The sequence below is a fragment of the Spirosoma endbachense genome (assembly GCF_010233585.1).
Classification (GTDB): domain Bacteria; phylum Bacteroidota; class Bacteroidia; order Cytophagales; family Spirosomataceae; genus Spirosoma; species Spirosoma endbachense.
In genome coordinates this window covers 4,369,332-4,600,017 of record NZ_CP045997.1, presented here as the reverse complement: position 1 = coordinate 4,600,017, position 230,686 = coordinate 4,369,332, and the positions used below count along the sequence as shown (strand labels likewise).

190 protein-coding genes and 2 tRNA genes (1 of these 192 running past the window's edge) are annotated in these 230,686 nt (G+C 47.8%); 92 read left to right on the top strand and 100 right to left on the bottom strand.

The window, feature by feature from the left end:
• Window positions 1-116, top strand: the final stretch of a protein-coding gene (locus GJR95_RS18565; protein WP_162387285.1) for an FAD-dependent oxidoreductase. Its footprint begins 1,645 nt before the window's first position; only the last 116 of its 1,761 coding nucleotides appear in the window; its start codon lies beyond the left edge, outside the window; its stop codon occupies window positions 114-116.
• An 83-nt stretch (window positions 117-199) separates the two neighbouring features.
• Window positions 200-2,200, top strand: a complete 2,001-nt coding sequence (locus GJR95_RS18560) for an FAD-dependent oxidoreductase (protein ID WP_162387284.1) — start codon at window positions 200-202, stop codon at window positions 2,198-2,200.
• 80 nt (window positions 2,201-2,280) lie between these two features.
• On the opposite strand, the gene GJR95_RS18555 is transcribed toward GJR95_RS18560, so the two are convergent.
• The 14 genes from GJR95_RS18555 to GJR95_RS18490 all read right to left on the bottom strand — a co-directional run bounded on the left by GJR95_RS18555 (window position 2,281) and on the right by GJR95_RS18490 (window position 20,333).
• Window positions 2,281-2,475 carry a hypothetical protein gene (locus GJR95_RS18555; RefSeq protein ID WP_162387283.1) on the bottom strand — a complete coding sequence of 65 codons (195 nt, stop codon included), beginning with the start codon at window positions 2,473-2,475 and terminating at the stop codon, window positions 2,281-2,283.
• Window positions 2,476-2,776: 301 nt separating this feature from the next.
• Window positions 2,777-4,051, bottom strand: coding sequence for an MFS transporter (locus GJR95_RS18550; protein WP_162387282.1), 1,275 nt, complete (start codon window positions 4,049-4,051; stop codon window positions 2,777-2,779).
• 163 nt (window positions 4,052-4,214) lie between these two features.
• Entirely contained in the window at window positions 4,215-4,460 is a 246-nt protein-coding gene (locus tag GJR95_RS41855) for a hypothetical protein (RefSeq protein ID WP_198424857.1), read from the bottom strand.
• On the bottom strand, window positions 4,457-5,425 hold the full coding sequence (locus GJR95_RS18540) for a sugar phosphate isomerase/epimerase family protein (RefSeq protein WP_162387281.1): 969 nt from the start codon (window positions 5,423-5,425) through the stop codon (window positions 4,457-4,459). The genes GJR95_RS41855 and GJR95_RS18540 overlap by 4 nt, the downstream gene beginning before the upstream one ends.
• A 64-nt stretch (window positions 5,426-5,489) precedes the next feature.
• Window positions 5,490-7,235 carry a RagB/SusD family nutrient uptake outer membrane protein gene (locus tag GJR95_RS18535; RefSeq protein WP_162387280.1) on the bottom strand — a complete coding sequence of 582 codons (1,746 nt, stop codon included), beginning with the start codon at window positions 7,233-7,235 and terminating at the stop codon, window positions 5,490-5,492.
• A 37-nt stretch (window positions 7,236-7,272) separates the two neighbouring features.
• On the bottom strand, window positions 7,273-10,788 hold the full coding sequence (locus GJR95_RS18530) for a SusC/RagA family TonB-linked outer membrane protein (protein ID WP_162387279.1): 3,516 nt from the start codon (window positions 10,786-10,788) through the stop codon (window positions 7,273-7,275).
• A 49-nt stretch (window positions 10,789-10,837) separates the two neighbouring features.
• Window positions 10,838-11,857, bottom strand: a complete 1,020-nt coding sequence (locus GJR95_RS18525; RefSeq protein ID WP_162387278.1) for a FecR family protein — start codon at window positions 11,855-11,857, stop codon at window positions 10,838-10,840.
• Window positions 11,858-11,996: 139 nt separating this feature from the next.
• Window positions 11,997-12,596 (bottom strand): RNA polymerase sigma factor, encoded by a 600-nt coding sequence (locus GJR95_RS18520; RefSeq protein WP_162387277.1) that lies wholly within the window; start codon window positions 12,594-12,596, stop codon window positions 11,997-11,999.
• 218 nt (window positions 12,597-12,814) lie between these two features.
• Window positions 12,815-13,300 (bottom strand): hypothetical protein, encoded by a 486-nt coding sequence (locus tag GJR95_RS18515; RefSeq protein WP_162387276.1) that lies wholly within the window; start codon window positions 13,298-13,300, stop codon window positions 12,815-12,817.
• A 178-nt stretch (window positions 13,301-13,478) separates the two neighbouring features.
• Window positions 13,479-15,911, bottom strand: a complete 2,433-nt coding sequence (locus GJR95_RS18510) for a TonB-dependent receptor domain-containing protein (protein WP_162387275.1) — start codon at window positions 15,909-15,911, stop codon at window positions 13,479-13,481.
• 5 nt (window positions 15,912-15,916) lie between these two features.
• On the bottom strand, window positions 15,917-17,281 hold the full coding sequence (locus tag GJR95_RS18505; RefSeq protein ID WP_162387274.1) for an HTTM domain-containing protein: 1,365 nt from the start codon (window positions 17,279-17,281) through the stop codon (window positions 15,917-15,919).
• A 4-nt stretch (window positions 17,282-17,285) separates the two neighbouring features.
• Window positions 17,286-18,404, bottom strand: coding sequence for an imelysin family protein (locus GJR95_RS18500; protein WP_162387273.1), 1,119 nt, complete (start codon window positions 18,402-18,404; stop codon window positions 17,286-17,288).
• A gap of 100 nt (window positions 18,405-18,504) precedes the next feature.
• Window positions 18,505-19,596, bottom strand: coding sequence for a DUF4856 domain-containing protein (locus GJR95_RS18495; RefSeq protein ID WP_162387272.1), 1,092 nt, complete (start codon window positions 19,594-19,596; stop codon window positions 18,505-18,507).
• 95 nt (window positions 19,597-19,691) lie between these two features.
• Window positions 19,692-20,333 (bottom strand): response regulator transcription factor, encoded by a 642-nt coding sequence (locus tag GJR95_RS18490; protein WP_162387271.1) that lies wholly within the window; start codon window positions 20,331-20,333, stop codon window positions 19,692-19,694.
• 262 nt (window positions 20,334-20,595) lie between these two features.
• On the opposite strand from GJR95_RS18490, the gene GJR95_RS18485 reads away from it, so the two are divergent.
• Window positions 20,596-20,910: a hypothetical protein gene (locus GJR95_RS18485; RefSeq protein ID WP_162387270.1), complete on the top strand. Its 315-nt coding sequence runs from the start codon at window positions 20,596-20,598 to the stop codon at window positions 20,908-20,910.
• 37 nt (window positions 20,911-20,947) lie between these two features.
• On the opposite strand, the gene GJR95_RS18480 is transcribed toward GJR95_RS18485, so the two are convergent.
• Together GJR95_RS18480 and GJR95_RS18475 are read right to left on the bottom strand one after the other, a co-directional pair.
• The gene (locus GJR95_RS18480) at window positions 20,948-21,094 is read right to left on the bottom strand and encodes a hypothetical protein (protein ID WP_162387269.1); all 147 of its coding nucleotides are present in this window, start codon (window positions 21,092-21,094) and stop codon (window positions 20,948-20,950) included.
• A gap of 7 nt (window positions 21,095-21,101) precedes the next feature.
• On the bottom strand, window positions 21,102-21,278 hold the full coding sequence (locus GJR95_RS18475) for a hypothetical protein (RefSeq protein WP_162387268.1): 177 nt from the start codon (window positions 21,276-21,278) through the stop codon (window positions 21,102-21,104).
• 487 nt (window positions 21,279-21,765) lie between these two features.
• On the opposite strand from GJR95_RS18475, the gene GJR95_RS18470 reads away from it, so the two are divergent.
• The 18 genes from GJR95_RS18470 to GJR95_RS18385 all read left to right on the top strand — a co-directional run bounded on the left by GJR95_RS18470 (window position 21,766) and on the right by GJR95_RS18385 (window position 51,676).
• On the top strand, window positions 21,766-25,821 hold the full coding sequence (locus tag GJR95_RS18470; protein ID WP_162387267.1) for a LamG-like jellyroll fold domain-containing protein: 4,056 nt from the start codon (window positions 21,766-21,768) through the stop codon (window positions 25,819-25,821).
• 384 nt (window positions 25,822-26,205) lie between these two features.
• Window positions 26,206-26,556, top strand: coding sequence for a hypothetical protein (locus tag GJR95_RS18465; RefSeq protein ID WP_162387266.1), 351 nt, complete (start codon window positions 26,206-26,208; stop codon window positions 26,554-26,556).
• 1,332 nt (window positions 26,557-27,888) lie between these two features.
• A complete protein-coding gene (locus tag GJR95_RS18460) occupies window positions 27,889-28,743 on the top strand; it encodes a DUF2911 domain-containing protein (protein ID WP_162387265.1) in 855 nt (284 codons plus the stop codon).
• 300 nt (window positions 28,744-29,043) lie between these two features.
• Window positions 29,044-29,799, top strand: coding sequence for a cupin (locus GJR95_RS18455; RefSeq protein ID WP_162387264.1), 756 nt, complete (start codon window positions 29,044-29,046; stop codon window positions 29,797-29,799).
• Between the two features lie 426 nt (window positions 29,800-30,225).
• Window positions 30,226-31,557 (top strand): xylose isomerase, encoded by a 1,332-nt coding sequence (xylA, locus tag GJR95_RS18450; RefSeq protein WP_162387263.1) that lies wholly within the window; start codon window positions 30,226-30,228, stop codon window positions 31,555-31,557.
• A 657-nt stretch (window positions 31,558-32,214) separates the two neighbouring features.
• The gene (locus tag GJR95_RS18445; RefSeq protein WP_162387262.1) at window positions 32,215-32,928 is read left to right on the top strand and encodes an RNA polymerase sigma-70 factor; all 714 of its coding nucleotides are present in this window, start codon (window positions 32,215-32,217) and stop codon (window positions 32,926-32,928) included.
• Window positions 32,929-32,979: 51 nt separating this feature from the next.
• Window positions 32,980-33,996: a FecR family protein gene (locus GJR95_RS18440; RefSeq protein ID WP_162387261.1), complete on the top strand. Its 1,017-nt coding sequence runs from the start codon at window positions 32,980-32,982 to the stop codon at window positions 33,994-33,996.
• Window positions 33,997-34,017: 21 nt separating this feature from the next.
• Window positions 34,018-37,536: a SusC/RagA family TonB-linked outer membrane protein gene (locus GJR95_RS18435; protein WP_162387260.1), complete on the top strand. Its 3,519-nt coding sequence runs from the start codon at window positions 34,018-34,020 to the stop codon at window positions 37,534-37,536.
• A 20-nt stretch (window positions 37,537-37,556) separates the two neighbouring features.
• The gene (locus GJR95_RS18430; RefSeq protein WP_162387259.1) at window positions 37,557-38,996 is read left to right on the top strand and encodes a RagB/SusD family nutrient uptake outer membrane protein; all 1,440 of its coding nucleotides are present in this window, start codon (window positions 37,557-37,559) and stop codon (window positions 38,994-38,996) included.
• A 60-nt stretch (window positions 38,997-39,056) separates the two neighbouring features.
• Entirely contained in the window at window positions 39,057-40,220 is a 1,164-nt protein-coding gene (locus GJR95_RS18425; RefSeq protein WP_162387258.1) for a YncE family protein, read from the top strand.
• 208 nt (window positions 40,221-40,428) lie between these two features.
• Window positions 40,429-41,046 carry a YhcH/YjgK/YiaL family protein gene (locus GJR95_RS18420; protein ID WP_162387257.1) on the top strand — a complete coding sequence of 206 codons (618 nt, stop codon included), beginning with the start codon at window positions 40,429-40,431 and terminating at the stop codon, window positions 41,044-41,046.
• A gap of 26 nt (window positions 41,047-41,072) precedes the next feature.
• Window positions 41,073-42,014 carry a D-2-hydroxyacid dehydrogenase gene (locus GJR95_RS18415; protein ID WP_162387256.1) on the top strand — a complete coding sequence of 314 codons (942 nt, stop codon included), beginning with the start codon at window positions 41,073-41,075 and terminating at the stop codon, window positions 42,012-42,014.
• Window positions 42,015-42,070: 56 nt separating this feature from the next.
• A complete protein-coding gene (locus GJR95_RS18410) occupies window positions 42,071-43,198 on the top strand; it encodes a zinc-dependent alcohol dehydrogenase family protein (RefSeq protein WP_162387255.1) in 1,128 nt (375 codons plus the stop codon).
• Window positions 43,198-44,676, top strand: coding sequence for an NAD-dependent succinate-semialdehyde dehydrogenase (locus GJR95_RS18405; protein ID WP_262889801.1), 1,479 nt, complete (start codon window positions 43,198-43,200; stop codon window positions 44,674-44,676). The genes GJR95_RS18410 and GJR95_RS18405 overlap by 1 nt, the downstream gene beginning before the upstream one ends.
• 28 nt (window positions 44,677-44,704) lie before the next feature.
• Window positions 44,705-45,976 carry an MFS transporter gene (locus GJR95_RS18400; RefSeq protein WP_162387254.1) on the top strand — a complete coding sequence of 424 codons (1,272 nt, stop codon included), beginning with the start codon at window positions 44,705-44,707 and terminating at the stop codon, window positions 45,974-45,976.
• Between the two features lie 59 nt (window positions 45,977-46,035).
• Window positions 46,036-47,952 (top strand): aldolase/citrate lyase/malate synthase family protein, encoded by a 1,917-nt coding sequence (locus GJR95_RS18395; RefSeq protein WP_162387253.1) that lies wholly within the window; start codon window positions 46,036-46,038, stop codon window positions 47,950-47,952.
• Between the two features lie 127 nt (window positions 47,953-48,079).
• Window positions 48,080-49,162: a 3-isopropylmalate dehydrogenase gene (gene leuB / locus GJR95_RS18390; RefSeq protein ID WP_162387252.1), complete on the top strand. Its 1,083-nt coding sequence runs from the start codon at window positions 48,080-48,082 to the stop codon at window positions 49,160-49,162.
• A 606-nt stretch (window positions 49,163-49,768) separates the two neighbouring features.
• On the top strand, window positions 49,769-51,676 hold the full coding sequence (locus GJR95_RS18385) for a PAS domain-containing protein (RefSeq protein WP_162387251.1): 1,908 nt from the start codon (window positions 49,769-49,771) through the stop codon (window positions 51,674-51,676).
• 39 nt (window positions 51,677-51,715) lie between these two features.
• Here GJR95_RS18385 and GJR95_RS18380 read toward each other — a convergent pair whose 3' ends face one another.
• From GJR95_RS18380 to GJR95_RS18340, 9 genes are all read right to left on the bottom strand, one after another.
• A complete protein-coding gene (locus GJR95_RS18380; RefSeq protein WP_162387250.1) occupies window positions 51,716-53,005 on the bottom strand; it encodes a hemolysin family protein in 1,290 nt (429 codons plus the stop codon).
• Window positions 53,006-53,082: 77 nt separating this feature from the next.
• Window positions 53,083-53,316, bottom strand: coding sequence for a hypothetical protein (locus tag GJR95_RS18375; protein WP_394369996.1), 234 nt, complete (start codon window positions 53,314-53,316; stop codon window positions 53,083-53,085).
• Window positions 53,317-55,995: a cytochrome c biogenesis protein CcsA gene (gene ccsA / locus GJR95_RS18370; RefSeq protein WP_162387249.1), complete on the bottom strand. Its 2,679-nt coding sequence runs from the start codon at window positions 55,993-55,995 to the stop codon at window positions 53,317-53,319.
• Window positions 55,996-56,080: 85 nt separating this feature from the next.
• Window positions 56,081-56,248, bottom strand: a complete 168-nt coding sequence (locus GJR95_RS42175; RefSeq protein WP_232541236.1) for a hypothetical protein — start codon at window positions 56,246-56,248, stop codon at window positions 56,081-56,083.
• A complete protein-coding gene (locus GJR95_RS18360) occupies window positions 56,248-56,445 on the bottom strand; it encodes a hypothetical protein (protein WP_162387248.1) in 198 nt (65 codons plus the stop codon). Before GJR95_RS18360 ends, GJR95_RS42175 begins: the two co-directional genes overlap by 1 nt.
• The gene (locus GJR95_RS18355; protein WP_162387247.1) at window positions 56,442-56,882 is read right to left on the bottom strand and encodes a cytochrome c maturation protein CcmE domain-containing protein; all 441 of its coding nucleotides are present in this window, start codon (window positions 56,880-56,882) and stop codon (window positions 56,442-56,444) included. The genes GJR95_RS18360 and GJR95_RS18355 overlap by 4 nt, the downstream gene beginning before the upstream one ends.
• Before the next feature lie 42 nt (window positions 56,883-56,924).
• Window positions 56,925-57,188 carry a CcmD family protein gene (locus GJR95_RS18350; protein WP_162387246.1) on the bottom strand — a complete coding sequence of 88 codons (264 nt, stop codon included), beginning with the start codon at window positions 57,186-57,188 and terminating at the stop codon, window positions 56,925-56,927.
• A 71-nt stretch (window positions 57,189-57,259) separates the two neighbouring features.
• The gene (gene ccsA / locus GJR95_RS18345; RefSeq protein WP_162387245.1) at window positions 57,260-57,919 is read right to left on the bottom strand and encodes a cytochrome c biogenesis protein CcsA; all 660 of its coding nucleotides are present in this window, start codon (window positions 57,917-57,919) and stop codon (window positions 57,260-57,262) included.
• Window positions 57,920-57,985: 66 nt separating this feature from the next.
• Entirely contained in the window at window positions 57,986-58,660 is a 675-nt protein-coding gene (locus GJR95_RS18340; protein ID WP_162387244.1) for a heme exporter protein CcmB, read from the bottom strand.
• 400 nt (window positions 58,661-59,060) lie between these two features.
• On the opposite strand from GJR95_RS18340, the gene GJR95_RS18335 reads away from it, so the two are divergent.
• The 3 genes from GJR95_RS18335 (at window position 59,061) to feoB (ending at window position 62,330) form a co-directional block, all read left to right on the top strand.
• Window positions 59,061-59,825 carry a sulfite exporter TauE/SafE family protein gene (locus tag GJR95_RS18335; RefSeq protein WP_162387243.1) on the top strand — a complete coding sequence of 255 codons (765 nt, stop codon included), beginning with the start codon at window positions 59,061-59,063 and terminating at the stop codon, window positions 59,823-59,825.
• 105 nt (window positions 59,826-59,930) lie between these two features.
• Window positions 59,931-60,155, top strand: coding sequence for a FeoA family protein (locus tag GJR95_RS18330; RefSeq protein WP_162387242.1), 225 nt, complete (start codon window positions 59,931-59,933; stop codon window positions 60,153-60,155).
• A gap of 63 nt (window positions 60,156-60,218) precedes the next feature.
• Window positions 60,219-62,330: a ferrous iron transport protein B gene (feoB, locus tag GJR95_RS18325; protein WP_162387241.1), complete on the top strand. Its 2,112-nt coding sequence runs from the start codon at window positions 60,219-60,221 to the stop codon at window positions 62,328-62,330.
• Between the two features lie 99 nt (window positions 62,331-62,429).
• Here feoB and GJR95_RS41710 read toward each other — a convergent pair whose 3' ends face one another.
• Both GJR95_RS41710 and GJR95_RS18320 read right to left on the bottom strand, forming a co-directional pair.
• On the bottom strand, window positions 62,430-62,594 hold the full coding sequence (locus GJR95_RS41710) for a hypothetical protein (RefSeq protein ID WP_167211881.1): 165 nt from the start codon (window positions 62,592-62,594) through the stop codon (window positions 62,430-62,432).
• A 226-nt stretch (window positions 62,595-62,820) separates the two neighbouring features.
• Window positions 62,821-64,323, bottom strand: coding sequence for an NAD(P)H-hydrate dehydratase (locus GJR95_RS18320; protein WP_162387240.1), 1,503 nt, complete (start codon window positions 64,321-64,323; stop codon window positions 62,821-62,823).
• Window positions 64,324-64,437: 114 nt separating this feature from the next.
• Here GJR95_RS18320 and rplS point away from each other — a divergent pair, with 114 nt between their 5' ends.
• The 3 genes from rplS (at window position 64,438) to GJR95_RS18305 (ending at window position 66,712) form a co-directional block, all read left to right on the top strand.
• The gene (rplS, locus tag GJR95_RS18315; RefSeq protein ID WP_162387239.1) at window positions 64,438-64,812 is read left to right on the top strand and encodes a 50S ribosomal protein L19; all 375 of its coding nucleotides are present in this window, start codon (window positions 64,438-64,440) and stop codon (window positions 64,810-64,812) included.
• Window positions 64,813-64,949: 137 nt separating this feature from the next.
• The gene (gene dapF, locus GJR95_RS18310) at window positions 64,950-65,723 is read left to right on the top strand and encodes a diaminopimelate epimerase (protein WP_162387238.1); all 774 of its coding nucleotides are present in this window, start codon (window positions 64,950-64,952) and stop codon (window positions 65,721-65,723) included.
• A 59-nt stretch (window positions 65,724-65,782) separates the two neighbouring features.
• Entirely contained in the window at window positions 65,783-66,712 is a 930-nt protein-coding gene (locus tag GJR95_RS18305) for a bestrophin family protein (protein ID WP_162387237.1), read from the top strand.
• A gap of 69 nt (window positions 66,713-66,781) precedes the next feature.
• On the opposite strand, the gene GJR95_RS18300 is transcribed toward GJR95_RS18305, so the two are convergent.
• Entirely contained in the window at window positions 66,782-67,090 is a 309-nt protein-coding gene (locus GJR95_RS18300; protein WP_162387236.1) for a rhodanese-like domain-containing protein, read from the bottom strand.
• Between the two features lie 46 nt (window positions 67,091-67,136).
• Entirely contained in the window at window positions 67,137-67,460 is a 324-nt protein-coding gene (locus GJR95_RS18295; RefSeq protein WP_162387235.1) for a hypothetical protein, read from the bottom strand.
• Between the two features lie 203 nt (window positions 67,461-67,663).
• Here GJR95_RS18295 and htpG point away from each other — a divergent pair, with 203 nt between their 5' ends.
• The gene (htpG, locus tag GJR95_RS18290; RefSeq protein ID WP_162387234.1) at window positions 67,664-69,499 is read left to right on the top strand and encodes a molecular chaperone HtpG; all 1,836 of its coding nucleotides are present in this window, start codon (window positions 67,664-67,666) and stop codon (window positions 69,497-69,499) included.
• A gap of 63 nt (window positions 69,500-69,562) precedes the next feature.
• On the opposite strand, the gene GJR95_RS18285 is transcribed toward htpG, so the two are convergent.
• The 3 genes from GJR95_RS18285 to GJR95_RS18275 all read right to left on the bottom strand — a co-directional run bounded on the left by GJR95_RS18285 (window position 69,563) and on the right by GJR95_RS18275 (window position 74,398).
• On the bottom strand, window positions 69,563-71,935 hold the full coding sequence (locus GJR95_RS18285) for a T9SS type B sorting domain-containing protein (protein WP_162387233.1): 2,373 nt from the start codon (window positions 71,933-71,935) through the stop codon (window positions 69,563-69,565).
• A gap of 213 nt (window positions 71,936-72,148) precedes the next feature.
• On the bottom strand, window positions 72,149-72,784 hold the full coding sequence (locus GJR95_RS18280) for a DUF4126 domain-containing protein (protein ID WP_162387232.1): 636 nt from the start codon (window positions 72,782-72,784) through the stop codon (window positions 72,149-72,151).
• Between the two features lie 123 nt (window positions 72,785-72,907).
• A complete protein-coding gene (locus GJR95_RS18275; protein ID WP_162387231.1) occupies window positions 72,908-74,398 on the bottom strand; it encodes an ATP-dependent DNA helicase in 1,491 nt (496 codons plus the stop codon).
• Between the two features lie 163 nt (window positions 74,399-74,561).
• Here GJR95_RS18275 and GJR95_RS18270 point away from each other — a divergent pair, with 163 nt between their 5' ends.
• The 4 genes from GJR95_RS18270 (at window position 74,562) to coaD (ending at window position 77,169) form a co-directional block, all read left to right on the top strand.
• The gene (locus GJR95_RS18270) at window positions 74,562-74,996 is read left to right on the top strand and encodes a CBS domain-containing protein (protein WP_162387230.1); all 435 of its coding nucleotides are present in this window, start codon (window positions 74,562-74,564) and stop codon (window positions 74,994-74,996) included.
• 166 nt (window positions 74,997-75,162) lie between these two features.
• The gene (locus GJR95_RS18265; RefSeq protein ID WP_162391758.1) at window positions 75,163-75,651 is read left to right on the top strand and encodes an NUDIX domain-containing protein; all 489 of its coding nucleotides are present in this window, start codon (window positions 75,163-75,165) and stop codon (window positions 75,649-75,651) included.
• 108 nt (window positions 75,652-75,759) lie between these two features.
• Entirely contained in the window at window positions 75,760-76,650 is an 891-nt protein-coding gene (locus GJR95_RS18260; RefSeq protein ID WP_162387229.1) for a DUF3822 family protein, read from the top strand.
• 51 nt (window positions 76,651-76,701) lie between these two features.
• Window positions 76,702-77,169, top strand: coding sequence for a pantetheine-phosphate adenylyltransferase (coaD, locus tag GJR95_RS18255; protein ID WP_162387228.1), 468 nt, complete (start codon window positions 76,702-76,704; stop codon window positions 77,167-77,169).
• Between the two features lie 167 nt (window positions 77,170-77,336).
• Here the strand turns inward: coaD and GJR95_RS18250 are convergent, their stop codons facing one another.
• The 3 genes from GJR95_RS18250 to GJR95_RS18240 form a co-directional block, all read right to left on the bottom strand.
• A complete protein-coding gene (locus tag GJR95_RS18250; protein ID WP_162387227.1) occupies window positions 77,337-78,128 on the bottom strand; it encodes a 3-keto-disaccharide hydrolase in 792 nt (263 codons plus the stop codon).
• A gap of 144 nt (window positions 78,129-78,272) precedes the next feature.
• Complete coding sequence (locus GJR95_RS18245; protein WP_162387226.1) at window positions 78,273-79,067, bottom strand: M90 family metallopeptidase; 795 nt, start codon at window positions 79,065-79,067, stop codon at window positions 78,273-78,275.
• Window positions 79,068-79,078: 11 nt separating this feature from the next.
• Window positions 79,079-80,461, bottom strand: coding sequence for a DUF4403 family protein (locus GJR95_RS18240; protein WP_232541235.1), 1,383 nt, complete (start codon window positions 80,459-80,461; stop codon window positions 79,079-79,081).
• 178 nt (window positions 80,462-80,639) lie between these two features.
• Here GJR95_RS18240 and GJR95_RS18235 point away from each other — a divergent pair, with 178 nt between their 5' ends.
• Window positions 80,640-80,879: a DUF3820 family protein gene (locus GJR95_RS18235; RefSeq protein WP_162391756.1), complete on the top strand. Its 240-nt coding sequence runs from the start codon at window positions 80,640-80,642 to the stop codon at window positions 80,877-80,879.
• A gap of 70 nt (window positions 80,880-80,949) precedes the next feature.
• Here the strand turns inward: GJR95_RS18235 and GJR95_RS18230 are convergent, their stop codons facing one another.
• Window positions 80,950-81,744: an SDR family NAD(P)-dependent oxidoreductase gene (locus GJR95_RS18230; RefSeq protein ID WP_162387225.1), complete on the bottom strand. Its 795-nt coding sequence runs from the start codon at window positions 81,742-81,744 to the stop codon at window positions 80,950-80,952.
• A gap of 141 nt (window positions 81,745-81,885) precedes the next feature.
• A complete protein-coding gene (locus GJR95_RS18225) occupies window positions 81,886-82,653 on the bottom strand; it encodes a cupin domain-containing protein (RefSeq protein WP_162387224.1) in 768 nt (255 codons plus the stop codon).
• A gap of 198 nt (window positions 82,654-82,851) precedes the next feature.
• Between GJR95_RS18225 and GJR95_RS18220 the strand changes: the two genes are divergently transcribed.
• The 4 genes from GJR95_RS18220 to GJR95_RS18205 all read left to right on the top strand — a co-directional run bounded on the left by GJR95_RS18220 (window position 82,852) and on the right by GJR95_RS18205 (window position 85,814).
• A complete protein-coding gene (locus GJR95_RS18220) occupies window positions 82,852-83,379 on the top strand; it encodes a DinB family protein (RefSeq protein WP_162387223.1) in 528 nt (175 codons plus the stop codon).
• 115 nt (window positions 83,380-83,494) lie between these two features.
• Complete coding sequence (locus GJR95_RS18215; protein ID WP_162387222.1) at window positions 83,495-84,595, top strand: winged helix DNA-binding domain-containing protein; 1,101 nt, start codon at window positions 83,495-83,497, stop codon at window positions 84,593-84,595.
• Window positions 84,596-84,699: 104 nt separating this feature from the next.
• Window positions 84,700-85,245: a GNAT family N-acetyltransferase gene (locus GJR95_RS18210; RefSeq protein ID WP_162387221.1), complete on the top strand. Its 546-nt coding sequence runs from the start codon at window positions 84,700-84,702 to the stop codon at window positions 85,243-85,245.
• 41 nt (window positions 85,246-85,286) lie between these two features.
• Complete coding sequence (locus tag GJR95_RS18205; protein WP_162387220.1) at window positions 85,287-85,814, top strand: RidA family protein; 528 nt, start codon at window positions 85,287-85,289, stop codon at window positions 85,812-85,814.
• 65 nt (window positions 85,815-85,879) lie between these two features.
• Here the strand turns inward: GJR95_RS18205 and GJR95_RS18200 are convergent, their stop codons facing one another.
• From GJR95_RS18200 to GJR95_RS18185, 4 genes are all read right to left on the bottom strand, one after another.
• Window positions 85,880-86,200 (bottom strand): 2Fe-2S iron-sulfur cluster-binding protein, encoded by a 321-nt coding sequence (locus tag GJR95_RS18200; RefSeq protein WP_162387219.1) that lies wholly within the window; start codon window positions 86,198-86,200, stop codon window positions 85,880-85,882.
• A gap of 70 nt (window positions 86,201-86,270) precedes the next feature.
• Window positions 86,271-87,275, bottom strand: a complete 1,005-nt coding sequence (locus tag GJR95_RS18195) for an NAD(P)/FAD-dependent oxidoreductase (RefSeq protein WP_162387218.1) — start codon at window positions 87,273-87,275, stop codon at window positions 86,271-86,273.
• A gap of 341 nt (window positions 87,276-87,616) precedes the next feature.
• Complete coding sequence (locus GJR95_RS18190; RefSeq protein WP_162387217.1) at window positions 87,617-88,777, bottom strand: DUF1624 domain-containing protein; 1,161 nt, start codon at window positions 88,775-88,777, stop codon at window positions 87,617-87,619.
• A gap of 65 nt (window positions 88,778-88,842) precedes the next feature.
• Complete coding sequence (locus GJR95_RS18185) at window positions 88,843-90,117, bottom strand: M20/M25/M40 family metallo-hydrolase (protein WP_162387216.1); 1,275 nt, start codon at window positions 90,115-90,117, stop codon at window positions 88,843-88,845.
• Between the two features lie 171 nt (window positions 90,118-90,288).
• On the opposite strand from GJR95_RS18185, the gene GJR95_RS18180 reads away from it, so the two are divergent.
• Window positions 90,289-91,128, top strand: coding sequence for an FkbM family methyltransferase (locus GJR95_RS18180; RefSeq protein ID WP_162387215.1), 840 nt, complete (start codon window positions 90,289-90,291; stop codon window positions 91,126-91,128).
• Here the strand turns inward: GJR95_RS18180 and GJR95_RS18175 are convergent.
• On the bottom strand, window positions 91,121-92,539 hold the full coding sequence (locus GJR95_RS18175; RefSeq protein ID WP_162387214.1) for a hypothetical protein: 1,419 nt from the start codon (window positions 92,537-92,539) through the stop codon (window positions 91,121-91,123). The genes GJR95_RS18180 and GJR95_RS18175 overlap by 8 nt on opposite strands.
• A 234-nt stretch (window positions 92,540-92,773) precedes the next feature.
• On the opposite strand from GJR95_RS18175, the gene GJR95_RS18170 reads away from it, so the two are divergent.
• Window positions 92,774-93,832: a purine nucleoside permease gene (locus GJR95_RS18170; protein ID WP_162387213.1), complete on the top strand. Its 1,059-nt coding sequence runs from the start codon at window positions 92,774-92,776 to the stop codon at window positions 93,830-93,832.
• A gap of 100 nt (window positions 93,833-93,932) precedes the next feature.
• Window positions 93,933-94,862 (top strand): nucleoside hydrolase, encoded by a 930-nt coding sequence (locus tag GJR95_RS18165; protein WP_162387212.1) that lies wholly within the window; start codon window positions 93,933-93,935, stop codon window positions 94,860-94,862.
• 107 nt (window positions 94,863-94,969) lie between these two features.
• Here the strand turns inward: GJR95_RS18165 and GJR95_RS18160 are convergent, their stop codons facing one another.
• Window positions 94,970-97,858: a M14 family zinc carboxypeptidase gene (locus GJR95_RS18160; RefSeq protein WP_162387211.1), complete on the bottom strand. Its 2,889-nt coding sequence runs from the start codon at window positions 97,856-97,858 to the stop codon at window positions 94,970-94,972.
• Between the two features lie 669 nt (window positions 97,859-98,527).
• Here GJR95_RS18160 and GJR95_RS18155 point away from each other — a divergent pair.
• The 4 genes from GJR95_RS18155 (at window position 98,528) to GJR95_RS18140 (ending at window position 104,193) form a co-directional block, all read left to right on the top strand.
• Window positions 98,528-99,382, top strand: coding sequence for an indole-3-glycerol phosphate synthase TrpC (locus GJR95_RS18155; protein ID WP_162387210.1), 855 nt, complete (start codon window positions 98,528-98,530; stop codon window positions 99,380-99,382).
• Window positions 99,383-99,547: 165 nt separating this feature from the next.
• On the top strand, window positions 99,548-100,588 hold the full coding sequence (locus GJR95_RS18150) for a hypothetical protein (protein WP_162387209.1): 1,041 nt from the start codon (window positions 99,548-99,550) through the stop codon (window positions 100,586-100,588).
• Window positions 100,545-102,968, top strand: a complete 2,424-nt coding sequence (locus GJR95_RS18145) for a hypothetical protein (RefSeq protein WP_162387208.1) — start codon at window positions 100,545-100,547, stop codon at window positions 102,966-102,968. Before GJR95_RS18150 ends, GJR95_RS18145 begins: the two co-directional genes overlap by 44 nt.
• Window positions 102,969-103,317: 349 nt before the next feature.
• Window positions 103,318-104,193, top strand: coding sequence for a formylglycine-generating enzyme family protein (locus GJR95_RS18140; protein WP_232541285.1), 876 nt, complete (start codon window positions 103,318-103,320; stop codon window positions 104,191-104,193).
• A gap of 78 nt (window positions 104,194-104,271) precedes the next feature.
• Here GJR95_RS18140 and GJR95_RS18135 read toward each other — a convergent pair whose 3' ends face one another.
• Window positions 104,272-106,395 carry a S9 family peptidase gene (locus GJR95_RS18135; protein ID WP_162387206.1) on the bottom strand — a complete coding sequence of 708 codons (2,124 nt, stop codon included), beginning with the start codon at window positions 106,393-106,395 and terminating at the stop codon, window positions 104,272-104,274.
• Between the two features lie 361 nt (window positions 106,396-106,756).
• On the opposite strand from GJR95_RS18135, the gene GJR95_RS18130 reads away from it, so the two are divergent.
• From GJR95_RS18130 to GJR95_RS18115, 4 genes are all read left to right on the top strand, one after another.
• The gene (locus tag GJR95_RS18130) at window positions 106,757-107,158 is read left to right on the top strand and encodes a nuclear transport factor 2 family protein (protein ID WP_162387205.1); all 402 of its coding nucleotides are present in this window, start codon (window positions 106,757-106,759) and stop codon (window positions 107,156-107,158) included.
• Between the two features lie 4 nt (window positions 107,159-107,162).
• Window positions 107,163-107,762 (top strand): GNAT family protein, encoded by a 600-nt coding sequence (locus GJR95_RS18125; protein ID WP_162387204.1) that lies wholly within the window; start codon window positions 107,163-107,165, stop codon window positions 107,760-107,762.
• A gap of 152 nt (window positions 107,763-107,914) precedes the next feature.
• On the top strand, window positions 107,915-109,078 hold the full coding sequence (locus tag GJR95_RS18120; protein ID WP_162387203.1) for a sensor histidine kinase: 1,164 nt from the start codon (window positions 107,915-107,917) through the stop codon (window positions 109,076-109,078).
• On the top strand, window positions 109,044-109,463 hold the full coding sequence (locus GJR95_RS18115; protein ID WP_162387202.1) for a response regulator: 420 nt from the start codon (window positions 109,044-109,046) through the stop codon (window positions 109,461-109,463). Before GJR95_RS18120 ends, GJR95_RS18115 begins: the two co-directional genes overlap by 35 nt.
• Window positions 109,464-109,543: 80 nt before the next feature.
• Here GJR95_RS18115 and GJR95_RS41705 read toward each other — a convergent pair whose 3' ends face one another.
• From GJR95_RS41705 to GJR95_RS18100, 4 genes are all read right to left on the bottom strand, one after another.
• Window positions 109,544-109,693, bottom strand: coding sequence for a hypothetical protein (locus GJR95_RS41705; RefSeq protein ID WP_174260213.1), 150 nt, complete (start codon window positions 109,691-109,693; stop codon window positions 109,544-109,546).
• Between the two features lie 355 nt (window positions 109,694-110,048).
• The gene (locus GJR95_RS18110) at window positions 110,049-111,968 is read right to left on the bottom strand and encodes a M14 family metallopeptidase (RefSeq protein WP_162387201.1); all 1,920 of its coding nucleotides are present in this window, start codon (window positions 111,966-111,968) and stop codon (window positions 110,049-110,051) included.
• Window positions 111,969-112,220: 252 nt separating this feature from the next.
• Window positions 112,221-114,965, bottom strand: coding sequence for a T9SS type A sorting domain-containing protein (locus GJR95_RS18105; RefSeq protein WP_162387200.1), 2,745 nt, complete (start codon window positions 114,963-114,965; stop codon window positions 112,221-112,223).
• A gap of 562 nt (window positions 114,966-115,527) precedes the next feature.
• Window positions 115,528-116,316, bottom strand: coding sequence for a DUF2490 domain-containing protein (locus tag GJR95_RS18100; RefSeq protein ID WP_162387199.1), 789 nt, complete (start codon window positions 116,314-116,316; stop codon window positions 115,528-115,530).
• A gap of 347 nt (window positions 116,317-116,663) precedes the next feature.
• Here GJR95_RS18100 and GJR95_RS18095 point away from each other — a divergent pair, with 347 nt between their 5' ends.
• Together GJR95_RS18095 and GJR95_RS18090 are read left to right on the top strand one after the other, a co-directional pair.
• Window positions 116,664-118,574 (top strand): S9 family peptidase, encoded by a 1,911-nt coding sequence (locus GJR95_RS18095; protein WP_162387198.1) that lies wholly within the window; start codon window positions 116,664-116,666, stop codon window positions 118,572-118,574.
• Window positions 118,575-118,960: 386 nt separating this feature from the next.
• Window positions 118,961-120,496: a sulfatase-like hydrolase/transferase gene (locus GJR95_RS18090; RefSeq protein ID WP_162387197.1), complete on the top strand. Its 1,536-nt coding sequence runs from the start codon at window positions 118,961-118,963 to the stop codon at window positions 120,494-120,496.
• 286 nt (window positions 120,497-120,782) lie between these two features.
• On the opposite strand, the gene GJR95_RS18085 is transcribed toward GJR95_RS18090, so the two are convergent.
• From GJR95_RS18085 to GJR95_RS18065, 5 genes are all read right to left on the bottom strand, one after another.
• Window positions 120,783-121,604: an ATP-binding cassette domain-containing protein gene (locus tag GJR95_RS18085; protein ID WP_162387196.1), complete on the bottom strand. Its 822-nt coding sequence runs from the start codon at window positions 121,602-121,604 to the stop codon at window positions 120,783-120,785.
• Window positions 121,601-122,266, bottom strand: coding sequence for a molybdate ABC transporter permease subunit (gene modB, locus GJR95_RS18080; protein WP_162387195.1), 666 nt, complete (start codon window positions 122,264-122,266; stop codon window positions 121,601-121,603). The genes GJR95_RS18085 and modB overlap by 4 nt, the downstream gene beginning before the upstream one ends.
• A 97-nt stretch (window positions 122,267-122,363) precedes the next feature.
• Window positions 122,364-123,101, bottom strand: a complete 738-nt coding sequence (gene modA, locus GJR95_RS18075; protein ID WP_162387194.1) for a molybdate ABC transporter substrate-binding protein — start codon at window positions 123,099-123,101, stop codon at window positions 122,364-122,366.
• 6 nt (window positions 123,102-123,107) lie between these two features.
• Entirely contained in the window at window positions 123,108-124,223 is a 1,116-nt protein-coding gene (locus GJR95_RS18070) for a cytochrome-c peroxidase (protein WP_162387193.1), read from the bottom strand.
• An 8-nt stretch (window positions 124,224-124,231) separates the two neighbouring features.
• Window positions 124,232-124,762: a molybdopterin-dependent oxidoreductase gene (locus GJR95_RS18065; protein ID WP_162387192.1), complete on the bottom strand. Its 531-nt coding sequence runs from the start codon at window positions 124,760-124,762 to the stop codon at window positions 124,232-124,234.
• 414 nt (window positions 124,763-125,176) lie between these two features.
• Between GJR95_RS18065 and GJR95_RS18060 the strand changes: the two genes are divergently transcribed.
• The gene (locus GJR95_RS18060) at window positions 125,177-125,656 is read left to right on the top strand and encodes an ankyrin repeat domain-containing protein (RefSeq protein ID WP_162387191.1); all 480 of its coding nucleotides are present in this window, start codon (window positions 125,177-125,179) and stop codon (window positions 125,654-125,656) included.
• Window positions 125,657-125,718: 62 nt separating this feature from the next.
• Here GJR95_RS18060 and GJR95_RS18055 read toward each other — a convergent pair whose 3' ends face one another.
• Window positions 125,719-125,910: a hypothetical protein gene (locus tag GJR95_RS18055; RefSeq protein ID WP_162387190.1), complete on the bottom strand. Its 192-nt coding sequence runs from the start codon at window positions 125,908-125,910 to the stop codon at window positions 125,719-125,721.
• Between the two features lie 299 nt (window positions 125,911-126,209).
• Here GJR95_RS18055 and GJR95_RS18050 point away from each other — a divergent pair, with 299 nt between their 5' ends.
• Window positions 126,210-127,196 carry an aldo/keto reductase gene (locus GJR95_RS18050; RefSeq protein ID WP_162387189.1) on the top strand — a complete coding sequence of 329 codons (987 nt, stop codon included), beginning with the start codon at window positions 126,210-126,212 and terminating at the stop codon, window positions 127,194-127,196.
• 53 nt (window positions 127,197-127,249) lie between these two features.
• Here the strand turns inward: GJR95_RS18050 and GJR95_RS18045 are convergent, their stop codons facing one another.
• Window positions 127,250-128,098 (bottom strand): AraC family transcriptional regulator, encoded by an 849-nt coding sequence (locus GJR95_RS18045; protein WP_162387188.1) that lies wholly within the window; start codon window positions 128,096-128,098, stop codon window positions 127,250-127,252.
• 89 nt (window positions 128,099-128,187) lie between these two features.
• Here GJR95_RS18045 and GJR95_RS18040 point away from each other — a divergent pair, with 89 nt between their 5' ends.
• On the top strand, window positions 128,188-129,123 hold the full coding sequence (locus tag GJR95_RS18040; protein WP_162387187.1) for an NADP-dependent oxidoreductase: 936 nt from the start codon (window positions 128,188-128,190) through the stop codon (window positions 129,121-129,123).
• 80 nt (window positions 129,124-129,203) lie between these two features.
• On the opposite strand, the gene GJR95_RS42170 is transcribed toward GJR95_RS18040, so the two are convergent.
• Entirely contained in the window at window positions 129,204-130,574 is a 1,371-nt protein-coding gene (locus GJR95_RS42170) for a sensor histidine kinase (RefSeq protein ID WP_232541234.1), read from the bottom strand.
• 137 nt (window positions 130,575-130,711) lie between these two features.
• Window positions 130,712-132,229 (bottom strand): right-handed parallel beta-helix repeat-containing protein, encoded by a 1,518-nt coding sequence (locus GJR95_RS18030; RefSeq protein WP_162387186.1) that lies wholly within the window; start codon window positions 132,227-132,229, stop codon window positions 130,712-130,714.
• Between the two features lie 256 nt (window positions 132,230-132,485).
• On the opposite strand from GJR95_RS18030, the gene GJR95_RS18025 reads away from it, so the two are divergent.
• Entirely contained in the window at window positions 132,486-133,514 is a 1,029-nt protein-coding gene (locus tag GJR95_RS18025; RefSeq protein WP_162387185.1) for a sensor histidine kinase, read from the top strand.
• Window positions 133,515-133,545: 31 nt separating this feature from the next.
• On the opposite strand, the gene bla is transcribed toward GJR95_RS18025, so the two are convergent.
• The 3 genes from bla to GJR95_RS18010 are packed head-to-tail and all read right to left on the bottom strand — an operon-like array spanning window position 133,546 to window position 136,027.
• Window positions 133,546-134,595 carry a class A beta-lactamase gene (gene bla, locus GJR95_RS18020; RefSeq protein WP_162387184.1) on the bottom strand — a complete coding sequence of 350 codons (1,050 nt, stop codon included), beginning with the start codon at window positions 134,593-134,595 and terminating at the stop codon, window positions 133,546-133,548.
• Window positions 134,596-134,640: 45 nt separating this feature from the next.
• On the bottom strand, window positions 134,641-135,090 hold the full coding sequence (locus GJR95_RS18015; protein WP_162387183.1) for a RidA family protein: 450 nt from the start codon (window positions 135,088-135,090) through the stop codon (window positions 134,641-134,643).
• A gap of 25 nt (window positions 135,091-135,115) precedes the next feature.
• Entirely contained in the window at window positions 135,116-136,027 is a 912-nt protein-coding gene (locus tag GJR95_RS18010) for an alpha/beta fold hydrolase (RefSeq protein ID WP_162387182.1), read from the bottom strand.
• A gap of 286 nt (window positions 136,028-136,313) precedes the next feature.
• On the opposite strand from GJR95_RS18010, the gene GJR95_RS18005 reads away from it, so the two are divergent.
• Window positions 136,314-136,700 carry a hypothetical protein gene (locus tag GJR95_RS18005; protein ID WP_162387181.1) on the top strand — a complete coding sequence of 129 codons (387 nt, stop codon included), beginning with the start codon at window positions 136,314-136,316 and terminating at the stop codon, window positions 136,698-136,700.
• A gap of 22 nt (window positions 136,701-136,722) precedes the next feature.
• Here the strand turns inward: GJR95_RS18005 and GJR95_RS18000 are convergent, their stop codons facing one another.
• The 4 genes from GJR95_RS18000 to GJR95_RS17985 form a co-directional block, all read right to left on the bottom strand.
• Window positions 136,723-137,307 (bottom strand): protein-S-isoprenylcysteine O-methyltransferase, encoded by a 585-nt coding sequence (locus tag GJR95_RS18000; protein ID WP_262889796.1) that lies wholly within the window; start codon window positions 137,305-137,307, stop codon window positions 136,723-136,725.
• A 69-nt stretch (window positions 137,308-137,376) separates the two neighbouring features.
• Window positions 137,377-137,769, bottom strand: a complete 393-nt coding sequence (locus GJR95_RS17995) for a hypothetical protein (RefSeq protein WP_162387179.1) — start codon at window positions 137,767-137,769, stop codon at window positions 137,377-137,379.
• A gap of 345 nt (window positions 137,770-138,114) precedes the next feature.
• Window positions 138,115-138,882, bottom strand: coding sequence for a LytR/AlgR family response regulator transcription factor (locus GJR95_RS17990; RefSeq protein WP_162391754.1), 768 nt, complete (start codon window positions 138,880-138,882; stop codon window positions 138,115-138,117).
• Window positions 138,882-139,949: a sensor histidine kinase gene (locus tag GJR95_RS17985; RefSeq protein ID WP_162387178.1), complete on the bottom strand. Its 1,068-nt coding sequence runs from the start codon at window positions 139,947-139,949 to the stop codon at window positions 138,882-138,884. Before GJR95_RS17985 ends, GJR95_RS17990 begins: the two co-directional genes overlap by 1 nt.
• A gap of 255 nt (window positions 139,950-140,204) precedes the next feature.
• On the opposite strand from GJR95_RS17985, the gene GJR95_RS17980 reads away from it, so the two are divergent.
• The 5 genes from GJR95_RS17980 (at window position 140,205) to hisS (ending at window position 147,478) form a co-directional block, all read left to right on the top strand.
• Window positions 140,205-142,820 carry a TonB-dependent receptor domain-containing protein gene (locus GJR95_RS17980; protein ID WP_162387177.1) on the top strand — a complete coding sequence of 872 codons (2,616 nt, stop codon included), beginning with the start codon at window positions 140,205-140,207 and terminating at the stop codon, window positions 142,818-142,820.
• Window positions 142,821-142,987: 167 nt separating this feature from the next.
• Window positions 142,988-143,584: a YceI family protein gene (locus GJR95_RS17975; RefSeq protein WP_162387176.1), complete on the top strand. Its 597-nt coding sequence runs from the start codon at window positions 142,988-142,990 to the stop codon at window positions 143,582-143,584.
• 179 nt (window positions 143,585-143,763) lie between these two features.
• The gene (locus GJR95_RS17970; protein ID WP_162387175.1) at window positions 143,764-144,876 is read left to right on the top strand and encodes a hypothetical protein; all 1,113 of its coding nucleotides are present in this window, start codon (window positions 143,764-143,766) and stop codon (window positions 144,874-144,876) included.
• A 16-nt stretch (window positions 144,877-144,892) separates the two neighbouring features.
• The gene (locus GJR95_RS17965; RefSeq protein WP_162387174.1) at window positions 144,893-145,981 is read left to right on the top strand and encodes an Ig-like domain-containing protein; all 1,089 of its coding nucleotides are present in this window, start codon (window positions 144,893-144,895) and stop codon (window positions 145,979-145,981) included.
• A 132-nt stretch (window positions 145,982-146,113) separates the two neighbouring features.
• Entirely contained in the window at window positions 146,114-147,478 is a 1,365-nt protein-coding gene (gene hisS / locus GJR95_RS17960; protein ID WP_162387173.1) for a histidine--tRNA ligase, read from the top strand.
• A 161-nt stretch (window positions 147,479-147,639) separates the two neighbouring features.
• Here hisS and GJR95_RS17955 read toward each other — a convergent pair whose 3' ends face one another.
• The 12 genes from GJR95_RS17955 to GJR95_RS17900 form a co-directional block, all read right to left on the bottom strand.
• A complete protein-coding gene (locus tag GJR95_RS17955; RefSeq protein ID WP_162387172.1) occupies window positions 147,640-148,050 on the bottom strand; it encodes an ester cyclase in 411 nt (136 codons plus the stop codon).
• 215 nt (window positions 148,051-148,265) lie between these two features.
• Window positions 148,266-149,138: an alpha/beta hydrolase gene (locus tag GJR95_RS17950; protein WP_162387171.1), complete on the bottom strand. Its 873-nt coding sequence runs from the start codon at window positions 149,136-149,138 to the stop codon at window positions 148,266-148,268.
• A 301-nt stretch (window positions 149,139-149,439) separates the two neighbouring features.
• The gene (gene cobA / locus GJR95_RS17945) at window positions 149,440-150,204 is read right to left on the bottom strand and encodes a uroporphyrinogen-III C-methyltransferase (protein ID WP_162387170.1); all 765 of its coding nucleotides are present in this window, start codon (window positions 150,202-150,204) and stop codon (window positions 149,440-149,442) included.
• Between the two features lie 47 nt (window positions 150,205-150,251).
• Window positions 150,252-152,411 (bottom strand): nitrite/sulfite reductase, encoded by a 2,160-nt coding sequence (locus GJR95_RS17940; RefSeq protein ID WP_162387169.1) that lies wholly within the window; start codon window positions 152,409-152,411, stop codon window positions 150,252-150,254.
• Between the two features lie 311 nt (window positions 152,412-152,722).
• Window positions 152,723-155,053, bottom strand: coding sequence for a GAF domain-containing protein (locus GJR95_RS17935; protein WP_162387168.1), 2,331 nt, complete (start codon window positions 155,051-155,053; stop codon window positions 152,723-152,725).
• A gap of 159 nt (window positions 155,054-155,212) precedes the next feature.
• Window positions 155,213-155,353, bottom strand: coding sequence for a hypothetical protein (locus tag GJR95_RS17930; protein WP_162387167.1), 141 nt, complete (start codon window positions 155,351-155,353; stop codon window positions 155,213-155,215).
• Window positions 155,354-155,395: 42 nt separating this feature from the next.
• A complete protein-coding gene (locus GJR95_RS17925) occupies window positions 155,396-156,661 on the bottom strand; it encodes a sulfate adenylyltransferase subunit 1 (protein WP_162387166.1) in 1,266 nt (421 codons plus the stop codon).
• A 91-nt stretch (window positions 156,662-156,752) separates the two neighbouring features.
• Complete coding sequence (gene cysD / locus GJR95_RS17920; protein ID WP_162387165.1) at window positions 156,753-157,655, bottom strand: sulfate adenylyltransferase subunit CysD; 903 nt, start codon at window positions 157,653-157,655, stop codon at window positions 156,753-156,755.
• A gap of 74 nt (window positions 157,656-157,729) precedes the next feature.
• Window positions 157,730-158,446 carry a phosphoadenylyl-sulfate reductase gene (locus GJR95_RS17915; RefSeq protein ID WP_162387164.1) on the bottom strand — a complete coding sequence of 239 codons (717 nt, stop codon included), beginning with the start codon at window positions 158,444-158,446 and terminating at the stop codon, window positions 157,730-157,732.
• Window positions 158,447-158,828: 382 nt separating this feature from the next.
• The gene (locus GJR95_RS17910) at window positions 158,829-160,022 is read right to left on the bottom strand and encodes a trans-sulfuration enzyme family protein (protein WP_162387163.1); all 1,194 of its coding nucleotides are present in this window, start codon (window positions 160,020-160,022) and stop codon (window positions 158,829-158,831) included.
• A 69-nt stretch (window positions 160,023-160,091) separates the two neighbouring features.
• On the bottom strand, window positions 160,092-161,183 hold the full coding sequence (locus GJR95_RS17905; protein WP_162387162.1) for a sulfite exporter TauE/SafE family protein: 1,092 nt from the start codon (window positions 161,181-161,183) through the stop codon (window positions 160,092-160,094).
• A 148-nt stretch (window positions 161,184-161,331) separates the two neighbouring features.
• Window positions 161,332-164,760 (bottom strand): PKD domain-containing protein, encoded by a 3,429-nt coding sequence (locus GJR95_RS17900; RefSeq protein ID WP_162387161.1) that lies wholly within the window; start codon window positions 164,758-164,760, stop codon window positions 161,332-161,334.
• 131 nt (window positions 164,761-164,891) lie between these two features.
• On the opposite strand from GJR95_RS17900, the gene GJR95_RS17895 reads away from it, so the two are divergent.
• Entirely contained in the window at window positions 164,892-165,953 is a 1,062-nt protein-coding gene (locus GJR95_RS17895; protein WP_162387160.1) for a PorP/SprF family type IX secretion system membrane protein, read from the top strand.
• 187 nt (window positions 165,954-166,140) lie between these two features.
• Here GJR95_RS17895 and GJR95_RS17890 read toward each other — a convergent pair whose 3' ends face one another.
• Window positions 166,141-167,004, bottom strand: a complete 864-nt coding sequence (locus tag GJR95_RS17890) for a glycerophosphodiester phosphodiesterase family protein (RefSeq protein ID WP_162391753.1) — start codon at window positions 167,002-167,004, stop codon at window positions 166,141-166,143.
• 376 nt (window positions 167,005-167,380) lie between these two features.
• Here GJR95_RS17890 and GJR95_RS17885 point away from each other — a divergent pair, with 376 nt between their 5' ends.
• Window positions 167,381-168,397 (top strand): LLM class flavin-dependent oxidoreductase, encoded by a 1,017-nt coding sequence (locus tag GJR95_RS17885; RefSeq protein ID WP_162387159.1) that lies wholly within the window; start codon window positions 167,381-167,383, stop codon window positions 168,395-168,397.
• Between the two features lie 175 nt (window positions 168,398-168,572).
• Here the strand turns inward: GJR95_RS17885 and leuS are convergent, their stop codons facing one another.
• Entirely contained in the window at window positions 168,573-171,428 is a 2,856-nt protein-coding gene (leuS, locus tag GJR95_RS17880) for a leucine--tRNA ligase (RefSeq protein WP_162387158.1), read from the bottom strand.
• Between the two features lie 103 nt (window positions 171,429-171,531).
• Between leuS and GJR95_RS17875 the strand changes: the two genes are divergently transcribed.
• The 3 genes from GJR95_RS17875 (at window position 171,532) to GJR95_RS17865 (ending at window position 175,672) form a co-directional block, all read left to right on the top strand.
• Window positions 171,532-172,575: a 3-oxoacyl-ACP synthase III family protein gene (locus GJR95_RS17875; RefSeq protein ID WP_162391752.1), complete on the top strand. Its 1,044-nt coding sequence runs from the start codon at window positions 171,532-171,534 to the stop codon at window positions 172,573-172,575.
• On the top strand, window positions 172,576-174,342 hold the full coding sequence (locus GJR95_RS17870; RefSeq protein ID WP_162387157.1) for a hypothetical protein: 1,767 nt from the start codon (window positions 172,576-172,578) through the stop codon (window positions 174,340-174,342).
• A 136-nt stretch (window positions 174,343-174,478) separates the two neighbouring features.
• Window positions 174,479-175,672 (top strand): S8 family peptidase, encoded by a 1,194-nt coding sequence (locus tag GJR95_RS17865; protein ID WP_162387156.1) that lies wholly within the window; start codon window positions 174,479-174,481, stop codon window positions 175,670-175,672.
• A gap of 14 nt (window positions 175,673-175,686) precedes the next feature.
• Here GJR95_RS17865 and GJR95_RS17860 read toward each other — a convergent pair whose 3' ends face one another.
• A complete protein-coding gene (locus tag GJR95_RS17860) occupies window positions 175,687-176,484 on the bottom strand; it encodes a helix-turn-helix domain-containing protein (protein ID WP_162387155.1) in 798 nt (265 codons plus the stop codon).
• A 96-nt stretch (window positions 176,485-176,580) separates the two neighbouring features.
• Here GJR95_RS17860 and GJR95_RS17855 point away from each other — a divergent pair, with 96 nt between their 5' ends.
• The 4 genes from GJR95_RS17855 to GJR95_RS17840 all read left to right on the top strand — a co-directional run bounded on the left by GJR95_RS17855 (window position 176,581) and on the right by GJR95_RS17840 (window position 179,509).
• Window positions 176,581-176,982: a nuclear transport factor 2 family protein gene (locus tag GJR95_RS17855; protein ID WP_232541233.1), complete on the top strand. Its 402-nt coding sequence runs from the start codon at window positions 176,581-176,583 to the stop codon at window positions 176,980-176,982.
• Between the two features lie 15 nt (window positions 176,983-176,997).
• Window positions 176,998-177,570, top strand: coding sequence for a Crp/Fnr family transcriptional regulator (locus tag GJR95_RS17850; RefSeq protein WP_162387154.1), 573 nt, complete (start codon window positions 176,998-177,000; stop codon window positions 177,568-177,570).
• Between the two features lie 75 nt (window positions 177,571-177,645).
• On the top strand, window positions 177,646-178,098 hold the full coding sequence (locus GJR95_RS17845; protein ID WP_162387153.1) for a DoxX family protein: 453 nt from the start codon (window positions 177,646-177,648) through the stop codon (window positions 178,096-178,098).
• Between the two features lie 259 nt (window positions 178,099-178,357).
• Window positions 178,358-179,509 (top strand): DUF819 family protein, encoded by a 1,152-nt coding sequence (locus GJR95_RS17840; protein WP_162387152.1) that lies wholly within the window; start codon window positions 178,358-178,360, stop codon window positions 179,507-179,509.
• Window positions 179,510-179,575: 66 nt separating this feature from the next.
• Here GJR95_RS17840 and GJR95_RS17835 read toward each other — a convergent pair whose 3' ends face one another.
• On the bottom strand, window positions 179,576-182,701 hold the full coding sequence (locus tag GJR95_RS17835) for a TonB-dependent receptor (protein ID WP_162387151.1): 3,126 nt from the start codon (window positions 182,699-182,701) through the stop codon (window positions 179,576-179,578).
• Between the two features lie 287 nt (window positions 182,702-182,988).
• On the opposite strand from GJR95_RS17835, the gene GJR95_RS17830 reads away from it, so the two are divergent.
• On the top strand, window positions 182,989-183,420 hold the full coding sequence (locus tag GJR95_RS17830) for a DUF1801 domain-containing protein (protein ID WP_162387150.1): 432 nt from the start codon (window positions 182,989-182,991) through the stop codon (window positions 183,418-183,420).
• A gap of 90 nt (window positions 183,421-183,510) precedes the next feature.
• Here the strand turns inward: GJR95_RS17830 and GJR95_RS17825 are convergent, their stop codons facing one another.
• Complete coding sequence (locus tag GJR95_RS17825; protein ID WP_162387149.1) at window positions 183,511-185,109, bottom strand: carbon-nitrogen hydrolase family protein; 1,599 nt, start codon at window positions 185,107-185,109, stop codon at window positions 183,511-183,513.
• A gap of 87 nt (window positions 185,110-185,196) precedes the next feature.
• On the bottom strand, window positions 185,197-186,225 hold the full coding sequence (locus tag GJR95_RS17820; RefSeq protein ID WP_162387148.1) for a threonine aldolase family protein: 1,029 nt from the start codon (window positions 186,223-186,225) through the stop codon (window positions 185,197-185,199).
• A gap of 97 nt (window positions 186,226-186,322) precedes the next feature.
• Here GJR95_RS17820 and GJR95_RS17815 point away from each other — a divergent pair, with 97 nt between their 5' ends.
• The 4 genes from GJR95_RS17815 to GJR95_RS17800 all read left to right on the top strand — a co-directional run bounded on the left by GJR95_RS17815 (window position 186,323) and on the right by GJR95_RS17800 (window position 189,453).
• Complete coding sequence (locus GJR95_RS17815; protein ID WP_162387147.1) at window positions 186,323-187,147, top strand: inositol monophosphatase family protein; 825 nt, start codon at window positions 186,323-186,325, stop codon at window positions 187,145-187,147.
• Window positions 187,148-187,222: 75 nt separating this feature from the next.
• A complete protein-coding gene (locus tag GJR95_RS17810; protein ID WP_162387146.1) occupies window positions 187,223-187,765 on the top strand; it encodes a YfiT family bacillithiol transferase in 543 nt (180 codons plus the stop codon).
• Between the two features lie 93 nt (window positions 187,766-187,858).
• The gene (locus tag GJR95_RS17805) at window positions 187,859-188,014 is read left to right on the top strand and encodes a FeoB-associated Cys-rich membrane protein (protein ID WP_162387145.1); all 156 of its coding nucleotides are present in this window, start codon (window positions 187,859-187,861) and stop codon (window positions 188,012-188,014) included.
• A 50-nt stretch (window positions 188,015-188,064) separates the two neighbouring features.
• Window positions 188,065-189,453 (top strand): DUF4403 family protein, encoded by a 1,389-nt coding sequence (locus GJR95_RS17800; RefSeq protein ID WP_162387144.1) that lies wholly within the window; start codon window positions 188,065-188,067, stop codon window positions 189,451-189,453.
• A gap of 15 nt (window positions 189,454-189,468) precedes the next feature.
• Here GJR95_RS17800 and GJR95_RS17795 read toward each other — a convergent pair whose 3' ends face one another.
• The 5 genes from GJR95_RS17795 to GJR95_RS17775 form a co-directional block, all read right to left on the bottom strand.
• Window positions 189,469-190,098, bottom strand: coding sequence for a DNA-3-methyladenine glycosylase family protein (locus GJR95_RS17795; protein ID WP_162387143.1), 630 nt, complete (start codon window positions 190,096-190,098; stop codon window positions 189,469-189,471).
• Between the two features lie 226 nt (window positions 190,099-190,324).
• Window positions 190,325-191,533: a threonine synthase gene (locus GJR95_RS17790; RefSeq protein WP_162387142.1), complete on the bottom strand. Its 1,209-nt coding sequence runs from the start codon at window positions 191,531-191,533 to the stop codon at window positions 190,325-190,327.
• Between the two features lie 66 nt (window positions 191,534-191,599).
• Window positions 191,600-192,505: a LysR family transcriptional regulator gene (locus GJR95_RS17785; protein WP_162387141.1), complete on the bottom strand. Its 906-nt coding sequence runs from the start codon at window positions 192,503-192,505 to the stop codon at window positions 191,600-191,602.
• A 103-nt stretch (window positions 192,506-192,608) separates the two neighbouring features.
• Complete coding sequence (locus GJR95_RS17780) at window positions 192,609-193,502, bottom strand: oxygenase MpaB family protein (protein ID WP_162387140.1); 894 nt, start codon at window positions 193,500-193,502, stop codon at window positions 192,609-192,611.
• Between the two features lie 86 nt (window positions 193,503-193,588).
• Window positions 193,589-194,620, bottom strand: a complete 1,032-nt coding sequence (locus tag GJR95_RS17775; protein WP_162387139.1) for an aldo/keto reductase — start codon at window positions 194,618-194,620, stop codon at window positions 193,589-193,591.
• 256 nt (window positions 194,621-194,876) lie between these two features.
• Between GJR95_RS17775 and GJR95_RS17770 the strand changes: the two genes are divergently transcribed.
• The 4 genes from GJR95_RS17770 to GJR95_RS17755 all read left to right on the top strand — a co-directional run bounded on the left by GJR95_RS17770 (window position 194,877) and on the right by GJR95_RS17755 (window position 197,784).
• Window positions 194,877-195,095 (top strand): VF530 family protein, encoded by a 219-nt coding sequence (locus GJR95_RS17770; protein WP_162387138.1) that lies wholly within the window; start codon window positions 194,877-194,879, stop codon window positions 195,093-195,095.
• Window positions 195,096-195,109: 14 nt separating this feature from the next.
• Window positions 195,110-196,048 carry a glycoside hydrolase family protein gene (locus GJR95_RS17765; RefSeq protein ID WP_232541232.1) on the top strand — a complete coding sequence of 313 codons (939 nt, stop codon included), beginning with the start codon at window positions 195,110-195,112 and terminating at the stop codon, window positions 196,046-196,048.
• A 49-nt stretch (window positions 196,049-196,097) separates the two neighbouring features.
• Window positions 196,098-197,333: a serine hydrolase domain-containing protein gene (locus GJR95_RS17760; RefSeq protein ID WP_162387137.1), complete on the top strand. Its 1,236-nt coding sequence runs from the start codon at window positions 196,098-196,100 to the stop codon at window positions 197,331-197,333.
• Between the two features lie 67 nt (window positions 197,334-197,400).
• Complete coding sequence (locus GJR95_RS17755; RefSeq protein WP_162387136.1) at window positions 197,401-197,784, top strand: iron chaperone; 384 nt, start codon at window positions 197,401-197,403, stop codon at window positions 197,782-197,784.
• A gap of 87 nt (window positions 197,785-197,871) precedes the next feature.
• Here GJR95_RS17755 and GJR95_RS17750 read toward each other — a convergent pair whose 3' ends face one another.
• The gene (locus GJR95_RS17750; protein ID WP_162387135.1) at window positions 197,872-198,375 is read right to left on the bottom strand and encodes an META domain-containing protein; all 504 of its coding nucleotides are present in this window, start codon (window positions 198,373-198,375) and stop codon (window positions 197,872-197,874) included.
• A gap of 305 nt (window positions 198,376-198,680) precedes the next feature.
• Here GJR95_RS17750 and GJR95_RS17745 point away from each other — a divergent pair, with 305 nt between their 5' ends.
• Complete coding sequence (locus tag GJR95_RS17745) at window positions 198,681-199,409, top strand: carboxypeptidase-like regulatory domain-containing protein (RefSeq protein WP_162387134.1); 729 nt, start codon at window positions 198,681-198,683, stop codon at window positions 199,407-199,409.
• A gap of 85 nt (window positions 199,410-199,494) precedes the next feature.
• On the opposite strand, the gene GJR95_RS17740 is transcribed toward GJR95_RS17745, so the two are convergent.
• Window positions 199,495-200,250, bottom strand: a complete 756-nt coding sequence (locus GJR95_RS17740) for an SDR family NAD(P)-dependent oxidoreductase (protein WP_162387133.1) — start codon at window positions 200,248-200,250, stop codon at window positions 199,495-199,497.
• Window positions 200,251-200,549: 299 nt separating this feature from the next.
• Between GJR95_RS17740 and GJR95_RS17735 the strand changes: the two genes are divergently transcribed.
• The 4 genes from GJR95_RS17735 (at window position 200,550) to GJR95_RS17720 (ending at window position 206,588) form a co-directional block, all read left to right on the top strand.
• Entirely contained in the window at window positions 200,550-203,108 is a 2,559-nt protein-coding gene (locus GJR95_RS17735; RefSeq protein WP_162387132.1) for a DUF7133 domain-containing protein, read from the top strand.
• Between the two features lie 132 nt (window positions 203,109-203,240).
• Window positions 203,241-204,299, top strand: a complete 1,059-nt coding sequence (locus GJR95_RS17730) for a sugar phosphate isomerase/epimerase family protein (RefSeq protein WP_162387131.1) — start codon at window positions 203,241-203,243, stop codon at window positions 204,297-204,299.
• Window positions 204,300-204,375: 76 nt separating this feature from the next.
• Window positions 204,376-205,161: an SDR family NAD(P)-dependent oxidoreductase gene (locus tag GJR95_RS17725; RefSeq protein ID WP_162387130.1), complete on the top strand. Its 786-nt coding sequence runs from the start codon at window positions 204,376-204,378 to the stop codon at window positions 205,159-205,161.
• A 104-nt stretch (window positions 205,162-205,265) separates the two neighbouring features.
• A complete protein-coding gene (locus tag GJR95_RS17720; RefSeq protein ID WP_162387129.1) occupies window positions 205,266-206,588 on the top strand; it encodes an MFS transporter in 1,323 nt (440 codons plus the stop codon).
• A gap of 107 nt (window positions 206,589-206,695) precedes the next feature.
• On the opposite strand, the gene GJR95_RS17715 is transcribed toward GJR95_RS17720, so the two are convergent.
• The 9 genes from GJR95_RS17715 to GJR95_RS17675 form a co-directional block, all read right to left on the bottom strand.
• Complete coding sequence (locus tag GJR95_RS17715; protein WP_162387128.1) at window positions 206,696-208,933, bottom strand: ELWxxDGT repeat protein; 2,238 nt, start codon at window positions 208,931-208,933, stop codon at window positions 206,696-206,698.
• Between the two features lie 492 nt (window positions 208,934-209,425).
• Window positions 209,426-209,500 (bottom strand) — tRNA-Val (locus tag GJR95_RS17710).
• Window positions 209,501-209,556: 56 nt separating this feature from the next.
• Window positions 209,557-210,867, bottom strand: coding sequence for an MFS transporter (locus tag GJR95_RS17705; protein WP_162387127.1), 1,311 nt, complete (start codon window positions 210,865-210,867; stop codon window positions 209,557-209,559).
• Between the two features lie 14 nt (window positions 210,868-210,881).
• A complete protein-coding gene (locus GJR95_RS17700) occupies window positions 210,882-211,748 on the bottom strand; it encodes an alpha/beta fold hydrolase (protein WP_162387126.1) in 867 nt (288 codons plus the stop codon).
• 120 nt (window positions 211,749-211,868) lie between these two features.
• Window positions 211,869-212,324, bottom strand: a complete 456-nt coding sequence (locus GJR95_RS17695) for a hypothetical protein (RefSeq protein ID WP_162387125.1) — start codon at window positions 212,322-212,324, stop codon at window positions 211,869-211,871.
• Window positions 212,325-212,617: 293 nt separating this feature from the next.
• Window positions 212,618-212,983 (bottom strand): LytTR family DNA-binding domain-containing protein, encoded by a 366-nt coding sequence (locus tag GJR95_RS17690; protein WP_162387124.1) that lies wholly within the window; start codon window positions 212,981-212,983, stop codon window positions 212,618-212,620.
• Window positions 212,984-213,198: 215 nt separating this feature from the next.
• On the bottom strand, window positions 213,199-213,528 hold the full coding sequence (locus GJR95_RS17685) for a LytTR family DNA-binding domain-containing protein (protein WP_162387123.1): 330 nt from the start codon (window positions 213,526-213,528) through the stop codon (window positions 213,199-213,201).
• A gap of 457 nt (window positions 213,529-213,985) precedes the next feature.
• Window positions 213,986-218,155: a hybrid sensor histidine kinase/response regulator transcription factor gene (locus GJR95_RS17680; RefSeq protein ID WP_232541231.1), complete on the bottom strand. Its 4,170-nt coding sequence runs from the start codon at window positions 218,153-218,155 to the stop codon at window positions 213,986-213,988.
• 186 nt (window positions 218,156-218,341) lie between these two features.
• The gene (locus GJR95_RS17675) at window positions 218,342-219,106 is read right to left on the bottom strand and encodes a tyrosine-protein phosphatase (protein WP_162387122.1); all 765 of its coding nucleotides are present in this window, start codon (window positions 219,104-219,106) and stop codon (window positions 218,342-218,344) included.
• Window positions 219,107-219,335: 229 nt separating this feature from the next.
• Between GJR95_RS17675 and GJR95_RS17670 the strand changes: the two genes are divergently transcribed.
• Complete coding sequence (locus GJR95_RS17670; RefSeq protein WP_162387121.1) at window positions 219,336-220,982, top strand: T9SS type A sorting domain-containing protein; 1,647 nt, start codon at window positions 219,336-219,338, stop codon at window positions 220,980-220,982.
• A gap of 60 nt (window positions 220,983-221,042) precedes the next feature.
• Entirely contained in the window at window positions 221,043-223,070 is a 2,028-nt protein-coding gene (locus tag GJR95_RS17665; RefSeq protein ID WP_162387120.1) for a thioredoxin domain-containing protein, read from the top strand.
• Window positions 223,071-223,146: 76 nt separating this feature from the next.
• On the opposite strand, the gene GJR95_RS17660 is transcribed toward GJR95_RS17665, so the two are convergent.
• Entirely contained in the window at window positions 223,147-223,572 is a 426-nt protein-coding gene (locus tag GJR95_RS17660) for a secondary thiamine-phosphate synthase enzyme YjbQ (RefSeq protein ID WP_162387119.1), read from the bottom strand.
• A gap of 33 nt (window positions 223,573-223,605) precedes the next feature.
• Window positions 223,606-224,196: a crossover junction endodeoxyribonuclease RuvC gene (ruvC, locus tag GJR95_RS17655; RefSeq protein ID WP_162387118.1), complete on the bottom strand. Its 591-nt coding sequence runs from the start codon at window positions 224,194-224,196 to the stop codon at window positions 223,606-223,608.
• Window positions 224,197-224,242: 46 nt separating this feature from the next.
• Here ruvC and GJR95_RS17650 point away from each other — a divergent pair, with 46 nt between their 5' ends.
• From GJR95_RS17650 to GJR95_RS17620, 7 genes are all read left to right on the top strand, one after another.
• Entirely contained in the window at window positions 224,243-225,205 is a 963-nt protein-coding gene (locus GJR95_RS17650) for a lysylphosphatidylglycerol synthase domain-containing protein (RefSeq protein WP_232541230.1), read from the top strand.
• Window positions 225,202-226,323: a glycosyltransferase gene (locus tag GJR95_RS17645; protein ID WP_162387116.1), complete on the top strand. Its 1,122-nt coding sequence runs from the start codon at window positions 225,202-225,204 to the stop codon at window positions 226,321-226,323. Before GJR95_RS17650 ends, GJR95_RS17645 begins: the two co-directional genes overlap by 4 nt.
• 106 nt (window positions 226,324-226,429) lie before the next feature.
• Window positions 226,430-227,077 (top strand): polysaccharide deacetylase family protein, encoded by a 648-nt coding sequence (locus GJR95_RS17640; RefSeq protein ID WP_162387115.1) that lies wholly within the window; start codon window positions 226,430-226,432, stop codon window positions 227,075-227,077.
• Window positions 227,064-228,083 (top strand): glycosyltransferase, encoded by a 1,020-nt coding sequence (locus tag GJR95_RS17635; protein WP_162387114.1) that lies wholly within the window; start codon window positions 227,064-227,066, stop codon window positions 228,081-228,083. The genes GJR95_RS17640 and GJR95_RS17635 overlap by 14 nt, the downstream gene beginning before the upstream one ends.
• 67 nt (window positions 228,084-228,150) lie before the next feature.
• Window positions 228,151-228,972: a TatD family hydrolase gene (locus GJR95_RS17630; RefSeq protein WP_162387113.1), complete on the top strand. Its 822-nt coding sequence runs from the start codon at window positions 228,151-228,153 to the stop codon at window positions 228,970-228,972.
• 45 nt (window positions 228,973-229,017) lie between these two features.
• Window positions 229,018-230,088 (top strand): asparaginase, encoded by a 1,071-nt coding sequence (locus GJR95_RS17625; protein ID WP_162387112.1) that lies wholly within the window; start codon window positions 229,018-229,020, stop codon window positions 230,086-230,088.
• A 71-nt stretch (window positions 230,089-230,159) separates the two neighbouring features.
• Window positions 230,160-230,246 (top strand) — tRNA-Ser (locus GJR95_RS17620).
• Window positions 230,247-230,686 lie beyond the last annotated feature (440 nt).

The window sequence follows — 230,686 nt, the reverse complement described above, 5'->3', positions numbered from 1 at the left end:
CTGAATTACAAAGTGCCCTGCTTCAGCAAAAAGCAATTCTGGTGTATAGTAAAGGCATGGCAACCACTGACCCGAATTTTGAAGCAAACCAGCTCGCAACGTTAAAGGGAAAATAAACAAGGCGTTCATTCTGTAGCTAACGTAATCAGTTATATGCCTGAATAGCTACGAACCAGTCATACCACAAAACCACAATATTATGCGTTACACGCTTACAATCTGTCTCAGTTTATTGCTCACATACTCCGCCATTGCCCAGCAACAGGTCGATATCTGCGTATATGGTGGCACGTCAGGTGGGGTCATTGCCGCTTATACCGCCAGAAAAGCCGGTAAAACCGTGATCCTAATCGAGCCGGGCAAGCATCTGGGGGGTATGACCTCCGGCGGGTTGGGACTGACGGATATTGGCAATAAATACGCGATCACTGGTGTGGCCCGCGATTATTACCGGCGCATCGGACAACATTACGGCAAGTTTGAGCAGTGGATTTTTGAACCTCATGTTGCCGAAAATTTATTCAGTGAATACATCAAGCGCGGGCAGATCGACATATTACTGTCGCATCGGCTTTCGAGTGTTAAGAAAAGCAGCGGGCAGATTCAGGAAATTGTTCTGGAAAATTCGGATAAACCATCGGCCAAACGAACCATACGGGCTAAGATGTTTATTGATTGCTCCTATGAAGGGGATCTGATGGCAAAGGCCGGTGTTTCCTATACCGTTGGGCGGGAGGATAATTCAAAATACAATGAAACCATCAGTGGTGTTCAGTTGATGACCGGCCACCAACTGCCCGATGGAATTGATCCTTACAAAACACCCGGAGATCCAAACTCTGGCTTAGTCTGGGGCGTCAGTCCGGCGAAACTGGAACCCAATGGAACGGGTGACAGCAAAGCGCAAGCCTATAATTACCGTATTTGTCTTTCGTCTGATCCGGCCAATCAGGTGACTATTACACGTCCTGCCGGGTATGATTCAACAAAATACGAATTGCTGGTACGGCTGATTGCCGCTCAACCCCAGAAGCGGTCGCTCAACGATTATTTTATCTGGAGTGGAATGCCGAACAAGAAAACCGATATCAACAATCGAAACGGTTTTTCGACGGATATGATCGGGATGAATTACGGCTATCCGGACGGAAGCTACCAAAAACGGGAACAGATTATCCGTGACCACGAGCTGTATACCAAAGGGTTACTTTATTTTTTCGGCCATGATTCTCGCGTGCCTCAGGAACTTCGGGACCAGATGCTGAAGTGGGGTTATCCGAAAGATGAGTACACCGATACGGGCAACTGGTCACCTCAACTTTATATTCGTGAAGCGCGCCGGATGGTAGGAGCGTATGTCATGACGCAGGCGAATTGCCAGGGTAAAGAAGTAGTAACGGACGGTGTCGGTATGGCAGCTTACACAATGGATTCGCATAACATCCAGCGCATCGTCATTGAAAAAGACGGTAAGAAAATGGCTAAGAATGAGGGTAATGTGGAGGTCGGTGGTTTTGGGCCTTATCCCATCGCGTACCGGGCCCTGATCCCAAAAGAAAACGAATGCCAGAATCTGCTGGTGCCGGTTTGTCTGTCGGCTTCGCACATTGCATACGGTTCTATTCGGATGGAGCCTGTTTTCATGGTATTGGGTCAATCGACGGCGTTGGCAGCAGCCATGGCGATCGACGCAAAAACCAGTGTGCAGAAAGTGAATATTGCCAAACTACAACAGGAACTGAAAGCCAATCCACTGGCCGATGGCAGTACTCCCGAAATTCTGGTTGACAATGATAGCCAAAAGATGACCACAATTACTGGTCCGTGGCGTGTTGAGACCAAGAGTAAAGGCGGGTATGGCCCATCCTATCTGATTTATGAAGGTCAGGGTGGAGAAACGGCAACTGTACGGTTTACGCCCGACATCATAAAAGCGGGTAAATACCGCGTTTATGCCTACTTTCCGCGGTTAGCCAAAAGTGCTTCCGAATTGGGGATTACCGTTTCAGACGGAAAAAGTAGTAAGTCCATTCCGATCAAAACAGCGGATATTGTTGTCGTCGGACAGACATCTGGCGAATGGGTTGCGCTGGGCGACTATGAATTGCCCAAAGGTCAGGCTTCATCGGTCGAAATAGCCGCGAAGCAGGTAGATGGGCCGGTAGTGGCCGATGCGGTATTATTCGTACCGGCATTCTGATTTTGTTAATAAATCCAGCCGGATTTTACGACCAAAACCTGAATTAGTTAAGGAGTTGTGCTATAATTTAACCGCTGCTATCAGTCTGCACTGGAAGCCCACTGTGGTCTAATCGTTGACTGAATAGGCGCTGTGGCTGTAGGCGAAGCTGAATGTGAAGAGGCTACTGTAGTTTGTGTTTGAGTAAGCAAGGCATCATCCGATTTTTTGCTGCATGCGCTAAGGGTAAGGGCGATGAAGAAGGTGAGCAGGGTAATTAATTGAGCCGTTTTCATGACTGACATCCTTTATGTTTAGTTTGATGATTCAAAGGTACGGCTATCCAATAAGGTGAAGATCAGGAGTGTATATCTGGAGGGATAGAGTTCAGGGCTGGCGGAAATTACCCTATAATTGGTTGACGAGCTCGTCGGTTAATCATTTAATCGAGCCGACCTCTTCTTTAAAATCGATTGCCTGTTGAGATAGCACCATCCCAACAGGCAATCGATTTTGATGTTGTATTTTCTTGCTAAAGCAACTTAACACACTTAAATTCAGGGCATATATGTTTCTGTCATTGGAGCAGGAGCCGCTTTAGGCAGTTGTTTGTTTCAGAGATGGAGCCAGTAAATGAATACACAACAGGGCTACCAGATAAGCACTGCCACATAAAACAAACAGAATATTGTACCCAGTTGTGATACTGCCCAATGCTTTATAGGTATCCAGTAAAGAGCCGACAAGTATCGGAAACAGCAATCCCCCCAGTGATCCGGCCATACCACCTATGCCCACTACTGAACTGACGGCTTTTTTGGGAAACAGATCGGACACTAATGTAAATAGATTGGCGCTCCAGGCCTGGTGAGCCGCTACGGCCAGACTAAGCAAACCTATGACCTGCCAAAGAGACGATGCAAATTGAATCACCATGATCGGGACAATGCATAGCGCAAAAACAAACATGGCAATCTTCCTTGACCAGTTTACAGACCAGCCTCTTTGCAGGAAATAGCCGGTAATATAGCCGCCACCTACACTGCCAATGGTGGCCGAGGAGTAAATGATTATTAGCGGTAAACTTGGTCTGGTGAGGTCAACGTGGAAAGTCGCAGCTAAAAACGACGGTAACCAGAAGAGAAAAAACCACCAGACTGGGTCGGTGAGCAGCTTCCCCATAATAAACGCCCAGGTCTGTCGTCGTTTCAATAAATCGAGCCAGTTGACGGCCGATTCTGTATTCGATTGAGAAAGGCCGCCAATGTAGACCAGCTCCTGTGCGGAGATTTTTTTGTGGCGGGCCGGGCTTTCGTAATAGATCCACCAGAAAATAAGCCAGATAAACCCAATGGCACCCGTAACCAGAAAAGCTGCCTGCCAGCCATAGTGACCCAGTATCCAGGGAACCAGCAAGGGTGCCACGACTGCTCCGATGTTTGTTCCTGAGTTGAAAATACCGGTGGCAAAGGCCCGTTCTTTCTGCGGAAACCATTCGGTAACGGCTTTGATGGATGCCGGGAAGTTTCCGCCTTCCCCCAAACCCAGCAGAGCCCTGAAAATTCCGAAGCTAAAGGCATTGCTGGCTATGGCATGTAGCATTGCCGCTATACTCCAGATGAACACGGAAATACTATAGCCAATTTTTGACCCAATTCGATCGATTCCCCAGCCGAAAGTGACAAAGCTCAGCGCATACGCTCCCTGAAAAGCCATGACAATATGACTGTAGTCGGTTTCTGTCCAGATAAAAACACGCTCCAGTGTGGGTTTTAACAGACTAATGACCTGCCGATCCAGGTAATTGATGGTTGTCGCTGCGAAAAGTAAAGAAGTAATCTGCCACCGGTAATTGGTTTGAAGTTTAGGCATCGAAATGGACGTTCATCATGAATCAGGTTGTCAGGCAATTGGTAATTGATTGATCAGTATGTAGTTTAATGCCTTCTGTGCTGCTTTGATGGGCAAGGTCAAGCGGGGCTACTTGCTGTCGTGCGAAAGGCTTTACTAACGCATTGACCGACGACGCAACGGACTAGAGGGCGGGGGCGAAAGCTGCCACGTCGTCGGGATGGCGGCTCACCACTTTTTTTACATGGAATCCGGGATGAACCGACAGGAATGGCGCATGGAAATAACGACCCGACAGACCAAATCCAATTAGCCCGACCGCAATTTTTTTTGCGAGATCATAAATACAGAAAAGCGGATGATCCCCACCGGGCTGGTACAGTGACGATAGGCTACTGCCCGGTGGGAAACCCTGAAGTGCAAAAATCACTTAAACTCAGCATCCATCGCCACTTTTAGTTCGCCCAGTAAAGCCGGTACCAACACATAGGGGTCGTAGGGTTTGTTCTTCACGAAAAGTGTCTCTACCGGTATATAGCCCCGGTAGCCACTTTTCTTTAGTATTTTCATTAACCGGGGAACATCCGTGGTGATGTCGCTGCCGATACCAAATACGCTTTCTTTAACCTGCCAATTTACGGTGTAAGGTATTACGGCTTCAATATCGACATAGGGGTCTTTTACCTTGAAATTGCCTGTATCGAGAATGATGCCCGCCCATTTGGAGTTAACGGCTTTCACTACTTTAATGCACTGATCGGCTGTTTGAAGCATGTCGCCGTGGTTTTGTATACCGATGATTACACCGTGTTGCGCACCAAATTCTGCACATTCCTTATAGCAGGCAATCATCCATCCGGCCACTTCATCCCATTTGTTTTCGTACCCTTTCGGAATTTCGCCAGCAAATAAACGAAGTACCGGTGCACCTAATTTTGACGCGACAATGATCCATTCTTTGGCCCGTTTAACATCGGCTGCCCTAACGGCCGGATCGGGTGAGGCAAAATTGTTCCGAATGCCGGTACCACTGATATCAATACCCAGCTTAAACGCTTTGCGCTTGAGTTCATAGATATACTCATCGGTAGGTACGCCTGGGTAGCCGGGGAAATAATAGCCGGTTAAATCAACTGCGTCGATATTTTGCGTAGCACACCAATCGAGTAGTTCGGGTAATGTCATTGTAGGTTTGTTGTCTTTTTGCCGATTGCCCGTCAACATGTCGTTGAATGAATAAGCGTTCAGCGCCAGTTTAATGTGCGCAGGATTGTGTTCTTTCTCATTGCTCTGCGCGGTTGATGTAATAACGCTGATACTGACAATGAGGATCGCAGCCAGTACAGTGATTGTGCGGGTTTTCCAGTTAGGTGTTCCGATGAATTGATTAGACATAATGATTGAGGTTAAATAAGGGTATTTTGTTTTCTGCCAGAAATAAGCCGATGTGGAGTTTTGATTAAATACCGGAATAAATGCCTTCATTACTACCCCAGCCTTCATTTTGCTTTAGTACGCCATTGCTCAGATTTATCTGGCTTTGCGGAATGGGAAGTAGTCCTTTTGTTTCGGGGCGGTAGCGAATGGTTATTTTCTCGAGGACTCCGAATTTGTAAACGGGTACATCGGTTTTGTACTTCGCAATTTGCTGGTCGACGATTTTCCATCGGAGCAGGTCATACCAGCGAATACCCTCAAAAGCAAACTCATGTCTTCGCTCATCCTGAATATTGGCCAGCGTAGCCGGTTTGTAAAATGGTTTATCGGCAATTGGTGTATTGCCTGAATTCTTGAGATAAGCCCGTGAGCGCACTTTGTCGAAATAGAGTTGTGCATTGGGGCTCCCTAATTCGGCTGCCATTAGCAATACATCCGAAAAGCGGATGATGTATTGACCAACGGTCGCATCATTTGTATTGTTTTTTGTGGCCGTTCCATTGAGAACGGTGTTTGCCGCCGTGCGCTTTCCGCCCACATTTACGTAGATATGGCAGTATTTTTTTTGAAAGTAGCCCGTTTCCTCAACGTTACTCTGGGAATTAAAGTAAAACTTCCCGCTATTCGGGGCGGGTGTGCTGCTAAACTCAATTCCCTCCGTGGCCGCATCTTTTACATTCCAGATTGAACCGGTTTTTCTCAGGTCAGCATCATCCCATTCTTCATACACTTTAGGATTAACGGCACTCATTCCACTGCCCGCTCCAAAGGGAGTAATGCCCGGAACTGAACAACTGACGCTATTTTGGAAGCGGTCCCATTGGTTGTTAGTGCCTAATCCGGAGAATGAGATCATGTACAGGCATTCGTTATTATTGCCTTTTTCGCCTATCCAGCTGAGGTTATTTGTTTTGGCGTATTTGTAATCAACATTCGCAAAGGAATACAGCCACAGGTTGCGGAAATCATCGACTAAACCATAGCCGCTGGTGTTTATCACGTCATGCAGGTAGTCCAATACGTTCGATTTGGAAACAGAGCCTCCTTCGGCCAGTGGCAGTTCAGGTTTTCCATAGACTCCCGTATAGAAAAGAAAAACCCTGGCCATCATGGCCTCTGCTGCATATTTATTGGCATTGAACAGCTCATTTGATTTGTTTACATTTTGAAATGATTTCGCGGGGAGTAACTCAGCTGCTTTTTTTAAATCGCTGGCGATTCGGGCAAAACAGGAGTCGACAGTAGCCCTGGTGGGGTTACTCGATACGGTATTCGTTTTTAAGGGAACCCCGCCAAACAACCGGCATAAATCAAAATAACTGGATGCTCTCAGATAGCATGCCTGACCCCGATAGCTGGCTTTCTGCGCATCCGACAGGGCCGTACTATTTTTATCCAGACTCTCCAGGACGAAATTAGCCCGATAAATTGCCTTGTAATAATTTTGCCAGGGCGTGAGTAGCTGATCTAAATTCCGGACCTGGTAGCGCTCAAATCCCCGAATCATAGGATCATCGAATAAGGCCCGTCCATTGGCGATGTAATCATCATCCAGGTAGGAAGAAATGCCGATAAAACTATTGATCTGATCGAAATAGGCATCCCGTTGTGACGCATAAACGGCAGCTATGGCCTGATCATAATCGGCAGCAGCTATGGGGAACGTCGCATTCGTCTTTTCAGTTAAATCAACCGTATCCAGGAAGTCCGAACACCCCACCCACAGCAGGGAAGAGGCAAGAATCAACACGATTAAACGAGTTTTCATTGGTTACTATCTTTTAAAGTTAATGGTCTGAAAAGCCTTACAATTTGATGGATACCCCGAGCAGAAAGGTCCGGGCAAGCGGGTAAGGGGCCGAATCGACTCCACCGGCCCAATTGCCCCCATTTTTCCCTCCGCTACCCACTTCAGGGTTGAAGCCCTGGTACTTTGTGAGGGTAAATAGATTTTGACCAGAGACGTAAAACCGGGCCTGTTTCATGGGTAGTCGATTCCACAGGGTTTTAAAATTATAGCCAACCGTCAGGTTACTCATTCGCCAGAAGCCAGCATCGGAAACAAACCGATCCGATAGCGTAATGTCCTGTGTACTACCCGTATTGATTCGGGGCGTGGTGTTTGATGTGCCTTCGCCATGCCATCTGTCCAGCGCCAGCGTCGACCAGTTATAGGTGCCGTGATTGGTATTGTTGAAATAATTCCAGATCACCTGATTGCCCGAAACGCCATTGGTAATGGCACTCAGATCGAATCCTTTGTAAGAACAGGTAAAGGAAAACCCAAACACGAATTTAGGATTGGGGTTTCCCAACTGGGTGTAATCCGACTGGTCAATGACCCCATCGTCATTTCGATCTACGTACCGCATATCACCCGGTTGAGCAGCGGGTTGAATGACTTTCCCGGCAGAGTTTTTATAGCTCTGTACCTCGTCCGGATTTTGGAATAACCCATTCGACTGTAGCCCCCAGAAATAACCGATGGGCTTGCCAACCTCAGCCCGATAGGTTTCCTTCTGATCGGCGTGTAAGGCACCGATCGGTCCGTGAATAATTCCTTCCGGGTTGGCAATTCGGGTTACTTTATTGTCCTGGTGAGCCACGTTGGCCGATAACCCGTAATTAAACTGACCGATTTGGTCATTCCAGGATAAGGCGATTTCGAGCCCTCTATTCTGAACGTCTCCTCCATTGATGTAGGGCGCTCCCGTACCGTCGGAGGCCAGTATCGGGGCCTGAAGCAACCAGTCTTTGGTCAGTTTATTATACCAATCCAGCGTAAGCCCTAGTCGGCTGCGGAGAAAACGGGCATCGAGGCCAATGTCGGTCTGGATAGAGGTTTCCCAGCTTACATCGGGGTTTGGTAATATGTTTGGATAGCCTCCATTGTCGAATTTTGTTTTATCACTATACCTGAAAAAAGGAGCCCCGTTAAAGGAAATGGTTGATAAATATTGGAATGGACTGATCGCCTGGTTGCCATTCTGCCCCCAGCTGGCACGGAATTTCAGAAAGTCGAGCCACCCTTTTGTTTTGTCAGCAAACCCTTCGTTTGTCACAACCCAGCCTACCGAAAGGGATGGGAAATAGCCCCACCGTTTCCCCGGTGCAAAGTTTGATGAGCCATCGGCACGAAATACAGCCGTCATTAGGTACGTCTGTTTGTAATCGTAACTGAATCGACCAAAGCCGGATGCGATTCGGGACATGATCTGGGGAGTACCACTCAGATGGGTAAAAGCCGGGTCAACGGTTTTATTATTGACCAGGTAAGCATACTCAAAACTGTTGAAGAGTGAATTCGCATTATCCCCACTGAGTGTCTCACCAATACCAATTTTTTCGGCAGAGCCGCCAACCATCAAATCTAAATTATGTTGATTGGGCAGCGAAAATTTATACGTCAGGGTATTGTCAAATATCCATTTCGTACCCACTTGAATAGCCTGTGAGGTTCTATCCATTGGATTAAAAAAGTAAGTAGTTGCCGTTGTCGCTGAAAGCAGATAGGCTGGCACAAAACTTCGATCGGATGTCGAGTATGAGTTAATGCCAAAAGAAGACCTGAACACTAGTCCTTTTATGGGTTGGAGCGTTAAATAAATATTGCCATTCAGATTGGTGCCACGCCTGAAGCTTCCGGATTTTTCATAATCCAGCCAGGCCAGTGGATTGGGCGCCGTTGGAGCAACGCCTGTCGGACTACCATATACGTTGTAGGGGTAATACAGGTAAGGCCCCTGAACAGTTGGGTTGGGATTATACAACTGAATAACCGGGCTTCCCGTTACGACTGCTGCAAAACTGGTTTCATTACCAGCTCCTTCTCCAATCGTAACCCGCCGATCGGTACTGGCATAATTGAAGTTTTCACCAATTTTTAGAATATCTAAATTGCCTTTTTTGATCAACGTATATTCGGAGTTCATCCTGAAGGTTAATCGGTTGTAATTTGGGGTTGCTGGTTTGCCAACAATACCTTCTTCTGTGTTCAGCGATAGCCCCATTGAGTAGATGGATTGATCGGTTCCCCCCGAGATGTTCACGCTATGATTCTGAATAGGTGCATTCTTGTTCGAGGTAGCATCTAGCCAATTTGTTCCGTTCCATGATCCATCCGCAATGCCAGCGTAGCCCGGAATTAAGGTTGAAAAATTAGGAACGGCTATTTTGTTATTCGTATAATACTCGGCTGTCAGCATGAGGTAGTCTTTCGCCCCCAGAAAATCCATTTTTTTGGCTACATTCTGGATACCATAATACGCGTCATAACTAATGGAAGCTTTCCCGATTTTCCCCTTTTTGGTTGCAATCAGAATGACGCCATTAGATGCCCGAGATCCATAAATGGCAGCTGAAGCGGCATCTTTCAATATGTCAAGCGATTCGATATCTGACGGATTTAGGGCACTGATATCGGGAACCGGCACTCCGTCGACAACGTATAGCGGGCTTGAGTTTCCGATGGTGCCCAAGCCACGAATACTCACTTTAAATCCATCGCCTGGTTGGGCTGAAACTTTTGTGACATTCAGGCCAGATACCTGACCTTTCAGCGCATCTAAAACCCCCGTATTATTCCGTTTCTGAATATCAGCGCCTTTAACCTGGCTGGTTGCCCCGGTGATTAATTTTTTTTGTTGCTCGCCATAGCCCACAACTACGACTTCATCCAGCGACTTGGTATCTAATTTCAGGGTCAGATTAATTGACGTTTGATTGCCCACCACTACCTCCTGTGGCAGATAGCCCACATAGCTGAACACAAGTATGGCCTTCTCGTCGGGCACTGTAATCTTATACCGACCGTTTCCATCAGTGTTCGTGCCGGTAGTTGTGCCTTTTAGCACAATACTGACTCCCGGTAATCCCTGGTTCGTTTCCGGGTCAGTTACCAGGCCGGTGAGGCTAAGATCCGTGGCCAACGCTGTGCTGGTCAGGGAAAGGGGGCGGTCATTTTCCGGGAGTGCAATTGCTTTTGGTGACCCGGCCGCCGGAAAGATGGCATAAAGTGTTCCATCTACCCGCTGATACTGGAGGCCATTGGTAAGGATGCGTTTAAGTACGGTATCAATCTTGTCTTTTTGGTTGATTTTGTATTGTACCAGCTGGTTATTCACGATCGTACCTTCATACAGGAAATGAACGCCAAATCGTTTTTCGAGATCAGTCAGCACGTCTTTTAGCAAATGCTGAGGTTGTTTATACGTATTTGTCAGTTGGCCCGCTGTTCGTTTAGTTGTCGCTAAATCCTGCGCGGTTGCTCCAATCAGACAGCACATAAAACAGACTGTCATACTGAGTAATCGTATGTTCATGGTGTAAAAAAGAGTTTAGTTAGATTTCAGAGTTTAGTAGGGCTGGGCTTCAATTCCCAAATACGACGGTGTCTTTTTCTATGTGCACTGGCACATTTAGCGTAACGGCGATACCTTCGAGCAAGGCACGTTCATTACTCGTTGGCACAGAGCCACTTAGTACGCGACGGGCCAGCGTCGGTGATCGAATAATCACCTTTTGACCGTAGGTATCTTCGATTAGCTGCCCCAGATCGCTCAGCGTCATATAATCGAGTAATAGTACTCCTTTCGTCCAGGCTGCCATTTGATCGGCTCTGACAAATCGACGTTTCAACTGCCCAGTTGCAAGTTGATAGTGTATGCCGTCGCCTGGTCGCATCAACAACGATCGAACGGTGTCGGACTTTGCTAATTGCAGCCGAACCGAGCCCGTTTGCAGCAGTACATCGGCCTGTTTGCGTCGACTACGCACGTTAAATGCCGTGCCCAGTACTTCTACCGCCAACTCGTTTGTATGGACAACAAAACGAGGCTGAGATTTTCCTTTCCGTTTGACGACATGGAAAAAGCCTTCGCCCTTGAGCCAGACTTCACGAGTAGGCCGGTCGCTCCAGTCGGCCGGTAAGCGAACTTCGCTATTGGCATTGAGTGTGAGCTCGGAGCCATCGGGCAACTGAATCCGTCGTAGTTGTCCATATGTTGTCCGGTAACTGATTTCGGGAGCAGGTCGATTTGTCCACCAAAGCATGCTAACAAGCAAGCCCGCGACCATTGCCGCTGCCCACCACCACTGACGGAATGGACGAAGGGGAATAATTTTTGTTGTATCTGGTGATTCCTGGGGTTTGGTAATTCCCTGGCGGAATCGCTCCCATTCGGCTTTGACTGTAGCATCGGCTACCGGTTCTTCGTTAAACCGCAGGGCCAGAAGTACCGATTTTGCCTGCTGAAATGTGGCTTGCTGGCTGGGATAATCAAGCAGGAACGATGCCCAAAACAGATCACTTTGGGGCTCCGGATTTTTAACCCATTCTACAAATTCGGGATCAGTCAGAAAGTCTTCAACCTGGTAGTCAGCGTACTTCATGCATCAAGGCGTCTATGTCAAACAGGAATAGACAAACGAGCATGAAATTGTCCTGAATAGATTGCGAGAATTTTAAATAAACAAGTGAAAATTATACAAATAGCCTGTAAAGCAATTAAATATCCTTTAATAATTATAGTTATAAGTCGAGCCCCAGAGCGGCAATCAGGACAATAGTGATGGATATCAAGCGGCTTCGAAGCAGCTTAAGAGCTTCATAAATCAGATTACGGGCTGCATGATTGCTGACGGTCATTACGGAGGCTATCTCGTCATAGTCCATATCGTGGTAAAACCGAAGATAGATAGCTTCTCGCTGGCGGGGTGTCAGATAAGAAAGCCAGTGCGTCATCTGCTGGCGCTGGAGATCAGAAAATTCATCGTCCAGCAAAATCTGTTCAGGAGAGAGAGTGACGGCAAACTGATTTACTTCGTCGGTAAGTTCATGATTTTCAGGATGATTAGTCGAGAGTCTGAGCATTTTCCGGCGCAGCGATTTGTACAGGTAATTTCGGACCGATGGGGTATGGCTCAGAAAAGTCCGGCGTTGCCAGAGCTCCGTAAATAATTCCTGAATCGCATCTTTAACAAACTCGGTATCGAGTGAAAACTTTCGGCCGTACTGAAACAGAATGGAGTAATATCGTTTGAAGAGTTGCTCAAATGCCGTTTCATCACCTTCTGTAAAGGTTTTCCATAAGGCCTCGTCATCTGAAATTGGGGTGGATGCCTTGGCCAAGTTATTTAGAAGTTGTGCTGAACGTGTATCAGCTACAAAGCAACATTATTTGGCGGAATAATTCAAAACGAGCCCTATTTACAAACGGTTGGTGATTTCTTTTTGATGGATGACTATAAATTAAAAGCCCCCCTTTGGACGAATAGCACAGGGAGCTTTTGACTCGAAACTGAGCAGAAAAAGCACCCTGACTTTTGATGCCTCGCCAGTAAGAACGATTAGAATTCCAACCTGAATTGGCCTTCGGTAATGCTGATTTTCGTAGTTCCTACGCCATTTTCACTAAAGGCATCGAAATAAAAGGTTCCTTCAATTACCTTATCATCTATTTTGGTGATAGAACACTTGCCATTGGCTTGTACCGCGCTGTTCGCGGCATATATTTCGGTCTTTCCTTTTGAATAACCACCTCCCAACATTGTCATTACTTCAGGTTTTCGGTGTTCGTAACCAAGGCAGGTAAAGCCAAATTGTTCAACGTTATTGGGACTGACATGTAGACTAAAGGTAGCATTGACATAACCATTCGGTTCACTATAATTCATCATCTGATTTTTATTGCTGGCATCATGGAAAAAGTCGACACCATTGATTTTTGCCTTGACAAAATACGCTGGCAGAACCCCATCGGCGCCCTTCTTGCTGCAGGACAAGGTGGTAAAAATTAAAAAACTGCAAATCAATGTAGTGAAAAAACGATGCATGGTCAGGTGATTTAATGAATGAAACCTCAAAAGTGAGTGCTTTCATCATTAATACCACTAATAAACGCAATAGTAACGTCACCAGTTGAAATTACTTTCCTGATTGAGTCAATAGCCTGACTGCGCATAAAGGGGGCCATTTAATCAGAAGGGGCGTATTCTCCTGGTTAATAGCTCGTTAAAGTTTAACCTGAACAGTCAGAAAAAAGCTGCGGGCGTCGGCAGGAATGATTCCAGGACCTGGATAACTGTCTGCCCGTCGGGTGAAATAACGGGCGTTGGACAGATTGTTAATTGAACTTTGGAGGGCAAAAACCTTGCTGAGTTTGTATTCCGCCGAAAGGTCCATGACCGTATAGGCAGGAATTAATCCATCGATAGCGTTGGCTGTAAAGACTGCGTTGGTAGCATCAGTAAACTGCTCGCTCGTATAAGCTACCTGGCAGGTTGCTGCAAACCGTTTGTGCTGAAACGATAACCCTGTTTTAACGATCACATCCGGAGCCAGTTCCACTTTTTTATTCCGGTAAGCCGGTTCATCGCTGTTAATGTATCGAGCGTTAATGAGCGCCAGGTTCGTAAATACTGAAAGCCGGGTGCCGGTATTCTGTTTATCGATGAAATGCAGAAGTTCTAATTCCGCAAAGGATTCCAGACCAAGGCTTCGCGATTGCGATACATTGGTTCGATACCGATACACATTGAACGTGACGGGATCTGATTTTTGCACGGTACCGATCCGATTCGCGTAATTGATGGTAAATAAGCTGACATCGTAATTCAAAACACCCGATAAATTACCCCGTATGCCAAGGTCAGCAGAATAACCCCGTTCGTCCTGAAGGTTAGGATCAACCTGAATATTCGGGTTAACGGAACGGATATCATTAAAATTGATGGCCCGATAATTCTGTGAAATATTGGCATAAAGTTGCATGGCCTGGCTCTGGGAATAGCTTAGCCCAAGGCCACCTAGTAGAAAATGCCGGATGTTATTTTTGTGTTCTTCGATCTGTTGGCTAAAAAATATGTTTCCTGCCTGATCTTTATTAATGACCGAATAGAATCCATCGGCTCTCGTAATGATATTTTCAAATCGTATACCCGGAATAATGCTCAATTTGTTGGTAAGCCTGACAATATTTTCCGCGAATACCGCCACATTGTAGTTCGGGAATGTGTATTTAGAATAGGCATAATCATCGGAATTGACGAATGTAAAATCAGTGGCAGTTCCTGAAGAAGCCTGGTTGCCAAGCCCTTGTGCCCGATTCGTGAAGCCTCTGTAATACCGGACACCCAGCAATAAATTCTGCGGATTATTGCCTGCTTTATACGTGTATAACAACCGGTTTTCGTTGCCATAGTTCGTGTAGTTGTCTTTGTACAAGTCACGCGGAGTACCGGGGTCGGCCCGGTTGATAAAATCCAGATTTCCCAGGGCAAATCGACTGGCAGACAAGCCAAAAACGCGGGAATTAAATTTCAGGTGGTCGTTGATCTGGTAGTCCAGCATGATGGCTCCCAGGTTCCAGTTTACCTTAAACCAGTTACGCGCACGAATGGATTGGTGCGGATCGGCCGTGAACTCAGCATCGGTAAGTCCGCCAGGCTGATGAGCCAGATAGTTCATGTACGTATACTGGACCGTCAGCGCTAGTTTGGGATTCACGGTATAGGTAGCAGACGCGTAGGCCGTATTGACATTGAAATTGGCATTGGGCCGCCACCCATCGCCCGATTTGTGTTGAAAGAAGGTATAATACTGAAGTTTTTTAACGGTGCCTCCAATGCTGTTGGTCGCGTTTAGAAAACCCCACGAGCCTACCGTTTCCCGCGATGTGACTTCAATGGGTTTGCTGGAAGGACCTTCTTTTAATTTAAAATTGATGAGCCCTCCGAATTGTGTTCCATACTGCAAGGAGGAGGCACCGCGTAGTATTTCAATGCGGCTGGTTAATTCTGCCGGTGGCGAATAATAACTTTCTGGGTAGCCCAGGGCATCGGCACTCATGTCATACCCATTTTGTCGGGTATTAAAGTTAGTGACCCGATTCGGGTTTAAGCCGCGTCCGCCAATGCCTAACTGAATGCCAGCACCATCATTTTCCCAAATATTGAGACCAGCTACTTTGGCATAAATCTGCCTGCTATTGTTAGTCGCCTTATTGGCTGTAATATCGTCCAGAATGATCACCTCACTTTTTTTACCGGCATTGATAGTTGTCCCTTCTACGGCCTTTAAGCGGGTAATACCGAATGTTTTTCCTTTTTCGGCCCGCACGTTGACATCGCTCAGCTGCTGGACCGATTCCTCAAGAACCAGATTGATCAATTGACTTTCACGAATAGAAAGTGAACGGATTATCGATTTGAAGCCAATGGCCGAAACCTCAAGCGTGTAGTCACCCGATTTGACTCGTTTTAGCCTGAAATTACCCGCAGAGTCACAGACGGTCGCGTAGGGGGTCTGAACTAAAATGACGCTTGCATTGGCTACGCCGTCCCCAAGGGGCGTTTTTACCAAACCTTTCAGCGTAAAGGTCTGGGCGTTTACGAACAAAAGGGGAGTGAATAGAAATAAGAAAAGAAGTGTAACGTTTTTATTCATTTGTCTTATTGGCTAAATGGAAGAATCCACCTTTTATGACCAAAGGTTTCTTGCTCGGTTGCCAGGTTGATTGTACTGTCGATATAGAGTCTACTGCCGCTTCCGTTTAGCGTTACATAGCTTTCTGCGGTAACAATTGGCCGTTTTATGCCATTTTTCTGGTATGTCATAGCCAGAAAATGAGCAAACTGTAAGATCATATCTGGCTGCGTAGCCATCATATCTTCCTGTAGGCGGGTGAGGTACTGCGCGTTAATGACTTCAGAAGTTCGGCCTGTTTCCGGGTTTTTTACATGAAAAAAAACTGTTCCTCCTTTTTCCATCAGCATGACCCGCCACGAAAACCGGTAGCCTTCTTCGGTCCAGTAGAGCTTCCCCGGATACAGTAAATAGCGAAAGGGAAGCAATACCTGAATCGTGAAATAAAGGACTAATATAGCCCCGATCAGTTTGGTCTGAGTAGCATTGCTCCGATAAACGCGGGCGGGTACTTTGGGCGTTGGGATTGAATTAAACCCTGATTTGAGAAGAGAAATGAGTCTGAGGTGCGTATTTCCGGAAAAGAAAATGGTCGTTACGCCGATCATTATATAAGGAAACATGCCAATTTTAAAGAGCAGGCTGGTTGCCAGATGAAAGACAACAACCAGCACGTATGCTGGCTTTCTGGTCTTTTTAATGAGAAGCAGAAAGCCTATTGCCAAATCAAACAGAGCGCCGAACCAACTGAACGCGTAGGCAACCCACGCCTGGGCTAAAATTGGGCCAATAACGGGCAAATGACTGTTAGCCGGTAGCCATAGTTTAAGGGGCAAAGCCGCTAGCAGCCAGTCATAATTGAGCTTCGACAGTCCGGCGAAAAAATAAACCAGTACGAATTGAAGCTTAAAAATGTTTAGTGTCCAGGCGGGAACGATCGTAATGGTCCGGTCGGGACGGCGTAACACATCAATGGAGAAGTACCGATGGGCGGGTACCAGCACCAGCAAAAAAGCAATAAGGCTAACGAGATAATAATGATTGAGATAAGTGGTCTTGTCAATCAGTTCTATATACGTAAAACACAGAAAGAAAGTCAGAATGGCTATCCTGTAAAATAGTCCGATCGTGATGAGTAGGCTGGCAATCAGGAGCAGACCGAATAAGCAATACATGCCTGCTGAATCCAATGGTTTTATCCCGGAAAAACCATAAAATGTGAAGTGAAACGGAGGCTTTATGTAAAAGGTATAGACCCATCCCTTCTGGATAAACCGGGCCGTGCTGAGCAGCATAAGGCTCCCGAAGACCATCCGGAAGACTGCCAGGGGAGCAATGTGCCGTTGTCCGACAACCCAGGAACGGAGTGTAGCTTTTACGGAATGAACCATGCCCTTAATCGCCGTCGTTGTCTCCGTAGGTAATTAAAATACCTAATGAAGAGGTCATATCGGTCTTGAGTAATACGGTCAGTTTTTGCAGTTCTGTATACGTTGCTGTGACGGACGCCTGGTTCGTTTTAATCGTGTCGGACAACGGATCGGATAAGCCCTGCAGTTTGGCAATGGCCGTAGCAAACTGATTTTTGATTACATCATTAAGTGAACTGCCATTGCTGGCTTTCGCATTGGCCTGGGTTAAATAATCATCCAGGCCAGGCCCATCGCCCTGCGCACTTTTCCCCAGATAAATAGATTGTAAGGTCTGAATATGAAGCAGTGCCAGTTGAACCGATAGTTTAGCATAGTACGCCTGTACTTTTTGCGGGAACGGTGTTCCCATCGATTGTACGCCTGCCGGAATACCTATCTCATAATTTTTGAGGATTTCGTAGTCGTAGACCAGTTGATTGATGAGCTGCCCGGTAGAACTGCCTACATCGGTGCCGGTAGCATTGAGAAACGTAGTGGTATAACCCGAATTCCAGGCATTCAGGACCGTAGTCGCCTGGTTTTTCATTTCGGCCGATAAGGTCGCCAGATACGTTTTACGATTCCCGGCTTTACTGTCCGAAGTATACTGTTGAAGAATAGCATTATTATCGGCTCCAATACCAAACAGGAGATAATCGAGCGCCGGAAGCCCCTTTGCCGCCAGATTTGAGAGTAGATTCGAGTCATAAGTACCCGCGCTGATATTGCTATTGATCTGCGTAATATCAGCAGGATAGGTGTTTATATTAACTCTCAGATTCGCCTGATCTGCCGGTCCAAAGCCAAAAGCCGAAGTTGCCTGCCATTGCTTATAAGCTGCCTGAAAGGCCGCCTGTAAAGCGGTCAGTTTAGCCAGATCAGGACCGGCATTAAATGCCGTAACGGCACCATCCAGCGTCACGGTTGTGGTCTGAAAAGCCGTATAGGCCGGGATAATAATGTTGGAACTTAGGTTGGTTAACATAGCCTTCCGGTCGAATGACGAATTCGCCGAAGGTTGGTCATCAGTAGATTTTGTACAGGATTGAATCCCGACAAACGTTCCCGCAATTACTAAAGTGGCAAGAATGAATGTACGCATTTGGTGATTGTTTTTATAGTAAAACCATCCACACCATTGTTGTGCGGATGGTTACGTAATTAGCTTGTTTCCTGAGCGTTGCGTTTGCTGAATAGGTTGATTACAGGATATCTTTTACACTATCAAAATCATACTGTTTGGCAATAGCGTCTCTGATATTATTCACATCGGTCAGCGTTAGATCATAGAAATTTTTTGGGAACAGAGCCAGAATTGCGTCGATTTGCGCATCGGTAATTTTTCGCTTCGGATTGTATTTTAGTGAGTAGACAAATCCGTAACATTCTGAAAGTCGGCTGTTTCTCTGCATATTATCGCTGAGCGATTCTTTGACTTCTTTCACTTCCTGAAGAGCAGCGGCACCCGTTACCCGCTCAAAAGCCTGCATGATGATCGTGGCCAGTTCCAGCTTGGTTTTGTCGTCCTTATTACTGATGGCAGCTCTTCCTTTTAAAAAGGCATCCATAAAGATCTTATTCGCATGAAAGCCGGAATCGACCTGGGTTGTATAGCTACCCCATAATTTGGCGCCTGTTTTATTGGTCGGAAAATCAATCGGTACGCCCCAATAACCAAAAGCCAGGTCCCAATTGTGTTCCATGGCCGTTCCCTTGCCCGTGATGACCGATGAATTGTCGACCGAATTGCTGATTCCGGCATCCAGGTAATTATTAACGATCTGGTAGCAGATCAAACCGCCCATAATGCTTTTATTAAATACCTGGGCGTAGTTGACACCCGTTGCAGTCAAGGCAAATTTTGACGCTGCATTTGCCGAACTGGCCCCTACGCCAGCAACGCCCCGACTTGCCGGTAGCTTTGATTGACTAGCCTTTGTTAAACTGTCGATGTATCGGTTCACATCGGTTTGTAACAGGGAGAAGCACTGATCCTTTAACTGCAAACCAGATGAATTGTAGGCCGCCGTTGTGAAAGGGGAGTTGCTGTTGGTAAACATATCCTTCAGCTTCTGACCGTCCAGCACACCCGTGGTAGCATTTTTCATGAAGTTAGACATTTCGGTGACCATACCCAGGCGGGTAGTCGACTCCGAAAAATCTACATTTGTAAAATTATAAGTCGTTGGAACAGTGTACGTTGGCGCAACAACGTCATCGGCTGATTTCTTGCAGCTCGCCGAGAATACCAGGAAAGCAGATAATGCAGTGAGGGTTAAAAAAAGCTTTTTCATTACTAATCTGATACACATGAGTTTTATCATGGCACAAAATTAGGGGCATGAGCAAGGGGGGACAATACCCCCAGGGCGGTATATTTGTAATTGGTCTAAATAAGAAAATCGTTGAGCGAGCCAAGAATAAGAACAAGCTCCGAGGCATTTTTGAATGTGAATCCCAACTTTTTAATAATGTTTTTACGATGTGTTTTTATTGTATGAATACTTAAGAAGAGCTTTTCCGCAATTTCTTTATTCGTTTTTCCTTCGGCTATTAAGTTGACTATTTCGGTTTCACGGCTTGATAACGAAGGCGACTCTCTATAGTGATCCAGCGATAGATGTTTATCCCCCAGGATCTCTACCGTTCGTTTACAAAAAAACTTCTCGCCATTGGCAGTAGCGTAAATGGCGTCAATGATTTCGTCGGGGTTACATTCTTTTGATATGTAATTTTTAATTCCATGATTTATAACATCAAGAATCTCATTTCGATGCTGTTTATTGGATACGATCAGGATGTTTGGAAACTTGTGTTGCTCCTGAATAAGCTTTAGACTATCTAGCGTAAAAAGCTCATCGTAATGAATATCGATGAGAATAACATCCGGCAGTAGGCGGATGGTCATTTGTTTTAGCTCAGGCAATGAGGTAGCCTGGCCAATAACCTGGATGTTTTTGGTAGTTGATAACACAGTAAGAATTCCCTCACGGGTGAGCGTCTGATTATCAGCAATCAGAACTGTGATCATTGGGAAAGTTGTTTTATTTAATCTTGTTCTAAACAGTGATGCGAAATTGGCGCTTTTATGGCTACCCAATGTTAAAATCCGATTAAGGGATTTGAAGGTATTTATCACCCGTATACAACTTCTTGTGATGCGTATCCGAAGTAAATCATGCTAGTGTATCATGTTTAATTAGTATTGTTGCATTGCCAGGCTGATTGATTTAATTTAAATTTAGTAGGACTTAAAACGAATCTGCTAAATAGACCTATAAAGACCGTATCCGATGAAAACAAGCCAAAGGTTGGCTCGTTTAGAGCCACGTATTAAACTGGTTAAACGTCATCTGCGCGAATGGAATGATTTGTTACTTCATCAGAAAGAAGTACGTCGGTTAACTCAGGAGGCAGCTAATCGCCAATTTGCGCATATCCAATTACTTGATCATATGGATGCAAGAATGACTATTCTGGAACTCAAAACCAGGCAAGCGGTCCGGTTCGCCCAGGTAGTAGAACGCCAGATCCAGGAGCGCAAACAAATGAAAGTCCGTCACCAGCAGGAAGAAGCAGAACTGGAGAACGTATTGAATACGATGTAAGATCAATTCCTAAGTTCAGCCTGAGGTACTTCGAATCTTATATCGACAAATCAGTCAGGAATTCAGTGTAAGCAATCAGGTTATTTAATGTCAGCAGTCGCCCGATAGTACAGTTCCAGCGGCTGTTTCTCCGGTAAAATGAAGGGTAGTTATACTGACGCACATTACTCGTACTTGTTACCATACTTTTGTCAGTTTAGCCGGTTAGTCGAACAGAGGATTTCGAAAATTACCAGGTCACGACTCTGGGAAATTACTTCGCGTGAAGCCATTTCTGCTTTGTCGTAGTAGTGATGTAGTGTCGGTTTCTTAAAGCCGCCACAGCGAGCAGGGTTCGCTGTGGCGATTCTCCCAAATTCGTCGTTCATGGCAGATGCGGTTTCTTAACCCCTGACCTCTCGCTGATAAATCCGATCACACTCTCTACACTAACCGGGGCATAGCGAGTAATCGCCTAAGCAACTTCACATATCAGTAAAATCATACGACTGAAAAAAGCAATCGCCTGCCGAAATATGCCTATCGATCTGGATGGCTCCATTTATTAGCCAGGTTCAATATTGAGCAGACTCCTTCATTCAAACAAACGCGCTCAGTTACTTCACTATCTACCTTTCGTCTAATCGCGGTCAATGCCCTTTCCCTATTAATCCGATAGTAGAATCCGATGACGGTATTGTAAAAACGATCTGAACATCTAACAGGAGTAAACAGAAAAACTGAGTGTAAGCGATGGGTAAGTAAGGACCAGGTGAATGGTAAAAATCATCCCTTACCTTACTTGTCATGACGCTCCAAATATGAGTTAAAAGTGGTTCAGTGAACCTGGTTTTTCACTTAAAAATTCGACACAATATGACTGAAGTATTTGAAAAATTTTCTATAATATTTATTTTTCTATTTTTTTCGACGCAGCTGATTGCTCAAAAAAATAAAATCTTTAATATTCCCAAAAATATTGAAGAGCCAGATTGGGTTAAAAAAGTAGATTGGAACAATCCCAATGTTTTTGTAATTGACTCTTTAATTAAAGAAAGCAAAAAAGTGGATTTATCATCTAAAAAAGATGATCAAAAAAATGAAATTGACGATGAGATAGATGAAGAACCATATGAAGTGGCATTTGAACGATGGGTAAGCCAAAATAGAGCATTTATTCAAAGTGACGGTTCAGTGAAAATCGATATAAAGCTTTACAAAACACTGCAAAGTGAGTTTGAGAAAAATAAAGCCCAGGCAAGGAAAGGTACAAGCTTGCCAACAAACTCAGGTTCATGGTCGCTTTTAGGGCCAGTACAAACCTTTAGCGACAATAATAGGGGGCTCAAAAATTACCAGGTTAACATTACCAGAATTGCGATAGCGCCCAGCGACTCCACTATATTATATGCAGGCTCTTCGACGGGTATACTCTTTAAATCAATCGATAAAGGGCTTAATTGGTACTCAATTAATGATAACTTATTATCCGGTTCCATTGGTGCAATAGCTGTCTCGCCGGGAAATGCAAATTTGGTTTATGCATATTCTGATAATGTTGGCTTACTGAAAACAACCGATGGAGGAGCAAATTGGACAACTTTAGCCTCATTTACTCAAACCAGTGTAAATAAAATTTTAGTTCAGCCTAATGGTAATGTTATTGTGGCTGCTCAAAATAATATTTACCTGAGCAGCAACGGGGGTACAAGTTGGAAAATTCCGCTTTTTCTGACGTCACCAGTTCCAAACAATATTCCGACGGGAACTAAACTTTACGATATAGTTTACAACCAAAAATCACCGGATATTTTAACGGCGGTGGGTGCTTCATCAGCAGATACAATAAAATTTTTTTACTCAACGGATGGAGGTATAAGCTTTTCGGAAAAGCCATCACCAGCCAATACCTTTTCAAGAGGAGCCAGATTAGCGACTACTAATTCCACTACAATTTTTCCTGATATTATTTATTGCATCACCTTGCAAAATGATTTCCCAAAACTGGTAAAAAGTACTGACTTTGGGCAAACGTGGTCTGTGGTTACTACTTTTACCGGAACGGGTTTAAGCGGCCGTGATACAACGAACGGTATGTCGAACGGGCAGGGATTTTATGACCTGGCCATAATGATGAACCCAACTAACGCCGATCATCTAATCGTTGGAACGACCTCGGCTTGGAAATCAACAGATGGAGGTGTCAATTTCAAACCGATTGGCGGATATATTGGATCATTTCCTTTGCACCCAGATATGCAAAGTATGGTAGCAAATGGAACGGACTCCTACATCACCACTGATGGTGGGGTGGTTTACTCAAGTGATTTTTTTTCAGAAACTGCAAATTTGTCGATTCGGCATAAAGGACTTTCTGGGTCAGATTATTGGGGTTTTGATCAAGGCTGGGCCGAGGATATAGTTGTAGGGGGAAGGTATCATAATGGAAATGGAGCCTTGTATGAACCATATGGATCTGGAAATACGCTTTCGGTTGGCGGGGGAGAAAATGCTACAGGTCATGTATTCCCAACACCAGGTAAAAAGGGTAAAGTGGGTTTTAAGGATATAGGCACTAAAATTATTCCTCAATCGCTTGCTGGAAAGATCGAAAATGCCGACATCCAGAATCAAAAATGGCCTTCTGTTGCCAATTATGGGCAATTCAGTAGCAAGTTGATAGTACATCCAAATTATAGCAATATTTTTTATGTTGGTTACAACAATAGCTTGTGGAAATCAGAGGACAATGGACTTACTTATTATGAGCTTAAAGATTTTGGTGCAAATGTTTGGCGATACGATATGTCAAAAAGCAACCCTAATAAGATCTACCTGGTTACAACTACAGGACTATGGAAAACTACGGATGGTGGTAATACATGGTCGCAACTGTTTTTGCCAAGTGGCGTGACATTTAAATACTACAACAGTGATATTGTAGTGAATCCTGACAGCGAAGATATAATATGGTTTTGCCAAAAAGGTGGAACTGCGTCCAATAAAGTATTTAAATCGGTTGACGCAGGCAATACCTGGGTTAACTATACAGATACATTACTTAAGAATAAAAATATTAGCTTTTTAGTTGCCCAGGGAGGCACTAACAGTGGAATCTATGCGATACAAAATACACCGAATGCCAGGGTTTACTATCGAGATAATAATTTAACTGAATGGGTAGATTATAATTCAGGATTGCCTCAAAATTTTGAAGCAAGGCAAGGTGGAATTATTTTTTATAGGGATAATAAATTGAGACTGGCTGGTAATAGGGGTATTTGGGAAAGTCCATTATATTCTGTCAGTAGCCCTATGGCTAATCCAATGGCAAATAAAAGAATTGTAAGCTGTGAAAAAGATACGATTACATTTACCGATTATTCAATTCTTAATTATTCGGGGGCAAGCTGGAAATGGGCTTTTCCTGGAGCGTCTTATGTAAATGATATTAATGCCAGAGAGCCTAAAGTTACTTATCCTGGTCCGGGCCTTTATACTGTTTCATTAACGGTAAAAAATAACCGGGATAGTTCATCGACCAGAACGGTGAACAATATGATTAATTTCAATACTAGTCTATGCTTGACCGACACACTACCAGGCAAAGCACTTAGTGTATCGGGTAAACGTAAAGAAATTAATATTGGCATTCCTAACATTAATTCTAATTCGTTTTCTATAAGTTGCTGGATAAAGCCTAAGGGCAAGCAAAAAAGCTTTAGCCAGATACTTGGGGAATATATGTATCCAAATTCGAATTCTGGCTTTGGTTTGGGTTTTTCATTTAATGGGTATACTGATAACTTGAATTTATGTTATACGGATAACATTGTTACCTATCGACAAAAAAGTAAGTTAATCGCTGATTCAACGCAATGGAATCATGTCGTACTTGTTTACTCACCAACGAATGTCAAAATTTATTTAAATGGAGTGGCCGAAATTGTAAACGCCGGACCAATGCCAGTCATTAACCTTTCAACAAAACCCTTTTTTATTAATCCTGATATTCATAATCAAGGCGGAAATTACCAGGGCGAGATTGATGAGGTGAAATTTTATAATTATGCCTTGTCTCAAACTGAAATTCGAGAGAAAAAACATCTGATACTAAGAGAAGGTACTGCCGAAAATGGCTTGATTAAATATATTCAATTTAATCAAGCTGACCCTCTAAATCCTCGTAATATTTGGGAGTTAGTTTCTGGTAAACTGATTACGTTGACCGATTCGAACTATTTAATACCATCTACGGCTCCAATAGCTTCTGGTCAAAGCTTTAGTAAAGATATAGCTGTTGGCGGTCAGCATACATTTACCGGAACCGGAATCGATCTTTTTTGGCCAAATATCGGCACATTTCCTAATGGTCAGGTAGTTGCATTTAGATTGAACAGCGCACCAGATAGCAATCCAGATTCAATCTCTTATACAGTACCTAACAAAGGCTATTTTATCATCAACAATTATGGTTCAAATGCCACATTTACGCCTTTACAAAAAATTAGATTAAGCAAATTGTCGCTACCGGAAAATAGTAAACTAGCTAATTTTAACCTATACAAACGGCCATCGAATTCATTTGATAGAACAACATGGCTTACTAAACTGGGCAATGCAATTGATTTTACTTACGCTGCAAATAGCGAAAGTTCTTTAGAGTTCTCGGGTGAAACTATTAACTCTTTTAGCCAATTTTTAATCTCAATCAACAATAATATCTGTGTTAATGAGACGCTAAAATCAGGTAATTGGAACGATCCCACTGTTTGGTCCTGCTCAGTAGTACCAGGCGTCGGTAGCCTGGTAAAAATAAATAGAGGGCATATAATTGAGGTTCCTAACGGTGTAATCGCTCAACCGAGTTTTATAGAGCTTTCAGGAAAGATTATGATTCGGGTTGGAGGGATTGTTAAACTAAATAATTAGGCTGAGAAGTACAGCCTGGCATTTGATCGTAGTGGTTGAGTACCTACTAAAGTTGCTTGGGTGGCAACTCGATTTGACACCGGTTAGCGAGTATTGGCCTGAGTGAAGGCAGATTTATTGGCGTGAGGTCAAGTTGAAGAACCTGACCTTTAGGGTTCTCAAATTCCATCTGCAATGAACGACGAGGTTTTGAGAAGCGCCACGGCGAACCGTCCTCCACATGGCGGTTTGAAGAAACCGGTACCACTTTAATGTGTTCTGACTGGGTTTACGGTTTTAACCGCTATTTCATTGTTAGTAGCAGAGGATATGTACTTTCTGGCTGTGTATTTCTATCTTGCTGTCTCGTTTTTATTTTCATAGCAAAACTTGCCTAAGAAAATCATGGATGATGCAAAAGCATACGTGACCGCATCGCGGTATGAAACGTTTATGTGCCGTGCGCTTAACTGTGGCAGTGATCCAAGCGATGAAGCTCACCTTTCAGTAATGAAGGATTTGATTCTTTTGGAAGAAGGAAAGCCCAGACTTAATCGTGGTTCAGTAGAAGAGCACTTTAAGTATGTTAAGAAGCTAATAGGCAAAGGATTAGCTTATTCGATGAGATACTCTTTACCAAGTCATGACAAGGACGTACTAACAAAATTGCAAGGTCAGCTTGACATGGCTTCTAATTCCGGGGAACTAATGGCTGTTATTGACTCGGCTATTGAAGCAACTGATTTGCTTCAATAGGGTTAAGTTTGTGTAATAACGACCAGAGCGTAAAGAAGCTTTCGATTGAGAAGAAAATACTGTAAATAGAAAGTGAAGATATTGATTAGATTCAGCACCAACACGCGTAGACATAACAATTCGAAAGTAGACTCGCCAGTTTCTCTAGAATAGCAACGCCATTAGGCTAACCGATAATTATCCCTTTTGGGAAATTGTCGTTTGAGAGTTCTTCGCTCGCTCGGATTTAGTTGATTTCAACCCCAAAGATAACCATCCGTATAACATCAAAAGGCCAAATGTGCCATACACGAACGCCTTAATTAGGGAGTTCAGGCGGTTGGGTAGCGTTATGGGCTTTCTGTAAGCCTGCGTAGCATAGTGAAGCGAGAAGAGGAGATGGGCTCCAATACTTAGCAGAATAAACACTTCCTTCATGATTAAAGCTATCTAAACCTATCCTACTATTTGGACCCATTTTGAGGCAAACAGGTTGTTTTTATTTACTGATCGGCGGCCAAAACGAGAAATATGCATAATTATAACCGTACCCAGGAGCCTACTTAAGATGGTGGTGTTAATGAAGTTTGAGAGCTTGAGAATCTTTAAATAAAAAAGCAATGAATGGCTGCAAAAGGTATACAGGCGGGATTATTAATAGCTTAAAGTAATCATAAATCAATTCTGGTAAATAAAATAGCCCCGCTAACTAAAAGCCAGACGGGGCGTTCACACAATCAAAAGGTATAAACGGCGTCTATCTCGTTGTCCCTACATGACTTACCCAAAGGTAGGCAAATGGCCTGGAATTTCTGGGTGAATTTATTAAACGTACTTAATCGGCTGGGCACATATAGATCGCATCAGCTAACTAAAAAACGTAAGCTTTTAAAGCGCAGTTAAACTGAATAATAGGCCCGGCTTATCCAATGGAAGAGCCGGGACCTGTATTCCTATCTATTGTTTAAACCTGAGAACAAAAACAGGTTAAAGTAAAGACGATCAATTAGTATAAACCATTGCACCCAACCAGATATTATTAATCTTGAATTAAGAATCAAACCTGGATAAAACAAAGTCAGCTTCATTCCATCCGGATCATCACGACCATTGCCAATCCTGTCAGCCACCTTGATTAACTCTTGAATGAGCGGGATACAGGCAGTCTTGATTAGTGCATTGATAAGGTACGGAATGAGATTTACGCCATTCATGTACATCAAGACAATGACTCAGGAATAATAACGTAATTGCACAAAGTTCTCCTGTCCGAGGGGAAGGCTGGCGCAATAATCCGTACCTTTGGGTGTCAAAAAATAAACTCACAACGAATCATTTCATCATTCCTGCAGTATGAAGCGCCTACATTTCCTGCCAGTTGCCATTGCCATTCTACTTACGCTTTGTTCACTCTCAATCACTCAGGCTCAGCTTAAAGTGCCAGCAGCCAGTCCTTCACAAACCACTAAACAAAGCTTCGCTTTAGGTGAGATTACGCTCGAGTACTCCCGTCCGGCGGTTAAAGAACGGACCATCTTCGGCGATCTGGTTCCTTATGATAAAGTATGGCGTACGGGGGCCAATGCAACCTCTAAAATTACCTTTTCATCGGATGTGAAACTAGAAGGGAAAGAGGTGAAAGCGGGTACCTATGGGCTGTTTACAATTCCGGGTAAAACCAGCTGGGAGGTAATGCTTTCCAAAGACCTTGCCCTGGGTGCTAACGTGGGAGATTATAAAAAAGAAAACGAAGTAGTACGGGTTCAGGTGAAACCCACTTCGTTGGCCAACAAAGTAGAAACCTTTACGATCAACATAGCTGATATTCTGCCTAGCTCGGCAGTGCTGGAAATTATGTGGGATAAAACCCGCGTGCCTGTGGCTATCACCGCCGATATTGATCAGACGATCGTGAAGAATATCGAGGCTTCGTTGGCATCTGATAAACCAGCTTATTTTGAGGCAGCCAGCTACTATTATGATACGAATCGGGATTTGAAACAGGCATTAGGCTGGGCAACCAAGGCTACGGAACAAAATCCGAAAGCTTTCTGGGTGATGTTGCTGAAGGCCCGGATTGAACTGAAATTAAAAGAAAAATCCAGTGCAATTGCCAGTGCTGAGAAAACAGTTGCGCTGGCGACCGAAGCAAAAAATGCAGATTACGTAAAAATGGCAAATGACCTGATTGCTTCTGCTAAAAAGTAAAAGCCAGTCAGTAACATTCACCCAAAACGGCTGGCCCTGGTAGAGTCAGCCGTTTGTTTAGTTAATCGCGGGGCGATTAAATAAACGGTTCATTTAAGTCGTAAAGTACACGGGCCTGGCCTGGCGATTCGGTGAACTAATCCGTCCTTATGAAAGTCGACTGTTTGGCAATGATTAGACCCACATGCCTTTGTCGCTGGTGAAATGAAGAAGCAGGTGAGCGTAATTTGCACTAGCTGATATACACAACAGGATTTTCTCCTAGAAACCACTTGGCGCAACTCCAGTAAATCGTTTAGAATGAGATCCTTCCTACTTTTCTGTATCGTTATTTTAGCCTCCTTTCCAGCTTTTTCTCAGGCCATTACGTCAAACGTGTACGCATACAGCCGGTTACCAGTTGTTAAACATACCGGCTACGAAGAGCGAACCTTAGTTGAAGGCACCACCCGGGATTTTTCCCACTTAATTGTTCAAGCCATCACCTTAGGGAATAATCAGCCCGACCAACCTACTCAACAGCTTGATGAAGAGGCTGTACTAATCATCAAAACGGGTGAATTAACACTGACGCTTGGGAGCAGGCGCAAAATCCTGGGGCCCGGTTGCGTTGCTGTGATCATGCCTGGAGACGACTATCGGGTAGAAAATAAAGCGGGCCAATCGCTAACCTATTACCAGATGCGCTACACCTCCAATGAAATGCCGGATCTGGATTTGTATCGGCTGGTTGGTGACTCGTTCTGGATCGACTGGCGGGAGATAAGTTCTAAAACTGATGGGGAGAAGCAGCGAGCCAGGGCTTATTCAACCATAATGAGCAATCGCATGGTCGCGCAGATCACGAAACTCAGCGCTGGTTTGGGGAAGCAACCGGCCCACTCTCACCGGGCGGCTGAAATTCTAGTCATCATGGATCACCCGGTTCAGGTGCAGCTTGATGGGGCGTTGAAAGGGGCGCAGGCAGGGGATTTTATCTTCGTTGAATCAGAAACAGCTCACAGCATTAATACTATTAATTCAGAAGACTGTACCTACTTATCACTCCAATTTTAGCCATAATTTATAGTAAGTTATAAAGACGAAGTACAGCGAAATCTCAGGATAGAAAACCCCCCAGATTGCCTTGCCCTCTTTGATTATATGTGTCAAGTATACCTATAGCGATCCAACTGCTATCTGCCAGGTTGATCATTGTCACGTTCTTTTTGGGAGTTGATGCCTTCCCTTCCAGGTCAGAAGAGTAATGAACAACGTTTAATTCATCAGGGCGCACCGATAGACAATACACCTGGTATTCTGATTATAAAAATAAAGGTGTCAATTTGACAATTAAAAAATAAGTGTCAACTTTACACCTTTAAATAGCAATACGCTTGTTCAGCTAGCCATAAGCGATTGTGGTTGAGTTGTCTGTTCATCAAAGCTGAAATTCTCAAGCGAAAATAACAGAGTTAATTAACGCCTAATCAATTAATCATCATGTCAAACATTACACTGGGCGACCAGGAATACTTCAAAGGGATTGGCTCCATTGCCTACGAAGGCCCTAAATCCAAAAATCCGTTAGCGTTCAAATGGTACAATCCTGAGCTTGTGATCGGGGGTAAAACCTTACGTGAGCAGTTGCGCTTTGCCATCAGCTATTGGCATACGTTTACCGGCACGGGGGGCGATCCTTTCGGCCCTGGCACACGCGTTTTCGCCTGGGATCAGGATCAGGATGCCAACATACGGGCGAAAATGAAGATGGATGCCGCCTTTGAGTTTATTACAAAAATTGGAGCGCCTTATTACTGTTTTCATGATATTGACCTGGTTGATGAAGGTTCATCGGCGAGCGAGTACGAAAAACGCCTGCAAACCATTGTCGATTATGCGAAGCAAAAACAGGCCGAAAGTGGTGTTAAACTGCTGTGGGGAACCGCAAATGTCTTCTCAAATCCGCGCTACATGAACGGCGCTTCGACCAATCCGGATTTTGCCGTTCTGGCTTATGCCGGAACGCAGGTAAAGAATGCCATTGACGCAACGATTGCGTTGGGTGGCGAAAATTATGTGTTCTGGGGTGGGCGGGAAGGCTATATGTCTCTACTAAATACAAACATCAAACGGGAGGTAGAACACCTGGCTCAGTTCTTGACGATAGCGCGCGATTATGCCCGTAAACAAGGCTTTACAGGTACTTTCTTTATTGAGCCAAAGCCAATGGAACCAACTAAGCACCAGTATGATTACGATGCCGCAACGGTTATTGGCTTCCTGCGTCAATACGGACTTGACAAGGATTTTCAGTTGAACATCGAAGTAAACCATGCTACACTGGCGGGGCATACTTTCGACCACGAATTGCAGATTGCGGCAGATGCCGGAATGCTGGGGAGCATTGACGCAAACCGGGGCGATTACCAGAATGGCTGGGATACTGACCAGTTTCCAATCAATATTTATGAGCTGGTTGAAGCTGCTCTGGTCATTCACCAGGCCGGAGGTATTAAACCAGGTGGTATAAATTTCGATGCCAAAGTGCGCCGAAACTCTACCGATCTGGATGATCTGTTCATTGCCCACATCAGTGGCATGGATGCTTTTGCCCGCTCATTTATCGTGGCTGATGCAATTTTACGTGAATCGGATTACCTCAAATTCAGAAAAGAACGGTATGCTTCTTTTGATCAGGGGCAGGGTAAAGCGTTTGAAGCTGGGCAATTGACGCTTGACGATTTGCGTAGCTATACACTGGAAAATGGCGAGCCGCAACTGCGCAGTGGCAAGCAGGAATGGCTCGAAAGTATTATCAATCAATATATCTGATCTGAATTTACGGGTCATCCTCACACAGTTTTCGCAATTGATTTTTATGCTGCCTCCTATCGTGATTTGTAAAAAAAATATCACAATAAGTGGTTGATAATCAGAGATATTATTTTGGCTGATTGGCCTCCTGTTAAAGCGGGTTACTATTTTTTTTAATTACCCTGTTACTTTTTGTATTCAGATGGAATGACCTATTGTAACCCGAAGGTTATCCAGGTCTGTTCTGGATGACATAGTATATAATTGTCCACTTCCGGGCATCAGACGGCTAAAGCTTTTCGCTTACTTCCACACCTTTCAACTCCCACCCGGTCCAATTTACATTGGACCGGGCTTTTTTATGCAGAATAGCTACTTCCTGTGCCTTCATCTTTTTGGTTTTGTCCAAGGCTAATCCAACTACAACTGCCGGGGTTACTTTACGATAATTTATGTGATAATCTGTGCTTTGACACTGTCTACTCGTGCCGATGTAGTAAGTGACCATTGGCGCAAACGAGGTTTAAATAAGAGGTTTCCATTTTTTAATTCAATTTTTCAAAAAAATAATCAAATAAGACTAAGTGTTTTTGGGAGGTCTATCAGTCTTACTAGAACATAGGCTTTCTTCGGAAATAGACAACTCCGTGTTTTTTACCAAGAGACGGTACAGAAATGAACGATCGGCTTCATTCACCAACAGAGATGGGACAAATCTGGCAACTAACTCAGCATCAATCAGCAGAACAACCATCCGGTTTGGCTCTAGAAGAAACTGGTCATAACCCTGATCAGCAGGCACGATGGGACAACGAATTGTTTCTTCGGAAAACCTTTGAACAGAATGCGGATGCGGGCATTAGCCTCCTGTTCCGCCAGTATTATGCCCTGTTGTGTAGCCATGCCATTCGGTATGTCTCCTCCAAAGCCATCGCCGAAGATATCGTTTCGGATATCTTCTACGAGTTTCACGCCGATCTTCGGTATCAATCCATTACCACTTCCTACCGCGCCTACCTATTTACTGCCGTGCGAAACCGGGCCTTCGATCACGTTCGGGCTGAGATGCGCCACACCACCTCGCTCGATAAAGCCGACTCGATTGCCGCCCACATCACCCAAAGTCCCGACTCGATTACCCAGTATGAAGAGTTGTACCACGATGTGGAGAATGCCATCAATGCCATGCCTCTCAAACGGCGTCAGATTTATGTGATGCACCGCTTTGAAGGGAAGAAATACCAGGAGATTGCCGATGAGCTGCATCTGTCGCTTCGTACCATCGAAGCCCATATTTATCAGGCTATGCGCCAGATTCAGAACACCTTAAAAGGCAAATGGCTGATGATCTTATTCGTAATAAGCCAGTTCTATTTTTTAGCGACATGACTAAGTGTTTTTTCTTATAAAAACCGTCATGATGTTACTAATGATCTCCACATGAAAAATCAGGTATCGAAAGAAACGCTCTTCAACTACTTTGCCGGCCGGGCAACGGCTTTGCAAAAACAGGCTATTGACGAGTGGGCTAGAGAGGAAAGTAATCGGGAATTCTTTTTCGAGTGCCTGGCTAGTTGGGAAAGCCAGAATCCGCAATTTATGGCAGACGCCAATGCCGCCTTCAAACGGCACCAGCAACGCATGGCTGTCCAGCAAAATATACATGTACAGTCCCCGGAAAGCTCCTGGCTGGAACCCAGAGCAAGTTGGTTAAGTGGTAGCCGGTTTCGCTGGATGATAGCCGCATCTGTTAGCGCGGTACTCCTCCTGCTGGGCGGGCTTCTCTTTAAAGATACACTCCTGTTTGCCACCCACAGAACCGCCTTCGGGGAAACCCGTAGCCTGACCCTCGACGATGGCAGCCACGTCACGCTCAATGCCAACTCCTCCTTGCGCGTACCCAGATTTGGCTTCGGCCGTAAAACCCGTCATGTGGCTTTAGTGGGCGAGGCCGATTTCGACATCAAACACCTGGTTGACGATCAACCCTTTGTGGTGCAGACCAATAAGAATTTCGAGGTACTGGTGCTGGGTACTCAGTTTCTGGTCAATACCCGCGAGCAGGGCACCAAGGTGGTGCTTAACAAAGGCAAAGTCCAGCTGAAGTATCAGGAAGGAACGACCAGCAAACAATTGACCATGAAGCCCGGCAATCTGGTCACTTTCGATCAGAAAGGCCATATCAGCCTCCGACAAACCCCTAAACCTCAGGACTATACCTCCTGGAAGGAGCATCGGTTTGTCTTTGATGGAACTACGTTAGCCGAGATTAGCGGTTTGTTTGCCAGCAATTATGGCATCCAGGTTCAGATCCCGGATAAAGCGTTGACGCAGTGGACGATTTCGGGGGCTTTCACGGCCTACAGTGCCGCCGAGTTGATGGAGACCCTGGCGAGTGCGTCCAATCTGAGTTATCGACAGCAAGGTGATACGATTATCATAACCCAAGCTCATTAACCCCAAAACCTACTACAAACTATGAAGAAAATTGTACGCGTGCTACTCCTGGCTGGAGTGGCGCTGGGAGGAGTACGCCCTGGATTTTCGCAAACGCTGGCCAGAGCACAACCACCCCAGCAGAAGGAGGCTGTAATAAAAACTTCCTCGAAGAAACTGAAAGATGTTCTGAAAAAACTACAGGATCATTATGCCATCGATATCCTGTTTCTGGATCGGAACGTAGAGGGGCTGACAGTGGATGCAGATGCTGTTAATTTCAATGCGAACATTGAGAAAAACCTGAGCACTATCTTAAAGCCGCTGGGATTACGCTACAAAAAAGTAAAAAACGGGGGCTATGTCGTTGTGGCAAGGGAGCCAGTGGGAAAGCCGGAAGTTAACAGTGTACCCGTCCAGGCTATATCCCCTGAAGCGCTGAACAAGCCTGAAAATGAGACTGATAACCGACAGTCGTCGTCGGATAGTGGCTCTGAAACACCTGTTGACAAGGAGAAAACGGCTGATATAACCGTTCAGGGAACCGTAAAAGATGATAAGGGCGAAGGGTTGCCAGGAGTGAGTATCGTGTTGAAGGGTGCGCAAAAAGGAACGACCTCAGACGCAGACGGACGCTATAAACTGGATGTTCCGAATGCATCAGCCATCCTGATCTTTAGTTTTGTCGGCTATATGGCTCAGGAAGTCACAGTCGGTAATCGGACTTCGCTGGATATCGTCCTGAAAACAGACAATAAGACACTAGATGAGATCGTCGTGATCGGGTATGGTTCGATCGAAAAGAAAGATCTGACCGGATCAATTGCTTCTGTAGGCAGTAAATCCATTCAGGAACTGGCCGTGCCGCGAGTTGATCAGGCACTTATGGGGAAAATTGCCGGGGTGCAGGTTAAACCCGTTTCGGGTGAGCCAGGCGCGGCACCGCAAATCAGAATTCGGGGTGTAGGCAGCATTTCGGCGGGTGGCGGGCCTTTATACGTTGTCGATGGGTTTCCTATTTCAAGCATACAAACCTTAAATCCAAACGATGTTGAAACCATAGATGTGCTGAAAGATGCCTCGGCCACCGCTATTTATGGCTCTCGCGGCTCGAACGGGGTCGTAATCATTAATACCAAACGGGGAAAATCGGGCAAAGCCGTCATCAATTTCAATTATCAGTTTGGCCTTCAGAAAATAGCGAAAATGCCCGTTTATCAGACGGGTCTTGAAGAAGCTCAACACTATCTGGATGGGGTTCGTAATCGAAATATTGACGAAGGGAATGATGTATCGGGAAATCCAACGACCTGGAAAGCCCCCGTTCCGCAAACGATTGTCGATGTGCTATCGGGCAAAATAACGACCAACGAAGATCCGCTGGATGCCATACTGCGTACAGCTCCCCAACATCAATATCAATTAAGTGCAACTGGTGGGAGTGACAACATGCGCTATGCGTTGAGTGGTGAGTACCTGAATCAGGACGGGATCATTCTGAACAGCAATTTCAAACGCTATTCGTTCCGGGCCAATATTGATGCCAGACTGACCCCGAAACTTTCATTAAAAGTAAACTTCAACCCATCCTATACCGATAAAACAAATGTTGGTGGAGCCGGTGCAGAAGACCTGACAACGTATAGCGATATTACAAACAATCCTTTATACAATGCCATCGTAATCCCAACTTACCAATCGTTATTTAACCCGGACGGGAGCTATTATCCATTTGGTAACGGATTGGATGCCGTGGTGACCAGTAAAAATCCGCTCGCGCTGGCCAAAGAAGTTAAGGGAAGACAGAAAGGATTTGGGTTTTTGGGAAATACCTTCCTCGAATATGCCATTATGCCCAATTTAAAGGTGAATGTCATGTTGGGCATAAACCTGATGAACATAAAAGGTAGCTATTTTAAACCCCAATTGCCTGCTTTTTTGAATGAATTGGCTTCGGGTACCGATAACGCGTCCATGCGATTAAACTGGATTACGGAAACGACGGTAAATTATTCGAAAAGTGTTGGCAAGCATAACTTTACCGGACTGGTTGGCTATACAACCCAACGGGAAACGTTCGAATCCAATACGTTGACCAGTAATCGATACCCGAATAATCTGGTTCCGACGCTGAGTGCCGTTAGTGGTCTCTTAACGGGCGGATCATCCAACGTAGCGGAGTGGTCGCTGGTTTCTTACCTGGGTCGTATCAACTACAACTACAACAGTAAGTACTATGCAACGGCCTCCATTCGGACAGATGGCTCTTCCCGATTCGGGTCGGATAATAAATTCGGTTTATTCCCTTCTCTAGCCCTGGCCTGGCGTGTTTCTGACGAAAATTTCATGAAGGAATTTCGCTTCCTGAATGAACTGAAATTAAGAGCCAGCTATGGTAAAACGGGGAATAATAATATCGGCAACTATGATCAGTTAGCGACGATAAACTACGAAAAGTACGTACTGGGCAATACAGGCGTGGGCGGTTTTTCGGCCGGTCGGTTGGGTAACCCGGCATTGACCTGGGAGAAACAGGAGCAAATCAATGCAGGTATCGATGTCAGTTTTTTAAACAACCGACTTGCTTTAACGATCGATCACTTCCGTTCCAGAAACACTGATCTGCTCTTAAACGTCAATGTTCCGGATATTACAGGGTTCAACACGGCTTTAAAAAACATCGGTGAAGTCAAAAATACCGGCTGGGAATTTGCCGTAAACACTGTAAACGTAGAGGGAAAATTCCGGTGGCAGACGAGCCTGAACTTCTCCATGTATCGCAACCAGGTTACGAAGCTAGGCCCTTCTGGTGATCCCATTATTTCGGGCGGAAATATAACCATGATTGGCCAGCCTGTTGGTATGTTTTATGGGTGGTTGACCGATGGCATATTCAAGACGAAAGCTGACCTGGATAAAGGCCCGCTCTGGAATCCCGGTGGTCGTGATGCATCGCGGGTGGGTGACGTTCGGTTTGTGGATGTTAGTGGTCCGAATGGAAAGCCTGATGGCATCATCAATAGCTTTGACAGAACGGTGATGGGGTCTCCTTATCCGGATTTCTACTACGGCATGACCAATAATTTCTCGTATAAAAACTTTACGTTAAGTGTCAGCCTACAGGGAGTTCAGGGAAACAGCGTGCTTGCCTTATCCAGAGAACAGTCGGCCAACGACAGAGCCCGGTTCCGGCAATATGCCATTATGAACAATTACTGGAAATCGGAATCTGATCCGGGTAACGGCTATTCAGTCCGGCCTAACGATGTACCCACAGGTAATTTCCGGGGAACGTATAGCCAGCGCTGGCTGGATGATGGCTCTTACCTGCGGATCAACAACATCGCATTTGGGTATGCCTTACCCGAAAACGTAGCTAAAAAGCTTACGTTCAACGCAATCCGGTTGACAGTGACGGCCAATAACCCATTTCTTTTCACGAAATACATTGGCTTCAATCCGGATGTTAGCATGAATTCGAGCCCGCTTACCCCAGGTAATGAGCGGTATGATTACCCAACGGCGAAGAGTCTCATTTTTGGCATCAATCTGGGTTTTTAACCAGTTAAAAATTACTTAGAATGAAAAAGATCCTACCCTTAATCGCTGTCTTCTCGCTGCTGATAACGTCGTGTTCCAAACAGTTTATCGAAATACTTCCCGTCGATACAGTAACGGTTGACGTTCTGTATAAAACTGATAAAGACTACCAGGATGCGGTCATTGGCGTCTACGGTATTTTCCAGGATCAGTATCAGAACATGTATTACTTTGGCGATATCCGCGGAGATGATGTATGGGATGAACTGGTAAAGGGCACAGCCGGGGCTGTTGACAATTTTACGCTGGCTAATGACGATGCACTGCTCATCAATACCTGGCGGAATTATTATAAAGCAATCACGCGTGCCAATGCCCTGCTGGAACGGATCAGTACGGCCGATGCCAGCATTACCAACAAAAACCGGCACACTGGCGAGGCTGAATTTCTAAGGGCGCTGGCCTATTTTGACCTGGTCAGAATATTTGGTGATGTACCTTTTGTGACGAAGTCTATTAGCATCGACGAATCTTACAAAACACCCCGCGAAAAAGTGGATAAAATTTATGATGAGATCATCATCAAAGATCTTCTCGATGCGGAAGCCAAACTACCTGCCAGTTATACCGGGCCAGATGTTGGCCGGGCTACGAAAGGAGCTGCAAAAGCATTGCTGGGAAAAGTATACCTGACCCGTAAAGATTTTGCGAAGGCCGAAACGAAACTCCAGGAAGTGACCACAATGGGCTATGCCTTGCTCCCTAACTGGGCCGATTTATGGGATTATAGCAAAAACGAGCACCACAGCGAATACATATTCGATATCGAGTATGAGCAGGGATTAGGCGGAGAAGGTAGTATATACACGAACCGCTTTACGCCCAAGGTGACATCGATGATTGCGTTTTATGGCATTGCCGGTTCTGTCGATGATCAGAATACGCCCCATCAGGTGCTGTTCGATTTGTTTGAAGCCAAGGATAAACGAAAAGATATCACGGCATCAAAGGGTTATACCGACGGGACGGGTAAGTTTATTCCGATTCTTATTTCCTCCAACAACATGTCGGCCTATACCCGCAAATACATTGCGCGCATAACTACTGCCAACGACAGCCCCGCCGACTGGAAAGTGATTCGCTATGCCGATGTATTATTGATGTATGCCGAAGCCCTGAATGAAAATGGGAAAACCTCAACGGCTCTACCTTTGCTGAATCAGATACGTACCCGCGTCGGTGTTGACCCATACACAGCGTTAACGCAGACCGAAATGCGGGATAAAATCGCCCTGGAGCGCCGTATGGAGCTGGCTTTTGAAGGGCATCGGTGGTTTGATTTAGTAAGAACCGGCCAAGCGTATACGGTCATGCAGAAATATGGCATGAAGCCTCACAATACATTGTGGCCTATACCATTTGCTCAAATTCAATTGGTCAATAACCGCGCAATTTTCCCGCAGAATCCAGGGTATGATTGAGCCGCTCCATACTTTCAGTAAACGTGCCAGAACCATTTTTAACCTCAAAAAGTAAAACTCATGAAGTCGAAAAAAAATATGCTTCTTGTCCTGATGAGCGGGGTATTCCTCTTATCAGCAACTGCCTGGATATCCACTTCTAAAAATAACCTTGCTGTACATGCTCCTAAACCCGCTCCTAAAGTACAGCGCTATTTGTATGTGGTTACGCCGGGTATTCGGAACTACCTTGGCTATGGCGGTCATGGTATTCAGGTCTTCGATATCGACAATAACCACAAGTTTGTAAAATTCATTAAAACCGGAGGGCTCAACAAAAAGGGTAAGCCATCCAATGTGAAGGGTGTCGATGTGAGCCTATCGACCAATTGCATTTATATCAGCACCCTGGAAGCGATCCAATGCGTCGACATCACGACCGAAAAAGTGTTGTGGGAGAAAGAATATGAAGGTGGTGTAGACCGGATATCGATCTCACCCGATGGCAAGATTATCTATGCGCCTTCTTTAGAAAAAGAGTTCTGGAACGTACTGGATGCTAAAACAGGTGATCTTATCAAAAAGATCGTAACCAATTCGGGAGCTCACAATACCATTTATGGACCCGATGGCAATTACGTTTATCTGGCGGGTCTTAAATCGACAATGCTGAACGTGGCCGATACCAAAACCCATACGGTGACCAAACAGGTTGGTCCGTTTGCTGCCGACATTCGCCCGTTCACGATCAACGGTTCACAAACGCTCGTATACGTGAATGTGAACGGTCTGCTTGGCTTCGAAATCGGCGATCTCGTTACCGGGAAATTTCTGCATCGTGTCGTTGTGGAAGGATTCAATATTGGCGAAGTAAAGCGTCATAGCTGCCCAAGCCACGGCATTGGTATGACCCCCGATGAAAAAGAAATCTGGTTGTGTGATGGTGCCAACAACCGGGTGCATGTATTTGACAATACGGTCATGCCGCCCGTTCAGAAAACATCGATTCTGGTCAGAGATATGCCAGGCTGGATCACCTTTAGTGTGGATGGCAAATACGCCTATCCATCAACCGGCGATGTCATTGACGTAAAGACCCGCAAAATTGTTACCACGCTCGAAGATCAGGACTACAATGATGTTCAGAGTGAGAAAATGGTCGAGATCCATTTTAATGGGGGCAAGGCAGTGGCGGCCGGTGATCAATTTGGCCTTGGCCAGGTGAAAAAAGTGGCCAAAAATTAAGCCCCGACCAATAAACTTCAATGAGCTTTCCCTGCATCGTACCAGAATTCCAGTCGTGATGCAGGGAAAGCTTTTTCTTGAACTCCTGCAATTTATCGACAACATTGTTCGGTAAGCACTTTCTTGCCGAATAGGGTTTGGCTTGTCTTTTGACTGAATGTCTGGCCCTTACTGGAATTAGCTAAACATACGTTTACAAACTCATTCTATGAGAAAAATACACACCACGGTTTTTTATATGCTGATGGCATTAATGCTGGTTGCTTCTGTATCGAACGCTCAGTCTGATGGGGCATGGACCGAAGAAAAGGCGGCTAAGTGGTACGATAGTCAGGTCTGGTTAAATGGCTTAAAAGCAACACCCTATCAGGTTGTTAATAAACTGGAGTTTGCAAAGCAATATCACGCCAATAAAGCCGCCTGGGACAAAGCCTTCGCTTTTCTGAGAGATACTGATTTTACCAGACTAAGAGCCGGTAAATACCCAATCGACGATGAGAATGTCTATGCTACGATCAGTGAAGGACCACCGAGAGAAATCTCTCCATTAAAATGGGAAGCCCATCATACCTACAATGACATTCATTTTGTGGTTAAAGGGAAAGAAAAAATTGGCGTAATGCCGGTAGCGAACGCAACGGTTAATCAAGAATACAGCGCAACGAAAGACATTGGTTTTTATACAATTGATAACGGAAATTTTTATGTAGCAGAGCCCGGAAATTTCTTTATCGTGACCACGAAAGAAGCACATAATCCGAGTAATAAAATTGACGGCTACGATGGCGTGAAGAAGGTCGTAGTCAAGGTGAAAAATGCACTCTAGAATATCCTCTTAAGTTAGTTATACCCATGAAATTAGTCTTTCTGGATGTTAAAACGATGGGCGACATTCCAAACCTTGGGTTGTTGGAGAAGTATGGCGAGGTCACGTATTATCAGACGACGCGACCCGACCAGACCCAGGAGCGGATCGAAAATGCCGATATCGTACTAGTCAATAAAGTCGTTTTAGATCGTGCTATCATTGAGCAGGCCAGTGCATTGAAATTGATTTGTGTGGTTGCGACCGGCACAAATAATGTTGATAAAGTGGCTGCCGAAAAACGAGGCATTCCAGTAAAAAATGCCTCGGATTATTCGACACAGAGTGTTACGCAGGGCACCTTCGCGCTGTTGTTTCACCTACTGGTCAATATTCCTTATTTCGATCAGTATGTAAAGGATGGATCGTACTCGAAGACCGATATATTCACTCATTTTGGCAACGGATTCTGGGAGTTGAACGGCAAACGATTTGGCATTATCGGTCTGGGTGCCATTGGCCGACAGGTCGCCAAAGTCGCCGATGCGTTTGGGGCCGAAGTCGTCTACTATTCAACTTCTGGTCAAAATACCCAACAGCCTTACCAGCGCCTTGACCTGGAGGAATTCTTAACCACCTCAGATGTGGTGTCTATTCATGCACCACTCAATGAGAACACAGCGAATCTGATTAATTATGATCGGCTAAAGCGTTTGAAAAAAACGGCCATTCTGATCAATGTTGGCCGGGGAGGTATTGTCAATGAAGCTGATTTAGCGCGGGCACTGGACGAAGAATTACTGGCCGGGGCAGGCATTGACGTATTTACCCAGGAACCTATTTCGCCAGCCAATCCGCTGTTGCACGTAAAAAATAAAGCCAGACTGGCGCTAAGCCCACACGTTACCTGGGCGAGTATAGAAGCCCGAACCATGTTGATGGAGAAAGTTGGACGCAACATCGAGGAGTTTTTGACTGATGGTAAGTAATGGTTTGCCCTCCTATGCTTAGGAAGGAAGGCATAACGTGAATCGATAACCCTACTATGAAGATAAGAGCAGCCGTTTTACATGAAATGGGGAAAGAACGTCCCTATACGAGCAGCAATCCGCTGACGATCGAAGAGGTAGAATTAGAGTCGCCCCGGAGTGGTGAACTTCTCATAAAAATTAAAGCAGCCGGGCTTTGCCATTCCGATTTATCGGTAATTGATGGCAATCGACCGCGCCAGATGCCGATGGTACTGGGGCACGAAGCCGCTGGTGAGGTTGTGGAGCTGGGACCGGATATACACGATATTGCCGTTGGCGATCATGTCGTATTCTCCTTTTTGCCGATCTGCAACCATTGCATGCCCTGCATGACCGGACGACCGGCCCTGTGTGAGAATGGGCTTATCGCCAACAACAAGGGCGAATTATTAGGGGGGGGCTTCCGCCTTCAGGACCAGCAGCAACAGCCCATTCACCATCATATGGGTGTGTCTGGCTTTGCCGAATACACGGTCGTATCCCGGAAATCGGTCGTAAAAATAGATCCTACGCTGCCGTTTGATATTGCCGCCCTGTTTGGTTGCGCCATCATGACCGGTGTAGGTGCCGTGATCAATACGGCTAAATTAACGCTTGGCCAAACCGTGCTGATTACCGGATTGGGTGGTGTTGGCTTTGCTGCCTTATTAGGGGCGCTTGCCGGTGGAGCCAGCAAGGTTATTGTCGCCGATGTCAATAAAGAAAAGCTTGCTAAAGCGCTTGAGCTAGGCGCCCATGAAGCGATAGACTCGTCGCAGCCGGAGGCTGTAGAGCAGGTGAAAGACCTTACACGTGGTGGGGTAGATGTCGGTTTTGAGTTTGCGGGTGTCGTTCAGGCGCTGGAATTTACCTATAATGCTACGGGCCGGGGTGGTAAAACCGTTACGGCTGGATTACCACACCCCAGCAAAATGATGCAGTTCTCGCCAACGAAACTGGTGGCCGATGAACGAACATTACAGGGTTCATACATAGGTAGTTGTGTTCCCGTTCGGGATATTCCCGCCTATATCGCGCTGTACCAGTCCGGCCGTCTTCCAGTCGACAAACTGATGACGCATAAGTTAGGCTTAGATGATGTAAATGAAGGGTTTGAACGCCTGGCAAAAGGTGACGCAATTCGCCAGATAATCACTTTCTAATGATGAACTCAACCAGCCCATCGCCCGGCCTAATGGAAACCAATTCGCTGATTAGAACCCAGTCGTACGTAAACGGAATGTGGGTCCAGGCCGCCAGCGGAGAAACCTTTGATGTGATCAATCCCGCAACTGGTTCGGTATTGGCCACCGTAACCGACATGGGTAGTGCTGATGTACGGGCGGCTATCGACGCAGCGCATGCCGCCTGGCCTGCTTATCGGGATCTGACGGCCAGAGAACGGTCGAACTTGCTAAAAAAATGGTTCGCCCTGATTCTGGAGAATAAAGACGAACTGGCAAGGCTGATGACGATGGAGTGCGGAAAGGTATTAGCCGAAAGCCGGGGCGAGGTCGATTATGGGGCCTCATTCATCGAGTGGTTTGCCGAAGAAGCGAAACGTACATACGGGGACGTTATCCCGGCCAATACGAAAGACAAGCGCCTGGTTGTCATCAAGCAGTCTATTGGTGTGGTCGCGGCCATTACGCCCTGGAATTTTCCACTGGCCATGATTACCCGGAAAGTGGGCCCGGCGCTGGCAGCCGGTAGTCCTGTGGTTGTAAAACCACCGTCCGAAACCCCCCTTACCGCGCTTGCCATTTCGTATCTGGCCGAAAAGGCCGGTTTCCCACCGGGCGTTTACAACACCGTTACGACGTCCAAAAATGCGGAAGTCGGTCAGGAACTATGCGAAAATCGGAACGTACGTAAGTTGTCATTTACGGGGTCTACCGCCATTGGCAAGCTTTTGATGAGCCAGTGCGCGTCGAATCTGAAGAAAATATCGCTTGAGTTGGGCGGTAATGCCCCGTTTATTGTTTTCGACGATGCCGACATCGATGCCGCGGTAGTCGGGGCAATGGCGTCCAAATTCCGGAACAATGGCCAGACCTGCGTATGCGTCAATCGGCTCTATGTGCACGATGCAGTTTACGACGAATTTGTTGGGAAACTTTCCAAGGCGGTTGCTGCGCTTCGCGTAGGGAATGGCCTGGATACGGACGCCCAAATGGGACCGTTGATCAACGAAAAAGGCTTAAACAAAGTAAAACACCATCTGGAAGATGCGCTCTCGAAAGGAGCCAAAGTCATTGTGGGCGGCAACGAAATGGATGGGTTATTTTTCCAGCCGACCGTACTGACCGACATAACCCCCAATATGATCATTGCCCGCGAAGAAGTCTTTGGGCCGGTAGCGCCAATTGCCCGATTTACTTCCGAGCAGGAAGTGGTCCAGTTGGCTAATGATACGCCATATGGTCTGGCCGCTTATTTCTATAGCAAAGACATTGCGCGTTGCTGGCGGGTTGCCGAGGCTTTGGATTATGGCATGGTGGGCATCAATGAAGGAATGATCTCAACAGAAGTGGCTCCGTTTGGGGGTATCAAAGAGTCTGGTGTAGGTCGTGAAGGCTCCAAATATGGCATGGATTACTTCATGGAGATCAAGTATCTGTGCTTTGGGGGTATCAACTAATCAAACGCGTTCAAACGAGAAAATCACCATGATTGAGCCCATCTACGAAGACAATCCGCAAAAAGTAAAAATGATCCCCAAGCCGTCGACCTTACGCCTGTTATTTCAGATTCCGGTAATCGTTGCCGCCCTGGGCTATTTCGTTGATATATACGACCTGCTTTTATTTAGCATTGTCCGGGTCCAGAGCCTTAAAGACTTGGGCGTTTCGGATGCAGACATGCTAACGAAAGGGATTTATCTGATCAACATGCAAATGGGCGGACTGCTCATCGGGGGTATTCTGTGGGGGATTTTGGGCGATAAACGGGGGCGACTCTCTGTATTGTTCGGATCAATTTTAATTTACTCGCTGGCCAATATTGCCAATGGATTTGTTACGTCGGTCGATCAATATGCCATACTTCGGCTGGTGGCTGGCATTGGCCTGGCGGGCGAGCTAGGGGCCGGTATTACGTTGGTAGCTGAGGTGTTACCCAAAGAAATTCGGGGATATGGCACGTCATTGGTGGCGTCTGTGGGGCTTTTAGGGGCCGTATTGGCTTATTTTATTGCCGAACAATTTGCCTGGCGGAATGCTTATTTCATCGGAGGGGGGCTTGGTTTGTTGTTACTGGTTATGCGGGTCAGCGTTTTTGAATCCGGTATTTTCACGAAAGTGAAGGAGCAATCGGTTTCCCGCGGTAATTTCCTTCACTTATTTTCGTCACAAAAACAGTTTTTTAAATACCTCCGTTGCATTCTTATTGGCTTACCCGTCTGGTTCGTTGCTGGAATCCTGATGACGTTCTCGCCAGAATTTGGAAAAGCGTTGAACGTCGATGTGCCCATAGTAGCGGGTAAAGCAGTCATGTGGGAATACATTGGTTTAGCCATCGGCGATTTGTCCAGTGGCATTCTAAGCCAGTACGTTGGCAGCCGGAAAAAGATTTTGTTTCTCTTTCTGGTCCTGACCGCAGTGCTGATAACTGTGTATTTGTTTGTACCGTTGCATTCGGAAGTTATGTTCTATGCGGTATGCTCCTGCCTTGGTTTTGGGGTTGGCTACTGGGCTTTATTCGTCACGATTGCGGCTGAACAATTTGGTACGAACCTACGGGCAACGGTCGCAACAACGGTCCCAAATTTTGTTAGAGGGAGCATAAATATCATGACGCCTTTATTCCTGCTGTTCAAGGAACACCTCGGTTTGGTGTCAGGAGCAGGACTTTTAGGCTTCATAACGATTACAATTGCGTTTCTTGGCCTCTGGAAGATGGAGGAGACATTTGGCAAGGATTTGAACTTCCTGGAAGAATAGTCCTACTTGTTCATTTTTAACCATTAATCATATTTTGCGTACTTTCTAATTCAGATAGAATGAGCTACAACGATTTTATAATCCGCGACAACCTGAAAGAGGCTTATCCTGACGTTTATACCCCCGAAGCACTTTCGGCTCTGTCTGCATTGGCCCACTTTAACAAACGTATTAAAGAGGTCATGGCTACCCGGATGCAGCGCCGGGCTGCACGTCAGCAAAATAAAACAAGGATTACTTTTCTGGACCCGGAAAGCACAATCCCCGGAACAGACATAAAGGTTCAGGATGCGCGCGAGGGGAAATTTGAAGGCTCTGTTATTCCTGCCGATTTGCAGCGGCAATGGATTCAGGGTACAGGCCCAGCGGCAAAACCCGATACACCCGTCGAAAGTAGCATTCGAAACGTAGCCTATGCGTTGCTTTCCGGGGCTGATGGCTGGATGTTTGATGGCGAGGATGCCCTGGGGCAGATTTCGACCATGTCGCTCGATAATCAGCGGAACCTCAAGCTGGCCATTCATAAAGATCCGGTATTTCTGAAAGTAGCCGCGAAGGTGGCCGAAGAAATGAACCGCTGGTCGAAGTCGTTTTTAGGTCGTGATATTGTCACGGACTGGGAATCGCAGCTCAACTTCACGACTAAGATCTTTCGGGCGCGCGGCCTTCACCTCGACGACCGGCATATTCGGGATGCCGATGGAGTGGCCATGGCAGCTTCCATTGTTGATCCGACCCTTTATGTCGTGAACAACTATAAAGAACTGCAAAAAAACGGGTCGTCCATTGTGTTGTACCTGCCCAAAATTCAGACGGCCGAAGAGGCTGGGGTTTGGGGTAGCCTGCTTGATGCACTTGAGGACCATCTTGGTCTGGAAGCGGGTACGATTAAAGTGTATGTGCTCGTCGAACAACTCGAAGCAACCCACCAGTTGATGGAAATTCGGGCGGCTCTTGGCAAACATTTCGTGGGCTATAATACCGGCCGATGGGACTACATCAACAGCGTTTCTGATGCAATGGCCTGGGATACAGACTTTGTCAATCCCAATATTGAAGCCATTACCATGACGTATGGCTACATGCGTAACTACGAAGATCGCGTCCGGCGCACCGTCAATACGCCGGATATCAATGGCAATTTTGCACTGTGGCAGGGTGGAATGGAACCGAACATACCCGTGGGTTCTGAAGAAGGGGTGTCGGCCAGTATGAAAAAAGCCGTCGCCGGTGCCGAGCGTGAGCAACGGGAGGGAGCCAGCGGAAAATGGGTAGCCCACTGGAAAATGGTGCATATTGTACGGCCTGTTTGGGAGAAAGTGGGTGACGCTAATCAGTTAGGACGGGAGTTTCCACGACTTTCCTACACCCAGCAGGACGCCGATGGGCTAATTCTGATCGAACCGGCACCAACCGATATTCGGGGTGCGCGTAACCTGTTGAGCGTTGCCCTGCAATATGGAAATGCCTTCGGACAGGGAATGCAGGCTGCTGCGCTGAAACCGGCCGATTTCTTTGGCAATGATGATATTCTCTATCTCATGGAGGATATGGCTACCGGCGAAATCCGCTTGAGTATTCTCTGGGAATGGGTTCATAAAGGAGCAATTATTACCGAGGCAGATTCGGAAACGGACACCAGCGCTGGAACTGTTTTTTCGGAGGCTCTATATATAAAATTGCTGGACCAGGAGTACGATAAACTGCTGAAAGCCGATACGAAAGATGTGTATGAATCATCGAAGAGTACCACGCTGCCCATTGCCCGCGAAATAGCGGATGTGTACATCCTGAGCGAGGTAAAACCACCCTGGTTTATTGATTTGCTGAATATCAACCTCAACAATTCGGATCTGGATACAGCGAAGAGCCGGATCGATTTATACATGACTACATTAGCCCAGGAGGGTACCCGCATCACCGAAAATCTTGATTTTGTTGGCTACGAAAAACGGGCTGATGTTTCAGCTTTATAAGAAAGTAAACCAATAACACCACGCCTTGATCAGTAGTGATTTTCCCGCTCTAGCAGGTTATGAGTTAAACCTGTTAGAGCGGGAAGGGCTACCGTATTGTGTCCTATTTTATTGATTAACAAAGACAATGGCCCAAAAACATATAGTAATTGCTCCCGGCGATGGGATCGGACAGGAAGTAACAGCAGTTGGCAAAAAAGTAGTCGAGAAAATTGCCGCTAAATTCGGGCACGAGTTTACCTACGACGAAGTGTTGATCGGCCACGTATCGATCGAGGCAACGGGTAGCCCACTGACCGATGAAGCCCTGGAAACCATGCGGAATTCGGATGCCGTATTATTTGGCGCTGTTGGTCACCCTAAATACGATAATGATCCTACTGCTCAAATGCGCCCTGAACAAGGGTTGTTTAGAATGCGGAAAGAGCTGGGACTCTATGCAAATTTGCGGCCCATAAAACTATTTGACGAGCTATTAGGTGCTTCCAGCATTAAACCTGAAGTGCTGAAAGGGGCCGATATCTTATTTTTCAGAGAACTTACCGGGGATGTGTATTTTGGTGAAAAAGGGCGCAAAAATAACGGAGACACTGCGTTCGATATGGCCGAATACAGCCGATACGAAGTAGAACGTATTGCCCGGAAAGCGTTTGATGCGGCCCGCACCCGCCGAAAAAAGCTTTGTTCTGCCGATAAAGCCAACGTTATGGAAACCGGTCGTTTATGGCGTGAAGTCGTTCAAAAAATGTCGTTAGACTATCCAGACATAGAAGTCGAGCATCAGTATGCCGATGCAACGGCTATGCTGCTAATTAAAGACCCCCGCCGGTTTGATGTGATTGTTACGGCCAATTTATTTGGTGATATTCTGACGGATGAAGCATCGCAAATCGCGGGTTCGATGGGTATGCTGGCTTCTGCGTCCATTGGTGATGGCACAGGTGTGTACGAACCAATTCACGGATCAGCGCATGATATTACGGGTAAAGGTGTCGCTAACCCGATTGCATCTATACTGTCTGTCGCCTTGTTACTGGATATTTCGTTTGGCATGAAAGAAGAATCAGAACTGGTTATTAAGGCTGTAGATAATCTATTAAAAGCGGGTTATCGAACCCGGGACATTGCTGATAGTCAGACTGCTGCTGATAAAATTCTGGGGACGGAAGCGATCGGTAAACTTGTACTGACTACTCTAGACGAACTTTAGTATATAGCATAAACTTTTGCTAGCCTGTGAGCAGTATAAAACATCGTTTTTTGCAAAAAAAACGATGTCAGAAATGAATTTTATCGGCCTAAAAGCGAGTCTGGCGCTTTTAGGCCGTTTCCAATTGCTAGGTTTCAGTTAATCGTCTGAGCGCCCTCAGGACAAAAGCAGCCCGTTTTTCCGGAAGCTGTCAGTACTATTGAATACCGCTAGAATCCTTAAAGAATAACTATAAATCCATATTAAAGGAGAACAAATCTCAATGGTCAACTTTCCTTTAGCCAGTGATCTACACCCCTATTTCATCTCAAATAAGGCTACCGAAAAAGCGAATAACTAATAGACAAATATTCATGTCGATACCTGGCAACGTCAGCAAAATTCTTAATCAAAAAAGCCTAATCGTAGTGAATACCGGGCTAATTTCATATTGACGGAACTTTACCGGCTGACCAGTATTCGTTTAAATTTGTCTACTAATCTGAAAAAACATAAATCTGTGGTCAATGACTTGCCAGACAAGCAATTAATTGATAGTTTGCTGCCTTTGCCGATGTTTAGCTGTAAAAACACAGTTCCGTACCTACGCTTTACCTTCCTTAAAAAATGACCCATGATTTACACCTTCATCCGCCCAATCCGTTGCTGGAGAGCGTCTTTCAGAATTCGCTCAATGGTATTTTACTTTGTCAGGCTATTCGGAATGAGATTGATCAAATAAGCGATTTTCGCGTACTCCGCTGTAATGAACGAGCCGCTGTTTTGAGCGGATTCACGCAGGAACAATTGCTAACCCATTCGATGCTTACTCTTGATCCAGCTGGAAATTGTGGGGGTATTTTTGATAACTATAAGCAAGTGATTGAATCGGGCCTGCCTATGCACATCGAGCATCACTTTGCTGCTGCCGATAGCTGGGTGGCCCAATCGCTGGCTCGCTTTGAGGACTGTGTGCTGGCTTCCTGGACCGATATTAATGATCGCAAAAAAGCAGAGTTCGCCCAGAAGCATGAAACGGAGCTTCTACAGGCTATTTTAGACAATACACAAACGGGAATAGCAGTCATGCAGTCCGTTCGGGATGAGGCTAACAAGGTCATCGACTTTCGATTTACACATCTTAATGCAGATGCTGAGCGGATTACGCAGCGGTCAAAAGAAAGCCTGATCGGTGAATTATATAGTCTGGCCTGGCCGGGTGCCCGAACAAACGGCGTTCTGGACTGGCATATCCGCGTAGCCGAAACGAATGAACCGGCCAGAATAAATGGAGTTAACCTGCCTGTTGGTGACTATAATGGCTGGTATAATATCCGTATCCGACCGTTTGGCGATGGTGTCATTGCCACGTTTGTAGACGTTACGGCGCTCAAGCGTGCTGAGCTGGCAAATCAGCAACAGGCCGACCTGTTGCGGTCTGTATTGGATGGATCATCGAACGCAATCATCGCTTTCAGTGCCGTGCGGGATGAAACAACGGGCAAAATCGTGGATTTTCGCTATGTCGCCCAGAATGAAGCGAACCGCCATAACCCTGGCCGAACGGATGAAGAAGTGATTGGCCGTACGATGCTTGGCTACTTTCCGCACGTTATAGAAACGGGCTTGTTTGATCGCTATGTTCAGGTCATTGAAACAGGGGAGCCTACCTGTTTTGAGCAGGAATACAACTACGATCAATTGGAGGGGTGGTATGAACTTTCTGTTGTTAAGTGGGACGATGGAATTGTGCTGACGCTGGTCAATATCACGGAAAGTAAAACGCATCAGCAGCAACTGGAGCAGACAAACCGTGACTTACAGACGGCGAACGACAACCTGCGGCAGTTTGCTTATGTTGCCAATCATGATCTACAGGAGCCGTTGCGTAAAATCATGGCTTTTGGCGACATCCTGCATAATCAGTTTTCGGATCAACTGACGGAGTATGGGCAAGACATTGTTTCCCGGATGCAGTCTGCGGCCGAACGGATGTCTTCACTGATTAAGGACGTACTGGCTTACTCACGAATTAGTACGCATCGGGCTCCTTTTCAGACAGTTTTACTGGATCAGTTATTTGCGGAGGTGCGTTCGGAATATGAGTTAGAATTGCAGGAAGCAGGCGCTATTCTGACCATTGGCCCCTTACCAGCCGTTCGGGGTGATTTTACCCAGATGCGCCTGTTGTTCAGTAATTTAATCGCAAATGCAATCAAATTCAGAGTAATGGGAGAGACACTCGTTATTGATGTTTCGTGTGAGTCAGTCTCTGGAGAAGCAGCACCTGCTGAGTTGAATTCAACGCAAACCTATTACAAAGTCAGAATAACCGACAACGGTATTGGTTTCGAGGATAAATATGCGGAACAGATTTTTCAGGTATTTCAGCGACTCCATAACCGGCAGCAATACGACGGAACCGGAGTTGGGCTGGCCATTTGCCGGCGAGTGGTCGAAAATCATCGGGGCGCGATAACCGCTTATGGCCATCTGGGCAAAGGGGCAGCTTTCGATGTGTATTTGCCCGTCTGAACCAGCATTTAGTCAAGATCAGTCAGAGGAAAAGCAGAGTTACTCTTTGTAATTCGGATTCAGCCGGACTTTCACCGTGTCGATCCGGGTGCCGTCCATTGAAACGATGGTAAAGGAAAACGGGGCTAATTCGATCACGTCGCCGACCTGGGGAAGATCTTCGTTCGTCTCTAAAATAAGACCACCGAGTGTATCATAGCCTCCTTCAGGAATAGACCAGCCGTAGGTTTCGTTGAGGTCGTCGATTTCATGACGGGCACTCAATAGCCAGGTATGGTCGTCGATCTGCTGTTCGGTCCAGTCTTCGTTGGTATCATATTCGTCCTGAATCTCCCCAAAGATTTGCTCAACCATATCCTCTACACTGACAATACCTGCCGTGCCACCGAATTCATCGACGACGAGCGCCAGGCTTTTGCGTTCCGACAAAAAGCGGAGTAGCAGATCCTGGGCAGGCATGGTTTCTGGAACGGTAATGATTGGCGTTATGATTTCCTCTACCGTAGCGGGTTTTCGGAACAGGGCCAACGCATGACAATAGCCAACGACATCGTCGATGGTATCCCGGTAAACAATAATCTTCGAGTGACCACTATCCTGAAAGGCCTGCCGAAGTTCCTCAACGGTATCATCGGCCTCAATGGCCGTAATCTCGGTTCGTGGAACAAGGCAATCACGGACACGAACGTCGCGGAATTCAATGGCATTGTTAAAAATCTGCGTGTCGATTTCAAGCTCTTCTTCGGTATCCGATTTCTGATTCAGCTGCTGAAGGTAATGGTTGAGGTCTGTCAGGCCGAACACGGGCCGAATTTCCGGGTTTCGTTTCCCCAGCATATAGCGGATCAGGAACCGGGCCGTTCCGACAAGCACACGCACGAGTGGAGCAATCGCTTTGTAAATGACCCAAAGCGGCACGGCCAGTGCTTCCAGAAATCGATCGGGATGAATTAACGCCAAACTTTTGGGTAAATAGTCGGCCAGTGGCAGGAAGATGATCGTTAGAATCAGTGTCTCAATGGTAATGAAAACAGACTGATGTTCTGCCCAGGATGCGGGCAAAATGGCCATTAGCAGCGGATTCAATGCCGTAACACCCAACACGGCGTAGAGAACCAGAAAGAGCGTATTGCCGGTTAACGTGGTTCCAACAAATAGAATCGGATTCTTGAGGAAACCAGACACCAGTTTCTCTCCTAACGGACCCTGTTTACTGTGGAGCTCAAAATATAAACGGTTGACCGATACATAGGCCATTTCGACAGCCGAGAAAAAGCCAGCCAGCACCAGAGCAAGTAAAGCACCAAAGAGTAAAGCGTAGGGTTCCAAACAGTTTTGGTTTTACAGGATTCGGTTTAGGGCATTCGGGGTAAAACGACCATTGCCCGAATACCGTAAACGCAAAGCTATTTCTTTTTCTTCTTCCGATTTTCTACCATTTGCTTAATGGTTGGCGAAACAGTCTTTTCGCGCTCAATCCGTTTGTTTTTGATGTATTGAAACGCCAGCAGAAAGCCAAGGCATAACATCAATAACCAATAACTTTCGGCAAAGGTTGTTCGCTGGTATTCAGCAATCCAAAGAATCAGGAATCCGGCACCCGCCGAAAGCAGCAATATTTCAGAAAGTTTCAGTTTCATCTAAATCAGCTTATCCTGCATCTTTCTATATTCACGATACCGGCGGACGATAGAAATCAGGAAGCCCATCACGACAATCAGCGTGCCGATCCAGAGTATGTTGATCAGTGGCTTTTCAAAGGCTTTCATCACGATGTAGTCACGCTGCGTCCGGTTCACGGCGAAAGTAAACTTACCCGTCCGTGGGTCGATCTCATTCAACTGAATCCGAACCCCCAGTTCATCACTCATTTCGGCCGGATGGGCGACCATGCGGTTTTTGATCACGAACGCCGGATTTAAGGTCTGCTCCCCTGTTTTACTCAAAACGCGAACCCGTGCCCGTACAGCCGCGTCGTTCGGACCGATGTCCATACCTTCCACCTGGTTGGTCCGGACAACGTCATCCAGAATGGCTACGTAATCATTGAGAAAAAACGTGTCTTTGATGGCAACGCTATACGTTTCGGTCTTCTCCCATTTATTTTCGGCACTCGGATCGGGTACCGAGTTAACGTAGGTATAAATGTCGCGATCAGCCTTGTGGCGCGTATCGGGAGAGGCCAGTAATCCCATTCGCTCGTTTACCTGGGCACGCGGGAAAAGGCTAAACACTTTACCACTGGGTTCGCGGTATTCAACTTCGTAGTAGGTGTTCTCCGGATACAGCGCGAGCGTATCTCCTTTTTTGTGGTAAATTTTACCGTCCTGCTCAATGTCTCGCTGAGCAATGCCCCGGAAATCACCTTCGATCACCATGACATCTTTACGGGGAATATACCCTGGCACATCGCGGGCTTCAATACGCTGACCGCGATAGGTGAGTTGATATTGGCCCATTCGCTCCGGCTGATTCAGCCACAGCAGCGTATTTTCCTTGTTTTCCTTGTTATCGTTTTTGGTGAACTCATCCTGCTTCGAGATCAGCAACCCGCTCGTATTGATCGAAATAACTTTCGAGAAACCGGCCGAATACAGAATACCAATCAGCATCAATGCCATGCCTATGTGGGCAATAGCCCCCCCCGAAAAACGGTAATTCCCCCGGATAACACCCAACAGAATCGTTCCATTGGCGACGAGCGCAAACACAGCCGAAACCAGTAAAGCCATGTAAACGGGATTCTTGATTGAACCAAAGGCAATCAGCCCCGCGCTAATGAGCAGCGTTATAATGCCCGGTGTGATGAGCGCATCCCACTTTTTGTTGTCCAATTTTCGCCACCACATAAACTGACCAACGCCGGTCAGCAGGGCGATCACGACGAAAAACCAGACCTGGAATTTGTTGTAGTGAGCAATCTGGTCGGCAGGCAGGGCAAGATTGGATATTTTGCCGAAGCTTTCCAGAATCTTGTTATAAACCGGAATGGATGTCGTTGCTATAATCTGAAAGGCTGATAAACACAGCACCGTAGCGCCAATGAACAGCCAGAATTCTTTGGTATAAACAGACGCTTCCTTTTCATCGCTTGGAATGTATTTCCACTTACGGGCGGCCAGTAACACAGCTAGAATAACGAATGCCAGCAGATAAACCAGTAATTGGCCCGACAAACCCAGATCGGTAAAAGAGTGTACGGAAGCATTACCCAGAATTCCGCTTCGGGTAAGGAAGGTAGAATACAGAATCAGCAGGAACGTGGTAATTGTCAGAATAATTGCCGTTTTCAATCCAGTTGAACTTCGTTTGGCTATCAACATTGTATGCAGCGAAGCAACCATAACAAGCCAGGGAACGAAAACTGCATTTTCGACGGGGTCCCAGTTCCAGTACCCACCAAAATTAAGGGTTTCGTACGCCCAGTAGCCGCCCATCATAATGCCGACGCCGAGGATCATGGCACCAAATAAGGTCCAGGGTAGCGCGGGGCGAATCCATTCGAGTGGTTGATTTCTCCATAAACCGGCAATGCAATAGGCAAACGGAACCAGTGTCAGGGCAAAGCCCAGAAAGAGCGTTGGTGGATGAATAACCATCCAGTAGTTCTGAAGGAGTGGGTTCAGGCCATTGCCATCTTTGGGCACAAAGGTTGGATCGGCCGTAAAGATTGGTGCATCGGGCATAGCCTCGGCCAGCAGCAGGAACGGAGAGGAACCAAGCTTAAATGTGTCGCCAAAAACAACGCCCAGAATCATGGATGCCAGAAACGCCTGCACCAGCGCAAAAACAGTCATCATGGGCGCTTCCCACTGCTTTGCGGACGCCCCTCGGCTGGTGCTGATCACAATCGCTCCGAGTACAGCATCCCAGAACAACCACAGGAGGAACGATCCTTCCTGGCCTTCCCAGAAGCAGGATATCATGTATTGCACCGGTAACGCCAGCGACGAGTGGCTCCAGGCGTAGTGGTATTCGAAGTAATGGTTGTAAATGATATAGTACAGGCTGGCTCCGACGCCAAATACGGCGAGTCCATGGATATAGAATGCCCACCGAGCCAGCGTTTTCCAGTCGTCTTTTTGGGGCGGAGCGGCTTGTGTCGATTGGACAGGTACTTTTCGTTTTGCCTTTTTGCCCCCGAATGTAGACTCGCCGGCATAAGCGAGTTGCGGCTCCTCAACCGATATGGTTTGTACACTGACGCTGGCCCGTCGTCCGAGCGACGAGAGGAAATAAGCGACTGTCGCTACCAGTGCTGTTACGAATGACAGAATGACGAAAAAGTGGCCGAGTTGCCCGACTGTAGTATGTATCATTGACTGATTATCCTGTTGTATTCGGCATGAGAACCGATCCAAAACCAAAGTAAATCCTGCCATCTTCAGCAGCTAAAGCGCGGTATCATATACCGACTCGAACCGACCATACCCCTTTCTGAACTTCTTTAAAATGCAGAGACGGATGAAGTGGATTTGTTTTAAACAGCGTATAGTTTTTGTCTGCTAATTTCTGAATAGCTTCCGGTAATGCATAGTAACAATCCCAGAAATCCGGAGTTGACTTATACATCACAACGGACGAGTTAACCCCTGACGATTCTGGTCTTTTGCGCTATTTATAAGTGCATCCAGGCGACCAGCCTTAGCATCTTCTTCAATTTGTGTGTCCCATAACTGATTTTGTCGTTCGGCTAACCAGTCTGCTAATTCATGTACCTCCCTGACGGGAAGATTTTCGATAGCCTTTTCTATCTCCTGTACGCTCATAATTTTGCTGTTTTGGCTTCGTGTTCGGTCGTTTCCAGCTTGTTTTCCTGGTATTTCGACGGGCACTTCAGCAGAATTTTATTGCACTGGAAATGATCGCCCTGCATGGCACCGATCACCACGATCTGCTCCGAACGCTCGAAATCCTGTGGTTTAGGGCTATTGTAAACAACCTTCTGAGCCCGGTTATCATTATCGACCAGTGTAAACTCAAAGTGATTCGGGTCAATTTGCGGATTATAAAGCATATCGACCACCCGGCCCTGTCCGTCTTTCTGAACCTTGCCGACAACGTGAATCATTTTTTCATCACCGTCCTGGGCAAGTTCGGCGGCTTGTTTGAAGGTCACGTAGGAACTGGCATCACCCGCAGTTGCAACGATGATTCCAATGGCGAGGGCAATGACAACGATTCCGAAAATATGAGAGAGTTTCATGAAACAAAAAATTAGTAAATGAGCGAAAGACAAAATCAAAAACTAGAGTTTTATCCCTTGTTCACTCCGTTTTTTTTCTTTTACTTCCTTTTCTAACTTTCCAAGTTGCAGGTCTAATCGGATCAGGTAAATAATAATACCGGCAAATACGGCCGCAATGACCGCCACCACTACCCAAATTTTACCATCGGCCCGAAGCTTATCGGCCATCTCAACACCGTCTGAAACCGGCTGTTGAGCCATGAGATTCTGGCTGAGTAGGAGCAGGGCCGCCAGTGGGGCTTTTGTCAAAAAAGACAGTCGCATTTGAATAAGAAAAATATGTCTAAAAATTAACGTAAAAATAAAGCGAATCATTCCGACCTGGCAACTCAGAATTAGTCGTCCAGGGCCACTTTTATCCGCCGAAGCCTGACGCGCAGTTCGGTAACCCATACGCCAATGAGGGTAAGCCCTATGACAGCCGGATACAAAACGAGCCTGAGGCTGTTATCCATGTCATACTTTCCAAAAGCGGGGTTGCCTCCATTGCCCGGATGAAGCGAGTCGGTTAGACGCGGAACGATAAATATTAATGGAATAAAAACGGCAAAAGCAAAAATATTATAGACTGCCGAAATACGGGCCCGTCGCTGTTCATCGTCAAAAGACCCCCGCAGAATTAAATAAGCCAGGTACATGAGCATACCAACCGCAACGCTGTTTAGTTTGGGATCGTTAGGCCAGGGTTCGCCCCAGGTAAAATTGGCCCAGATCGAGCCTGTCAAACAGCCGAGCAGACCGAACAGAATGGCCGTATTGGCAAACTCAACGGCAACCAGATCGTCATCCAAACGTCCTTTACGTAAATAGCGGATCGAGTAAACGACCGACGCAATCAACAGAATAATCATGGCAAACCAGAGCGGTACGTGAAACGACACGTTTCGGATACTCTCGTTCAAAATTGGTTGCCGGGGCACCGGCCCAACCAGTCCCCAAATAATTACGTACGTCATAATGACGACCGCAAGAATTTTCCACCAGTTCTTTGTCATACTTGCTATGCGGACAGTCTACCCGCAGTTTTTCATTTAATAAACAGACCACCTGTCCGCATTACGCTAACTCCGCCATAAGAACGGAAACAGAAGCCATGACAATGTCAGTACAATGGCATCAATGGCGAGCACCGTTCCAATTTCGTCCCAGCTTGTGCTGCGATCAAGACCATCGAGCGCATTTTTCGAGATCTTCAGGAGCATCAGGAGCAAGGGCAATATAATCGGGAAACTCAGCACAGCCATGAGTGTTGCCGGATTTTCGGCCTTACTGGCAATACCGGAAACCAGCGTCAGCGAAGCCGCAAACCCGATGGCTCCCAGCACAAGTGTTAACAGATACAGCGGCACATCATTAACCGGATTGCCTAATACAAACGCATAAACGCTAAAGCCTAACAGCGCCAGTACAAGCATTAAAGCCGTATTGTACAGAATCTTTGAGATGATAATCTGTTGCGGACTGGCCAGTATATAATAATACAATTGCCGCCCGGCACGCTCCTGAACAAAGCTTTTGGCAATGGCATTAATGGCGGTAAACAACAGAATAATCCAAAACAATGTGTTCCAGACAATAGGCGTCAATTGGCCCCGTCGTGCGTTGAAGCTCAGGTAACAGACAAACACGGCCCCAACAATGTAAAGCAGCATCCCATTGAGTGCGTAGCGTTGCCGCCACTCCAGCAGAAACTCTTTCTGCATTAACGCACTCAACTGTCGTACTGATTCTGCCATGCTGGTTCCTTTAATTCTGCAAATTTACGGTGCAATGCTGATGCGGAAAAGAAATAGTTTTGCGTTCTGATATTCTTTCCGCAACCAAATGGATTATAAACCCACTCCTGAAGCGTTTCATACAATCCGAAGCCCGATTCGGGTACTTGTAGGTCAGCTGGTTAACCGAAGTACAGTTGTACAATGTATAGTAAACGAAACCTGAGCCTTTATCTAATCTACTTTTTATATGGTGTGTGCTACTGTATTCCTTTGTGGTGATCCTGGCCACTCTGTTTTTGTCTGTTACCCTGAACAGGAAATGGGTCGCAATCCCCTGGCTTCCGTTTCGCTCCCTGGCAGGGCCGTTTTCTTGTTGGCTTTCCTTAAAGCCAATCTACTGTAAGGTTGATTACTAGTAATGGATTATTCGACGATTTTAACCCTCTGTGGGTTCTCATTTCTTGCCGGCTTTGTGGATGCGATCATTGGTGGCGGTGGTTTGATTCAGACGCCGGCAATTCTTTTTTCACTACCTCAATACCCGGTTCCAACCCTGATTGGCTCGACGAAAATACCCTCCTTGTGTGGTAGTCTGATGGGGGCCTTTCAGTATAGCCGACGGGTAGCCGTTATTGGCAAATTTATTGGCCCTATGATGGTAATTGCATTTGGCGCATCATGGTTGGGTTCCTGGACATTAACCCGAGTGCCCAATAGTTTCATGAAACCGTTTGCGCTGGCTATTCTTATTGCCGTGTTTCTATACACGCTCACGAAAAAAGAGTTTGGTCAGGTGGTGAGTCAGCAAGTTTCTGCCCGGCAGCAGCGCCTGCGTATGTGGGGAATGGGTGCAGGCATTGGCTTCTACGATGGCTTTTTTGGTCCAGGAACCGGTAGTTTTCTGGTATTGGGATTTATCGCCCTTATCGGCTTCGATTTTCTCAAAGCCAGTGCCCATGCTAAATTAGTCAATGCCTCTACAAATTTGGCCAGCACCCTGTTTTTTATGAGCGAAGGTAAAATTCTCTATGCCGTTGCATTTCCGATGGCTGTAGCCAATTTGTCTGGCGCTTTTCTGGGTGCACGTTTGGCTATTCTGAAAGGGAATCAATTTATCCGCGTGTTTTTCCTGCTGATCATTACGGCCACAATCGTACGATTTGGCTGGGATTTGTTCGATTGACGGAAAAAACATTTCTTTGTTCCTGCCCTTGGATTCAAAAACTTTACGTTGTAATCTTGCGTTAATTAAACTGAATCTAAATAAAGGGGATTAGCCACCGACACCATGAGCAAACGTAGTGTTGCTGATTTGAAAATTGGCGAACGAGCCACCATTCAATCGTTTGATAACCAGTTAATGTCGCTCAAATTGCTCGAAATGGGCTGTTTGCCAGGGGCTGAAATATGTTTGAGTGGCAAGGCTCCACTGGGTGATCCGATCTGTTTGAATGTGTCGGGCTATTGTCTGGCCATGCGCAAATCCGAAGCCGCTACCATTTTTGTTGACTAGTTTATGGTTTGCGGGTTGGCTCCAGTACGCAACCACAAACTATAAATCACAAATCATAACCAGTTGAGTTCCCCCGTAATCGCCCTTGTTGGTAATCCGAATGCCGGAAAATCGTCACTGTTCAACCAACTGACCGGACTACGCCAAAAGACGGGCAATTTTCCTGGCGTTACAGTCGATAAAAAATCCGGAACGTGGGCCATCGATTCCCAAACCGTTACTACCGTTGTTGATCTGCCAGGAGTTTATTCGATCTATCCAAAATCGTTAGACGAACAACTCGTTACTGATATTCTGGCAAACCCCGCCCATCCCGATTATCCCGACGTTGCTATCGTGGTGGTCGATGCTTCCAATCTTCACCGAAATCTATTGCTTTTTACGCAGGTTGCCGACCTTGGTGTTCCGGTTATTCTGGCTTTGAATATGCTTGATGTGGCACGTCAGCAGGCTAAAGAAGTCAATGCCGTTCGACTTGCCATGCGGTTGGGTGTGCCCGTTGTACGTATCAATGCTCGTACTGGTGAGGGAATTGACCAGCTCAAGAAAGCTGTTCTTGGTCAACTGCATGAACCAGTACGTCAGGGGAAGTTATTTTTTGATCCAGCCGAAGAAGCCACTGAACTCATTACCGATACAAAAGCTCAGTATCAACTTAAAAACAATTATCTGGCACTACAGTACATCATTCAGCATGACGGTTTTACGTTTCTGAACCGGCAGCAGCAGGTTGGTCTTGATGCCATTATTGATAAATATCAGTTTAGTGAACCCACGTTTCAGGCGGGAGAGACCATTACACGGTACAAACGTATTGCAACCGTTGTTGCGGAAACCGTTACCGACCAACGACCAGCGAATCAATCGACCTGGACTCAGAAACTCGACCGTATTTTATTGCATCCGATTTGGGGATATGCGATTTTTGGGTTCGTACTGCTGCTGATTTTTCAGGCCATTTTTGCCTGGGCACAGCCCTTCATGGATGCGATTGATGCAGGTGTAGCCTGGCTCAACGGCCAATTAAAAGAAAGCCTTCCAGCCGGGCCTCTCACCGATCTGCTCACCGATGGAATACTGGCCGGAGTAGGTGGTATTCTGGTGTTTATCCCACAAATCGCGTTTCTCTTCCTGTTGGTTGCGCTGCTTGAAGAGTCTGGCTACATGTCGAGGGTGATGGTCATTATGGACCGCATTATGCGCAAGTTCGGGTTAAATGGACGAAGTGTTGTACCGTTAATTTCGGGCGTAGCCTGTGCGGTGCCAGCCATTATGGCTACGCGGAGTATAGGCACCCGCCGGGATCGACTCATTACGATTCTGGTAACTCCCCTGATGAGTTGTTCAGCCCGGCTGCCAATTTATACGATCCTGATTGCTTTAGTAGTACCAAGTCGACGCGTTCTGGGCTTGTTTAATCTACAGGGGCTTGCCCTGATGGGACTTTATCTTTTAGGCTTATTCAGCGCGCTGCTGGCGGCATATGCCCTAAAACTGGTACTTCGTAGTAAAGAACGTAGTTTCTTTATTATGGAACTCCCAACCTTCAAACTGCCCCGCTGGAACCACGTTGGCCTGACGGTTTGGGAAAGTGTCCGGTCGTTTGTCTGGGAAGCAGGACGGGTTATTCTGGCCATTTCGATCATTCTATGGGTGCTGGCCAGCTACGGCCCCGGCGACTCCATGCAACAGGCCGAAAATCAGACCCGGCGTCAGAATCCGGCGCTGACTACCGATGCGTTAGAAAACCTTGTCGCGTCCGAACGGCTTGAAGCATCCTATGCCGGGCATTTTGGCCATTTTATCGAGCCTGTCATTCGGCCACTGGGTTATGACTGGAAAATTGGTATTGCGCTGATCAGTTCATTTGCTGCCCGTGAGGTATTTGTTGGTACGATGGCAACAATTTACAGCATTGGCACTGGTGACGATGAAGGGGTCACTATTCGGGAACGACTACTTCAGGAGCGAAATCCTGAAACGGGTGGTCCCATGTATACACCAGCACTGGCCTGGTCTTTGTTGATTTTCTACGTTTTTGCGATGATGTGCATGAGTACACTGGCTGCCACCCAGCGCGAAACCAAAAGCTGGAAATGGCCTATGGTTCAACTGGTCTATATGATGGCGCTAGCGTATGTAACGGCTTTTGCAACCTATCAATTCATGCAATAGTGATTTGCCGACTTTGCGCAATCAGACTAATCCTGCCTGGCTACAAATAAAAATCCCCGTCAGCTTTTGACTGACGGGGATTTTTTATGATCAATACGTTTACCACAGTAATCCTTTTGAGATCAATGGGTAGATAAAATGATAGACGATATAGGCGAACAACGCAACCGTGAGGCCGCCTAAAACGGTGGTTTGATCGAAGGCTACTCTAGCCCTCCGCGAGGGGCGGCTTACCCGCCAGTCGCGCTGTGCTGTAGGTTTCATAAGTATTTGTCGTAAACTGTTATTCGCAATGCAAATTTGGGGCCGTGTTAGTCGACAGAACAGAGCGGAAACCCGGATTTTTGACAATGCGTATAACTACCTGATTTACTAGAAACCCTCTGTAAACGTGTTTATTAAACGGTAGTGAATACGAAACGAGATTATGTTACCATTTTTGAGTAATGTGGAATTTGTTCCACAAAAATGATACTACATTTCTACAAAATTAGTCCCATCGTAATGAATCGACTACGTCAGAAGCAGTCATTCCAATGGGACCTCGTTGTTCGGCGGCCCGATCGCCAGCCAGTCCATGGGAAAAAACCCCTAGTACGGCTGCTTCGATCGGGTCGTATCCCTGCGCGAGCAAAGCGGTCAGAACGCCGGTAAGAACATCGCCCGTTCCGCCAGTACTTAAGCCGGGATTGCCCGTTGAATTGAAGTGTATATCGCCGTCGGGTGTTGCAACGGCCGAATAGGCACCCTTTAAAACAACAATGACCTTGTATTTCTTGGCAAACTCACGAAGGATAGTCAGTTTTTGGTAATCATTGTCCCATTTTTCTGTAAGCCGCTCAAACTCCTTAGGATGGGGTGTCAGAATACTGTTTCTGGGTAATCTGTCGAGGAGATTACGGTTTTCTGACAGTAAATTCAGCGCGTCGGCATCGACCACAATTGGTTTCGTCAACGTTCGAAGCAATTCCCGAAACATAACCAATGTTTCGGGGGCCTTGCCTATACCGGGCCCAATCCCCACGGTTGCATATTCGGCAGGGTCCGAACTTTCGACCTCACTCTGGCCGGTTAAAACACGCTGATTTTTGTCTGGCCGGCACATGGCTTCGGGAACGGCCGTTTGTAGAACGGTATAACCACAACCTGGCACTTGTACTGTCAACAGGCCCACGCCTGATCGTAAACAGGCACGCGCGGACAATACAGCCGCACCAATCTTGCCATAACTACCCACAAAAAGCAGGGCGTGTCCAAATGAGCCTTTGTTCGAAAAGCGATCTCGTTTATGCAGTAGTAAACGGGCATCCCGCGCCTGGGTAAAATAATAGGGAGTAGGAGCGAGATCGATGTATCGTTTATGAAGTTGTATGTCTACTATTTGCCAATCACCTACATAACGACCGTTTTTGGGAAGTACGAACGCTAATTTTGGCAGCTGAAACGTAATCGTATAGTCAGGTTCAATGATAACGTCAGTCGGATCATTGGGTTGATCGGTATATAAACCACTTGCGATATCGACTGCCACAACCGTGGCCGGTGCCCGATTAATCGCTTCAATCGTGCTTCGGACAATGCCTTCGGCTGGGCGCGATAAACCAGATCCGAGAATGGCATCAATGACGATTTCGTTGTGACGTATGGCCGGAATATCGTGTGATAGCTCAATATAACGCACATTTTCCGTAACAAGCTTAAGCCGCCGATGGTTGTGCATAAAGTCATCCGATTCACGGGGGGCATACCGCACCACGTAAATTTCAATGGGATACTCACGTTCCAGTAAAAGCCGGGCAATGGCAAGCCCATCGCCCCCGTTATTGCCCAACCCGCAGAAGATTTTAGTTGTGGTTGTAGCCGGGAAGTGGTCAGCGAACCAGTCTACGAAAGCGAGCGCAGCCCGCTCCATAAGATTGATGGGAGCAATGGGTTCATGCTGGATTGTGGATTGATCGAGGGCACGAATCTGGTCAACATTGAGAATTTTCATCGATTTGGCGTCATTTACGCAAGGTAATTTCGCAAAAGTATTTTCTACTACTGAGAAATTTGCTATCTTTGCGGCTCATTTCGCAAATACTTATCTGGCGATTTATATACAGTCATGAGCGAGTTAATCAAATTAGTGGAGGCAGACAACGCGCAGCGTCGCGCCGATTTGCCCACGTTCCGGGCGGGCGATACGGTGAACGTACACGTCAAAATCCGCGAAGGAAATAAGGAGCGTATCCAGGTGTTTACGGGAACGGTGCTTCAGCGCCGGAATCCAAATAGCGCTGGCGAGACGTTTACTGTCCGCAAGGTATCGAATGGTATTGGTGTTGAGCGGATTTTTCCGGTCCTGTCGCCAAATATCGACAAAATTGAAGTGGTTCGTCTTGGTAAAGTACGTCGTGCACGGTTGTTCTTCCTGCGCGGTCGTCAGGGCAAGGCTGCACGTCTTAAAGAGCGTAAGCCAAAAGCAGTTGCTGCAGCTTAATCGCTTCTGAATAACCACAACGTTAGGAAAAGCTGCCTCTATGGGTGGCTTTTTTTGTATAATCACAACAGGCTCCGGCTGTTGTGTAAGGGCCTCTAGACATAATTGGAGCAGCCGGAGCCTGTTGCAAGCCGTGTATGAACTTCTTTAAATACCAGGGAACCGGCAACGATTTTATTCTGATTGACGATAGAGACGGCCAATTTCCGGCTACTGATCAGGCGTATGTCGAGCGGCTATGCCATCGGCGTTTCGGTATTGGGGCCGACGGATTGATCCTGTTACAGAACGATCCGGACTATGACTTCAAAATGGTCTATTTCAATGCCGACGGTGCGGAAGGTAGTATGTGCGGCAACGGAGGGCGTTGTATCGTCCGGTTTGCTCATGATCTGGGTCTATTCGAACGTGAAACGCGTTTTATGGCCGTTGATGGCGAACATACGGCCGTTGTTCTTGGTGACGATATATCGTTGAAAATGACGAATGTGTCGGGAATCAGCGATCGGGATGGATCGACATTCCTGAATACAGGCTCCCCCCACGTCGTTCAGTTTATCGATGATCTGGAATCATTCGATGTTGTTGCCGAAGGCCGTGCGATTCGCTATAGTTCATCCTTTCAGCCCGGCGGAACGAACGCTAATTTTGCGCAGGTGATCGATGAGCACACCGTGTTTGTCAGGACCTATGAACGGGGTGTCGAAGATGAAACCTATTCCTGCGGTACGGGCGTAACGGCGGTGGCGCTGGTGTCTCATCAACAGTTGCGTATGCCTGATCCGGTATTTATTCAGACCATTGGTGGCAATCTGCGCGTGTCGTTCAGTCCGGAGAGTGATGGTAGGTTTACAGCTATTCACCTCATTGGCCCGGCGAAGCGTGTTTTTGAGGGCGTTCTAACCATTTGACTAGACAGCTGGTTAAATAGAGTACTGGTTTTTTTTCGACGTTACTTACTTTTCGATGAATGATAGTTTATAAAACAAAAGCCTGGTTGCCCGCCATCTGGCATTTTCATACAGGACCTACCGCCATTGCGTTGCTACGCCGATTGGTAGTTGTTGGAATTTATGCAACACTGGTCACGGTTGGTGAATTGAATTTTATCGATTTTCGGCTGAAAGATACGCCTAGTTCATTTTTACAGGCGATGGGTATCCTGCTCAGTTTACTGCTGATTTTTCGTACAAACACAGCCTATGACCGATTCTATGAAGGTCGTCAGGCTTGGGGCGTTTTAGTAAATAACTGTCGAAATCTGGCCATTTATTTCAATGCTGTTCTGCCAGAGGGCGATACGGAAAGCCGGGCTTTTTTTGCAAAAGCGATCTCTAACTTCCCCTTCGCGCTTAAAAATCATTTGCGTGATATGTCAGGTGTCGATGAGCTGGATATGGTGGAAGAAGGTGAACGGCGTGATCTAAGTAACTTTGATCATAAACCCGCCGGAGTATCTAATCAGCTCTGGGTACGGACCGAGATCCTATATCGGGAGGGGCGCCTGTCTGAATCACAGCACATCAACCTGAATCAGCGCCTGACCACCCTGATGGATGTATGCGGGATTTGCGAACGGATCAAGAGTACGCCCATTCCGTTCTCCTACAATTTGTTTATCAAGCTGTTCATCATGATTTATGTAGGGATTTTACCATTCACAATCATCACGGCTTATGGTTACCTGACAATTCCGGCTGTAGTACTTACATCGTACGTTCTGGTTGGTCTGGAAATGATCGGAGAAGAAATTGAGGAACCCTTTGGTTTTGAACGCAATGACTTGCCTCTGAATCAGTTAAGTCAGTTGATCCGGGTAAACGTGCATGACATTCTGCAGATTTATTTGCCGCACGTTGAGAAGCAGGCAGCAAAACCCGGCTTCACGATCGTGACCTAGGTACACGCTATATATTATGACCAGTGCTATTGGAGGTTACCATAACCTACAGAATTTATTCTAAATCGATCAGTCTTCAGCTTCGATTATGCCACCGTGGAGGTGGTAAATAACTTTGTCCTGAAATTCGGGCTGGCGTAAAAAGTCCTTGGCCGCAACCCGGCTGCGCACACCGTTCGTGCAAATCACAATCAGCGTATCGTAGGGCAATAGCTCCGCTTTACGGGCTCGAATATCAGGCAGCGGAATATTTAGGCCGCCGATGTTAAATTCCTCAAATTCCCACTCGTCGCGCACGTCGATAATCGCCGTGTTTGCGTTCAGTCGCAGCATGTCGAGATCAGGAAGCGAAATGTCGGTGTAAGAATGCGTTGTCATACACTGGCATAACACTCAATTTTTACCAGCTGTTCAAGGTTGCGAACTATCGTTTGGCGATTGACAGAATCTCAATCTCGGCAACTTTAGGACGGCTTGCCCATCCACATTGTAAGTCAACCTGCTGCCCTGTTTCGGCAAAGCGGATCGTAACGGCGCGTTCCGACGAACTCACATTGATCGGAATAGTACTTAATGCCTTCTGTAAAATTGGCAGAGAGGCAACTGTAGGCTTGTACATCACGTCAACCGTCGATGAATCGCCTTTGTCGAGCCGCACAAATTCTTCACAGCCGTCAACTACCAGATTATTGGCGTAAATAAACGCTGGTTCTGTCCGTTCGGGACCTAAGTTCGTTGCTGTTTTCATCTGGCAGTTTAGTGTCGTGGCCAATAGTATGAATAAGAGTATTTTCATCAGTATAGTTTTGACTAAAGACCATTAATGACGAGAAAACGTTGTAAGAAGAGTGCAATATGAAGAAAGAATCTGTCAATCTGTCAGCCAGGCCCGTACTGGAACGAGATTTGAAGCCGCCCGTGTAAATCAATAATTGTATTAAATAAGACACTATGGAAGCCGTTCAGAATGAAAAAGGGCAGATTTCGATCCATACCGAGAATATCTTCCCGATTATCAAGAAGTTTCTCTATTCCGACCATGAGATTTTCCTGCGTGAATTGGTATCGAATGCAGTAGATGCTACTCAGAAATTACGCCAACTCGCTTCATTTGGTGAGTTTGGTGGTGAACTCGGCGAACTGAAAGTGACTGTTTCGCTCGATGAAGAAGCCAAAACAATTACCATCAGCGACAACGGTATCGGCATGACCGCCGATGAAATCAAAAAATACATCAACCAGATTGCCTTTTCGGGAGCTTCCGATTTTCTGGAAAAATATAAAGACAAAACCGACGACAAAGGCCAGATCATCGGGCATTTTGGCTTAGGTTTCTACTCGGCCTTTATGGTTGCCGAGAAGGTTGAAATTGTGACCAAATCCTACCGGGATACGGGCGATAATTCAGCGGCCCGGTGGATTTGCGACGGTTCGACGGAGTTTGAACTGACTCCTGCCGAACGGACTGAACGGGGCACCGATGTTATTCTGCACGTAGCACCGGACTCGGAAGAATTTCTGAATAAAGCCCGGCTACAGCGTATCCTGGATAAATATGCCCGCTTCCTGCCTGTGGCGGTTGAGTTCGATGGTAAGGTGGTGAACAATACGACCCCCATCTGGACTAAATCACCTTCGGAACTGACCGACGAAGATTACAAAACGTTCTATCGGGAGTTGTATCCAATGGGTGAGGAACCCTTATTCTGGATACACCTGAACGTCGATTATCCGTTCAATCTGACGGGTATCCTGTACTTCCCCCGGATTAAAAACGAACTCCGTTTTCAGCGGGAGAAGATTCAACTTTATAGCCGTCAGGTGTTTATTACGGATGAGGTGAAAGATGTTGTGCCCGACTTCCTGATGATGCTGCACGGCGTAATCGACTCTCCCGATATTCCGCTCAATGTGTCGCGTAGCTTCTTACAGGCAGATGCCAACGTGAAGAAAATCAATGGCTACATTACCCGTAAAGTTGCCGATAAACTCAACGATTTATTCAACGCCGACCGGAAAGCGTTTGAAGAGAAGTTCGATGATATTGGGCTGTTTATCAAATACGGTATCCTGAGTGACGACAAGTTTTGGGAGAAAGCTAAAAACTTCGTGCTGCTCAAAAATACGGAAGGGGAGTATGCCACGCTGGATGAATATCGAGAGAAAATTCAGGCAAACCAGACCGATAAAACCGATACGCTGGTATTCCTGTACACAACTGATCGTAAGCAACAGGACGCGTACATCGAATCGGCTCGTCGGCGCAGCTATGATGTCGTCTTGATGGATAATGTCATTGATCCTCACTTTATCAATGCACTGGAACAAAAGCTGGAAAAAGCACATTTCCAGCGAGTTGATGCGGATACGCTCGACAAGTTGATCGATAAAGGGATCAATAACGAAAGCGTTCTGTCGGAAGATGATAAAACAAAGCTGAAGGAATCCTTCGAGCAGGTTTTGGATAATAAACTGCTGAATGTGAGCGTTGAAGCCCAGCCTGTCGACGAGCTACCCGTTACCATTACGCTGCCTGAGTTTATGCGCCGGATGAAAGACATGTCGGCTTTATCGGGTGAGCAGTCTTTTTATGGTAACCTGCCCATGAGCTACAATGTGGTTGTAAATGCCAACCATCCACTGATTGGCAAGATCCTGTCCGAAACGGATGCCACTGCGCAGCAAGCTTTGGTGAAGCAGGTGTATGATCTGGCGTTACTGTCGCAGAACATGCTGACAGGAACTGAACTAACGGCGTTTGTTCGTCGGACAGTTGCTACTTTATAAGCATTGCCGGTTGGATAAATAGGTTTGAAAAAGGGCTATTCTATGCAGGATAGCCCTTTTTTTTTACTGGCCTGATAAAACAGTTAGCGTGCCTGTCTGTTCGGGTTGATCAGGTGCCGGACGCACCACAAAAGTATATAGACCCGGACCGACTGGATTGCCCCGGTAGGTGCCATCCCAGGGTTGTCGATAGGGTGATGCCTGATAGATAAGTTCACCCCAGCGATTATAAATCCGGACACTACAGGCCGGAAAGGCGCCTATACCGCTAAAAGCCCAGCTATCATTCAATCCGTCGCCGTTAGGGCTAAACGCGGTTGGAATAAATAGCCCCGGCAGTAAGTCGATCAATATCTCATCGGAAACGGGGCAACCACCATTTGTCCAGACTGTTACTTTGTAAACAGCTGTTTTTTTTGGCCTGACGGTTAGTGACGAACTAGTCGACAGTGGCTGTAAACCATCAGTCTCCCACGTATAGGTCAGATTAGGTCCAGTAGGTCCAGTCAATAGAACTGATCCTCCGGCCCTTACTTCCTGATCGGGTCCCAGATCAACAATGGGCAGGCGTAACACGATTAGCAGACGACTTGTGTCGGCCAGGCAACCGAATGAGTTTGTGACAGAATAATGGACAAGGTGTTGACCAACGCCCGCTTTCGCTGGATCGAAACGATCGCCAGTTACCCCCGGTCCGCTGAAGGTGCCACCCGGTGGTGATGCCGATAGGGGCAAAACGCTGGCCGTTGGTCCGCAGATCGGTGGTAGAGAATCGAGTAAAGGATGTGGCCTCGGATTGACATGCACACTGGCAGACGTTATGGCACATTGGGTCGGATCGGTTACCGTAACAACATAGTCGCCGGGGGGAGCGTGCTGTATGGATTGGCTCGTGTTAGGTAGAGTAACATTGTTTCGTAGCCAGCTATAATTCAAGCGGGATGTGCCGTCATTAGTAGTCGTAACGACGAGGTCATTGCCCTCGCAAAGCATCTGTCCTGCCTGCGCAGCTAACATAACTTTTTGGAGTGGCCCATTGGTTACCAGTATCGAATCATAGGAAATACAATTCGTGGTACTGTTGTAAATTTTCAATCGGTATTGCCCAGCCTGGTTAACCGTATATGTCCCATTCGTTGCGCCCGAAATCTCCTGATGACCAGCACTCCATTGGTACGTAAAGTCGGCCTGCTGATTTGCTGTTAGAACCAATGGCCGGGTTGGGCAAAGAACGGTATCAGGCGCATTGATGGTAGCCGGGGGAGAGGGTTTGAGAGTTAGTCGGAAAACCTCGGAGGCTGAATCCCGGGTGCAGATGATCGCAAAGCTCTTGATCACCGAATAGTCGCCCGGTTCAATAGCCCGTAACACCGATTTTGTTTCACCCGGCAGATTATAGCCGTCGCGTCGCCATTGGTAATTAAAGGTTGTATCCGTATCCGTTTTGAGCAACACGGCGCTGCCCTGGCAAAACTCCAGCGGTGATTGACCCGATGGATCAAGGGCGGCAACAGAGGGTTTCGGCGGAACCTGAGCCGAGCAGTCTACAACCAGAATCTGGTGATCCCGCCGAACCTCACCGATCTTGATGCCCTGCCGATATTCTTCACATAAAACAGTAAACGCAAACAAACCCAGCTGATCGGGTTGCACAGTGAGAACCCCTGAACTCCGGTCGATGCGAAGCGGAGGATTACCGGTAATAGCAACTTGCTCACTGTAGCCGGGCATCCAACGGAGCAGTCGATAAGCAGGAGAGTTTGGGGAATTATTGAAACCGGCGGGTTTATAAACGTTGTCGTTGTAAGGTGTTGTCAGGGAGTAGCGTAATTCGTCGCCATCCGCGTCAGTTGCCCGGAAAGCGAGCGAAAAAGGTTTGTTCAGACAGATATATTCGGCATTCGGTGTCAGGAAAACCGGCGACGAATTTCGGAATGGCGTACCGTTTTTTAACAGGGGAGGAAATGCCAGGTAATAAATCATGCCGGATGCTTCCGGAGTTCTGATATTCACGACGTTTTTATTCCGGCAACATTTCTCCCAGACCACATAATAGCCTGCCGGGTCACTGAACTGACTGGCATCTAATTGGACCTGTGCGGAATAGCGAACTTCGGACGTTTCCAGGCCACGAGTTCGGGCGCAAGCCGGGTTGGCATATACCAGTAGCAGTCGCCGAACGAATTTTAGCGTATAATCGCCCATCAACTGGTTATCCTGGCTGCGAAATATGGATACGATGATGCTGGGTTCTATGACAGCGTCGGGACCTTTGCTGGCTTCATCGATATACAAATTCAAACTCAGCTGAAACTGGTTCGGTTTATCAGTAGCCACAAATTCAATATTACCTCCCGCTATGTGAGAAGCAGAAGCCGTTTGAACTGCTATCAGGCAAAATAGCAACCAGCCAGGTAGCCATAGAACGTTGTTCATATCGCATTGTCACCAAACTTCAGCGTTCATTGGGAAATCAAGAAACATAAAGATGACCTTGTGGTGACTAAAAGTCAGCAACAGCTGATTTATAATATAGACTAAGTTACTTTTAATGAAATAAGACCGTGGCTCCAAGCCAAAGTCCTGATAGAAATTAGAGTTTTATAGGGCACCGTCCGGTCCAGTGCGTTTTTGAATCAATCGCTCAGGTTAACCCCGACCATTGCTGCTACGGGGGATCTGCGTAATTGAGCCGCCTGCCTGTTTAGCAGGAGCGCGTGTGAACCATATTTTCCGCTTGGCCAGCAATCTGCCAATGATGAAAATTAAGACAACGCCAATAATCACAACAGCTATCAGAGGCAGAAAAATAGTGAAGAGCGATAAGCCAAACGAGGCAACGTTTTCGCCCGTGGCCACGACTGGGTTGGCTGCACCACCCGTTGCGGCCGTTGAACCGAGTCGGAGTAAACTCGTACCCGCCTGAACAATACCCGCCGAACTACCACCAAGCATTAGCCCTAGTCCCCAATGAAGTACTGGGTTATCGATGTGCAGGAATGAGGTACTGAGCAACGTTCCTGCAATGATGGATGCGGGTGTCGCCAGCGTGTCGAGCAGATTGTCGAGCCAGGGAATGTAATAGGCACCGATTTCAAAAATGGTCGCCATCGACAGGCCGAACAACGCAGGCCAGCCACTTAGCCATTCAAAGCCTGTTACTGTGCCAATAAGTCCTAGTTTAGTGGCCACACTGGCAATCAGTAAGGGTACAAACACCCGGAAACCACAACAGGCCGCCAGACCGACGCCAATACAGGCACTCATGATCCATTCAATGGACATAACTTGTGAACGTTTATTGTTTACACTATTCTGTTTACCTTGCACCGATCCGGTAACATAGCAACAGTCTTTGCTATAAGCAGTAAACCGAATAATCTAAACTTGATTTTAGGCCACAGGGTTTTAACCAAAAAACTGGGGATTGAAATTCATCAGAAATGCTTCGTCGGTGGCACGGGTCAACGCCGTGTACAGCCAACGGACAAATTCATTGTTAACCTGACCATCGGGCAAAAAACCCTGATCGACAAAGACCGCACTCCACTGGCCACCTTGAGCTTTATGGCAGGTCAACGCATAGGCAAACTTCACCTGGAGGGCATTCAGATAGGGATCGCGTCGGACGGCCTCCGCTCGCTCTTTCTTGCTTTTGATATAAAAGTAATCTTTCATGACGCTTTCATAGAGCGCTTTATGCTGCTCCGATGTGAGCGAAGGAACGGGCGAATGAAGGGTATCGAGCAGAATTTTAGCCTCAAAATCTGGCTGTTCTTCATAATCCACCAGGCGCAGGGTAACCGTAGCGAACCGGAAACCATGCATTTCTTCTTTATTACGGATTTTAAGCACCTCGGCAAATTCACCGTTTGCCAGAAAACCCGCTGGTGAATCCTCTTCAAGCACCGTGTAATTATTCCGGGCAATCATCAGCATATCGCCTGCATCGAGTTCTTCTTCGCACTGGTCGATCATCCGGCGGACAAACTGATTATACTGGACTGCCGTTTTGTTGGACCGACAGATTATGGCCGTATTCTCCCGGCCATATTTGTCATAAGCGTACCGAATGCCATCTTCGAGTTTCGTGAGTGGCATTTTAAAAATATCGTTGAATGACCGCACATTTAGTTGAATGGCAGGTACATCTGTGTTTGCCGAATGACCATTGTCGTTCAGGAGTGCGGCAAATCCAACTGCTTTGGGAGTTGGCTCGGTATCGCCAAGTAAAATGCGCAGACTGGTTGCATTGTAAAGAATCCCTGATTCTTCTTCCTGACGCATCACCTCGGTCAATTCCTGCTCATAAACGGTCATATCGAATGCACTGGCGAGGAAACCTCGGTCAAGCGCCGGGCTTAGTTCCCGGCCAATGGGCGGAAGCTGGGCGGTGTCTCCAACCAGCATGAGTTTATTGCCCGGATTTTCGAACACAAAGTCAATCAGATCAGTCAGTAATCCTTTGCCGCCGAAATCAGCTTCATCGGAGATCATGGAGGCCTCATCAACAATAAACAGGGTGTCTTCGTGGTAATTCTTTTGCCGTTGGAAAGCCAGATTGCCCGAGCCGGGATCGGCTACCTGACGATAAATTTTTCGGTGAATCGTCTGGGCAGGTTTCTTGGCATAATTGAACATGACTTTTGCTGCCCGACCGGTGGGAGCCAGCAGCACTGATTTATAACCAAAACGGGGCAGTACTTTAATGAGTGTTCCAACGAGGGTTGTTTTACCAGTTCCGGCGTAACCGCGTAGAAGAAAACAGTCCCGATAGTGTTCAAATTCTTCCTGAGCGATGAACGCGCCGATCTGTTCGAAAAATTGCTGTTGCCCAATGGTAGGTTTAAAAGGGAAGCGTTTGGCCAGTAAATGCGCAGCCGTTTGGGTTTCATTCATGCTTCTAATATACGAAAAAACGGGCAAAGTAAAAAGAAGGATAACTGGGCAAAAGCGCACTGTCAAAGGCTTTTTTTACAATTATTTGTTTCTTTAGCCCTACTCTCTTTCCAGATTCTGGCTTTTTCGCTATCTTCACCGCACCACTAACTCCTTCGGCCACATGAAAATACGTCACATTCTTCAAGGGAAAGCTGTTAATGCGCTCTACTCCGTTTCATCTGGTGAAACAGTTCTCGACGCGCTTAAACTTATGGCCGATAAAAACATCGGAGCCGTATTGGTTGTTGATGATGGGAAGCTAACGGGTATTTTCTCCGAGCGCGATTACGCCCGGAAGGTTATCCTGAAAGACCGTCATTCGGATGACACACGGGTTGCTGATGTTATGACCAAACACGTAATTACCATAGAACCTGAGCAACTGCTGGAGGAGTGTATGGTCATTATGTCCGATCGGCATATTCGTCACCTGCCGGTGATGGATAAAGGTGAACTGATTGGTATAATTTCGATCAATGACGTTGTAACGGCGATCATCCGCGATCAGAAGACGCGTATCGATTCGCTGGAGAGTTACATTTCGGGAAGCTATTGATAGATAATGTATGATATAAGGTGAAAGGCATATAATTACTTCATGTACACAATGCCTTATATCATACACCAAAATTTCCTACCTTTGCGTCCCCAAAATCTGTTGTAGCGTGACGCAATCCATAAATTTGCCCAACCGCTCCGAAGGTAATACGTCTCCGGGTACGTTGGGTAAACCCCAAAAAGAAGTAGTGTCAATCTATGGCAACCGATTGCGGCTGCGGGTTTGCGGCTTATTTCGGGAGGAAAACCGTTTGTTGATGGTTCGACACCGGGGGCTAGGGCCAGCCAATACATTCTGGAGTCCACCCGGTGGGGGAGTTGAATTCGGCGAAACGGCACCTGATGCGTTGATTCGTGAATTTGCTGAAGAAACGGGTCTGGATGTTGCCATTGGCGAATTGCTGTTTGTTAATGAATTCGTGGCTCCACCCCTTCATGCTGTCGAATTGTTTTTTGCCGTACAGTGCATAGGCGGATTACTCCGGCAAGGCATTGACCCGGAAATGAGTCCCGATGAGCAGATTATAGATGAGGTTCGGTTTATGGGTTTTGATGAAATTAAGGAGCAGTCACCCGAAAAAATACATGCATTATTTCGATATTGCAGTTCGCTGGAAGATGTATTTCAGCTAAGGGGTTATTTGCACTATTAAATATTTTAATCTATTTTGTTATCACTTGACATGATAAGGAGATAAAATGTTAATTTTTTGTGAGTTTGTTATCTTTCCTTATTCTCAATTAATCGCTGCCCTGAATCCGTGCAAATCACTGTGACCCTCACTCCAACCGTAACTATCCGTTCTAACTCGTTCGATCCAGCGAAGACGGCCAAATCAGTGTTATGTCTGGAAGTTGGTCGTGACCGATTTCGATTTATGGTTCAGGATGCGCGTCGGCGGGGTTGTTACCTTGAAGATTATACATTTCCCTCATTACTGACCGATCGCCCGCTTACTGAGGTGTTACCGGATGTGTTTCGTAGCCATCCTGTCCTGTCGGCTGGCCCCTGGCAGGAAATTCGAATTGGAATTAACTCGTCATCGTTTACGCTTATACCGAAACCGCTCTTTCGAAAAGAATATGCCAGTAGCTACCTGGCCATGATGCGGGGCAATGCATTACCGGCCCACGAATTTGCGAAATCATATACGCACGATAGCGAAGGGTTTCTGTCTGTCTTTAATCTGGAGCATCAACTGGTTGATTTCTTTTCGGGAGCCTATCCGCTACAACCGTCCGTATTTATTCACCAGACGGGCTCACTAATTCAGGCCACTGCCGATTTGGATCGTCTTTTATTGACGCCCCAAAATGTCTGGCTTTATTTTGAAGATGAGTTCGTTACTGTGATCTATCGCCATGAGCATCGGCTACGCTTTTGCAATCGGTTCGGCTATAAAAATGTACAGGATCTGGCGTATTACTTACTCTACGTATTGGATGAACAGAACCTGAATCCTGAAGAGACAACAGTTTTTCTTTACGGAGAGATTACGCCTTTTGCGGAAGCGTATACCGAATTAAGCCGATTTATGCCCAATCTGGTATTTGGTCATACGCCATCCAGCCTGACATTAGCTGATGAATTCGATGAACTGCTTGAGCATCGCTATTTGAGTCTTTACGGACTTTCTTTGTTGACTGAATGAAGGGAACCACTAGACGTATTTACCGGTTTCCTCTTCGATCATCCATCGTTTATGAAACGAATCGCTCTGTTCCCTGGCTCCTTTGATCCCTTTACAAAAGGTCACGAAGATATTGTATTGCGTGGCTTACGGTTGTTCGATGAAGTTGTTATCGGTATTGGCCGTAACGCGCGTAAGGAACGCTACTTTCCTCTCGAACAGATGATGCACCTGATTGAGGAAGCGTTTCGGGATTACCCCGCCGTTCGGGTGATGAGTTACGATGATCTGACGGCTAATGTTGCTCGTAAAGAAGGGGCAACATTCCTGTTGCGAGGGCTGCGTAATACAACCGATTTTGAATATGAGAACGGAATATCGCAGGTTAACCGCTACGTTTACGAAGAAGTAGAGACGGTTTTTCTCATCACATCGCCCCATTTAGCACCAATTAGTTCGAGCATCATTCGTGATCTGCATCGCTATGGTCAGCAGGTCGATGAATTTCTGCCGTATAAATTAGTAAATCAGCCTGCCTAGTTTCGTTGCAGGACGAAATCCACAAGTGCCCGCTCTGGTCGATGGCGAGTTATCGGGTTTAACATAGACTGGATAGGGCAGGAGTTTTCTACCTTTGGAACTAATAAAGTTGCAAACGACTGATTGGAAGCCGTTCGTCGGTAAAAGGCTCCTGCCTGCATAACTAATTAATAATCCGTAGTCGCCTGTTTTAGGTCCAGTTCTTTAATCCAGATATTCCGGTAAAGTACATCGTGACCTTCGGCTTGTAATTTCAGCCCGCCGGGTGTATCTGTAATACCTTTACCACCATCGTTTCCGCCATCAATTCCTGAATTTGGTCCTCCCCAAACCTGATTGATCGTTTGGTTTGTATGCGCTTTTTTGCCATTTAAGTACAAGGTGACCATCGCAGGTTCTGTGCGTTTGCCATCTTTGAAACGGGCAGCCCGAAATTCAATGTCATACGCATTCCACTTTCCAGTACCTGTATAGAGTTTGTAGGGCGATGGGGATTCATTGATTACAGCGCCTAACCCGTGGGAGGTTGTATCACCATCAAATACCTGGATCTCATAGCGGTTTTGCAGATACACGCCACTGTTACCCCCCGGTTTGCTCACGTAAAACTCCACATGAAGCCGGAAATCGCGGAAGGTTTGCTTCGTTACAATATCGGCGGCCCCATATTTACCACCCGCAGCCGATGGATCATTCGTATTTACCACTGTTCCGTTACCCGCCGGATCTTTTTCAATCGCCCATTTGATGGGTAATGTTGTCGCTAAACGAGGCCCCTGCCAATAGGTCCATTTTTCGTCGAGCATCTTGCGCGACCCATCAAACAAAACTTCAGCTCCTTTGGGTGCTTTGGTACCAACACCCACCTGAGCTATGGCGTTTAAGGAAACGCAAAGTGAAACCGCAGCGATCAGCAGGGATTGTAATACGTCAATTGGTTTACGGATACTATGTTTCATTTTAGTAAACAGGAAATTTGGTGGTTCAGGGAAAACGGGCACTGTCGGCAACCAATGCAGTTGGGATTATTCACGGCAAGGGCCTACCGAACGAAGTCGTATGAGCGAGCCATCTACCCATTAACTGGCCTTACAGACGACGGTTTATAATGGATTAAGCTCTTTTGTGGGTTCAGACGGATTCTGATGAAAGATCTCCTCCAGTCGGGTGAAAAGCTCCGGGTGTTTTTCGTGAAGCAGATCGGGACGTTTGAAGAAATATTCAGAAACCACGGCAAAAAACTCGGCTTCATTGGTTATACCGTATGGATTGATATCGGAATGGTTGGCTTTAATGTCATCGATGCTCTTATGAATCAGTTGAAGCCAGGGTTTAATATGGCTTTTGTCGAGCAGGTATTCCGGCAGGCCATCGGTGGCACCATCGACTTTATCGAGCAGGTGAACAAACTCGTGAATGCCCGTATTTCCTTTACTGGTTTCATTGGCAAATCCTTCGTGGAGCGCCGGTTTCGAGAGAACCATCGCGCTTTTTAAGGCCCCGCCTTCGCCCACCATACCCAGAATATTCCGTCCGTCGCCCGAGGTTTCGTAGGCTTCATTAAACCGATCTTCGTAGAGCAGCACATCGGTTAATGGATAGTACCAATCGCTGAAGCCAAAAATTGGAATAATGGCACTACTGGCTACCAATACTTTATCAATATCATCGACGGTTGTTCCAATACCTTCAATTCGGATATGATGCAGAAAATGATTGATCCGATCTTCGAACAGCTTCTTTTTATCGTTGCTTAGTGATCGATAATAAGGAACATTGTCCTGCAAAAGCTGCGGATAGTTGGTGGGTAGAGGTATTAAATCCTGTCTTTTCTGTTGCCTGTTTCGCCAGATCAGCCAGCCAGCGAGCAGCACAACGACACCGATTAGAATAAGCATAGTTTAAGGGCTTACAATTTTTGAATCTGAACGCCAACTTTAGATTTAATGTGAATCAACGCCTGAATACCATCGGGTAGGACCGCTATTTTCTGGGGAACAAACTGAAACGACTGAATGCCCATGTCCATCTTTTTGCCCGGTCCTTTTTCAAAGGCCTCGTTGATTTGCTGAGGCAATTTCGCGATCTGATCCCCAAGCGGAATAACAAGCAGGCCTTCCAGTACCTTGAGTAGCCCATCGTGCACAATCGAATTGGAGATTTTCGAGAGGGCATTGTCCGTTGTACTATCGAAGTCTAAGTTTTGGATATGTAGTGTATTTGTCGTTGTATCAAACGCCGGACGGCCACGCAGGTAAAGAATTCCATCGACCAGTCCGCTAACTTCAGCTTTAACGAGCAGGGCCTGCTGCCCACCATACACCGATGCCTTTTTGATCGTCAGCATACCAAGTGCCAATTTCTGCGGCTCCTTCGCGAAGGTACGTGCCAACATCCGATTGATATCTGCATACGGAATAAAACTCATGACATGTAGTTCTGAGATTTGTGACACTGTATCCCGTTTCTGTAACTGAGGGAGTGGCACTTTGGGGCGGGTGGGTTCTTTGGGTTTTAACGCTGTCTGCGTCTCAAAGGCAATGCGCAGATGAGTAGTTATGGCTTTCGTATTCCCCGTGATCGGACTAGCCGCAACACTGATCGGTTTTGGTATTAACCACAGACCATACTGTTCGTTGATCAACAAGGGTTTTTGAATATCCTGCCAGATTGGGTTTACTGTTTTATCGAGTCGCAGATCGTTGTAAACCGCTGAATCAATGGCTTTCTCGATCGAAGTTCGATGCTTATCCAGTATTTTCTGGGCCAAGTTTGTCAACGAGATTTCTTTACCCAGCAACCGGATTTCCGGTTTAGTGATCCATTGGTAATCGGTAAATTTAACCTGACTGGCAAGACGCCAGTTTGGAGTCACACTTAATGGGCTCTGAAAGTTGACATTTAAGGCGCAGAATGGCTTCTTGGGTGGCGTATTGTCGGAGCTGAACGGTTTAGTTAGCCAAAGTTGCAGGGGAGCAGAAAGGAGAATCTGTTGATTTTTATACTGAATCTGTACCGGGCCGGAACGTTCAACCCTAAACGACAATATGCCGCCGTTTTTCCCCTCTTTTGAATCGTTTCCAATCAGGACCGGATCAAGCTCCCGGTTGATTTTGTCCTGGAGTTCGCGTAGCTGAAACGTAATGGGGCCAGCCAGATACGAAATCATGGGTGGAATGGGTGGATCAAACCCCTGTGGGTTGGGAGGTTCGGTATTTATATGCTGGCATTGCGTCATAAACAGAAGCATTGCCAGCGCAAAAGGCAACTGGATTCTTCCTGATCGTATCATTAATGTGTAGTGATAAATAGCCTGATCATGCGTCGTCCATCAACGCATGCCACAAGCTTTTACTATTAACTTCCCTTCTTTTCAGTTGTTTCTTTGCCCGATGGGTAATTCAGCTGACTGGGTATTTCAGACCAGTTTTGGTACCTTGCTTCTTTACTACGAATTAGCTAATTACTCAATGGCAGAAGAGATACCGCATGGCGACCCCACTATACTGAAGGAATTAATTCAGTATCAGATGCCTTTTGGTAAGTACAAAGGTCGACTAATCAGGGAATTACCTGTTTCGTATTTGGAATGGTTTTCACAGAACGGCTTTCCGGCCGGTAAACTGGGCATGCTGCTTCAAACTATGTACGAAATCAGATTAAATGGACTGGAGTATTTGCTGAACGGATTAAAAAATAAACCCTTATGAGCAGTAACTCATAAGGGTTGAGAAATTCAGGGTCAATCTTTTGAATTCACTGAGTAGGAGAGCAGTCGGATTACACAATTGCTTTTACCGTGCCTCCATCAACCCGAATGGCTGAGCCATTTGTGGCAGATGCCAGTGGGCTACTCAGATACACAATCATATTAGCGACCTCATCTGTAGTGGAAAATCGTTGAAGAAGCGACGTGGGTCGGGCTGTCTGGAAAAATTCCCGTTCAACCTGATCCCGATCTTTATTCTGATGCCTCGCCATATCCGCCACGAAATCCTGAACACCTTCCGATGCTGTCGGACCGGGCAACACCGAATTGACCGTTACGGCCGTACCTTTCGTTAATTCGGCCAGTCCTCGCGCTACGGCTAACTGAGCCGTTTTGGTCATTCCGTAGTGAATCATTTCTTCGGGAATTTGCAGAGCCGATTCGCTGGAAATGAACAAAATTCGCCCCCAGCCTTTGCTGAGCATGGCCGGAAAATACTGCCGTGCCAACCGAATACCACTTATGACGTTTACTTCAAAAAAACGGAACCAGTCTTCGTCAGGAATATCGACGAAGGCTTTTGGTTCGAAAATGCCTGCATTGTTTACCAGAATATCGACTTCCGGAACTTCGTTAAGAAGGTTATCGACAGCTGTTTTCTGCGAAAAATCAACGGCCACTCCGCGAACATTGGCGTCAGGTAACTGACTTTTTAGCTGCTGAATAACCGACTGAATCCGATCTTCGGTACGACCGGTAATGATTACATGAGCGCCTTCTTCGAGGAGTTTTCGCGCAGTTGCCAGACCGATACCGGCAGTAGAGCCGGTTACTAACGCGATCTTGTTGTTGAGTTGTAGATTCATGGTGTTACTGCTACCTGACCTTTTGTTGTAGAGCTAATCCTAGCGTGTCAGGTTAGGTAGTAACGGATGTTCGAAGACACAGGTTCTTTTCCCCGAAAAGGATCGTATATCATCATTGAATCGGAATAAATCAATACCTGATTACTCGAACTGAAACGCGAAATAAGTACAGCTACCCTGGCTGGTGTTCTGAATGGCGTGAGGTACATTGGATTCCAGAAAAATCAGATCACCCTTGGTGGCCGAAAAGAGCTTTCCATCAATACTTTCCTGGGCTGTGTTGTCCGTCATAAGGAGGATTTCAGCGGCCCGGTGGGTGTGGGGCGGGTGGCTCCATAAGCCCTGATTTAGGGTCGTGACGTGCATTTCGAAGCGTTTGGTCATGGCAGTAGCCCGGTCGAACATACGCCGGATGCCGCCTTTATCGTGCTGTTTGAACTCAACCTCATCCCAATCGACCCAGAACGATCCACCCGCTTTTTTGCCTCGTTCCAGATCTTTTGGCTCTTTCGATTCATACCGCATCACGAAATACGTGACTGGCGAATCGCCCTTGTTCTCGAAGCCGTGCTCGTCTCCTGGCATCATCAGGGCGATGCTGCCAGCGCCTAAAGTTTTGGTTTTTCCTTCAATCGTAATGGTCAGTTTGCCTTCTTTAATGATGATCAGTTCTTCGTCGTCGTGTTTGTGAGCAGGATGTGGTGCCTGATGAGCCGGTAGGGTAGTCGCGTGGATCTTCATATGCTTGAAGTCGGTCGTTGTACCCTCAAGAAGGGTTCGTTGCTCACTGGTAGCCTTTCTGCTGACGGGGGATTTAGCCCAGACATAAACGCCGGAATCGACTGATTGGGCTAACACGGGCAAGGTTGTCGAACTGAAAAGAAAGAAGAGCGAAAGGAGCGGTTTCATGCGGTGATGATGAGGTCTATTTGCCTAAAAGCATCTATTCCAGAGTGAATACTGATAGGGTTACGAAATCGATAGACATAATAACTTTCGGTCAGAAATTCAGTCGAAAAATTTTAAAAAAATCGCAGACCCTACTGACATAGGGCTGTCAGTGGTAGCGTGTTATTTTGTAAGGTAAACCAACAACCAATACCAATCATGACACAGGCAACCGAAGTAAAGACCCCCCTGACCATTGCAGCGCTGATCAGCGACTATGTTGTTTACAACGAATGGGCTAACAAACGGCTAGTCGAATGGCTCCAGACCAAACCGTCGGGTTTGATGGAACTGGAAGTGCCATCCAGTTTTCCGGGTATTAAAGGAACGTTGGTGCATATCTGGGATACACAACGGTTCTGGCTTTCGGTTTTGCAGCAGGTTGAAGCACCAGCGTCATTTCGGCAAAACGGCTTTTATGGTACATTGGATGAAGCATTTGATGGACTAATTGATCAGTCGAACGAGTTTACTGCCTATGTGAAATCGTTGACCGATGCTGAATTGCAGGAAGAAGTGATCCTGAAAACACCCTGGGCCGATGGGATAGAGCCACGTATTTCGTTTATTCAGCATTGCATGAACCACAGCACCTATCATCGGGGTCAGCTTATCACCATTGGTCATACCATTGGCCTGAAGGATGCCCCCATGACGGATTATAATTTTTATCGCCTGATTGGTTGATTAATTTGGTAAATAGAATGAATGGGTAATTGGATTCAATTCGACACCTTGCTGGTTAATCGGTTGCCTTCAATTGCCCATTCACAGAACTGCCTGATTTTCAAATTTTTCCGAAATGACAGAGTCGACGATTAATCAGCACCGGTTAGCCAATCAACAAATCACAGAGTCGACATTCATGAAACCGAGTGATCTGGTTGCATGGTTCGGGGCAATGCAGGCGCAGGATTTTCTAGCGGCAAAATGGGCGCTTGGCCTGCGTATGCCAGGTGCTACTGAAGAAACCATAGAGCAGGCTATCGTCGATCGGTCGATAATTCGTACCTGGGCAATGCGGGGCACACTGCATCTGATTGCTGCTGATGATAGTCGCTGGCTATTGACGTTGCTCAGACCCCGGCTTTATGTGGCCTGTTCGGGTTTATTGCGAAGACTAGAACTCGATGAAAAAACGCTGGTTAAAAGTTACGACGCGATGGCTCGGGCCATGCAGGGAGGTAAGCAACTCATTCGGAGTGAATTGAAAGACGCACTTGAACAGGTCGGTATTCCAACGCATGACCTACGCATCAACGGGCTACTGGTACGGGCCGCATTCGATGGAATAATCTGTTGTGGCGTTCGGCGAGGGAGCGAAAACACCTATACATTGCTTGATGAATGGGTTCCCGCTACGAAATCGATGGAACACGACGAAGCATTGGCCGAACTGACGAAGCGGTATTTTATGAGCCACGGGCCTGCCACCATACAGGATTTTGTGTGGTGGTCGGGCCTGACCGTGGCCGAAGCTAGGACCGGGCTATCGATGCTCAACGCACAGCTTGTGCAGGAAACAACGAATGGAAAAACATATTGGAGAACTCAACAGGAACCAAATTTTCAGGATACATCACTGGTCGTTCATTTGCTACCGTCTTTCGACGAGTATCTGGTGGGCTATAAAGATCGTAGTGCTGCACTCGGTGCGCTTGATCTTAAGCAGGTCGTAAGTGCCGGGAATGGCATATTCAACCCAATACTGGTTATCGATGGTCGGGTTGTTGGTACCTGGAAACGAACAATCAAAAAGAATATCGTGTCAATTGACCCCGCTCTCTTTTATCCGCTAACGGAAGAACAGCAGCAAGCCTTTGCGGTGACCAGTCAACGATATGGCCAGTTTAAGGGACTCGATGCTGTATGGCCGGCGGAGGTTGGCGTGGCTATGCCCTAACTGGATACATCTGGTATAAAAGCAAATCAAAATCTGGAAACAAACGTCTGGGGTCGTTACTCCAGGCGTTTGTTTTTAGCAGAAGCCCAATATATTTGCGCCCTATGAACCATGCGCTTATTTCTACGGCTACCGAACAGGACATTGCTGCATTAAACCAACTGGTCAATAGTGCCTACCGGGGCGACAGCTCCCGCAAAGGATGGACGACGGAAGCTGATCTGCTTGGCGGCATTCGAACCGATGAAGAAGGACTGAAAACCATGTTGCTGAATCCAGCGGCAACTGTCCTGAAATATGAAGAGGATAACCAGTTGCTGGGATGTGTCTATCTGGAGCGAAAAGATACAGGCACGAAATATTCCGATCTATATCTGGGTATGTTGACCGTCTCGCCTGATGCGCAGGCCAAAGGGATTGGCCGGAAACTGCTGGAAGCTGCCGAACAACTGGCTGTTAAGCAGCAATGCCGGGTTGTGACGATGACGGTTATCACCATCAGACACGAACTGATTGCCTGGTATCAACGACGCGGTTACCAACCAACCGGTGAAATGAAGCCATTTCCTACTGATCCTCGTTTTGGCCATCCCAGGCAACAACTTGAGTTTATGGTCATGGAAAAACGAATGCCCAGTCAGAACATATAAACGCCAGCCAGTCTTAAGCATCTCTAAGCCAGTCTCCTCTTATGAAAATCAACTACTTACTCGTCGCTCTGTTCGTATTCGCCTTTGTCAATTACTCACACGGGCAAACGCCCGAACAGACGCTGACGAAAATGGGCATCGAGTTATTTGTACCAACCAAATCGGCTGGTAATTACGTTAAAGCGGTGCGGTCGGGCAATCTGGTATTTCTGGCGGGGCACGTATCGACCCGCGCCGACGGGACAGGAATCACGGGTAAGCTTGGCAAAGACCTGACTGTCGATCAAGGGTATGAAGCCGCCAGAACGACAACCATTTCGCTCCTCTCTACGCTTAAAGCCGAACTGGGAGAGCTTGCACTTGTCAGGCGTATTGTGAAAGTTACCGGATTTGTCAACTCAACGCCCGACTTCACCGATCAGCCCAAAGTCATCAATGGCTGTTCTGATTTGCTGGTGGCCCTTTTTGGCGATAAAGGAAAACATGCCCGCTCAGCTGTTGGCATGGCCGCATTACCATCAAACTATGCCGTTGAGATTGAAATGATCGTAGAAATAGAAAGACAGTAGACAGTCTTCAGTGAGCAGTAGGCAGTAACTAGTAGGTAACAGGCAAACTGCCCACTGAAGACAGCCTACTGTTCTTCTCCTCTTATTTTGAAAACACCGCCTTCGATGGATTCATCGACACGAAGTTGACAAGCCAGTCGACTGTCCGGGTCGGCATCGGGCAGGGTGTCCAGCATATCTAATTCAGCATCGCGGGCGGGCGGTAATGCGTCGAATCCTTCCAGTACCTGCACATGGCAGGTTGCGCAAAGGGCCATACCGCCACAGGTTGCCAGAATATTATAATCTGAGGCTTTCAGGACCTCCATCAGGCTCAGATTAATGCCTTCCGGAATTTCAAGTGTTTGCCGTTCGCCATCGCGGTCTTCTATCGTGAATTGTATCATTATTGGTGTTGGGAAATGGGTGATTCGATCACTGATTATTTATGTAATTATCAGAATCACCCAATTCACATTAAAACGTTGGTATTCCGTTAACGGTCGTGTATTTGAAGCTTAGTTTCTGGTTTGGATACACGTACCTGAATGCGCTTTGGCACATGAGCGCGGCTTCGTGGAATCCACACAAAATCAGTTTCAGTTTGCCGGGGTATGAATTGATGTCGCCGATGGCATAGATCCGCTCAACATTGGTTGAGTAATCGGTCGTATCGACCAGAATGGCGGATTTGTCGATGTTAAGCCCCCAATCGGCAATTGGGCCTAGCTTAGGTGTCAGACCAAATAATGGAATCAGGTTATCGGCAGCCAGACTGGTTACTGATTTGTCTTTTGCCGTGATGCTGACTTCCTGTAAATGCCCGTTGCCGTGAATACTGGTAATGTTGGATTGCAGTACGAGATTGATTCGGCCTTCTTTGGCCAGGTCAAACACTTTTTCGGCAGAATCGGGTGCACCCCGGAAACTATCGCTCCGGTGAACGAGCGTCACTTCTTTAGCCACATCGGCCAGGAAAACGGTCCAGTCGAGGGCCGAGTCTCCACCACCGGCCAGTACTACCCGGCGGTCGCGAAGTTGTTCTGGATTCTTAACCATGTAAGCAACTCCTTTTCCTTCAAACTGCTCCAGATTCTGGATTTCCGGTTTGCGCGGTTCAAAACAACCGAGCCCTCCGGCAATAACCACCACCTGGCAGTGAACAGAAGTGCCATCGTTCGTCGTAATCACAAAGGATTCGTCGGCCTGGCGTTCCAGTGTTTCAACTCGTTCGCCCAGCGTAAACGAAGGATGGAACGGCTCGATCTGTTCCATCAGGTTATCGACCAACCGTTGCGCATTGATCGCTGGATAACCGGGAATATCGTAAATAGGCTTCTGTGGGTAAATTTCAGAAAGCTGCCCACCCACCTGCGGAAGTGCATCGATAAGGTGACAGCGCATCTTTAATAAACCGGCTTCAAAAACAGCGAACAGGCCTACCGGCCCCGCGCCTATGATGCAAATATCTGTGGTAATCATGGTTGTATTGTACAAATCAATTGTCGGCCTTCGTTGCTCATTCCAAGCGAAAATTCAGAAAGGCTCTACAAGAAAAACGAACTGAATACGGGAATAATTCGGCATAAAGGTAGCGTCTGCATGCAAGGCAGCTGACAGAAAACGCTATGACAAATGGTAATGAGGGATAACCGGAAAGAATATGAAGCGATCAAAAACAGTACTCCGATCCTGCGCTTTATTTAGAACAATACATACGCGTAATTGACCTGAAAGAGATCAAGAGGTGTAAAAACAGTCCTCTACCGACTCTTTCGGTTTAATTCAGTGGTATATCGCATCTCTTGCCGGCCTGGCTCTGATCACACATAGCGAAGGATTTTTATCTCTGGATGAGCCGATTTGTAACGGCCATACCAACGGCACAACGGATATAAGGACAACACAAGTCCAAACCAGACCAGATAAACCGGGCCGAGTGAAATACCCGCTCCGGCGGGTCGCCCAAAATTCAGCGTACCAGCCTGAATGTCTTTCCATCCGTATCCTTCCAGCAGGACCATGGCAATCATGAGCAGATGAATGGAATACCAGTGAATGATGTAATAAAACATCGGCACTTTGCCGTATACCATCAGCCAGCGGGTGATTGGATTATCGGCTCCATCGGCGAGGGCCAGAATAAGTAAGGCAATGCCAATCATCAGCAGATCGTACAGCAGTGATGGCGGATACTTGGTTACGTTGATAAACGACAGTATGGTAAAGAATGCATCTTTCTGAACAGACCAGGGAGCCGGATCTCCATAACTGTTTATGAAGCGGAGAATGATAAATAACCCCAATGCGCCTAGTCCAAGGCGAAACAGGGAGCGTTTACGCATTGAAATGGGCTGCTCCATCAGGGAGCCGCACGCAAAGCCAACCAGCATAATGCCGAGCCAGGGAATCACGGGATAAGCAATCAGAAGGGCAAATGCCGGACTTAGCTGGAAGAATTCGACCCGAAACAGCAAGGCACCCACTAGTCGGGCAGTCGGATTGGTAAATGCTGGTACCAGTTGCAGTAAATTATGCCCAACTACAATGATCAACCCTAGTATTCCGACCCATTTTACGGGCAGTCGGGCCAGAAGCGATACGATAACAAGGCCGCCACCAATGGCATAAATTACCTGCAACAGCATACTTCTAAACTGAAGATCGAACCAGAAAGCGAAGTTGATAATCGTCAGTTCGAGCAGAATCAAAACCAGACCGCGCTTCAGTAAAAAACGCCGGGCAGCAGGTGAGTTCTGGCTTTTCGTTAACGATAGATAAGCTGACGTTCCTGATAAGAAAACAAAGGTAGGAGCGCACAAATGGGTGATCCATCGGGTCAGGAATATCGGGGCAGTCGTTGTAGCAAGGTCGGTGGGATTCTGCGTGACAGCGGTGATGTGCAACAGATCCCGAACGTGATCTAATGCCATGATAACCATGACCAGTCCGCGCGTTACATCAATTGTCGTTATTCGGTTCATTGGGAAAGGAAGGATTCAGGAATACAGTCGTTGGTAATTCGAAGGCTTGAAAATGGGTAAGGACTTTATCTTGTCAGGCGGTAAATCAGGAGGGCGGTTCGCTGAATCAGGAACGGATATTCTTTAAGATTCATGGTTTCTTCGATACTGTGCGCTCCCTTTCCAGATGCCCCTAAACCATCCAGACAGGGCATATATTTTGCAACGAACGAAACGTCGCCCGCACCGCGCGCACCCGGATCGAAGGCGGTGACGGGGCCAAGACCCATATCCCGGCTGATTTTGTCGACCTGTTTGCGTAAATCATCGTTGGCGGCCGTTGGCTCCATGCCCGGAATACCATCGGTGAACGAAATACTGGCTTTGGTGAGCGGTAGACTTTTGTCGACGATCTCCCGCATTTTTGCCCGCGCGTTTTCCTTCTGCGTTTCGGTCAGAAACCGTAAATCACCTTTTACGAGCGCCGAACCCGCAACGATATTCGTTTTACCCACGGTTTCGGCTTTCGCTGTTTTATCGTCATAATGAACCTCCGACCCACCAACGATCAGCCCAGGGTTGAAGGTTAGGTATTGTTCTTGCCCCAGCGTCCGGCGGAACTCCGTCAGAATGCGGGCGGCTTCATAAATTGCACCATAGCCAAGGTCGCTAAACACCCGCGACGAATGGCCGGAGCGGGCTTTCACGTTCAGCGTCCAGCCACTGGCTCCCCGGCGGCCGGTCGTAACGCTGCTCAACCCCTGGGCGGTTTCAAAGGCCAGGGCAAGATCGCATTGTTTGGCTCGTTCGATAAAATCCCGGCGACTTTCGGCTCCACCCGAACTCTCTTCGTCGCCCGTAAAATAGATGGTGATGGACGTATCATCGAGCAGTTTCTGGGCGTGAAGTGCTTTCAGTGCGGCAATAACAAGTACATCGCCCCCTTTCATATCGTTGACGCCCTGACCCGAAGCGGTCGAATCATTCACTCGGGTAAAGGGCTCCATAGGCAGGCTTTTTTCAAATACCGTGTCCAGATGGCCGATCAAAAAAAGCTTTTTTCCTTTCTTGCCCTGCCGGGTCGCCACCAAATGCCCCGCCCGGTTGAGGGAGTCTGGTAGGGTAACCCACTCGGTTTTAAATCCCAGTTTATCAAACTCATCCGACATCAGTTTTCCAACGGTTCGGACCCCTTCGATATTCAGCGTGCCGCTGTTGATGTTAACGACTTTTTCTAAAAACGTAACCGTTTCCGGAAGTTGCTTTTGAACGGTGGCGATAACGGCAGTTTCTGGTTTTGAGAGTGACTGACCGAAGCTGCCAGTGCTGGCCCAAAAAAGTAGTAAAGCAAGTTTTTTCATGAGGGTACTTTCTTTCAGGTTGTATGAAGAGCTAAAATACAGAAAGTTAGAATCTGAGGGGTATATTTAGTGGATATGGCATCTTATAGACGTAAAGAATTGCTCGATTCTGTAAATTCGGCCCGCTAAGGTTCCCCGCTACCATGTAAAAGTTTATTCGTTTTAACACGTATGCTCAACTACCTAAAAGAGTCATTTGCCCGGAAAAAGGCCAGACGGATTACCAGCAAGTATGGACACGAGACAGACACCTTTCAATTAGCCGACGATGGATTGGTCGAGTTCGCCAATTGGAAAAATCCACTCGTTGAACCAAAAATAATTACGCAGGGAGAGATCAATTTCTTTCGTCGTTTTGTGCCCCGCGGTAGTTTTTGCATTGATATTGGCGCGAACATTGGCGATACGACGGTGCCAATGGCGCTGGCTGCCGGTAAGGAAGGCATAACACTGGGTTTTGAGCCTAATCCGATGACTCATGAAATCCTGGTTGCTAATGCGCAACTGAATGGCAGGACGACCAATATCGTGCCGCTTCCGTACGCTATTACGAGGGAGGATGGCGAGTTTTTTTATTCATCGTCTGAAGCTTCATTTGGTAATGGAGGAGTTTCGGCCAGCGTTGAAGAGGCCAAAAAACATGGCAACTTTCAGCTTCAACAGAAGATAACCGGGATAAACTTGCAAACGTTTTTGAATGACCGTTACAAAGACCAGCTCTCTCGGCTTTCGTTGATAAAGATTGACGTTGAAGGGCATGATCAGGAAGTGATTGAGTCTATTTCTCCATTGATTTTACAGTATAAGCCAGTACTTATCGCGGAATGTTTTAGTGAATCCAGGTTGGATGAACGTACTGAACTATATAACACGGTAGCCGATCTTGGCTATACACTCTATTACTTCGAGGATTTTGAGGAGAGTACAACCGTAATTCCTTTAAGCCCGCAGGATATGAATCGATGGAAGAATTTCAATTTTTATGCTGTTCCCAATTCACCGGTCAGCTAGACGTATAAATGGCAAAACGCCCGTCGAAATAGGTAAGCTTATAAAATGGTAAGGTAACAGTGCCGGGTTTGGGGTAAAAATCCTCAGATCGATATTGGTAATCCATTAGAATGAAACCAGCGCCACGCTGATGAGCCCAGTTTGCCATGTGGGCTGATGGGTTGTTCGTGGGCGTCGAATGGTATTTGTAATTTTCATGGCTTAGTAGAAAGGGGTGCCGTTCGTATTCATTGAAAAAATATGTTAAGGGCACCAGTCCTTTCTTATCGGCCGGAATGTGTTCTCTAAGTTTATGATAAGAAACGGGCAGATAGTCAGTACTGAAGTTTTCATGAATAATTTCAATCGTACCATAAATTCCAATAATGAAATAAGTGGCAAGTACACCAGCTAATGCCCAATTTTTGAACGGTTTTGACCGGTATAATTCATAAATTAAAACCAGCATAAACGGCATAAAAAGGGGCATATAGGTGCCCGATCCATGTTTTGTCAGCAGCCAAAACGATGTGATGAGCAGGATTGAATAAACAGACAGCGCTGTTGGTAACTGTTTGAGATAGGCTCGCTGATGCCCTATGAGAAATGCCAGCAACAACGATAAAGAAGCCTGTTCCGGAGATTCAAAAAACAGTTTCGGAAATGTCAGCAGCACAAGTAGCTTAGAACGCCAGCCAAAAGCATTTTGTGTAGCCGGATCATTGCGAAACTGATAGTACCAGGTCGAAAAACCATTCTCGGCCACTAAAATATCGCTAAAATAAACTAGTCCTGTCAGGCCGCCTGCCAGCGCAAAATAGCTGGCATTTTTGTATTGGTGAAAATAGAGAAGCGTTCCCAAACCGGCAATCAGGTAGATTATTCCATTCAGATGGCACAACATGGCCATGCCTGCCAGCACTCCGGCGAGAAGGCTTTTTGAGACGGTTACGCTTTTAGTCTGAAGGCACAAAAAGGAGCCAAATCCCAGTGCGGCCAGCATAAGTTCCGGCCGATTCTCGAAACTCATTTTTATGAGCAGCCGATTCGAGAAAATCAGGACCAGAATAATAAGTATATTCCTTGAAGTTGCACTTTGCTCTTTTTTGTACAGGTAAACGATGATCTCTGCAATAATTGCGACAAAGGAAACCAAGCCAATAAATTGAACTGTCGGTAGCTGAAAGCCGAATACCTTAATTAAACCAGCTCCGAAAACCAGAAACAATTTATGACTGACAAGTAATTGCTTTTCCCATCCCAAAATTCCGCTGAAAAACTCCGATCGAATAATCCCGTCCTTCTGAAGCCAGTACGATTGCTCCGCAAACCAGGCATCATCACCGGTGGGTGTTCGGTGATAATAGGTAAGTGTCGTTAGAAGCACTAAAATTGATAATAGTATACTTAGTTGTTTTTTTGATACGGTCATTCAGTAAGAATCTGTTTTCGTAAGAATGGTGTGATAGGACTTTTATGAGTTATGCGTTCATTTTTTTTTGTAATTATAGCGAAGACCCATTCAATTGGCCAAAGGTTGGATCTTTGCCGCAACAGAAGGTAGTCAGGGATAAAAGGCCCGCATGACTGGTCGAAGGCCTACAATATCCTTATCTTGCCGCAAAAAGTAAGCTTCCATGGGTGTAGAAGCGTTAATTTCTCCCAAATGAAACGATTAATCCCTGCTCTGGTACTACTCACCAGTTTATATACCTACGGCCAGCCTGCAGTACCTATTCCGGTTCGGGTTGTTATTGTCACGATGTTCGAAATCGGGGCCGATACGGGCGATCGGCCGGGGGAATTTCAATACTGGGTAGAGCGCTTGCCATTGTCACAAACGATACCGTTTCCGCAGGGATACCGCAATCTACGCTACAATGCCGAAAAGCAGGTGCTGGGTATTTGCACGGGAATGGGAACAGCTCGGTCGGCAGCCTCGATCATGGCACTGGGTATGGACACTCGCTTCGATCTGTCGCACGCGTACTGGCTCGTGGCGGGTATTGCGGGCATCGATCCGCAGGACGGCAGCGCTGGTTCAGCGGCCTGGGCAGAGTGGCTGGTCGACGGTGATCTGGCGCATGAAATCGATTCGCGCGAGATGCCTAAAGAATGGTCTACGGGTTATTTGCCGCTTCGCCGGACAAAACCGTACGAAGAGCCCGTTCAGGAAAACGACTTTACTGTTGCGATGCATCTGAACCCTCATCTGGTTAAATGGGCTTATACGCTAACGAAAGAGAGTAAACTGGATGATACTGAAATGCTTCGGAAGATGCGCTCCGTTTATCGGGACTATCCTGAAGCCCAGAAACCGCCCCGCGTGATGATGGGCGATCACATTGCTGCAATGACCTTTTGGCATGGCAAGTACCTGAATGACTGGGCAAACGACTGGGTCAGATACTGGACGAAAGGCAAAGGGAATTTCGTGACGTCGGCCATGGAAGATACCGGAACGGGCCAATCATTGCAATGGCTTTCTGCCGCCGGGAAAGCCGATTTTAATCGTTACCTGGTGCTTCGAACGGCGAGTAATTATACCATGCAGCCGTCGGGTGTAACAGCCGCACAGAACCTGACTAATGGCGGAAAGGAAGTAGGGGAACGTTATACTGCCTATATTCCAGCCCTCGAAGCCGCTTACCGGATCGGGAATACGGTCGTTGACCAATTGATCTCGAACTGGGCAGTGTATAAAGATACTATTCCCGGAAAGTGAGCAGCAGTTGGCAGTGTGCAATCTACAATAGGCAATTTGCTGATCTTAAACTCCGAAAGCTTACTGCAAACTGACGACTGTAAAATATAAATTTATAAAAATGCCCAAACTTGTCTTGATGGATCATGACGGTGCAATTGATGACTTGTTGTCTCAATTGCTCGTATTGACAATGCCCGATGTGGAACTGATCGGGGTAACCGTCACACCTGCTGACTGCTACATTGAACCCGCGCTCGAATCGGCCTATAAGCTGCTTCAGGTAATGGGGCAGGAGCATATTCCACTGGGCAGGGGCGATTATTATGGCATCAACGCATTCCCGAGCGAATGGCGGGCACGACCTGAGGTCATAAACGCCCTGCCCATGCTGATCAATCTGCCCAAAGCGCCCGATCCATATACATACCGTAGCGCGCCCGACCTGATCATCGATAGATTGTCGGCTGCTTCCGAAAAAGTGACGGTTTTGATGACGGGGCCCTGTTCCAATCTGGTTTTGGCCCTGGAGAAAGCGCCGGAACTGAAAGCCAAAATAGGTGAGGTCGTTTGGATGGCGGGCGCATTCAGGGTATCTGGCAATGTGCAAACCTTTCAGCATGATGGAAGCGCCGAATGGAATGTGTTCTGGGACCCTATCAGTACAAAGAAACTGGTCGAGATTGAACTGCCCTTGACGTTTATTCCGCTGGACGTGACCAATCATGTTCCGGTAACGAAAACGTTTCTCTCAACCCTAGCCACGCAGATCGACTATAAGCTATCAAACCTGACGGGCCAGTTCTGGGCCTTGACGCTCGATACAATTCCCGGCTATTATTACACCTACTTCATGTGGGATATTCTGGCAACCAGCTATCTGGCCATGCCGGAGCAGTTCAAAACAGAAGTCGTGAAAGCGAAAGTCAGTACTCGGCCTCCAAATGCCGGACAAACCTTTCTGGATGAAACCGGATACACGGTTAAAATCGCGACGGACGTGAATATCGAGTATTTTTATGAGTACATATTGGGGCAATTTAAGCGATAAACGGCCAGTTTTCTCGTGCCTGCCTACTGAAGCAGGTTGGGGATAATTCGGGCGAATAAACCATTCGCCCGAATTATCCCCAACCTGCTTCAGTAGGCAGGCACAAATCAATTTCCTCCACTCACTTTCGTTGCCGGGCTGGCTTTGGCCTCTGCCGTAGGAGACGAACTGGATGGTACATCCAGGTGATTCCAGTTGATCAGGACATTCCAGAGTAGCGGAGCGTCGTGGTGGTTCAGAAAGCGGTGTAAGGGGTCGAAGGTAAAGGCAACCACCCGACCCGAACCTACGGGTACGTTGAAAATACCCCCATGACCGATGATGGCCTGTTCATTCCGAACCATTCCGGAAAGCACATAAGGGTCTTCTTTCTTCGGTGTTTCTTTTGCCTTGTCTTTCATCGGCTTTTTATCCGGCATACCCATAATGGCACCTTTGTACTCCTCTTCGTCTTTGAGTGGTTTCGTGCCATACTGCATCAGCATCATGTCGCGGTTATACTTCTTCGTTTGCAGAAGCGGTGCAATGCCCCGGAAAATAGAGAACGTTTCGGGGAAGCCATACATGACCGGGCTGTCGGGTCGGCGGTTTTTAACGGTTACAATCGAGCCCGGATGGAAAAGCGTTGGTGCGTTTACCTGGTCGAGATCGCGGGCAATACCCGTCTCGGCAATCATCAGCGATGAGTTGTCGAGTGTGACGAGCACACCACCTGCTTCAACAAATTTTTTCAGCTGATCGACCCCTTCAAAACCTGGTCCACCGGTCATATCGCTGGTTGCATCCGGATAGCCGTGCGATGGGAATTCGGCGGTTTTCGTAAAAGGCATTGGGCCGTATTTAGTATCAATCTCATGGATGAAGTTGGTTGCAGAGCCACGCATCCGGGGAATCAGAATGACGTCAAATTTCTTCCTTAATTCACCCGCTTTCAAATGATCTTTGTTAATGGATGTATACGGAATACCGCGCTGTTCGAACGTAAACCGCGCCCAGCCTTCGTCCTGGGTATTGAACCAGCTGTGGTAAATAGCTACACGGGGCAGGCTGACTTCGTGTTGCCGCAAGGGCGATCCGATGGCTACCGGCTCGGCTTTAGCGGCCTGTAAATTGAGGCCAAACTGCGTGGCTAGTTTTTTAGACTGATCGGCCGTCAAGCCTTTGAACACAACCGCACCAGCCGCCAGCGTATCCTTAATTCCGGCAAAGGTAGTTTTAGAGTCGAGAACAACGGCTTTGGCCAGCTTGTTCTGCGTTTTTGTCCACAGTAACGCAGGCAGCAGGTTGTTCTGACCCTTGTAGTTCAATACATAGTTCGTGCCGTCGCCATCTACATTTCCGGCGTATTTCACATCATCGCTAATGAGTTTGAGATCGCTCGTTATGTATTTTACGCTGTCTTCTGCCTTCACGTCTACACCATACAGGTAACCTAGTGTCCAGGCAATGTCGTCGTAGGGCGGGAATTTGGCTTCTTTCGGGTAATTCTGTTTGGTCAGCAGCGAAACGGCAAGGTTCCGGTAGGGTTGATTCAACAGGACAACATAATCGCCCTGATCCTTTCCCGACTCAGTTTTATGAACTTCAATTGCCTGTGCCCGCAGTTGGTTGACCAGATACGCGGCCATGGCCGGATCGCGCTGATTCTTCGGAATAACAAAAGCACGAGGTGTTTCTTCTGTCCCTTTTCTGATGTTATTCAGCCCTTTCTGGTAGAAGTTCTTTAGCAACATCCGGCTGTTTGTTGCCCCATACGACAGGGATGCCAGCACACCCGCTTGCATGTAGTTGATGCCGTTCCGATAGGACCAGTATACTTTTTCAGTGGCTGGATCGGGCCGGTACCACTCTTTAGACGTAACGGCATCGCCTGCATATTTCTGTTCGGCCAGATCGCGCAGGTAGGTGTTCGCACCCGCATTTCCGAAGGTTTCATAAAAACGTCCGGCTGCATTGTGGTTGTTCGAAATCCAGAGTGCATAACCCGGATACCAGCCATCGTAGAACGCCCAGGTAAACACGCCGGGAATGCCCTGCGCTGCCAGTGACGTGATGTCATGATTGGCCATCGTCTGCCATTCGCCGATGGTGATCGGGTCGATGGTTTCGTTGTAGGGGCCAGTTCCGGTTGAGATGTAAAGCAAGGGGACTGACTCGTGCAGATCGAGGCTAACCGTTGGATGCCAGTCGTAAAAGATTTTGAATAAGGCTTTGGTCAGCGCCTGCGATACCTGCAACCCATCGCGGTTGTTATCGTGGTAGGTATATTTTCCCCAGTAAGGTGGTGATTTCGGGAAACCGTCTTCGTAGTCTTTTCGGCTTTTCGTGTAGCGAAAATACCAGTCGACCTGCTTATCCCAGCCATCGGGCTCCGAGACCGGATTGATCAGTACGATAATGTTATCCCGAATGGTTTTGATCTCTGGTGCCTGGCTGGTTATCAGCCGATAAGCCAGTTCCATCAGCATTTCCGGCGAACCCATTTCGGGCGAGTGTAAACCACCGTTGAGGTAATAAACGAGTTTGGTGTCGCCCAGAATTTTCTCCAGATCCTGACTACCTACCTTGCGGGGGTCGGCCAGAAGAGCCAATTGGTTTTTGTAGTGATCCAGCCGTTTCATGGCATCCTCGCTGCCAATAGCAACCAACTGTATCGGTCGACCTTCTTCGCTGGTGCTTACCTGCTGTATAGTGATGTTGGGTGAGCTTTGGGCTAATTTCTGGTAGTAACCGTAGATTTCAGGAGTACGGTGCAATATGCCGGGTGTGCCGATGATCTGACCGAAGTGTTTGATGGGGGAGGGTACTTTCGGGTCGTCGGGGAGGTTCAGAACTGATGCGGGTAAAAACCGCTTATCGGTCGTGTATTCTTTAATTTTCTGGTTGTACGTTTCGTCGATGTTTTGTGCCTGGGCCGACACGCCAATAAGCGTTAGCCCAATAGCAACCAGAGAGTGTACTCGCCTGATTAACTGGCTATTGGTAGAGGAGGCCATAATAAAGATAGGTTAAGCGTTTGTTGGTAAATTTTCCTTAAATATTGGCTTATGAAGCAACTATATCAAGCTAGATCAGAATTTAATTTTAGATGTCATGGTATTTGCCAAATAAAGAAAAGGTAATATCTGAATAGTGCTAAATTTGTGTATGTGTTCTGCTAAATACTGGTGAACCGGGGTTTGCCGCTCGCTAAGTCGATAAGTAGCTTCCCTTCCTCATTTTCATGCGTTGGCCAGGTGATGACCAGCCTATTCTTCTGACTGACTACTATGCGCCAATTTTCGCCTGGAAGCCCGATAAATCGATTGGTATCTGTGCATAAACTACAGAACTATAGCACATTAACAATAACAGAAGCAGGCAATTGTCGGGAAACGCAGATACAGGAAGCAAATTAATCGAACCATGACCAAAAGAGACGATCCGGCCCGATCATCCACATTGGCTAACAGCCGATAATCTTCCTGATTCCGCCAGTTATTTAATCAATTCCGCCTGTTATAAATCGGGACTAATTCGCGACTAATGGGTACTGTACTTTTATCGTACCAGTCAGGCAAGTCAAGTTGGAAGCCTGCTCTTTTTTAATCGATACCAGTAGTCTGAGTCTGTAAGACGAATGATTCATTTGCAGTACTCCGACGAACCAGAAACCTTTTAGCCGAATGACTATTTTTGATACCATAGTAGCGCAGAAACGGCAGGAAGTGGCTCGGCGTCGAGCCATTACTCCCTCACGGCAGCTACAAAACTGGCCGTTGTTTAAGCGTCAGCCCTTATCGATCTGCCAGTCACTTACCGCCACTACATCGTCGGGAATTATTGCTGAGTGTAAACAAAAAACAACAGCCAGCGGCTTTGCTAGTGAACAGATGTCGGTACGGGAAACCGCAGCCGGGTACGTACGCGCAGGAGCCGCCTGTCTGTCGGTGCTGACTGATGGGCCATTTTTCGGCGGCTATACCGACGATTTGATTCAGGCTCGGCTTGGCAACCCATCCACACCAATTCTGAGGAAAGATTTTATCGTAGATCCGTATCAGATTCTGGAAGCAAAGGCAATCGGAGCTGATTGTATCCTACTGATGGCGGCCTGCCTGCAACCCAATGACGTGATCGAATATAGCCAGCTTGCTCATGCTCTGGGCATGGAGGTACTGTTGGAAGTCGGCAGCGCAGCAGAAATAGAAAGCTATTTACACGAGAGTATTGACCTGGTCGGGGTCAGCCAATGTGCCGGTAACAGTTGCGTTACGTCAGCTGAATTTGCCCGACAACTCGCGCCGTTAATTCCCGACCAGTTCATAAAAGTGGCCCAAAATGGCAAACAGAGCGCTGGCTCGATACTGGCCTTGAAACAGGCTGGCTATCAGGGTTTTCTGCTGGGGGATAGCCTTTGGTGCTCAGTAATGAAGAAAAGTGCAGGAAAACCGGTAATACCGGGCATGTCGTCGGCAGGGCGGTTTACACCAAATCAGCAGGCCCATTTTCAGCCATCCTCCTTTCCCGTTTACTTTTGAGCTTGCAATTGGTCTATAAGATTTGATCATAAATGAATTTTTTCTTTAGTAACGTGGGCTCATTCGTTTAGGATCAGCAACAACCCGGTCACCAGAATCAACGGGTCGGGTTCGTATCTTTGCCTCACCTGTTGTCGATGTGGCGTCAGCCCTGACAGATTGCTTATGCCTCGGTTTTCTATCCTGCTTTGTGTAGCCCTGATTGGTCAGTTATTTACAGCTTGTCAAACACCACATGCCCCAAAGCGAATTACTCCCGCCTTTTATCACTGGAAAGCCGTTTATGAACCTAAGCAGACCGAAAAAGAAATTCTTCGACAGGCCGGTGTTGATCGACTCTACATTCGCTTTTTCGACGTTGACTGGGACGACCAAAAGCATCGGCCGACGCCAAAATCGGTCGTTCGTTTTGCCGAACGACCCCAGACTTTAACCGTAATTCCGGTGGTGTTTATTACCAATCGAACTATGCTGGCTTTGCCGGCGTCGGAAGTGCCGGTGCTGGCAAAGCAACTGGCGCAGAAAATTCAACAAATCGCCAACGCGCATCGGTTACAACTCCATGAAGTTCAGCTCGACTGCGATTGGTCACCCCGAAGCCGGAACCGATATTTTACACTGATTCGATTGGTAAAAAAACAACTGAACTTACCTATGTCGGCAACCATTCGATTGCATCAGATCAAGTATGCCGAACGAACCGGTGTACCGCCCGTTGAGCGGGGAATGCTGATGTTTTATAACATGGCCGACTGGAAGAATTCATCGACGCATAATTCTATTCTTGATCTGGATGTTGCCAATCGCTACATCGGTTTCGTTGAAAAATATCCATTGCCACTGGATGCCGTTTTGCCACTTTTCAGCTGGACAATTGTTTATCGGAATAACCGTTTCTTAACCATTCTCAACAACGTGGAAAGTAGGCAGCTGGCTACCTGTTCTTTTCTGCAACGCGAAGCCGATCAGAGTCGTTATCTGGCCCTTCGTGATACAGTAGCATTTGGGTTCAGCGTACGAAAGGGAGATTTGTTTCGGGCGGAAGCCTGTAGTGAGCAGGATCTCACGAAGGCTAAGCACCAATTACTATCCCGGATTCATAATCAGTCACTGACATTTTCTCTTTACCACCTCGACAGTACCGTTCTTGTCTCTTACACTCATGCCTACCTCCAAACCCTCTTTGAACCGATTCCGCAGAATTAGTTTGTCAATTGGTATTCTGCTGGCTTTTGCCTGCGGGCCCGGCCTGTTCGACGAAAACGAATTTTTAAGCTATTTTCTGCCCGAGAGCAGCAATGCGCAACCCCAGGATAAACGGTATTTTTTTACCCCGCAACTGTATAACTATGATTCGGAGACAGAGGCCGATACCGTTCGCCAGGCTGATGAAAACCTGAATGCATGGGCTGCATACGCGGGCGGTAATGTACCGGCAACGGCTGTAGCCAAAGTACTCTATGAAGGAGATGAAAGCGCCGGGAATCGGTTTGTTTCGCAGTTAAGCCGTGCCCATGCCCCGGCGCTCGATTATCTGAAGCTGGCTCTGCAAGCTGATAAGGCTAGTGGTGGGGGTGATATCTGGAATCCAGACCCCGCCGATACTACCCAGCTAACCCAATTGCTTGATGAAGCACGAACGAAATTCAGTGCGGTCGATGATCCGTTTCTTAAGGAGCGTTATGCCTATCAGGCCGTGAAAATGGCCGACCAGATCGGCGAACACGATCAATGCCTGGACCTGTATGATCAACTTATAACGCCGATCACGAGGAAGACATTCATCAGTGAATGGGCCTTATGTCGACATGCCGGTGCTGCGTTCTCGCTGGGCGATACGGCGCTGGCTATCTACGAATTTGCGCAGGTATTTGACCGTTGTCCATCACGTCGGCCGCAAGCCGAAGCCAGCCTGCGCATCTACGGCATCCGGTTTCGGGAGGAAGCTTTAAAATACGCCAAAAACGATCGGGAAAAAGCGGCTGTGTATGCGCTTTGTGCCATTCAACCCAAGCAGGATGCGCTCCCACTCCTCAAGGAACTGATCGCGTTAGCCCCCGAAAATCCGTTGGTTGAATTGACAATGGCGCGGGAGATCAACCGGAATGAGTATTTTTTCCTGGGAGAGCAAAACCCGATTTATGGCTATGATGAAACGACAAAGAAAGACTCGATAGCCTTTGAGGATCGCCGGAAAACGTCGGTTTCCTATGCAGATCAGTTGCGGGTATTTGCCCTGGATGCGGCCAAAAATGAGAAACTGAACGATCCGGCCTATTGGTATACGGCCGCTGCCTATCTGGCTTATCTGGAAAAAGATTACGATGCCGCAACAACTACGCTCGACAAAGCCGAACAGGCCAGGACGAGCAACGCTGACCTGAAAAAACAGATTGCCCTACAGCGGATGCTGCTGCTGGCTGCGCAAACCGAAACCATTAATTCTCAGGTTGAAAATCAACTTATTGGTTATCTGGAGCAGTTCGGCAACGCGAAGAATTTTAGGCTTAACAATGCGTTCGTGGAGGTTTGTCAGCAGTTTGCCCGGCGCTACCAGCAGGAAGCGGCTGGCAGCAAGTCGGGTGGCTGGCTGTCGGGTTGCAGCCGCCCTAACAAAGATGCTGGAAAGGAAATGACCATCGCAAAGTCATTTTTACTAACGATGCTGACCTCGTCGCAATTGAACAGGAGCGAAGCCTATGTCAATCTCAATTCTGATCAGTTAGTGATCGAGGATAGTACATCAGCGGCTACCATGCAGCGGGTTGTCGCTTTTTCACAACAGCCTAACCCGACTGATTTCGACAAGCGTTTACTGAAATTAACCGGATTTGATGCTGACTATCTGAATACGCTGCTGGGTCGTCGGTTACTGGCCGAACATCGGTATGCTGAAGCGGTCACGGCATTCGGTAAAGTCGACAGTAAGGTATGGAGCGACGAACCGTTTGCATCCAATTTCAATCATAATCCATTTGAAGTGCCCGTCAACAGACAGGAAGCGGCCGGAGCCAATTCCTATACGCCAGTACAGTTTGCCCAACGCATGGTTGAGCTACAACAAGAGGCACCTAAACGAACGGGCGACGAAGCCGCCAAACTTTATTATGAACTGGGGTGTGGCGCTTATAATTTGAGCTGGTTTGGCAACTCATGGATACTCGTAAAACGCTCGTGGAGTTCGGCCGAACTGGTTTCTTCTTTATACGGCCAGATGAAATCGACTGAGCGGGCGCAACTGGAGCAGCAATTGATCCGGAACGTCTATTACTCAGCTCAACCGGCTAAAGTGTTTTTTGAGCAGGCAATGAAAGCGGCCAGGCAACCCGAATTAGCAGCCCAAGCATGTTTTATGGCAGCCCGTTGTGAGCAGAATGAACTGACGGTTCGACTGGCAATTGAGGAAGTAAAGCGGGGGTATGCCGACTTTGATGAGAAGGAGTGGAGCGCGCTAATCCGAAAGCTCCAGCGAGAGCAATATGGGCGTTATTTCTCGCGATTGTCTATGGATTATAAACAAACAAAGTTTCAGGCCGAAATACTTCGTGAGTGTGCTACTTATGCCGATTATGTGGCTCATCGTTAATACGACCAACCTCATCGAACGATTTGGTTATGGGAGACACATATGCCCGAATAGGCGTTCATTGACGACAAAATCGATAGGAATACCCAATAAATTAAAGAAAATAAGTTCGACAGATTATGACAGACTATTTTGATAGCTTTGTACGAAAAGTGTAGATTTAAGTCTGTTATCATTCTGTATGCGTGGCTATTTTGGTTTAAAAATCGTTCTGATGTTCGCTTTTGGGTTCGTATTCGGAGCCTGTAACTCATCCCGCAGGGACGATCAATCGCAGGAAAATGTGTCTGACAAGTCGGTTTCCGGCCAGCAAGCGACGCCGTTTAAGCCCGGTGAAAAAAGAGACGGAATGGTCTGGGTACCGGGTGGCGCGTTCGAAATGGGGGCCGACGAGTTTACCGATTCACGGCCCGTGCATCCGGTTTCGGTAAAAGGCTTCTGGATGGACGAACATGAAGTAACCAACGTCCAGTTCGCTGAATTCGTGAAAGCAACCGGGTATAAAACTGTAGCCGAGCGTCCGCTTAATCCGACCGATTATCCGGGCGTTCCTGCCGAGCAGCTTGTGCCGGGTTCGGCCGTATTTACACCGCCAGCTGCCGAAGTCTCGCTCAACAACCCATTGCAATGGTGGAAATACATTCCAGGCGCTAACTGGGAGCATCCCAATGGTCCGGCAAGCACCATAAAAGGGCATGAGAACGAGCCTGTTGTCCAGGTTAGTTATGACGACGCGATGGCCTATGCCAAGTGGGCAAACAAACGATTGCCTACCGAGGCTGAATGGGAGTTTGCAGCCAGGGGCGGGACGAATAACCAGACATACTATTGGGGAAATGAGCTAAAACCCAGCGGTAAATGGGTTGCCAATATCCATCAGGGAAACTTTCCGGAAAAGAACACACTGGAAGATGGCTACGCTGGAGCCGCCCCCGTTAAATCGTTTCCAGCCAATCCATTCGGTTTATTTGATATGGAGGGAAATGTATGGGAGTGGTGTCAGGATTTTTATCGACCCGATTATTACTCCAGTTCGCCCAAAGTCGATCCGAAGGGGCCGGAAGATAGTTATGATCCAGAAGAGCCAGGAGCTGTTAAACGAGTGCAGCGAGGTGGCTCATTTCTGTGCAGTGATCAGTATTGCATTCGCTATAAAGCGGGTAGTCGGGGCAAAGGCGAGGTGAGCAGTGGCAGCAACAACCTGGGTTTCCGTTGCGTGCGTTAGTAAGCTTAAAGAAAAAGTACAGCGAACACAACAGTTATATCATCACGTTGCGTTCGCTGTACCGCTTTATTAATCAATTTATTGCCGTGGTTTCTGCAGTTTCCGTTTGAAATAATCGGCTGTGGCATTCCCCATTTTGAGTGCGTTTGTGTGTTTCATCCAGTGGTGGGTATCATCAGGAATCACGAGCGTTTCCATCGATACGCCTTTCACTTCCAGGCGTCTGACCAGGTCGGTACTCTGATTGAACCGGACATTACGGTCGTCGTCGCCGTGAATGATCAGAACCGGCGAGGTCCAGGTGCTGATCGATGAGATGGGCGATGATTCGAAAACGACTTTAGCCGCTTTGTCGGCGTCGGGTATTTTTTCGACGCGGTCGGATGGACCAATGCCAAACCGTTGCTGACTCCAGTCGTGTACACCATGAATATCGACGCCAGCCGCGAAGAGTTTAGAGTCGCGGGCCAGTGCCAGCGCCGTCAGATAACCACCATAAGAGCCGCCATAAATGCCAATTTTAGCTGCATCGACCTGCGGTTGTTCGGTTAGCCAGATGGCTGCTGCCCGAACATCCTGGTATTCAGATGCTCCGGTTGCACCCCCGTTGGCGGGTTGATGAAAATCATAGCCGTAGCCAATGCCTAGCCGATAATTTACGGATAAGACCACAAAACCCTGACTGGCCAAATATTGGTTGAGCGCGTAAGAATTGGCGTAATAATCGGAGTAGTTCCAGCCCAGCAGCATCTGACGGGGCGGGCCGCCATGCACATAAATGAGGGCCGGTTTTTTTGCCTGACCGCCAGCGGGTTCAAACAGTTGACCATGAACAGTCATCCCATCCGGCGATTTGAAGGTTACCTGCCTTGGTGTTACGAGCTGGGTTTGCGGAAAACTGGCCGGAATTAAATTCTGACCAAGCAGTTTAGGCGTTCCTTTGGTAAAGGCCATCACAGTAGGGAGCGGAGGGCGTTGAGCTGTAGCACTAAACATGGCTACCGTCGATCCATCACCCGTAATAACAGGCATCCACTCCAGACCAGCACCGGGGGTCAGCACTTCCATTTCGGCTTTGTCTACCGGAACGCGAACTACATGCCGTCGGTCGATGTCGAGTTTGTCGGGGCCAGTGTTGCCGCTGAAAACCAGCCATTTCCGATCATGGCTTAGGGTAATGTGTTCAGCCATAAATGGAGAAGAGGTGAGCAGCAACGGATTACCACCAGCCGACGAAATGGAATACAGGTGCGGCCAGCCATCCTGATAAGACAGGTACACGATACGATCATTAGCCGCCCAATGTAAGTTGAAGCCGCCATGCGTGCTCGGAACCGAACCCGCCAGCGTTTTGGGAGCCTGCCAGATCTGGGTGGCTGTTCCTGAGACGGCATCGGCTGTCCAGATCGACCAGGCCTGATGTTTACGGGTCAGCACAGAATCAGGAGCACCGCCAGCACCGGGTGTTCGGGCAAATACGATTTTTCGGCCATCGGGCGACCATCGTGGTGAACGATCACGCGAAAAAGAGGGAGCGATCCAGGTGATGGGCGTTGTTTCATTGGTGAAAACGCCAATAAAGGCATGATCTTTCCGATCACAAACGAAAGCCAGTTTTGACCCGTCGGGCGACCATTCGATAGAGCCATTGGTGCCACGAGCGTTGAAAAACGCTTTAGCCGCCGATGATCCATTGGTTGGGGCTATCCAGACCTGTCCACCTTTGATGAAGGCAATCCGATCACTTTTCGGAGATAGAACGGGTTCATCACCCTCGGCAATGGCTTTGGGTTCACCGCCCGCAAAGGGTACGCTCCATACCTGCACTTTGGGCGGTATGGGCGACGAGGTTGTATTTACCGCGACATCATCATCCCAGTTGGAACCATGATCACCACCGCGTACATAAACGACCCATTGGCCATCGTCCGAAATCGACAGACTGGTGATTTCCTGGCCGTCGTCCTCGGTATAATTTGTGAGTTTTCGGGGCGTAAAGTCTGGTCCCTGCGCCACATACACATTGCGTTTTCCCTGCTCGTTTAGGGCCCAAGCAATGCGCGAACCCTCGGCCGAACTGGTCAAATCACTTGGGAATGGGTAGCTCTTAATGGCTTCCAGCGAGAAGGTTTGGGCCTGTAGCTGGTTTAATTGAAACAAAAGAATGCCTAAGGTCAGGCAGAGGAAGGTAAACTTTTTCATGGTTGCCGTAGGAGGAATTGCCCGCTAAAACTCAGTAGCTCGGTTGCAGACTTTAAGTAAGCAATTTCTTTCGTATTCTGTCTTACTGAAGGAATAAAATTCTACATATCAGTCGTATAGTACTATAGTTTATAGGCTAAACTAGTATTTTTCGTATTCACAGGCTCAATGGCCGGTTACTTACTACGAATAAGTATACTTAACCGAAAATATAACATGGGAGAAGGCTTATCACGAGCACCGGATATAAAACTATAAGTTGTTGCCGAACGGCGAATGGACTTCATTCCGCTTAGTATATTTGCGTTTTCGTGCTCAACCCGCATTTCGGGTGAATTAACAATCAAGCTTTTTTCTCGCAATGACTGCCCTTGAAATTGTAAAGGAGTATTATACTTGTTTTAACCAGAAGAACTGGAACGGAATGCTGGCGTTGCTGCACCCAGACGTGCGTCACGAACCAAATCAGGGAGAGGTTCGAATTGGGGTGGAGAAATTCACGGAATTTATGAAAACGATGGATACGTCTTACGAAGAATCGCTGACGGATCTGGTCTTCCTCAATGAACCCTCCGATACACGTGTTGCTGTAGAATTTGTTGTCAATGGTGTGTATAAGAAAGGTGAAGAAGGGCTACCATCGGCTCATAATCAGCCCTATGTATTGCCAGCCGCAGCATTTCTGGAGGTTAAGGATGGGAAAATAACCCGGGTGACGACCTATTATAACCTGCCACTCTGGATTAAACTGGTGTCAGCCTAGTCGAATGGGTTCTTTGTTGTTCAGGACCAAAAAAGGCGCTGAGATTGCGTCGGTTTTTGATGATTTAGCCAACTTGCGCATCACCGTTTTCCGCGACTATCCGTATCTGTATGCAGGATCGGTAGCCTATGAAAAAGAATACCTGAAAACCTATGCGCAGTCAGAACGGGCATTTCTATTTGCGGTATACGATGGAACCAATCTGGTTGGCGCAACGACCGCTATTCCATTAGTCGACGAAACCGCTGAGATCCGACGACCGTTTGAACAGACGTCTGAGGACATCAGCCGTATTTTTTATTTTGGCGAAAGTATTCTGCTGCCTGCCTATCGCGGACTGGGACTGGGCCACCGTTTCTTCGATGAGCGTGAAGCCCACGCCTGTAGTTTCGGTACGTTCAAAACTACCTGTTTCTGTGCGGTCGAGCGGGGGGAGAATCACCCGACTCGTCCGATCAATTATCGCCCGAACGACAATTTCTGGCTAAAAAGGGGATATCGTAAGCAGGAGTTGTTACGCAGCACAATGGACTGGCCCGACATCGGCGAGTCAGTTTCGACGCCTAAAGTGATGGTTTATTGGATAAGGGATTTAGCTAATTAGATCACAGATTGTTGTAATTGGGGGCTATAGGGGACGTTTAAAGACGACTTACTTTGTTTGTTGATCGTTTTTCATCTTTATCTTTATGATGGATGCAGGACTTAAATCTATTGACATATACTACTCATCAGGTTAATTGATACGTTTTGAGGATGGAACAGGTAGTTGATTTTTTTCGACAGTTAACTGGTAGTAGCGACTGGCCACCTCGCTGGTATTGCGGCAACTGGACTGACTTTCATGGCTGGCTTTATATTATTTCTGATCTGACCATCTGGCTGGCCTACATGGCCATACCAATGATTCTGATTCGGTTTATCTTTATTAAAAAAGGAGTTCCTCTGGCAAAGGTTTTCTGGCTTTTTGGCGCTTTTATCCTACTCTGCGGCCTTACCCACCTCGTTGACGCCATCATGTTCTGGTTGCCTGTGTATCGCATCAATGCCCTGGTGCGCTTTCTGACGGCAGTTGTATCGATCCTTACGGTTTTTGCCTTGATTCGATATTTTAACGAAGCAGTCGGATTGCGTACATCTAAAGAATATGACCACGAATTATCGTTTCGTCTGATGGCGATGCAGGAACTGACGCGCTCGAATAAGGAGCTTCAGCAGTTTGCTTATATTGCTTCGCATGACCTACAATCTCCGCTAAAAACGATTGCCAATTACCTCACTTTGCTCGAAAACAAGCATGGCGTTCATCTGGATGCCGATGCTCGGCGGCTTATCGGCGTATCGACGGCTGCCGCTGAGCGAATGCGGGATCTGATCAATGATTTACTCAGTTTCTCGCGTGTTGGCAGTGAAATCGCATTTACGCTGGTCAACCTCCAGGATTTGGTAGATGAAGTTTTGGAAGAGCAGCAGTCTGAAATTCAGTCTACTAGAGCAACAATAGACGTCGGCCCATTGCCAACTGTTATGGGTCATCAAACGGACCTTAAACAGGTATTTCAGAACCTGATTTCTAATGGCCTGAAATACCATCGAACCGATGTAGTGCCAGTTGTAACCATTCGGTCTATGGAAGAACCCCACCAGTATCGTTTTGCGATCAGCGACAATGGCATCGGTATTGATCGGCAGTATTTTGACCGGGTGTTTCAAATTTTCCAACGGCTCCACGGACGTAATCACTACTCGGGTACCGGCATTGGTCTGGCGACCTGTAAGAAGGTTGTTGATATTTATGGCGGCCAGATCTGGATCGATAGTATTGTTGGTTCAGGCTCCACTTTCTATTTCACGATACCTAAGGTTATAAAAACAGTTCATCAGTATGCCCAGACCGATTCATTGCATTCTCTTAATTGATGATGATCCCGACGACAATTACCTCCATAAGTTGATTATTGAAGAATCGGGGCTTTGTGATATCGTGAGGGTTGTGGAAAATGGACCGATGGGCCTTTCTTACCTAAATCAAATTAATCTGCCAGATTACACTAGGCCAGATGTCATTCTACTGGACATTAATATGCCTGGTATGAATGGATTTGAATTCCTGCATCATTATAGCCAGATCGACGCGGCATTACGGAGCCATTTTGTTTTGCTGATGCTAACAACATCGCTCAATTCTGCCGATACAAAACGTGCTGAGCAGTTGAAAGAGATAAACGGTTATCTTGTCAAACCCCTTACCAAAGCGATGTTGCAGGGTGTTGTTGATACCTATTTCAATGTGAATAACAGTTGAGAGTCGCCATAAGGCGCATTCTCCTGGATGGTCGGGATTCGTGCTTTTCTCCTAGTTACTGGCGATATTGTCAGGGCAAATTATTTATAGCGATCCATGAACAGGGAGATTGGCCATAAAATAGTGGCCGCTATAGCTTTGTTCCAGTTTGGCTTAGTTGGATTCGCGTTGTGCGCCTTTACCCCATAATATACGAGCACTATTCCGGATATAAGAAATGCAATTGCCATTGGATTCTCAGTTTAAAAGGTTTGGAAATAGATACGTAACCTCTCCTAACCGAGAATTCCTCCTCTGGACGTTTCCGGCTCGTTATAAGACGTATTAAATTAGGATTCTTGCAGAGAACCTGCTGAGTACCGTGCCATGGTTTTGAACCGTGGCACGGTACTCAGCAGGTTCTCTGCAAAATCCCTTAAAACTAAAACTATTATTTACCAAAAACGATTGCCAATGCTTAAAATACTTCCTTACTATGGGAAAGTCGTTTACGTCATACCTGGAAAAGTACAAAAAATAATCGGAGCCATTGTGAGGCTCCGATCGAATGAGAACGTTAACTATCAGTTGTAAGCTTTACGGTTATCACTTACCAATAGTTATTTCTTTTTCCTTATAACCACCCCGCGTTGAGAGCAGCTTCACTTTGGCTTTAATAGAACCAGGCTGATTAAGTTTCACTCTGAACGTCGCTTCTTTTTTATCACCGACGTTCGTGTAGCCGGAATAAATCGTTTTATCAAATAACGTAGGCTGGGTTATAATCACCTTAGCGTCTTTATTCCCTTTTAGCAGCGTTTTGTCGATGTCCAGCGTAAGGCGATCTTCCTGAACCATTTTTACCCGCTTGGCCTGCTCCAGGGCTACCGGTAATTTGCCGGAGTTGGTCCAGGTTGCTTTAACTTCGTATTCGTTATCGGCCAATGGTTTCACCGTTACGTCGGTTAATTCAATCTGGGGGAGTTCTTTGGCCATTGCCAGATTAAACTTCGATTGCTTCGAAATCCAGTTTTCCAGTTGCCAGGCGGGGCCGTTCTGCGCAAAGAACTTCGGGTGAAAACCGCCAATTTCGACCGATCCCAACTGTGGATGGGTGAATTTTGTCCAGAGTTTGAAGCCTCGTTTCCCGTTGGCTTCGTCGTCCCACATCAGACCGTCGTATTCATCGTAATCACCGTCGCCATCATAATCTTTCATGGCACCGCCATTCCACAACTCATCGCCGTACCATACGGCTCCGTATTGGAAATAACCAAAATCAGGGCCGTGGCCGAATAAGGGCGTAGGTTTCGACGGATCGCCCGTCAGGCGGTCAACTTTGTTGCGCGTATTATAGGTGTCATATACATCCCCGGCCCACGGATAACCCGTAAATGATAATCCCAGACTATCCATGTGTTTGTAGATGGCCAGATCAGGTGGGAACATGCTCTCGGCACTGGCCGAAGTGGAGGGTGGGCGCAAATGCATCGGCACTCGCGTATCCATCGAATTCACGACTGTTATGTTCGGGTGGCCCATCAACCAGACGTAGGTAGCGCGCGTTTCGGGTTCACTGAGCGGGTAATCACTGGCCCCGCCCTGCGAATAGCCACGACCCGTAAAATCACCACCCTGATCGGGACGCCAGTTTTCGGGATAGTTACGGTGGTTGTCTAGTCCACCGATGCCGTCTTCGTTGTATTTTCCGTCGCCGTCGTTATCGATTCCTTCTGTATACACAATGTAGTCGCCCTGTCCGGCCTGAACCCGTTTCATGAGCCGGCCCGCTTTGTCTTTCGGGTCAATTACATAGTCTGCTTTCTCCAGCTCTTCTTTGGTCGTTGCTTTTTTGCGAATCTGGTAAATGACGCCGTCGCCATCGAGGTCGTCTTCCGAATCTTCGTCAAAAAGGCCGTCGCGGTCATCATCACGTGGACGTAGTGTGCTTCGGTTACGCTGTGCCGTAAATAAATACATGTTAGCGCCATCCGGATTGTTCTCCGGGCGGAGGTAAACTGACTTGGTGTCGATCAATTTGGTAATGGCCGGATCTTTTCCGTAGTTATCGAGCAGGTGTTTGGTTAACCACAGAACGGCCTCACTACTGGTTACTTCTCCGCTATGGCGACCGCCTTCGAAATAGGCCGCTGGTTTATCGGTGTGTTTACCGGTCTTTTTATTGGTTAAGGTCATCTGAAGGATCGGACGACCTTCATAACTCTTCGCTACCTCGTAAACTTCAACCAGATTAGGATATTGCTCAGCCCATTTGCGATACCAGCTATACATCACGTCGGGTGTATGATAGGTGTCGAAGGTGAGTGTCGCACCCGGCAGATACTGTACATCTTTGAAGTAGTGTTTTTTGAAGTAGCTGATTCCGTGTCGTTCCCCTTTTACGGTGTAAAACTTGCGGGTGGTATCCTGTTCAGGCCATTTCTCTTCAGTTCCGTAGTAAGATCTCTGAGCTGATACATTGACGAGTGTAATGAGGCAAATGAGTAAAGTACAAAACTGTTTCATAGAAGAGTAATGGCAAATAAGAAAGGAAGATGACGGGTACTGGTAAAACCAGTTTATTCGGGGAGCAATTTATCAAAGATTTTGTGAGAGGCCGAATTTGTGCAAATACAAATTGGAAGATTGGCTAAAATCAAAATAAAAAATAACTAAAATTATATTACTGGTTTAAGCGAAGAGCTTCCGTCGCTATAGCAGAACTATAAACCGAGGAAGCTCTTCGCATAAAGTCAGGACCAGGCCAGATAGATTTTTTTAGTTGCCCATACCGATCAGAAACCGTTTCGCAACTGAAAAATTTGGCGCATTGACCTGCATGATATACAGGCCGGGAGCCAGTGAATGCAGATCGATTGTTTTTCGTTCATTAAGCGTTGGAACAACAAAGGACTCCACCTCACGACCCGACACGGTGAAGATACGTACAACCGCATTCGCCAGATTTTCCTGCGTTTCTACGGTAATGGTTTTCGTTGGGCTAGGATTCGGATAGATGCTTAATCCCTGATTGGAGTCATCGACAACAAAGCTTAATCGGCCTGAAGGGTCCGAAAAACAGGTCAATGTTGGGCTATACGTAATAAATGCCTGTGCTGCGTACGACCCTGAGCGATTGACTTTAATAACTTCCGTTTCAGCCGTGAGGGTATCTGTATTTAGATACCAGCGGTAGTAACCCCCATGAACAGATCCCATCGCTTCGAGGGTATACGTACCAACCTGAGCTACTGTTGGAATGCTCGGTACCGGTTTTACATCGACCGTTAGGGCGGAAGCCAGGGGCGATAAACATCCGTTTGCGTCGCGTACACGGGCTGAGTAAGAGCCCGATTGTTTGACCTGAATCGTTTGAACAGAATCGCCAGTGGTCCAGAACGGTTTCAGATTACTGGTGGCTGTTAGGGCTACCTGGCCACCTTCGCAAAAAACGGTTTGACCGTTAGCTCTGATTGTTGGTGGCGTTGGCAGCGGATTTACTTTAACGGTAACCGCATTGGAGGGTGCCGATAAACAGTTGAAGTTGTTGAGCGTTCGTACGGTGTAAATACCTGACTGGTTGAGCGTAATGGCCCGCGATGTCTGGCCATTGGTCCATTGATAGGCCGTGTTTTCGCTCGATGTAAGCGTTATCTGCTGGTCGGCACAGAAGGTGGGATTTCGATCGGTGGTTACGACAGGGGTAGGCGGTAACGGATTGACAACCACCGCCAGCGATTGCGATTGGGGCGATGTACAACCATTCTGATCAGTTACGGCCACTGTATACGCACCGGCCGTTTGCACATCAATGACCCGATTCGACTGGCCTGAACTCCATTTGTAGGCGTAGCCAGCATTCTCATTCGCACTCAGTGTGGTACTTCCTCCCTGGCAAAATGTGGTTGATCTTTGTGCCGTAACGGTCGGCGCTACTGGCAACGGATTAACCTTGACCGAAACGGTGTTTGAAACGAAATTGCAACCGCTCACATCCTTGTATTGGACCGAATAATCGCCGGACGTATTGACGGTCAGCTGTTGAGTCGTAGCATTGTTATTCCACTGGATATTGTTGTCATAATCAGTCTTTAGATTAACGCTATTCCCTGCACAAAACGTTGTCGGGCCCGATAGTTGAATGGACGGAGCCGCTGCCACCTGTATAACCGGCGTAAACAGTACATTTCCGGCTGCATCTTTGACTTTAGCCCGATACTGACCGGCTCCTTTCGTAATTGTCTGCCCTGCTTCGCCTGTGTTCCAGCTTATGGATGAGAAAGATCCGTTCACGGCAATGGCTAACTGATTGGTACCTGCGCAGGAAACAGTGACAGTGGGAGACAGAACCGGTGCCTGTGGCTGTGCCGTCGAAAAAAAGGCGTCATTAAGACTGCTATTCCAAGCGCTGGCTACTTCGGGAAGTGCATTTACATCAAAATGGACATCATCATACGTTGCCGCTGTACGGGGAGGACGCTGTCTGGGAATTTGAATGCCGTCGGTTGCCGGTCCTGGGTATACATTCGGAACTGAAGCAATAATCTGATTTTGAGCCGAAATGATCTCGGGCCTTGTCCCTCTGGAATCGCCAGAATATGAAACACGAGCAACCACCCAGGCGACGTTTTTGCCCGCATCCTGGCGGCTACGGTTGATTACGTATTGTAGATTATTGATGTAGCTGCTTGAGGAGGTATTGTCGAAGTTTTCGGCTTCGCCCTGTTGCCATAATACAGCCCGTACGCCCAGCATGTTGGTATAGAACTGCAGGGAAATACGCAGGTTGGCATAGGGCTGGCCGTCGGCGTAAAAAGTCCCCTGTTGATAAATACTCTCCGAACGACCTTTTTCTGCACTTTCCCGCCAGTTTTTAGCTGCTGTTCCTAAATAACCGGCGTTGAAAAACAAAATAGGTACGTTTAAACGCTGGGCCAGCATGTCGCCAAGTTTCCCCCAGCTCCAGCTACCAAGTCCCCTCGGCGTAATTCGACCTCCCTGATTAACATGCGAAAACTTAGTCAATACATCGGGTGATGGATCATTCTGCGATTCAGAGGCATCGAAGTAATTCACGCAGTTAATGCGATCATCACTGGCACTGGGCATATCATCATACATACCCTGGGCATTTGACTGACCAGCCACAACAAACACTTCGCCAATACCTACCCGCTCGACGGTTGTGCTTCCTACCTGCTGATCGCCGTTCATGCCCCGTACCTCAAGGTTATACCAGCCACCTTTTGCGGTTAAATCCCCCGAATAGATACCGCCAGATGGGTTGTTTTGTATCGTTACCCAGTCGGTCGAAATTCCCTGGCCATCCCGTGCCTGTACTCGGGCATCGATCCGGGTTACGGCTTTTGTATAAAATCCATTAATTCGAATAGTCGCTTCGTTGCTTTGGTTCCGCTGAAAAACGGCTCGGCTAACCGGGAAAGATAGTTGAATCTGGGCGTTTGTCAGGAAGGGGAAGAGCCATAACGTTAATAACCAATGCGCAACAAATACTCGTTTCATAAACTTCATTAAACGTTACTGTTTGTGATTCTACGGTGGTAGATGTAATTATATATTGCTGAAAGGCGGTTTTTGTGAATAGGTTCGTCGGCAAATCATTGGAAATAAAACGTTCGCGGCTCAACCGGAGGGATTAGGCAACAGGCTGATAAGTAGGCAATTGCTCTCTGCGGTAGTCGTGGGCCAGTAAGCCAGTCGCGATTGCTCTGCCACCAATCGGAACATGACGTCAATGCCGAAATGAAGTCAGAATTTAACCCGCAACCGTCCATAGCCAGTACATCAGGCCGCCACGTAAGGGAGCCAGAAGCTGTTTGAATGCGCCTGAGGAAGAATGTACTATAGGTATGCTGCAAGAGACCGGAGAAATAAAAAAACATAGTTTCTGTAACTACAGAATGAGTTGTAGAATACAGCTGTCATCAGACTTAATTAGAATAATTCCGGGAAGACACCATTTTCCAACTTATCCGACAAAAATAAAAAGCATGAGGAAATAACCGACACTGCGACCGGCATATTCGTTGTATTTTTTACAGAACGGCAATAAGAAGTGCAGTAATCAGTCGGGTTGAGAGGGCAATTTCTCCTGATTGCCACTCCGGCGTGAGATTCGATAGGTTAACCCCAGCACTATATTATTTTTCCCAGATGCGGCCTGGGGTGTAAATACACCACGTTCAAACGTTGCCGGGCTGTAGTTAGTCTGATTTACCCAGCCAATCTGTATAATCCAGTTCTTGTCTAACTGATAACCCGCCCCGGCATAGAAGCGGTTGCGTTCGAAGGTCGGTCCGACAGGATTGAGGAAAACTTCGTCGTAGACTGACAAAAAAGCAGTTTTGTCCGTAATTGTCCGATTATTGAGTGGTATGAACGTATTGAGCCGATAACGGATACGGTTGCGGAACGGATGGGAGCCATCCCGATAGGTGAACCAGCGTTGCTCAATGCGATACCGATGCTCGAATTTCACACGGGACAGGTATTGATTGATGATAAGCTGTTCCCAAAGACGCTTTTCGGAATTAAGTGGGCCGTCGGCTAAGGCCTGATAATCATAGGTTGCATAATGCCCGCCCGCGACCGTCAGCGTAAAATTACGGTCGATGTCATAACTGACCCCACCTTTCAGTTCGTAATAAAAGAATTGCCGCATCACTCCATTACTCCGGGCCTGAACTTCAGCAAATCCTCCCCATTTTTTCTCACCACCCGGAAGTTGAAGTGTGCCAATCAGCCAGGAGCCCCAGGGTGTGGCAGGTGTTAGCGATGTTTGGGCAAAACTACATTGTGAAATAATCGAAAGGAGACTGACTGTCAGGAGGGAAGCAAAACGAATGCGGTTCACAAAAATAAAGTTGTTACGATACGCAAAAGTAAATAAGGTTATCAAACCGTGATTTGGTGGATGTTAATCTTAACAATTTCATAATCTACAGGAAGTACGTCAATGAATCGCCCGGTAGCGGTGTGGTTGAAAATAAGCATCGAAACGACTGGAAAATCTGTAAGGCGACCTTTCACTCAATTGATTTGCAAAACTTTAGCACGTCAATATTCGACATGCTGTTTAATAAGTAGATTTACTGCCGGGGTGATTCTATCCAACGGAATCGCTTTCAGTTTTTGCATCATTGTACTGCCTATAAGCGCACCAATCCTAAAAATCCCGTTTCCCATTAATTCGTCAAGATCATGAAAAGACAGTTAGTACCGCGACTGCTTCTGACAGTAAGTCTCTCCGTAGCGGCATTTGTCGTTCTAGCGGGCCCTGCGCCGAAGCGGGCTGCTCCCCGTAACTATACCATTGAGCAGTTCATGAAAACGATCCGTTTTGGTGGCGCCGACATATCGCCCGATGAGCAGACCGTATTGTTCAGCAGCAATCAGGATGGCGTCTTCAACCTCTATGAAATTCCGTTCAATGGGGGTGGCCAGCCTAAACAACTGACCTTCTCAAAAACCGATGCCATCTTCGTGATCGGTTACCTGACCGATGGCCGAATCCTGTATAGCAGTGATCAGGGCGGCAATGAACTGAATCATATTTACCTGCGCGAGCGAGATGGAGCAGTATCGGATCTGACCCCCGGCGAGAAAGCCAAATTTCAGTTTGGGGGCCTAAGTCATGATCGGAAGAGCTTTTTCTATCAGTCAAATCAACGCAATAAGGCCGCTTTTGATGTGTTTGAGATGGATTTGACGACGATGAAGCCCAGGCTGATTTTCGAAAATCCCGGTGGCTTTTTCCCTGGCGATGTGTCGCCCGATAAGCGTTCCATTGCTTTGTCCAGGCCTTATACATCCACGAACGGTGATGTGTATTTGTACGACATACAAACGAAAGAAAACAAACTGCTGACCAAACATGAAGGGGAAGTAAATAACGGCCCTGAAGGGTTCTCGCCCGACAGTAAAAAACTGCTCATCTCGACCGATGAAGGGAATGAGTTTGCCTACGTAAAAGCCTACGATCTGTCAACGGGCCAGAGTATGGTTCTGGATAAAGCAAACTGGGATATTGCCGGGGATTACCTGTCCTACAAAGGCCGTTACCGGGTATTGTCGGTCAATAATGATGCCCGTACCGAACTCAAAATTATTGATACCCGCACCAATCAGCCCATAAAACTGCCCCCGATGCCTGGTGGTGACGTTACGGGTGTAAATATTGCTGACAGTGAAGGCCGAATGATTTTCTTCGTCAATAGCTCAAACTCACCCTCTACGTTGTTTTCCTATGATATAAAATCGGGTAAGGCCGCTCCTTTAGTACGAGGACTGAACCCCGAAATCAATGCAGACGATCTGGTGTCGGGTGAGGTAGTTCGTTTTAAATCGTTTGATGGGATGGAAGTGCCCGCTCTGCTCTACAAACCCAAAGATGTGAAACCGGGTACAAAGCTTCCGGCTATTTTACAGATTCATGGTGGACCCGGCGGGCAGACGCGACTGACCTATTCGCCCCTGACGCAGTATCTGGTCAATAGTGGTTATGTGGTACTGGCTGTCAATAACCGGGGGAGTTCAGGCTATGGAAAAACGTTCTTTGCGGCCGATGATCGTAAACATGGCGATGCTGATCTTAAAGACTGTGTAGAATCGAAGAAGTTTTTGACACAGACGGGCTACGTCGATCCGGTAAAAATTGGTATCATGGGCGGCTCGTATGGCGGCTACATGACACTGGCAGGCCTTGCCTTCACGCCCGAAGAGTTTGCGGTAGGGGTTGATATTTTTGGGGTAGCTAACTGGCTTCGTACGCTCAATAGTATGCCCGAGTGGTGGGGGCCGCAACGGGAAGCGATGTTCAAAGAGATCGGAAATCCTAAAACCGATTCGGTGGCCTTGTACAATAAATCACCCCTGTTCCATACGGAGCGCATTAAAAAACCACTCATTGTTATTCAGGGTGCTAACGATCCACGCGTATTGAAGATCGAATCAGATGAAATTGTGGCAAACGTGAAGAAAAACGGTGTTCCGGTTGAATACGTTACTTTCCCCGATGAAGGGCACGGCTTTGTCAAAAAAGAGAATGAAATCACGGCCTACAAAGCGGTAAAGGAATTTCTGGATAAATACCTGAAGGGGCCGGGACAGTAAGATTTTCAGTGATCCTCTCTCCTTTGGATAGATCATCTAAAAAGCCGCGTCAGCAAAAACTAAACGCGGTTTTTTAGTGCCCGAACCAGTAGCCAATACTAGTGCTCGGCCAATTTAAACCTATACCGTTTCAATAACCTTATAGGTTTGTAGGTTAACCAGATCGTATATTTAAACCTGTGCACAACGCTGAACGAAAAGCCTGAAGGTATTATAAAGTATTCGATTTGATGATTTTGTAAAGCGTTGGCACTTCTATTTTGAATAATATCGCTAAATGAAACATTAGTGTTAATCAATGTAACGTGAGCGTTAGCATAGGCTTTTGCCTGGGAGCAACTTACCGGCCAATTGAAGGGATTCATTATACATCAACCCCTATTCCTATGCAACCCAGCAAACCAGTTCCATCCAAAAGTCCTCTGCCTGACCGGCCCAATCTGTTGTTTATCATTACGGATCAGGATCGGGGATTAATGCACTTTCCACCCGGATGGGAAGAGCAGAATCTAACCGCAATGCCCCGGCTTCGTAAACATGGCATTACCTTCACGCAGGCTTTTTGCAGTACCTGTATGTGTTCACCCAGCCGCGCGACACTGTTCACGGGGCTGTATCCTTCCGAACACAATGTGATTCTGACCCTCACCCAGGATATGACCTATTCTGATCAGGAGCCAACCCTTTCGACCAGTGCCCCGAATCTGTCGTATATGCTTACTGAGAGCGGCTATAAGGTTAGCTATATCGGTAAGTGGCATTTATCGAAGGGGGCCGATGGTCGATTTGACAGCATGACCAGCGAAGACCTGCTGGCCTATGGGTATTCGGGCTGGATTCCGCCCGATGCGGGTGAAGATGTAGCACCCGAGCATTTCGGAGGTGGACTGGCGAACCATGACCTCGACTACGTCAGTCAGGCTCTCGATTTTTTGTATCAGGTACAGCGGGGAAACAACGCTGAACCCTTTGCTCTGTTTCTGTCACTCGTAAACCCGCACGACGTACTGGCTTTCCCAAAAGACTGGAAGAATGATTATTCGCCTGAGTACCTGAAAGGTGATATTGAGTTGCCTGCTACGGTAAACGAAGACCTGAGTCAGAAACCAACAGTCCAGCAAATGCTGGTTCCGTATCTGGCGGATGGACTTGGGCCTCTCCCTACCGACGAAATGAAGCGGCAGTATCTGAATTTTTATGGCAACCTCATTGCCCATGCCGACACGCAGATCAATACCGTGCTGGATGTGCTCTATCAGGTCTTCGACACCGTAACCGGGCGGTCTCTGGCCGACAATACGCTGATCATTCGTACGGCCGATCATGGCGAAATGGGGCTGACTCATAATGGAATGCGCCAGAAAATATTCAATGCCTACGAAGAAACCATGAGTATTCCGCTGGTCATTTCGAATCCCGTTCTCTTTCCAAAGCCCGAGGTAAGTAATCAGCTATTTAGCCTTGTCGATATGATGCCTACCGTCGATGGGCTTCTTAAACTCGGCAACCCCCTTAATTATACGTTTCGGGGCAATGATCTCTCTCCGGTCATCCGAAATCCGAAGACGACGGAGGTAGTTCAGGAATCGATTCTGTTTACATTCGATGATTTTCGGGCTGGCAACGGCAACAGTATCAATCCATTACCCGCAGCCAACCGCATTCGGTGCATCCGTGAGAAACGCTGGAAATATGCTTACTATTTTTACATAGCTCCACCAGAGCAGGTTCCGCCCCAGAGTTATCCAAGAGAGTACGAAATGTATGACCTGGCAAACGATCCGCTGGAAACCAGTAACTTAGCAAACGAGAATAACGCGTTGTATAACGATCCGGCCATTGCGGCCGAACGGGAAAGGCTCCACCGGAAACTATTGGCATTGGAAAAAGAGAAAATGGGAGAGGTTCTCACCGTCTCTTAATCAGACAAGGAGAAGTCTGAATCGCGAGGATCATCAAATTGTGAGATAAACCTACCTCATTGGCCCGTTAATGAGTTAACGGGCCAATACTGTTTTTAGGCTAAAAATCTTCTCTGCGAGATCAGGCAACCAGGGCAGGTGGAAGTACCGGCCCTGGTTGATACATTTCTGTACCTCGGATGATGAGGCTACCTCCCGAACCATAAATGGAGCAGGATGTGGAAAAAGCGCATACGACTGGTGAATTACTGTGAGTTATAGATTAGACCGAAAGCATCTGAAGGTGTCAGGACGGCGATATACGAATAACATCATTGACCTGAAGTTGGCCCCAGGCAGGATTGGCTGACCGTAACAGAATGGTAGCGGTTTTAATAACCCACTCCTGATTGGTTTCATCAAAATAAATACGCTGGATTCGTTCGGGTTGAGTGGTGTTCAGGTTCAGCGTTTTCGTTCCTGCCCGATCGCTCTGAATCGAACCCTGCACAAGCCGAATGATCCGATCGGCCAGAACATCAACATCGGTTTCGTGATGGCTAACCAATAACGTTGTTGTGCCCCAACTCTGATGAAGGTTTAGCAATAACTGCCGAAGTTGCTGACTGGCCTCTGGGTCAAGAGCGGCAAAAGGTTCATCCAGCAATAATACCGTTGGCCGTCGAACCAGAGCACGAGCCAGGGCAACCCGTTGTTGCTGACCACCCGATAATGCCACCGGTTTTTGGTTAATAAAGCGCTCGAGCCCCGTTTCCTGAATTAATGAATCAACTAGGTTGCGTTGATCGGGAGGGGCCGCAAACTGGATATTTTCGCGTACGGTCATGTTCGGAAACAGGGCTGTGTCCTGAAAAACGTAGCCAATCGACCGTTTTTGCGGAGGTTGATTGATCCCCTGAGCGATATCGAGCCACACGGCTCCCTGCACAGCGATACGACCAAGTCGAGGTTTTTCCAGTCCGGCCAAAACCCGAAGCAAGGTTGTTTTACCTGATCCCGAAGGACCGACTAAAGCTGTCAGGCTACCCGTGGCCAGTTCTAGCTGGACTTGAAGTTCAGTAACTCCTTCGGCAAACAGGCGCGGCATGGTAATATCCAGTTGAATCATACCGTCACCCGTTTGTTGATGCCATATACCAGTAATAAAATCAGAAAAGACAAGCCTAATAACAGAGCGGCATAGGCGTGTGCAGACTCGAAATGAAGAAGCTCTACTTCATCGTAAATAGCAATGGAAGCTACGCGCGTTTGCCCTGGCAGGTTTCCCCCGATCATCAAAACCAGCCCAAATTCGCCGATTGTGTGCGCAAATGATAAAACAATACCGGTCAACAGAGCCGGTCTGCAATTGGGTAATAGTACACGCCAGAGGGTTCTGACTGGCGACTGACCTAAGGTGTAGGCTGCTTCGCGCCAGGATGTCGGCAGATTTTCCAGTCCAGCCTGAATAGGATGGACCATAAAAGGCAGACTATATAGCAATGATGCTAACACCAGCCCTTCAAACGAAAAGACCAGCTGAAGATTAACCACACGCAGGAGCCATGCTCCCAGCCAGCCCGTTGGACTAAAAGCCAGGAGTAGGTAAAAACCGACGACCGAAGGAGGAAGTACTAAGGGTAAACTAATCAGCGTTTCGACTACAGGTTTGAGCCGAAACCGGCTCAGGGCAAGCCATCCTGCCAGGGGAACACCAATAAGCAGTAAAATGAATGTTGTAATACTGGCCAGGCGTAAGGTAAGCCAGATGGGTTCCCAATCGATGGGCATACGAATACAGTTTTTGGTTTACAGGATTGGATCCTCTGAAGTCTGACATACCCTATGCCATAGTGGCTCATCGGGAAGTACAAACCGTAAACTAATTTTAAGGCAGGCGATAGCCAAAACGCTGCAAAATACGCCGGGCGGCCGGGCTACGCAAAAATTCGACAAATTGCTGAGCCGCTTTTGCCTGCGTTGTTCGTTTGATCACCACAACGCCCTGGGCAATGGGTGAATAACCTTTGGCTGGCAATTCGATCCAGTGTCCCCGCTGCTTCAGCGTAGAATCCAGGACAACCGATTTGGCGGTAAACCCGATTTCTGCCGAGCCAGTCAATACATACTGGTTGACCTGGGCAATGCTTTCGCCGTATACAATCTTTGCCTTTACCTGATCCAGCAATCTGGCGTATTTTAGTAATCCTTCAGCGGCTTCACCATAAGGTGCTTTGGCCGGATTTGCCAGCGCAATGTGCCGAACTGCCGGATTGGTCAGTACTTTCAGGTCGGTGGAAAGCGGTAGATTGCCCATTGTCCAGAGTACGAGTGTTCCGTAGGCATACACGATGGGAGCATCCTGAGTCAGTCCTTCCTTATGCAGCGTTTCGGGATACGACATATCGGCGGATAAAAACACGTCGTACGGAGCACCCTGCTGAATCTGGGTCGTCAGTTTACCCGACGAACTGACGATTGACTCCACAGGAATACCCGTCTTTTTCTGAAAAGCAGTTCGTAGTTGCTCCATCACAAACTGCGCATTGGCGGCTACAGCTACCCGGAGCGGTTGTGCAACTAGGCAGACAGGCCAAAGGAACAGAATAAGCAGGAGTTTTTTCATGAGCAATCAATTGGTGGAATGATGAGATTTAACTGCAGTGGGCTTCAGTTTATACGGATCTGAAAACTGGGGGTTAGTAACGAATGACGAGTCTGTCAGGAGATGTAGAAATGCCAGTAGATCTGACTTCTCTTTCGAGGTGAAATGAAACCCTGTTGTTTTATCAGAATCTGCCATCAGTTCGCGGCTAAGGCTTGGACTGGATTGGATATGATCGCTGTAGTGATCGATAACGGCCTCTAATGTAGCCAGGCGACCATCGTGCATGTACGGTGCCGTAAGGGCGATATTCCGCAGTGTTGGTACCCGAAACCGCCCCTGATCCAGCGCAAGCCCGGTTATAGCCTGTCGGCCCGCATCCGGCGCTACCTGATCCAGACCATTGTTGTGAAATAATTCCTGATATAGTTTGGGACCGCCGTGACAGTGGGCGCAGTTGCCACCCCGGATGCTCCGTTTGGAAACCGGCGCCGAAGAAAATAAGCGGAGGCCATTCTGTTCCGCTTCAGTCAGCGTATAATGCCCTTGCTGGTATTGATCATAGCGTGAATTGGCCGAAATCAGCGTACGCTCGAATTGGGCTATGGCTTTACTGATCCGGGCATCGGTTATCGTGTCTGAACCAAACACACGCCGAAAAAGGGCAGGGTAGAAGGTAGTCTGTTGTAACGCTTTAGCCGCTTCTTCGGGAGCCATTCCCATTTCGTCGGTATGGGCGAGGGGAATTCTTGCCTGATCCTCCAGACTGGCCGCCCGCCCATCCCAGAAAAACTGACGTACCCACAACAAGTTGGCTAATGACATTGAATTGCGGCTTGTTGGTTTGCCGCTAACACCTATACTGAGTGCTCTTCCGTCGGTAAATGCGCGGTTCTGCTGATGGCAGCTTCCGCAGGAAATGGTGTTTGTTTTCGATAGGCGAGGCTCATAAAACAGGAGCCTCCCGAGGTAAACGCCTTCCTGCGTCAATGGATTATTGGCCGGAATAGTGAACCGTCCGCCAAATGAAGCCGGATACTGTAGAACATAGGGACCGGTTGGCATAGGCTCGTCGGGCCGTTTCCAGGCCGATACCAATGCGATCATGAGCGCAATTGCCAGACAGAATTTCACAATGCGCATATAATCAATTATTTAGCAAATCGAATCTCAATGGATTTGACTTCCCGAATCCAGCGAGCTGGTTTTTTTTCGCCGGGAACGACCACCCTATAAGGGCCTACGCCCTGTGGCAAGGGACTACCATCGACGCTGTCGGCTAATAGAATGGTACGTGTGGCATACTCAGGATCAATTTCGGGAAGGGCAAACAGAACCTCATAGCCGTCTATGGCTTTTACAACCGCATACTTGACCAGATTTTCTCCGCGTAGTTCCCCGCCCAGTGTGGCTCCTGCCAGTTTGAGCAGATCAACCAGAGGAATGCCAGAATACTGATGCTCTTTTCCGTCTCTATCTTTACCCGTTACGCTGGTATGAGGCATTGCTTTGAGGTCGGCTACCTGCAAGGTGAGCGGTTTGGTCACTTCACCCGAAATGGTGAGTACTGTCTGGGCATTGGCGCGGGTAACCAGTAAAAAAAAGAACAAACAGAGTACCGCCGAAGCATAGCGGATACAATTGGGCAGAACGGTATTCTGATTCAGGAAAAAGTTATGCATGATGCAGTGACTGAAAAATGCCAGTTGACGTTATGGTTGAACAAATATAACGACCTCGGTTGACATTTGACGTGTGTGCTACTCAGTCCATCTGGTTATGGGGATATACGGGCTGACGTGTAACTTGTGCTCAGCCAATTTAAACCTATAAGGTTTCAAAAACCTTATAGGTTTGTTATGACTAGTACGTATAAAACAGAAATTGGAATAGTACTGGTAGTACTTGATTTGATTAGCCACCTGGATTGGCTAACGTGGTCTTGTTGTAGAAAAAGAAAGGATGCTTTTTTGCAAGTTGTAAACATGTAGTAATTTGTGCCACCGGCAATTGCCGGTGGGAATCCTTCAGGTCCCAATAACGCTTGCCAACCTTCCTTATTAACTGATTTATTTACCTAAAATAGCGGAATTGATATGACAGCTTTAATGAATGCCATCAATAAAAACAATCGTTTGCTTGTTGAGCAACTTATTCAAAATGGTGCTGATGTTGATGAGCTGGATGCCAATCAGGATGCTCCGTTGGTCATTGCCGCTTATAAGGGATATAACGAAATCGTCAAATTACTCTTAGAAGCTGGCGCTGATGTACGTGCCGTTGATCCGGGAATGAAGGCTACCGCTTTACATGCCGCGGCCTATGCTGGTCGAACCGAAGCGGCTAAACTCCTGATCGAATACAATATTGATATCAATAAACAAGGGCCTTACAATGGTTATACCGCCTTACACGATGCGATTTGGCAGGATAATGTTGATATTGTCAAATTACTGTTAGCCGCTAATTCGGATTTAAGCCTGCTTTCGAACGACGGTAAATCTCCGCTGGATTTTGCCAAATCCAGAAATCGCAAGGAAATTGTAGCCTTGATCCAAAGCAAATTAGGGAAATAGCGGCAGCATGAGTTCATAGCATGAACTCAATTTACGCTCGATTCCAGCCTCAGAAATTGTGTCTATTTCAGGATGCGCCCTTTATAAATAGATCCGGTAAAACTTCTGCCAGGGATGCTGTAATAGAGCATACCTACATCGTCTGGGTTCTCGATGTGCTGAGCTGTCGTGTGCTGATTTGCATTTCTGTCAGGGAACAGTAAACGGATAAACCGGGCCCAGTAGTCGCGTAAGAAGTGAAAAGCCTGTTTCATTGTATTTGCAATTGCTGGAGTCAGGGATAAACTTCCAGGAAAATACAGATCAATTAGTTGATTGTCAACTACTAATAAGAGAAGCTTACTTAAGCTTGTGCAATGTCGGCCAAATCGTATTTACTCATGGGAAATGGTATGGCCTGATTAAAATCTGTCCCTGATAAACTAAAGTACTGGTAACGAACCAGAATCTTCTCATTAAATAGGAAGCGTAATAGTTAACCGCTGTGTTCGAATTATAGAGCCGCCTATTGATGTTCATCAGGATATCAAACTACGAATCTCGAACCCATTATATGAAATACAGAACCTTAGGCAACACGGATAGCCAATTGTCAGCTATTGGACTCGGGTGTATGGGCATGAGTCATGCCTATGGGCAACCCGATGATGTCGAGTCCATTGCTACCCTGCACAAAGCCCTCGAACTGGGTATTAACTTTTGGGATACTGCCGATATTTACGGAAGCGGCAAAAATGAAGAACTGATCGCACAGGTTCTGAAGCCCAACCGGGACAAGATTTTTATCGCCACCAAATTTGGGTTTGTCTCTGAAGGAAACGGAAAGTTTTCCACCTTCAATGGCTCACCGGCCTATCTCAAACAAGCCGTTGAAGCCAGTTTGAAACGTTTACAGACCGATGTTATTGACCTGTATTATGCCCACCGTGTCGATCCGAATGTTCCGATCGAAGAAATGGTCGGTGCAATGGCTGATCTGGTCAAAGAAGGCAAAGTCAAATACCTTGGCCTTTCTGAAGCTTCCCCAAACTCCATCCGGCGCGCGCATGCGGTTCACCCCATTTCTGCCTTGCAAAGCGAATACTCACTGTTGACGCGGGAGGTAGAAACGGAAATTTTGCCCCTCTGCCGAGAGCTTGGGATCTCATTTGTACCGTTTAGTCCGCTGGCCAGAGGGTTGGTGACCAACACGCTGGATGTGACAGAATTAAAGGATGGCGACTTCAGAAAAACGTTGCCTCGCTATCAGGCCGACCATGCCGATAACAATACCCAACTGGCACGGGAATTTGCTGATATTGCCCAAAACGTGGGTTGTACACCCGCTCAGTTGGCACTAGCCTGGGTACTGCACCAGGGCGATAACGTAATTCCAATTCCAGGCACTAAAAAGCGGAAGTATTTAGTGGAAAATGCGGGGAGTGTCGATGTGCAATTGTCCGGTCAGACGCTGCTGGAGATTGAAGACCTGCTCCGAAAATATCCGGATACGGGCGATCGCTATAACGCAGGTAATTTGAAATTCGTCGATAAAAATTGAGTATAAAAGGGCGCCTGTGATGGGTGCCCTTTATAGTTGTTACCTGGGAGCGATTATGCTGGATTGTGCCGTAGCGTCTTTCGGAAAACGGTAGGGCTCACACCTTTGTATTTTTTGAACGTACGGTTCAGGTGGCTTTCGTCCGTGAAACCCAGCTCGTTTGCAATTTCGGTAATTCGCATGTCACTGTGCGTCAGCCGGTTTTCAATTAGCTTCAGCCGATAGTGGGTAATGTATTCCTGCATCGTCTCATTGGTGTGCTTTTTAAAATAGCGCCCAAGATACGACCCCGAGATACCGAAATGGCGTCCCAGATTTTCCGCACTAATTTTCTCCGGTGTGTAAATGTGATGCTGGATATACTGTAAAATAGCCAGCGCCTTTTCTTCCGATTGCTCATTGATCGGATCAGGCAGATACATCGCCAGGTTGCGGGCCACCACAACAATCAGTGTATTGACGAGTTGATGAATCAGTTCTTTGTTGTAGAGACTGCGGTTTACATACTCGCGTACAATCGCTTCAACTATCGGTTTAACCAGCGCTTTGTCCGTTTGATTTTTCAGAATACAGGTGGCCTCGTGATTGGCATTTTGTAGAATGAATTCAAGCCGTTGAACGCCGTCGGCCTGAAGGGTGCTGTTTTTGATATAAATATCGCTGAACCGCAGAAAGAAAAACTGGGTAGTCGTTTCAATCGTAAACGAATGGGAGTCATCCGGTGTGATCAGAAACAGATTTCCTGCGTGATAAGCGAACGTATTCTTATTGATACATTGCTGGCCAGTTCCTGAGAGGATGTAAACCAACTCAAAAAACGTATGCTCATGCTCTTTCTTTGGGCACTCGTTCAGCTCTTTGATGACAATTTGGAATGGCTCGTGCAGATTTTCCTTCAACATGGTATAAATGTACAGAAATAGCGAAACTATGTGCAGAAAAATACCTTTATCGGCTGTATAATTTTGTGCCAGTCAACTAAAATTTACTCATGAAAGCAATTACTCTTACCGATTTTGGCGGTGTTGAAAACCTCGTTTTAACCGAATTAGCCACGCCAGCAGGTGCAGATAATGACGTATTGGTGCAGGTAAAAGCGATTAGCGTTAATCCTGTAGATGTGAAGACCCGGTCGGGCAAAGGCATGTCCAGTCTCTTTAAAAATGAAAATCCAATGATCCTTGGCTGGGATATTTCGGGTGTCGTTACGGAGTCGAAATCGCCTTTGTTCAAGCGGGGCGATGAAGTTTTTGGCATGGTTAATTTCCCCGGAATTGGTAAAACCTATGCTGAATATGTTGTGGCCCCAGCGAGTCATCTGTCGTTAAAACCGGCTTCTATTTCACATCAGGAAGCCGCAGCTGCCAGCCTGGCCGCACTAACTGCCTGGCAGGCAATCGTTTCGCACGCGCAGGTGCAGGCTGGCCAGCGGGTGCTGATTCATGCGGCCGCCGGTGGAGTCGGTCATTTTGCTGTGCAGATTGCCAAACAGCTTGGGGCTTATGTGATCGGTACAGCTTCGGCTGCCAATAAAGAGTTTGTTCTGTCGCTTGGCGCCGATGAACACATCGATTATAAGGCCAAATCCTTAGCCGATGCAACCCAAAACATTGATTTCGTTCTGGACACAATTGGTGGCGAAAACATCGATAGCTCGCTGGAAGTGATGCGCAAAGGAGGCACGATCATTAGCATTCCCTCTGGAAAAAACGAAGCAGTGAAGGCAAAAGCGGAGGCAAAAGGAATGATCGGTTTCCCGATACGCGTGCAGTCGAATGGCGAAGATATGCAGAAACTGGCCGACCTCCTGGCAGATGGCCGAATGAAAGCGCATGTTTCGCAAACCTTTGCATTCGACGAAATGGGAAAAGCACATCTACAAATCGAAACGGGTAAAACACAGGGTAAAGTAGCCGTTCTGGTGTAGCCATGGAAAACTACAACTGGTCTCCATCTATCACATAGATATATCTTGAAACGGAGCTTTCCCGCCCGAAGTGATTTCGTTCAGGACGTCAGCTTTCGGGATGACTCAGGAAGTGCGTTATCAGCTGTAATCAGGGGGAGTGTTACCGTAAACTGGCCGTCATCTTCGCGGATCGTCGGTATGGTCTGGTTCAGCATTTGGTATTTCGACCAGATATTGGCCAGACCAATACCATTGGAAACCACACGTACCGTTTTGCGTTGTACGTTGTTACGAACCTGAAGCTGGTCGTTCTGATCAGTAACGATGGCAATAACCAGGGGTTGTTCGGGCAGCGCGACGTTATGCTTGACAGCATTTTCGACTAGTAGCTGAAGTGTCAGGGGAGGTAACTGCCGGTTCAGGAGGTAGGGCTTTACATTGCATACTACTCGCAGGGCATTTCCGTGTCGGGTTTGCAGCAAATGACTGTAAGACCGGATAAACGCCAGTTCATCGGCCAATGGTATAAGAACCTGATCATTGGCGCGTAACAGATACCGATAAACCGAACTCAGTTCATCCAGAAAAACAACGGCTCTCTGGGAGTCATCTTCAATGAGTGCACTCAGCGAGTTCAGGCTATTGAACAAAAAATGGGGGTTTACCTGGGCCTGTAGGGCCCGAATGTGTACTTCCGTCTTTTCCTGCTCCAGACGTTGCATCGCCAGTTCTGCCTCCAGCTGATCGCGGTGGTGCTTTTCGCGTTCGTTCGTAAGTTCCTGCTCCATCCGCACATTCCGAACGGCCGCCTGTCGCTGCCGATAACTCAGCCCAAGCGAACAACAGACCAGTTCGGCAATAATACCCATCTGCATATAAGACAGCGATACATTCCAGAAGGGTCCCGACCAATCTTCACCGGGCCAGGTTAGCGACATAAACATAGCCGTCAGCCCGCCAATCAACAGAAATCCTGTGCCAACGGCATAGGCTGTAGATACTGCGTCGCGCAAGCTCAGCATTTGCCGGATTCCGTAAATGCCCAGAACGGCCATTGCGAGCCGCATGGCAATGAAACTGGCTTCGTAAAGGGAGGGATGCCAGACTGGCCATCCGTAGCAAAGCACAAACTGACTCGCCACATAGATCACAATGCCAAGCTTGACAAACTGCAACTGTCGATAGAAGCGGGGTAATCGCCGGTGTAGATCCAGTATCGCATCGGCGAAACCGAAATAGACATAGTAGGCTCCCATTGGTGCAACCGCCCGAACGAAGTAGTTGGTTTCTACCGAAAACCAGTCCCGGAATTCGTATACCCGTAAACCAAAATAGAAGAGCCAGGCCAGCATGTAGAGCGTATACAGGCCATACAGATGGTTCCGGTAGATGATCCACTGGACCACGTTCAACAACATGATCGACAGGACCATTCCCGTAAAGACGGCTCCCCAAATCTGAAAGGTCATGAGTCGAATAATGGCTTAGGAGGTGAGATGATCAACAGGAGGGTAGGCGTACTGGAAAATAAGGCGAACATGAATAGGGAATGCCCCCGGTGATATGATGTTACCAGGGGCATTATTGACGGGTATATCGGAGTTGATTACTTTTCGATCAATACATTCGTCTGACTGTTCGCTTCATAGGTATTGGCCGATGTTACATCCGTATTGGCTGATGCGCCATAGGCAACGTAAACACCGTAGCCACCACTGCCACTGATTCGGGTGTTTTTGATCGCCATGACGGCTTTTGTTCCATAGATCGCGATGTTGGCCTTTTTCCCGGATACGATTGCGGTGCTTCCTCCATTGCTGACCTCGGCGTTTTCGAGCTGGTTTTTCGCGTCCTGAGAATAGCAGATGAGCCCTTTCCAGTAAGCTGCCGTGCGGTCGGCACCCGTGAACGTAATTTTCTGGCTGGCTGTGCCTTTGGCTGACAGATAACCTTCAGTATTGATGCGGATAACAGCGTCGCGGTTCATCTCGAGCGTAACACCCGGATTTAGTTTCCAGCCTGAATTGACCGTAAAGTCACCGCTGATTCGGTACGGGGTTTTATCGTTGAAACCTGCCCAGACCACTTCACTGCTGCCTTTGATGCCCGATGGTGTTACCTCCACTACATTGCGGCCATTACCGCCCGTAAATGTTGACGCTGCGTCAAGTTTCGCCACATTGGCTGCGTCGAGGAGGATACCCGCTTCTGTATTGCTGGTGAACGCATTCTGCGCAAATTCGCGGAGGAGCCCGCCATCATACACGTAGATGCCATAGCCATCATTTTGTGAGAACAGGCAGTTTTTCAGCGCAATCTGTGCTTTGCTGCCGCCAGACAGAAACAGGGCCGATTTCGTGGTGCTGTAGATGGTGCGGCTCCCGGCATGCATAATGTCGACATAGTCCATTACGTTGGCGTTGCTGCCCGAATAAAGCGTGATGCCGACCCAGAATCCTTTCGTTTTCTGTACGCCTACAAACTTGATTCTATTATCGGCGGTGCCCTTGGCAATCAGCAAACCACTACCGTCAATGACGTTCATCCGTACATCGCGCTCAAAAGCGATCACGACGCCGGGGTTGATGGTCAGTTCATGCTGTACATCAATGTTTTTCGTGACAATGTAGTCCGGGAGATCGGGGTTCAGTACGCGATCGACGAGGTTCGTTTTAACGGTGATGTTGGCACTAATCGCCAGAGGTTCAGCGACTGATGCCGCAATGAGTACTTTGTCGGTGCTTTTGCCGTTCGTACCCGTAATGGTCAGTTCTGCTTCGTATTCACCGACTTCGTCGGGTTTGAAGGTCGGTTTGAATGATGTAGCTCCCGTGAGTGTCACTGTACTTTTGGCGGGCTTGCGCAACAAAGTCCACTGGTACGAGAGTGGTTTTCCCTGGCTGTCGTTGGAGGCCGAGCCATCGAGTGTGACTGTTTGCCCAACCTGTACGGATTGATCAGGCCCGGCGTTGGCAGTTAGGGTGCCAGCAGGGTTAACATCTGTTTCTTTTTTGCAGCCTGTCATGAAGAGCAGGCTGGCGATCAGTACTGCCAGAAGACCTTTAACTGGGTTAATAAACGTAAATGTAAAGAGGTTTGGGGAGGTAAATATGTTTGGTTTCATGAAAAGAGGACCGCTTGTGCGGGGTTTGTTGTTTAACGGGTTCAAAGGTATTGGCCTGTGTTCCGGCCCGAAACAACGGTATGCATGAAACGGTAAAAGCCGTGGTTGAAGTGACTTTAGTTGGTGACGATGTGGTAGGTCTTACACCCGATGGAACGCTGCTATAAGGTGATTACTTAGGTACTTTCCGGACAAATAACCTTGATTGCTTGGGAGAATTTTGTAGCTTTGATTACCTGGTTCTCTACCTTAAGTCATGAAGTTTTTAGCCTATTCCCGTTACGATTGGCTTTTACAGATTATTGTTCTTCCCCTGTATATCAGTATCTTAAACTGGTTGCTGATTGGGCATGCTTACTGGCAAAGCTGGCCGACGTTTGGCCTGGCTACCGGCATCGTTCTTGCCGATTCGTTCCTGAACTGGTATGTCAATAATAGCATTGCGCTAAAAATAAACCAGTTGCATCCTGACCCTCAGGAATATGTAATTCGGGCTTTCAGGCGATTTATGGCCTGTTCCATCAGTTCGATGCTGCATACGACAGTACTCTTTTTCCTGTACTGGCTAGTGGCAATGCCTGGTTTTGAGCCCACTCTTACCCGACTGGGACTGGCCTTGCTCTTCACTACGATCATTGTGGCCATTGTGGTCATTACCTACGAAAGTATGGATACGTTCGGAAACTGGCAGCAGTCGCGGAAGGAGGTCGATACGCTCAGCAAAGCCCAGCTTCAGGCTCAATTGGATACGTTGCGTCAGCAGGTGAATCCGCATTTTCTATTCAATAGCCTGAATTCACTCATATCGCTCATTGGCGAAGATCCCAGAAAAGCGGAGGCTTTTGCCGAAGAACTTAGCTCCGTCTATCGGTATCTGCTGCGCTCAAACGAAAATCCGCTGACACCCCTGGCGGAGGAACTGGCATTTATTCAGTCGTACTACCATTTGCTGAAAACCCGTCACGGGGATGCGCTGACGCTGGTAACGCAGATTCAGCCCGGTTCTGAAGCCATGCATCTTCCTCCGCTGACGCTACAGCTATTAGTCGAAAATGCGGTAAAACACAACATTATCCTGCCCGAACAACCCCTTACGATCCGGCTCACCACCAACGAACAATCGCAGTTAATTGTGAGCAACAACCTCCAACGTAAACCCAGCCGTGTGCTCTCGAACGGTGTGGGACTGACAAACATCCTGTCTAAATACCAGATACTGGGAAAGCCAAGCCCAACGATCGAAGAGGATGCAATCGAGTTTCGGGTAAAAGTGCCGTTAGTTTGATGCCAAGGACAAAGACAGTTAGGATTACAACTTATAGTTGATTCGTAAAGAGGAAGTAATCATAAATTGTCCGGGTGACTTCGGCAATGGCTCGTTCGCGCAAGGCACCGTCTTTCTTCGATGATTTGACAAATACAGAAATCGCTACATGCCCAGCGTTGTCCGGTAGGGTAATGAGACCGACATCGCTGGCCGTCAGTCCGATAGTGCCCGTTTTGTGCAGCACTTCGGTGTCGGGAGGCAATGCACCTTTCAGCCGGGCGAGACCCGTTTCACACCGTTTCATGATGTCGAGCATCAGGGCTTTGCTGTCGGATTTTAAAATGGATTGCGTATATAATTTCGACAGTAACAGCGTCATGGCCTCTGGAGTTGATGTATCCCGGATATCATTCTCAAAAGCAATGTAACTCGCTTCCCGTTTTTCGGGTGTAGAAAACCTGGCAAGCGAGTCGTAGCGGGCTGGCGACCAGGCCTGACTCATATCCATCGGAATGCCCACGCAATCGGCAATGAGCCAGGCCGTTGGGCGATTAACCTGAAGACCGTCGATGCCAAGCCGCTTCATGCAGGCATTCACGGCATCAGGCCCTCCCGCCAGCCGCAGGCAAACATCGGTTGCGCTATTGTCGCTAATGAGCAACATAAGCTCCAGCAAGCTCCTGACCGAAAGTGCTACCGGAGGACTCGGCGAATTGGGCCAGTTGAACCGGCCAGTCAGCATGCCGCTGCCGGGATGAAGATCGTTTTTAGTGATCGGAATCAACTGGTCGAGGGTAATGCTTCCACTGTCAACACGGCTTAAAAGCTGAGTCGCAATCGCAACTTTATATGAACTGGCCATCGGGAAATGGTCTTTCCCGTTTTGACTGATGGTTTTCCCGCTTTCGAGATGAACCGCACAGATGCCTACTTTCCCGCCCGAAATATCGGACAATCGTACTAACTCCTGCTCAAGTCGAACCGGAATAGCTGTCTGCGATTGGGGAACGGTTTGTTTGGCTGCTTTCGGCTTTTGGGCTATGGTTAGTTGCCCACCGAACAATAAAAGAAGGGAGAATAGTTTGGTGAAGGTGTTCATGGTGATGAGCAATGAGCTTGTAGGGTGTCGCTCGGCTGAAAAGGTTTATTTTTTCGGAACAGCGGCTGTCATGGTCAGTTCAACGCTGGCTCCAAAGACCAGTTTGGCAACGCCCACGGTTGTTCGGGCCGGGTAGCTGCCTGCTTTAAAGAACTTCTGATAGACCGCATTCATTTTCGGAAAATCGTCCATGTTGCTTAAATAAACCGTTACAGTCACGACATCGTCCAGCGTAACGCCAGCGGCATCCAGAATCGTTTTGATGTTCTTGATGGTTTGCTCCGTTTCGGCTTCAACACCTCCCGGAACCAGTTTGCCCGTTTGTGGATCAGTGCCAACCTGACCGGCTACGAAAAGTAAACCATTGCTGATGACGCCCAGACTAAACGGATAGGGCCCCGGTGGAACGCCCTTAGGTTGAACGATCTGTTTGGTTTGGGCAAATAGAGCGATCGTTGTGCCGACAATGAGTAGGGTAGTAAAAATGAATTTCATGGATTTGGCTGGTTAACTGGTTACACTATTGAGTTAAAAATTTTCGTAAAGCCGAGTTGTACTCATCGCTTGCATTCAGGTAAGGAAAGTGCCCTTTGTGATGAAACGTATGAACCTGTGCCGTCGAGTAGTATTGTTTCAGTTGGGCGCGCAGATCGGGGGAAACAAGCGGATCATTATCGGATTCCATGATCAGCAATGGAACCCTTGTCTGTTTCCCATCAACGGGCTGAAATTTATCGATAACGCAGTAGTACCGGGCAAGAAACTGCGCTTTCGACATGCGACCGTATGTATTTTCAAGCAATTGAGCCTTCGCTAAGGGATTGTTTTCGGAGGCAGGCAACACCTGATCGAAAAAGTTCTGGCGCAGGCTATTCATGACTACCCATTCGGGTGCCCAGGTGGCCACGGCTATTTTTGATTTATTCTTTTCTTCGAGAATATCGTTCTTCGGGAATGTATTGCCAAGTACCGCTTTTTCAACCCGTTTGGGATACATAGCCAATAAATATTGGGTCAGATAACCGCCCAGTGAGCTACCGACGACAACAGTAGAATCAATTTTTTCTTTATCAAGAATGGCGATGATTCCTTTGCCCAAATCGGACAGGTTATCAACGGGCGGGTAGGTAACGCTAATTACCCGATAATCGCGACTGAACTCGTTCATTTGCTGCCACCAAAAGTCATAACCGCCCGTCATGCCGTGCAGGAAAAGAATCGTTTTAGGGCCGCTACCCAACACCAGATAAGGCCAGTCATAACCCCTGGCGTTAATCGAACGGGTTGGTATGTCTCTGAATTTTGCCAGCCCATTGATAAGCCTTTTATCTGGTCCGTCATATAAGTCAGGAGCATCCTGTTTAGGCGTGGGAATGAGATAAACAGCCAGAACGAGTAGGAGAGGGATTAACCAGAGTAATCGTTTGTTCATGACTGCTTTCTGCGAGAAGTTTGGCGTAAGAAAATAGGTAAAGCCTGTAATAATAAGCACTTTAGCTGAATCATCATGCGTTTCCTGCCTTCTTGCAATTTTTGTCTTGAAAAGTTCTACCCGGAGTCATTACACAGCCTTGGTCAGCGCATCCAGATCGTTGTTTCCGGAGAAAAGGTCTGACCTAGTTCAGGCAATCAAAATGCAGTAAATCGATAAATATCTGATGTTTGGTAAAACATAAACGAGCCCAATTGTTAACTCTCTACGAACCAGAACTATCGTCATGAAGCTAATCTTACTTGTTACAACCATTCTCCTTTCGGCCGGAATTTGCTATGCTCAGCTTCCTAAAGATGCGAAAACGGCCTCAGACAGTGTCATGATTACCATTTTCCTGAAGCATCAGCAGGATAAAAACCTGAAGACGATTCAGGAAATCCAGGAAAAGAACAAGTTTCTGGAAATGTTTCCGCCGAAGGAAGCGCGCGTTGTGTCGTGGTATGTGATGATGGGAATTGGACAGGTCGTCACGGTCAAAATTCCGGCAAGAGACCTCCGGGCGCTGAATCTAACAATTGAAAACGGAGCCTGGGGAGCCTATACGACAGAGTTTTATCCAACCTATGATTTTGTTCCGGTCTGGCAGAATGCGCTTAAGAGTAAGAAATAGTGACTTCAAAAATAGGTCTGACTTACAGTATTTTAGGCAGCAAACGTCCTGTTGAGCGCATATACGTTTCGTACTGTTCACCAAACTCACTAATCATCACCTGTTCCTCATGGTTAATTCTACCCAGATACATGATCCAGAACCAGATAAGTAAGGACGCTCCAATGAACCAATTGGCAGAAAGTAACAGGGTTCCGATACCAGATAACAGGAAAGATAGATACATCGGATGGCAGACATAAGTATAGATACCTCTGACCACCAAAACATGATTCTCCTGAATGTTTAGTTGTCCGGTCCAGTTTGCCCCCAAAGCCTGGTGAGAAAGCAGCAGGACAACGGCCGCCAGCAATGAAATGCCAAAACCAGTCCATCTTAACCAAAATGGTAAGGTAAAACTGGCGAAATCGAGCCAATTCGTTAAGCCATAAAAAATAGGGAGAACGAATAAGCCGACGCCTATTCGATACATAAGTAACTCTCGTCTCTGGTTAACTGATTTTACAGTCTTTGCATGCGGATTTTTCCGTAAAATGTACTGTCTGATTAGTTGGCTGGGTATATAACACGCCAATAATAAAATGCGGAAAACCAGATCATGATTCATCGCTCAACTCATTTTGCTAATTCCTGTATTGTTATGCTCTTTTAATGAATAGAACCTAACCTCACAAAATCAAACATCTAGAGTGGATTCCTGTCGGAAGAGCATCCCCGCCCAACCAGCAAGGATGAGCGCCATTACGACCTGAACCCAGGCAAGTGTGGTTTCGACCCTGTTAAGAATGGCGATTAAATGAATGACGATCAGGGCTAGATTCGATAAAAGGCTAAACAAGAGCATTACTTTACGCCCTAAGGATGGGCCCGCATTTCGGATATACCAGCACGCAACGCCGGTTACCATCAGTAGAGATCCCCAACCCTGGGCCAGAAGTTTTGCCCCTTCATTAATCCAGGAAGGATTTGTCAGGTATTGTTCACCCATAAAATTGGGTGCAAAAGTAAGCCCTGATCCAAACAGCAAACAGAGGATGGCAACGACCGTAAACAGGTTTTTGGCATTCATTATATAGAAGAGTTTAGGATGTACAATTCGTCAAGTCACTACCTGTCTTGTTGAACCAGAACCCCTATTTAGCCCGATTCTTCGCTAGATAATGATTGCCTGTTGCTGTTTTTATTTTCCCCGAATGTATAAAAAGAATGTAATTTGTTTAAAGTATAACGTATTGATAAACAGAGAGAAATGGTTAAGTCATTCTTTCTGATAAGTGGTATTTAACTAGTTTCTCGCTTGTGACAAGCTTAGTGAAATGAGCTGCCTTTTGCAAACAAGATTATTTAAAGGTGTAAGTGGTCAGCATATGTAGGAGTAAACTGGGATCACGTCTCCGAGTTGCTGCTAATTGCTTTACAGCCAGCGGCTAATGAATTGACCAAAAGTGTCCTTGTACTGATCGCTGACGGGAATCAGGACAGACCCGATCTGCACCGAATTGCGCGTAACGGCACTGATCCGATCCAGGGCTACAATATAGGATCGATGCACCCGCATAAAGTACCTGGCAGGTAATTTTTCTTCGAGTGCTTTGAGGCTCGTTAAGGACAACAGCGGCTTGTCGGGGTCGCTCTGGCGGTATACTTTCACGTAATCCTTCAAGCCTTCAATATACAGAATGTCGTTGTAAGCGATGCGAACAAGCTGATATTCAACTTTTAAAAACAGAAAATCGTCGGTCACTTCAGCCGGAGAAATTGCTGGCGCAGGCATAATTACAGGCGTAACCTCAACACGTTGCACCAACTCGAAATATTGGCGGGCTTTCGTGGCTGCCCGTAAAAACTCTTCGTAATTGAAAGGCTTCAGCAGATAATCCAGCGCATCTACCCGAAATCCATCGATGGCAAACTGATCGAAAGCGGTTGTAAAGACAATTCGTGTCGTGAGCGCACCCCGATTGCTGCGTTCCAGAACGCGGGCCAGCTCAAGCCCGGTCAGGTCAGGCATCTGAATGTCGAGGAAAATAACATCAACCGGACCTGACAATAAACCCTGCAACGCTTCAACAGCACTGCTATAGCGACCAACTAATTGCAAAAATGGCGTTTTTTCGATAAAGGCACAGACCAGCCCCAGGGCGAGAGGTTCATCATCTACCGCAATGCAGGTAAGCGTGATCATGATAAATTGAGGGTTAGATGAACATGGTACTCGCCGGCAGGGGTATGCTCATTGATAGCCAGTACGTATTGATCCGGATAAAGCAGATCGAGCCGCCGACGGGTGTTGGTTAGCCCGATGCCATTTCCCGCTTCGAGAGAGGGTGTTTTTTCGGCAAACAGGGTGTTCCTAACATCCAGTAAGAGCTTGTTCTGCTGCTGTTGGAGGGTAATCGTGATCCAGCTTGGTTGGAGTGCACTGACGCCGTGTTTAAACGCATTTTCGACAAAAGGCAACAGGAGCATAGGCGCAATCGGCTGATCGTGAAGCGGGTTTGGTGAATTGAGGGTAACAGTAACTTTATCGGTTAGACGAAGCTGCATGAGCTGAATGTAGTCGCCGACAAACGACAGTTCTTTACTCAGCAGCGTAGTGCCCGCCTGGGTGTCGTACAAGACGTAGCGCATCATCCGTGAGAGCCGGTGCAACGCTTCGCGGGCGGTCTCTACGTCGAGTAAGGTTAAGGCGTAGATATTGTTGAGGGTATTGAAAAAAAAGTGCGGGTTAATCTGAGCCTTCAGAAACGAGAGTTCAGACGTTGTTTTTGCCTGCTCCAGCGCCAGCCGCAGATTGGTGTCGGTTTGCCACTTTTGCAACAAAGCCATGCTGGTGCTAATGCCTAAAACCAGCAGAATTGTAAATACCGCTGGTTGAATCCAGCCATAGAATTTAGGCTGACCCTTTCCGTCCGGGTGAAAAGCTCTGTGTAGCAGAATGGGTAGATTAAACCAGGTTTCAATACACCACAAGATGAAAAGGGTGGAAATAACGATGCCTGCCAGTACCAGCAGATAACGTCCGGTTTGACCGGATAGCAAAAAACGGGGTACTAGAAGTTGGGAGTTCAGGTAAAAGGTGCCCACCATCAGGCCGAAAAAAATACCTTGCCTGACCCAGAATAAATCAGGTAGATGGATTTCGGAATTGAACGACTGTGAGAAAAAAAGCAGGTAGCCCAGTAATCCCCAGCCCAGCACATGGCTTAGTAATGAAACGTATCGGCGTGAAAATCGGGTAGCAGCCATAAGTTAAGATCAGAAGCTACAAGTTTACATCAAAACGCTAACTCCTGGACAAGCAATCGCTTGCTACCCCAAATTTGCCGATAGTTAGGCCATTTAGATCGATAGATTGGCACAAATCGGATTTAGTCCCTGTCAATTTCGTTCCATCGGCTAAAATAGGGTATCTGTCGGCGTTTATATCCCGGCGGTCTATTCGATTTTTATGCTCGCGGGAATAGGTGTTGTTTTGGGCTCTCAACCAGAAATGCCCCGACAATGACGAAACAATTCCTGCTTTTTATACTCACACTTGGACTTTGCCTGACAGAGATTCAAACCACATACGCTCAGTTTGGTCCGCCGGGCGGTGGCCCCGGCGGCCCCGGTGGTTTCGGCGGACAGGATAACCGACGCAAGAAAGAATTCACGGGTGTAGCCGAAGACGCCCCCAAAGGAAATGGCAAAATAGCGGGTATTCTGGTCGATTCGACTTCGGGCAAACCCGTTGAATTTGCTACGGTTGCCCTCATCAATGTAAAAACCAATAAGCCCATCGATGGCACAACCTCTGATGCCAAAGGCCACTTCGCACTCACCAAACTAGCTCCGGGCGATTACCGGCTTCAATACTCGTTCATTGGCTACAAAAATCTGGATTCCAAGCCATTTACGGTTGCAAAAGGTACTGATCTTAACCTGGGTTCCGTAAAAATTCAGGCCGACGTTCGCACGCTCGGCGAAGTGACCGTAACGGGTCAGGCGGCTCTGATTGAAGAAAAAGTGGATCGGCTTGTCTTCAACGCCGATAAAGATATAACAGCCAAAGGGGGCGATGCGTCGGATGTGCTGAAGCGCGTGCCGATGCTGTCGGTTGATCTGGATGGTAATGTTAGCCTGCGGGGAAGCCAGAACATCCGGGTTCTGATCAACAACAAACCTTCAACGATCGTGGCGGCCAATGTAGCGGATGCACTTAAGCAACTGCCCGCCGATATGATTAAATCCGTGGAAGTAATCACCAGCCCATCGGCCAAGTACGACGCTGAGGGAGCCGCCGGAATTATCAACATCGTTACGAAAAAGAATACACTGCATGGCCTTACGCTGAACGTAGACGCTGGTGCAGGGCTTCGGGCCTCCAACCTGGGTTTGAATGGATCGTATCGTCAGGGAAAACTGGGGCTTACCCTTGGCGGTTTTGGCCGGGCCATGTATAACCGGGCCTCCTCGACCCTCGATCAGACCACACTTTCCGGCACACAAGCCCTGCGAACAAGCCAGCAGGCTTCCGCTTTCGATAAACCACTTTTCGGCCAGTATACGCTGGGTATCGACTACGACCTGGCTAAAGATCAGTCGTTATCGGCCAATATCCGGTATGGTACCCGCAATTTCGTTCAGCAGCAAACTCAGCTGACTAGTACGTTCGCCGGTGAAACACTGCTGGGTATGACTAACCGCGATGTAGACCGGAAGGATCTGTCTAATTCGGTGGATATGAATCTGGATTATGTTCGTACGTTCAAGCCTCAGCAGGAATGGAGCATTTCTACGCAGTATAGCCGCACCGGATTAACCAATAACTTTTATGCCGATATATTGGGCCAAACGGGTGAATTGACGGCGCGTCAGCGAAATCTGAACAACAATACCAATCAGGAAATCACCTTCCAGACTGACTATCAGACGCCAATCCGGAAAAACCAGTTGCTGGAATTCGGAGGTAAGGCCATTATGCGCCAGGTAGACAGCCATTATCAATATCAGATAGGCGGCAGTACCGGCGAACTGGTTTTTGATCCGACAAATCCATCGGGAGCACTTAAATATAACCAGAACATCGGTGCGGGCTATATTTCGTATACCTACGTTACGCCGAGTAAATACACGTTTAAAGTCGGTACCCGCTATGAGCATACGGGTATAACAGCTACGGCGAACGAAAATACGCCCCTCAATATCCCCAATTACAGTAATCTGGTGCCAAGTGTTAACGTGTCGAAGAGTTTGAAGGGCGGAAGCACGCTCAAGGCGGCCTATAACCGTCGAATTCAACGGCCGGGCCTGCAACAACTGAACCCCAATGTGAATGCGGCTAACCCACAGATGATTATGGTGGGAAATCCCAATCTAAGCCCCGAGCTGACAGACAATGTCGAACTGAGTTTAAGCTCGACTATCAAGAAAACATACCTGAATGCTGCGGTATTTGGCCGGTTAACCAACAATGCCATTTCGCAGATTCGGATACCAGCCGATACGCTGACCACCGGATTTCCGGCAGGGAGCATCATCACCACGTATCAGAACATCGGTGTGCAACGTACGGTAGGTGCCAATGTCTTCTTCAATACCAATCTCACCTCAAAATGGAGCCTGAATGGCGGTCTGGATGGTTACTACATGTATTTGCAGGGGCTGACACCCGGCGCTGATGGTAAATCGGTGACGATCAGCAACACGGGCGTAAGCATCGGGGGGCGGTTGATGAGCCAGTTGCAACTCGATAAGGGCTGGAGCGCGCAGGTGTTTAGCTTCTTTCGTGGACCAATGCCACAGTTACAGGGCACGATGGGTAGTTTCTATATGTACTCGCTGGGTGTTCGAAAAGACCTAGCTAATAAGCGGGGCAGTATCGGGCTGGCGGCAGAGAATTTTATCGGAAATGGCGTAACAATGCGTACCAACCTGAACTCTCCACTGCTTTCTCAGGTAAACGTTACCCACCTCTACAACCAGAACATAAAGATTACGTTCAATTACCGAATTGGCAAAATGACCTTCGAAGAGCCCCGGCGGAAATCCCGCTCTGTGAGCAACGACGACGTGAAAGGCGAAGGTGATGGAGGTGGTCAGCAACCAGCAGCACCGGCTGGCAATCGCCCCAAATAAGCTAATCAGCCTACATAGTATTCTCTAGTTCAATTCATAGATGATTTTGCTCAGTTCAGCACCGTGCCACGGTTACACTGCCTGTGATCAGAAACCGTGGCACGGTGCTGAACTGAGCAAAAATCTGATTAATGCCGATTCACTTTTACCATAAAACCTGTACACAAATGAAATCACTCGCAGTAACCATTATCAGCCTGTTTACTTTATCCGCAGCCAATGCCCAAACCTGGTCGGTCGATAAAGCCCACTCTCGGGCAGGGTTTACGGTGACCCACAATTTATTAGCGGAAGTAGACGGTAATTTTAAAACGTTTGATGCCAAAATTACCGCTGCCAAGCCCGATTTATCCGATGCCGTTTTTGAGTTTACGGCCGATGTGAACAGCATCAGCACCGACAACGAGCGCCGGGATAATCACCTGAAAAGCCCCGATTTTTTCGATGCTGCCAAATTTCCGACTCTGACCTTCAAGAGCACATCATTCAAGAAAGTAGAGGGTAAGAAATATAAAATAACCGGTGACCTGACCATGCATGGTGTAACGAAACCCATTACGCTGGATGCAACCATGACTGGCCCCGTTATGATGAAAGGCATGGGTGGCAAAGAGCAGGAAAAAGCCGGTTTTAAAATTAACAGCACACTGAAACGTTCCGATTTTAGCGTGGGCACAATCCCGGTTGTGGTTGTCAGCGATGAGGTAGAAATTAAGGTTAACGGCGAATTCGCCAAACAGGATAGCGCAGTAGCCGAAAAGTAATAACACCTTACTAATTCTGGTGTCGCCCTGGTTTGCGTTGCGTCAAGCCAGGGTTTTTGCTTTAGCCTAAGAAAAGCCTTTGAACTCAATTAAGATGCGTAGAAACGTGAGCTAATCTGCTTATATTCACGCAGTAAACCCATTATCAACGTAGTTATAAGAAACTAACCTTTACAAACATGAAAAAAATATATTCCGTACTGGCAGTAGGCTTAGTTGGGCTGCTATTACTAGCTACCACTACCCGCTCCACCCGTAATCAGTATGGGTTCGTAATCGGAACACCCGGCATTAAATCAATCAATGCACTGACATTCGGCCCCGACGGGGTTCTGTTTATTGGTGATGGGAAAAGCGCTACGGTTTTTGCCATCGATACCAAAGATGCCGCCCTGGTCGAAAAGCCTAATCCGATCGATATTAAAAATATTGATCAGAAGATTGCCGCCCTTTTAGGGACCGAAGTGAAAAACATTACGATTCAGGACATTGCTGTCAATCCAAAGTCGAAGAACGTCTATTGTGCCGTACAACACAGTGATGGTACGCCCGTTTTGCTCCGGATTGAGGGCGATAAAATCTCCGCCGTTTCGCTGGACGCCATTCCGTTTTCAACACTGGCACTAACGAACGTTCCTGCCGAAGATGCTAAAGATAAGCGGGGTGAATCATTACGGGTTGCCGCCATTTCCGACATGGGATATGCCGACGGGAAAGTGATGGTCAGCGGGTTGTCGAATCAGGAGTTCGGATCTACGTTTCGTAGCATTCCGTTTCCGTTTACAAACGCCCAGGACCAGGCATCACTCGAAATCTACCATGCTGCCCACGGCAAATATGAAACGATGGCACCGATCAAGACATTCACAACGACCGAAATAAAGGGCAAAAAATACCTGTTGGCCAGCTACACCTGTACGCCATTGGTGTTGTTTCCGCTCGACGAATTAAAGGCCGGAAGCCATGTAAAAGGTAGAACCGTTGCTGAAATGGGCAGCGGCAACCAGCCCCTGGATATTATCACCCTGAAAAAAGGCAATGAATCCTTCCTGATCATGGCCAACTCTAGTCGGCCGGTATTTAAGGTACGATACAAGAATATCGAAGCCTACCAGGGCTCATTGACGACGCCCGTAGTTGAAAATTTTGCTACCGCCGGGGTGGATTTTGTATCGCTTCCCTTGACCAATGTGATCCAGCTCGACAAACTGGATGATACACGAATGATCTTACTACAGCGTCGATCAAACGGTAATCTTGATCTTTGGACTTCCAATGATTGGTTATTATAGGCATAGATGGCACTACATGATCAGGTTACACGCGTTGTGTGGCCTGATTTTTTTTGCATTCTGTCTGCTGTCGGGTTGTCAACAGTCGGGAGATACCGGAATTGCGATCCGTTGGGATGGCAAACGGGCTACCGGACTGGTTATTCCTCAACAACTTGTTGAATCTGTTTCGGTGGATTCGCTGTCACAATTGCTATCGGTGCGGCTGGCCAATAAAGAGACGGCCATTTTGGGTAAGTACAAACGGGTTGGCGACGATATTGTTTTTCAGCCGCTTATACCATTTACCCGTGGCCTGAGCTATACCGTTTGGCTACGCAATAAACGGCTGAGCAATCTCACTATCCCTTCTCTGGCGACGGGTGACAATCCTGCTTTACTGGCTATTTATCCTTCTCAGGATTCACTGCCGGATAACTTGCTGAAAATCTACCTGCATTTTTCCCGACCTATGCAGGAAGGACAATCGCAGAAGTATGTTGCCATCCTGAAAAATAACACCGATACCTTGCCCGGCGTATTTCTTAATCTCCAGCCTGAACTCTGGAACGCCGACCGAACCGTTCTTACACTTTGGCTGGACCCCGGCCGAATCAAACGTGATTTGCAGCCTAACAAACGATTAGGTGCCCCTTTGCAAGCGTCCGTTCACTATCAACTGGTTGTTTCTTCGGATTGGCCCGATCAGCAGGGAGCGGTTTTGGGGAAAACAGCAACAAAATCATTTTTAACTGTTCAACGGGATAGCCTTTCTCCCAATCCGGCCCAGTGGACCATCAATCAGCCCCAATTGGGAAGTGTGCAACCGCTGGAAGTCACGTTCGGAGAGGCTCTCGATTATAGTCTCCTGATCGAAACCCTACATGTCTCTGGCGAAAATGGGAAACCAATTTCAGGTACGTGGCAACCCGACGATGAAGAAAAACGAGCCCAATTTAAGCCCGCAGAACCGTGGAGGGCTGGCCAGTACCGATTACGAATAGAGGGACGACTGGAAGATCTGGCGGGCAATAATCTGAACCGCCCTTTCGATCGCGACGTGACTCGTATGGACCTCCCGGTAAAATCCCGTTCGTTCGTTGAGCGTGTATTTAGTGTACGATAAGCAGTACCCGACTGCATTTTTCGTTTGACCAACGCGCATAAATAGATGCAATCAGAAACGCTACAGGAACGTAGCTACGGGCTTTCCTAAATCAAACTCATTTTATTCCGCCCTCATCCGTAATTTTGCGGGATGAAACCATCACTTGTTAAAGGAACGCGTGACTTTGGGCCGGAGCAGATGAGCAAACGGCTGTTTATATTCGATACCATTCGACAGACCTTCAAACGTTTTGGCTTTTTGCCGCTCGAAACGCCATCCATGGAAAACCTGTCGGTGCTGACCGGCAAGTACGGCGACGAAGGCGATCAGCTTCTCTTCAAGATACTCAACTCCGGCGATTTTGCCGCTAATCTGACCGAAGCTGACTTACAGGATGGTTCGAAAAAATTGACGCCAAAAATTGCCGAAAAAGGGCTTCGCTATGATCTGACGGTTCCTTTTGCCCGATATGTGGTCATGAACCGCACTAATTTGGCATTACCGTTTAAACGCTATCAGATGCAAGCCGTCTGGCGGGCCGATCGGCCGCAGAAAGGACGTTATCGGGAGTTTTATCAGTGCGACGCCGATGTGGTGGGTACGGATTCGTTGCTTTGTGAGGCCGAAATTGTATTGATGATCCATGAGGTTTTCCGGAACCTGGGTGTTGCCGATTTTACATTAAAGATCAACAATCGCAAAATTCTGGCTGGTATTGCTGAGGTAATTGGAGCACCGGGCAAAGAAGGATTGTTAAGTGTAGCGATCGATAAATTAGATAAGATCGGAAAAGAAAAAGTCCTTGATGAATTGCGCGAGCGTGGTTTTTCGGAGGAATCGATTGTAAAGCTCGATCCGATGTTTGAGTTGGGTGGCCAGGAAGTATTGCTGGTGATAAACCAACTGAAAACATGGCTTTCGACGTCGGAAACGGCTAGTCAGGGAACAAGAGAACTGGAGCAGACCCTTCAATTGGTGGATCAGTATGGGCTGACTGATTCTCGGGTTGAAATTGATCCGACATTGGCGCGCGGTCTATCTTATTATACCGGTGCTATTTTTGAAGTTAAGGCCAACGGCGTTTCCATTGGGAGTGTTAGCGGGGGCGGCCGCTACGACAACCTGACGGGTGCATTCGGCATGCCGGGTCTGTCGGGTGTGGGTATTTCGTTTGGCGTTGACCGGATCTACGACGTCATGGATGAGCTTAACCTGTTCCCGGCTTCGGCAGGGCAGGGGACGCAAGTGCTTATTGTGCCATTCGATGAAGCCGCCCGTTCGGTTGCCTTGCCTTTATTGAACAAGCTTCGTCGTGCCGATATCGCTGCGGAAGCCTATCCTGATCTGGCAAAAGTTAAGAAAATGCTCGATTATGCCAATGCCAAGGCGATTCCTTATGTCATACTGATTGGTTCGGAAGAAGTGCAGACCGGCCTATTGTCGATCAAGAACATGGTAACCGGCGAGCAGCAGAAGATAAGCGCGGATGCCGTGGTAGAGCATGTGAGCAAATAAGGTAGTAGAGTATCACTAAGTTTTGATAGCATCATGTCTTCCGGATGAAGGTGTGCCACGGTTTTGAACCGTGGCACACCTTCATCCGGAAGACATGCCTATTATACACGTTTAGGCAAAATATGGATTGATGAATGGCAATTCCTCTGCTTTCTTTTTGCTTAAGGTTCGGCAACGGGAGTTAGTTGCTGGCCGAGTTGCTGATACAGATCAAGAAAGTCGTAGTTATTCCATGCCTCATCAATTTTTCCATCTTTAGTTCTGACCATACACATGCCGGAGAAGGTTACATTTTTCCCCGTTTGCGTGTGAATGGCATGGACAGTAGTTCTCGCTGCTTCAACGTTATCTTGCGAAATTACATCATCAATCTCAATGCGAACCGATTGAAATTGGCTTCTAAATCCTCTGAAGAAAATTTTAAACCCCTCTGGGCCTTTCGGCTGATCTGCCGTTAAGATTCCATTGGCAGCAGACTCCGAAGTCATTAGCTGATCGATTGCATCTTCGTTGTCGTCGTTCCAGACCTCATTGAACCATTTGTAAAGAACGGTAGAAGTAGCGGCTCTCATAATAAATAGTCTTTAGAATGTATAAAAGAGGAACTAGTTGTAAGTGGATTTATTAAACTATTCTGTTCTATTCATGTAGTTTGTACTATACAGAATTCTTGATCCGAGAGCCTAATATAGGACAAAAATTAATATTGGTAAATTTTAAAATGGTATTGTTCTATTGTTATTCCTGAAGAGTCTCACGGTTGGTCCTTTTGTGGATGATTCTTAGCTTATTTATCGGTATGAATTACAGGATATAAAAGCCGTAATGCATTGAATACGGCCTGATGGGTTACTGTGGCATGGTCTTCCTGAGGTAAGTAATCAAAATGAACCGTTATCTGGCTGCTTTCCAAGCTCCTGAGTTTGTCTGCTAACAGATTGGCATCTACTTCCATAACGCGTGGAATCGTACCCGGCGTAAGCCCTTCTTTCCCGACGCCAATATAAATGTCCGTTTTCTTTGGAAAATTTTTCTGTAAAAGGGCTGATTTACCGGCTAACAAAGAACCATTATCCCACCATAAACTAGGGCTTATAATAATGTACTTATTGAAGAGTAATGGCTTTTTTAATAAAATTTCAGTGGCTAATAACCCCCCAAGTGATTGTCCAATAATCGTTTTTGATGAATTAGTTCTGTATTTGGTTTGAATATAGGGCTGCAATTCTTTTTCTATAAAATTTAAAAATTTGTCGGAATGTCCCGAAGTCGGATTCTTTTTCCTGTCTTCGGTATTGGTGGTCGGAAATGTAAAATCTCTCTTTCTGTCCACATTGGCAATACCAACAATAATTGACTTAGGTACCCGGTTTATCCAGGCAAAGTTATTAAACTGATACAGCCCGATAATATGAATAAAGTCTTCGTCTGCGGAGCCGTCCAGCAGATAAACGACAGGATACTTCGCCGTATCGTTTTTCGTATAACCTTCAGGGAGATAAATGTTTAAGATTCTCGTTTCCGATAATTCTGTTGATGCAATTTGATCAATGACGCCAAGAATAAAGGGTTGAGTTTGGTCATTTTTTTTTGCGTTGCTAGCTTGACCAAATGAGCGTATTGCACAGGAAACTAACGCTACTATTACGACTATTCTCATCGTTTATGTTGCTGTATTAAAGTTTTAAAAATGGGTCTGTTCGCACTTTTTAAGTTAACCACAAAGTACGCTGAAGTAAAAACACAACGAAATTTAGCCAAAGATTTAACTCCTTTGCGAATAGGCTTTAGCGTGCTTTGTGATTAATTTGAACCTTATTAAACCTATAGAAAAGTTTAGATGATAAGCATTTACTGACGAATTTAAGGATAATAGTATGGTCATAAATACCAAAACCTGTAGAGTGCCAGGAATGGCGTTCTCTACAGGTTTTGGTATGTGAACAGGCATTGCCTGTGCTTTATTTCGTTTCTGACAGATGCTGGCTGATCGCTTCTGCTACCGCCGTCGTCTGACCGGTTGGCAAGCCAGCCACTTCACCCACAACAATAATGGCTGGATTTCCGATGCCGGATTCGTTTACTTTTTCCAGGATCGTTTCCACGTTTCCAATCACGATCTGCTCGTCGGGTAACGTACCATTCTGGATGATGGCAACCGGCGTTTCTGTTTTGCCAAAGTCGGTAAAAACGGACATGATTTCAGCCAGTTTGTGCATGCCCATCAGCACGACAACCGTTGCCGACGACTGCGCTGCCAACCGAAGATCAGCAGATAACTGTCCGGCTTTTGTCGTACCGGTAACTACCCAGAAACTTTCGGATAAACCCCGCGTTGTAAGGGGAATGCCTGCTGAGGCCGGAACGGCATAACTGCTTGATATACCGGGGACAACGGCCGTTTCTATACCGTGCTGACGAGCAAATTCGATCTCTTCGTAACCTCTGCCGAACACAAACGAATCGCCCCCTTTGAGCCGTACAACATGACCATATTGCCGGGCATAGTGTACAATTAATGGATTAATATCTTCCTGCATACACGAATAAGCACCCCGGCGTTTGCCGACGTAAACTTTCAGCGCATCAGGACGGCAATGATCGAGCAGGTCAGGATGAACAAGGGCGTCATACATGACCACATCAGCAGCCTGCAACGCCCGAATTCCTTTTATGGTTATCAAATCCGGATCACCAGGTCCGGCTCCTACGAGAGTAAGTTTCATTGACTGATTGAATTATTGACTGACTGAAACATTCAGTCAGTCAATTCTTAGCTATCCTGCGCCTGCGTTAATTCCTGCAATTCGGGAAGGCCTTCCAGCTCGATCTGAGCTTCACGGTAGGCTTGAACGGCTTGCAGGAAGGCTTCGGCCTTCGCGATAAACTGACGCGCAAACGTTTCAGATGGCTCCTGTTTATTAATGCTGAATACGAGCGTTTTAAAGTCGCCCTCGGCCTGATGGAAATCAGGTTCGCCAAGGAACGTTTTATCGAAATCGCTCACAATGCCATGCTGCGTGTTGGTTGGAACATCACGGCTCATCAGAGCAGCTCTGGCACCCGTAATGAACACATTATATGCATGGTAGATCGCATCGGCCCAACGACTTTCGGCCAGGGCTTCGCGTGCCCAACCCAATTTTTCACTGGCTTCGGTCAACGTTGTCGCTACAAGGTCGATCAGTACGCTGGCGCATTCGCCGATACCCACTTCGGTAACATACTGTTCGGTATGATCCCAGTCGATATAGTCGCTATCTATAAGTGTTTTCAGATCTGCCAGCGGTTTAAGCAGTTGGTAGAAATAGTTCTTCCCCTGACGAGCGTAATAATCGCTGTAGTACTCGCCATCGAACGAATTGGCTTCAAAATCACGGAGCAAAAACCGGAGCGAATGAGGGCCACGTTTTGCCGGAATCTTAATGACTTTATCGGCAATCAGTCCTTCACCTTTGCCGTTAAAGCCACCACCGAGTAGTACCTGTAAGGCAGGCAGGACGTAAGCGCCATTTTTAAGCGACGAACCGTGATAGCCAATATTGGCAACGGAATGCTGACCACAACCGTTCATACAGCCCGAGATTTTGATCTTGATATCGTCGTTGAAAACAAGGTCAGGAAACTCGTCGTGCATCATCTCTTCCAGAGCCCGAGTGATGCCGTAACTGCTCGAAATGGCCAGATTACAGGTATCCGTACCAGGACAGGTTGTAATATCGGCGGTCGTATCGAAGCCGGGTTCAGCCAGACCTAACGCATCGAGCGCTTCAAAAACAGCAGTGAGGTTCTCCGGACGAATATACCGAAGCAGATAGCCCTGATTGACGGTCACCCGAATGTCGTCGGCAGCATACTGCTTTACAATCTGTGCCAGTGCACGGGCCGTATCTGAATGCATGTCGCCGAGTAAAACCCGCAGTTGAACGGCATACCAACCCGCCTGTTTTTGCTCAAATACATTCGTTTTGAACCAGGTGCTTAGCTTTGAACTTTGACTCTGTTCGGGGCCGATGGTCAGTTGGTAATTGCTGGCTTCCGGGCGTTCGGCGTATTGGTCCGACACCGAAAACTGTGAGCTGTCAACCAAAAACGCTTTATTTTTTATGGCTGGCGTCTCTTCGTCAATGCGCCGGAGCAATTCCTCAAGACCAATGTCGTTCAGCAGGTACTTCATCCGGGCTTTGTGCCGTTTCTGCCGCTCGCCGTAGCGATCAAATACGCGGATAACTCCCTCAATAAAGGGAATGACGCGCTCTTCTTCCAGAAATTCAAATGCAGTTTGTGCCGAAAAAGGCTGTGCGCCCAAACCTCCGCCAAGCATTACCTTAAAACCACGCTGGCCATCCTGAATCCGTGCTACCAGACCCACATCATGCATGTAGCCATAGGCCGAATCCTTCTCACTCGATGAGAGCGAAATCTTGAATTTCCGACCCATATCCTGGCAGATTGGATTGCGCAGGAAATAGTCAAATATGGAAAAGGCGTAGGGCGTAATGTCAAAGGGCTCGCTTGGATCAACGCCCGCGCGTGCCGAACCCGTCACGTTCCGAACCGTGTTGCCACAGGCCTCTTTTAGTGTAATGCTAGCATCTTCAAGATCGGCCCAAAGTTGGGGTGAATCAGCCAGTTTGACAAAATGGAGCTGGATATCCTGACGGGTCGTCGCGTGGAGATTGCCCGTCGCGTACTTATCCGACAGGTCGGCAATCCGGGTGAGCTGGTCAGCCGTAATGCGTCCGTGGGGCAGTTTGATCCGAATCATCTGCACACCCGGTTGCCGCTGCCCATAAACTCCACGTGTGAGCCGGAATTTCCGGAACGCTTCGTCGGCTATATCGCCAGACTGGAACGAGCTTATCTTCTTTTCCAGATCCAGAATATCGCGCCGGGCGGCTTCGCTAACCTTGTCGGTAAGTTGGATAGACATATGTATTAAACTCTATAGATTTGATCAACTAATTCTTTTGAACAAAACGCCGTTTTTAACCGGCGTTACAAGTTCAGGACGATTTCCGTGTACAATAATAAAGGAAATTTTGGCGGATTGGGTTCAGCAGGTGCCCAACTTTTGGTTATGGACGATAAGAATTGGTTATGACTAATCGACTGGTCAATAACTTGTAGCTAATTGGTAATGACCACACTATTAGATAAATAGACTATCTGATTGGTTGGCGTTTCCAACGAAAAACAGACTTGGCCAGGCCATTCAATCCGTCTGGTGTTAATCAGGTCTGTTTAGCTAACGGCTAAACGCAAGACTCCCTCGTGTTTTAGCTTAGACCGTAACAGTTTTAGACCGGAAATCCCCTGCAAATCTTCAACCTCAACGTTTGTTATCGCTTCTTCCAGCAGGTTCAGTTGCTGCAACTGGCGCATATAATAAGTATAAGCCAGTTCATCGGCGTCATTAATATATACAATTGAAAGATGACCCGCCTGCGTTATTCGTTCGGTGGTTCCTTTTATAAGCGCTTTATCGATGCGCTTCTTAACAATTTCATAGCGCACATTATAACTTCCATCGACATCAAATCGCTTTTCATCCATTCGAAATCGTATGCCGATCGTTGACGGATACACCAGAACCAGCGCCGTTACCTCAAGCGGATAGGGTAAACTGGGTAAAAGTTGCTGGTGAGCTATGAATTGTTCACAAAGTACACGAAGCTGCCATAACCGTAACTCATTCAGCTTTTCTTCGTCAAATTCATGGGTAGGGGCAATGGATTGGCCAATGTATAAATTATGTTCGACGCCATCGGTTTTAAATCGCTCGTAGTAATGGGGGAAAATTGTCTGGGCTTCTGTTTGCCGCTTATCGAGCAGGTCGGCCAATGTATCGTTAATCCTTGAAATGGTCGTTTCATACCGTCGGCGACAAGCATGAAAGGCACCTTTATCCTTAATCGTTTCAGCGAAATAAGCCTTTATCTCGGGCAGTTGGTCAGCGCTTGCCAGTTGCTGTAAACGATCATGAACAGTTCGTTCTATATACATAGTAATGTGCTGTTCTGTGCTGGCTTTCATGCCCATCGAAAGCTCGATCAGGAAATCCGATAATTGCTGCTGCGCTTCCCGGAAATAACCAGACTCCGTTGGTAGTTGCTCGCTTAGTCCTTCTAAAAGTGCAACCAGTGTTTTAAGTTGCTGTTGCAGATCATGCTGAACACTCTCGTTCCGTGCTTCCGATGAGCCTTTCACATCGATCTGCCCATAGAGGGGGTATACGGCTGGAAAGGCGATTTCGCTCACGGCTGAGAGGACGCCCGATTGCGAAACCTCAATAAGCCGTTGTGCCTCTGCCCTGAATTTCCAGTTGACACTGGGGTGAATAGCAGTAAACCTGTCCTGAATTATGGCCTGAATCTGGTTTTCCATTTGGGCAATCAGCCGTTCAACGGTGTCCGTTAAAAAAGACATAATTACCTCCAGTTTGTTGGCATTTACGCTATTGAGCTTTTGGGGCAAATGCGAACCAATCTCCAGAACACCTAATAAAACTTGATTTTTAACAACAGGTGCGAGAATAAAACTTTGAATATTTTGGGCTAAAAAGCGACTCGCTAACTGACTCTCAGGGTGTACAGCCAGAAATTCAGCAGTATTTGATGCGGCAACGTATACTCGCTCATGAACCAGGCTACGATACGTGTAGGAACCTAATTCCTCTTCGGCCGTATAAGAATGACCATCGGCGACGATAAAACTAAACATAGGGTGCCCAAAAGCGGCCCTCGTAAATCGGTATTGGTCTGATTTAAAGAGTGAAAACCCAACCTTTAGATCGGGAATCTGGAAAATTGACTGGAAGATTGATTCAATATTGACGTGAAAATCGACCGCACTTAATCCCAGTAATTTCTCTTTAAATAAGGAAACCGCGTTCTCAACGGTGGCATCGAACAGGGTCATGATGGCAAAACCTTTCAGACGCCAGCTCTCTTTAGGAAATTTCTCTTTCCACAAATCCAGGTCATTATACTTGTCTAATAAAAGGCTAATATCGTCCTGCGACAACTTAACGGCCTTTTCGGTAGGAAGTATCTCCAGAAAATCACCATTATACAGGATTCGATAATGCTTAATGATGCCATCTCTGGTTGGGATATCGAAGAATAGCGGCTTACTGAAATCGAGTTGGGTGTTATAGTGTTGATTCAGGATAAGACAGCAACTGCTAATATAAAATTGATGCTCCTCGAAATCCCGGATATTGATTGTAAAGTCTGGCCCTGCCGCGTTAAGAATGTTTTTGAATCGCTGGGTGTGGTTGAAAATAATTCCAGAATAGGGGATGTTGGCGGCCTTAATTTCATTCAGCGTCAGTGCGGCAGGGAAATAATCGGCCAATAGGCTGCTAATCAGCTCGGTATTCTGCGTAATCTGAGAAGCATTTGTGATACCGTTTCGCAGTTCGGGATAGGCAGCGATTTTGTCCAGTAAAGACAGTGCCCGATGAGCTTCTTCACCCGTAGTTTCGGCAGCTCGCTTTTCCAGATTCGTAATAATCGGATCGAAACACAGTTGTACCTGAAATGGAGCGTCTGGGAAAGCGAATAGGTTCATCGTATAGGGATTTACGTCCTTAACCTACTGCCAATAAAATATGGAGTCCTTGCTGATTGGATTACCCGGTTTATCGACCCTGTTAAAATTACCAGGATTTATCGTTGAATTTCGATATGCTAGGGTTGCTCAGATAGACTACAGTAGATTGGCATGAATTTACGATAGAAACCCGCCCGGTTTATACTGAAGCTGAAAATCAGGGTAAGAAAAGGATTGGATTAACTGAAAATCAATTTCAGCTATATCGATGTCGTGAACGACTAACTCACTAAACGGATAAATCGCCTTAACAGGCATGTAACAGACCGGAATCAATACACGCCTGTTAAGGCGATTTATTTAGGCTTCGCCTACGAGCATCAATGCGCCCACGGTTACATTCGAGGTCTCATCAATCAGGATGGCTCCGCCTGTAGCGCGGTTTTTTTGATACGGATCGAAACTAATGGGCTGGGCCGTACGCAGAACTACTTTGGCTAAATCGTTCAATTTGAGGCTATCTACGCCTTCAATTTCCTCGTACGTATTGATATTTAGCTGGTAGGCAATCGCCCGTACGGAGCAACGGGTCCGGGAAGTGCCCACCTGTAAAACGTATTTATTACCAACCTTAAACTCTTTGGTATCCATCCAGCAAAGCATTGCCTCGACCGTCTGGCTACTGATTGGCTGGATATCGGATCGTACGATGAGGTCGCCCCGGCTAATGTCGACATCCGTTGCCAGGTGTAAAACAACCGACATCGGCGTAACGGCTTCATCCAGCTGGGTTTCAGCTATTTCGATGGCATCGATAGTCGATGTTTCTCCGGAAGGTAATACCGTGATTGCGTCGCCTTTGCGAAAGATACCACTGGTTATTTTACCCGCATAGCCCCGATAGTCGTGTAGCTCGGCGGTTTGAGGGCGGATCACATACTGAACCGGAAAACGACCCGGATGATGATCTTCCGTTTCTCCGTTGACATCGTCATCGATCACTACCGTCTCCAGGTGTTCAAGCAGGGTCTGACCTTCATACCAGGGCATCGTTTCTGACCGGTCGACAACATTATCGCCATTGAGCGCACTCATTGGAATGTATGTCACTTGATGAACATTCAGCTTTTTCGCTAGCTCAGCGTACTGAATGCAGATATCGGAGAACACATTCTGAGAGTAGCCCACCAGATCCATCTTGTTGATCGCCACCACAATATGCGGAATGCCAAGAAGCGACGCAATCAGCGAATGCCGACGGGTCTGTTCAGCCACGCCATGCCGGGCGTCGACCAGAACAATGGCTAACTGACAGTTCGACGCACCCGTCACCATGTTGCGGGTATACTGAATATGGCCCGGCGCGTCCACAATGATAAACTTACGCTTCGGTGTCTGGAAATAGCGATAAGCGACGTCGATCGTAATGCCCTGTTCTCGTTCCGAGCGAAGGCCATCGGTTAACAGAGCCAGGTCAATTTCGCCGTCGTCGCGGCTTTTACTGGCTCGTTCGATCGCTTCGAGCTGGTCGGCCAGAATGGATTTAGAATCGTAAAGAAGCCGCCCGATGAGCGTGCTTTTGCCGTCGTCTACCGAACCGGCGGTTATAAATCGTAAGAGATCCATTAACTCAATGAGTGATTGAGTGAATGAGTGAATAAGTGAATGGTTTTGCGGCTGTTATTATTCGCGCATTCGCTCATTCAATCATTCACGATTAAAAATAGCCGCCTTTTTTGCGGTCTTCCATGGCTGCTTCGCTGAGCTGATCATCCATGCGGGTTTCGCCCCGTTCGGAGATACGCGTAGCCTGAATTTCGTCGATAACCGCGTCGAGTGTGTCGGCCTGCGATTCAGAGGCCGCCGTGCAGGAAATATCACCCACCGTACGGAAGCGCACACGCCGGGTCACGAGCTGATCATCGGCTTCGGGTTTGATAACACCACCGGCAGTGGCCATTAGTTTACCATCGCGGATGAGTAGCTCGCGTTCATGAGCGAAATAAATGCTGGGCAGTTCGATCTTTTCGCGCCGGATGTAATTCCAGACGTCGAGTTCAGTCCAGTTCGAGATCGGGAATACACGAACATTTTCGCCTTTATGAATCCGACCGTTGTATAAGTTCCAGAGTTCAGGGCGCTGGCGTTTCGGATCCCAGGAACCAAACTCATCCCGTACGGAGAAAACGCGCTCTTTAGCCCGTGCTTTCTCTTCGTCGCGACGGGCACCTCCGATACAGGCATCGAATTCGAATTCTTCGATGGTATCGAGCAAGGTGAAGGTTTGCAGGCCGTTTCGGGTCGCATTCCGGCCCGTTGGTTCCTTGAGTTTTTTCTCGCGGATCGTGTCCTCAACGTACCGGACGATGAGTTTTTCGCCGATCCGTTCGGCCAGGTTATCGCGGTAATCGAGTGCTTCCTGAAAGTTGTGTCCCGTATCGATATGCACGAGTGGAAACGGAAATTTCCCCGGTCTGAAGGCTTTCAGAGCCAGATGGACCAGGGTAATGGAATCTTTGCCACCCGAAAACAGCAGCGCGGGGCGCTCAAATTGACCGGCAACCTCCCGCATGATATGGATGGCTTCGGATTCGAGCTGATCTAAATAATCGAGTTTCATTCGTTTAATGAGTGAAAGAGCAAATGAGCGAAAGAGTGGAGAACAATCGCTCTTTCACTCTTTCACCCTTTCGCTCATTTAACATGTAATCCACACTCTTTCTTCGAGTTATCTTCCCACCACCAGCGGCCAGCACGGAAATCTTCGCCGGGTTGAATGGCGCGGGTACAGGGCTGACAACCGATACTGACAAAACCCCGGTCGTGGAGCGGGTTATAAGGTACGTTATGGTCTTTTACGTATTGTTTCACCTCGTCAAACGTCCAGTCCATCAGCGGATGAAACTTAAACAGGCTGTGGGAGTCATCCCATTCGAGTTGGGTCATGGTCTGGCGGTTGGCCGACTGTTCGGCCCGAATGCCCGTGATCCAGATTTTCTGCCCTTTCAGTGCCCGGTTCAATGGTTCTATTTTACGAATACCGCAACACTCTTTCCGATTCTCGACCGAGTCATAAAAGCTATATGGCCCTTTCGTCGTCATTAACGATTCAACGGCATCTGCTTTCGGAAAATAGGCTTCAATTTTTGCATCATACCGGTCGTTCGTTTTCTTCCAGACCGAATAGGTTTCTGAAAACATCCGACCCGTATCAAGGGTGAAAATCTTAATCGGAATATCATTGGCCAGAATCAGGTCGGTAATGACCTGATCTTCGTAGCCCAGACTAGTCGAAAAAATAACCTCGCCCGGAAATAGCTCGGCCAGTGTTCGCAGTGCTTCAATATTGCTCAGGCCGTGTAATCGGCCGGCCAGACTTTCGAGCGTGTAGGAAGTAGGTTCGGCAATCATAATTTCTGTTTTAGTGATACCGCCTTGCCTGTTTTAGCCGACCGGCGGGCAGCATCAAGAATTTCCATGACAATCACATTGTTTTCTAATGACGTTAATTCGTCCGGTTTAGTTTCCCCGTGAATCAGCCTGGCAAAGTACGCAAACGGGTCAGTGGCAGGAACTTCACGCTACCTGTCTTCGTTTGCCTGTTCATTTTTTTGTCATTCAATCACACTCATATTCGGGTTCTATTCAATAAACAGACAGAGCCCATTCGCCAGTATGCTTCTAGGTCTTTTTCGGGCAAAAGGTCAGTTCCAGGATGCCTGAATGAATGCCTGTTTACACGGGAAGCATTCGATGCTCGTGGCCAATATATGTTTTAGCCTACTACATGGTGCTAGGCTACTTTCTCTTTAACTACCTCCGCCGATTTTTCTACTGCCTGCGTGAAATCCTCGATCAGATCCTCGATCGCTTCCAGACCCACCGAAATACGAATGAGGCCCGGCGTAATACCCAATGCAGCCTTTTCTTCAGGTTTCAATTTGGCATGTGTCGTCGTGTTCGGGTTCGTTACAATGGTCCGCGAATCACCAAGATTTGAGGAAAGGGTAGGAATAGTTAATGCATCGAAAAACGCTTTCACACGCTCGAATCCGCCTTCCAGCTCAATCGTTACAATGGCGCCACCCGCGCTCATCTGCCGTTTGGCCAGATCATATTGTGGATGGGAGGGAAGGAATGGATACAGCACCCGTTCAACTTCGGCGTGGGTATCCAGCGCTTCGGCCAGTTGAAGCGCATTGCGGCAATGACGCTCCATGCGCAAATCAAGCGTTTCCAGACTTTTCGATAAGATCCAGGCATTAAACGGCGACAGCGATGGCCCCGTATGCCGCGCAAAGAACCGAATCGGCTGAATCAATTCTTTTGAGCCGACAACGATACCTCCCAGCACACGTCCCTGACCATCCATAAACTTGGTCGCCGAATGAATCGACAAATCAGCTCCATAATCAATGGGGGTTTGCAGAATTGGAGTGGCAAAACAATTGTCGACGTTCAGAATAAAGCCGTATTTCGTTTTCAATCGGCTCAGCATTTCCAGATCGACCAGTTCAAGACCTGGGTTCGACGGAGTTTCGAGGTAGACCATCCGGGTGTTGGGCTGCATGGCAGCTTCCCATTCTGCTTCTGACGCAGTAGCGTCTACATAGGTATGCGTAATACCCCATTTGCTGAGAATCTGCGTGATGATCTGATGCGCCGACCCGAACAAGGCCCGACAGGCCACCAGATGATCACCTGATTTTAATAGACCAGCCATACTCGCAAACACGGCCGCCATGCCCGTTCCGGTGGCAATGCCATCTTCGGCATTTTCCAGCATGCAGACCTTATCGACAAACTCGGTCACGTTCGGGTTCGAGAAGCGCGAGTAGATATTTCCCTCTTCGGTTTCTTCGAACAATGCTTTTCCCTGTTCGGCACTTTCAAAGGCAAAACTCGATGTTAGATATAGCGGTACAGAATGTTCGCGATTCTGCGATTTCTGCGCCTGAGTACGGATGGCTTTGGTTTGTTTTTTCATACTTATCTGAGCCAGATTTCAGTTTGGCCCGCGTAATTTGACAGGCGAAGTTCCCGCTTGGCCCAGCTACTAGAAGAATAGAATAATTTTGCGCAAACTTACCAAAATCACCACGATTCCGACTAAAATCATCATCGTTTTAACGGGTAGTTTCTGCGACAGCATAGCCGCAATGGGAGCCGCAATCATACCCCCGAGAATCAAACCTAAAATAACAAGGCCATAATTCCCTAGTCCGGCGTAGAGGGCAAACACGACTGATGAGGCAAAGGACACAAAAAACTCGGCCAGGTTGACTGAGCCAATGGTATAGCGCGGGTGCCGGCCCGAAGCGATCAGCGTCGTGTTCACAATTGGTCCCCAGCCACCTCCACCAATGGCATCGACAAAACCACCAAACCAGGCCAGCAGCCCAATCTGACGAACCGGTTTTTTCTTCGTCCGTTTAACAAGGGCTTTTTGGAGAATAAGAATACCCAAAATGGCGGTATAGACCGAGATTGCAGGAGAGAGATACTTGGACACGATTTCCATATCAGCCAGTTTGGTGATCAGAAAGGCTCCGAGTGCCGCTCCAATGACGCCTGGAATGAGCACAATTTTAAATAGCCGGCTATTTACGTTGCCGAATTTTAGGTGCATATAGCCCGAAACGCCGGACGTGAAAATTTCGGAGCTGTGCACACTGGCTGTTGCAAAAACCGGACTGATCCCAACGCTGGTTAGAAAAGTGGTGGCGGTAACGCCATAGGCCATACCCAGCGCACCATCAATCATTTGCGCGACAAAGCCAGCCAGTATAAAATAAAAAATGTCAGGTGTAAGATCAATGGCATTGGCGAGCAACGTCAACCGATCCAGCGTAAAATAGCTGAATAGCAGATGACCAACGATCATCAGAGCGAGTGCCGCGAAAACGTAGATGGCAATTTCGGTACGGGTTCGACGCCGGAGTAATGGCTGCTGAAATCGGGGAGTAGAATCGGCCGTTGTAATGATCTGAGCGTCAGGAAAAGCAGCCCGAAGCGCAATTGCTTGTGCTGCTGTTCGATTCAGATCACCCTGTAAGTTGATTTTTAAGCCGTTAAGATCAATTGGAAGGGCAGTCGATGCGACCGTTGCTCCGGTTGATGCCAGTTCGGTCTCGTCCTGACTATTCATAGTGCTTAAATTCTATCGAATAAATAGATTTGTGTATTTATGAAAAGCGGCACAATAAAGTGCCGCTTTAGTTTAACGAAGTGTGAGGGTGCAAAGATACAGTAATGAGTTGTGTAAATACAAATTACTGACAAATTTCGTATACGACTCAGCGTATCAGCGCAATACTGCCCACTCGTTTCTGGTGATTAGCCCCCTGAAGGATAACATCGGCTTCGTAAGGGTATTGTCCCGTAGGCATCCGAATGCCCCGATTCGTTCCGTCCCAGCATTCACCTGGATTACTGCTGTTCAGGGGAATATCACTGGCGTCGAAAATAAGTTCGCCCCATCGATTCCAGATGCGCAGTCGTTCAATACGCGTTACGCCCGTGTCGCCGAAGAGTGTCCATGTATCGCCGATCCCATCCGAATTGGGGGTAAACGCTTCGGGTGCCACAACTTCGCAGGGGAGTACATTTATGGCGTCGGGGCGAGTACTGGAATCGGCGCAAACACCCTGATCGTAGCTGACGGTCAATTTAACATCATATCGGCCTGGCGGTAGCGCCAATTCTGGTTTGGGTGTTGTCAGGACCTGCCCATTACTGAGTTGCCAGCGAAATTGCGTGGCCTTGGGGTCGGTGCTAATGAGCCGTACAGGGCCAGGTGTACATACATCGGCTCCTCCTTCAATGCTAAAATCGGGTTTTGGCGCATCCCGAACACTGACCGGTTGGGCTAATGTTGAAGAGCAACCGGGTGTAGCGCCTATTACGGTTAGCGTAACGTTGTAATTGGTTTGTGTACCGGAAAAAATGTGCTTGGGGGAAAAATTGACCGAATCGATCGGGGAGCCATCGCCAAAATTCCAGCGGAATCGATTCGCCGGATTGCTTTTATTGGTGAAAGCGACTGCCAGACCACGGCACACATACGGAGCTGCCAGGGCGAAACTCGCCGGTGGTGGAGAGGTTGTCTGGATGGTTCGGCGTAGGGAATCATACCCGCAGGGCGTATACGCGATCAGGGTAATCGTATAGGTTTTATTCGCATCGGGAAAACGATGTTGCGGATTCGGGCTTGTTTCGGTGGTTCCATCGCTGAATCGCCATACCCAGGACGTTGGGCGCGGAACGGTCGCATCGGTAAACTGAATAGCTTCTCCCGCACACGGACGCGCGTTCGACATGTTAAACAGGGGGCGCACAAGACTCGGATAGACCCGAATCGAAACGGCATCTGTATCGCGGCCACAACTGTTCTGGACAATGAGGCTAACCCGGAACGTTCGGGCTGAATCGCGGGCCGAGAAGAGATGCAAAATGGTATCCTGCGTGGTTTGGCGGGAAGAACCATCCCCAAAATTCCACAGGCTGGTTTGTCCCTGCCCAACGGAGCGGTTCGAGAAACGGATGGTTGCGGGTGTGCAGCGAACATTGGTCGAATCGACGCCGATTTCAGCAAAAGCTAGCGGTCGAACGGTAAGACCCGTGGTCGCAGTTTGCGATCCGCATCCGTTGGCCGCTGTTAAGGTTGCCGTGTAGGTCCGTGTTGTTTGCCCGGAGTTCTGATAGGTATGACTTGTTGCCGTGAAATCAGTGGCGGTCGCACCGTCGCCATAATTCCAGCGGTAGGTAACACCAGCCTGAGCAGTGCCATTGACCGCGAACGTAACGGCCAGGGGCGCACAGCCCGTTGGATTATTTGGTGTCAGACTCACGGCTGGAGGGGGAGCCGTTAGGGTTACGGCCTGCTGGGATTCGTTCTGGCAACCTCCGGATTTAACCCGCAAGGTTACCGTTTGAGGACCAGCCGGTAGGGTTAACGTTGGTTGCCGACCAGTTGCGATGGTCATACTGTTGACAATCCACTCGTAAGTGTCGGCTCCGGTTGAGGTGTTGTTGACGGTGACCGGTTTATCGCTGCACTGACCAGTGATGGAGAATGCGGCCTTGGGTTGCCCAACTGTAACCGTAAAATTAGCTGAAGCCTGACAGCCACCAGCATTGCTTACCTGATACGTAAATCGGAACAGGTTGTTTGTGAGTCCGCTTAAAATGAGCGAATCGTTCCGGATGCAACCCGAGCAATCAGTCGTTGTCCAGGTTCCTCCCGCCGGGCTGCCCGATAGCTTGACTCGTCCTTCGCTGGCGCAGGCTGTAATGTTACTGGCCGAAACGCCAACGCCCGAAACTGTCACCTCAACCTGGTCAGTTACGCGGCAGGCGCCCTGACCAAGTGAATATTCGAGCTGGACCGTGCCGCTACCGCCAACGACCAGCGTTGTATCGCCTGCTTTTGCGTTAAGTTGTATGCCCGATATGGTATTTTTCAGGGTCCAGGTTCCTCCGGGTTGATCCGCCTTTAGCTTTATCGGATTACTGTTTGCACAGACGGTAGATGACTTTGGTAACGAGGTGATCTTTACATCGCTGGGTTTATTGACAAAAAATGTAATTGAGACAGGTCGGGAACCGCAGATGTTCGCGGTGGACGCTGAAACAACATAGGCAGTTGGCGTTAGTGCTAATGGGACGCCTACAATGGGGTCGAAAGGTTGCCCATTGAGCGTATAGGTAGCTCCGGCAATAGGATTCGCGACGGTATAGGTGAACGGCTCACAAACATTGGGCTGCGCTTTTAGCGTGGGACTTGGCAAATCCAGCACCCGGACAACAAATTTGACCTGACTTGGAATACGACACGGATTATCAACACTAAGCGTTACGGTGTAATCGCCGGCTTTGGTAAATTGAACTTTAGGTTTAGGTGAATTGCCGTTGGTTTTATCCAGATAAGTGACTGATCCCGGAATGTTCCAGTTATAGCTGGTAGCTCCGGTAGAATTTGTGCCATCGAAGCGCAGGATTGCCCCGCTGGTCAGGCAAACGAATGCCGTATCGTTACTCATTTTGACGGCTCCCGAATCGGCAATAGCCGCTTTTGCTTTTTCTAAGACCTCGATAGGTGCCGAATAAGGGCCGCTGGTCCCACAAACACCCGATACGCTTAGCGTTGCCGTGTATGTGCCTTTGTTGGCATAGGTGTGGCTGTTGCTGGAACTAGGCGGGCCCTGGTCACCAAAAGTCCAGGAGTAAGTGTTCTGACTGCTGAGTGGACAAGTCTGGTTCTGGAGGGTAATTTGTTGGCCTGCACAAATGGGTGAGGCTGTAAATTTGGGCCGGGGCGTATTTCGGAAGGTAATGTCGAAACTGTTGTTGGCTGGATTTCCCGAGCCGCAATTATCTGTCTGCTTAAATTTTATGGTTATATCGTCGTCATTCAAGCATTGTTCGACAAAGTTCTTAACATCGTACTCATGCGATAGCTCCAGTTTGTTCGGGTCATAAACGATTTGATCGGACTTGCCGTCACCCCATTCGATCTTATAGTTATTTAGAACACAGGTTGCTCCCGATGGAACATCGAGGAGAATTGTAACCGTCATTTTGGTCTGACCTTCTTTCAGACAGATGTCGTAGCGACCGTCTTTCGGTTTAATCGATGGCCCGATCTGACCCAATGCAGAGATAGCCGGTAAAAGCATAATCAGCACCAAGTGGCTGAGTGACGGACGAAGCGTTGAGGTTCGCATTTGTGAATTAGGAGTGGATGCAGGCAAGATAGTGACGTTTACTCAACTCGCTGGCAATAGTGAACCAAATTGTTGGTGAAACTACTTTTCGGACGTTTCTTTGTTAATCCACTCCAATTCATAAAGGTAACATGCTCCCATTTCTCCGAAACGTTGTATCAAGCGCTTTGCTGATCTGCTGGTCAATACCGGGTTTTGCCCAGGACCCGCAATTCTCCCAATTTTACGCCAACCCGATTTATCACAATCCTGCGTTTGCGGGCGGTGCCGGATCAGCCCGACTGATTGCGAATTACCGAAGCCAGTGGCCTGCCTTACCGGCCAGCTATCATACGGCAGCTTTTTCGTTCGACTCCTACGATGAAGACCATCGGCTGGGGGCCGGTGTTCAGCTTATTGGTGATTGGCAGGGGAGTGCTTTTCAGACCACGCAGGTTAGCGGCCAGGCATCGTATATGCTGCCATTGATGCAGGATTCTGATCGGGAAGCCCGACTTATTTTTGGGCTACAGGCGGCCTATATTGGTAACCAGATCAATCCGGGCGGTATGTCGTTTGCTGATCAGTATGCATTGGGAGGGCTGGTTAATCAGGTGAGCAACGACCCGTTGTCGCAAGGGACGTTTACGCGGAAAAGTGTCGATTTTACGGGCGGTCTGCTGTTTGAGCATGAATTGGGCGATAATCTGGCTTCGTACTGGGCCGGGCTTACGGTCAATCACATCGGGCGTTCGCAACTTCGGGGCGATTGGCTTGGCCAACGCATTAGTGGTATGGCCGGTATCAAATTGCCGTTTGAGGGCCGTGTCTGGAATAAGGGATACGCGCATCAGCAAAACCGCGATCAATCCATTGGTCTGACTGGTTATCTGCGCCAGCAGGGTAATAATCTGCAATTGGATGTTGGGCTGAATCTCATTTATTCGCCTTTGATGCTGGGGCTCTGGTATAGGGGTATTCCGCTTCGAAAAATAGGGCAAACAACCTTTCAGAATGACGCGCTGGTCGGTATCATCGCCTTTCAGTTCGATCAATTGATGGTTCAGTATAGTTATGATGTTACGCTGTCATCCATGCGGTATGCGACAGGTGGAGCCCACGAAATCAGCATCTGGTATGGATTCGATTCCCTTTTTCAGTTTGGTGGCAAGAACCGGAACCTCAAACGACAACGCCGTTGCCAGCAGTTTTGACAATGTCATTTCGGAACCTGTGTTGATGGCGCCCAGCCCACGGAATAATCGAGAACTCGGTCATTCCGTGGGCTGGAACACGCCTGAAGCAAATGAGCCAGAACGATTAGCGGACTGAAAAATAGGACAAAAGAAAGCACGGTGAACTGGCTTGACGACTCAAACAGGTGACCAGAACTCACAAACCTCATTTCACCGCTTGCCAGACTTCCAGTGGTCGATCCGTTGACATGATGTCGGCCCCGTTTTCGGCGAATTTCTTATAAACCTGATCGCCTTTGGCCGCAGCCTGTTTGTCGAGGTTTCCCAGGGTGCCCAGAATGCAGGCTATCCCTTTCTGATGCAGAAATTGATACAGCTCAACTTCAGGTTCTTTAACGCCAACAAAGGCAACCATCCGATTGTCGGGAATACCCAGTTCGTGAAGCCGATCATATTCCGCGTGATTCCGGATCGTGACCGAAATCATTAAATTCGGATCGAGCTTATTGAGTTTGGCCGCATCCTGGGCATTGTAGGTGATAACGGCCGCATAGTCGCTCATCCCGGTTTTGCGAACCATATTTACGACCTTTTCAAAGGACACATTGCGTTTGACATCGAGCGTAAACGCAACCTTCCCTTTCCCCCAATTGAGCACTTCTTCCAGCGTAGGAATTTTGTATGGCGTTGCGTTTCCCATGTTGTCTTCCAGCTGGTATTGGGCTAGCTCGGCGTAGGTTCTGTCGATCAGTTTGCCCGTAGCGGTCGTTGTACGGTCGAGTGTGGCATCGTGCATCATCACCATGACGCTGTCTTTGGTCAGGTCAATATCACACTCAATAATGACGGGTAACTTTTTAGCCAGAAACGCGAACGATTCAATGCAGTTTTCGGGGTAGCCTGTCAAATCACCTCCGCCCCGGTGGGCCGAAATTTTGGCCGGGCCGTTGTTGGGTTTATAGCTGAAAAACGCCGGGCCACCTCCCGTTGGAATTTTAGTGTAAGTTGCTGGTGAACAGGTCGCCAGGCTGTATCCTAAGCCAAAGAGTAGGACGTATTTTATAGTCATGCGCATAAAAAAAGCAGCAGGATTTCCCGGAAAGCGCTATGGCGCTCTATAAACCAAGGAACCGTTCTGATAAGTGGTATTGTTGCTGAAGCAGTGATTTAACGATTAATTGATGAATACAGGGTGTATCTAATCCTATAAACGCCGTGAAAATAGAGCGTCAGCGCCAGAATTCATAACCGTTTCCGGTTGCCACGCTGCAAGAATTGACCATCTCCATTTTTATGGGCTATTCTTTTAATGAATTTAATAACCAGGGCATTCGCCCGGAGCCGTGCCACGGTTAACTAGATCGCATACACAAACCACGGTCCGCCGTTGCGACCGGCTGCGGTGGCACGGCTTCGGGCGAATGCCCTGATAACATCAACGAAGTATGATTCCCTTTTCAATTCTGGATCTTTCACCCATAGTAGCCGGTAGCACACCTACGCAGGCTTTGCATAATTCACTGGACCTTGCCCTGCATGCCGAGCAACTGGGCTTTAATCGCTACTGGGTCGCCGAACACCATAACATGCCGGGAATAGCCAGCGCGGCAACTTCGGTTGTTATCGGTTATATCGCCGGTGGCACAACAACGATCCGGGTAGGAGCGGGCGGTATCATGTTACCCAACCATTCGCCCCTGGTGATTGCCGAGCAGTTTGGTACGCTGGAGTCTCTTTATCCGGGACGGATCGATCTCGGATTGGGCCGTGCTCCCGGTGCTGATCAGGTAACCGCGAGGGCGCTGCGCCGTGAGGCTACTGATGTCGATACGTTTCCGCAGGATGTTGTTGAATTGATGCACTATTTTCAACCCGATGAATCGAATCAGTTTGTGCAGGCCATACCGGGCGTAGGGCTGGCTATTCCTGTCTGGATTTTGGGTTCGAGCTTATTTGGAGCACAACTGGCCGCCATGCTCGGTTTGCCCTATGCGTTTGCTTCTCATTTCTCACCAACGCAGTTAATGCGGGCGCTGGAAGTATATCGATCGCGATTTAAACCATCTGAGTACCTGAAAGAACCCTATGCAATGGTCGCGGTGAATGTGGTTGCGGCTGATACGGATCAGGAAGCAGAACGCCTGTTCACATCGGTTCAACAACAGTTTCTGCACATTCGTCGCGGGAAAGCCCGTCAGATGCAACCTCCAGTTGATGACCTGACCGCCCTTTGGCCGGATTATGAGCTGGCGGGTATCGAACAGGTACTTAGCTGCTCGGCAGTTGGTTCGCCCGAAACGGTTCAGCGCGGACTGGCAAACCTGATTGAACAGACCAAAGCGGATGAATTGATTATTTCGGTACCAATTTATGATCATCAGGCACGGCGGCACTCGGTCGAAATTGCGGCACAGGTTCGTGATGAACTGACCAAAGGGGATAAAAAATTGGCAGCATTGTAAATTGGTCTTTCGCTCATTGGGGTGCTATTATTAGAAACCGTAGCACACCAATGAGTGAAGGTACTAAACAAAAAGGGATTCGGGTTATCAAATCCGAATCCCTGAATCAGTAAAAGCGGGGTGATTTCGTAGGTCATAGCTTACCATTATGACCTACGAAATCACCCCGCTTCATCTAGATTACGACGTTAACAATTCGTTTCGGTACGACAACGACTTTCTTCGGCGATTTGCCTTCCAGCCATTTCTGGACGATTTCGTCGGCCAGCACTTCGCGTTCGATTTCGGTCGGCGCTCGGTCGATGGCGAAACTGATCGTAGTACGAACTTTGCCGTTGATCTGGATCGGGTATTCGAACGCATCCTCAACCAGAAAATTTGGGTTGAAAGCTGGGAACGTTGCTTTAGAAATCGTTCCCGGTTCGTTGCCCAAGGCGGCCCATAACTCCTCCGTAATGTGGGGAGCATAAGGTGATAGAATTAACACCAGATCCTGCAAAATGGCGCGTTTGTGGCAATTTAACGTTGCCAGTTCATTCACGCAGATCATGAACGAACTGACCGACGTGTTGAATGAGTACGCATCTATATCGCTTTCCGCTTTCTGAATTGTCTTGTGCAGGATTTTCAACTCAGCGGGTGTCGGCTGCTCATCGGTGACAATCCATTGACTTTCTCCGGTAGCGTTGTCTTTATAAAATAGCCGCCAGAACTTGCGGATGAAGCGATATACACCGTCAATACCGTTGGTATTCCAGGGTTTAGCCTGCTCCAGCGGGCCGAGGAACATTTCATATAACCGCAATACGTCAGCGCCGTATTTCTCCACGATCATATCGGGATTGACGACGTTGAACTTCGATTTCGACATCTTTTCAACCTCTGCGCCAACAAGATAGCGACCATCCTCTTCCAGAATGAACTCCGCATTCTCGGTCAAATCCGGGCGGGACTTCCTGAATGCGTCAATGTCGAGCACATCGTTTTCAACGATATTTACATCGACATGCAACGGAGTAACCTCGCGATTACCAACCTGGCCCAGAGAAATGAAAATGGGTGGAGATCCTTCTACCCCTGTACCTTTCAAACGATACACAAAGTTTGACCGCCCCTGAATCATGCCCTGGTTGATCAGCTTCCTGAACGGCTCTTCCTGAGGGACATAGCCACGGTCTTTCAGGAATTTGTTCCAGAAACGGCTGTAAAGCAGGTGGCCAGTCGCGTGTTCGGTTCCACCGATGTAAAGATCAACGTTCTGCCAGTAATTAATGGCTTCTTTGCTGGCGAAAACCGAATCGTTCTGCGGGTCCATGTAGCGATACCAGTACCAGGACGAGCCCGCCCAGCCCGGCATCGTGCTCAGTTCGTAGTCATACTCGCCCTTGTATTTCCAGCCTTCAGCGCGGCCCAGTGGTGGTTCGCCCGTTTCGGTAGGCAGGTACTTATCAACAGCAGGCAACTCCAACGGCAAATCGCTTTCGTCGATCAGATAGGGTAATCGACCCGTCGAACCGCCATCCTTGAAGTATATGGGCACCGGTTCACCCCAGTAGCGCTGACGGCTGAATACCGCATCGCGCATCCGAAAATTAATCTTTCCCCGACCGAGCCCTCGTTCTTCCAGCCAGGCAACCAGCCTGGAAGTGGCTTCTTTGTAGGTCAGTCCGTTGATGATCCCCGAGTTGATGTAGTGGCCTTCTTTTGTGTTATCAGCCTGTTGGTCGATGTCCTTCTGCGCATCCAGAATCTGGATAATCGGCAATCCGAAATGAGTCGCAAAGTTCCAGTCACGCTGATCACCCGACGGAACGGCCATGACCGCACCGGTGCCATAACCAGCCAGCACATAATCGGCCAGATAGATCGGGACCTCTTCGCCATTAAGCGGATTTATGCAATAACTGCCCGTAAACACACCCGAAACGGCTTTTGTGTCAGCCATACGATCACGTTCGGAGCGGAGTTTAGCCGCGTCTACATAGGCTTTAACGGCTTCCTGTTGTTGGGGAGTGGTCAGGTCAGCGACCAACTCATGCTCCGGAGCCAGCACCATGAACGAAACGCCATAGATCGTGTCGACACGGGTTGTAAAGACTTCAATGAAGGATGAAGGCACGGATACGTCTTCGCCACCAATGCGCTGTTTCGAGCGAACCGGGAATTTTACACTGGCCCCGACTGATTTGCCGATCCAGTTGCGTTGCTGTTCTTTCAGGGATTCGGTCCAGTCGATGGTGTCCAGACCCGTCAGCAATCGATCGGCATAGGCCGTGATCCGCATCATCCACTGGCGCATCAGCTTCTGCTCGACCGGGTAGCCACCCCGCTCCGATACACCGTCTTTTACTTCGTCGTTTGCCAGAACGGTACCTAATGCCGGGCACCAGTTTACAACGGCTTCCGCCAGATAGGTCAGGCGATATTTTAAGGTTATCTCGTAGGACTCCCGCGTCGACATGGCATTCCATTCGGCGGCAGTGAATGTTGGAACGTCATCGTCGCAAACCGCATTGACATCAGTTGTGCCGTTGGTGGCAAACTTATCCGTCAGGGTCTCAATCGGTTCGGCCCGGTCCGTGTCCTTGTTGTACCAACTGCGGAACAACTCCATGAAGATCCACTGCGTCCATTTATAGAACGCTGGATCGGACGTACGAACTTCGCGGGTCCAGTCATAACTGAAACCGATGTTTTTGAGTTGTTCGATATAGCGGGTCAGGTTCTGCTCAGTCGTTACGGCCGGATGCTGTCCTGTTTGGATGGCATACTGTTCGGCTGGTAGACCAAATGAGTCGAAACCCATGGGATGCAGCACATTAAAGCCTTTCAGCCGTTTGTAGCGCGACACGATGTCGGATGCAATGTAGCCGAGTGGGTGCCCAACGTGCAGGCCCGCGCCCGATGGATACGGAAACATGTCGAGTACGTAGTACTTCGGACGAACCGTATGAGTTTCTGGTTTGTAGGTATGGTTATCGTCCCAGAACCGTTGCCATTTCTGTTCGGTCTGGCGGTGATTGTAATCCATATGAACGGATAAAATAACTGCGAAATAATGCACAAAGATACCAAATTTTGACCGTTTTGGCTGTTCGAGATGAAGAAGTGCCCACTGTCTGTTTACACATATGATGAAAAATGCGAGAATTGCCGGATTAGGCTATTATGTTCCGGATCGGGTGGTGCCCAATGTTGAGCTGGCACCGCTGGTCAATGTTTCCGAAGACTGGATACAGGGACGAACGGGTATCGAGCAACGTCATTACCGAAAGAAACATGGCGAAACGACTACTACGATGGGAGCCGCAGCTGCCCGCATCGCCATCGACCGGGCGGGTATTTTACCCTCCGACGTTGATTTTATCATTTTTGCCACGCTTAGCCCCGACTATTATTTCCCTGGCAATGGCGTATTGCTTCAGCGTGAGCTTGGCATTACGCACCAGACTATGGGCGCGCTGGACATTCGGAATCAATGCTCGGGTTTTATTTATGCCCTCTCGATTGCCGACCAATACGTGAAAACCGGGAAATTTAAAAATGTGCTTGTGGTAGGGGCCGAAACGCATTCGAGGAATCTGGACTTTTCACCTTCTGGGCGTGATGTGACGATCCTGTTTGGCGATGGAGCAGGGGCCGCTGTCATTCAACCCTGTGATGAGCCTGGGAGGGGTATTCTAACGACTCACCTCCATGCTGATGGAACCTACGCCGAAGAACTGGCGTGTTTCAATCCGGGTGCCCATGCGGGTTATTACTTTGAAAAAGACCATTTTAAGTTTACGGAGGAGGAAATAGAGTTTATTTCGCTGCACGACGACCATACCAGTATTCCGCACATGAATGGCCAGACGGTTCTGCGCCATGCGGTGACGCGTTTTCCGGAGGTTATCCTGGAAGCGCTGGATGAAATGAACCTGTCGCCGAAGGACATCGATCTGCTGGTACCGCACCAGGCTAATCTTCGCATTGCGCAACTGGTTCAGAAACGCCTGGGCCTAACCGACGAAAAAGTGTTCAACAACATTCATAAATTTGGGAATACCACGGCTGCATCCATTCCGATTGCGTTATGCGAAGCCTGGGAGCAAGGAAAAATCGAAGATGGTTCTTTACTTTGCGTAGCCGCGTTTGGGAGTGGCTTTACGTGGGGTTCGGCCCTGATTCGGTGGTAGATGCGCAAAAACACGCTTTGGTATATAGCATTAATTAGTCTGACGGCCGGGCTGGGAAGCCTGGCCGTTGGTGATTTCAGTTTACCGCTGTCCGACGGAAGCGATACCGACCAATATGAATATGTCGGTTATTTCTTCAGCAAAAACCTGACCCTCTGGCCGCTGCCTCAGCTGACACTGTTCAACACCCAAACGTTTTACCCGTACGGTATCAATCAGGTTTTTCTGGACTGGGGGTTCGAGCGCGACTATTGGTACGCCTTGTGCTATCGGCTGTTTGACGGGCCAGGTCCATTCCTTCAGTTCTATTACGTATATAGTTTACTCGTTGCCGCCGTTGGGACGTTTGCGCTGATCGAACCTCGTTTTGGTCGGGTAAAGGCATTTGTTTTTGGCCTGATCGTATCGGTATTCAATTTCTATGCAATCTGGAAGTTTCCTGTGCACATGAACGTCTGTGTCGATCACTGGACGGTTCTGTGCATGGTGGCGACATTCCGGCTATTGCTGGATGTCTTGGATCAGCGGACTGTTCCCCTTTCGTTTTGGCTGCTTTGGGTATGGCTGCATCTTCAGGTTCTGGGGCAGGAGTTGGGCTATGTGGCAGGATTTGCGCTGACCTTAACAACACTGACGATGCCTGTTTTGGTCGGGGTGCTTTTTCGGCGGTTTCGGAAACCGGGTCGATGGCCGTCGCTGGTCCGGGACTATATACGCGACCAATGGAGCCACCAGTCAGTACGCCTTATGGGTTACCTGATGCTCATCGCTTTAAGCGCCTGGCTGTATTTGCCGCTGACATTGCAGATTGCTATGACGGCCTGGGAGTTCGATTTTGGTATTGTTCCCGAATTGCGGGCATGGTCGCATCCCTTGCGATTATTCATTCCCCATTTGCTGGGTATTCATAGTTATGCCATTTCCTACGAACGGTGGTTACATGATACCTTCGAGAGTTATGGTCAGGGAAGCCCCGGCTTGTATTTAGTCGTTCTGGCCGGAATTGGCTGGTGGCAAATCCGTCAGCGAGTGGCTTTGTGGCTGCCAGTAGTCGGTATGCTCGTATTGTGCCTGCTCTATCATCCGGTGTTATTGCCCACGCTAAAACTATTTCCGTGGTTTAGTTTTAACCGCCATGGTGGACGGTCCAGCCTGGTTTATCCTGTTTTACTGGGTTTGCTGGCATTACCCGTTCAATGGCCACAACAGAAACCGGCCCGGACAGTTGGCGTGTTCGTGCTCATTCTCATGGGATTGGAGTGGTTCACGGGTTATCACATGCGCTTATTTGTTCCTGCCAATCTGGCTTCCGAAAGTCTGATTCAATACTGCGCTGTGGTGAAGAAACAGCCTGGTATAGCAGTTCTCGACTGGCCATTCTGTACGATTGGAGCCGATGGCGTAGGGGCCAAAGAAGGCCTTTGCCCGTATTACGACCAGCAAAATGCTGTTTTTACGTTCCGCCGGTTTTACGACAAAAATGGTGTCGGGCAATATTTCGGGCGATTGCATCCCGATCAGATTCAACCCTTTCTGCGCGATGGCTGGCCTCGACTTCTAAAGCCCGGTTATTCGTTTACAGATCAGGACTGGCAATTTCTCGATACGTTTTTGCATACCAATAATTTCGCTGGCATCAACCTGTATCCCGATTTATTGACGCCCGACCAGGCAATGGCATTCTACCGGCGATATGGCCATCCTATCGCAGAAACCCGGTTTCCGGCCGCCGGTCGGGTCGTGTTTATTCCCCTCTCCGGAAAATAATTGATAGCGTCAACAAGGTACGCAACGACTTTTCCGTTTTCTGCGTATATCTACCTAAACGAATGAATATCGACTGAGCATGAAGTGATTTGTACGCTTTTATTATTTCCTTCTTTCTTCACTTTCGTACAGACTCATGCGACGTTTACTCCCGTTTGCGACACTCATCAATGTCGCTCTTGTTGGCGTTAGTTTATTCGGTTGCCAGACTGATAGTACACTGGAACCGACCGGCTTTTCGGCCGACTGTCTGGTTAAAGCTTCTTCGAATAATGGGGTGGCAATTGCCGGTTCTTACATTGTTACATATCAGCCGACAGAATCACTGCCCACGGCACCCGGTGCTCGAATCGCAGCCGCCGAAGCCTCAGCCGAACAATTCCTGACTCACTATCAGGTAGCCGATGCTCAGGTCGATGTGCTGGGATCGGGCGAACAGACTAGTTTTCTGGCCCATCTGACGACCAGCGAACTGGAACGGGTACGACTGGACCCGACGGTAGCGTCGATTGAGCAAGACCGGATCATGTCTATTTGCAATTGTGTGGATGTGCAGACAACGTCGACACTGCTCTGGAACATTCGGCAGACCGGCTATGGGCGTGGTGATCTGCAAACGACCAAAACAGCCTGGATTATCGATACCGGCATTGATCTGGATCATCCGGATCTGAATGTCGATACGGAGCGTAGTAGATCATTTGTGAGCGGACAAACATCGGCCGATGATGAGAACGGCCACGGCACGCATGTTGCCGGGATCATTGGTGCGAAGAACAATAACGTTGGTATAACGGGCGTGGCTTCCGGCGCGCGTCTGGTTGCGCTGCGGGTTCTTGACGATGATGGAGAAGGCCGTTTATCGGGGATCATTCAGGCGGTGAACTATGTGACGCAAAACGGCAAGGCAGGCGATGTGGTCAATATGAGCCTGGGAGGTGAGGGGATTTCGACTACGCTGGAAAACGCCATTCTGAAGGCAGCTAATGCCGGTATTCTGTTTGCGATTGCTGCTGGCAATGACAGTAAAAACAGCGACAATTATTCGCCGGCACGTGTCAATCATGCCAATGTCTTTACTGTATCGGCAATGAGTCAGACGAACCAGTTCGCTTCGTTTTCCAATTTTGGCAACAGCGTAGATGTCTGCGCCTATGGTGTACGGATCACATCGACCTATAAAGATGGAAAGTACGCAACGTTGAGTGGTACGTCGATGGCGGCCCCTCACGTAGCAGGGTTATTATTTATTCGGGGAAATAATCTGCCAACGCACGGCACTGTTCAGGGCGATCCGGATGGAACCCCCGATCCAATGGCGGGAGAATAAAAAAGTAGCTGGAATTAACGTTTTTTTGCCTGAATGAAATGCAAAGGGCGGTTGCCGCAAATTTCCAGAAAATTGTTGCTAAAGGTAGACAGGCTTTCGTACCCGACAAGATCGGCTAATTGCGAAACGTTGTCATGACCCGTTTCAATCAACTCCAATGCTTTCATGATTCGGGCTATTTTGCAGAAGCTCGAAAAGGAAGTACCCAGTTGCTGCGTAAATAGCCGGGTTAACGTGCGGACCGATAACCCAAAATGCCTGGCTATCTGCTGGATGCTGACTTTTTCGGACAGATGCAACTGTAGGTAGTCGATGACCTGAGCTAGCTTCTCATGCTGGGTAGAAGGCAAACAAACAGGTATTGCCTTCTTGATCTCTTCCGGCAGCAGATTCTGAATCGCCTGCAAAAACGTATTGACTGGCAGCTCCTCCTGATCGCTCTGGCTCCATTTTTCGGTATAACGGATCATTTCCCGAAGCAAAGCCGAAACAGGAAACACGGAAAGCTGATTGTTCAGCGAATTATTGACAGGCGATACCGGGAAGCAGATCGCCCGCATGTGTAGCTGAACACTGTCCGACCAGATTTTATGGTACGTATCGGCCGGAATCCAGGCGCCATACCAGCCAGGAAGTAATATGGTTTTTCCCACGCAGGTTAGGTGGACACAACCCTTTTCGGCATAGATCAGTTGGCCCCAGGCATGCTGATGCCAATCGGAATGAAAACAACCCAGTTGCTGATGATAGATAACGAACGGGCTGGTTGTCTGGTCAATAATTGAGGAACAGCTTACAAATTGTCTACTCATGGCCTAAACAAACAAAACTTAGTCCTTTTTTCATAATTTTCCTGCCGTTGATGCACCTAGCTTTGCAGCCAGATTTATCACGCTAGTCAATCGATCATGGCAAACCATCCTAATCTCGACCTTATTCATACATTTTTTCAGGCTTACGCAACCAACGATCAGCCAGCCATTGAACAAATTCTTTCGCCTGCTATTCGGTGGCATATTCCTGGAAATCACCCGTTAAGCGGTGTGAAAAACGGCATTGCCGAGGTTATGGCCTATTTTTCTCAATTAAGTAAGGCTGCTTTTCAGGCCAGCCCCATTGTGATGGGGGTAAATGATCACTTTGTCATTGACTGTCACCAGAACTGGAGTTCGCTGGAGGGCGACCATAACCTGAATTCAATGTCGTGCCTGCTCTGGAAAATTGACGAAGGTAAGATTGTTGACGTGTATAATTTTCCTGAAGATCAGCACAAGGTGGATGCATTCTTTCAAGCCGTTTATGGCGATTAACAGTTTATAAATACGATGAACGAGCACGACCGACTACACCAGCGATTGAATGAGTTAGTCCCGTTAACGGATGAACAATGGCTCCGTTTCGTTCCGATCGTTGAGTCGGTTGATTATGACAAAAATGAGTTTCTGATCGAGGCTGGTCAGGTTGAGTGCTACATTTATTACATCGCTGACGGAATGGTACGTTTATCGTTCAATCATGACGGGAAAGACATTTCGATTGATTTTGTGTTCAAACACAATTTTGTTTCGGCCTATTCGTCCTTTCTGACGGAGCAACCCAGTGAGTTTAGTGTACAGGCGCTAACGGATGTGCAGGCATTGCGGTTCAGTCGCACGAATCTCCATCACTTGTATGATGAGTCTCACCCAGCCGAACGCATAGGCCGGCTGATTGCTGAGCAGGCTTTTTTGCGGAAAACAAGCCGCGAGGTTCAGTTTTTGACCAGTACGGCCAGGCAGCGTTATGCTCAGTTGGTTGATCAGAATCCGGTTCTGGTTCAGACGATTTCCGTGCGTCATCTCGCTTCATACCTTGGCATAGAACCCGAAAGTCTAAGTCGTATTCGTAGAGAGCGTTGATTTCCTAACAAATGTTAGTGGATAGGGGAGATCTGCGTCGGAATTTTGCCATACGAATTAAACGACGCATTCATTATGGCTTTCTTCCTTGGATTAGTATCGATTGCCGCTTTACTATACGGAATCGGCTGGATCGCGCAGAACGACTATTTGCTGACTATCCCCAATGACATGCTATGGGCCACTACCACGATGTTTGTGCTGATTGGGCTGATGCATTTGCGCAACCCGGATCAGCTTACGTACATGATTGCCAACTTTATGCCTAATGCACGGTTGCTCGTGTTGCTATCGGGCGTTGCCGAAGTTGTGGTCGGTATTGGTCTGGTGTTTTCCGAAACCCGTATCTGGGCCGCCGGGGGGCTGATTCTCTTGTTGATTGCCATGTTTCCCGCCAATATAAATGTAGCTGTCAATAAGCTCCCTCCGCCGGGTGGTTTGCCCGCCAAACCATGGTATGTTTGGTCGAGGCTGTTGTTTCAACCTGCCTATATTATCTGGATCTGGTACGCGGTTTTTGGGCAGTAACCGAGCGATCAAACGGGTTAGTATCTTTTGATTTGATTTAGCACAATAAGCATATAGCTATGAATTTATGCTGAGAAACGGGAAATTGTCGATTAACTGTTTTTCATAAAGTAAGAATCGCCGTATATTGTGCTGATTGCTTTTGTGGATAAATTTCGCACTATGGCCTTTTCTCAGTAGGCTTTTTGCTCAGAAGCGTGCCGCCGTTGCGGTGGCACGCTTCTGAGCAAAAAGCCTAATCCATTTACTTTCCCTGCTCGTGGCTGACTCTATTTTTATCCTCTTCGTACTTTCCCTGAATGTTATTATCTGTGAATGGCTCATTAAAAAGCCTGGTTTTCGCCATATCGGAACGGCTTTACTGGTGATTATCCTGACCGCTATCGAGTCGAATCTCAAAATAATTCCCACGACCGAAACGCCCGTTTATGAAGGTATCTTTAGTTACGTTGCGCCTTTTGCCCTGTTTTTGCTACTCCTAAGTGTAAATCTGAAAGATTTGCGACAGGCTGGCTTGCCGATGCTGACTATGTTTCTTATTGGATCTGTAGGGACAATAACCGGCGTTTTGGTCAGTGTTTGGGCGTTTTCAGCTCCACAAACTGTCGGGAAGCTATTTTATGCCCTGGCTGGTATGTTTACGGGAACCTATATCGGGGGAGGAATTAACTTTAATGCGGTTGCCCTGCATTATAATGTCTCTAAAGCGGGTAATCTGTTTGTTGCCGCTACAGCTGCCGATAATATCATGACAGCGCTCTGGATGGTGGCAACCTTACTGATACCCCGGTTTTTGCAACAGCGTTTTCCGCATCAGAAAACAGCCAGTCAGATCGCCACGCAGCCAACAACGGCAAACGATATGATCGATGATCCTTTTTCGGATACTGAAACGATGACTCCCAATGATCTGGCCTTATTGCTGGCCCTGGGGTTTGGCGCTATTTCTCTGTCAAAACTACTAGCGTTTTTTATTCCTGAGGCTCCATTCGTGTTGATCCTGACGACTCTGGCGCTGCTATTGGCGCAATTCCGGATAATCAATAACCTTCGCGGGAGTCGATTGCTGGGCATGTTTGGCGTCTATATTTTTCTGGCTGTTATTGGGGCTTACTGCGATGTTGCCGCTCTGATCGACGATGGGCAACTCGCTTTTGTTCTGTTTGGCATGATCCTTTTATTGGTTCTGATTCATGCCGTTTTTGTTTTTGGCCTTGGAGCCCTCTTTCGTCAGGATTGGGCTGTACTCGGGATCGCATCGCAGGCTAATATTGGAGGAGCCACGTCGGCATTGGCTTTGGCGAGGAGTCTGAACCGTTCGGATTTACAGCTCCCAGCTGTTTTGGTTGGCACCCTTGGCAATGCGATTGGCACCTATCTGGGCATTTTTGTTGCAGAAATGCTGAGGTGAAAAACGATTAAGGTTTTTCGGGGAGCTGACGTCAGCCCACCGAAAAACCTTAATCCAGTATTCCACTTAGAACGAGTACCGCAAGCCCAACTGCATCCGCCAGCGAGACGTCAGTTGAGAATCGTTGAAGAACGTCGATTTCTGGCTCGTATCGAAGCTGTAGGTCGGCACCCCGGTGCCATCAGTTGTAACGCCCAGCGGTTGTGCCAGACCCGTATAGGAGGCAAACTGACGAACTCCCCAGTTACTATTGAGCAGATTGCCAAAATTTAGAATATCCAGGCTCAACTGGATGGTATGTTTGTTGGCCAGCATCAACTCCTGCAACACGCGGATATCGAGAGTGGAGAACCAGGGGGTAAAACTGGTGAATTTCTCCGCAACCTGACCCCGATGTGAACTGAGGTATTTATCCTGTTGAATATACGATTCAAAGCCTGCCCGTTGAGCGGTCTGCTGGGCATCTGTACCCGTAAATTTCATCTGCCCTAACTGGCTGCTGGTTGGAATAAACAGCAGGTCGTTGTCGAATGCGCCGTCGTTGTTGATGTCGCCCGCATACGTGAAGCTGAATCGGCTTCCTTCCGTATATTCAGTTACGGCCGATAAGGTAGTTGCCCAGCCTTTGCCATAGATAAATCGTTTGGAAGCCGAGGCCACTATGCGCTGGCGGCTACCATAAGAAGCCTGCCCAAGCATGGCCACATTCGAATTTCCATAGGTTGGATTGCGGTCGTAGGCATCCGACGAAATCTCGGCACTAAGTGATGATACTTCCTTCGCTGCCAGGAAATTATAGCCAACACTTACGTAGAAACCATTGGCCCATGTCCGTTGCACCTGAAGACTCGTATTGAACGAATTACCTAAGCTCGTATTGGTGAAAACGAACGCATCAGTTTGACCACCAAAGGCATTGACCGCCCGATCCGATACTTGATAAATGGGACGACTACTTGGGTCCTGAAGGCGTCCGGTCGGCGTTTTTAGGCCATAATTCCGGACAAGCATGGCGTTGATGTCTTTATTGTAAAGAATATCCACAGACGTGATCCAGCCGTTTTTAAACTTATGGTCGTATCCAAGACTACTCTTCCAGACTTGTGGAAATTTGAAGTTCGGATCGGTGGTACAATAGAAAAAGAAGTTGGGGTTTGCCACCTGGTTACCAATCCAGACGAAGGGAAAGCGTCCGGTGAAAATGCCCGTCCCTCCGCGCAGCTTCTGTGTTCCATCGCCCTTGATGTCGTAGTTGAAACCAACTCTTGGCGAAAACAGGGGCGTTTGCTTCGGCAAATCCAGTGAATTCAGCTTAATGGGATTGCCATTGGCATCATAATACTGGTTATCAGGCTGATAATTGGCTTTGTTGCGGTCGATATTCTCCTGAATTTTCTGTTTGGTATCGAAATACATGGGGAAATCGACTTTCAGGCCGTAAGTCAGGATAAATTTTGGCGACACGGCAAATTCGTCCTGTGCATAAAGTCCTAACTGCCCAACGCGCGTTTGGGCCAGTGCCCAGTTGCCAGTTTGGAAGTTGTTACGGGCATTGCTCACGGATGTTTTGAATACATTGCCGGAGGCCGCCGTTATGAAATCCTGAACAGACGTGAAATCGGAGAAAGCACCGTCGTAAGCGCCCAAATTAAAGGAATTGTCGAAGCTGAATTTCTCGAAACTGCCTCCAAGTGTAACGGTATGTCTGCCCGCGTAGATGTTGAAGTTGTCAGTTAGTTGAAATACATCCTGCGTTAATCGGTTGTTGATCGAAAAGGGTTCATGTCCGGCCACGATATACCGAACGCCGTCTTTGCCAATATTGACCGTTGGAAAGGGGGCTGAAAATGGATCACGCGTGTCGCGGAAAGCCGTATAACCGACCTGTAACTTATTGGCATACTTACCATTGAAGTTAGAGTTGAGTTCAACAATGCCGCCGTTCAGCTTATTGTTAATCCGGTAGCCTGAACTGTAATACTGCAACGTCAGAAAATCCGGCCCACGCCGACCCAGGGCCGAAGGGTTTGCCGGTTTGTCCTGAAAGGCATCCAGAAAGTTATAAATCACCGATAGTTTGTGCGTCTGGTTGATGTTCCAATCGAGTTTGGCAATCCCTTTCGAGTTTTGGGTCTTGTGCGTGAAATTCTCGTAAGGGCCTGTATCATAGTTATAAAGCGTTTTTAACGTACTCGACACCAGGTCGAGGTCCGATGCCGAAACCCGCGAGACGTTGGCACCCGTCAGACCCGGTCGGGCGGCTACCCAACCGGCCGTTCCAAGGTCTGAGCGACGGTCGAATTCAGCATTGACAAAAAAGAACAGCTTGTTTTTGATGATTGGGCCACCGACGCTAAACCCATATTGTGTTTGATTCGACTCCGGAACAATGATGTCGGTTCCTTTTACCTTTTTCCCGGTCAGGTCCTGGTTGCGGTAGAAGCCAAACGCGGTTCCATGAAACTGGTTCGTGCCTGACTTTGTAACCGCATTCACGCCCGCGCCCGTGAAACCCGACTGCGTCACGTCATAGGGCGACAGCGCCACCTGGATCTGTTCGATCGCATCGAGTGAAACGGGTTGCGCATCCGACTGACCGCCCGGTGTCGACGCATCCAGACCAAAGGGATTATTGAAAATGGCCCCGTTCAATGCGAAGTTGTTGAAGCGGCTATTGCGTCCGCCAAACGATCCATCTCCCCCGGCCATTGGGTTTAATCGCGTATAGTCGAATACCGAACGCTTAATCGTGGGCAGGTTGCGTAATTGCTCACTGCTGATATTGGTTTGTGGGCCGGTTCGAGTGTTATTCAGCACGTCGTTGGCAGTTGACCGAACGACAACCTCACTGAGTTGATTCGAGCTACTTTTCAGCGTGAGATTCAGCGGTAATTTCTGCCCCAGGCTCAGCGAAATGTTTTCAACGGTTTCTGACTGATAACCAACGAAAGAGATGGTGATGCGGTAAGGACCGCCTATTCGCATATTGGGAATGTTAAATTGACCTTCGGTCCGGGTTGTAACGCCGTATGGAGTGCCCGTTGGCAGGTGAATGGCCTGTACCGTTGCACCGGGTAAGCCGTTACCGCTTTCATCGCTGATGACTCCCGCAATGGAAGAGGTAGTCACTTGAGCCTGTGTAGCATAATAGCCAAAACAGGTGAGTAAAACGAATAAAAATAAGTAGCGCATAATTGAATAGGATATGGTCTATGGTCGAATTTATATAAAATGAATACAGTATTAACGTTTTATTGAAAAGATAATATTGAGTTTATAATATTGATGTTTCTGTGATTGTTGAAATAATATTTGTAAAGATTTAAAAAAGACGGTATATCAATTTGAAATTTGAATGATAAGCCAGATAAAAGAGGACAGTACTTTCGAAGAAAGGTGAACGAAAAGAATTAGTGTATGACTAAAAATAAACGAGATTTGAAAAGGCAAAGTAAGTAACCCATAATTCAATAGTTGATATGAACGAACAGGAGCAAATCAACGAGTATATTACCAGCCAACCTGAACCCAAACGTATTGATATGGAAGAGTTGCACAGGCTCGTCCTTCAAGTTTTACCAGGTTGTAAATTATGGTTCGACACTGGTAAAAACAGCGAAAATAAAACAGTTGCTAACCCTACTATAGGCTACGGATTTCAAACCATAAAATATGCTGATGGAAAGATCCGGGATTTTTTTCAAATTGGTTTGAGCGCGAACAAAACCGGAATCTCTGTCTATATCCTCGGTATCAACGATAAGGCATACTTAGCCCAAACGTTTGGGAAAGAAATAGGCAAAGCGAGCGTAACCGGGTATTGCATTAGATTCAAAAATCTGAAAGATATAAATATCGACATACTTGAAGCAGCAATACGATATGGGGTCGAGGTTACGAATGAAAATTGAATGTCTCCGTTTGAGATTCCCTAAAAACAGGAAACGCCACTCTGCTATAAGTGGCGTTTCCTGTTTTATTCAGTAAGAAATCCTAGCGCATCATTCTGCAACTGTGATGATTGGAGCAACTTCTTCAGGATCGTTATCCGACGATGCTTTCTTCTGCTTAAGGGCCTTTCTGGCGGCTTTTTTCAGCGTCACGTCATAAAGGTCTGTCCGGCGGTCTTTGAGTACCTGTACGGAGCCATGTTCATGAAGCTCTTTCAGCAGACTCAGGTCTACGTCGGCAATGAGCACCATCTCGGTATTGGTCGTTGCTTCGGCCTTCACCGCGTTGGTCGGGAACTGAAAGTCGGAAGGCGTAAATACGGCCGACTGTGCGTAATTGATATCCATGTTATGGACTTTAGGGAGATTCCCGACGCATCCCGATATCGCCACATAACATTCATTCTCGATGGCGCGTGCCTGAGCGCAGTGTCGCACTCGGGAGTAGCCATTCTGGGTATCGGTCAGGAACGGTACAAACAGAATCTGCATGCCCTGCTGAGCCAGAATCCGGCCGAGTTCGGGGAATTCGACATCGTAACAGATCAGCATACCAATTTTACCACAGTCGGTGTCGAATGCCCGAATTTCATAACCACCCACCATGCCGTAATGCCTTACTTCATTGGGTGTAATGTGAATTTTCCTGTATTCTTCCCAGGAGCCATCGCGACGGCAGAGGTAGGCCACATTATACAACTTCCCATCATCGTCTACGAGGGGCATGCTTCCTCCCACAATATTGACATTGTAGGAAATAGCCAGTTCACAGAGTTTTTCGCGCACAGGCTCCGTAAAATCGGCCAGTTTGCGAATAGCTACCGGCTCTGGCAGATCGTTGAAATCGGCCATTAAGGGCGTGTTGAAGAACTCCGGCAGTACCATGAAATCAGCCCGGTAATCACTGACCGCATTGACGAAGAACTCGATCTGATCCAGAAATGAATCCAGATTTTTGAACAGCCGCATCTGCCACTGGATCACACCCAGCCGAATGATTGAATCGGTATGCGGTTTTTTGTCCTTCTCAACAACGTAATAGATGTTGATCCATTCCAGCAACGTAGCGTATTCCTTCGACTCGGTATCGCCGGGCAGGTAGCCACGAAGGACTTTCCGGACGTGGAAATCGTTGGAGAGCTGAAAGGTCAGCGTCGGGTCATAAATTTCTTTTTGCTTTACTTTGGCGATGTATTCACGCGGAGTCAGGTCATCCGCAAATTTGTTGTAATTCGGAATGCGTCCTCCTGCCAGAATACCTTTCAGATTCAGTTGTTCGCAGAGTTCCTTGCGGGCGTCATATAGTCGACGACCGAGCCGAAGGTCGCGGTAATCAGGGTGCACAAAAACCTCAATGCCATAGAGGTAATCGCCCTCATCGCTGTGCGTTTTGAATGTGTATCCCCCCGTTATTTCGTAGTATGTGTGATTATCGCCAAACTGATCGTATTTAACCCGAATTGCCAGGGCACTGGCTACCACTTTACCATCTACTTCGACGCAGAACTGCCCTTCCGGAAAAATAGACAGCAGTTTCGTGATCGAGCTTTTTGGCCAGTAATCACCCCCAATACCACTATAGACCTCAATCATGGTTTCTTTGAGGTCGTGATAATCTTCTTTTTGCAGTGTTCTGGTTTGTATATGCATTTTTAGCGTGTTGGGCTGTTGGACAGTAGCGAATAGCCATTGGAAACTGGATTTGGGACGTTCATTCCAATGGTCAGTATCCCATACCTAACGATTGCTATCCAGCGTCATCTTTTTCTCCATTTCCGTGATCATCTCATCTGTCAAATCCAGATGCGTGACAAAGCGCACCAGGTGCTTGCCAAACTGAACGCCACGAATGCCTTTGGAGTCTAATTGTGCAACGTAATCGGCGGCTAAGAGGTTTGCCGGGAGCCTAAAAATCACGATGTTCGTGTCAATCGGGAGAATTTCTTCGACTTCGGGCAGCTTTTCGAGAATAGCGCCAATTTTTCGGGCGCGGGCATGATCAATTTTCAACCGGTCGATATGGTGATCAAGTGCGTAGATGCCCGCTGCGGCCAGGAACCCCGCCTGTCGCCAGCCGCCCCCCATCAGCTTACGGTAGCGCCGGGCCTGGCGAACCATAGCTGCTTTGCCAAGCAGGAGCGACCCTACCGGACAACCTAAACCTTTCGATAAACAGATACTGATCGAGTCGAACAACTGACCGTATGCTTCAGTCGGTTCGCCCGTTTCGACCAGGGCATTAAAAAGCCGTGCCCCATCGAGATGAAGGAGTAAGCCGTGTTCGTCACAGACATGCCGGATGGCCGCAATTTCGGGAACGGTATAGTAACACCCCCCGCCTTTATTCACCGTATTTTCGAGTACGACCAACCGTGACAGCGGTTTGTGCGAATCTGATGGGCTGTAAATGTAATCGCGGATAAGATCAGGAGTGAGCTTACCGCGTTCGCCGTGGGCCAGACTGGCAGACGCCAGTGCATTCACCGAAATACCACCTCCTTCGTACTGATACACGTGCGACAGGTAATCGCAGATGACATCGTCGCCGGGGCGGGTGTGAGTGCGTATCGCCAGCTGGTTCGTCATCGTACCGGAGGCACAGAACAAAGCCGCTTCCATGCCGAACATAGCGGCCGCTTTTGCTTCGAGGGCATTGACCGTAGGATCATCGCCGAGAACATCGTCGCCCAGTTGGGCCGTAAACATAGCCTCGCGCATGGCGGGCGTGGGTTGAGTAATTGTATCGCTACGCAGGTCAATCGTCATAAAACAAAGGTCGCACAGAATGGAATTACGGGCAACCTGACAGCCCTTGTTTCCGCTTTTTTATATCTTGGCCTTTCAAAATCGGCCTATCTAACGAATGACCACTAACGTTTCAGCCCAATCTTCCCTCGATTTAGCCGCCATCACCCGCGACATTTGTACAATTGCCACCGATGCCGGTGAATTTCTGCTTCAGGAGCGAAGCAAATTTCAGCGAGAAGCCATTGAATACAAAGGCTTGAATAATTTAGTATCCTATGTCGATAAAGAAACGGAAAAACAACTGGTTGTTCGCCTGAGTCAGTTGTTGCCGCAAGCCGGATTTATTACGGAAGAGGGAACCACTGGTCAGGAGGCTGACCCGACTGCGCTCAACTGGATTATCGATCCGCTCGATGGTACGGCCAATTTTATCCATGATCTACCCGTGTTTTCGGTCAGTATCGGACTGGCTCAGGGCAGTACACCCCTTGCCGGTGTTGTCTATGATCCTAACCGTGACGAATGTTTTTCGGCCTGGAAAGGGGGAGGAGCCTACTGCAATGGTACTAAAATTTCGGTTTCTCCGGCAACTCAACTGGGTGAGAGCCTGATTGCAACGGGTTTTCCGTATTATACCTTCGACAAGATGCCGAAGTACCTTCAGATTCTGGAGTCGTTGATGAAGCAAACGCACGGACTGCGTCGGTTGGGCTCAGCAGCCATCGATCTGGCTTATGTGGCCTGCGGGCGATTCGAGGCTTTTTATGAATACAATCTCCACTCCTGGGATATGGCAGCGGGCGTACTGCTCGTGCACGAAGCGGGGGGAATTGTCACTGATTTTGACGGTGGTGATGCATTCCTGTTCCGGGGCGATGTCATTGCGGGGTCTGGCATGCAGCCGGAATTACTAAAAGCGATACAGGAATACTGGCAATAACTGGTTTCCGGTTTATCGAGTACAGCAAGCTAAACGCCAAATCAAGTAAACCCTAAATCGAATAAGTTACAGACTATGCAGGAGCAAGACCTATATAAACTCCGTTACCCCATAGGCGATTTTGCTTATGGGAGTATTTTTACAACTGAGCAGAATCACGAACACATCGCGGTTATTGCCGGGATGCCCAGGAAACTGACCGAACTCGTAGGCAGGTGGGGCGATGATCGCCTTGATACGCCCTACCGCCCCGATGGCTGGACTGTTCGGCAGGTCGTACACCACGTCGTTGACAGCCATATTAATGCGTATGTGCGGGTTAAACTGGCTCTTACGGAAAACAATCCAACCATTTCACCCTACGAGGAAGGCGATTGGGCTAAACTAGCTGACTATACACTTGATGTTGCCCCATCACTGGTAATCCTATGTAATTTACATCTGCGCTGGGTAACAGTACTGAAATCGCTTACTGAAGATCAACGGCAGCGCACGTATTTCCATCCTGGAAGTCAGCGTTCTTTTCCCATATCGGAGGTAATGGGAATCTATGCGTGGCACGGCGAACATCACTATCAGCACATTTATCAACTGGCCGTTCGGAACGGTTGGGTATGAAAAAATGTTGGGCAATTGACCGTTGGCACTCCGGTTTTGGACTTCAGACGTAAGCATCCAACCGAAAATAGCTAACCGATAGAAAATCAAATCATGCAGGAGTTCATCATCTTTCTGATCTTTGCTTTTGCCGTGGGGTATATGGGTAATCGGGCCTACCGAAGTTTCTTCAAAAAGCAGGCAGGCTGTGGCAAAGGATGCGGTTGTGAAACCGACGCAAAAACGTCGGCGATAACTACCGCGAAATGAATATCCGTTTACTTAATTAACATTTTCCTGATCCGATAGTTTTTGTTGCAGTGAACACTCAACGTATCATCGGATTTTTTATAGTATTTGCGGCCCTTCTGGCTTCCGTAAGTTGTAATCGTGTCCGGTCAAAGCCGCCGGCAGCGCAGGATTTTGAGCCGGCTATCCCGGACCCAATATCGTATGTGGCAGGCGATATAACGTTTAAGATCGCGGATCTTGAACGGAAGATCAATAAATCGCTGGGTGTCGTGCTGGTTCCTGAAGAAACCTTTGAAGGAAAGAAAGGCGAAGCCTGGCACATTCGCGTCGAGCGAACAGGCCCAGTTCGTATTCAATATGCTAACCGAAAGGTTTCTTTCTCGGCTCCCCTGCAAGTGTGGTACACCAATCCGATTGGGCTGCGCAAGATTCGGAAACGGCGTCCGCTTTGTGCCTTGGCGGTTAATTTTGTGAGCCCTCTTTCTATTGGTTCCAACTGGCGATTGGCAACCCGGTCGAGGTTTGAAAACTACCACTGGATTCATCGGCCAACGGTTCAGATGTTAGGGGTAAAAATTGGCGTCACTAAACTGGCCGAAAGTATTCTTGATAAACGGAAAGCTGAAATAGAAGCCGCGATCGATAAGGCCGTGCATACTGAATTACGGCTGGATCGTCATGTAAGAAAAGTTTGGCGCGATATCCAGAAGCCATTGCGCATCGCTAAAAAGCCTGAAGAAATCTGGATTATTCCTAAACCATTCAGTATTGCGGCCGCCCCTGTTTTTGGGGATGAAAAACGCATTACGGTTCCACTGCAAATTGCATTTCGGGTCGATACAAAAGTAGGCCCCAAACCAATCGTTACGGAGCTTGAACGGCTTCCGCGTCTACTAAGACGAGCAAAAACACCGGAAGCATCGCGTCTGGAGGTGAGAGCTTTTATTCCCTTTGAAGATGCTAACCGGGTGTTAGCCAAAGCGTTGGATGAACAAAAGATCAAGCTGGCGGGTGGAAAAGTGAAAATTAAGAATGCTACCGTTTATGGAGGAGGACGCTCGTTGATTGTGAAAACAGAAGTGACTGGTGCTGTCAATGGCACTTTATACTTTCATGGGCAGCCTAGCTACGATACATTAAACAACACGCTGGAAATCAAATCGCTGGATTTTGACGTCGATACCAAGGAGCGCCTGTTTGCTACCGCCGACTGGTTACTGCACGACCATTTTCGTGATTCACTTCAATCCGTGATGGTTATTCCCTTACGGCATCAGATTTCTGAACTACCCGAAAAGATTGAAACGGCGTTTGCCCGCGGTGGAGCCGGGCGAAAGACAACACTGAATATCGATTCGTTCCGATTGGTGCCGCAGCGTGTTGTGGTTCGACCCGACGGCGTTCAGGTTCTCATTAAAGTAGAGTCGAAAGTGGCCGTGAGAGTGAAAAAGTTATAGCGCTACAATTGTCGCTTAGAGCGGCTTCCAGCGCCATAAATACCGACTAGCTGTTGTGCGATAGGGTCTCCAGGGGTCGGCAATCTGATGCAGGACTTTGTAGAGTGCTTTACCCGTAAGTCCATTGGTTTGCTCTGGATACGCCAGCAACATCCGCTGACGAATGACCAGATCGTCGATCGGGAAAACGTCAGGACGATCCAGCACGAACATAAGCAGCATCTCAACCGTCCAGCGGCCAACTCCTTTAATCGGAAGCAGGTATTGCACGATTTCTTCGTCCGTCATCGGATCTAGATGAGCCCGGTCCATTGGATTGGCCAGCGAAAACCCGGCAACACTTTGCAGGTACTTGATTTTCTGGAACGACAAACCGGCGCTTCGCAACTCGTCGGTTGACTTCAGAAGCAACTCGTTGGGGTCGGGGTAACTGTCGGCGAACAGTTGCCGGAATCGGGAAAAAATGGCATCGGCTGCCTTCACCGAAATCTGTTGGGAAACGATGCTTTCGAGCAGGGCCAGATAGACATCACCGGCGTAGTCATTGAAGATTTTTGGTGAGGGTGTTTCCTGTATCAAACGGGCCATGACGGCGTCCTGAGCAAGATGATCCAGGGGAGAAATGAGGGCTGTAGCGGGCTGCATGAATGAATAATTGTGCCGACTAAGTTACCCATTTTTGGTGTAAATTCAGCGGATAAAGTGCCGTAAATATCCGCTGAATTTCACTCAATCGGGACTTTTGCAAAACCCCGTGCCACGGTTACTAATGATGAGCATACAAACCACCGTCCGCGGCTGCGGTGGCACGGGGTTTTGCAAAAGTCCTGTCACTGGGGGAAACCCCAGATTTAGGTTATAGATCGATCAGTCAAGTATGTTCCTGAGTCTGCCAGATTCCTTTCAGATTATCCAGATATTTCTGGCCAGATCCTGTATTGAGCAGCAAAATGTGTTCGTCAGAACGTAACCAGCCATCGTGTAGCAATTGCTTCGTAGCGGCCCAGATCGCACCGCCTTCGGGGGCTACAAAAAGGCCTTCATGACGACCTAGTTCACGAACGCCCTCCAGCATTTGTTCTTCAGAGACAGCAATAGCCGTACCACCCGATTCCTGTAATACCTTCAGCATCAGTGGTTCTCCAATAGGCCGGGGAACGGCCAGCCCATTGGCGAGCGTGGGGCGACCAATGTATTGTTTACAGTTGGCCTGCCTCCCCCAGAACGTTTCAACAACAGGACAACAGTTTTCGGCCTGAACCGCCACCAGTCTGGGCATTGGCTGGTCTGCCGGGAGCCAGCCTAATTCTTTCATTTCCTGAAACGCTTTCCAAAGGCCAATAAGCCCCGTTCCACCGCCCGTAGGATACATGATCACATCGGGTAGCTGCCAGTTTAATTGTTCGGCAATTTCATACCCCATTGTCTTTTTACCTTCCAGTCGATACGGTTCTTTCAGAGTAGAAACGTCGAAATAATCGCCATAACGATTCATGTCCTGCACTTTAGCCGCGCAGTCATTGATCAGACCGTCGATTAGGATAACAGTAGCGCCATACGCGAGGCATTCTTCCCGAAATGCTTCCGGAGTGTGCCGAGGCATAACCACGACAGCGTCAAGCCCAGCCCTGGCACAATAGGCTGCCATGGCAACCCCGGCATTACCGGCCGTTGGCACGATGCATGCCGTTTCGCCATTCTCCTTAGCTTTTGAAATGGCCAGACTCAGACCACGCGCTTTAAACGACCCGGTTGGGTTAAGCCCTTCGTCTTTAAGCGTAAGCTGACGCATCGAATACGTATTAGCCAGCCGGGGAAGTGCAAGCAGTGGCGTAAAACCTTCGCCTAAACTAACGCGGTTTTTGGGGTCCAGAACCGGAAGGAGTTCGGCATAGCGCCAGAGCGATTTTTCTCGGAATAGCAGTTCTGCTTTGTCGAGACCCTGATTGAGTTGGTAACTTGCCAGCAGGGGCATCTGGCAGCAAACCGACACCGTTTGCCGGGTGAATGGCGAATAGCTCTGTCCACATTGCGAACAGTGCAGCGATTGAAGTAGTGATGAAGAGATGGCTGTATCCATGGCCGGTTAACTTTTTTGCAAGTTGTCCGACCGAAGCGTTTAGCGCAAACGACGTTTTGATATGAGTTATTCCATTTCTGAATAGTAGCGTCGGGTATACCGAATGAATGCGTTCACTAACTGATTGTTTTCGGTACCCTTGCGCTGGATAAACTGGAACGTACGCTCAATGGACAGGTTCTCAACAGGCACCTCAACTAACTCGCCGGAAGCCAGTTCTTTCAGAATGGCCCGCTTCGGCAGAAAAGCCAGGCAGGTGTCGGCCAGTACGAAATTTTTAAGGGCTTCGGTGCCGCCAAGTCGTATGAGAATCCGTAAATCGGCAGGTCGAATTCCCTGTTTCTGCAATGTGTCTTCAACGACGGCCAGCGTACCTGAACCTTGCTCACGAACGGCTAAGGGAAGCTGAGGAATTTCGTCAATGCGTAGCGTTCTGTTACGAAGTGGGCTGTTTCGGGAGCAGACGGCAAGCACCTGATCGGTGATAAAAGGGGTGTACGTCAGTGTGTTAACCTGCGTTAAGGTTTCAACGATACCAACATCGATTTCATGATCGAGCAATGCTTTCTGGATATTGCTTGAATTGCGGTTCAGCACCTGAATCTGCATGTTGGGATGCTGACGCAGATAGGCCGACAGAACAGGAGGCAATACATACAGGCTAATAGTGGTGCTGGACCCTACAGCCAGCCGGGTTGTGGGTAAAAAACTAGCGCTGAGTTGCTGTAGTTGCTGGTGTAATTCAGTTTTTAACTGACTGGCTTCCAGTCCTTTCTGGTATAATAGCTGACCCGCCTGCGTAAGACTGATGGTGTTGCCATGGCGTTCGAATAATGCCGTTTTATAAAACGCTTCCAGGGCTTTTATGTGTTTACTAATGGCCGATTGGCTCAAAAATAAGATCTGGCTGGCTTTGGTAAAGCTAAGCAGGCGGGCGACTTCCAGAAAAATTTCGTGTTGTAACGAGAGCATATAAGGCAAAGCTTTCAGCAAAGAAACGAAGCCGTTTCTAAATAATGCAGAATGGTTATCTCGAAAAATAGCAGTATCCGGCGATTACGATGAAACGGCTACATTACTTGATTTTCCTGATAATCTCTTCTGGTCCGACGGCTTCGATCTCTGGCGGTCCAGCGGGGTAGTAGCGAAACGACGTTTTCTCGATCAGCGATGGGTAAGGTTTGAATGTAATCCATCGTAAGGGCAATTTACGAATCCATAAAGCCCCCCTGATTAAGCCGGTAAACCAGCCAGAGGGTTGTTTATAGCCAAAAGCCAGTCGTAATTTGTCGTTAATCAAGGCCGAAAAGGTTGGCTGTACCAGGGCATGTAAAAGACCGGGAAACCACCCCTGCACAATCTTCACGGTCGAGTCGGCAATCCGTCGGTTACTTTCCGTGTATCGAAAATACTGAGCTTCGTAGGCATCGGTAAACGCCCTCATCTCGGCTGGTGTTTCGGGTAGGTTATTCAGATTCATCTGGCGGCCAACCTCCCGGAAAAAATAGAACAGAGCCAGTTCCTCGGTGGCGGTCAGTTTTCGCCAGCCATATTGATTGAGCCAGTCAATCGGATAAAAAACAAACGTGGCCAGCACAAACAAAAAGTCAGCGTTGTCGATGCGGTAATGCCCATGAATCAGGTTCATGTGGGCAATGGCTCGTTGCCCTTTTTCGCTCCCATAACCCGACTCCATAAATTCCGAAATCAGGCGACTCGTGTCGTCGTACCGTTTTTGTCCATGCCGCTCGAATTCGCCCGTGCGAGCCAGCAAGCCCGATACGCGCGGACTGGCATAGGTATGAAAAAGCGCCAGTTCGAGCGCGCGGGTAATGTCGAACGGAAATTCATAAGCCGTCAGCAGATGAACCATGCGCTGGTGGTCGCGGACTGGGTCTAACGTTTGCAATTCCTGCTGAACCGCCGGGTCGCGGAATAAGCCCAAACGTTTTTTATAAACAACCGGCATGTTTTTTTTAGTTTGCAGTCTTCAGTAAGCAGTTTGCGGTCTTCAGTAGGCACTGCCCACTGCCTACTGAAGACTGCAAACTGAATTTACCAGACAGGTGGCGGATTAATTTGCGAGGATACGGCGCGTTGATGCCAGTATGGATAAATAGGGTCCCGGTGGCTGGCAGCATCGAGTCGGGCAACCTGTTCTTTCGTTAAATGCCAGCCTATTGCCCCCAGGTTCTGAGTCAGTTGTTCCTCATTCCGGGCACCGACAACCAGGGTTGAAACCGTAGGGCGCTGCAAGAGCCAGTTCAATGCTACCTGGGTTACTGATTTTTCGGTTTCAGCCGCAAGTTCGTCCAGTGTATCAATGATCCCATAAAAAAAATCGTCTGGAATCGGAGGGCCTTCACCACCACCCTGAGCAATGCGGGCATCTTCGGGTATTGGCTGATTCCGGCGATATTTACCACTTAACCGACCCGCCGATAGGGGGCTCCAGACAAGCGTACCCACGTTTTGATCGAGGGCTAGTGGCATAAGCTCCCATTCATATTCACGGCTAACGAGCGAATAGTAAGCCTGGTGGCCTATATAGCGTGCCCAGCCATATTTTTCGGAGATCGCCAGCGACTTCATCAAATGCCAGCCCGAAAAATTAGAGCAGGCAATGTAGCGCACCTTTCCGCTTTGAACCAGGGTATTCAAAGTATGCAGCGTTTCTTCAACCGGAGTGAGCCCGTCGAAGCCGTGCATGTGGTAGATATCGATGTGATCGGTATTTAACCGACGAAGGCTGTCTTCGCAGGATTTGATAAGATGGTAGCGTGACGAACCCATATTGTTCGTTTCGGCACTCATCGGGAACGTTGCCTTGGTCGAAAGAATCACCTTGTCACGCAGACCCGTGAGGGCTTTTCCCAGAATTTCCTCCGATATACCGTTGGAATAGACATCGGCGGTATCGAACAGGTTCACACCAGCATCGAGGCAGAGATTGACCATTCGACTTGCCTCCTCAACCTGTGTGCTGCCCCAGGCTTTGAAAAATTTTGTACCACCCCCAAACGTGCCAGTGCCAAAGCTTAAAACGGGTACTCTTAAACCAGAAGCCCCTAATTGCCTATACTCCATGAATTACGTTGATTATTGATTGGAAGTCTCAAATATAGTTCACTAATAAAAACGTGATTCAGGATTTTACGTTAAGTGTGAATTGATCGGGTATCATGAAACCAAGATAAGCTCAAACACTACCGTTTCTAAGCCTAAAATCAATAACTTGCCGTAAGCAAAACAGGTAGTCCTGAGTTGACAATTTATTGACATTGTCTGGCGAACATACTGTTTACTGCCGACTAAAGACGCCAAAACCATCAATCGAACAAGTATGCAAGACACCCAGCCCAACAACCCGTTGCACGGCAAAACGCTCGAAACAATCCTCAATGAACTGGTGGATTATTATGGCTGGCAGCGGCTGGGCGACCGGATTAACATCCGCTGCTTTACCGATAACCCAAGTGTGAAATCCAGCCTGACTTTTTTGCGCAAAACGCCCTGGGCGCGTCAGAAAGTAGAAGAACTTTATCTGAACCTGAATCGATAAATGCGCAACAACTCATGCAAAAACGACTACCTGACACTAGACTGATACTCCTGCTTTTTTTGGTATTCCTGTTCTGTGGGTGGATAGCTTCTGATCAGAATCAATCCGGCACGCATGCCGACGACGAGTTCCCGGCAGAACTGGTTTCATTCATGCCTTATAAAAGCAATCCAATTTTTGCGGGCACGGGCGAAGATACCTGGGATCAGAAAATTCGCGAACGCGGGTATATTCTGCATGAGGGAGATACCTATCATCTGTGGTATACGGGCTACCGGGAAAATGGCGATAAAACGAAATACCTCGGCTATGCGACTTCGGCGGATGGTCTGACCTGGGTACGATCGAAGAATAACCCAATTTTTAAGTCAGATTGGGTCGAAGATATGATGGTGGTCAAAGCTGGTGAAACATACTATATGTTTGCTGAAGGTAAGGATGACATTGCGCATTTACTGACATCAACAGATCGCGTCAACTGGAAAGAGCAAGGGCCGCTCAACATTCGAAACACCAATGGCCAGCCGCTGAGTAAAGGCCCTTATGGAACCCCAGCGGCCTGGAAAGAAGGCGATGTGTGGTACCTGTTTTACGAACGGAAAGATCAGGCAGTTTGGCTGGCCACGTCAAAAGATCTGAAGGTTTGGACGAATGTGCAGGATGAGCCCGTATTGGCGAAAGGCCCCGGCGACTATGATCGATATGCGGTTGCCATGAATCAGGTAATTCGCCATAAAGGATTGTATTATGCTTATTACCATGCATCGGCGTTTGCGGACTGGCGCGAATGGACGACTAATGTTGCAGTGTCGAAAGATCTGATTCACTGGAAAAAATATTCGGGGAACCCACTGGTCGGCGGCAATAAATCGAGCGGAATTCTGGTCAATGACGGCCAGCGATACCGACTCTACACCATGCATCCAGCCGTGAATGTTTTCCTGCCCAAATAGAGTCGTTTCCGAAAACACAGATGGTGTATCGAAACATATCTGAAACGCAATGAGAGTTTACTATTTAGTGCCCCGCGTTTTCATAAGCATGATTTTAATCGTGCTGGTTGCTTATGGCTGTAAACGTAATGCTGACCCCGTACCGGCCCCTGTAGTACTGACCGACTTGTTTGCCCGCACCTTAACCGATTCGCTCCAGAACCGGAATCTGGGGTATGGCTTCGTTATCTACGAAGGCAACGAATTTAAAGCGTCAGGTAGTGGCGGCCTAAAGTCACGCACAGTTGATGCCCAGGGCGAGAAGCCGTATACGATCGATACGAAAATGCACATTGCCAGCATGAGCAAAACAATTGCGGCTATGGCTTTTACGCAGTTGGCCGCTCAGAAAGGCATTAAAACGACGGATAAAATTGTGAAATACCTCCCGCAATCCTGGCCGAAAGGGGAGAACATAGACCAGATTACATTTCGGGAACTGTTCAACCACCGGAGTGGTATCATTGGCCTCGGGGGCGATTGTCGCAATGGTAGCTATACCGAAAATATTTATTCGGGTTTGAAACAACTGATCGCGAAGGGAGTCAAGACCGCTAATCGTGGGCAGTATTGCTATCAGAACGCCAATGTTGGCTTGTTCAGGCTGCTGATTCCGGCCTTAACGGGCTATGTGTTTACGGGCAACGACGACACCGATGATCGACAGACGCAGCTGCTTTATTTAACGTTTGTTCAAAAAAATATCTTTGAAAAAATCGGGTTGACCGATATTCAGCCCAGTCAGCCCGTGAGTGGACCTACCTATAATTACGACTACCCGTATTCGGGCCGGAAAGGCTGGGACCCCGGCAGTTTTTACAATACGCTGGGCGCTTATGGCTGGTATCTGACACCTCAGGAAGCAGGGAAACTCTATGCGAGTGTACTGTCCTCCTCCGACCAATCAATACTGCCGACTGCGTATAAAGATACGCTGTTGCTGAATAATTTAGGCTGTTTTCGGGCGTCAACTTCGCTGGGCGATCTGGCTTACCATGATGGATGGTGGTATTATGACAGTAAAGTGCCTTATTTTGGCTTGCGGACTACCTGGATGAAATTGCCTGGCAATCTGACGGTCGTGTTATTCACCAATGCGCTGAATAGCCAGACCGGTTTTTTCCCATCGACCGATGGAACGGACATTATACCGTTTGTTTTTCGTGCTTATGATCGGGCCCGTAAGCTGAAAGGGGCACGTACAGGAACAGCGACCATTGTGCTGGAACATCCGGAGCCGCATTGACCGGAAAAACACGAGCAGTTCATAGTTGCCGAGTGGATGTAAAAATTGCACTAAACCATAGAACCGTATGACAACCGATAAGCCCAGCAACATTGACGAGTATATCGCAGGGTTTCCAGCCGACATTCAAAAAAGTCTGGAACAAATTCGTGAGACAATAAAAAGCGCAGCGCCGGAAGCCGAAGAAACGATCAAGTATGCAATGCCGACTTACACACTGAACGGGAACCTGATTCACTTTGCCGCCTTTAAAAACCACATCGGACTTTATCCAACACCAACTGGAATTGAGGCATTCAAAGAAGAACTTTCTCTGTATAAAGGTGCGAAAGGATCAGTCCAATTCCCGCTTGACAAACCAATGCCCTTAAACCTGATTGCCAGAATTGTGAAGTTCAGAGTAATGAAGAGTCTGGAAAAACCGGAGCAAAAGAAAAGAGCGAATCGGTAAGCGTGGTTTGCCAAAATTAACAGTGCGGGAAAAGACAGCGGCCTTATCCTGGAGATAAGGCCGCTGTCTTTTCCCGCACTGCCTGCATTACTTCTTGCTGAAATAGAGGACTTCAGTGCTGGCGTCACCCTTGGGACCAATATACAACAGAAGCTGGCCAGTATTGGCTAGTTCAAAATAGATGGCTTTTTCCAGATTGTTATAGTAGGTCGTTTCAGCCTGCATGTCTTCGGCTGAACCCGCCATCTTGGTCGAAATCAGGCCGTTTGTGGAAATGACCAGCCCTTTCGACTCGTCCAGACTGAAGGAACCACCATAATAGTTAACAAAACTACGACCACCCGCTTCCAGGGTTTCATCTGTCTGTTTCTTGAGTACGAGAGTTGCCCGATTTTGTAGAGTAGGGGCCAGTGGTTGGTTCTTATAATTAGTCAGTACCCATTCGCCAGCTAACGAACCAAAACTTGCCCGCATCGCCTGCAAACCGGCTGATGGGGTCGGATTGTCAGAATCAACAGGAGTTTTGGTACAGCTAAACGAGCACAGGCCAACAAGTACTGCGAGAAGGAAATGCCGTGTTGCTTTTAGCATAATCATAGTTGTTTCGGTTTAGTGAGCTACTACGTTTCAACTATACTATAGAGTCAGGCGGTTAGGTGCTGGTTGGAAAAGCAGGAAAAAAAAGCCATTTATTTTCTGCCAGTTTAGCGAAAATCCAGCCCGTTTGTGAGAAGCTGAGGTGCAGTTTCATGGGAGTTTTTGTTCGATTGGGCCCTATTATTCATCACTTCACGATGAATTGGCTGGTTTTCAGAGCAACAAAAAAACAGTTTTGCCTTGTCGAACGGGAACAGTTGATCCTGCCGATTGATCCGTAAACAAGCTAGTCAATGCTCATGAAAATACGAATATTCCTGCTGATAACCACCCTTGCCCTGATAGGTACTGCCTGTAAAAAAGAAGTTGCCGGGAACGATAATCTAACCCCACAACAGGGTTTTGTCAGTGGCCGGGTGGTCGATACGCAGGGCAATCCCATTGCGAATGCCAGTATTGTCGTCAACAACACGCAGTACTATAATCACAATATCCTGGGCAGAACCGACGCATCCGGGCGCTACAAACTCGAATTGACGCCCGGCTCCTGGTACATTCGGGGAACCACCGAGATTAAGTTCGACAATAAACGGTATGTGCTTGATCTTTATTCAGAGACCGATGTGGCTTTCTCGGGGACGGAGGGAGCCGTTCGTAATCTAAGCTTGAAAATTGCCGGTGAACGCACCGGAGAATTTGGGGATGTGGGCTACTATGGCGGACAAATTGAGGTGGTTGGCCTGGGGATCGATACGGAGGCCGTTGAGTTGACACTACAGCCAGTAGGTGCCCTGATGGATGGGATGACTGGCAAATCGCTTACGGCAAAACCCGATCGAATGTATATCGATGATGTGCCGTTAGGGAAATACACCATAACGGCACGCTATGGCGCTGACCGTAAGCCATTGAGACTCCGTATCCTTGACTCTGATCGAGCCTATGGTTCATCGTTAACGGCTAGCTTCGATCCTGCTTATTCAGGTGCCCAGGGACGTTATAAATTAAACGTCGAGGTCGCTGAATAAGCTCCATAGTGCCAGCTTGTGCGGCTGGGGTGCGGTGCCACGGTTTTGAACCGTGGCACCGCACCCCAGCTCTTACAGGAAAGGTTTAATACGTTGCCCTACCACCCGAAAGATCGAAAATAAACCCGGTGGTGAAGCTGGCTTCTCTGGAAACGACCCAGGCTGCCAGAGAAGCTACCTCATCGACAGTTCCCAGGCGTTTCATTGGGATTTTGGCGGTCATGTAAGCCAGTTGTTCCGGGGCTGTGTTCTCGTTCATGGCCGTTCTGATTACGGCCGGAGCCAGCCCATTGATGGTAATTCCTGTTTCGGCGTATTCTTTACCGACTCCCTTTACCAGCCCGATCAGTCCGGCTTTCATGGAAGAATAACCTGCCATCAACGGATTTCCCTCCTTGCCCGCAATAGAAGCCATGTGCAGAATCCGGCCATAGTTGGCTGCCTCCATGACTTTCACCGCATATTTGGTCATCAGAAAAGCGCCCCGCAAATTAATGCTGTAGACCTTGTCATACTCAGCTACGTCATAATCGGTGATTTTGGTGTTCGTCGGTCCCACAATACCCGCAGAGTTAACCATGATGTGGAGTTGACCAAACGTTTCACCGACAGTTCGAACAGCTTCGTCAACGTCATTTTCCTGGGAAATATCGACAGCGTGTCCGCTTACGGTATACCCCTGTCCGGTACATTCATCTACGGTACGTTCCAGTAAAGCCGCGTTTTTATCGAACAAAATGACGGTTGCTCCTTCAGAAGCAAGGCGTTTGGCAATGCCTTTACCTATTCCCTCGGCTCCACCCGTAACGATGGCTGTCTGGTTTGTAAATCGATTCGACATGATTAACTAATCCTTTGTAATTGAACAACAATGCTCCTTGAGGTAACTGGTTTATCGAGCTTACTTTGGCCACTTAGCTGCCTCTAAATTCCATAATCACCCATTTACTGGGTAAAAGCCGGATGGATTCGTGTCTACTCTTCTTTATCAATGAAGGATGACTATTCGTTTGATGAACGGATCTGTAGGAAAATTTATAGAAACAGTTGAAGTATTTGTTAAGCCCTATAAGCTTTATGTACCTAGTGATTGCTAGTGAAACGAACGTTTTTGAAAACTTGTAAAGTCGTCTTTATTGCATGGTTAAGCCTGCTTATTATATCTCGTTGCTGGGTGCTGGCCTTATTTGCCTGGTAAGCTTTACCTCGAAGCTTGGAAGCCTGTTGGGCGACGAACCGTCACCGGCACGAACGCCAGCGGAAGAACTGACCACTTTTCAGCTCGAACCAGGCCTGAAAATTCAGCTTGTCGCGGCTGAGCCACTGGTTCAGTCTCCCGTGGTGATGACCTTTGATGAAGATGGCAGGCTCTGGGTGGTAGAAATGCGTGGTTTTATGACCACAATAGATGGTGAAGACGAAAATAAGCCAACCGGCCGCGTAACGGTTCTTGAAGATACCAACGGCGACGGCCAGATGGATGTTAGTAAAGTTTACCTCGACAGTCTGATCATGCCCAGGGCTTTAGCTTTGGTTCCGGGAGGGGCGCTGGTCGTTGAAAACAAAGCCTTATGGATGACCAAAGATCTGAATGGTGATCTGAAGGCAGATACGAAAATACTAATCGATAAGGATTATGCCGGGGGTGGCCTGCCCGAACATTCGGGAAATGGGCTCTGGCGCAGCATGGATAACTGGTATTACAACGCCAAATCCCGCTTTCGCTATCGGCTGATGGACGGAAAATTGCAGCGAGATTCGACGGAATTTCGTGGGCAGTGGGGCATGAGTCATGATGACAGAGGCCGACTGTATTACAACTACAACTGGTCGCAGCTACACGCCGATCTGGTTCCCCCCAATTATCTGGCACGCAATAAAAACCACACACCAACGACCGGTATCGATTATGGATTGACGATCGACCGTCGCGTCTATCCAATTCGGCCGACACCAGCCGTTAATCGCGGCTATATACCCGGAACCCTGGATAAAGAAGGGCGTTTGCAGGAGTTTACTGCCGCCTGTTCCCCACTTTTTTATCGCGGCAAAGCCCTGCCGACTGCATTTTACGGCAATGTGTTCGTCTGCGAACCCGCCGGTAATCTGATCAAACGAAATATTGTTGAAGATAAAGGCTTGCTAATCAGTGCCCATGACCCGCATCCGGGAAAAGAGTTTCTGGCATCAACCGATGAGCGATTTCGGCCGGTAAATCTCGCTACCGGGCCAGATGGCGCCTTATACGTGGCCGATATGTACCGGGGCCTTATTCAGCACGGAGCCTACGTAACCCCATACCTGAAAGAACAGACGCTGGCTCGTCATTTGGTTCAGCCTGTTCATAGTGGGCGAATCTGGCGAATCGTTCCAGAGAACTGGACGGCCTCCAAACCAACAAAATTGTCTGCAGCTTCACCCGCCGAATTGGTCGCTCAGCTATCGAACCCCGATGGTTGGTATCGGGATATGGCCCAACGACTGCTGGTTGAACGCAACGACAAAAGCGTACGTGATGCATTAGCCAGTGTGGCGCGGCAGGGGGCATCGAATCTGGGCCGTTTTCAGGCTTTATGGACGCTGGACGGGCTGAAACTGAGCAGCCCCGATTTGCTGTTGGCACTGGTTTCTGATCCGGATGCACTCGTCAGTACAACCGCTTTGCGGCTTCTGGAACCATTTGCGAAAGCAGATAAACTAATTCAGGAAAAACTGGGTAAGCAACTCCTAAGCCAATGGGAAAAAGCCCCGATTGAGCAGATTCTACAGATTGCACTTTCGGCCAGGGCACTCGATTCCAAAACCGCTCAGCCGTTGCTGGCGGGCATTGTTGACCGGTATGGAGAAACAGCTTTGATACGGGATGCCGTAATCAGTAGCTTGCCTAATCAGGAGTTTGCCTTTTTACAAACCCTGTTGAAATCACCCCAATGGCAGACGCAGAATCCATCGAAGGAAATTTTTCTGGAAATGCTGACGACATCGGTCGTTCGGAAGCGAAACACGGCTGAACTCACAGCACTTTTGGCGGGACTGAATGCTAAAAAAGGATCGCTGAGCTGGCAGGATAAAACGGTACTTACCGGCATGTCGATAGCGGGTTCGGCGGGCAAGCTGAAACCGGTAAAACTGGCTTCGGCGCCCGCAATTCTGACCACTGCCAATTCGGGCATTGATCCATCACGCCTTAGTGCCTTATCGGCTATGTTCGAGTGGCCGGGTCATGTGGCGGCTAAAACGGCTTCCGTGAAGAAGAGCCTGTTAAGTGATGAGGAACAGAAACAATTTGCACTGGGAAGGCAGCATTACCTGAGCACATGCGCGGGTTGTCACGGGACAGATGGCGCTGGCTTAAACCGATTTGCTCCTCCATTGATTGGGTCTGATTGGGTGTTGGGCGATGAGAAACGCCTGTCACTGATCATCTTACACGGTATGGAAGGGCCGGTAGACGTAGCGGGTAAAGTGTATGATGTTCCGGATGTTTTACCCGTAATGCCCGCTCATTCGACGATGGACGATGGGGCTATTACTGCCATCCTGACCTATATCAGAAACGAATGGGGAAATCAGGCCGGACCAATTGGCAAACGGGTGGTGGGTATGACACGCGTTACCTCACAGGGCCGGGTTGTTCCCTGGACGGCTAAAGAACTCAATAAGTATGTGCTTGAAGCCAGTTCTGCCAACGGGAAATAAGTTTGCAGTGAGCAGACTCCAGTAGGCAGTCAATCGCCCACCGCAAACTGCCTACTGCCTACTAAAGACTGCCCACCTCCTGCTGAAAACTGCTTACTAAAGACTGTTCTCAATATTCCATTTTGTAATCTGATGTATAGACGCGAATTTTTGCAAAAGGCAGGTGTCGGAGCAGTGGCTCTTTCGATGCCCCAGATGCCCGATTTTTTCAAGACGACCGGCATGGGTATTGTGGTTCATTCCTACGCCAGTCGCTGGAACCCAAAAACACCCAGCACTGCCTATCCCGGCTTTGCGAATGCCCTGGATCTCCTCGACCATTGTCATGAGATCGGAGCTGGAGGAGCGCAGGTTGTGGTTAACGACTGGTCGGCAGAGTTTGCCAAAAAGGTCCGCGAAAAGCGGGAGAAGCTTGGCCTGTATCTGGAAGGCTCGATTGGCTTACCCAAAAAGCCGGGCGATGTCGCAAAATTTGAGCAGGAAGTTGTCAATGCGAAAGAAGCCGGAGCGCAGATCTTACGCACTGTATGTTCATCGGGTCGACGCTATGAAACCTACCATTCCGCCGAGGCTTTTCAGGAGTTAAAAAAGAATGCGCTGGTTTCCCTGCAACTGTCTGAGCCGGTTCTTCGGAAGCACAAAGTCAAACTCGGTGTCGAAAATCACAAGGACTGGCGAGCCAAAGAACTGGTCGCTCTCATCAAGCAGATGAACAGCGAATGGATAGGCGTTACGCTGGACTTCGGCAACAGCATTGCGCTACTTGAAGACCCAATGGAAGTCATTCAGACGTTGGTGCCGTATGTGTTTACAACACACGTGAAAGACATGGCCGTAGAGGAGTATGCCGATGGTTTCCTGCTTTCTGAAGTGCCATTGGGGCAGGGGCTCCTGGATTTGCCGACGATCATTGAACTCTGTAAAAAACACAATCCGGCTGTCACGTTCAATCTGGAAATGATCACGCGTGATCCGCTGGAAATTCCCTGCCTGAAACCAGATTACTGGGCTACGTTTGACAGCGTACCGGGGTCCGACCTGGCCCGAACGCTTCGCATGGTCCGGGAGCACAAGCCAAAAACGGCCCTGCCAAGAATCTCGCAATTGTCGGCTGATAACCGGCTTGCGGCCGAAGAAGGCAATATTGTCGCCTGTCTTTCCTATAGCAAGGACCATATTGGGCTAAAATAATAATTGATCTCAATGAGCAGCCAATCGGGTGCATCGGCGAGACTTTTCTGCTATAAAAACAACCTGAATCAACCAGATGAGTAAAGAAGTACTTCCAGGAATAAAACAATTTGACCTGAGTGGAAAATCGGCCATTATTACGGGAGGCTCCAAAGGACTTGGTCTGGCCATGGCAGCTGGATTAGCTTCGGCAGGAGCCAACATCATGGTGGTTAACCGGAATGCGCAGGAGGGAATTGATGCGGCCAATCAACTAGCGAGCGATTTTGGCATCAACGCCATCGCATACAGCGCCGACATCACGGATGTTAAACAGACGGTAGGGATGGCCAAAGCGGCCGTAGACGCGTTCGGAAAAATCGATATTCTGATCAACAGTGCTGGTATCAATATCCGGGGTGCAATCGATGAAGTAACTCCGGAGGATTTTTCAAAAGTGATGCAGATCAATGTGAATGGCACCTGGCTTTGCTCCAGAGCTGTGACACCTTATATGAAGCAGCAGGGGAGCGGTAAAATCATCAATCTGGCCAGTACACTCGGCCTGGTCGGGCTTGCCAACCGGACGCCCTACACCGCCAGTAAAGGTGCCGTTGTGCAGATGACCCGTGCGCTTGCTTTAGAATTGTGCCCGTTCAATATCAACGTGAATGCTATCTGTCCCGGCCCTTTCCTGACCGAGATGAATGAACCCATTGCCCATACCGACGAAGCCAAAAATTTTGTTGTAGGCGCCACTGCGCTTGGCCGGTGGGGTCTTTTGCGTGAAATTCAGGGGGCTGCCATCTTCCTGGCCAGTGATGCCGCAACCTACATGGTCGGCTCCATGATCACGGTCGATGGCGGCTGGACAGCTAAATAGCGCGTTTTTCGATCAGCCAATTGCCCTCTTTGCCAGAATGTAAATTCGCTAGTGGCATCATCCCCGAATTCACGTCAACGTACCTAAACCAACCGTTCAAACCAATGAAACAGCAAGGTATATCCTTCCCTAAAACACGGGCACGTTATGGGATGCTGGCGCTCGTATTCGTCAATGTTGTGATCAACTACCTGGATCGGAGTAACCTCTCGGTAGCCGCTTCTGCGTTAAGCAAAGATTTACAACTGGCTCCCGAGCAGTTAGGGTATGTTTTTTCGGCATTCGGGTGGACCTATGCGTTGCTGCAAATTCCGGGTGGGCTGGTTGCTGACCGTTTTGGGCCTCGTATACTCTATGCGTTCTGCCTGATTACCTGGTCTATAGCAACACTGTGTCAGGGCTTTGTCAAAGGCTTCGCCAGTTTGTTCTCCCTTCGGCTGGCAACCGGTGCATTTGAGGCTCCATCGTACCCCATCAACAACCGGATCGTAACCAGCTGGTTCCCCGATCATGAGCGGGCATCGGCTATCTCCATGTATGTTTCCGGGCAGTTCATCGGACTCGCATTTCTGACGCCAGTTCTCGTGACCGTTCAAGCGTATGCGGGCTGGAAAGGTTTGTTTATTGGCACCGGCCTGGTCGGTATCGTGTGGGGAGTGATCTGGTATCTGTTATACCGTGACCCGCTGAAGCATTCGGGGGTTAATGAGGCTGAATTAGCTTATATTGAAGAAGGTGGAGGTCTGTTCAGGGGGAAGAAATCCGGAACGTCACAAACCGTGTGGAGTTGGGCAAATTTGCGTCAGGTCTTTTCCAGCCGAACCTTATGGGGTGTTTACATTGGCCAGTTTGCCGTTAATGCCACACTCTGGTTTTTTCTTACCTGGTTTCCGACGTATCTGGTGCAATATCGGGGTCTGGACTTTATTAAATCCGGGTATCTGGCTTCAGTACCGTTTCTGGCTGCCTGCGCCGGTTTACTCCTGTCTGGATTTGTATCCGATTATTTGGTTAAAACCGGAACCTCGGTCAGTGTCGCCCGTAAGGCCCCGATTATTGCTGGTCTTCTGCTGTCGATAAGCATAATCGGAGCCAATTATACCAACGATACCGCCATGATCATTTTCTTCATGGCGCTGGCATTCTTTGGTTCAGGCATGGCCTTGATTTCATGGGTATTTGTGTCAATCCTGTCGCCGAAACACCTAATCGGCTTGACGGGTGGCGTCTTTAATTTCATGGGAAATCTGGCGTCTATCGTGGTTCCAATCGTTATTGGTTATCTCGCAAAAGGGGGCAATTTTAAACCCGCTCTCGTCTTTATCGGCGCCTTAGGATTGGTAGGAGCTTGTTCTTACATATTTCTGGTTGGAAAAATAGAACGGGTGGTTGTCCGGGAGAATACAAAAGCAGAAATACCGAACTGAGTAGTCCAATACGAAAGAGTTGCCAACTGATTTACCTGGAAAAATACGCGGGAGGCCCGAAAATTACCTCAATTTTCGGGCCTCCCGCGTATTTTCCTGTTAGCGTGTCAATTTGCTTTTACGATTCGTACCGTTTTTGTTTCACGATTGGTACTAACCCGAAGCAGTAAGACTCCAGCCGACTGGTCGGATACCGAAAAGCGAAACCGCTCGGTCAGCTGTGCCTGTTCGGTCCTGCTCTGGCCAATCAGGTTACCCTGCATATCGGTCAAGGATAGGTTTAAGGATACCCCTTCTGCACCTGACACTTCAACCGTCACCGTATGTTGCACCGGGTTTCCCAGCAGCTTTACCTGAAGCGTAGCCGTAGATTCTATGCCAATTCGTGCTCCCTGCCCGCAGGCTGCCAGCCAGTTGTAGACGTAGCTGGCTTCGGTGGCCGTTCCAGCCTGGGTCGCTTTTAAGGTAATGACTGGGTTATCAGTATACAAGCTAAGCGTATAAGGTCCGGAGTTGAGCGTGGGCGATAGTTCATTAACGACCGAGAAACTTACGGGTTGACCATTGGTACCGGTATAAGTCGGGGTGAATGTCAGCGAACGCAGACCTGCTGATACGGTAGCACAATTGACGGATGTTACCCCCGAAATGGCAAAGTCTGATGAAGGTGGAGGATTTGACCCGCAGGCTGCCAGCCAGTTGTATACATAACTGGCTTCGGTAGCCGTTCCAGCCTGAGTCGCTTTTAAGGTAATGACCGGATTATCAGTATACAAGCTAAGGGTATAAGGCCCGGAGTTGAGTGTTGGCGATAATTCATTAACGACCGAGAAGCTTACGGGTTGACCATTGATACCGGCATAGGTCGGGGTGAATGTCAGTGAACGCAGACCAGCCGTCAGCAAAGAGCAGTTCACGTTCGTTACGCCTGTAATTGAAAAGTCAGACGGAGGAGAAGCCGAATCCAGTTTATAAAGTTCTACACCCGAACTTGCCGGATCAGAATGGGTAAAGAAAAGGGTTCCGTTTACGTTCGTCAGGTTATAGGTAGGGTCTGACGATGTAAAAACAGCTACCGCTGAATTGGCCGACGGATCTGTTTTATAAATTGAACCTGGCCCACTTAGAAAATAAAGGGTTCCATTGACATTTGTCAGCAAACTGGGGTTAACCGCATTCGCTACTTTTGTCGTGCCCGACGGAGTGCCGTTCGATTTCCAGAGATTACCGGCGAAAACGAAATATAGTGTTCCGCCCACCTCGATAAGACTGGAAGGCGAAGAGGCCTGGTTTGCGGTCGCTTCATATGGAATGTTCGTATCGTTGAGTGGCGTATCTGCCGTCGATTTAATAAAAGTCCCAACAAAGCCGGTTCCGGGAGAATCCGTACCGTCGGATTTAAAGAGCCCCCAGTAGCCATAGCCCCCTTTTGCGATTGAGCTTGTATAGTATAAGGTCCCGTTGCCATTTGTGAGGTTGGCAGGATTTGGGGCTTCGGCCGGATTCCCGATCCCGTCCTTGAGTTTTACCGTACCGTTGGCTGTGCCATCCGATTTCCAGAGCCGTCTTACCCCTGAACTTTGACCATCGTCGGCCGTAAAGAACAGTGTATTGTTGACGTTAATGATGTTCTGGATTTCGATATTTCCGGGGCCTGGAGCAATCGTTTTTACTTTGACTGTTCCCATTTGCGAACCGTCTGATTGCCAGAGGGCTCCGCCATAGGTGAAATAAAGGATACTGTTCAGAACTGTCAGTTGCGAGATTTTGAAAAAGTTAGGCGGATCGCTGGGCAGATAGTTAATTCGTCCAGTACCAGGCGCATTGGTTCCATTGGATTTCAGTAGATTGGTGTAGCCATAGCCTCCCAATGATAGTGTATTGGTGTAGTAGAGTATACCACCCATATTTGTCAGATTGTCCGGATTTTTACTTTCAGCCTTATTGCTTTGTCCGTCTAACAATTCGACGGTGCCATTGGATGTACCATCCGATTTATAAAGCTCATTGGCTGGCCCGAACGCGCTGACAATTTTAGCGCTGAAAAATAATGTCCCATTTACATTTGTCAGGTGTTGAACCTGCCCGTCTTCTACACCTATTGTAATGTCCTTAACCAGCACAGTGCCCTGCTCCGTGCCGTCCGATTTCCAGAGTTCTTTGCCATGTATACCATCATCAGCGACAAAATACAGGGTACCGTTAATGCTGGTGAGTTGTTCAGGAGAAGACGAGCTAGCTCCTGGCCTTATGTCTTTGATGCGGGTTTGGGCGTGGCCAGCGAAGTTGGCTGCGAGTAATAATACCAGTAATGGGATAAATAGCTGCTTGTAGAACACATTCATCGTGGTAAGTGATTTTTAAATTATACTTGATTAGGATCGCCATCCATAGGTATCTGGGTAATCTGGATGCAGGCAATAGGTATTAACAGAAAGAAATGCTATGCCCGCCTGCCTTGCCGCATCAATTTAAAGAGAAAGTTCGTTGTCGCAGTGCATGCGTTGTAATAAAGTACGTCCTTGCGATGCGTTTAGAACCAGCTAACTCCCTTCACAAAAGTAGTTGGGGAGTTTCTGATCCGTTACCGACGATGTATAAGGGGAGGATTTGACAGAACAACAGGTGACTATTTGAACATAATTAACGGTTGTAGGCAGAGGAATTGCCAGAGAAAAACCGTGATAAGGAGAGAACATGGCAACCAGTGCTGATTTACACCTGCATGTTGTTGGCGAGTGTAACTCGTTCTGCCGATGTAGAAAACGGAGCCAATTGGGAAGACAGTGATAAAAAAAGAAGGGCTGGTCACGAATTTACGTGACCAGCCCTCTGTGTAGGAAGTAGCGGGCTCGAACCGCTGACCTCTGCTCTGTCAAAGCAGCGCTCTGAACCAACTGAGCTAACCTCCTTTGCGAATGAGTAAGTCCCGGCTAACGACTTATTACTTGCTTCCGGGGCTGCAAACTTACAAAACTTCTGCGTTCTCCAAACGTACACCGTAAATTTTTTGTGATGGAATTCGCATTAAAAGCACAAACCCGATCACAAACAGGACTAACAGGGCCAGAACACTGTTGCGCATACTGCCCGTTACCTGCTCGATCAGGCCGTAAACCAGGGTGCCAAATACGATGGATAATTTTTCGGTCACGTCGTAGAAACTGAAATACGAAGCGGTATCATTCGATGCCGGAATCAGTTTGGAATAGGTCGAACGGGAGAGTGATTGAATACCGCCCATAACCAGCCCAACAACGGCGGCAAGGGCAAAAAACTGTGATTCGGTTTGTACAAAATAGGCACAGGTACAGATCGCAATCCAAATGACTACGGCCGTCATCAGGGCGTAGGTGTTTCCCAATCGTTCCGATAATCGGGAGAAACCATAGGCACCAGGAATGGCAACCAGCTGGATGAGCAAAATCGTAATAATCAAGCTTTGACCCGGTAGTTTAAGCTCGTCGCTCCCGAAAATGGTTGCTACGTACATGACCGTTTGAACACCCATGTTGTAGACAAAAAACGAAACCAGAAACCGCTTGGCCAGTGGTCGGTCCTGTAGTTCAGCCCAGACGTGGCGCAGTTCTTTAAATCCGTTCAGAATGTAATTGCCCGCTTTTTTTGCCTTCCTTGTGCCGTCGGGCAGTCGGCTGAACGGAATCTGCGCAAAACCGATCCACCATAGCCCGACCGTCAGGAAAGCGATTCGAGAGGCCATCCCTTCGGAGATATTACCAAACCACTCGCGTTTAAGGATCACGAGCAGATTCAGGATCATCAGTGCAACGCTGCCAATGTAGCCCATCGAAAAACCGCGCGCGCTTACCCGGTCGAACTGGTCCTCGGTGGCGATGTCGGGAAGGTACGAATTGTAGAAAACGATACTGCCACTCCAGCCAATCAGGCTAAGCCAGAAGCAGATAACGGCGAATGTGGTCGTTTCCTTCGTGAAAAAATAGAGTAGACTACAACTGATGGCCCCCATATAGCAAAAAAACTTCATGAACGTTTTTTTGCGCCCGCTATAATCGGCAATGGCCGAGCAAACAGGCGACAGCAGGGCTGTAAACAGGAAAGCCGCCGAGACTGTATACGAAAAGAGGACCGAATTTTTGATCGAAAGCCCTAGAAAATCAATCATCGGGCCACCAGCCTCGTTGAGGGCGGTGGCCGAAAAATAAACGGGGAAAATACTGGATACGATGACCAGTGAATGTACCGAATTAGCCCAGTCGTAAATGGTCCAGGCTGTCAGGATACGGGGGACGTTTTTCATTTTTAATAAGTCAATTACTTAGCCGCTAATTCACTCGTTAAAAAATTGATTACGGCCCGCGTAAAGGCATGATTAGAATCTCCGGCAACCATATGGCCAGCATCGGCTACACTGACGCTCTGAACATGAGGCACGGTATCTAAAAATTCGATCATCACCTTTTCGCTCACAACATCACTGATTCCACCCCGCACAATCAACGTCGGAACCGTTAACGAGTGGGCAGCCCGGTAGAGTCGTTCTTCGTTTCGGGTATTGTGAGCAGGCCCCGTATGCTGGCGCCATAAATTGAGCATGCTGGGGTCCCAATGCCAATAATACCTCCCCTGGCGAAAGCGAAGATTTTTCTCAAGGCGACTATGATCCGACGGCCGGGGACGATGGGGAAGATAGGAGGCTACAGCTTCCGCAGCTTCGTCCAGACTGGCAAACCCGCTCAAATTGCGACTCATGAACGCAAAAATGCGCTCGATACCCTTCTGCTCAGCGCGCGGGGCAATATCGACGAGAACAATAGCCGAACAGATAGGGTCAGTACCGGCTGGTCGTTCACCTTCGGCGATGAGTGCCGTCATGCCCCCCATCGATGCACCTACCAGGGCAGGTTTCTGGTCGAGTTGAGCAATCACCGCTCGTAAATCACGGGCTAAGTAGTCAATCTCATAATGCCCCTCGGCCGACCAATCGCTGTCACCGTGGCCACGCGCATCGAGCGCGATCGCATACCAGCCGGCATCGGCCAGAAAACGGGCGGTATCACCCCACGAATGGCGTGTTTGGCCACCCCCATGGAGCAGTAGCACAGGCGGGTGGGCGGAGTCACCTTCAGCGTCGGCTGTGACAAAGAAACCCGGCTCTGTTTCAAATCGGAGAAGTGGCATATCCTATTGACTGTAAATAGATTGTATGTTTGTGAAACTTCGTTCGTCAGGCAAATACTAGAACCATTGGAAATGGGTTTCAATGGCAGATCTGACATACAAAGCTGACAATATACAAAATCACAGCGAAGGCGCGAATTCCAGATTAATGTCTGATTCTACGCCACTAACAGGAGCCCGCTGGCGGAGTGTAAGCTTGGTCCGATTCAGCACCAGAATTGGAAAATTACCTTTGAAACCAATTACGTCCACATCAATTGACTTGTTGTCGGCAGCCAGTTTCCAGGTGCCACCGTTCGGAATATTACCCGTCAAATGATTGATGGCTTTAACTGTATTGTCGGCATAAAACTGCATATCCAGCTCAAAAAGCAGGAAAGTCGTTGTATTCATCTGGTTCTTGCCAATGGTCTTGTCATCGCTGGTTGCCACTCGCTGAAGCAGCCATTTATTAGAAACCAACAGTTCAGTTTGCGAGGCAGCTGTGGGTGCCGGGTTATTGCCGTCATCATTTTTGCAGTTCAACAGACCGACCATTAATGACATCAAGAGGATAACATTGCGAAAGTGCTTCATAGTAGAGTAATAGCGGATGTACATGATTTTACTGATGGATAAAACGAACGTAACCATACTATTCGTTTACCGCTAATCGATCAGCCGCCCTAAAATTCACTAGTTTTAGGGAAAAAACATAGCTATTGTACGAAGAAAGAACTGGAGAATCTCGAATGCGAAATAAAAATAGAGCGTAAATCCAGTTGATGGCTGAGCTGTAAAAAACAAAGTCCTTTCGCTCACCGCCGAACGAAAGAAGTAAAGCAAAAAGAGAATCCTCAGCACTAGAGAGACTAAGTCGGATTATCGCATCAATTGGCCCAGGATAATCGTAAAGCCGAAATGACCACTTTGGCCTGTCGACGGGATACGGGTATAATAATCTGTTTGTTGTTTAGCTGTACCGTCAAGTCGGTATCGCGAAGATTTGCATGTCGGATATTGACAATGTAGGCCGGGTTAACCGCATACCCTTTATGAACCCTCAGTAGATTTGGACGTAATGCCGATAACCGCTTAATCGAATAGCTCATCAGATCAACCTGGCCATCCTCATAGTAAATATACGTGTACTGAACAGAACCCCGGAGATAAACAATCTGGGTATTTGGTCTTAAATGCGTAAAGGATGGAACTTCAACGCGGTAAAGGCTGGATGGATTAGTAAGTGTAGACAAATAAGTAGTGTTTATTATGGCTTATTTTTTTGCGAATCAACAGATAGGTCGTTGATATAGAGGCATGAACTTTCGTTTCAGTTGCAATCGAGTTTTATTTAGTTCATATCCAGCTTATAGGTGCAAAATAAATAGCTAATTTCATATATACAATAAATTAATTAATGGTGACTTTTGCGGGAGTTACGTAGTTTGCGATTACGGGTCATTCCGGTTCAGGATTGATGCCCCAGGAAAGTTTCAAGTTCCCTGATACGCCGACGGGATACCTCAAGCCGTAAATTGGTTTTCATAACAACGTGGCCAATTGGCCGTTTGCCCATTTTTAGCTGATATTGATTAATAAATCCTGGATTGATCAGGGCATGCTTATGAATCCGAAGCAATTCAGGCCATCGCTGTGTAAACCAGCTAAGCGTTCGGCTAACGTATAAACGCTCGCCATTGATCAGGTGTATATAACTATAATTCCCATCAGCGGTGATTGCGATCACACTGTCTGGCTCAATCTGGTGGCGTACGCCTGCACCCGGTCTTGCTTGCATAATCAATATAGGATCGTGTGAATATTTAGTGAGTAGTAGCCAATCTGACTAAGAAACGGGTTGTAAACAGTTTGTTTTGTAAATTGTATTTTTCCGTTCGGATGCGTTTTTTGTTGGCCAGGGTTGGATTGAAAGAGATAGAGAGCCTGCTCAGAGTAAACCCAGCCGGGGAAGTAAACGTGTGGATATAGGCAGAAAGCGAAGTAAATTGTTCGTTGGCTTTGTCAACTGAACAGGGCTCTACGGTTGCATGGGGAAATCCCCTCTTTAACAACCCAAAAGTATCCAGAGACTATAGAAATGCACTTATCAATTTGGGACAGTTTCTATCAAATTTGGGACATGCCCCTCTTTATTTGCTTTATTTAAAGCATCTATGGTAAAATTACAGGACGAATAAAAAATGGAAAATCAGCGGGATGAGCTGGGTTGGGTAATGATCGAGGCTGGAGCTTGATTAATTTGACAGGAAATCGGAAGGTGTTTTTTTGTAGTATTCCTTGAAAACGGTAGAGAAATGCGATGGCGTTTTAAAGCCAACGAGGTAAGCCGTTTCCGTAGCATTATGGCCAGACTTTAATAAATCGACGGCTTTCCGAAGCCGGTAATGACGGATCAGTTCGTTTGGCGCCAGATGAGTCAGGCTGTCAATTTTGCGATAAAGTGTTTTACGGCTCATCGCCATTTCATCGGCCAGCCAGTCAACCGTTAGTGAGTTGTCGCTAAGATTTTCTTCCAGTAACTTATAGATGCGATCAAGAAACAGGTTCTGCGCTGGTGCGGACAATGAGACGGCATCGGGCTGGATGAGTTGCTGATGATACTGTTCGCGCAGTTTCTCCTGACGCCTGATCTGATTGCGTAAACGCAACTGAAGTTCACCCAAATGGAACGGTTTACTCAGGTAATCATCGGCACCTTCCCCTAAACCCATCATACGATTGGGCTGCGATGCTTTCGCCGTTAGCAGAAGTACGGCAATATGGTCGGTTGATGGGTCGCTTTTGATACGGCGCGTGAGTTCATAACCGTCCATAACGGGCATCATTACATCCGATATCACGATGTCGGGGAGCTCAGCCTGCGTTAACTGCCAGCCTTCTTCGCCATTCGATGCGGTAATGATCCGGTAGGAAGTTGCTAGTTCATTAACCAGAAATCCACTCAGATCCTGGTTATCTTCCACCAGAAGGAGTAACGGTGCCGACGTAAGATCGATCAATGCAGTTTCAACGGCATCGTCCGATGAACTGGTCAGTAACTCGGGGCTTCGATCCGTGAGGAGCGAGTGGGAGGAGGGTAAGGTAGATACAGGAACTCCATCCTCAAGTGTCGCTTGTTGCACCGGTAAAAGCAGTGTAAACGTAGTGCCGTTTCCGGGTTGACTTTCGACATCAATGGTGCCGCCTATCAGCTCCGTTAATTCTTTGACTAAAGCCAGGCCAATGCCAGTGCCTTCATAGGCTCGGGTATGTGACGTATCGACCTGATAAAAACGGTCGAAAATATAGGGAAGGGCTTCGGCAGAAATTCCCGTACCAGTGTCTGAAACGATGAATTGTAAGGTCGTGGTTTGGTCTTTCGAAATAGAATCAGCTAACGGCTTGAGCGAAACCGTAATGTGCCCACCTGATGGCGTAAATTTTATCGCATTCGATAGCAGGTTGAGCACTATTTTACTCCACTTGTCGGCATCAAACTGTTGTTCGTCCAGCAGACTGTCAGCCGTATAGGTTAGTAGTAGCCCTTTTTGGTCAGCAGCGGGCTGAAAAGAATCGACAAGTTGCTGAACGAAATCCTCTACTTTACCATGCATCAGCACAATGGGCATGCTGGCGGCTTCAAGCTTGGCTAGATCCAGGAGTTGGTTGATAAGTCCCAGTAATTGCTGGGCATTCCGGTTCACCAGCGATAAGGTCTGTCGAATTAATGGATTGATGCCTGTTTCCTGAAGAAGTTTTTCAACGGGTGAAATGATCAATGACAACGGTGTACGAAACTCGTGGGTGATGTTGGCAAAGAACCTGTTTTTTAGTTCATCGACGGTCTTTAGCTGCTCGGCTTCCCGTCGTTGAAGTTCGATCTCCTGCCGTTGGCGAATTCGTTCTGTCTGGAAACGCAGGTAACCCAGAATGAAGCCACCAGCCAGGAGTGTATACCCAAAATAAGCCCAGTAGGTTGCCCACCAGGGCGAACGAATAGTCAGATGAACAACGGCTTTTTTATCATTCCAGAGTCCATCACTGGTCGAGGCTTTTACCTGGAATGTATAGTCTCCGGGAGTCAGGTTCGTGTAGTTGGCAAAATGGCGGGTACCACTTTGAATCCAGTTTTCGTCAAGCCCAACGAGCCTATAGGCGTACCGGCTTTGCTGGGGAAGGGTATACGTTAAAGCGGCAAACTCAAAAGACAGGAAATTCTCATTATGATTCAGGCTGATGATCGTATCTGTCAGCGGCCTGCTCTGATTCATCACTTTAAAATCGGTGAGGACCACTGGAAACGTGTTGCTATTTTCCCGAATGCTATCTGGACTAAACGAAACGAGCCCGTTCAAACTGCCGAAATAAAGTCGATTCTGGTGACTAAAGACGGCATTTTCCAGGAACTCATTGCTGGCAAGTCCAACATTATTGTCGTAGGTTCTGATCGTTTTAGTGCGGGGGTCAAACCGACAGAGGCCTTTGTTGGTGCTTACCCATAAATAACCTGCTTTATCGCCCGTAATACCAACAACACGGTTACTGGGAAGGCCATCCTGAGTCGTAAAATGGGAAAATAAGCCCGTTCTGGGATCGAAACGGTTCAATCCACCCTGATTCGTACCCGCCCAGACTATGCCTTTCGTGTCTTCATAAAAGGTGAGCACTTCATTGTTGTTTAACTGGCCAGCTGTTAATCCGGCCTCATAGTGCGTAAAGTGCGATGTCTCTGGATCTAATCGACTAATCCCCTTGCCATTTATGCCCACCCAGATATCGCCCGTCTGGCTGGCCAGCAGTGCATAGACGAACTTGTCGGGGAGGCCCGTTTTTTTGCCTGGCTCATGTTTGAAATAAGAGTACTGATGGGTTCTGGGATTAAAAGACGCGATACCGCCTTCGCCCCCGATCCAGATATTGCCGTTTGGGGCTCGGCTGATTAATTGACCAGGAACCTCAGCTGGGTAACCTTCGTATCGATTTGATGGCTGGTGATAATGGTATAAACCATCCCAGGTGCTAAACCAGATGCCTGCCGATGAGTCGGGCAACATCGAAAAAATATAGTTCGTGTGCTGATTCGTTGTACCAAAAGCCGAGGCAGGAATCGCCATAGGCCGTTTCTGAGCGGCATCTGTTCGATAAACCGTATGCTGATTGCTGAGCCAGAGTTGATTTTTTTGATCGATCAGCAGGGTATTGACTTTATTCTCCAGGAGGTTGGCTGAACCAATACTCAATTTCACCTGATAGACACCGAATGGTTTTCGATTCGAAGCCTGCTGATCAATTCCATTATCCGTGCCTGCCCATATTGTGCCGCTTCGATCGCAATAAACGGTCTGAATATTCGTACTACTCAGTCCATTGGGTTGATTACCCTCTGGCCTATACGTCACAACCTGGTGAAGCGCCGGATGAACGCACTGTAAACCATCGGTTGTACCGACCCATATCCTGCCCTGTGCATCACTACGGACAGCATTCAAACAGATGTATCGATTTATGCTGCCATTCGGATTATAGGCTATCAACTGTAGGGAAGGGCTGCGTAGGTTCAGTTGAAACAGCCCATCCCCGGCAGTACCGAGCCAGAGCGTCTGACTGGCATCCAGGTAGAATGAATTAAAGACTGGCTGCTGCCCATTTTTTGCGGGCCAGGTTAGCTGTTTGTATGACCCGGTTTCCCGACTGAATGCATACAGACCTTTAAACGTAGCTACCCACAAACGATGTTGGGGGTCTTCAAAAACGCTTTTAATGGGCATCTCCCGATGTGGTGACGGATATAGCCTGAAGTAGTGCCGGTCAGGATCATACCGGGCAAGGCCATTATAGGTACTGAGCCAAAGAAGGCCCTGACTATCAGCAAAAACCGATAATTGGTTATTCCATCGATGAGCATTCTGGCCCCGAATCGTATGGGGGATCATACGGCCGGTTTTTCGATCAACCTCATACAGACCGCTTCCTTCCGTCACGGCCCATAATCGGTGCGCTTTATCTTCACAGAGCCCCGACACCCGATTACTATGGAAGCTCGTGGTTAGCGTTGCCGAATTGGGCTGAAATACCGTGAAAGTATAGCCGTCGTACTTATTGAGTCCATCGTTCGTGCCGAACCACATGAACCCATCACTATCCTGAAGAATGGAGTTGACCGAATTGTGAGAAAGCCCATCTTTAATCGACAGGTGGTTAAAGCGAATGCCGGTTGTCTGGGCCAATGCAACCGGACACACTAAAACCAGTGTAAGCGCGAGTAGTAGCCAAACACGATGAGTTAAAAACCATACACGTTGATTCCTATCAATTCTCCATTCATCAACGAAGCTCATTCTACGCACAAACAGACGTAAGAACCCCGTAAAAGTTAGAAAATCGTTTCGTAAGGTTAGGTTAGGCCGGTGGTATTCGTTTGGCATTCGTGCTGATTGACAATGCTATCTGTCAGTCAATATAAGATTTTTACTCATATCGTTCTACTTATTTTGTTCTACTGGTTTTGGTGTACTTCGGCATAATCCCGGCCCGAACTATACCTGATTACGCTCACCTGATTCTATTTTGATTGGCAATCCATTAATTACGCGTTTTTTCGATGCAGGAAATCAGATCATTAACGACGCATTGAGCAGCGGTTGTTCTTCCAGCAGCTTGAGGTCAGCTGGTTTGAACAACCGTTCCATGGTTTTCAGGTCGCCGGGTCGGTGCAGATCACTACCAATAAAGTCGATACAGTGCTGATTGAGTAAATATCGCGCCTGTTTCTCAACATGGGAGCCATAACGTCCGCAAAGCGACATCCAGTTTAGCTGAAACAAACAGCCAATATCCCGTAACCGCATTAAAACCGCTTTGTCGGTGTGATAATAGGCGTAACGTTCCGGATGGGCTAGCACGGGGATGTAGCCGTGGGTCTGGATGCGAAACAGCATATCATTCAGGCGAAGGGGAGGAGACGACCAGCCCGTTTCGATGAGAATGTAGCGTTTATTGCCAAAATAAAGAATATCATTCTTGTTGAGAAAATCCAGAAAGAAGTCATCGAGAAGGTACTCGGCGGCAACCTCGATGGTTATAGGAAGCTGTTCCTGAGCAATGAGTTCCTGGACCGTTGCCAGGCCTTGCCGGATAGCAGTCGTACCGTTGGGATACCAGTCGCGGCTAACGTGTGGGGTCGTAATGACTTTCTGAATACCCCAATCGGCTAGTTGCCTGAGGCAGATCAACGTTTCTTCGGGACTTTTAACGCCATCGTCCAGACTGGGCAATAGATGTGAATGTAGGTCAACCTGCCAGAAACAAACATTCTGTTTCGTGTCGGGGGCCTTAGCGTATGGTATAAATCGTTGCCAAAAGCTTTTCGTAAGCATGTAAGGACAAATGTACGAAGTTCGTTGTTACTTACGTAATGGTTTGGTTAAACACATTGTTTAACTGAAAGGCAGGGTAGAGGTTAACTTTACTACTTTGGGCGTTAGGTCTGATATATGAAGACGATAAAGCCAGAGAAGTTACATGACGAAGCACTCTACGCTCAGAAAAAGGGGAAACCATCGTTTCACGAGTTTTTTAGGATAGTTTTGGCGAAAAAAATGCAGTATGCGCGTTCCGCTTGTCCTTGTTGCTGGCTATATCGTTTGTTTACTGGAATTGCTTACTCCCGATTCGGTAGCCCAGACCGTCTGTGCCGACCGGTTGACATTCACACCCGTAAGTCAGCCGAATCAGATCGAATGGAGTAAATTTCCAGATTTCACGTTGCCGTTTCCGGTCATTTATGGTGGTCCCCGATTTACGGACCAGCAGGCAAGCCCGCTCCGGCATGGGTTCAGTCATCTGGTTTCGGTGAAGGATAATGAGGTTGGCACATTGGTTACGGCCCAACAGCGCGCTATTGTTTATTATGGCTTTGCGACCGGGATCAATCAGCCGTGGGAGACGCTCTCCAGCCCCTGGAACAATGATCTGAGTGCTTACAGAACGAAATGGGACAGCTATCTGGCTGGCCTGTCTGGAGGACAAACGAATTCGGCCGGGCAATACAGGATACCATTCAACCGGTTCTCACTCGACATTGAGCGCATATTGCCAAGCGATACGCGGATTCTGGCCCTCAAAAAAGAATCGACAGTGCCTGCCGTTTACCGCCAGTTATCGGATGCCGATTTTCTGATAGCCTACAAGAATGCCATTCGGAATCTCTATGCCGAAGGGCTTAAATACGTTCGTCAGCATACCGATCTAACGAATACAATCGTCAGCAGTTACGCCGATACCCCCATCCTGAATACCTATCTTAACGTGATTGGCAACAGCTGGACCGACTGGACGACGAACCTTAGCCGGGTTAATTACCTGGTGAAAGATTCGACCGATCGAGCGGTGGGCGGGCCCTATTATACTCAACTGGACGCGTTGTCGCCATCATCCTACTATTATTACGACTATCCGAATCCACTTGCACGCGATTATCTGTCTTACCTGCTGTTTCAGGTGGAGGTGAATCGGGCCTGGAGTAATAAACCTGTTGTGCCCTGGGTTTGGCTCCGGTATCATGATAGTTCGAGTAGTTACCCAAATTTCATACAGCCGTTTATGGCGGAAGCAACAGCCATTTTCCCTTTTTTTTCGGGTGCATCGGGTCTGTGGCTTTGGGAAAATCCGGGGCTCGAACAAACCCGGACCGATACCTACGCGGCTTATGAACACTTCACGCATGGGCTCTATCGGCTTTCGCGGTTTGCCGATATGTTTCAGGGAGCGTATGAACTGGTCATTGAAACGCCCGCCCGCGATCTAATGGATAAAAAACTACCCGTTTGGCGTGGAGTGGTTAAGGAAAACAACATCCTGATTGCGGCTCAGAACTCCTACGCCGAAGAAGGGCAGAAAACCAGCCTTGTTGTGCGGTATAAATACTGGCAGCGAACCATCGAACTGACTGGACGTGAGGTGTATCTCTGCCGATTCGATATGAGTGCCCTAACAGCAACTGAGCCGAAACTGGGTTTGGTGACGGTATCGCCGAATCCCGTTAGCAATATAGTTACCCTAACATTTCCGCAGTTGCCAAACACCCCAACCGAACTTGAGTTAGTTACTATACAAGGCCAGAGCGTCGTAAAAAAGGCGGTTAACAGTGTTAAGGAGCAGTTGAATGTTGCACAATTGCCCGCTGGTTTATATATACTCAGAATACAAAACACCACAGGAAACCATTCCCAGCGGATCTTAATAACCCATTGAGGTAAACGTCCGTATGAATTGCGGATGAAGTATTACCTGCCGTAAACTGCCCACTTAGTTATGCCCAATCAACTAATAAACGAAACAAGTCCTTATCTGCTTCAGCATGCCCATAATCCGGTTGATTGGTATCCGTGGGGCGAGGAAGCATTAAACCGGGCCATCACGGAAGATAAACCCATTCTGGTCAGTATTGGCTATTCGGCCTGCCACTGGTGCCATGTGATGGAACGTGAATCGTTCGAGAAGGAAGAGGTTGCACGAGTGATGAACGAAAAGTTTGTCTGTATAAAAGTGGACCGGGAAGAACGACCGGATGTTGACGCCATTTATATGGATGCCGTACAGGCGATGGGTGTACAGGGGGGCTGGCCGCTCAATGTGTTTCTGATGCCCGATGCCAAGCCGTTCTACGGTGTCACTTATCTGCCCCAGAAAAACTGGGTGAACCTGTTGAGCAGCATCCGCGATGCCTACGAAGAACACCGACCTGATCTTGAACAATCGGCCGAAGGATTTGCCCGCGAGCTTAACCTGACCGATGCCGATCGCTACGGCCTGACCCAAAGTGATCCGTTATATTCGCCCGAAACGCTCGATGTCCTCTACCGCAAGGTGGCCGTTAAAGCCGATGACGAAAAGGGCGGAATGCGCCGGGCTCCCAAGTTTCCGATGCCCAGTATCTGGCGGTTTCTGCTTCGCTATTATGACGTTACGGGCAATGATGCGGCTTTGCACAAGGTGCGTTTAACCCTCGACAGAATGGCGCTCGGTGGTATTTATGATCAACTGGGCGGTGGTTTTGCCCGATACTCGACCGATGGCGATTGGTTTGCCCCTCATTTCGAGAAAATGCTCTATGACAACGGACAACTACTGACGTTGTATGCCGAAGGCTATAGTCTGACCAAAAGTCCACTATACAGACATGTTGTGTATCAGACAATTGCCTTTGCACAACGAGAGTTACTAAGCCCGGAAGGGGGCTTTTATTCGGCGCTTGATGCCGATAGCGAGGGTGTAGAAGGTAAGTTTTATACGTTTACGACGCCAGAGCTACAGGCCATTCTCGGCGATGACTATGACTGGTTTGCCGATTTATACAATCTCTCCGATGAGGGCAACTGGGAGCACGGACGAAATATTCTGCATCGGACAGAATCTGATGAATCCTTTGCCGAACGAATGGACTGGTCGCTGTCCGACTTGACTGTTCGACTGGATGCCAGTCATACACGGCTGATGCGCGTCCGTGATGAGCGCATCCGCCCCGGCCTTGACGACAAGATTCTCTGCTCCTGGAATGGACTGATGTTGAAAGGACTGGCTACGGCGTACCGGGTGTTTGGTGAACCCGAATTCCTGACACTAGCGTTACGCCTGGCGTATTTTCTGCTGAAAAACATGCACGATAGCCGGAATGGTCGTCTCTGGCATACCTATAAGAATGGCCGAGCCCGGCAGGCTGGTTTTCTTGACGATTACGCGGCCGTTATCGATGGGCTAATCGCGCTCTACCAGGCTACATTCACTGAAAGCTGGCTAACTGAAGCAGACCGGTTAACACAATATGTACTGACAAACTTTGCTGACTCAGATCCGTCGGCCGATGATCTGTTATTCTTCACAGATAAGAACGGCGAAGAACTCATCGCCCGGCGCAAGGAACTGTTTGACAATGTGATTCCAGCGTCGAATTCGATGATGGCCGAAAATCTGTATGCGTTAAGCCTGCTCCTGGAACGGCCTGCCTATGCTGAGCGGGCCGACCGGATGTTGGGTCGTGTGCAGCCACTGGTTCAGCAGAACGCCGATTATCTGACTAACTGGGCTTCCCTGTTTGCCTTACGAGTCAGGCCAACGGCTGAAATCGCTATAGTTGGGCCTGATGCTGAGCAGTTGCGTAGTGAGTTGGATGGTGAGTTTTATCCGAACAAAGTGCTCTGTGGCACAACTGATAAAAGTGATCTTCCCCTGTTGCAACAGCGGGGCGCTATTAATGGCAAAACCGCCGTTTATGTTTGCTACAACCGTGCCTGCCAGTTGCCGGTAACGAGTGTTGCGGAAGTGTGGCAGTTACTTCGTTAGTTGGCAGGGAGCAGTCTTCAGAAGGCAGTAAGCAGATACGCCTTCTACTGCCAACTGAAGACTGCCTACTGCTCACTTATCCTTCTCCCCAGGCTGTTAGAACGAGTGTTCGACGGCCGCCATTGTTGCGGTGTTCGCCTAAGTATATGCCCTGCCAGGTTCCGAGGTTTAGCCGTCCGTTTGTGATCGGAATAGAAACCGAATGGCCCAGCATAGCCGCTTTCAGGTGAGCGGGCATGTCGTCGGAGCCTTCGTAATCGTGTTGATAATAGGGGGCATTTTCGGGAACCGTCTTATTGAAAAAACGCTCAAAATCGCCCCGGACCGTTGGATCAGCATTTTCATTGATGGTCAGACTGGCCGAGGTGTGCTGAATGAACACATGCAGCATCCCAACCCGAATCTGCAGGATGTCCGTAAACTCGCGCTCAACAAGGCGGGTAATCAGGTGAAAGCCGCGGGGGTAGGCGGGGAGATGAATGGTTTTCTGGAAGGTAGGCATACCTGGTTCAGGCAATACGAGCGCGAACAAACACTACAGTATCCGGTCCGAATTTTCACTGACAAATCCACCCCACGCGCCTTTTTTCGTCTTTTTGCCCGATACTTTTGGCAACGCATTTTCGTGAAAATGGTGGCATACCGCAATGGCGAGCGCATCAGTTGCATCAAAAAACTTTGGGTCCAGATTCTCGCGCAGCAAGTGGCTGACCATTTGTGAAACCTGCTCCTTGCTGGCGTTTCCATTACCCGTCACCGACTGTTTAATTCGCCGGGGCGCGTATTCAACGATGGGTATATTGCGCGATAAAGCAGCGGCCATAACAACTCCCTGTGCCCGGCCTAACTTAAGCATGGCCTGCACATTCTTGCCGAAAAATGGATCCTCAATAGCCATCTCGTCGGGGTGGTATTCATCAACCAGTCGCAGGATGGTTTCGTAGAGTTTCTGGAGCTTCAGCTGGTAGGTACTATATTTGCTCAGTTGAACAACACCGTACTGAATCATGGTCATTACCCCCGCTTTTACCGAAATAATGCCATAACCGGCAATCTGTGTGCCCGGATCGACTCCCAGAATTATTTTTTCCGGGAGAACATTAGCTGGCTTGGGAGTAATTATCATGGACGTGGCGTTGTGCTCTTTGCAAAGTAACGTGTTCTCATACGTTTTGTCGCTGAAACCATCTAAAAAAATCATCTTTTGGGCTAAAATCGTCGTTTTTGCCGGACTTGTGGCCTATATCGGTTACGTTTTGCGACAGCAGCGGTTCGATTGGTCCATTGTGCAGCATCAGCTCCGAACGGTCGCTTACCCCGAACGTTGGGCAGTCGCTCTGGTCGTACTCACACCCGTCAACTGGGGGTTTGAAGCGCTTAAATGGCAGATTCTTCTCCGTCGGGTTGAAGGGGTCAACTTTTGGGGAGCTTATAAGGGCGTATTGGCCGGTGTCGCGCTGGGGTTCGCTCTTCCTGCTCAATTGGGCGATACGGCTGGCCGGGTGCTATCGCTGCGTACCAACCGAACGGGTGCGGTGGGAGCTTCGCTGGTGTCGGGCGGAATGCAGTTCTATGTCGCTCTGGTATTCGGAACTGTTGCCTGGGCGCACCACCTGACGGTTGTGCCAGAGCGGGCTTCTTCGGGTGGGGAACTCCTGCTACTGATTCTGGCTGGATTATCGGGAGGGGGCATCGTGTTCGGATTAGTCCGCCGTCCGCTGATCCACTGGCTGGAAAATAGAGCAGGTGCGGCTCGATTTGCGGACTATTGGGCGGTGGCCGGGCAGTACAGCAATCGTGAAATTGCACTGGCTCTTGGGGTTGCTACCATTCGGTATCTTGTCTTTTCCTTCCAGTTTTATCTGGCATTTCGATTGCTCGGCATAGTTTTGCCAGTGGCTGAATCTGCGTCAGGTATTGGGTTAGTATTTCTGGCTAAAACGATTACACCAGCGTTTAATCTGCTGAGTGATCTGGGTGTTCGGGAAGCCGCATCATTGTGGGTCTTCGCCCCATTCAACGTGCCTGCTCCTGTATTATTGACGGCTACATTAACGGTATGGTTCGCTAATGTGTTAACTCCGGTTTTGATTGGATTGATCTGGGTATGGAAATTGAAACTGACCGCTGAATGACAACTATCCTGCTGGCGGTTAGCCTTCTCTACGCGCTTTTTACGTTCACGCTCTGGCTGACCTGGCTCAGGATGCCCACTTTTAACGCTGCTGGCGGTCTGAAAGACGGGCCATTCATTACGGTTATCATTCCAGTTCGCAATGAAGCAGACAACATTAGTGCCTTGCTGGATGATCTGGACCGACAGACCTATGCCAATTTCGACGTGATCGTTGCCGATGATTCGTCTACTGATCAGACATTAGCTATCGTTCAGGAATATGCCCACACAGCGTCGTTTGTGCTGCATGCGCTGCCGCTGGCCGATGAGCGAACGGCGTCACCCAAAAAGCGGGCGATTAGCCAGAGTATCGCTAGGGCGAGGGGTGAGTTGATTGTCACGACCGATGGCGATTGCCGGGTTGGCCCGGACTGGCTCCTGACCATTGCTGCTTTTTACCGGAAAACGGGTTTGAAACTAATCTCAGGTCCAGTAACTTTTACAACCAATCGAACCCTTTTTGACTCACTACAAACAGTTGAATTCGCTAGTCTGATTGGTTCGGGGGCTACTACAATGACAATTGGGCGACCAACCATGTGCAATGGCGCTAACCTTTGTTATGAAAAACAGGTTTTTATGGAAGTTGGCGGATTCGCGGGTGTCGACCAGCTTGCGTCGGGTGATGATGAGTTCCTGATGCACAAGATTGCGGCTCGATACCCGGCCGGTGTCGGCTTTCTTAAAAGTGCTGATGCCCTTGTCAGAACAGTTCCACATCATTCGTGGTCGGCATTTTATAACCAAAGGAAACGTTGGGCCAGTAAATGGCGTATGTATCAGAGTTGGAGCCCGACAATACTGGCTGTATTTATTTTCCTGAGCAATGCGGCACCCGTAGTAGCGTTGGCAGGCTGGATGGCTGGTTTTTTTACCGGAAACACAACTCTTTTCGTTGTTGGACTGAAGGTTCTGCCGGAGTTTTTGTTTTTACGTCTGGTTCTTGTTTTTTTACAAAAAAAATCGTCAGTGATCACCATACCACTGACGCAATTGATTTACCCATTCTACGTCGTGTTCTTTGGACTGGTTGCGCAGGGCAAAGGGTATCGCTGGAAGGGGCGGGAACTCAGTTGAACAGGTTTTTCCGTTTACAAGCTTTAGAATACGATTGGCACGAAGAAAAGTTAGCCAGTCCTGCTTCTAAAAACTAGAGACCGAAAGCCACAAACAATAAACTAATTTGTCTTTCTTTCTGCATAAGTCTAACTTTTTGCTCCGGACGGTTTATCCCGAGTTCTGGTGGAAGATTGAGGATAGTACCGAACCGACCATTTATCTGACGTTCGACGATGGGCCTATTCCGGAAGTGACAGAATTTGTTCTGGAACAACTGGATCGTTATGCGGCTCAGGCGACGTTTTTCTGCATTGGCGACAATGTCAGAAAACACCGCGATATGCTCTATAAAGTTCTCGAAGCAGGACATATGGTCGGTAATCATACGTTTAATCACCTGAATGGCTGGAAAACAGAGGATGAGAACTATCTGAAAAATATCCAAAAATGCCAGCAGCAATTAGGCGTTGAAACATCCCTGTTTCGACCACCTTATGGACGGATCAAGAAGACCCAGGCAGCCGAAGTGATGGAAAATTATTCCGTGGTGATGTGGGATGTGCTGAGTGGCGATTTCGACCAGCGTTTGCACCCGGAGGTCTGCCTGCGTAAAACAATTCAGTATACCGAACCCGGTTCCATCGTTGTTTTTCATGACAGTCTGAAAGCATGGCCGACAATGCGCTATGTTTTGCCGCGCATGCTGGCGCATTTTGCCGAGCGGGATTATTCCTTCCGCGCTGTTCCACAACCCGTTTATGCCGGATACTGATCGACAGCTCATCAGCGCAAATCCATCTGTCAGTATCCTGATTGCTGCCCGTAACGAAGAAACGACCATCCTGAGTTGCCTGGAAGCTATTGCCCGGCTTAATTTTCCGGCCGATAAACTGGAGGTACTTATCGGTAATGATCAATCGACAGATCAAACCAGCTCAGTCGTTGCAGCTTTCATTGCCGAAAAACCACAGTTCCGTCTGCTAGCTATCACGGAGACGCTTACCGGGCTAGGCGGGAAAGCAAATGTGCTGGCGCAACTGGCCCGGCAAGCGAAGGGGACGTATCTTTTTTTTACCGATGCCGATACGCAGGTTTCTCCGGAATGGGTAACTGAACTGCGTCGGAGTCTGACCGGTAAAGTGGGTATTGTAACTGGCGTTACCCTCCCGGAAGGCCCAAAACTGGTTGATAAACTTCAAACCATAGATTGGCTGTATAATCTGACGCTGACATACCTGGTCAGTACTATGGGCATTCCGGTTACGGCCATGGGAAACAATATGGCCGTGAGCCGAACCGCCTATGACTCTGTTGGTGGGTATGAATCATTGCCCTTTTCGGTAGTCGAAGATTATACGCTGTTCAGGGCCATTGTTCAACAGGGGTTTGACTTCCGGACAGTCCTGAACGAGGAGGTATTGGCCCGGACAAAAACGATCGATACTTTTCAACAGTTTTTACACCAGCGCAAACGCTGGATGCGCGGAGCAGTTCAACTCCCCGTTTGGATTGTCAGCTCACTTTACGTTCAATACATGATTTTGCCGCTATTGCTGATACTTGTTTTTATCAGTCCAATACTGGCAGTTGGGTTGTATATCGCAAAATTATTCGTTCAAACACTTGTGATTTCGTTCGGTTTAAACCGACTGCGTCAAACCAAGTTGTGGCACTATATGTTGCTCTTTGAGGTATACCAACTAATCATAGGCCCAATTGCGGTCTTATTTTACTGGTTACCAACAAAAATTACCTGGAAAGGAAGAAGTTATAGGTAGCCTTCGGTAGACACATTACCGCAAATGACCGCGCTGGCTGCTGAAAACGGCTCACTCACGATTGACTATGATACTTATCGACACCCACGCCCATATTTACGACCCTCTGTTTGATGAAGACATTGCACAGGGAGGTCGGGATGCCATGCTAAAACGGGCCGAATCGCAGCAAATCAGCCAGATATGGATGCCCAATTGCGCCCGTGAAACCGTTCCGGGTATGATGGCTTTGGCCGAACAATATCCCGATCGGTGCTTACCCATGATGGGGCTGCACCCGGCCTATGTAAATGAAACAGTTGAAGATGAGCTGGCTGCTGTTGAGGAATACCTGAGCCGGAACGCCTTCATGGCTGTTGGTGAAATTGGCCTGGATTTCTATTGGGATACGACGTATGTCGACCAACAGTTTGTTGCCTTCGAAACCCAGCTCAGGTGGGCGGCCGAACAAAATCTCCCCGTTTCCATGCATACTCGTTCCGGTCATGATCGGAATGCGTTTATGGAGGCTGCTGATGTCATTGAGAAGCTTGCCCTTCCCGGACTGACCGGCATTTTTCACTGCTTTGTTGGCACGCTCGATGAAGCGAACCGCGCCATAGAGATGGGATTTAAGCTCGGCATTGGGGGTGTTAGTACGTTCAAGAATGGAGGATTGGACAAAGTACTGCCTCATGTTGATTTGGCACATATCGTACTGGAAACGGATGCCCCGTATCTGGCACCGGTTCCTTACAGGGGCAAGCGTAACGAGCCATCCTACATCCGGATTATTGCGCAGCGTGTAGCCGATCTTAAGCAAATTAGTGTAGACGACGTGGCTCGTCACACAACGGCGAATGCATTATCACTTCTTCCAACGCTCTACGCCAATTTGCTTCCACAGTGATCAATCCGAATAAAAGAATTTAGTCCTATTCAATGCACTTACCGGATGCCATATAAAACAGTTCGCATAAATCCAGTTCTACCGAAGCAGCCCCGCTCGTCGGTTTTAGTCATTTATACCGGGGGGACATTTGGGATGGTCTATGACCCCAAAGCAAGTCAGCTGATCCCCTTTGATTTTGAACAGGTGCTGGATCGTGTTCCGGAGTTAAACCGACTCGATATTGAGATTACTATATTAACGCTTCATGAGATCATCGATTCGTCGAATATGAAACCCGCCGTCTGGGTTGAACTGGCCCGAATAATTGAAGAAAATTACGATCAATATGATAGTTTCGTCATCCTTCATGGCACTGACACAATGGCTTACACGGCCTCGGCGTTGAGTTTCATGCTCATCGGGTTAAATAAGCCAGTTATTCTGACGGGAGCGCAGTTACCGATCGGTATCGCACGAACTGACGCCCGTGAAAATTTTATCACGGCACTGGAAATTGCTGCTGCACAGGAAGATGGGCGTCCGGTCGTCCCGGAAGTTTGCATTTATTTTAACTCATTCCTGTTGCGGGGGAATCGATCGACCAAGCATGAGAGTGTGCAGTTCAATGCGTTCACATCTGAGAACTACCCCCATCTGGCTACGGCTGGCGTTAGCATTGACTATAACAGACCCTTTATCCGCCCATATCAATCGAATTGGTCGCTACGGATACGAACTGAACTGGACCCCAATGTAACGATTCTGAAACTATTCCCTGGGATCACCCAACCGGTTGTCGAATCAATTGTAAACATCCGGAATTTGCGGGGTGTTGTGCTCGAAACGTTCGGTGCTGGCAACGCCCCAACCGATAGCTGGTTTTTGGATACCCTGAAAGAGGCAACAGATCGGGGCGTTGTACTTTACAATGTATCGCAGTGTAATGGAGGACGAGTGACACAGGGACGTTATCAGACAAGTAAGATGCTTGAGCAGATCGGTGTAGTGAGCGGGGCAGATAGTACGACCGAAGCGGCCATTACTAAACTGATGGTTTTGCTGGGTCAGGAAAGTGATCCGGCTCAGGTTCGATTGCTACTTGCCCGATCACTTAGTGGCGAAATAAGCGAATGAGCGCTATTTTTTTGTTGAATCGTATTGCGTTATAGATTACAATCGTGCATATTTGCACTCCCAAACGAAAAAGAGAGCTGCCGGAGTGGTCGAACGGGTCTGATTCGAAATCAGAAGTACTCGCAAGGGTACCGGGGGTTCGAATCCCTCGCTCTCTGCTTTATTAATGCGTAATATGCTGTAAATAAGCGTATTACGCATTAATATTTTAGGCTATTGCAATAGCGTTTCAACTCTTACTAATTTCGTTAAGCCGCATCATGATGGCAATTCCCTCTCCATAGGGTGGTGGCTACGACTATGCACACAACCTGAAACTATTGGTTTCGCCAATGTCATTGTAACCCAACATCCAAGGTTTGCATCTCAACAAAAACGATCTGCATCCATCTGGATGCAGATCGTTTTTGTTGAGGTATATCAGAAAACGCCTAGGGTAAAGTAGATGAATCAGCAAAGGGCCGGTTTCTAACTAGTACTCTTCCAATTTAATCCTTACATCAACTTGGATTACAAGCCGGATTCACCTGCTCATACCACCGCTTGAGTTTGGTTTCCGCTGTAACTGCGGTAAAACTCCAATGCACCTTCACAGCAA

What these genes read in the sequence shown, in the direction of transcription:
- GJR95_RS18560 (WP_162387284.1), top strand. Translation starts at nt 200, where the DNA reads ATGCGTTACACGCTTACAATCTGTCTCAGTTTATTGCTCACATACTCC.
- GJR95_RS17785 (WP_162387141.1), bottom strand. Translation starts at nt 192,505, where the DNA reads ATGCTCTCGTTACAACACGAAATTTTTCTGGAAGTCGCCCGCCTGCTT.
- GJR95_RS17930 (WP_162387167.1), bottom strand. Translation starts at nt 155,353, where the DNA reads ATGCCTGTTAAGGCGATTTATCCGTTTAGTGAGTTAGTCGTTCACGAC.
- GJR95_RS18055 (WP_162387190.1), bottom strand. Translation starts at nt 125,910, where the DNA reads ATGAAACAGGCTTTTCACTTCTTACGCGACTACTGGGCCCGGTTTATC.
- GJR95_RS18060 (WP_162387191.1), top strand. Translation starts at nt 125,177, where the DNA reads ATGACAGCTTTAATGAATGCCATCAATAAAAACAATCGTTTGCTTGTT.
- GJR95_RS18535 (WP_162387280.1), bottom strand. Translation starts at nt 7,235, where the DNA reads ATGAAAACTCGTTTAATCGTGTTGATTCTTGCCTCTTCCCTGCTGTGG.
- GJR95_RS17900 (WP_162387161.1), bottom strand. Translation starts at nt 164,760, where the DNA reads ATGCGAACCTCAACGCTTCGTCCGTCACTCAGCCACTTGGTGCTGATT.
- GJR95_RS17895 (WP_162387160.1), top strand. Translation starts at nt 164,892, where the DNA reads ATGCTCCCATTTCTCCGAAACGTTGTATCAAGCGCTTTGCTGATCTGC.
- GJR95_RS18435 (WP_162387260.1), top strand. Translation starts at nt 34,018, where the DNA reads ATGAAGAAAATTGTACGCGTGCTACTCCTGGCTGGAGTGGCGCTGGGA.
- GJR95_RS17975 (WP_162387176.1), top strand. Translation starts at nt 142,988, where the DNA reads ATGAAATCACTCGCAGTAACCATTATCAGCCTGTTTACTTTATCCGCA.
- GJR95_RS17925 (WP_162387166.1), bottom strand. Translation starts at nt 156,661, where the DNA reads ATGGATCTCTTACGATTTATAACCGCCGGTTCGGTAGACGACGGCAAA.
- GJR95_RS41710 (WP_167211881.1), bottom strand. Translation starts at nt 62,594, where the DNA reads ATGAAACCTACAGCACAGCGCGACTGGCGGGTAAGCCGCCCCTCGCGG.
- cobA (WP_162387170.1), bottom strand. Translation starts at nt 150,204, where the DNA reads ATGAAACTTACTCTCGTAGGAGCCGGACCTGGTGATCCGGATTTGATA.
- GJR95_RS18550 (WP_162387282.1), bottom strand. Translation starts at nt 4,051, where the DNA reads ATGCCTAAACTTCAAACCAATTACCGGTGGCAGATTACTTCTTTACTT.
- leuB (WP_162387252.1), top strand. Translation starts at nt 48,080, where the DNA reads ATGGCCCAAAAACATATAGTAATTGCTCCCGGCGATGGGATCGGACAG.
- GJR95_RS17695 (WP_162387125.1), bottom strand. Translation starts at nt 212,324, where the DNA reads ATGAAGCACTTTCGCAATGTTATCCTCTTGATGTCATTAATGGTCGGT.
- GJR95_RS17850 (WP_162387154.1), top strand. Translation starts at nt 176,998, where the DNA reads ATGAACGAGCACGACCGACTACACCAGCGATTGAATGAGTTAGTCCCG.
- GJR95_RS18175 (WP_162387214.1), bottom strand. Translation starts at nt 92,539, where the DNA reads ATGACCGTATCAAAAAAACAACTAAGTATACTATTATCAATTTTAGTG.
- GJR95_RS18455 (WP_162387264.1), top strand. Translation starts at nt 29,044, where the DNA reads ATGAGATCCTTCCTACTTTTCTGTATCGTTATTTTAGCCTCCTTTCCA.
- GJR95_RS17635 (WP_162387114.1), top strand. Translation starts at nt 227,064, where the DNA reads ATGCCGGATACTGATCGACAGCTCATCAGCGCAAATCCATCTGTCAGT.
- GJR95_RS17810 (WP_162387146.1), top strand. Translation starts at nt 187,223, where the DNA reads ATGCAGGAGCAAGACCTATATAAACTCCGTTACCCCATAGGCGATTTT.
- GJR95_RS17940 (WP_162387169.1), bottom strand. Translation starts at nt 152,411, where the DNA reads ATGTCTATCCAACTTACCGACAAGGTTAGCGAAGCCGCCCGGCGCGAT.
- GJR95_RS17720 (WP_162387129.1), top strand. Translation starts at nt 205,266, where the DNA reads ATGAAACAGCAAGGTATATCCTTCCCTAAAACACGGGCACGTTATGGG.
- GJR95_RS17775 (WP_162387139.1), bottom strand. Translation starts at nt 194,620, where the DNA reads ATGGAGTATAGGCAATTAGGGGCTTCTGGTTTAAGAGTACCCGTTTTA.
- dapF (WP_162387238.1), top strand. Translation starts at nt 64,950, where the DNA reads ATGAACTTCTTTAAATACCAGGGAACCGGCAACGATTTTATTCTGATT.
- GJR95_RS42175 (WP_232541236.1), bottom strand. Translation starts at nt 56,248, where the DNA reads ATGTATAAGTCAACTCCGGATTTCTGGGATTGTTACTATGCATTACCG.
- GJR95_RS18160 (WP_162387211.1), bottom strand. Translation starts at nt 97,858, where the DNA reads ATGGCCTCCTCTACCAATAGCCAGTTAATCAGGCGAGTACACTCTCTG.
- GJR95_RS18320 (WP_162387240.1), bottom strand. Translation starts at nt 64,323, where the DNA reads ATGAAAATTCTCAATGTTGACCAGATTCGTGCCCTCGATCAATCCACA.
- GJR95_RS18250 (WP_162387227.1), bottom strand. Translation starts at nt 78,128, where the DNA reads ATGAAACATAGTATCCGTAAACCAATTGACGTATTACAATCCCTGCTG.
- hisS (WP_162387173.1), top strand. Translation starts at nt 146,114, where the DNA reads ATGAAACCATCACTTGTTAAAGGAACGCGTGACTTTGGGCCGGAGCAG.
- GJR95_RS18280 (WP_162387232.1), bottom strand. Translation starts at nt 72,784, where the DNA reads ATGTCCATTGAATGGATCATGAGTGCCTGTATTGGCGTCGGTCTGGCG.
- GJR95_RS41705 (WP_174260213.1), bottom strand. Translation starts at nt 109,693, where the DNA reads ATGGCAATTGCATTTCTTATATCCGGAATAGTGCTCGTATATTATGGG.
- GJR95_RS18500 (WP_162387273.1), bottom strand. Translation starts at nt 18,404, where the DNA reads ATGCGTACATTCATTCTTGCCACTTTAGTAATTGCGGGAACGTTTGTC.
- GJR95_RS17835 (WP_162387151.1), bottom strand. Translation starts at nt 182,701, where the DNA reads ATGCGCTACTTATTTTTATTCGTTTTACTCACCTGTTTTGGCTATTAT.
- GJR95_RS18190 (WP_162387217.1), bottom strand. Translation starts at nt 88,777, where the DNA reads ATGAACCGAATAACGACAATTGATGTAACGCGCGGACTGGTCATGGTT.
- GJR95_RS17625 (WP_162387112.1), top strand. Translation starts at nt 229,018, where the DNA reads ATGCCATATAAAACAGTTCGCATAAATCCAGTTCTACCGAAGCAGCCC.
- GJR95_RS17845 (WP_162387153.1), top strand. Translation starts at nt 177,646, where the DNA reads ATGGCTTTCTTCCTTGGATTAGTATCGATTGCCGCTTTACTATACGGA.
- GJR95_RS18335 (WP_162387243.1), top strand. Translation starts at nt 59,061, where the DNA reads ATGGATTATTCGACGATTTTAACCCTCTGTGGGTTCTCATTTCTTGCC.
- ruvC (WP_162387118.1), bottom strand. Translation starts at nt 224,196, where the DNA reads ATGATAATTACTCCCAAGCCAGCTAATGTTCTCCCGGAAAAAATAATT.
- rplS (WP_162387239.1), top strand. Translation starts at nt 64,438, where the DNA reads ATGAGCGAGTTAATCAAATTAGTGGAGGCAGACAACGCGCAGCGTCGC.
- GJR95_RS18400 (WP_162387254.1), top strand. Translation starts at nt 44,705, where the DNA reads ATGATTGAGCCCATCTACGAAGACAATCCGCAAAAAGTAAAAATGATC.
- GJR95_RS18040 (WP_162387187.1), top strand. Translation starts at nt 128,188, where the DNA reads ATGAAAGCAATTACTCTTACCGATTTTGGCGGTGTTGAAAACCTCGTT.
- GJR95_RS18440 (WP_162387261.1), top strand. Translation starts at nt 32,980, where the DNA reads ATGAAAAATCAGGTATCGAAAGAAACGCTCTTCAACTACTTTGCCGGC.
- GJR95_RS18125 (WP_162387204.1), top strand. Translation starts at nt 107,163, where the DNA reads ATGGGTTCTTTGTTGTTCAGGACCAAAAAAGGCGCTGAGATTGCGTCG.
- GJR95_RS18540 (WP_162387281.1), bottom strand. Translation starts at nt 5,425, where the DNA reads ATGTCTAATCAATTCATCGGAACACCTAACTGGAAAACCCGCACAATC.
- GJR95_RS18070 (WP_162387193.1), bottom strand. Translation starts at nt 124,223, where the DNA reads ATGCGCATTGTGAAATTCTGTCTGGCAATTGCGCTCATGATCGCATTG.
- GJR95_RS17870 (WP_162387157.1), top strand. Translation starts at nt 172,576, where the DNA reads ATGCGCAAAAACACGCTTTGGTATATAGCATTAATTAGTCTGACGGCC.
- GJR95_RS18375 (WP_394369996.1), bottom strand. Translation starts at nt 53,316, where the DNA reads ATGAAACTGAAACTTTCTGAAATATTGCTGCTTTCGGCGGGTGCCGGA.
- xylA (WP_162387263.1), top strand. Translation starts at nt 30,226, where the DNA reads ATGTCAAACATTACACTGGGCGACCAGGAATACTTCAAAGGGATTGGC.
- GJR95_RS18185 (WP_162387216.1), bottom strand. Translation starts at nt 90,117, where the DNA reads ATGAAAAAACTTGCTTTACTACTTTTTTGGGCCAGCACTGGCAGCTTC.
- htpG (WP_162387234.1), top strand. Translation starts at nt 67,664, where the DNA reads ATGGAAGCCGTTCAGAATGAAAAAGGGCAGATTTCGATCCATACCGAG.
- GJR95_RS18415 (WP_162387256.1), top strand. Translation starts at nt 41,073, where the DNA reads ATGAAATTAGTCTTTCTGGATGTTAAAACGATGGGCGACATTCCAAAC.
- GJR95_RS18110 (WP_162387201.1), bottom strand. Translation starts at nt 111,968, where the DNA reads ATGAAACAGTTTTGTACTTTACTCATTTGCCTCATTACACTCGTCAAT.
- GJR95_RS18095 (WP_162387198.1), top strand. Translation starts at nt 116,664, where the DNA reads ATGAAAAGACAGTTAGTACCGCGACTGCTTCTGACAGTAAGTCTCTCC.
- GJR95_RS17760 (WP_162387137.1), top strand. Translation starts at nt 196,098, where the DNA reads ATGAGAGTTTACTATTTAGTGCCCCGCGTTTTCATAAGCATGATTTTA.
- GJR95_RS18105 (WP_162387200.1), bottom strand. Translation starts at nt 114,965, where the DNA reads ATGAAACGAGTATTTGTTGCGCATTGGTTATTAACGTTATGGCTCTTC.
- GJR95_RS17790 (WP_162387142.1), bottom strand. Translation starts at nt 191,533, where the DNA reads ATGGATACAGCCATCTCTTCATCACTACTTCAATCGCTGCACTGTTCG.
- GJR95_RS18430 (WP_162387259.1), top strand. Translation starts at nt 37,557, where the DNA reads ATGAAAAAGATCCTACCCTTAATCGCTGTCTTCTCGCTGCTGATAACG.
- GJR95_RS18150 (WP_162387209.1), top strand. Translation starts at nt 99,548, where the DNA reads ATGCCTCGGTTTTCTATCCTGCTTTGTGTAGCCCTGATTGGTCAGTTA.
- GJR95_RS18330 (WP_162387242.1), top strand. Translation starts at nt 59,931, where the DNA reads ATGAGCAAACGTAGTGTTGCTGATTTGAAAATTGGCGAACGAGCCACC.
- GJR95_RS17955 (WP_162387172.1), bottom strand. Translation starts at nt 148,050, where the DNA reads ATGAGAGCCGCTACTTCTACCGTTCTTTACAAATGGTTCAATGAGGTC.
- GJR95_RS18490 (WP_162387271.1), bottom strand. Translation starts at nt 20,333, where the DNA reads ATGATCACAGTTCTGATTGCTGATAATCAGACGCTCACCCGTGAGGGA.
- GJR95_RS18065 (WP_162387192.1), bottom strand. Translation starts at nt 124,762, where the DNA reads ATGCATAACTTTTTCCTGAATCAGAATACCGTTCTGCCCAATTGTATC.
- GJR95_RS18005 (WP_162387181.1), top strand. Translation starts at nt 136,314, where the DNA reads ATGAAGCTAATCTTACTTGTTACAACCATTCTCCTTTCGGCCGGAATT.
- GJR95_RS17965 (WP_162387174.1), top strand. Translation starts at nt 144,893, where the DNA reads ATGATCAGGTTACACGCGTTGTGTGGCCTGATTTTTTTTGCATTCTGT.
- GJR95_RS18475 (WP_162387268.1), bottom strand. Translation starts at nt 21,278, where the DNA reads ATGAACGACGAATTTGGGAGAATCGCCACAGCGAACCCTGCTCGCTGT.
- GJR95_RS18235 (WP_162391756.1), top strand. Translation starts at nt 80,640, where the DNA reads ATGGCAGAAGAGATACCGCATGGCGACCCCACTATACTGAAGGAATTA.
- GJR95_RS18480 (WP_162387269.1), bottom strand. Translation starts at nt 21,094, where the DNA reads ATGGTAACAAGTACGAGTAATGTGCGTCAGTATAACTACCCTTCATTT.
- GJR95_RS17630 (WP_162387113.1), top strand. Translation starts at nt 228,151, where the DNA reads ATGATACTTATCGACACCCACGCCCATATTTACGACCCTCTGTTTGAT.
- GJR95_RS18355 (WP_162387247.1), bottom strand. Translation starts at nt 56,882, where the DNA reads ATGAAACTCTCTCATATTTTCGGAATCGTTGTCATTGCCCTCGCCATT.
- GJR95_RS18405 (WP_262889801.1), top strand. Translation starts at nt 43,198, where the DNA reads ATGATGAACTCAACCAGCCCATCGCCCGGCCTAATGGAAACCAATTCG.
- GJR95_RS18305 (WP_162387237.1), top strand. Translation starts at nt 65,783, where the DNA reads ATGATAGTTTATAAAACAAAAGCCTGGTTGCCCGCCATCTGGCATTTT.
- GJR95_RS17970 (WP_162387175.1), top strand. Translation starts at nt 143,764, where the DNA reads ATGAAAAAAATATATTCCGTACTGGCAGTAGGCTTAGTTGGGCTGCTA.
- GJR95_RS18220 (WP_162387223.1), top strand. Translation starts at nt 82,852, where the DNA reads ATGACACAGGCAACCGAAGTAAAGACCCCCCTGACCATTGCAGCGCTG.
- GJR95_RS18515 (WP_162387276.1), bottom strand. Translation starts at nt 13,300, where the DNA reads ATGCATCGTTTTTTCACTACATTGATTTGCAGTTTTTTAATTTTTACC.
- GJR95_RS17730 (WP_162387131.1), top strand. Translation starts at nt 203,241, where the DNA reads ATGTATAGACGCGAATTTTTGCAAAAGGCAGGTGTCGGAGCAGTGGCT.
- GJR95_RS18195 (WP_162387218.1), bottom strand. Translation starts at nt 87,275, where the DNA reads ATGATTACCACAGATATTTGCATCATAGGCGCGGGGCCGGTAGGCCTG.
- GJR95_RS17820 (WP_162387148.1), bottom strand. Translation starts at nt 186,225, where the DNA reads ATGACGATTGACCTGCGTAGCGATACAATTACTCAACCCACGCCCGCC.
- GJR95_RS17705 (WP_162387127.1), bottom strand. Translation starts at nt 210,867, where the DNA reads ATGAAAAACGTCCCCCGTATCCTGACAGCCTGGACCATTTACGACTGG.
- GJR95_RS18495 (WP_162387272.1), bottom strand. Translation starts at nt 19,596, where the DNA reads ATGAAAAAGCTTTTTTTAACCCTCACTGCATTATCTGCTTTCCTGGTA.
- GJR95_RS42170 (WP_232541234.1), bottom strand. Translation starts at nt 130,574, where the DNA reads ATGACCTTTCAGATTTGGGGAGCCGTCTTTACGGGAATGGTCCTGTCG.
- GJR95_RS18525 (WP_162387278.1), bottom strand. Translation starts at nt 11,857, where the DNA reads ATGAAGTACGCTGACTACCAGGTTGAAGACTTTCTGACTGATCCCGAA.
- GJR95_RS18115 (WP_162387202.1), top strand. Translation starts at nt 109,044, where the DNA reads ATGCCCAGACCGATTCATTGCATTCTCTTAATTGATGATGATCCCGAC.
- GJR95_RS17885 (WP_162387159.1), top strand. Translation starts at nt 167,381, where the DNA reads ATGATTCCCTTTTCAATTCTGGATCTTTCACCCATAGTAGCCGGTAGC.
- GJR95_RS17865 (WP_162387156.1), top strand. Translation starts at nt 174,479, where the DNA reads ATGCGACGTTTACTCCCGTTTGCGACACTCATCAATGTCGCTCTTGTT.
- GJR95_RS17980 (WP_162387177.1), top strand. Translation starts at nt 140,205, where the DNA reads ATGACGAAACAATTCCTGCTTTTTATACTCACACTTGGACTTTGCCTG.
- GJR95_RS17675 (WP_162387122.1), bottom strand. Translation starts at nt 219,106, where the DNA reads ATGCTTACGAAAAGCTTTTGGCAACGATTTATACCATACGCTAAGGCC.
- GJR95_RS18135 (WP_162387206.1), bottom strand. Translation starts at nt 106,395, where the DNA reads ATGAAAAAGTTTACCTTCCTCTGCCTGACCTTAGGCATTCTTTTGTTT.
- GJR95_RS17665 (WP_162387120.1), top strand. Translation starts at nt 221,043, where the DNA reads ATGCCCAATCAACTAATAAACGAAACAAGTCCTTATCTGCTTCAGCAT.
- GJR95_RS18085 (WP_162387196.1), bottom strand. Translation starts at nt 121,604, where the DNA reads ATGATTCAACTGGATATTACCATGCCGCGCCTGTTTGCCGAAGGAGTT.
- GJR95_RS17780 (WP_162387140.1), bottom strand. Translation starts at nt 193,502, where the DNA reads ATGCCGGTTGTTTATAAAAAACGTTTGGGCTTATTCCGCGACCCGGCG.
- GJR95_RS18485 (WP_162387270.1), top strand. Translation starts at nt 20,596, where the DNA reads ATGAAAACAAGCCAAAGGTTGGCTCGTTTAGAGCCACGTATTAAACTG.
- GJR95_RS17670 (WP_162387121.1), top strand. Translation starts at nt 219,336, where the DNA reads ATGCGCGTTCCGCTTGTCCTTGTTGCTGGCTATATCGTTTGTTTACTG.
- GJR95_RS17795 (WP_162387143.1), bottom strand. Translation starts at nt 190,098, where the DNA reads ATGCAGCCCGCTACAGCCCTCATTTCTCCCCTGGATCATCTTGCTCAG.
- GJR95_RS17875 (WP_162391752.1), top strand. Translation starts at nt 171,532, where the DNA reads ATGAAAAATGCGAGAATTGCCGGATTAGGCTATTATGTTCCGGATCGG.
- GJR95_RS18120 (WP_162387203.1), top strand. Translation starts at nt 107,915, where the DNA reads ATGGAACAGGTAGTTGATTTTTTTCGACAGTTAACTGGTAGTAGCGAC.
- GJR95_RS18300 (WP_162387236.1), bottom strand. Translation starts at nt 67,090, where the DNA reads ATGACAACGCATTCTTACACCGACATTTCGCTTCCTGATCTCGACATG.
- GJR95_RS18295 (WP_162387235.1), bottom strand. Translation starts at nt 67,460, where the DNA reads ATGAAAACAGCAACGAACTTAGGTCCCGAACGGACAGAACCAGCGTTT.
- GJR95_RS17765 (WP_232541232.1), top strand. Translation starts at nt 195,110, where the DNA reads ATGCAAAAACGACTACCTGACACTAGACTGATACTCCTGCTTTTTTTG.
- GJR95_RS18155 (WP_162387210.1), top strand. Translation starts at nt 98,528, where the DNA reads ATGACTATTTTTGATACCATAGTAGCGCAGAAACGGCAGGAAGTGGCT.
- GJR95_RS17890 (WP_162391753.1), bottom strand. Translation starts at nt 167,004, where the DNA reads ATGACTATAAAATACGTCCTACTCTTTGGCTTAGGATACAGCCTGGCG.
- GJR95_RS18025 (WP_162387185.1), top strand. Translation starts at nt 132,486, where the DNA reads ATGAAGTTTTTAGCCTATTCCCGTTACGATTGGCTTTTACAGATTATT.
- GJR95_RS17660 (WP_162387119.1), bottom strand. Translation starts at nt 223,572, where the DNA reads ATGCCTACCTTCCAGAAAACCATTCATCTCCCCGCCTACCCCCGCGGC.
- GJR95_RS17825 (WP_162387149.1), bottom strand. Translation starts at nt 185,109, where the DNA reads ATGCATATACAAACCAGAACACTGCAAAAAGAAGATTATCACGACCTC.
- GJR95_RS18460 (WP_162387265.1), top strand. Translation starts at nt 27,889, where the DNA reads ATGAAGCGCCTACATTTCCTGCCAGTTGCCATTGCCATTCTACTTACG.
- GJR95_RS18275 (WP_162387231.1), bottom strand. Translation starts at nt 74,398, where the DNA reads ATGAATGAAACCCAAACGGCTGCGCATTTACTGGCCAAACGCTTCCCT.
- GJR95_RS18270 (WP_162387230.1), top strand. Translation starts at nt 74,562, where the DNA reads ATGAAAATACGTCACATTCTTCAAGGGAAAGCTGTTAATGCGCTCTAC.
- GJR95_RS17725 (WP_162387130.1), top strand. Translation starts at nt 204,376, where the DNA reads ATGAGTAAAGAAGTACTTCCAGGAATAAAACAATTTGACCTGAGTGGA.
- GJR95_RS18000 (WP_262889796.1), bottom strand. Translation starts at nt 137,307, where the DNA reads ATGAATCATGATCTGGTTTTCCGCATTTTATTATTGGCGTGTTATATA.
- GJR95_RS18015 (WP_162387183.1), bottom strand. Translation starts at nt 135,090, where the DNA reads ATGAAATTCATTTTTACTACCCTACTCATTGTCGGCACAACGATCGCT.
- GJR95_RS18340 (WP_162387244.1), bottom strand. Translation starts at nt 58,660, where the DNA reads ATGGCAGAATCAGTACGACAGTTGAGTGCGTTAATGCAGAAAGAGTTT.
- coaD (WP_162387228.1), top strand. Translation starts at nt 76,702, where the DNA reads ATGAAACGAATCGCTCTGTTCCCTGGCTCCTTTGATCCCTTTACAAAA.
- GJR95_RS18045 (WP_162387188.1), bottom strand. Translation starts at nt 128,098, where the DNA reads ATGTTGAAGGAAAATCTGCACGAGCCATTCCAAATTGTCATCAAAGAG.
- GJR95_RS18205 (WP_162387220.1), top strand. Translation starts at nt 85,287, where the DNA reads ATGAAAATCAACTACTTACTCGTCGCTCTGTTCGTATTCGCCTTTGTC.
- GJR95_RS17750 (WP_162387135.1), bottom strand. Translation starts at nt 198,375, where the DNA reads ATGCTAAAAGCAACACGGCATTTCCTTCTCGCAGTACTTGTTGGCCTG.
- GJR95_RS18505 (WP_162387274.1), bottom strand. Translation starts at nt 17,281, where the DNA reads ATGGTTCATTCCGTAAAAGCTACACTCCGTTCCTGGGTTGTCGGACAA.
- ccsA (WP_162387249.1), bottom strand. Translation starts at nt 55,995, where the DNA reads ATGATACATACTACAGTCGGGCAACTCGGCCACTTTTTCGTCATTCTG.
- GJR95_RS18350 (WP_162387246.1), bottom strand. Translation starts at nt 57,188, where the DNA reads ATGCGACTGTCTTTTTTGACAAAAGCCCCACTGGCGGCCCTGCTCCTA.
- GJR95_RS18445 (WP_162387262.1), top strand. Translation starts at nt 32,215, where the DNA reads ATGAACGATCGGCTTCATTCACCAACAGAGATGGGACAAATCTGGCAA.
- GJR95_RS17735 (WP_162387132.1), top strand. Translation starts at nt 200,550, where the DNA reads ATGGTTAAGCCTGCTTATTATATCTCGTTGCTGGGTGCTGGCCTTATT.
- GJR95_RS17645 (WP_162387116.1), top strand. Translation starts at nt 225,202, where the DNA reads ATGACAACTATCCTGCTGGCGGTTAGCCTTCTCTACGCGCTTTTTACG.
- GJR95_RS18530 (WP_162387279.1), bottom strand. Translation starts at nt 10,788, where the DNA reads ATGAACATACGATTACTCAGTATGACAGTCTGTTTTATGTGCTGTCTG.
- GJR95_RS18360 (WP_162387248.1), bottom strand. Translation starts at nt 56,445, where the DNA reads ATGAGCGTACAGGAGATAGAAAAGGCTATCGAAAATCTTCCCGTCAGG.
- ccsA (WP_162387245.1), bottom strand. Translation starts at nt 57,919, where the DNA reads ATGACAAAGAACTGGTGGAAAATTCTTGCGGTCGTCATTATGACGTAC.
- GJR95_RS17815 (WP_162387147.1), top strand. Translation starts at nt 186,323, where the DNA reads ATGACCACTAACGTTTCAGCCCAATCTTCCCTCGATTTAGCCGCCATC.
- GJR95_RS18240 (WP_232541235.1), bottom strand. Translation starts at nt 80,461, where the DNA reads ATGATACGATCAGGAAGAATCCAGTTGCCTTTTGCGCTGGCAATGCTT.
- GJR95_RS17950 (WP_162387171.1), bottom strand. Translation starts at nt 149,138, where the DNA reads ATGAGAATAGTCGTAATAGTAGCGTTAGTTTCCTGTGCAATACGCTCA.
- GJR95_RS18245 (WP_162387226.1), bottom strand. Translation starts at nt 79,067, where the DNA reads ATGCTTATTCTAATCGGTGTCGTTGTGCTGCTCGCTGGCTGGCTGATC.
- GJR95_RS17745 (WP_162387134.1), top strand. Translation starts at nt 198,681, where the DNA reads ATGAAAATACGAATATTCCTGCTGATAACCACCCTTGCCCTGATAGGT.
- GJR95_RS17935 (WP_162387168.1), bottom strand. Translation starts at nt 155,053, where the DNA reads ATGAACCTATTCGCTTTCCCAGACGCTCCATTTCAGGTACAACTGTGT.
- modA (WP_162387194.1), bottom strand. Translation starts at nt 123,101, where the DNA reads ATGAAAAAACTCCTGCTTATTCTGTTCCTTTGGCCTGTCTGCCTAGTT.
- GJR95_RS17740 (WP_162387133.1), bottom strand. Translation starts at nt 200,250, where the DNA reads ATGTCGAATCGATTTACAAACCAGACAGCCATCGTTACGGGTGGAGCC.
- leuS (WP_162387158.1), bottom strand. Translation starts at nt 171,428, where the DNA reads ATGGATTACAATCACCGCCAGACCGAACAGAAATGGCAACGGTTCTGG.
- GJR95_RS17830 (WP_162387150.1), top strand. Translation starts at nt 182,989, where the DNA reads ATGAACGAACAGGAGCAAATCAACGAGTATATTACCAGCCAACCTGAA.
- GJR95_RS17680 (WP_232541231.1), bottom strand. Translation starts at nt 218,155, where the DNA reads ATGCCAAACGAATACCACCGGCCTAACCTAACCTTACGAAACGATTTT.
- GJR95_RS18200 (WP_162387219.1), bottom strand. Translation starts at nt 86,200, where the DNA reads ATGATACAATTCACGATAGAAGACCGCGATGGCGAACGGCAAACACTT.
- GJR95_RS18090 (WP_162387197.1), top strand. Translation starts at nt 118,961, where the DNA reads ATGCAACCCAGCAAACCAGTTCCATCCAAAAGTCCTCTGCCTGACCGG.
- GJR95_RS18210 (WP_162387221.1), top strand. Translation starts at nt 84,700, where the DNA reads ATGAACCATGCGCTTATTTCTACGGCTACCGAACAGGACATTGCTGCA.
- GJR95_RS18510 (WP_162387275.1), bottom strand. Translation starts at nt 15,911, where the DNA reads ATGAATAAAAACGTTACACTTCTTTTCTTATTTCTATTCACTCCCCTT.
- GJR95_RS18555 (WP_162387283.1), bottom strand. Translation starts at nt 2,475, where the DNA reads ATGAAAACGGCTCAATTAATTACCCTGCTCACCTTCTTCATCGCCCTT.
- GJR95_RS18285 (WP_162387233.1), bottom strand. Translation starts at nt 71,935, where the DNA reads ATGAACAACGTTCTATGGCTACCTGGCTGGTTGCTATTTTGCCTGATA.
- GJR95_RS18170 (WP_162387213.1), top strand. Translation starts at nt 92,774, where the DNA reads ATGAAACGATTAATCCCTGCTCTGGTACTACTCACCAGTTTATATACC.
- GJR95_RS18165 (WP_162387212.1), top strand. Translation starts at nt 93,933, where the DNA reads ATGCCCAAACTTGTCTTGATGGATCATGACGGTGCAATTGATGACTTG.
- GJR95_RS18425 (WP_162387258.1), top strand. Translation starts at nt 39,057, where the DNA reads ATGAAGTCGAAAAAAAATATGCTTCTTGTCCTGATGAGCGGGGTATTC.
- bla (WP_162387184.1), bottom strand. Translation starts at nt 134,595, where the DNA reads ATGAACACCTTCACCAAACTATTCTCCCTTCTTTTATTGTTCGGTGGG.
- GJR95_RS17915 (WP_162387164.1), bottom strand. Translation starts at nt 158,446, where the DNA reads ATGATTGCCGAACCTACTTCCTACACGCTCGAAAGTCTGGCCGGCCGA.
- GJR95_RS17860 (WP_162387155.1), bottom strand. Translation starts at nt 176,484, where the DNA reads ATGAGTAGACAATTTGTAAGCTGTTCCTCAATTATTGACCAGACAACC.
- GJR95_RS18410 (WP_162387255.1), top strand. Translation starts at nt 42,071, where the DNA reads ATGAAGATAAGAGCAGCCGTTTTACATGAAATGGGGAAAGAACGTCCC.
- GJR95_RS17855 (WP_232541233.1), top strand. Translation starts at nt 176,581, where the DNA reads ATGGCAAACCATCCTAATCTCGACCTTATTCATACATTTTTTCAGGCT.
- GJR95_RS18395 (WP_162387253.1), top strand. Translation starts at nt 46,036, where the DNA reads ATGAGCTACAACGATTTTATAATCCGCGACAACCTGAAAGAGGCTTAT.
- GJR95_RS18470 (WP_162387267.1), top strand. Translation starts at nt 21,766, where the DNA reads ATGACTGAAGTATTTGAAAAATTTTCTATAATATTTATTTTTCTATTT.
- GJR95_RS18385 (WP_162387251.1), top strand. Translation starts at nt 49,769, where the DNA reads ATGACCCATGATTTACACCTTCATCCGCCCAATCCGTTGCTGGAGAGC.
- GJR95_RS17770 (WP_162387138.1), top strand. Translation starts at nt 194,877, where the DNA reads ATGCAAGACACCCAGCCCAACAACCCGTTGCACGGCAAAACGCTCGAA.
- GJR95_RS17805 (WP_162387145.1), top strand. Translation starts at nt 187,859, where the DNA reads ATGCAGGAGTTCATCATCTTTCTGATCTTTGCTTTTGCCGTGGGGTAT.
- GJR95_RS17715 (WP_162387128.1), bottom strand. Translation starts at nt 208,933, where the DNA reads ATGAATGTGTTCTACAAGCAGCTATTTATCCCATTACTGGTATTATTA.
- GJR95_RS18225 (WP_162387224.1), bottom strand. Translation starts at nt 82,653, where the DNA reads ATGAAACCGCTCCTTTCGCTCTTCTTTCTTTTCAGTTCGACAACCTTG.
- modB (WP_162387195.1), bottom strand. Translation starts at nt 122,266, where the DNA reads ATGCCCATCGATTGGGAACCCATCTGGCTTACCTTACGCCTGGCCAGT.
- GJR95_RS17755 (WP_162387136.1), top strand. Translation starts at nt 197,401, where the DNA reads ATGACAACCGATAAGCCCAGCAACATTGACGAGTATATCGCAGGGTTT.
- GJR95_RS17700 (WP_162387126.1), bottom strand. Translation starts at nt 211,748, where the DNA reads ATGCCACTTCTCCGATTTGAAACAGAGCCGGGTTTCTTTGTCACAGCC.
- GJR95_RS18465 (WP_162387266.1), top strand. Translation starts at nt 26,206, where the DNA reads ATGGATGATGCAAAAGCATACGTGACCGCATCGCGGTATGAAACGTTT.
- GJR95_RS17910 (WP_162387163.1), bottom strand. Translation starts at nt 160,022, where the DNA reads ATGAAAAAACAAACCAAAGCCATCCGTACTCAGGCGCAGAAATCGCAG.
- GJR95_RS18180 (WP_162387215.1), top strand. Translation starts at nt 90,289, where the DNA reads ATGCTCAACTACCTAAAAGAGTCATTTGCCCGGAAAAAGGCCAGACGG.
- GJR95_RS17905 (WP_162387162.1), bottom strand. Translation starts at nt 161,183, where the DNA reads ATGAATAGTCAGGACGAGACCGAACTGGCATCAACCGGAGCAACGGTC.
- GJR95_RS18420 (WP_162387257.1), top strand. Translation starts at nt 40,429, where the DNA reads ATGAGAAAAATACACACCACGGTTTTTTATATGCTGATGGCATTAATG.
- GJR95_RS18130 (WP_162387205.1), top strand. Translation starts at nt 106,757, where the DNA reads ATGACTGCCCTTGAAATTGTAAAGGAGTATTATACTTGTTTTAACCAG.
- GJR95_RS18145 (WP_162387208.1), top strand. Translation starts at nt 100,545, where the DNA reads ATGCCTACCTCCAAACCCTCTTTGAACCGATTCCGCAGAATTAGTTTG.
- GJR95_RS17995 (WP_162387179.1), bottom strand. Translation starts at nt 137,769, where the DNA reads ATGAATGCCAAAAACCTGTTTACGGTCGTTGCCATCCTCTGTTTGCTG.
- GJR95_RS17985 (WP_162387178.1), bottom strand. Translation starts at nt 139,949, where the DNA reads ATGGCTGCTACCCGATTTTCACGCCGATACGTTTCATTACTAAGCCAT.
- GJR95_RS18010 (WP_162387182.1), bottom strand. Translation starts at nt 136,027, where the DNA reads ATGAACAAACGATTACTCTGGTTAATCCCTCTCCTACTCGTTCTGGCT.
- GJR95_RS18050 (WP_162387189.1), top strand. Translation starts at nt 126,210, where the DNA reads ATGAAATACAGAACCTTAGGCAACACGGATAGCCAATTGTCAGCTATT.
- cysD (WP_162387165.1), bottom strand. Translation starts at nt 157,655, where the DNA reads ATGAAACTCGATTATTTAGATCAGCTCGAATCCGAAGCCATCCATATC.
- GJR95_RS18140 (WP_232541285.1), top strand. Translation starts at nt 103,318, where the DNA reads ATGGTCTGGGTACCGGGTGGCGCGTTCGAAATGGGGGCCGACGAGTTT.
- GJR95_RS18230 (WP_162387225.1), bottom strand. Translation starts at nt 81,744, where the DNA reads ATGAATCTACAACTCAACAACAAGATCGCGTTAGTAACCGGCTCTACT.
- GJR95_RS17685 (WP_162387123.1), bottom strand. Translation starts at nt 213,528, where the DNA reads ATGCAAGCAAGACCGGGTGCAGGCGTACGCCACCAGATTGAGCCAGAC.
- GJR95_RS18215 (WP_162387222.1), top strand. Translation starts at nt 83,495, where the DNA reads ATGACAGAGTCGACGATTAATCAGCACCGGTTAGCCAATCAACAAATC.
- GJR95_RS18030 (WP_162387186.1), bottom strand. Translation starts at nt 132,229, where the DNA reads ATGAAACCAAACATATTTACCTCCCCAAACCTCTTTACATTTACGTTT.